Below are 228,769 nucleotides of genomic sequence, written 5' to 3'. Positions count from 1 at the left end.
CCATCCTCGCCGTCCTGTCCATCCCGGCCGGCCAGGGCCAGCACGGCGGTGCCAACGCAGACCGGGCGGCCGCCGGCGACCCGGCCAGATGACGGCCGCGGCCTGACCCGGCACGAGCGCCCGGCATGCCAAGGCTCCCGGACGGCGCAACACACCGCCCGGGAGCCCTCCCCCCGGATGCGCGGATAAGGTCAGCGAAACGGTGCCCGGCGTCCGGCCTGCGGTGTGCTCCGGTCGGCAGGGAAGCGATCCATCAGCGGCCTCTCCCTCGTCCAATCGCGGCGGCGCCTCGTATTACGGCTGTCCGCCACCGGGGACCGGGGTGGCATCAGGAGCACTCACAGTAACAGCTCGCGGGCCGCCGCGCCGTATGCACAGCCAGCCAATTCGCCGACGGCGCTCACCCGGCGGGCGTCGACGAACGGGCGCGGCGCCGCGCCAGTCCGATCTCCGTTTCGGCTTCGGCCCGGCCGGCCCAGGTCCGGCGCCCGACGTCGATCGTCGCGCCCGGATCGAGGTCCGCGTAGATCCGGAAGAAGTGCTCGATCTCGAGCCGGAAAAAGTGTTCCAGATCCACGATGTCGCGCAGGTGGCCCAGCCGCGGATCGGCGGTGGGCACACACAGCACCTTCGGGTCGGGCCCGCGCGCGTCACGCATGCGGAACATGCCGATGGCGCGGCATCGCACCAGACAGCCGGGAAAGGTGGGCTCCTGCACCATCACCAGGGCATCCAGCGGGTCGGTCCCCTCGCCCAGGGTGTCCTCGATGAAGCCGTAGTCGGCCGGATACTGAGTCGCGGTGAACAGCGTACGGTCCAGCCGGATTCGACCCGTGCGCCGATCCATCTCGTACTTGTTGCGCGCGCCCCTGGGGATCTCGATGGTCACGTCGAACTCCATGGCAGGCCCTCCGCCCTCTCGACGACAGCGCCGCTTGGGCTGAGCGGCGTGATCGCGTCGGCCGGTGCCGTAACTGCGCGGCCGGGCCGCAGCCGCCGCGACAGTCTGTCCACTGTAGAGAAGAAGGGCAAGGACGGGACCCCGCGGGGAGTCCCGTCCTGCACCGAGCTCGATCAGCTCTTGAACACGTCCTTGATCTTCTCACCGGCCTGCTTCAGATTGCCGGACGCCTGATCGCCCTTGCCCTCGGCCTCCAGGTCTTCGTCGCCGGTGGCCTTGCCCACGGTCTCCTTGATCTGACCGCCGGTCTCTTCCACCTTGTTGTCGACCTTGTCGTCGAGTGCCATGTTCCGCGCCCTCCCCGCTTACCACTACCGCGTCTCGGCTGAGGCGCTGCCGGTGGTTCGCGTTGTTACCGGAAAGATGCCCCGGGAGGCCAGGCCTAAACGGCACGGTGATCAATTGGTGTCGCAGGGCCCGAGCGATCGTCCGGCGCCCGCGCCACAGGCGATTGCCTGAAACCCGGCGTGGTCATGGGACGTGACGAGGCTGTCCACGCCGGTGAGACACAAAACCCGATGAATCCTCGGTGTACAGCCCAAAAGAACCACTGGGGCAGCCGGCGCAATGTTGTGCAGACAAACGATGAAATTCGCCAGCGTCGAGCACGCGAATGTTACATTCGCCACGTTTATCACGATGCTCGACGGCGGGGCAGTGCTCACATGATCGAGCACGCTACCGAGTTCATGTTCGATGGCAATGTCCACGGCGCCGCACAATGAGATCTCGACCAACCGCTTGCTGTGCGGCCGATCAACGACGACGCACGGCCGGACGGACTTTTCCCCCATCGCCACCACCTCGGCACGAGGATAGTTATAGCTGCCGAGGTCCAGGGCAGATAAGTTGGACTGCCGATATGTACGCCCGCCGGTCAGGCTTCGGCGGGAGCCGCGGGTGAACGTCCCACGGTGTCGAGATGCCGGAGTGCCTGGATATAGGAGGCGATCAGTCCGGTTTCGAGGTACGAGACGCCGTGAGCGCCGCAGAATTCCCGGATGATGCGTTGTGCGTGGCGCAGATTGCCTCGGGGCATCGAGGGGAACAAGTGGTGTTCAATCTGGTAGTTCAGCCCGCCCAGCGCAACGTCGGTGAGCCAGTGGCCGCGCACGTTGCGCGAGGTCAGGACCTGCCGGCGCAGGTAGTCGGCGCTGTCGCGCGCGTCGAGTTGCGGCATGCCCTTGTGGTTCGGGGCGAAGGAGCAGCCCAGGTACAGCCCGAACAGGCACTGATGGATCGCGATGAACACGAGCGCCTTCATCGGCGGCAGGACCATGAACACGCCGGCCAGGTAGACCCCGACGTGCAGCCCCATCATGAGTCCTTCACGGAGCCGGGACCGGGCAGCTTCGGTGATGAGGTATCGCACGCTGGCGACCCGCAGGTTCAGCGCTTCCAGGAGCAGCAGCGGGAAGAATCCCCATGCCTGGTAACGGTGGAGGAAGCGGCCGACGGGTCCGCTCGCCCCGGCCTGTCCGCTGGTGAACACCAGGACACCCGCACCGACGTCCGGGTCGCGGTCCTCGTCGTTGGGGTGGGCGTGGTGGCGGTTGTGTTTGTCGACCCACCAGCCGTAACTGAACCCGACGCCGATGTTCGCCAGGGCCACACCGAGGATGTAGTTGGCGCGCCCGGACCGGAAAATCTGCCGGTGCCCCGCATCGTGGCCGAGAAAACCCAGCTGCGTGGAGATCACCGCGAGGTAGACGGCGACGGCCGGCTGCCACCACGAATCGCCGACGAGCAGGAAACCTGCCACGCCGATGGCACACCCCACGACGGTGGCTGCGATCCGCACGGTGTAGTCACCAGGCCGCCGGTCGAGCAGGCCGGCTTGCTTGATGCGGCGGGACAGTTCGGAATAGGCGGTACCCGGAGGCCCGGCCGCCGCTGGAATGCGGCCATCGGCAAGCACAGCGCTCGTGCGCATACGGACTCCCACGACACGATCAACGACGAATCGAGCTGCCGCCGGGGTCTTGAGCGACTTGAGCGTTCCCACTAGAATACGCCCCCGGTTGGACCGGGTAACGAATTCCCGATGAAAATCTGTGCCATTCCACGGCCATGGCCACGGAACCCTCACCTGCTGGTGATTGGGCCTGGTCCGATTCGCCGAGTACGCTCAGACGGCGCGGCGCCCGTCTGGCGTCTGGCTGCCCCGGCCCATGGCAGCACCTGCGGCGGAAGGTGCGGTCATGCGCGAGAACCGATTCGGTCGAGCGGCGCACAGCGAGCCTCGATGCGGTCCCGGTTCGGTGTTGTGGTGAGCGGGACGGACGACGGGCGGGCAGCCGAGCCGGGTCACGACTTCGCACGACCTGTGTCACCACCGGCGCCGGACGGGCTCGCCGGTCTGTTGCACCAGGTCTGCGCCGACACCGCCCAGGCGCTGTCGGCCTGCGGGGTGGGAATGAGTGTGATGACCGCGGACGGGGTGCACGGCTTCGCCGCCGCCTCCGACCCGGCGACCGCCCGGATCGAGGAACTGCAGTTCACCTTCGGTGAGGGGCCATGCGTCGACGCGTTCGCGTACAGCCGCCCGGTGCTGATGCCGAACCTCGACGCCGCGGCTGCGAACCGGTGGCCGGTCTACACGCCGGCGGTGACCGATGCCGGGGTGCGGGCGGTGTTCGCATTCCCGTTGCAGGTCGGCGCGGCGCGGCTCGGGGTCCTGGATGTGTTCCGCGACCGCCCCGGGTCGCTGTCCCGGGCGGAGCTCGGTCAGGCGTTGGCATCCGCGGAGCGGGCCGTGACGGCCCTGCTCGACGGCCAGGAACGCACCATCGACGGAACGGACGGCCTCGACGGGGCATTCGACCGTAGCGCCGCGCTGTTCCAGGCCCAGGGCATGGTGATGGTCCAGCTCGGTGTCTCGCTCGCCGAGGCACTGGTCCGGATCCGGGCCCATGCCTACGCGACGGGCCGCCCGTTGCACAACGTGACCGCGGACATCGTGTCCCGTCGCCTTCGCCTGGACCAGCACAGCGCGGAGGGCTCTTCGTGAACACCAGACTCGGGAAGGTCGGGAGGCCGTCATGAGCACCGTATCCGCGGAGCGGCTCGCCAGGATCTTCGTCGAGGTCGCCGACACCATGGTCGATGAGTTCGACCTGATCGAGTTCCTGCAGATGCTCGCCGACCGCACCGCCGGCCTCCTCGACGGCTCGACCGTCGGGCTCATGCTGGCCGACCCCAAGGGGCGGCTGCGGTTCATGGCCGCCTCCGACGAGACCACCGGGCTCCTGGAGGTGTTCCAGTCCCAGGGCAGCGACGGACCTTGCCTGGACGCCTTCCGCACCGGCGAACCGGTCGTCAACGCCGACCTTCGCGTCGCCACCCCCAGGTGGCCCAGGTTCGCGCCGGTCGCCGCCTCGATCGGCTTCCGCTCCGTGCACGCATTCCCGCTACGGCTGCGCCAGGAGGTGATCGGGTCCATGGGCGTGTTCGGTACCGAGACCGGCGACATCGGCGGCACCGACGCGCAGATCGTGCAGGCGTTGGCCGACGTCGCTGCGATCGGCCTGCTGCAGCACCGCACGATCAGCCGTAGCGAGGCGCTCACCGAACAGCTGCAGGGCGCGTTGAACAGCCGGATCGTCATCGAGCAGGCCAAAGGCGCGGTCGCACAGGCCCACGAAATCACCATCGACGCCGCATTCGCCCGGCTGCGCGCCTACGCCCGCGGCAACAATCGCCGGCTCAGCGATGTCGCGCACCTCGCCGTCACGGACCTGGGCAGCCTGCAGGGCCTGGCGGGCTTCTGACCACAGGACGCAGCGGACCCCCACGGCGGAGAACCTGACGCTCCCGACGACCCGGGGTCGGATCCGGGTCACGACCAGTCGCGCCGTGCCGGCATCCGCGCCGAAGGTGTAGGTTTTGGGTACGTGCCCGCCCATCGGCGGCTGGAGCCGGTGCCGCAGTGGTCGTCATCCATTGTGGACGATGGGTCGATGTCGCAACCCGTCGAGGGGACACACGCCATGACCATCGAACCTCCGACCTGTCTGCTGTACCTGCTCACCGTCGGCCGCGACAAGGAACTCGTGCTGCGGGTGCACGGCACCGAACTCTCCATCGAGCAGCTCACCGCGTGGATGACGGAAGAGACCGTACACGCGCTGACGGTCTCGCGGTTCGGCGACGAACAGACCGCCACGCTGCTGCTGAACTTCCGGCACGTGGTCGGCGCGCGGCTCGCTCCCTACAGCGAGACGCGCACCGGATCGTTCTGAACGGCTCGGCCACGGGTCGGCCTGCTCATACTGGTTCCTGGGATGGACTGGCCTGGAACGGCCGGCCGTAGTTGCGGTAGCCTGTCGCTGTCACCCCGGACCCCGGTGGCGAATCCTGTAGGCCGCGGATTCGACGCCACCCAGAGGGTCATCATGGTCGGCTATGTCTCCTCACCTTCGACCGCCGTCGCCGGTCAGGCTGCGCCGGCGGACGCGTCGCAGTCCCGGCATCTACGCCGGACCCGGCTGCACGCGGCCTTGGCCGCGCCGGGCGGGAGGTCGATCACGACGGTCTACGCCCCGGCCGGCGCGGGCAAGACCGACCTTGTCGTGGACTGGCTCAAGGCGGTCGGCGCGGAGCCCCGCGCGGTGCTCGTGGACCTCACCGCGTGCGCCACCGCCCGATGGTGGCAGAAACCGCTGCGTTCACCGTCGTGGTGGCCGTCATGGCCGGGCAACGCGGCCGAGCTGGGCCGGGCGCTGCACGCGGGCATCCCTGAACAGACCGGTGGCTCGGTCATCGTGGTGCTGGACGGCACCGAGGCGGTCGTCGGCACCGACTTCCTGACCGAGGTGCGGCAGCTCGCCGCCGGCGAGGACCGCCTGCACGTCGTGCTGCTGGGCAGGCACGCCCCACCGGACGGATCCACACAGCCGCCGGGCTGCTCCGCAGACAGCGCGCTGCGTGGGCCTGACCTGGCCTTCACCGCCGCAGAGACCGCCACCCTCTGCGTGCAGCGAGGACTCGACCTGCCCGCGGCCGTCAGCAGACGTCTGTACGCCATCACCGATGGATGGGTCGCGGGTCTCGTGGTCGCGACCGCCGCCCTGCGCGGGCAACCGCACAAGGCAGAAGCCGTCCTGCAGCAGCTGTTGCGAACCGGTGCGGGTCTGTCGGAGTACGTGATGCGGGACGTACTGGGCCGGTATCCGGCCGACCTCCGCCGGGCCGTGCGCGACGCCGGCGTGGTGGAATCCATCTGCCCGGAGTTGTTCGCCACGCTCACCGGCCGCACCGACGGCGCGGCCGTCCTGACAGATCTTTCCCGCGACGGCATGTTCGCCACCCGTCTGGACGACAGGTCCGCCTGGTACTGCCACCACCGGCTCTGGCGCGCCGCCCTCTACGCCACCCTCAGTGAGGACGACCCCGCCCGCGCGCGCCAACTGCATGCCACCGCCGCCGGCTGGTACATCGGACACGGCCAGCCCGCCGAAGGACTACGTCACGCACTGGCCGCGGCGGACCGGTCGGCGGCCATCAGGATCGTGCAGGAGCACGGCGAGCAGATCCGTCAGGCATCGCCGCAGGCCGCTGTCACCGCAACGGCTCCGGGCCCCTGGTCACCGCTCGCCGACGATGCCCCACTCGCCCACGCCTTCGCCGTGCACCGCAGCGTCAGCGACGGCGCCGCTGCCCCGCCGTCCGCGGTGGCGCAACCCATCTGGCGCGCACTGTGCCAAGGGGACCACGCAGCGGCGCAGGCAGCGCTGGCCGCCGATGCCTCAGTGGTAGGACGCAGTCCGTTGCAGCGCAGTACGAGGCTGCGCCTGCACGCCGTCGCCGCCCGGATGAGCGGCCGGCTGAACGAGGCGGTCCGGCATGCCGACGCCATCGGCGAGACCGTTCGCGCGAACGGCCTCGTGGGTTCCCACGACGACGGCTGGGCGCGGCTGATCCTTGCCGAAGTGGCCGTCCAGCGTGGCACATCCGACGCGGCCGTACGGCACCTCGACGCGCTCGCGGTCCAGCTGTGGCAGTCGGTACCCGCGCTCGTCGCCGCCCAGCAGTTCCAGGCCGCGCTGCTCTGCCAGCAGCGCCACGACGATGCCGCCGCGCTGCACGCCGTCGAACAGCTGATCGTCGACGGCGACGACACGCTGCTGGTACCGCGATGGGCGGCACGAGTGCTGCGGGTCGAACTCCTCATCGCCACCGGCCGGCTCCACGACGCCGACCAGCACTGGCGTGCCGACGCCGCCGCCGTCCCCGCGTCGACCGCCACGATCACCACCGCGAGGCTCCTGCTCGCCCGGCAACCACAGGCCGGCATCGACCCGCTGCTGCGGCCCCTGCTCGACGACCCGCACGTCTCGCTGTTCCACCAGGTCGAGCTCCGCCTGCTCATGGCGCACCAGGCGAACATCACCGGCGACACGCAGCACGCCGCGCACCTGTTGCGCCAGGCCACCGCCCTCGCCGACCCCGAACGACTCCAGCACCCGTTCCGCGCCAACCGGCACATGCTCGGCCCCACCCGCAACCAGCTCACCCCGACGGCCATCACACCGCCGGCCGCCAGTCCGTTGAGCCCGGGCGAGGCCGCAGTCATGCGACACCTCGCCGGACACCGAACCACTCGCGAGATCGCCCACGCACTGCACCTCTCCCCGAACACCGTCAAGACCCACATCGCGTCGATCTACCGCAAGCTCGCGGTACACACCCGGCGCGACGCGTGGCACGCCGCGATCGCCTTCGGCATCCTCCCCACGGACGACGTTGCACCGGCCCGGTCGCGAGAGCTCCGCTCGTAACCCCCGGCGGCCGCGGTTGGCAAACGCCCGTGCACATGAGCGGCGCTGTCGTCGAGGCGCTGCTGGGAGTAGCGTTCTCGTGCGGTGCCTCTCAAGGCGTCTGGCTGCCCGGCCCCTGCAATGCCTGTCTCGGAAGGATGCGGCGATGCTCGAGCACCGAGATCGACCCGACGAGCAGATCCCGGCACCGACAGGCAACCGCATGCCGCCCATGGTCCCGGTCGCCAGCACGGTCACCGTCGGCGCGCGAGTCGCTCTTCGTATTCCGCGGCGCCGACCCTGAGGCCGGCACGGTGGCTGACGTTCTGCAGCGGCTGTGCGCCGACGCGATGCGAGCGCTGTCCGCCTCGGGGTGGCCATGAGCGTGATGGCCGCCAACGGTGTACGCAGCATGGGCGCAACGTCGCCCGTCGGCTCCGGTTCGACACCGACCGCACATGACCACCGATGGAAGGGCCGGGAAACTGTCATGACCACCGTATCCGAGCAACGCCTGGCGAGGATCTTTGTCGAAGTCGCCGACACCCTGGTCGATGAGTTCGACGTGATCGAGTTCCTGCAGATGCTCGCTGACCGCACGGCCGGGCTCGTCGAGGCCGCCACGGTGGGTCTGCTCCTGGCCGACGAGCAGGACCGGCTGCGGTTCATGGCCGCCTCGGACGAGACGACCAAGCTGCTGGAACTGTTCCAGCTGCAGTGGCAGGACGGTCCGTGCCTGGACGCGTTCCGCTCCGGCGAGCCTGTCGTCAACGCCGACCTGAGCGCGGCGAGCGCCCGCTGGCCGCGGTTCGCGCCCTACGCCGCCACCGCCGGATTCCGCTCGGTGCACGCGTTCCCGCTGCGGCTTCGCAGCGACGTGATCGGCGCGATGGGTGTCTTCGGCATCCGCGGCACGGCGCTCGACGAGGCCGATGTGCAGATCGTGCAGGCTCTGGCCGACGTCGCCGCAATCGGGCTGCTCCAGGAACGAACCATCCACCGCAGCGAGGTCCTTACCGAACAGCTCCAGGGCGCCCTGAACACCCGCATCGTCATCGAGCAGGCCAAGGGGGCCGTCGCACAGGCGCACCAGGTCTCGATCGACGCCGCCTTCGAACTGCTCAGAGCCTACGCTCGACGCAGCAACAGCCACCTCAGCGATGTCGCCGGCCTCGTAATCACCGACCTGAGCATCCTGCACAACCTCACCGCCGACTGACCGGACCCGCGGTCGGGCTCACCCAGGCCGGACGGTGCTTCGTGGTGGCTGTTCGGGCTGCTCAGGTTAGCGCCGGTGCAGAGGGGTAGAAGCGACGCGTGCACCGGTCGTTCCACGCCTTTGCCATGGGCGGCGACCACAGCCTCCGGTCGACCGTACGTCGGGGCGTGTTGGCCGCGGCGTCCTGGCTGACCACGCCGCTGTTGCCCGATGACTATCTCGGGCTGGTCAATCCGCTGTGGTCGCTGCGGGGACTGCGTGGCCGGGTCGAGCAGGTGCGGCCGGAGACCACGTCCGCGGCGAGCCTGGTGATCCGCCCGGGGATCGGCTGGACGGGTCACCGCGCCGGCCAGTACGTGCGGGTCGGGGTCGACATCGACGGCGTCCGGCACTGGCGGCCCTTCTCGCTGTCCTCGCCACCGCACCGCCCCGACGGACGCCTCACGATCACCGTCAAGGCCGCCCCGGACGGGCTGGTGGCGCCACACCTGGTGCGCCGCGTGACGCCCGGCACGATCGTGCACCTCACCCCGGCCGAGGGTGACTTCGTGCTACCCGAACCAGCGCCCGAACGGCTGTTGTTCCTGACCGCGGGCAGCGGGGTCACGCCGGTGGCGGCGATGCTGCACAGCCTGGCCGCCCAGGATCGCATGCCGGACGTAGTACTGGTGCTGTCCGCGCCGACGCCCGAGGAGGTCATCCTCGGCCCGGAGCTGCGGGCCCTCGCCGCAGGTTGCAAGAGCCTGCGGTTGTACGAGCGGCACACCCGCGCCGGCGGCCGGATCACGATGGCGCAGGTCCGCGAACTCTGCCCCGACTGGCGTGAACGCCACACCTGGGCCTGCGGCCCCGCCGGAATGCTCGACGACGCGCAGCGGCACTGGCGGCGGGCGGGAGCCGGCGACCGCCTGCGGATCGAGCGCTTCCGGACCGCGCGCGTGCCCGGCGGTGCCGGCGGCCGGGTCAGCTTCGTCACGAGCGGACGTCTGGCCGACACCGACGGCGGCACACCGCTGCTGGCGGTCGGCGAGCATGCCGGTGTGCTCATGCCCAGCGGGTGCCGCATGGGCATCTGTCACACCTGCGTGGTACGCCTGCGGTCCGGCCGGGTCCGCGACCTGCGCACCGGCCGCGAGCACGGCGACGAGGGCGAGCTCATCCAGACCTGCGTCACCGCGGCGGCCGGCCCTGTAGAGATCGATGTGTAGGAGACCACCTGTGCCTGTACCCGAACATCTCACCGAGGTCGACGTCAAGGAGATCGGCCGTGAGCTCGACCGGATCCGTGATGAGATCAGCGCCAGTCTCGGCGACGACGACGCCCGCTATATCCGCCGGGTCATCGCCGTCCAGCGGGGCTTGGAGGCGGGCGGCCGCACCCTGCTGGCGGTCTCGATCCTGCCGCCGGCGTGGCTGGCCGGCACCGCGGCACTGGCCGTCGCCAAGATCTTGGACAACATGGAGATCGGCCACAACGTCCTGCACGGTCAGTGGGACTGGATGCGCGACCCGGACATCCACTCTTCCACCTGGGAATGGGACCACGCCGCACCGGCCGAGATGTGGAAACACTCGCACAACGTTGTGCACCACACCTACACCAACGTGCTGGGCAAGGACCGCGACATCGGATACAGCGCGATGCGGGTCAGCCCCGAGCAGCCCTGGCACCCCATCTACCTCGCCCAGCCGCTCTACAACGCCGCTCTGGCCGTCGCCTTCGAGTGGGGCATCGCCATCTACGACGTCGAGTTGGAGCGTGCCTGGCGCGGCGAGAAACGCTGGGGTGAGGCACTGACCCAGCTGCGCGGAGTGCTGCGCAAGGCCAGCCGCCAGGTCATCAAGGACTACGTGGCGTTCCCGCTGCTGGCCGGGCCGTCGTTCGTGCCTGCCCTGCTCGGCAACCTCCTCGCGAACGTGGCCCGCAACGTGTGGTCACACACCATCATTTTCTGCGGCCACTTCCCCGAGGGCTCCGAGATCTTCACCGAGGACCAGCTCGACGGCGAGACCCGCGGCGAATGGTACGTGCGGCAACTGCTGGGTTCGTCCGACATCGACGGCGGCCCGCTGTTGCACCTCCTGTCCGGCAACCTCAGCCATCAGATCGAGCACCACCTCTTCCCCGACCTGCCCAGCAATCGCTACGCCGAGATCGCCCCGATGGTCCGCGACCTCTGCGAACGGTTCGGGCTGCGGTACAACACCGGCTCCCTCGCCCGCCAGACCGCCAGCGTCTGGAAAACCATCTTCCGCCTCGCGTTGCCCGACCGAGGCCCGGTCGATCAGTGAAAGCCTCACGGGGGTGCCAGCACCACCGGGCCACAGGACGTAGCGCTCCTGACAACACCGGCCTCGGGCGGTTCGATGGAAGCATGACAAGCACCATGACACCGGCGAGCACGTCGATGCCGCCGCCGACACCCGGCAGCGACTTCGCCGTGCTGGCCCGCCGGATCAGCGCCGAGGGCCTGCTGCAGCGCCGGCCCGCCTACTACCTCGCCCGGCTGAGCATCGTCACGCTCATGTTCATCGGCGGCTGGACCGCGTTCTTCCTCATCGGCTCGTCCTGGTGGCAGCTGGTGACGGCCGCCTTCCTCGCTGTCACGTTCGCCCAGGTCGCGCTCGTGGCCCACGACCTGGCCCATCGCCAGGTGTTCCGCACCAAGCGCCCCGGCGAAGTCGCCGGACGCATCGCCGGGAACCTCGCCGTCGGGATGAGCTACGGCTGGTGGATGGAAAAGCACACCCGCCACCACAACAACCCCAACCACGACGACCTCGACCCCGACGTCGCCCCCGAGGTGCTCATCTGGGCCACCACGTCGGCCCTCGGCCGACGCGGGCTGAAAGGCTTCATCACCCGCCACCAGGCCGCGCTGTTCTTCCCGCTGCTCACCCTGCTCGCGCTCGACCTGAAGGTCGCCAGCGTCAAGGCCCTGCGCAGCGGCACGGTGAAGCGCCCTCGCCTGGAGAGCGCACTGCTGATCCTGCACGCCGCGGGTTACCTGGCGGCGCTGCTGATCGTCCTCTCGCCCGTGCAGGCCGTCGCCTTCGTAGTGGTACACCAGGCGCTGTTCGGCCTCTACCTCGGCATGACCTTCGCACCCAACCACAAGGGCATGCCGCACCCGAACGGCGACGAGGACTTCCTGCGCAAGCAGGTGCTCACCTCCCGCAACGTCCGCGGCGGCCGGCTCACCGACGTCGCGCTGGGCGGCCTGAACTACCAGATCGAGCACCACCTGTTCCCCGGCATGCCGGCCCCCAACCTGCGCAAAGCCCAGCCCGTCGTGCAGGCATACTGCGCCGAGATCGGCATCGCCTACGAACAGACCAGCCTCGTCACCTCCTACCGGCACGCCCTGCGGTATCTGCACCAGGTAGGCGCACCGGCCCGCGCCGAACACGCGGCACGCTGAGCCGCCGGGCCTCCACCGGCAGACGGCCGTGTGCGCGAAGCAGGTGTTCCGTCGGAACGGGGTATCTCTGCGCAGGTGCAGTCCGATGAGGAGCTGAACCATGCCGCCCTCAAAACGAGCGCGGCTCCTCCCGCCCGGCGTCACCGGGCAGGTCACCGTCGTTGTTGTGGCGACTGTGTGAGGGTAGCTTTACGAGGAGTGACGTTGGTTCGGCGTCCGGTCGTCACGTGTCGCCGCCACGTTTGCCGTTGCGGCTTCCCGCCGTTGTCCTGCCGCCGTAACCGGCGTGGTCACGATCGCGCGCGGATCGTCATCGGTCGGGCTCGTCACCGGACATTTCCTAAGGTGGGCGGCCTAGTGCAGCTGCTGGAAAGGGTCTGCGTCGAGGCGGCGCGTGCCTTGTCGGCCTCGGGGGTCGGGGTGAGCCTGATGGCCTCCGACGGCGCTCACGGCATGGCCGCGGCGTCGGACCCCGACACCGCGCGGATCGAGGAGCTGCAGTTCACCTTCGGGGAGGGCCCGTGCATCGACGCGGCCGCGGGCGGCCGCCCGGTGCTGGTGCCGGATCTCACCGACGGGGCGATGCTCCGGTGGCCGATGTACGCCGCTGCGGTCCTGGACGCCGGGGCCCGGGCGGTGTTCGCGTTTCCGCTGCAGGTCGGTGCGGCTCGCCTCGGCGTCCTCGACGTGTTCCGGGCCCACTCCGGGGCGATGTCCAGGCCGGAGCTGGGCCGGGCGCTGGCGCTCGCCGACCAGGTCGTGACGACCTTGCTGGACGGTCAGGAACGGGCCACCCGCACGGACGAGCTGGACGAGGCATTCGAGCACCGTGCCGAAGTGTTCCAGGCCCAGGGCATGGTGATGGTCCAGTTGGGCACGTCCCTCGCAGAGGCGCTGGCGCGGATCCGGGCCTACGCCTACGCCACCGACCGGCCGTTGAACGAGGTGGCCGCGGACATCCTCGCCCACCGGCTCCGCCTCGACACCGACCATGCATGAACAGCGGCACGAACACCGCAGGAAGGCCGGGTAGCTGTCATGACCACCGTATCCGAACAACGCCTGGCCACGATCTTCGTCGAGGTGGCCGACACCCTGGTCGGCGGGTTCGACCTGATCGAGTTCATGCAGATGCTCGCCGACCGCGTCGCCGGGCTGGTCACCGACGCCACCGTGGGCCTGCTGCTGGCCGACGAGCAGGACCGGTTGCAGTTCATGGCCGGCTCCGACGAGTCAACCTCACTGCTGGAACTGCTGCAGCTGCAATGGCGGGACGGGCCGTGCCTGGACGCATTCCGCGGTGCCGAGCCGGTCGTCAACGCCGACCTGTCCACCGCAAGCGCCCGCTGGCCGCGGTTCGCGCCCTATGCCACGGCCGCCGGGTTCCGCTCGGTGCACGCGTTCCCGCTGCGGTTGCGCAACGACGTCATCGGCGCGATGGGCGTCTTCGGCACCGGCAGCAACGACCTCGACGACGCTGACGTGCAGATCGTCCAGGCACTGGCCGACGTCGCCGCGATCGGCCTGCTGCAGGAGCGGGCGATCCACCACAGCGAGGTGCTCACCGAACAGCTGCAGGGCGCGCTGAACAACCGGATCGTCATCGAGCAGGCCAAGGGGGCCGTCGCGCAGGCGCACCACATCTCCGTCGACGCGGCCTTCGAGCTGATCCGGGCCCACGCCCGGCGCACTCACCAGCGCCTCAGCGACGTCGCCCTTCGCGTGCTCACCGACGTGGCCGGCCTGCCCGACCTCGCCGAAGACTGACCCGGTCGAATCCGGCACCGGACGTACGCGGGATATGGCGGACGCCATGAGCAGGGTCATGGCAACCGACGCCGCCCCCGCCGTGACCCTGTGGAGGCTCAGCCGAGCGCGATCAGGCGGTCGTGGTCATCCGCGGGAAGATCGCCGGGGGCCACCGCCCTCACCCCCAGGCTGCGCAGCTCGGCACGACCGGCCGTCACCGTGGTGAACGCGATGTCGGCGGCGTCCCGGCCGGTGGCGACGCGGACGAGCGTCGGGCGGGGCGCCAACCGTGTCGCGTCCCACACCTGCCAATGGCCGTCCACCTCGACCTCCACCACGCAGTGGAAGTCCATCAGGGCCAGGCCGGGGGCGTACACCGCAGCGACGCGCGCGGGGACCTCGACTGCCCGGCAGAGTGCGGTGACGAGGTGTGCGAAGTCGCGGCAGACGCCGCGGGCGGACAGCAGCGTGTCCACCGCATCGGTCGCTGGCCCGCTCGACTCGGACATGTACATCACGTGCCGCCACACGTAGTCGCAGATCGCCCGCACCCGCTCCAGTGCTGTGGGGATCTCGCCGAAGTGGCTCAGCGCCATGCCGGTAAGCCGGTCCGACGGGCAGTACCGGCTGGGACGCAATGCCGCCACGCGCTCCTCATCGGTCACCCGAATGGGCGTGCCCGGCCCGGCGGTGATCGTCGCGTCGTACTCGATGGTCACGCTGCCGGGCTGGACATGGAGCAGGTGCTGGCGCCCGCCGGCCGCGCCGGTCAGTTCCTGCGCGGGCAACGCGACCATGTTGTTGACGACTTCCAGACGTTCGCTGATCGTCACTGCGGGCCGGCGGGCAGCGGCAATCTGGATCACGATGCTGCTCGGTGCGGTCACTTCGAGGGTGAGCGAGCAACCGACGTGCCCCGACTGACGGTCCGGGCCTGGCTGGCTCATCCTGCGGGCGCGGACGCATCGCCGGGCTCGATGTCGAACGGTGCTCGCAGCCGGCTCAGGGCTGCCTCGCTCTCGTCGGGCGGGGGCAGGGACGGCTGCGGTGTTTCAGCCTTCGGTACTGCGAGGAAGGGCGATCCGTTTGGTTTGGGCGGCCCGGAGACATGAGGGCGCGTTTCCTCATCGGTCATGTTCGGCTCCAATGCAAGCGAGAAAGCAAGGGGCACTGCCTGCCTGCAGGTGGCGGCATCCCGAACGGCCTGGTGCCTGGGATCCGACTGCCCTAGAGCAAAGCATCGATGCGAGTTGAGGTTATCCCGCGAGCGGGGACCTCGGGCGACCTCCACACCGTACGCCCCCCGCATCGCCGACGCCTACCGCACGGACACCGCAGCACCGACGACCTCGCGTGCGCGATCAGCGTGTCAGGCGAAGCGTTTGACGAACGCGAGCGCGGTGTCGGCGACCTCCCGCCAGCCATGGTCGATGGTCAGCGAGTGTCCGCGCCCGGGCATCTCGACGAACTCGGTCACGCCGATGTTGCGCTTCTGCTTGTTGTAGATGGCGTCGGAGATGGCCCGCGGCACAGTGTGATCCTGCTCCCCGGAGACGATCAGCATCGGTCCGCGGGCGGGGTTGGTGCTGTTCACCTTGGCCTCGGTCCACGGGTTGAGGTTGGCGGCCGCCGCCTGGAACAGCGGGGCGCCCGCGGCGGGCACGGCGAAGGTCTCGAACAGTTCCTTGGCCTCTTCGTTGCTGACCGCGTTGGCGAAGGAGTAGTGAAACTGCTCGTACGTGAGCGGCACCGCTCGATGCCGGTTGGCGGGGTTGCCCAGAACCGGACTCGCGGCGCGCAGTGCGGAGATCGGCAGCGGCAGCACGCCCCGGAACGGTGCGGAGTCGATCGCCACGGAGGCGGCGGCCAGGCCACGGCCGGCAACGATCTGGGTGAGCAGTCCGCCGAACGAGTGCCCGATGACGACGGGCTTCCTGTCCAGCTTGCCGATGAGGGCGGCGTAGTGGTCGGCCACCCGACCGACGGTCTTGTGGGCGAACACCTCCGGCTCGGCGAATGCCTCCGCGACCGTGTCGGGGTCGTCCGGCCAGCCCGGGCACATCGGCGCGTACCCGGCCTCGGCGAAGACCGGACCCCAACGGTCCCAGCTGCTGGGCAGCAGCCACAGACCGTGAATGAACAGCACCGGCACTCGGCCCGTCCCGTTGGCCCGCGTGACCTGCTCGTCGTCGCTCAGGTGGGTCGGCTGCGGCTGCACGGACATGAGGTCCTCCTCTGCCGCCCGCTGGGGCGTGTCTGCCGGCAACGGGCTGTCACGCCGCCTGCGACCAGGGCGACACATCGACCCTACGCTCGTTCGGCCTCATCCGAACCGTCCGGCCCGATCGGACAATCGGCGGGCGACAGGGCAAAGTACCCTGCCCGACTGAAGTGCCTATATCGCCATAAAATTGGGCACTTTTTGCGGACCGGGAAAGATCTCAGCAATATGGACCGAATTGGGCTGGTGCCCGCTGCGGATGTGGCACATCCTGGGCTCGTGACACAGCCACCGCACAGAACCGACCAGGAACTGAAAACCGCCGTCACCGAGGAACTGCGATACATCCCGAGCATCGACGCGACCGCCATCGAAGTGCAGGTCAGCGGTGGGACGGTGACGTTGTCCGGCGAGGTCCCCAGCCTGCCGGAGCGGCTCGCGGTGAAACACGCTGCGATGCAGGTCGGCGGCGTCAAGCACGTCACCAACAAGACCACCGTGCGCACGCACTCCGATTCGGACATCACCGATCAGAACATCGCTCAGGCTGCCGGCCAGGTCCTCGCGTGGGCCGTCGACGTCCCGCCGAACGCGGTCACCGCCGACGTCCAGGACCACAGGATCACCCTCTCCGGACACGTCGCCTGGGAGTACCAGCGCAACGCCGCCGCACGGGCGGTCACCTACCTCAAGGGCGTCACGCGGGTCAGCAACGAGATCTCGCTCGAGTCGCCGCCGCCGTCCGGCGACACCAAGGCAGCGGTCCAGGCCGCGATGCAGCGCAACGCCGAGTTGGACGCACGGCGGATCATGATCGACCTCAGCGGAGCCGAACTGACGCTGCGCGGCAGCGTCCGGTCATGGTCACAGCGGCGCGCGGCCGAACGATCCGCCTGGAGCGCCGCCGGCGTGACCAGCGTACGGAACGAACTGCACATCGCGTCCTGACCCGGCTGTCATCAACGGCTGCGGGCATGCCCGCAGCCTTTTCGCCGAACTCGGCAAGGTTCGATTCGCGCCGACATAAGCTGCAGGCTCCTGTGCCGGTCGCCGGCGGCGGCCGCAGGTCGGGAGAGGGGCCCACTCATGTTTACCGCCGCACAGCGCGCCACCGTCATTCCGCCGGAGCCGCCGACCCAGCCGCGGCTGTCGCTCACCGCTGAGCGCGCCACACGAGCCGTCCTCGACGGAGGGTGGTGGCCCCGTTCCAGGGACCCGGTGGCGGAACTGCCGGGGTTGATCCTGGCCCTGAACGAACGGTACGGACCGATCCGTCAGCTGATGCTCAACAGCGACAGCTGGGACGGCCGCTTCCGGCGCCTCGCGGTCGGCACCCGCGTGGTGCGGGCCGGATGGTTCAGCACCGTCGACCCCGCCATGTTGATCGCCACCACCGAGCGCGGCGACCAGATCGACCTGCTCGTCGTGCCATTCGATGTCCCCGCCGACACCGCGGACATCGCGATGGCCACGGCCGCCGACCCGGGCAACCAACTGCGCGCTCCGGCCGTCCTCGCCGCATCCCGCACCGAACCAACCGCCGCACGCGGCTAAGGCCCGTCGTGACCGTCGAGCTCACCGTCACTGGCGACGACCTCTCGGAAGGCGGCGCCTGAACGGAAGCCCCGGCCGGCCACGCGCGCCCGGGAACGCCGGGCGCCGCGATTGCGGCCGGGGCCTCGCACGTGGTCATGGCCGGGCGGTCACCCGCACTCCCGGCCCATGGGCCGCGTTCGTCTCGCCGTCGCCGATCAGGGCAGGAAGTAGTTCGGGTTGGGCAGCTTGAAGGTCCGGTCGGCGTGGCCGCCTTCCAGGTCGCTGAACTGGTCGCCGAAGTTCCCGACGATCTCGTAGCCCAGCGACTCGATGTGCGCCCGGGTGGCCGACTTGTAGTGCACGGTGGTGCAGGACCCGTTCGGGTCGCCGGCGCAGGCGGCCTTGAGGTAGTCCGGGTAGTCGGCGACCGCCGGCTTCGTGAACAGGCCGTCCTCGCCGTCGCTGAGCGTGGCCGGTTTCGGGAACCCGGCGTCCACGCCCACGCCGTCGGCGGTCAGGTTGCCCAGCGTCGCCGCCTCCTGTGCGGCGCCACGCCCGGTCAGGAAGATGATGGCGTACCCCTCCCGCTCGGCCGCGCGAGCCATCTCCACCATGCCGGGAACGGCCGGGAAGCGCTGCTCGGTGACGAACTGGCCGTTCGTGGTCGGGTTGAACGCCCAGTTGCTGAAAATTTCGTAGTTCCACGTCAGCAGCGAGGTGTCATCGACGTCGAGGATGATGGCTTTGGTACCGCGGACATGATGACGAGCCTCGAGCCACCGCTGCCCGGCGGCGGCGACCGAGCGCGCCTCCTTGGCGTAGCTGCTGTCGTCGGCCGCGACGCCGCTGCCGAGCGGGTCGCCGTAGTAGTTGCGGATCTGCTGGCGCAGCACGTCGATGTTGGTGATGTCGCGCTCCGAGCGCGGCGTGAACGTCTTGATCGCCGGCTGCGCCGTCACCGCGGCATAGGCGACGCCACCGCCGGTCAGCGCCGCCACGAGCAGCGCGGCGACCGCCGCGAGCACCGCCCGCGCCGACGGCCGGCGCCGCGGCGCGGTTTCAGTGGACGCGTTGGAGGACATAGCAGGAACCCCTTCCATGCACGACCGAGGCATACAGCGAGCAACCTAGCCCCAACAGCGGATGTACGCACGATGAACGATCAATGAATTTGCCAGGCGTTCGGCCGTGGCGCAGAATCGCGTATCGTGTCGATCATCGCGATGAATGCCGATATATCGCCAGGAACCGTCGTCGTGGTCATCGACGTCATCCGCGCCTTCACGACCGCCGCCATCGCCTTCGAACGCGGCGCCGCCGACATCGCCTGCACCCGCTCCGCCGACGCCGGCCGCAACCTTCGCCGCCGCCACCCGGACCGCCTGCTCGCCGGCGAGGTCGGCGGCCTGAAACCGGCCGACTTCGACCTCGGCAACTCCCCGGTCGAGATGTCCCGCGCGCGGCTGGCGGGCCGGCGGCTGATCCAGGCGACCTCCAACGGCACCCGCGGGCTCCTGCGACACCCGCAGCCGGCGGCGCTGCTGGCCGCGTCGGCGCTCAACGTCGGCGCCACGGCGCGGTGGATCGCCCGGCACCACGCCCAGACCCCGTACACGCTGCTGTGCACCGGCCGGACTGCGGAGGACCTCGCCTGCGCCCGCTACCTCGACGACCTGCTGCGCGGCCTGGCGCCGAGCCGGGACGACCTGGTCGCCGGCATCCGGCGCGGCGCCGCTGAGCACGCCCGCGCCTACGCCGAACGCCCCGGCGCCGACCAGGTCGACCTGTCCGGCGACCTGCCGCTGTGCTGCGACGTCGACCGGAGCGCCTTCGCGATGGTCGGCGAGCTCCGTCCGGACCACGTCGCACTCGCGCCGGTGCCCTGCTGACCACGCGCCGAGCTACGAGCAGCCCCGAAAGCCGCGGGCCAGGATGCTCGGGATCTCGGCCAGCACGACGATCTCGTCGCGGCAACGCGAGCAGGTGCGCGTGTGCGCCAGGAACTCGGTGCGGTCGGCCGGATCGAGGGCGGCCAGCAGATACGCCCCGATCCACGTGACGTACCGGCACCCGCCGGCCGGGTCAGAGTTTCGCCATGAGTCGCGTTCCATCGGCCCCTCGCAGTTGGATCTCGGCGACGCTGGACACCGGCACGTCGATGCGATAGCCGGCCGTCCCGGACCGGTTGCGGATCTCGCACCATCCGACGGCGTGCGCGGCGCCGGCTCGGTCGACCGCGACGATCTCGTACCGGCCGTCGCCGCCGTCCACGACCGTGACCAGCAGCCATGACGGGGTCCCCTGGTAGAGGAACACCGTGCCGGCCGGCGAGCCCGTGCCGGTGCTGAGCCGGGCGGCCTTGAGATAGCGGCCGTTCGCGACCGCGAGTGTCTGCCGATGCTGCGCGGCCAGCTGGCGATCCGCTTCGGTGCGCCACCAGACGACGCCGGCGCCGAGCGCGGCCGCCAGCGCCAGGGCCACCGCACCGGCAACCAGTCGGCGTCCGCCGACGGGCAGCCATCCGGCCATCGGGACCCGTGGGCGCCCCCGCGCATCCTGGCTGGTCATCCGCGCGAGGACGGCGCTTTCGAACCCTGCCGGCGGCTCGGCCGGCGCGGCCAGCAGCAGCAGTGCGTCCGCGGCCTGGACCAGTTCGTCCAGCGCCCGCCGGCACGCCGCGCACGCCGCCACATGCTCCAACGCCAGCGCACGGTCATGGCCGGTGGCCGCGCCGGTGGCAAGCTCGGCGAGCAGGTCCTCCGTCTGGCCACAGCCGAGTCGTTCAGTCATCACTCACCTCGAGGCTCTCGCGCAGACGGGCCAGGCCCAGACGGATCCGGGTCTTCGCGGTACCCAGCGGCACGCCGGCCCGCTCGGCGATCTCCCGCGCGCTCAGGCCGTAGTAGGCGGCCAGGACGACCGCCGCAGCTTGCTCGGGCGGCAGCTCGTGCAGCGCCACGCGGATACGCTCGGCCTCGGCGACGTGATCGGCGTGCTGGTTGTCGGGGGCCTGCCGATCCAGCAGCACGGCCATCATCGCCTCGGGCTGCAGCGGCCGGTCGCGATCGAGGCGCACCGCGGTGAGCGCCGCGTTCCGCGCGATCGTCAGCAGCCACGTGAGCACCGCGCCGCGGCGCGGATCGTAGCCGCCGGCGAAGCGCCATGCCCGCAGGAACGCCTCCTGGGCCACGTCCTCCGCCGTCGCGGGCACGCCCACGATCGTCAGCGCCAGGCCGTACACCCGGGCCTGATAACGACGCACGAGCGTCGCGGCGGCCTGGGTGTCGCCGGCCGCCATGCCGGCGACCAGCACTTCGTCGTTCACCGCCATACCAGGTATTACCGCCGCAACGCCGGATCAGATCTGTCGTGGCTCGACGAAATCCGTCGGCGCCGCCACCGCGGTAGGTACCGGTATGAAGACGACGACCCGATTGGCCTACGGCCGGATACTCGCCGTGGCGGTACTGCTGACACCCGGCTTGTCAGCCGCATGCAGCTCCGGCAGCGGCTCCGGCGGCCCCACCGTTGCAATGCTCTCCCCCGCGGACGGAGCGCAGGTGAACCCGCCGTTCACCGTCAAGATCCAAGCGAGCGTGCCGTTGGGCCCGACCGGGTCCGGCAAGCACCACGTGCACGTGTACTTCGACAACAACGCCGACGACTACACAATCGTCGAGTCCGACAGCGGCGAAATCCTCAACGCGCCGCCCGGCGAGCACACGCTGCACGTCTCGCTGCGCAACGCCAACCATTCACCGGCCGGCGCCGAGGCCGCCGTCAAGGTGAACGTCGGCGCCGGCGAGACGACCGCACCGGACACCGGACCGAACGGATACTGACCCCGATGGCCCGCAATGCGCGGCAGGCCGGCGTGGTCGAACGGTACTCGCGCCGGACCCGCTGGTTCCACGCCCTCACGTACGTCACGGTGCTGACCCTGCTGGGCACGGGCTGGTGGCTCGCGACCGGCCACGAGGGCCACCCGAGCGTGCTGGCCGAGGCGACGGGCGTGCCCGACGTCACCCTGCACACGTACGCCGGCTGGGCACTGGCCGGGCTCGCCGCCGTCGCCGTCACGGTCGCAGCCCGAGCCACCCGGGTGTTCCTCGCCGAGTCGCTGCGAGCCGAGCGAGGCGACGCACACTGGCTGCGCCGCTGGCCCGCTGCGGCGCTGAACGGCCGGTTCCCACGGCACGACGGCCACTTCGATCCCGGCCAACGCATCGCCAACCTGGTGGTGACCGCGCTGCTCGCAGTGCTGATCGGCAGCGGCGTGGGCCTGGCAGCCATCGACGGCGGCACGGCGTTCGTCTGGCTGCAGCGCGTGCACCGCTGGTCGACGTATCTGGTGACCCCGGTGCTGCTCGGCCACATCGTGATCGCCTCGGGCGTGCTGCCCGGCTACCGCGGCGTGGCCCGCAGCATGCACATCGGCGGCCGACTTCGGATCGAGGTCGCGCGGCGGATCTGGCCCGGCTGGCTGGAACGGCACGAGAACCGCGATCGATGAGCCGCTGCCGGCGGCTGGTCCGCCGCCGGCAGCGCGACGGTTCACCGTGCCCGGTAACGGATGGCGGACGTGGATCGCCACTTCGCCCATGGGGGAGATACTGGAGTTCAGCGAAGAGGACTACCGGTACGGTGTCGGCCCGCTCATCATGCGGATCGCTCGCGTGGACCTGACCAGCGTCGAGCTGTACGACGGCGACCTGTGGTATCTGGTCGAGGGAACCCAGCTCGCCCGGGACGGTCGCGAGATCGAGTTCCGGCAGGTGACGGTCCGCGCTCGAGCACTCGGTCTGTGAGGATCCGCGTCAACGTGACGCCGGCTCAGGCCACGGGGGCGGCGGAGCGGCCCCTCCTGCGCGCCGACGCCGCCGTCCAGGCGGTCGACGAACTGCGCCTCGAGTTGGTCGACCTGCTGCCTGGTGAGAACTCCGAAGCCGGCCTGGGCCGGCGCCCGCGGATGGGCCACGATCTCGGCGCGATGCTGGGCCGTTCGCGCGCCGTCGTCGCCGAGGCTCGCCTTCGTCTCCGGCGCGACCTGCCCGGCGGCGCCGCCGGCTTTGGCGTGGGGGCGCAGTTGCTGCAGGGTTTGGCCAGGCTGGTCGAGATCGTGCCCGACGCGGACACAGCCGCCATCGAGGACGAGTTCTCGGGTGCCGGCGCCCTCCTGGAGCCGGGCGCCGGGGACGTGCTGTGGCCCGCGGACACCTGCCCCGACAACGCCGTGCTGGACGGCGACGGCTGGTGGTTCCTCGATCTGGAGGCGACCGACGTCGCGCACGCTGCGCTCGCCGCGGCATATACGGTGCTCCCGTTCGCCTCCTGCTGGTGTGTGTTCGACCCGCCGCCCGGCCTCACCGACGAGCTCCTGGCGGCGTTCACCACGGGGCTCGCGGCGTACGCGCCCGAGGTCGTCGAGGCGCCGGAGTGGCGCCGCCAGGTGAGCATCGCCTGTGCGGCGTACGTCGTGCTCAACACCGCGTGGTTCATCGACAGCGCGATCGAGGGGCGGCCGAGCGTCGGTCCGGCCGGTCGATCGCCGACATACCGGCAACTGGTCGCCTCGCGTTGGCGCTGGGGCGCCCTCGCCCTGCGCGGCGACTTCCCCGCGCTGGCCGCCGCCCTGCGCGACGCGGCCGTGTGGTCGTCACGGACCTGGGGGTTCGACGCGGAGACGACCGGCTATCGGGCGTTTCACTGAGAACGCCGTTCATCGGCGAGCAGGGTGCGGACCTCGTCGAGGCGGTCGGCGATGCCGGGCTCGCGGTGTCGCAGCGCCTGCCGGGCGGCGTCGTGGTGCAGGGCCTGCGCCCACATGGTGGTGCGGCCGTGCTCCAGCAGCGCGACCGCCGCATCGGCCGCGCCCGCTGCTATCGCCGCGCCCGCCGCGTCCGTGGCCAGGCCGGGCCAGCGGGACGGGCGGGCGTCGGGGTCGGCGATCGTGGGCAGGTGGCCGACCGCGGCGATGTAGGCGTTGGCGGCGACGTCGGTCAGGCCGGCGGACTGGGCGGCGGTGGCCAGGCGGTGCAGCGCGGCGACGCGGTCTGCGCCGGTCGCCGCCGGGTGTGCGGCCGCCGAGCGCCACGCGGCCAGCGCCGCGAGGAGATCCTCCGGGCTGCCGGTTGCGCGGTACCGCTGCTCGAGCACCTCCCCCGCCTCGCCGGCGCCCGGGCCGCGCAGGCGAGCCACCAGCCGCGGGGAGGTGGAAGCCAGCCGGTGGAGGTCGGCGTCGGTGAGCGGGCGGACGGTCTCGAGAGCCTCGCGGAGGGCGTTCTCGTCGCCCGTGCGCTCGAAGTGGTCGTACAGCGCGGCGCCGAGGTTGGCGCGGATCGTTGCGGCGTGGGGATGGTCGGCCGGGGTCCGGCTCGTGGCGTCGCGCTGGACGGCGATCGCCTCGGTCAGCACCACGGCGTTGCCGGTGCGGCGGTACAGCTGGTGCAGCAGGACGAAGAATTCGTTGAGGCGGCCGGGGTCGCGGCCGGCGAGCGAGCGGCGGCGGAACGCCATCGCGTGCCGCAGCGGCTCCAGGTCGCCGGTCAGCACGAACAGCTCGTGCAAGGCGTCCAGCGCGGCCGCGTACGCGACGGTCGCGCGGTCTCCGGCCGTGTGCGGCTTCACGGGCCGGTGTGTGCGAACGGGGCCCAGACGCTCGGCTGGTCGCGGTACTGCTGCCGCAGCCCGCGCACCGCCGAGTGCAGCGACTGCGCCGCGCCCGTTGCATCGAAGGTGCCCGCGCCGATCAGCGTCTCGTAGAACCCGGCCGCCACCTGGGCGGCGTGCCGGTCGCCGGCCGACCAGAGCGTGGCGACCACGTGCCGGTAGCCCGTGTAGTGCAGGGCGGCGGCCAGCGTGATCGTCTCGTCGGGCAGGGCCGTCCCGCCGGCCGCGGCCCGGCAGCCGGACAAATAGGCCAGTTCGCCGCGGTACTGCGCCGACGGGAAGTCGTTGACCGTGAGCTCGCCGTCGTGGAGGTGGATGGCGGCGCGCAAGGGGTCGTCGAGGTCCTGGTCGCCATGGCAGCCGAAATGCACCCACGCGTGCCGGACCAGCTCGCTCAGCGCCGCCGCACGGGTCGCGTCGCTCCCGCTCAGCACCGTGCGCCGCTCGGCGGGCACGAGCTGCTCGACCAGGGTCTGCTCGAGGCCGACGAAGAGCACCCGGCCGGGCCCGGCCACCGCGCGGTCGTCGGGGCGGGCCGGGCCGCCGCCGCGGGCCTCCAGCAGGGCGCGCAGGGTCGGCGTGTACGACGACACGACGCGGTCCATCACCGCCTGGCCGTCGGCGTCGTGGCGGCCCGCTGCGTGGATCGGCAGCAGGGCCAGCGCGCCGGTCGGGCACCACCACACCCGCGGCCAGGGCGCTGCGCCGGACGGGGACGAGGTGTAGCCGAGGTGGTCGAGCACCCGCTCCGCGAACGCCTCCCACATCCAGGCCAGGGTCTCCTTGAGCGAGGCGTCGTCCGGCACGGCACCGACCGCACCGAGGTACTGCTCGACCCGCACGGTCACCTCGTCATGGGTCAGTTTCGGCAGCTCGACCACGTTCACGCCGTCCGTGGTGACGATGAGCGCGTCGCAGCGCCAGCGGCTGACGTTGAGGATGATCACCGGGCCGCCCCGCGCGGCGGGCAGCAGGTCCGCCAGGCGGGGCGGGCGCAGGAAGTCCTCGAACCCGTCCAGCCCGCGGACCTGCTGCACGAGCTCGTCCCACTCGCGGGCGAGCGCTGTGCGGCGGTCGATGTCCTGCGCGGACCGGTCGGCCATGCCCGACATCCAACCGCACCCGGACCGGCCCGGGAACAGGGCCGCCGCCAATGCCGGACACTATTTCCATTGGGTACACCCGGTGGAAACAGTGTCCGCGCCTCAGCCCGCGACCGCGGCGGCGAAGTCCGGCTGCACGCCCAGCTGCGCCAGCATGACGCTGATGCCGACGTAGCAGTTGGACTCCTTGATCTTGCCGTTGTCAAACACCTCGCGAGCCGGCCCGCCACTGGTACTGGTGCTCCGGCCGGCCGCTCACCCCGTAGCGCAGGTGGACCTCGGCGGTACCGTCGCGGGCCAGCGCCGCCAGGTACCGCTGCGCGGTGGCCCGCGAGATCCCGAGCTCATCGGCGATCCCGGCGGCGGTGCGGGCCCGCCCGGCGCGGCGCAGCGCCTCGCTGACGAGCCGGACCGTGACCGCGGACTGCCCCTTCGGCGCGGCCGGCCGGTCACCGTCGTGCAGCATCCGCCAGCACCGGTCGATCTCCGCCTGGGTCAGCGACCGCTCGGCGGCGACCAGCGCGCGATACTGCCGGTACGCGCCCAACCGGTCGGCGAGCTGTTCGGCCGTGAACGGCTTCACCAGGTAGTTCAGCGCCCCGCGGGCATAGGCGGCCCGGATGGTCGCCGCATCGGACGCCGCGGTGAGCATGATGGCGTCGACGGTCAGCTCGGCGAGCAGTTCCAGCCCGGACTCGTCCGGCAGGTAGGTGTCCAGCAGCACCAGGTCGACCGCGCGGGCGGCGAGCTCGCGCCGGGCCTCGGCCGCGGTGCGCGCGGTCGCGCTCACCGTGAACCCGTCGACGCGCTGCGTGAACTCGACGTGGACCCGGGCGACCCGGAAGTCGTCCTCGACGACGAGCACGTTGATCGTCATGCCGGCACCGGGGCCGGCTGCAAGGCGTCGGGCAGCCGCGCCTCGAACACGGCGCCGTGCTCGTCGGACGCCGCGGCGGCCAGCCGGACGTCGCCGCCGAGGCGGCGGGCGGCCTGGCGGGCCAGGGCCAGGCCGATGCCGCGGCCGGCCTCGCCGGTGGTGGACACGCCGGAGTCGAAGATCCGGGCGGCGAGGTCGGCGGGGACGCCGTCGCCGGAGTCGACGACGGAGATGTGCAGGGTGGTGCCGTCGTCGAGCAGGGCGAGGTCGACCCAGGCGGGGCGGCGGGCGCCGCGGCGGGCGGCCTCCAGGGCGTTGTCGACGAGGATGCCGAGCACGGTGGTGACCTCGACCGGCGCGGCGACGCGGGTGCCGACCCAGCTGGTGTCGGCGAGCGACAGCCGCACACCCTTCTCCGCGGCCTCGGCGCTCTTGGCGTCGACGAACGCCTGCAGGTACGGGTCGTCGACCGTGCGGCCGGCGGCCGGCGCGGCGGTGTCGGAGACCGCGTGCAGGAACTCGAGGGCCTCGCCGCTGTGGCCGTTGTGCAGCAGGCCGGACAGCACGTGCAGCCGGTTGGCGAACTCGTGACGCTGGGCGCGCAGCGCGGTGCTCAGGGTGCGCACCGACTCGAGCTCGCGGGTGATGTTCTCCAGGTCGGTCCGGTCGCGCAGGGTCAGGACGCCGCCGAGGTCGCGTTCGTCGCGGCGCACGGCGCGGTAGTTGGCGACCAGCACGCGGTCGCGGGCGACGGTGATGACGTTGTCGACCGGGGCGCGCTGCTCGACGGCGTCGCGCAGCGCGGGCGGCAGGGCCAGGGCGGCGACCGGGGCGCCGGTCGGTGCGGCGTCGCCGGGCACGCCGAGCAGCCGGGCGGCCTCGCCGTTGCACACCGAGACGCGGCCGTCGGCGTCGACGGCGAGGACGCCTTCGCTGATGCCGTGCAGGACCGCCTCGCGCTCCTGGACCAGTTCGGCGAGCTCGCGCGGTTCGAGGCCGAGGGTGAGCCGCTTGAGCCGGCGCGACAGCAGCGCCGAGCCGACGAAGCCGAGCAGCAGGGCGCCGCCGGCGAAGAGCGCGGCGACGCCGAGCTCGCGCAAGACGTGGCCGCGGATGTCCTCGATGCGGAAGCCGACGCTGACCTCGCCGACGATCGTGCCGCTCGCGTCGCGCAGCGGGGTCTTGCCGCGCGCGGACAGCCCGAGGGTGCCCCGCTCGACGTTGATGGTGTCGCGGCCGCGGAGCACCTCGGACGGGTCGGTGCTGACCGGTTCGTGGATGCGGTCGGGGTTCGGGTGGGCCAGCCGGATGCCCTGCCGGTTGGTGATGACGACGAACAGGGCGCCGCTGGCGGCCTTCGCCGTCTCGGCCCGGCCGGGGAGCACGCCCCGGGGGTCGTCCGTGGCGGCGGCGGCCGCGATCGCCGGATCGGCGGCGAGGGTGTGCGCGACCGCGAGCGCTCTGGTGCCGTACTGCTGCGTCAGCTCCCTGTCGAACAGCCAGCCGACGAGGGCGAAGCCGACGCCGACCACGACGATGAGCACGCCCGCCTGCAGGGCGAGCGCCTGGCGAGCAAACGGGGCGTAACGCAGGCGAAACATGACGGGAGCGTACAGCCGGGGGTGCCGCCTCGACGCCGTGCGCCCAACGCTCTGGAATGCGGCGGCGGTACTCGCGGCGCTCACCGTCTGATCGCTGAGAGGTGCGACACCCCAGCGGCCCGGCCGGGGTCAGCCCGCGCTGAGGTTGGTGCGGCGCACGATCAGCCAGACGGCGGCGAGGGCCACCGCGGTGAGGCCCAGGTAGCCGGCGCCGACGATCAGGTGGAAGTCGGGGATCCTGCTGCCCGGCTGATACACAAGGTACTGCTGGAGATGGTTGTCGACGTAGCAGGAGAACGTCGTGCCGGCACCGTTGTCGGGCGGGCAGAGGCGTTCCAGCTCGGCGCCGGTGAGCTGACGCCGGGACGCGTCGTACGCGCCCGACAGTTGGTCGCCGCCGTAGGTGATGATGCCGCCCTTGACGACGAGGCCGTTCTTGTCCAGCAGGCCGTCCTGCGCGCCGACCTGCCGCCAGGCGGACAGCGGCTTCATGAGCGTGGGGTACCGAAACTGCACGAGCAGCATCAGTCCGACGAAGCCCGCGGCGACGCCGAACACGGCGGGAAGCGTGCGTTTGATGGCGGCGCCGAGTGCGACGCCGACCACGAACCAGCAGATGCTGATGGCGAGCGGGAGCATCCCGGTGTTCAGGAACGTGTGGTACTCAAACATGCTTCCGTTTCTCGAGACGTTGGACATCACGTGTTCCAGGTGGTCGCTCGCGCCGGCGACGGCCGCGGTCACGGCCGCCACGAACAGCCCGAGCAGGCTCAGCTTGGTCCACAGCCAGCGCGCCGGGGAGATGTCCTGGCTCCAGGCCAGCAGCAGGGTTCGCTGTTCGTGCTCCCTGGACAGCACCGGGACGCCGACGAACACGCCGATCAACATCGGCATGTACTGCACCAGCGTCAACAGGGACTCGATGGTCAGGACCAGGCCGGAAGCCCCGCCGAGCTTCTGGCTCTGCGGGGAGCCTTCCGGGCACCGCATGTTGTGGCACTGGTGCCACAGGTCCGTCACCTCTCTGGACAGGTAGGTCATCGAGCCCACCAGCACGGCGGCCAGGACGAGCGTGCCGATGAGGGTCCAGCGGTGCTGGCGCCAGGTCAGCCAGATCAGACCGGAGAAGCCCCCGCCGCGCATGGCGGTGGACTCGGTGCCGTCCTCGTGGTGCACGGCGAGCCGCGGTCGGGTGATCGGGGTCATGCTGCCGCCTCCAGGTCTCGGTGGGTCTTCGCCGACGCCTTGAGGTAGGTCAGGATCAGCTCGTCCAGGGTGATGGGTCGGGCGGTCCAGCCGGGCGCGACGATCGCCGGCGCGGCCGGTCCGGCGGGCTGCCGGACGACGAACGTGGACTGCCGGTCGGTGTGCTGCGCCTGGACGATCGCGCCCGGGCTCGGCGGCCGGTCCGCGCGGGGTCCGGTGAGCCGTAGATGGCTGTCGAGGAGTTCCTCGACGTCGCCGGTCAGCACCGGACGGCCCGCGTCGAGCAGCAGCAGGTGGTCGCCGACACCGCTGAGCTCGGCGATGATATGGGTGGACAGCATCACGGTCATGTCGCTGTCGGCGGCCTCGGCCATCAGTTCGCCGGTGACGTCGGTGCGGGCCACCGGGTCGAGGTTGGACAGTGGTTCGTCGAGCAGGAGCAGGGCTGGGCGGGAGCCGAGGGCGACCGCGAGCGCGACCTGCGCCCGCTGCCCGCCGGAGAGCTTGCCGCAGCGGCGGTCCAGCGGGATGTCGAAGCGCTCCAGCCAGGACAGCGCCCGCCGCTGGTCCCAGATGCGGTTGGTGACCCGTCCGAAACGGAGCATGTCCGTGACGCTGAAGTCCCGATACAGCGGCTTGTCCTGGGCCAGGATCGCGACCCGGCTGGCGGCGTCGGCACGCCCGTCCCCGCCCTTCACGACCGGGTCCCCGTTGACCAGCATCGATCCGGAGGTGGCCGCCAGCGTGCCGCTGATGATGCTCATCAGCGTCGACTTGCCCGCGCCGTTGGCGCCGACCAGCGCGATGATGCGGTTGGCGGGCAACTGGAAACCGCACTCACGCAGCGCCCACACGTTGCCGTAACGCTTGCTCAGGTCCCGTGCCTCGACGGCGATGACCGGGTCGCTCATGCTGCGCCTTCCTTCTGCTGGAACGCAGCGCCCGGCGCCGGTTCCCCCTGCGGCTGGTCGCCGCCGGCCGGCGTCCTGCGTGCCGAGTTCTCGACGATCACCGAGGCGAACAGCGCCTGGACGTCCTCGTCCTCCAGACCCGCGTCCCGGGCCTGGCCGAGCCACCGGGCCAGGCCGCTGCGCAGGCGGGCCATGACATGGGGATCCGCGTGGCCGAGCGTCCCGCTGACGAAGGTGCCCGCCCCCTGCCGCGCCTCCACCAGGCCGGACAGTTCCAGCTCGCGGTAGGCCTTCAGCACCGTGGTCGGGTTGATCGTGCACGAGGTCACCACGCTGCGCACGGTGGGGAGCTGGTCCCCCGGCTGCAGCGTTCCGATCCGCAGCCCCTCGCGCACCTGCCGCACCAGCTGCGCGTATGCCGGAACGCTGCTGGACCGGTCGATATGAAAGTTGATCACGTCAGGCGCCCTCTCCGTCCACCCGGGAGCAGATTGTTCTGGTAGAGTAGAACACCAGTCAACCACACAGCAAGGCCCTCGCTCGCGGATGCCGGGTCCTGACCTCCCGTCCGATGCTGCTGATATGTTCAGTCCCGCTGACCGGTGGTGGACCAGGCGTTGGAGGCACTCATGACCGAGGTGGCGCTGCGGCCGGTCGACGACTCCGACCTGGATGCCTTGTTCGAACAGATGCGGGATCCCGAGTCGGTCCGGATGGCCGCCTTCGTCGCCAGAAATCCCGCTGACCGCGCCGCCTTCGATGCCCACATGGCAAAGATCAGGACGTCGCCCGAGGTGACCATCCGTGCGGTAACCGCCGACGGGCGGCTCGTCGGCAGCGTCGGCAGCTTCGTCGTCGACGGCGATACCGAGGTCACGTACTGGATCGACAGGCATTTCTGGGGCCGGGGCATCGCCGGCCGTGCGCTCGCGCTGCTGCTGGAGTCGGTCCGCGTGCGGCCCGTGTTCGGCCGCGCCGCGAGCGACAATGTGCGGTCGCTCCGGGTGCTGCAGAGGGCGGGATTCGCGATCGTAGGCACGGAGATCGCGTTCGCCAAGGCGCGAAACGCGGAGATTGAGGAAACGATCCTGCGCCTCGACGAGCCCGCGTAGACCCCGCCTGTCCGATGTGTCGAGCGCAGAGACTTGAGCTCAAGTGCGGTTGAGCTCCTAGTCTCCGCGGCATGACCTACGTGATCGCGTTGCCGTGCGTAGACCTGATGGACAAGGCATGCGTCGACGAGTGCCCGGTCGACTGCATCTACGAGGGCGACCGGATGCTCTACGTCCAACCCGACGAGTGTATCGACTGCGGCGCCTGCGAGCCGGTCTGCCCGGTCGAAGCCATCTACTACGAGGACGACCTTCCCGCCGAGCTCAGCATGTACACCGCCGTCAACGCCGGGTTCTTCACCGCGATCGGCTCCCCCGGCGGGGCGGCGAAGGTCGGACGCGTTCCGGGCGACCACGCGCTCGTCGCGGCCCTGCCGCCGCAGATCCACGACGGCGCCCCGGCGTGAGATCACGCCGGAGCGTCCCGCGCGCTCGACTCGTCGAGACGGACCGGTCCCACTCCGCGCGTTCGGAGCCGGTCGTCCGGGTTGAGCAGGTCGCACGATCGCATCGAGAGGCAGCCGCACCCGATGCAGGCGGTGAGCTGGCGCTCGAGATTCATGATGTACCGTCGCCGGTCCTCGAGCTGGCTCTTCCACAACCGTGACACGCGCACCCAGTCCCGGTGGCTCGGCGCTTCGTCGGAGGGCAGGGTGGTGAAGATCTCCGCGACGTCGGCGAGCGGGATGCCGAGCCGCCTGGCCGCGAGGATGAGCGAGATGCGACGCAGCATGTGCCGCCGGTACAACCGCTGATTGCCGCGGTTGCGCTCGGCCGTGATGAGCCCTTCGGCCTCGTAGAAGCGCAGGGCGGACGGCGCCACCCCGGTGCGGGCGGTGACCTCACCGACGGTGAGCAGGTCTTTCGGGTGCGCGATCGACTCCGGTGACACCCGTGGACCGTAGAACCTCAACCTAGGTTGAGATCAAGACGGTTGTGGTCCGCTACCGTGGAACCATCGGACGGCCTGGGTACTTCTTCGATCTGGGTGGCACGCTGCTGGCGCTCGATGGGCGGGACGAGATCGCCTTCGACGGCGGCGGGCGCGTCAGCGTGCTGCCCGGGGTCGCGCGGCGGCTCGCTCGTCTCGCCGGGACCCCGGTCTTCGTCGTGACCAACCAGGCCGGCATCGCCGAGGGAACGCTGGGCCGGGAGCGGTTCGACGACTTCTGCGCGCAGCTCGCCGCGGCCGTCGGCGGCGTCATCACCGCCTTCGCCGTGTGCGCGCACCCCCGCGACGCCGGGTGCGGCTGCCGAAAGCCGAAGCCCGGGCTCGTCCTGCGGCTCAGCAAGGTGCACGGCATCGACCTGGCGGCGTCAACCATGGTCGGCGACGCCGAGAACGACCGTCTGCTCGCCGTCGCCGCCGGGATAGGGCGGTTCGTCTGGGCCGCCGACTACATGGCGGACTGAACTACGTCGCGCTCGTTGGTCAGCTGCTGATGGTGTTGACCGGCGACTGGGGGCTGTGGCCGGTGAGGACCCGGACGGCCTCCTGTGCCGCGATGGCGCGCACCGCGCGCAGCGACTGTTCGGAGTAGTAGGCGGCGTGCGGCGTGACGACGGTGTTCGGCAGGCGCAGCAGCAGATTGTCCGGACGCCAGTCGCGGCGCTTGGCCGGCTCCTCCTCCAGGTCGTCGAGCGCGGCGCCCGCGATGACGCCGTCGGCCAGGGCGTCGGCGAGCGCGGCGTCCTCGACGATCGGCCCGCGGGCGGTGTTGACGAGCATCGCGGTCGGCTTCATGCGGGCGAGCGTCGCGCTGTCGAACAGGTGGTGGGTGTCCGGGGTCAGCGGCGCCTGGATGACGAGGTAGTCGGACCCCTCGACGAGCTCGTCGAAGGAGACCGGGCGCACGCCGTGTGCGCGGATCTGCGCGTCGTCCACGAACGGGTCGTGGCTTCGCAGCTCGACCCCGAACGGCCGGGCCCGCTCGGCGATGCGCTGGGCGATCGCGCCGAAGCCGAGGATGCCGAAGACGCGCCCGCGCAGCCGCCAGATCGGCTCGCCGGTCTGCCAGCGCCACTCGCCGGTGCGGGCCGCCGCGTCGTACTCGTTGATTTTCCGGGCGGCACACAGCCACAGGGCGATCGCGTGGTCGGCGACCTCCTCGGCGCACCAGTCGTTCGGGGCGTTGGTGACCTGGATGCCGTGGCGGGTGGCGGCGTCGACGTCGACGATGTCGACGCCGGTGCCGTACCGGGCGATCACGCGGCAGTTCGGCAGCTGGTCCATGGCCGTCGCGCCGATGCTGGCGTACTGCGTGAGGATGCCGTCGGCGTCGCGGCCGTACCGGATGATCTCCTCCTCGGACTTGCACTGGTGCGCCTCCAGCGCGAACCCGGCCTCCTCGGCGATGGCCCGCTCGATGTCCACGTCGCCGAAGTCGTAGTCGGCGACCATGATCGTTCCACGGTCAGTGTGAGTCACGGGGCATTCCCTTCGTGTGCACGACGTCCTGGTAGCCCACGGCGAAGTCCAGGCAGCTGCCGGTGTCCATCTGGCCCGTGTGCGCCCGGAACAGCTCCTGCCAGGGCGTCTGGTTGTCCAGCTCCGGCGGGGTGTGCTCCCGCCAGCGTGCGGCGATCTCGTCGTCGCTGAGCTCGACGTCGATGCGGTGCGCGGGGATGTCGAGGGTGATGCGGTCGCCGGTGCGCAGGATGGCGAGGTTGCCGCCGACGGCGGCCTCCGGGCTGGCGTTGAGGATCGACGGTGCGTCGGCGGTGCCGCTCTGCCGGCCGTCGCCCAGGGTCGGGATCGCCTCGACGCCGCGCAGGATCAGCGCCGTCGGCGGCTGCATGTTCACCACCTCGGCGGAGCCCGGATACCCGATGGGGCCGGTGTTGCGGATGACGAGGACGCAGTTCTCGTCGATCTGCAGGGCCGGGTCGTCGATGCGCCGGTGGTAGTCCTCGGGCCCGTCGAAGACCACCGCCCGCCAGGTCACCGCCGGCGCGGTCAGGTAGCGGGACCGCAGCTCCTCGGTGACGACGGACATCTTCATCATTCCCGAGCGGAAGAGGTTGCCGTGCAGGACGAGGAAGCCGCCGCGGGGTGCGAAGGACTTGTCGTACTCCGCGATGACGTCCGGGTCGGCGCTGCGCGCGTCCCGGACGTTGTCGCCGATCGTCCGGCCGTTCACGGTCATCGCGTCGGTGTGCAGGCGGCCGGCGTCGGCCAGCGCGTGCATCACCGCCGGCACGCCGCCGGCGCGGTGGAAGTCCTCGCCGAGGTACTCGCCGGCCGGTGCGCAGTTGGCCAGGATCGGCACGTCCCCGGCGACGGCCTCCCAGTCGTCGTTGGTCAGCTCCACCCCGGTGTGACGGGCGATCGCGATGAGGTGGATCGGGCAGTTGGTGGACCCGGCGATCGCCGCGGTGACGACCATGGCGTTCTCGAACGCCTCCCGCGTCATGATCGCGGCCGGGGTGACGTCCGCGCGGACCAGCTCGACGGCCCGCCGGCCCGTGTCGTAGGCGATCTGGCCGCGTTCCCGGTACGGTGCCGGGATCGCCGCGCAGCCGGGCAGCGACATCCCCAGCGCCTCGGCGATGCTGTTCATCGTCAGCGCGGTACCCATCGTGTTGCAGTGCCCGATGCTCGGCGCCGAGCACGCCACCCGGTTCATGAACTCGGCATAGTCGATCTTCCCGGCGGCGAGCAGCCGCCGCGACTGCCAGATGATCAGCCCCGACCCGGCGCGCCGCCCGTCGACGTACCCGTTGAGCATCGGCCCGCCGGAGAGCACGATCGCGGGGATGCCGACCGTCGCGGCCGCCATCAGGCAGGCGGCGGTCGTCTTGTCGCAGCCGGTGGTCAGCACGACGCCGTCGAGCGGGTAGCCGTACAACACCTCGACCAGGCCGAGGTAGGCGAGGTTGCGGTCCAGGGCCGCGGTGGGGCGCTTGCCGGTCTCCTGCAGCGGGTGCACCGGAAACTCCAGAGGGATCCCGCCGGCGTCGCGGATGCCGTCGCGCACCCGCTCGGCGAGCTCGACGTGGTGCCGGTTGCACGGCACCAAGTCGTTGCCCGTCTGGGCGATGCCGATGACGGGCCGGTCGGACTGCAGCTCGGCCCGGGTGAGGCCGAAGTTGAGGTAGCGCTCCAAATACAGCGCCGTCATGTCGGGGTTCGCCGGGTTGTCCCACCACTGCCGGCTGCGCAACGACGTGGCTGCCACGGTGATCTCCTCAGGGTCAGCGCGGGGCCGGGCCGTCCGAGCCGGCCGGGTACTCCTCCATCGGAACGAGGTCCTTCGCCCAGGCATCGAGCACCGGGGTGACGACCCGCCAGGACTCCTCGGCCTCGTCCGCGCGGATCGACAACGCCGGGTTGCCGTGCAGCACGTCGAGCAGCAGCCGGCCGTACGGCGGCAGGTCGGCCGGCTCCGGCGTGGCCGCGAGGGTGAGCGGCGTGAGCACGTCGCCCCGGGTCGTGGTGCCCGTCAGGTGCAGCGAGACCGACTCCGGCTCGAGGCCGAAGCGCAGCACGTTGGGCGTCGCGGTGACGTCGCCATGGAAGGGCATGTGCGGTACCGGCCGGAAATGCACCGCGACCTCCTGGCGGTTGGCCCGCAGCGCCTTGCCGGTCCGCAGCCGGAACGTCGTGCCCGGCCAGCGCCAGTTGTCGAGCTCGAGCAGCATCTCGGCGAAGGTCTCGGTGTGGTGCGTGGGGTCGACGCCCTGCTCGTCGACGTAGGCGGGAATCCCCGCGCCGGCGGCGTAGCGGGCCCGGCGCGTGCGCTGGGCGGCGTCGTGCAGGCTCAGCGGCCGCACCGAGCGCAGGACGTCAATCTTGCGGTCGCGCAGGTCGCGGTCGCCGAGGCTGACCGGCGGCTCCATGGCGACCAGGCACAGCAGCTGCAGCAGGTGGTTCTGCAGCATGTCCTTGAGCGCGCCGACACCGTCGTAGTACCCGGCCCGGCCCTCCAGCGCCAGCGACTCGTCCCAGACGATGTCGACCCGCTCGATGTGGGTGCCGTTCCAGATCGGTTCCAGGACCCGGTTGGCGAGCCGGACGCCGAGGAGGTTGAGCACGGTCGCCATGGCCAGGAAGTGGTCGACCCGGAAGACGTTCTGCTCCGGGTAGCGGTCGGACAGCAGCTGGTTGAGCTCGATCGCGTCGTGCAGGCTCTCGCCGAACGGCTTTTCCAGCACGATGGTGCTGCCGGTCGCCGTACCGGCGGCGTACAGCGCCGTCACCGTGGCGGGGAAGATCGACGGCGGCAGGGCCAGGTACGCGGCGACCGGCTGGTCGTGCGGGAGCACGGCGGTCAGGGCGTCCGGATCGGTGACGTCGGCTTTGCGGTACCGCGCGGCCGTCACGATGTCGCGCCGGCGCTCGGCCGGGACGTCGGGCGCGTGCCGGTCGAGCTGGTCGGCGGCCCAGGCCCTGAACGCGTCGTCGGTCCAGTCCTCCCGCCCGACGGCGGTGAACCCGAACCGTTCGTCGATGTGCCCTGCGGTGCGCAGCGCGCCGAGGGCGGGCAGCAGGTACCGCGCGGTCAGGTCGCCGGTCGCCCCCAGGATCACCAGTTGCTGGATCATGCCACCGCCCCTTCCTTCGCCCTGGCCAGAGTGACGCCGCTGGCGATCACCCCGATGTGGCTGAACGCCTGTGGAAAGTTCCCGACGAGCTCACCGTTCGCCGGGTCGACCTGCTCGGCGAGCAGGCCGAGCGGGCTGGCCCGCCCGCACAGTGAGGTGTAGAGCTCCTCCGCCTCGTCGAGGCGTCCCTGGCCGGTCAGGTTGTCGACCAGCCAGAAGCTGCACAGCAGGAACGCGCCCTCGTCGCCGGCGATGCCGTCCGGGGACTCGTCGTGGCGATAGCGGTACAGCAGGCCGTTCCCGGCGCCGAGCCGCTCGGTGACGGCTTTCGTGGTCGCAACCATCCGCGGATGGTCGGCCGCGACGACGTGGCGCAGCGGCAGGGCCAGCAGGCTGGCGTCCACTCCGCCGTGGCCGTCGAGGTGTTCGCAGATCGTCTGCTCCTGCTCGTTCCACGCGTCCTCGATGATCGCCTGGCGGATCTCGTCGGCGGTCTTGCGCCACCGCGGTGCCGGTCCAGGCAGGTCGAGCCGGTCGGCCATGGTGGCCGCCCGGTCGAGGGCCACCTGGCACAGGGCGGCCGAGTACGTGAAGACGCGGCCCTCGCTGCGCACCTCCCAGATGCCCTGATCGGGCTGCCGCCAGGCCCGGGCGGCCGCGTCGGCCACGCCGGACAGGTCCGCCCAGAGCCCGGGCTCGACCAGGCCGCCGGCCAGCGACCACTGGTCGGCGCAGTCCAGGACCTCGCCGTAGATGTCGTGCTGGCGCTGGTCGGCCGCGCCGTTGCCCCAGCGGACCGGCGCGGAGCCGCGGTATCCGCGCAGCTGCGGGTCCACCCGCTCGTCGGGCACCGGACCGCCGTCGAGGGTGTACATGATCCGGGGCCGGCGGCTCTGCTCGAATGCGTCGAGCACCCAGCCCAGGAAGGCGTCGGCCTCGCCGGCGAACCCGATGCGGCGCAGTGCGAAGACGGCGAACGCCGCGTCGCGGATCCAGACGTAGCGGTAGTCCCAGTTGCGTACTCCGCCGACGGGCGCCGGCAGCGAGGAGGTCGGCGCGGCGACGAGCGAACCGTTGACCCAGTGGTCGCAGAGTTTCAAGGTGATCGCCGCCCGCCGGACCATCGCCTCCTGCGGGCCGTCGTACGAGCAGCCGGTCATCCATCGCCGCCAGGCGTCGGCCGTCTGCCGCAGGCTCGACTCGGCATCCAACCGGTGGTGGCGGTGCATCCGGCCCCACGACAGCGCCAGCGCCACCCGGTCGCCGCGGGCCAGCTCGTACCGGCTGTCCAGGCCGTGCAGCGGTCGGCTGGATCGCAGGTGCAGCCGGACCCCGGGCCGCTGCGGCGCCACGATCTCCAGCCCGCCGAGCGCCGGCCGGGCGACGCCGCCGCCGCGCGGCCGCACGCTGACCTGCAGCGCGACCGTGCCGTCCAGAACCTCGGCCAGCCGTACCAGCTCGCCCCGGTCGGCGGGCGTGTCGTCGGTGAGGTCGGCGCCGGAGCGCAGGGCCATGGCGTCGGTGAGCCGCACGAGCCCGGTCCCGGTGCGCAGCTCCGTCTCCAGCACGCCGGTGTCCGGCTGGTACCGCTGCCGCGCCTCGACGACACCCTCGGGCGTCACCCGGAACTGCCCGCCGTCGGCGGAGTCGAGCAGCCCGCACAACAGCGGGTCGGCGTCGAAGCCCGGCACGCAGAGCCAGGGCACGCTGCCGTCCAGCGCGACGAGCGCGGCGCTCGCGCCGTCGCCGATCAGGCCGAGATCCTCCAGCGGCGCAGAGCCGTCGCGCAGGCGCAGCGGGCGGAAAGCCGGTTCGCGATCAAGCATGTCGCGACCTCCACGCGGGGGTACGACGTTCTCCTGACCAGCGAGGCGCTACCCGGCCGTTCGAATCCCTAACGCCCGCGTCCTCGACCGGCGGACCGCGCGGCCCTGGACCGCAGCGACCGGCCCGTGCAGGCGGCACGGGCCGGTCGCGGCCCCCCGTTCATCGGCCTGTGCCGGCCTCGGTCAGCTCTGCCGCAGCCCCGGCATCGGGATCGGGATCTGATACGCGGTGGCGCCGGCGCCCATCCCGCCCTCGCACGTGTTCGGCGGCACGGTGCCGATGCCGCGGGTGGAGGGCCGTTCGGCCGCCCAGAACATGTAGCCGAGCAGCCCGGCGGTGGTGCCCGCGCCGTGGGGCGCCGCCGACTGCACGAACGTGCCGGTGGAGCGCTGCAGCGACGAGGCGAAGTCGGTACACTCCGGCAGCGGCCGGCCCCCGTTGGCGACGTACAGCCCGCCGGTGAACTTGGCCGGGGCCAGCGGGGGCACCGGCGGCGCGTACGTCGGCTTGCCGTCGAGGTGCTCCTGCCAGTTCCCGATCGCCGCGCTCGCCGACGGCTGCCGCGCCGGCACCATCGCGTTGGCGTAGTCCAGGACCGGCCGGTCGGTGCGCAGCCAGTCGGCGGTGGCCTTGCGGTTGAGGGAGATGAGCCACCGGTCGCCGGCGGCCACGTCGATGGTCAGCCGCGCCGCCGGGTTGGCGCCGGTCGCGTCGTACGGCAGCGCCGTGCGGTAGGCGTCGATGAACGCCTGCAGCCCGGCGAGGTTCGGATTGGTGTTCTCCTCGTAGTCGATCTCGATGCCGACGCCGAGCCGCTGTGCGACGGCGGCGGCGTTGCGGCCGAGCTGTGCGGCGTTCTCGGCGAGGGCGGCGTTCCAGGCGTCGGTGTAGGTGATGCCGCCGATCGAGAGCATCACGCGGATGCCGCGGCCGGTGAAGTAGCCGACGATCTCCGGCGTCATGCCCCGCGGGACGCCCGCGACGGTGGTCGCGTCGTCGGTCAGGTGCAGCAGCTTCTGCGGGTCCACGAAGCTCAGCACGACGACGTTCACGGACGGACGGCCGTCGCCACGGTCCACCAGCCAGTGGTTCTGGGCGTCGAACTCGGCCACCGTGCGCACGGCACCCCAGGTGCAGAAGTCGTTGCCGCAGTGCCAGGCGCCGTAGATCTGCAACGGGGTCACCGCGGCTGCGGCCGGCTGAGCGGGTGCGACGAGGACGGCGAGGATCAGGGCGAGTGCCGCAAGGATTCGGCGCATCGGAGGACTCCCTCGGCCGCACGAGCATCGATTTGGAAGGAAGCCTAAATGTTTGATCGACTGCTGTACATCGCGCCGGCCCGCAGCGTTTTCGGGCCCAAAACCGTTACACCCGGGGCGCCTATCGTCCGAAGTGGACGAAGCCGGCCCAGGCGCCGGGGTCGGTGCCGGCCAGGTCGCGCTGGGCGGCACGCAGCGCATCGACGGGCCGAAGGCCACGACGGCGCTGGTACCGGTGGAACAGCAGCATGAGCGTGGATGTCGCCTCGTCGGGGACGCTCCACTGCGCCGCGACCACGGCCCCGCTGCCGCCGGCGAGGAATGCGGTGCTGAGGCTGAACGCCTCGTCCGGGCCGCGACCCGACACGCCGCTGCTGCACGCGGCGAGCACGACGAGGCCGGGCCGGGCCGTCCCGCGGGCCGCGATCAGCCGCTCGGCCGCGAGCCGTTCACCGCCGGCCAGCAGCAGGAACGAGCTGTCGCCGGCGCCGGTGCGCTCGCGGACCGTGCCGTGGCAGGCCAGGTGCAGCACGCCGCCCGACCACCCCAGGACCTCATCGGGCGTGCCGGCGCCGTCCGGGCTCGGGGTGCCGTCGGCGAGGCGGCCGACGTATCGCGCGCCGGGGTACAGCTCGCGCAGCGCGAGGGCCTCGCGGCGCGCACCGGCGAGATCGGTCGCGGCGCCGCCGGTGTCGGGGTCGCCGACGATGAGGACCGGGCCGGTGGTGGCCGCCGGAGCGGTCCGGCAGAGCATCCGTGCCGACGCTGCGTAGGAGAAGACGGCCCGCTCGATCGCGTATCGTCCGTCGTGCCGCGCGGCATGCCACGGTACCCCGGCCAACTCCCCCATCGGCACGAGCACCAGCCGCGGTTCGGCGTGTCCGAGCGCGTCGAGCAACGGGCCGATCGCCGCGTCCCACGCCCACTCGCACAGCGCCCCGAGCTCGTCCGGCGGCCCGGGTGCCCACGCCCCGATCTCCCGCCCGCCGCCGCGCACCAGATACGGCGGCGCGGTGAGGTTGGGCAGGCGGTGCACGGCGGGCGGCCCGTCGGCGGGGACGACCACGGCCGCCCCGGCGGTCCCGGCCGGCTCGGCGTGTGTGTCGGCGACCAGGTACACGAGCGCGTCGAACCCGGCGCGGGCCAGCGCCGCGCGGATCTCGTCGGCGGTGGGCGGGTCGAGCAGGGTCGCGCCGAGCGTCAGCCGCTCGAACGCGGCGCGGCGCAGCTCGATCGGCACCTCGCCGGCGGGCCACTGGGCGGCGAGGTCCGAGGCGCCCGCCTCGACCAGCAGGGCGGGCACGTCGTCGACCGACGCGGCAGCGTGCAGGACGAGACCCCGACCGGCGTCCAAGGCGGCCGCCGCCCCGCCGGCGTCGCCGTCCGCGATGTGCCAGGCGGCGACCGTCATGGCGTTCTCCGGCGCCCTCATGGCCGCGCCGGCCGCGGCGGCCGCGTGCGACTGGAGCAGTGCCTGCCAGGCGTACCCGCGCAGCGCGCGCAGGCCAGTGGCGCGCGCCTCGGCGTCGCGACCGGCGTCGCGGTAGGCCGTGGCGAGCGCCATGGCGCCGGTTGCCCAGCCGGGGTGGCTGGGCGCCGCGGCCTCGGCGAGCGCCTGTTCGAGCAACTCCACGCCGGTGCGCAGATCGGCACGGGCGCGCACCCTTGGCCGCAGCGACGGCCGGACCACGAACGGCCTCCAGCGGCCGGGCATCGCGAGGGTGTCCCGGGCGCGGCGCAGGACGGTCAGACCGAGCAGCGTGAGCACCTGCGGGCGGTCCGGGTCGCCGGCCGACATGCGGCGCAGGGCGTCGCGCAGCTCCCCGATCGCCGACGTGGCCAGCTGCGGATACTCGTCGAGCCGCGACAGCAGCTGGTGAGCGATGGCGGTGCCGAGCGCGGTGCGCTCGGCCCAGCCCAGGTTCGAGCGCTCGGCGATCAGGTACGAGCGCAGCAGCCGGGCGCCGACGGGCTCAGCGCCGGCACCGCTGATCACGGTGTCCAGCGCCGCCAGCTGGTCCCGCCACGGATTGTCGGCATCGAGGCCCGCGGACGCCGCCCGGAGGTCCGCGGCCGCCGCCTCGAACGCGCCCGAGTCGCCCTCGGCCCAGCGAGCGAACACGCCCACCACGGCCCCGAAGCCGCGTAAGGCATCGGCCGCGCCGGGATTGTCGATCCTCGGCAGAAGCTCGTCGATCCGGCCGGGCAGAGCCATCAGGGTGGCGCGGTCGCGGTCCTCGATGGCGACCAGGCCCTCGGCTATGAGCCGCGCCATGGCGAGGCGCGGACCGGCCCGCTCGGCGCCGCCGGCCTCGGCCTCTCGCCGGGCGATCTCGGCCAGTACCGGCCGCGGGTCGAGGTCCGGCGCGCGCCGGACCTGTCGCAGCAGTCGCCGGGTCTCGGCGTAGAAATCGGCAGCCTGATCCACGTGCTCGCTCAGCTCGATAGCGACAGTCTGACGGCATCAGCATGCGTCGCCGGGATCGCGGCAGGCAGCGGCCGACCGGCGGCAAAAGTCTGGCCGGAATCGCCGACGTCTATCCGCACGACGAGTGCTCTCCGGCTCTCACGGGCCGTACGTGCGGCGGCGGAAGACCGCGATGCCGGACCTGGCCGGCCTCGGCCGCGCGGACGGTTAATCGGTGTCGCCGGAGAGATCCGACCGGTACGAAGATCACGTGCCTTTTCTCGCGCTCTTCGCCGCCGTCCTCCTGCTCGGCATCGCGGACTCGATGGTCAATTCCTACATCGTGCTCTTCGGCGCCGATGCGGCCGGGCTGACGCCCCTCCAGATCGGCGTGTGGGGCTCGGTGTTCGCCATCGGCGGGATCGCGATCGGCTGGTGGCTGGGACGGCTGTTCGACCGCCGCCCCGCGCGAACGTACGCGATCGTCGTGATCCTGTTGGGCTCGGCGGGTTATGTGCTGCTGCCGCGGGTGTCGAGCTTCCTGGTGCTGCTCCTGATGGCGGCGACGGTGCTCGGGGCGATGGGCGCGGCCTTTCCGCAGTTGTTCGCCCTGGCCCGCTCCGTGCTCGGCGAGGGCGCCGCCGGGCAGCGTTCCGCGCCGCTGCTGCGTTCGGCCTGGTCGCTGGCGTGGGCCGTCGGGCCGTTGCTGGGCGCGCTCGTGCTGTCCCGCGGCGGCTACTCATGGCTGATGTGGACGGCCGCCTGGGTGTTTCTCGCTGCCGCGCTGGCCGTTTTCGTCGTGCCGCGGCCCGGGTCCGTCGCGGTTGCGAACTCGTCGCCGGGCGGCACCCCTGTCCTGCTCACCGTGGGCGTCACCCTGTTCTTCACCGCCATGTTCGCGGGCGGTCTGGCGCTGCCGTTGTTCGTCACGCGTGCCCTGCATCAGCAGCCCGCGGCGGTCGGCGTGCTCTTCAGCGTCTGCGCCGCGGTCGAGGTGGTGGCCACGCTGGGCCTGGCCGTCGTACCCGCCCGGGTCAGCCAGCGGGCCCTGATCCTCGGCGGCTTCGGCTCCTTCGTCTGCTATTACGCCCTGACGGTCGTATCGTCGGGCATGCTGATGCTCGTGATCGGGCAGGTTTTCCGCGGCGTGGCGATCGCGATCGTCGGGGCGGCCGGCATCCGCTACTTCCAGGACCTCCTCGCCCCGGCAACCGGCCGCGCCACCACCCTCTTCGCCAACGCGTCCACGGCCGGCCTCCTGGTCTCCGGCATCCTGTCCGGCGCGGCGGTCGAGCACCTCGGCTATCCGACGACGCTCCTGCTCTGCGGGGTGACGGCCGCGTTGGGCGGGATCGCCTTCACCCTCGGTTCCCGCCGACAGGCCGACAGCCGCCACACGGAGAAGGAGGAGGTGCACAGCAGCGTCTGACCGGCGCCGGGGCACTGAGCTCTTCGCGTTGTGCAGTGTTGCCGAGCCGCGCCGGGAACTGCTTCCGGGCGCGGGCGCGGGCTATTGGGGCGGGAACGGTCGAGTGGCTCGGCCGGGGCCGCGCGGAAGCGCGTTGAGGGCGAGCAGCGATGCCGGGATGAGGGCCAGGTGCATGGCCGCGAGGGACAACGCGCTGGTGGTGTCGAATCCGGCCGGGACCGTCATCACTGCGATGGTGGCGACCGCGAGAATGGGGGCGACGATGCGCGCGACACGGATGGTCGCCGGCCATTTGCGAGACAGCGCCGCGACCAGGCCCAGTCCGAACACCAGCGGCGCGAGCGACATGAACGTGACCGCGACGGGTTCCACCAGCACGGCTGTGCCGTTCTGCTGGTAGGTGAAGGCGCCGCCGAGGGCGCGGCCGATGGCGTATATAACGAGGTTGGTCAGGAGCAGGCCGGCAAGCAGGGCGGCGATCAGGGCCAGTCGACGCGCCGGCGTTGTGACCCGGCCGGGCGATGGTGTCGTGGCCTGGTCGGTACCGGCGCTGGTCACGGTCGGTCGTTCCGAGTCAGGAAGGACGCCAGGCCGTCGAGGATGGCCCGGGTGCCTTCTTCGCGGCCTTCGGCCGAGTCGAGACCGTCAAAGTGGACGCCTTGTTCGGTGTAGGTCAGGCGGGTGGCGTCGTCGTGGGGTTCCACCGTGATGGTGGTCAGTGATGTGGACAGGTGCTGGTCGTCGACCCACATGTCGTAGGTGAAGACGATGCGGCACCGGTCGACGATGTCGGTGTAGATGGACTCGAACCGCGACCGCGGGCCGCCGTGCCACTGGCCTTCCTCGGTGGCGCGTCCGCCGACGCGGAAGTCGTGCGACTTGTGTTTGACCTCGAACGCCGGCCCGCCGCCGAACCACTGGTCCCGTGCGTCGTTGTCGGACAGCGCGTGCCAGACCTCGACGATGGGCACAGGGTACGTGCGTTCGATGACGAAGGTCGCGTGCGTCTGACTACGTTCGATCGTGTCGTTCATGTCGTCTCCTTATGGGTGGGTGTGTCGAGGAAGGCTGCGAGTCTGTCGAGGCGACGCTCGGCGGGCAGGCGTTGCCGGCTGATCCATTCGGCCGCCGGGGTGAGTGCGTCGGCCGCCAGCTGGTAGGTCCGGACGCGGCCGACCTTGCTGGACTCCACGATCCCGGCGGCCTCGAGCACGCCGAGGTGCTGGACCACGCTGGGCAGGGCCATGTCGAACGGGCGAGCAAGCTCGCTCACCGACGCCGGACCGCCGGCCAGCCGCTCCACCATCGCTCGGCGGCTGGCGTCGCCGAGGGCGTGGAACATCCGGTCGAGCCCGTCCTGATACTTAGGCACACGCCTAAGTATTGGACTGGTACCCGATGCGCGTCAAGGGCAGTCACCACGGTCGGCGAGTGTTGTGCCCGCGGCGCAGAATGGCGCCATGAGGACGGGGGTCGTTGCCACGGCCGTCGGCGCGTTGCTCGCCGCGATTGCCGGGTTCTGGTACGGCTGGCACGGGGCGGACTTCGATCCCTCGCCGCCGGCCGCGGTGTGCCCGATGGTGCGGCCAGATCTGTTGGACCGGCTGGTACCGCAACACAGGCCACCGTCGGACGAACGCTTCCGCAACACTGGGGTCCGCGGCAGCGCTTGCACGGTGACCGGCCCCGACGTCGACCTGGACCTGGCCGTCATGCGGTTCGTGCGCCACGATGGCCTCGACCCGGTCAACGCAGCCCGACAGGGCATGCTGCGCGCCATCAACCGCCGGATCATTCCCGTCGCGCTCGGCGACGAAGCGTGGTACTTCCTGGACGGGCCGCAGAACGTCTACCTGATGGCGCGGCTGGGCACGACGGTGGTCCAGGTGCGGTACGCGGCCCCGCTGACCGAGGACGCGCTGGCGTCGTCGGCGACCGTCCTGGCACAGGAGGTGCTGGCACAGCTATGACCGACCGGGTATTGCTTGCTTCGATCATTGCCCCTTGGTGGCGCGATCAGAAACCCAGGCCAAATGGGGCGTACCGTCGCCGACGCTGGCTCAGGGCTCTCGCTGCGGTGATCGTCCTCGCCGGCGGTGTATCCGGCTGGTACGCAGGACAACGCGCGGCCCCCTGGCTGGACCGGTTGGAGATCTCCGGAATCGACCATCACATCACCCGGCCACAACGACCGGCACTGCCGCCCGATCCGTTCCCGACCAACACCCCGCGATAGGCGGCCACAGATGTGGGTGCTCAGTGCAGCTGCGGCAGGAAGCGGTGCCGGGCGAGGGCCGCTGTCGTCTCGGCCGCGAGGGCGGCGACGAACGCGGTGATCGCAAGGATGACGACCCAGGCCCAGATCCGGTAGCCCGGCGGGTGGGCGTAGACGACCCAGTGCAGCGTGAAGGTGGCGACCGCCGCGTAGGGGAAGGCGAACGCCCAGAATCCGGAGGTGAAGTGCAGGTGGCGGTACACGCCGACGAGCCGGAGCTGGATGAGGGCCGCCAGGAGTGTGTAGCCGGCGAGGCCGAAGGCCACGGCGTCGACCTTGCCGTGGGTGATGGCCAGGTACGCCAGGCCGGCGAGGGCGGGTGGGGCCGCCTCGATCGCCAGGGTGGGTTGCAGCTGCGGGGGAAGCGGTGGGCGGAAGTACAGCCGGGCCAGGATCATCGACTCGACGACGAGCCACGACACGAGACCGAGGCCGAAGAACACCCGGGCGAGGCCTGACCAGCCGGCGAGCGACGCGCCGATGGTGGCGATGAGTCCTCCGGCGACGGCCGGGAGCACATATCCCGGGTGCAGCTTGTCCAAGTCGAGGCCGCCGGCGATCCATTGGCCGGTCATCCACCCGGCCAGCACGACCGTGACGATGGCGAACACCCCGAACAGCCACTGACCCGTCGCGCGATCGTGTCGCATCAGGCCGATCGACAACAGCATGCCGACGATCGGGATCAGCGAGACGAACGGCGCCAGCACCGGGTGGGTCAGTTCCGCGTGCCATCCGCCGGGTCGCCGCTGTACCTGCATGACATAGCTGACGAGGAGCGTCAGCCAGACCACGGCGGCCAAGAGGCACAGGATGTCGGAAACGACAGCGGGAGCGAGATGCAGCAGCGCGGCGTAGCCCCAGCAGCCGGCCAAGCCTGTCAGCCCGTACGCGATGCCGAACAGGTTCGGGGTGATCCCGACGGGTGACTCACTCGTCCGTGCGTTCACGAAAGGACGCTACCCGTCGCTCCCGCGGTTATGCCGCAACCTGCCGGGCGCCGACATGGGCTGCGCAGTGGCAGGACGCCGCATCCCAAGGTGGCGGCGTCCTGCCACTGGTGGGTCAGCCGGTGATGGTCCACTTCTGGTTGGTGCTGCCGGCGCAGTCCCAGATCTGCAGCGGGGTGCCGTCCGCGGAGGAGGCGCCGGCGGCGTCGAGGCACTTGCCCAGCGCGCGCAGGGTCTGGTCGGTGCCGGCCGTCCAGCGCTGGGCCGCGGTGCCGTTGCAGTCGTACAGCTGCACCCGCGTGCCGTTGGCGGAGTTTGCGGCGGCCACGTCCAGGCACCTGCCCAGGGCGCGGACCGTGCCGTCCGTGCCGACGGTCCATTGCTGGGCCGCGGTGCCGTTGCAGGTGTACAGCTGGACCTGCGTGCCGTTGGCCGGGTTGGCCGCGGCCACGTCGACGCACTTGCCGCCGATGCCGGTGATCGCGTGGCCACCGCCGCCGGTGGCGTTGGTGACGCTGGAGGAGAAGGAGGTGACGGCCAGGCCGACGCCGCCGCGCCAAGGCTCGAAGCCGGCCTGGACGCTGGTGAGGTACCAGTTGCTGGCGCCGTAGCCGCGGCTGATGCTGTCGAGCAGGAACGGCTTGATGTCGAAGCTCCAGGACGTGATCGCCGCCGGGGCGACGTAGGACACGACGTTGTTGCCGCCGTTGTTGCCGGTCCAGACCGTCCAGCTGCGCCCGCCGATGCTCGCGGTGCCGGTGGCCGCGCCGACCGGCTGCACGCCGCCGGTGCGGTTGAACCAGATCATGATCTCCTGCTGGTTCACGCCGTTGGTCTTGGGAGTGGGGTCCATCCAGATGTCGTACGAGGCGTCGAAGGTGGCGTTGCCGACGTAGGTGTAGCTGATGCTGCTCGGCGCGGTGCCGATCGTGGACACCTGCTTGGGCAGCGCGGTGCCGGGGCTGCACAGCGTGTAGTGGCAGCCGTAGAAGATCGACGGGTACGACACCGGGGCGCCGCTGCTGGCGGATGGCGTGCGGTCAGGCGGTGCCGCACGACTGGAAGCGCTTCCACTTACGATGCGGTCGATACTCATAGATGTCAATACCGTCGCCACTGGAAGCGCTTCCAAAGCGGTACACTGGCGGCCCGCCTCGACGACGGATATGGAGGGAGACGCATGACCCGGCCGCCGACCCTCGACCAGGTCGCGGAGCGGGCCGGGGTCTCGCGGACCGCCGCATCGAGGGTGATCAACAACGCGCCGAACGTCAGCCGCGCCACGCGCGATGCCGTCGAGCGGGCGATCCGGGACCTCGGCTACCACCCGAACCGCACCGCCCGCGCGCTGGCCACGTCGCGCACCGACACCGTCGCCCTGGCCATCTCCGGCGAGCGTCCCGAGATCTTTGCCGACCCGTTCTTCGCCCAGGTCATCGTCGGGGTCTCGGAGGCGATCGAGGAGACCGACCTGCACCTGATGCTGTGCCTGGCCACGTCGGTGCGCGGCCAGACCCGCCTGCGCCACCTGCTGGACCGCCGCGGGGTCGACGGCATGATGGTCATGGCCCTGCGCGGCGATGACCCCCTCGCGCGCATCGCCGAGCAGTCCGGGCTGCCGACGGTCTTCGGCGGCCGGCCGCTGCGGGGCGAGCCGCACTGGTTCGTCGACGCCGACAACGCGGGCGGCGCCCGCCTCGCCGTCGAGCACCTCATCGCCCAGGGCCGCCGCCGCATTGTGATGATCAACGGCCAGACCGACACCAACGTCAACGACACCCGCCGCCGCGGCTACCTCGAGGCCCTGACCCTCGCCGGCCTCGCCTCGGCCGGCACCGCCGACGGCGACTTCACCGAGCCCAGCGGGCACGCCGCCACCGCGGCCCTGCTGGCCGGGCGCCCGGACCTCGACGCCGTCTTCGCCGCCAACGACAACATGGCCGCGGGTGCCCTGCGCGCGCTGCGTGAGGCCGGCCGGCGGGTCCCGGACGACGTCGCCGTCATCGGCTTCGACGATCTCGCCATCGCCGAGCAGACCGACCCGCCGCTGACCACGGTCCACCAGCCGGTGCGAGCCCTGGGCCGGGAACTGGCCCGGATGCTGGTCCTGGCTCTGGCCGGGCGCGAGCCGACGCCGCTGCTGCTGCCCACCCGGCTCGTCGTGCGCGGGTCCGCGTAGCGCCGGACCGGCTCGTCGCAGATCGGCCCGCCGCAACTCTTGCGCTCGGCGCTGGCGAGGAATAAGTATTGGCCGACAACAAAACCCCGCCGGCAGCCACACCTGACCCAACCGGCAATCGATCAACCCAGACGATCACCCCAGGCCGCAACCACACGACTCGGCGCACGACCCGCCACGTAAGCCGAGTCCCGGTGGGCGGCGCGTCCAACCCACGCGCCGCCCACCGCGCATTGCGATGATTCAGGATCATGGTTCCGTGACTGGTTTTTCGATGGCGGCCGCGTCGCTTGCCGTGCCGCCGCTGATGGCCGCCCTGGCCAAGGCGAACCGGGTGCTGATCGCCGGTGCGGGCGGCGGCTTCGACGTCTACGCCGGGCTGCCGCTGGCGGTCGCACTCTGGGACCGCGGCGCAGAGGTCCACCTTGCGAATCTCTCGTTCACCCAGCTTGAACTGCTCGACCTCGACGCCTGGGCGGGGCCGGACGTCGCCGAGGTGAGCGTGGACACGCGTGGACCGGACGACTACTTCCCGGAGCGGACCCTCGCCCGCTGGCTCGCCGCACACGACCTACCCGCGACCGTGTTCGCCTTCCCGAAGGTCGGCGTGCAACGGCTGCGCGCGGCCTACCACCACCTCGTGGAGCGGCTGGGCATCGATGCGATCGTGCTGGTCGACGGCGGCACGGACATTCTCCTTCGCGGTGACGAGGACGGCCTCGGCACGCCGGTGGAGGACATCACCAGCCTGGCCGCGGTCGCCGGCCTCGACGTGCCGGTCAAGCTGGTGACCTGCCTCGGCTTCGGCATCGACGCCTACCACGGCGTGGTGCACACGCAGGTGCTCGAGAACCTCGCGGCGCTCGACCGGGACGGCGGATACCTCGGCGCGCTGTCGATCCCCGGCCGCAGCCGCGAAGCCGAGCTGTACCGTGACGCCGTCGCCGACGCCCAGGCCGCGACGCCGATACGGCCGAGCATCGTCAACGGCCAGATCGCCGCCGCCACCCGGGGCGCGTTCGGCGACGTGCAGTTCACCCGGCGTACCAGTGGCAGCACATTGTTCGTCAACCCACTCATGGCCATCTACTTCACGGTCGAGCTCGACAAACTGGCCGCGCGATGCCTGTATCTGGACCGGATCGAGCACACCTACGGCATGCGCCAGGTCGCCACCCGCATCGAGACCTTCCGCGACGAGGTCACGCCGCGCATACCTCGCGCGTTCCCGCACTGAACCGGCCCGACCGGTCCCGCACGCCGGTTAGGTCGGGCGCCGGCGCAGCCACCACAGCGTGGCCAGCACAAAGGCGGCCGCTAGGGTGACCAGCCAGGCGGCGTCGAGGGTCTGGAAGGCCCAGAACCGGGAGCCGGGCTCGTACAGCATCCAGGTGGTGTAGTCGGCCCGGCTCCACGTGCGGTCCTGGGCGTGCAGGGCGACCACCGCGTTCCACTCGGCGTCGGACAAGCGGCGGCCGGCGGCGTCGACCTGCCAGCTGTCCACGACCCAGGGCTGCCCGCCGTGGCCGAGGCCGTTGGTGGCGGCCGCGCTCAGGACCGGCGTGGCGAAATGCGGGCGCAGGAGCTGCCAGTCGGTGAAGAACACGACGACCCAGGCGGCGCCGGTGACGAACATGGCCAGGACGGTGCGGCGCAGCACGGCGCCGGCGAGCAGGCCGAGGGCGAAGCAGAACAGCGTTGCCGCGGCGAGGTAGACGCCGTCGGCGTGGTAGGCCCAGGGCGCGAGGCGGTCCTTGACGACGGCGATCGGGGTGTACCACCAATGAAAGAATGCGCTGAAGGCGAGCGTGGCGACCAGGAGCGCGCCGCCGAGCAGGGCGACCTTGGCCAGCAGCAGGCGGCGGGGTGTGACGGCCTGGGTCCAGGCGAAGCGGAACGTGCCGGACTCGTACTCGCGGGCCAGCATGGGCGCGCCGACGAACATGCCGAGCAGGCCGGGCAGCAGTGCGAGGAACTGCGTCCACAGGCCCCAGCGCTGCGCCTGCTCGGAGAAGGCGTTGAGCTGGGCCGAGCCGCACGCCGATCCGCAGGTGTCGAGGCCGAGCTGGTGGTAGGACGCCCGGATTTTGATGCCGGTGTACACCAGGAGGCCGACCAGGGCCAGCAGGACGCCGGCGCTGGTGAGCAGGGCGGTGCGGTGCAGCCGCCAGGTCGGCCAGAGGATGCGCGGGCGGCTCATCGGGTCACCAGCTGACGCGGGCCGGGCAGTGCGGAGGCGTCCGAACGCAGGTACGCCAGGACGAGCTCGTCGAGAGTGACGGCGCGCCGCTGCCATCCCGGCGGCGGCCCGGCCTGCGGCTCGCGGGTGCGGACGATGAGGTGGGCCTGCGCGGCGGCCTGCACCCGCGACACGATCGGGTGCGCGGCGGCGACGTCGCCGATGCGGTCGGTGGGGCCGGTCAGCAGCTGGTGGTGCTCGAGAAGGTCGTCGACGTCGCCGGCGAGGCGTACCGCGCCGTCGCGCAGCACCACGAGGTAGTCGCAGGCGCGTTCGAGCTCGGCGAGGTTGTGCGAGGAGAACAGCACGGAGATCTCGTGCTCGGCGACGGCGGTGAGCAACGCGGCGAGGAACTCGTGCCGGGCGAGCGGATCGAGGCGGGCCAGGGGCTCGTCGAGCAGCAGCAGCTCGGGGCGCTTGCCCAACGCGAGCGCGAGGGCGACCTGGGCCTGCTGGCCGCCGGAGAGCGTGCCGTAGCGGCGCCGCGGCGGCAGGTCGAGCGCCTCGATGCGGCCCCAGGCGGTCGCGGCGTCCCACCGGGTGTTGAGGTGCTCGGCGAGGCGCAGCAGCTCGGCGACGGTCAGCGCCGGGTAGAGCGCGGCGTGCTGGTCGACGAAGCCGACCCGGTCGCGGCGGGCGCCCGGCTGCGCGCCGAGGACCTCGATGCGTCCGGCGGTGGGGCGGCGCAGCCCGATCGCGAGCTCCAGCAGTGTGGACTTGCCGGCGCCGTTGGGCCCGACGAGCGCGGCGACGCGGCCCGCCGGGACGGCGAGGGTGCAGTCGTCGAGGGCTACCGTCCGGCCGTAGCGCTGGGTGAGCCGGAACGCCTCCACGGCGTTCATGCCGCCCCCTCGCGTCGCCGGGTTGCGCGGGCCGGCGCCGGCGCCGTTTCCTCGTGCAGGACGCTGGCGACGAGGGCGCTGATGCCGCCGTGGTCGAGGCCGGCCTCCCGGGCGGCGTGGACCCAGGCGACGAGCTTGCGGCGCAGCGCCGCCTGGCCGGCGAGGTCGACCACGGGCAGGGTGCCGCGCACGAAGGTGCCGACGCCCTGCTGGGTGTGCACGACGCCGCGGGTGGTGAGCTCGCGGTAGGCCTTCTGGACCGTGTTGGGGTTGATCGCGAGGGTCTCGACGACGTCCTTGATGCGGGGCAGGCGGTCCCCGTCGCGCAGGACGCCGAGCCGCATCGCCTGCTCGACCTGGTGCACGAGCTGCAGGTAGGTCGGCACGCCGGAACCCGGATCGAGCACGAAGCGGATCCGCGACGGACCATCTTTATCTAGTTCCATAGTAAAACCATAAAACTGATGCGGGCGACCGTCAAGCCATCCGCGCCGCTGGACCAGCGGTATTATACCGAGTATGCTACGCGGCATGATATCGAGTGAGGTGATGACGTGAGCATCCGGCATGCGCTGTTGGCGCTGCTCAGCGAGGGTCCCAAGTACGGGCTGCAGCTACGCGAGGAGTTCGAGGCGCGCACCGGCGAGGTGTGGCCGCTCAACGTCGGCCAGGTGTACACCACCCTGCAGCGGCTGGAGCGCGACGGCCTCGTCGAGTCCGACGACGACGCCGATCCCGGGCCGCAGAAGGGGTTCCGGATCACCGCCGACGGCGCCGAGGAGCTCGCCGGCTGGCTGCGCACGCCACCCGATCTCGCCTCGCCGCCGCGCGACGAGCTGGTCATCAAGATCCTCGTCGCGGTACGGCTGCCCGGCGTCGACGTGCACGAGGTCATCCAGTCGCACCGGCGCTACCTCGTGGAGCTCATGCAGCAGTGGACCCGCCTCAAGGAGGAGGAGGCCGACCTCGACATCGGCCTGGCGCTCGTCGTCGACGCCGAGCTGTTCCGGCTCGACTCGGTCGTACGATGGCTCGACACCGCCGACGGCCGGCTCAAGCGGGCCGCGCTCGAACCGCCGGCACCGGCCCGCACGGCGACACCGCTGATCCGGCGCAGGGCGGGGGTGCGCCGGTGAGCGGGGTCCTCGAACTGCGCGCAGTGTCCAAGACCTACCACGACGGCGCCGACGAGGTGCACGCGCTGCGCGAGGTCGACCTGGCCGTCGAGCCGGGCCGGATGGTCGCCGTCATGGGCCCGAGCGGCTCCGGCAAGAGCACGCTGCTGACCATCGCCGGTGCGCTGGAGACGCCGACCGGCGGCGAGGTGCTCGTCGCCGGGCAGCCGTTGTCGGCGATGTCGCGCGACGACCGGGCCCGGCTGCGCCGGCGCGCGATCGGCTACGTGTTCCAGGACTTCAACCTGCTGCCCGGCCTCACCGCCGCCGAGAACGTGGCGCTGCCGCTGGAGCTCGACGGCATGACGGCCGGCAAGGCGCGCGCCGCGGGGATGCGCGCCCTGGAGGAGCTCGGCCTCGCCGACCGGGCGGGACGGTTCCCGGACCAGCTCTCCGGCGGCGAACGGCAGCGGGTGGCGATCGCCCGGGCCGTCGTCGGCGACCGGCGGCTGGTGCTGGCCGACGAGCCGACCGGCGCGCTGGACTCGGCCAACGGCGAGGCCGTCATGCGCATGATCCTGGCCGCGTGCAAGCGCGGCGTCGCCGCCGTGGTCGTCACCCACGACGCGCAGCTGGCCTCCTGGGCCGACCGGGTGCTGTTCATCCGCGACGGCCGAGTGGTGGACCGCACCGCGCCGCGGCCCGGGCCGGACTCGCTGCTGAGCGAAGAGGCCGCACGATGAGCCTCGCCGTGCAGGACCGGCCGCTGGACCTCGGCACCGGCACCGGAGGCATGCCCGCCCGCCGCGCCGTGGTGCGCTGGGCGTGGCGGCTGTTTCGCCGCGAGTGGCGCCAGCAGTCGCTGGTGCTCGCGCTGCTGCTGCTCGCCGTCGCGGCCACCACCGCCGGGCTCGGGATCGCCGCCAACGCCCCGTCCGAGGCGTCGCGCTTCGGCACCGCCGACCACATCGTGACGCTCGAGAGCACCGGCGCGCGGCTGCAGGCCGATCTTGCCCAGCTGCGCGACGCGTACGGCACCGTCGAGGTCATGGAGCACGGCAAGAAGATCCAGATCCCGGGCACGGCCGACGGCATCGACGTGCGCGCCCAGGACCCCGGCGGGCCGTACGGGCGCTCGATGCTGCGCCTGGATCAGGGCCGGTGGCCGCAGGGCGCCGGCGAGATCGCCGTCACCGAGCGCGTGGCGACCCTCGTCGGCCTGCACGTGGGCGGCACCTGGAGCGCCGACGGCCGGCAGCGCACGGTGGTCGGCCTGGTGGAGAACCCGCTCGACTTCGCCGACCGGTTCGCCCTCGTCGCGCCCGGCCAGCTGGCCACCGTCGATCACGTCGATGCGCTCGTGCGGGTACCGCATGCGCAGTTCCTCGCGAAACCGCGGCCCGACGGCGCGTCGACCCAGCGCCGCAACGAGGAGGCGGACGCGGCCAGCATCCTCGTGCTGCTGCTCGCCACGATCGGGCTGGTGTTCGTCGGCCTGCTGTCGGTCGCCGGGTTCAACGTCATGGCCCAGCGGCGGCTGCGGGCACTGGGCATGCTCGGCGCGATCGGCGCGAGCCACCGGCACATCCGGCTGGTCCTGCTGGCCAACGGCGCGGTCATCGGCGGCGCCGGCGCGCTCGCCGGCGCCGTGGCCGGGGTCGCCGGCTGGGTCGCGCTGAGCCCCGCGTTCGAGCCGATGCTCGGCCACCGCATCGACCGGTTCCGGCTGCCGTGGGCGCCGCTGATCGTCGCCGTCGCGCTGGCAGCCGTCACCGCCGTCGTCGCCGCCTGGTGGCCGGCCCGGGCCGCCGCCCGCATCCCGATCGTCGCCGCCCTGTCCGCCCGGCCGGCGCCGCCCCGCCCGGCGCACCGCTTCGCCGCGCTCGGCGCCGTGCTGCTCGCCGCCGGCCTGACCGCGCTGTACCTGGCGCAGCAGACGAAACCGCCGTACATCATCGGCGGCGTGCTGGCCACCGCGCTCGCGGTGCTGCTGCTCGCCCCGGTCGGGGTGGCCACCATCGGCCGCATCGCCCGCCACGCTCCCCTGGCGTCGCGGCTGGCCATGCGCGACCTGGCCCGCTACCGGGCCCGCTCCGGCGCGGCGCTGGCCGCGATCGCCCTCGCCATCGGCATCGCTGCGACGGTCGCCCTCGCCGCCGCCGTCGCCGTGGCCAAGACCGCCACACCGAGCGGCGGCAACGTGCCCGCCGACCAGCTCGTCGTCTGGCTCGGCCGGGAGGCGATGAACGGGCCCGTGCCGTCCGTGCCGGCGGCCGACATGCGCCGCCACGCCGACACGATCGCCGCCGAGCTGCACGCCACGGTCGTGCCCCTGGTCGGCGTCGTCGACCCGAACGCGCCGCCCGAGCGCGACACCGGCGGCATCCCGCCGATCGTGCTGGCCAAACCCCACAAACCCTTGCCGGGCGAGCCCGCCGGCAGCGTGGTGTACAGCAGCGACGACACGGTCGCGATCTTCGTCGCCACCCCCGAAGTCCTCGCCCACTACGGCATCGATCCCGCGAGCGTCAACGCCGACACCGATGTGCTCACGCCGCTGGCCAACCTCAACGGGTACGACATGATCCCCGGCGGCAACCCGCGCTGGACGCCCGTCCTGCAGCACGTGAACCTGCCCGCCTACAAGGACGTGCCCAACCTCCTGATCACCGCGCGCGGCATGGCCAAGCTGCACGTGACCGAGATGCCGGTGGGCTGGCTGATCGACGCGCCGGACAAGCTCACGACGGCGCAGGTCGACCAGGCGCAGCGCGCCGCGGCCGCCGCCGGGCTCTACATCGAGTCCCGCCCGACCGGCGCGGACGAGGCCCGCCTCGCCGCCCAGTTCACCGGCGCCGGCATCGCCGTCGCGCTCGGCGTGCTCGCTATGACCGTCGGGCTCATCCGCAGCGAGACGGCACGGGACCTGCGCACGCTCGCCGCGGCGGGCGCGCGCGGTCGCACCCGTCGCGCGCTGACCGCCGCCACCGCCGGGGCCCTCGCCCTGACCGGCGCGGTCATCGGCACCGGCTGCGCCTATCTGGCGATGCTGGCCTGGTACCACAAGGAGGCGCACTGGCTGGCACACCCGCCGCTGCTCAACCTGGCGGCGATCCTGCTCGGCCTGCCGGTCGTCGCCTACATCGGCGGCTGGCTGCTGACCGGACGGGAGGCCAGGACGATCGCCCGTCAACCGCTGGAGTAGCCCGAAGCCCGGCGGTTCACCGCGGCGGGATGACGGTGACCGCGGGCCAGCGGGTCTGCGGCTGGTGGCGCGCCAGCCTGGCCAGGGAGCGTTCGACGCTGATCTGCCGCGGATTGCGCCGCCAGACGCCGCCGAGCAGATCGTCGAGGCCGAACGGGGCGCAGATCTCGATGGTGTCGTCCGAGCCGAGGCGTACGGCGACGGCGGTGGCCGTCTCGGGCCACGTTGCCAGCGCGTCGTGGATCGACGCCAGCGGTTCGACCGGGTCGCCGCCGAACTTGCCGTGGTACCAGGTGTGTACCGCCGCCTGGTTGCGCGCCTCCCACGGCACGCCGGGCAGTCGCTGCCCGAGGCGTTCTTCGACCCGCTCGTCGTTGCCACGGCTCAGGTCGTGCGGGTCGAAGAAGGCGACGTCCACGTCACGGACCCGTTCGGGCGAGAAGCCCGGCCCGTAGCGCTCTCCCCACACGAGGTCACGCAGAGCGCCGGCGCCGACCCAGGCGTCGGCAACGCGCTCGTCGCGGACCGCGGCGAGGACGCGAAGCATCCATTCGCTCGAGCGGATCAGGTCGACCAGGGCTGTTTCGCTATCGCTCAATGTCCGCTGCGCCATGGCGGCCAGTATGCCGTGATTCCGCCGCACGCACCGGCCGCGACGGGCCGGTCAGGCGACGGTGAGCCAGACGAGGCTCGCCACGCCGGCGATGACGCAGTAGATCGCGAACGGGGTCAGGGTCCGGGTCTCGAAGTACCGGGTCAGGAAGCGCACCGACAGGTACGCGGCGACGCCGGAGGCGAGGCTGCCGGCCAGGACCTGGCCGCGGATGCCCTCGCCGAGCGGCCCGAACAGGTCCGGGATCTTCAGCACACCGGCGGCGAGGATAACGGGGGTGGCCAGCAGGAACGAGAAGCGGGCCGCGTCCTCGTGCGACAGGCCCTTGAGCAGGCCGGCGCCCAGGGTGACGCCGGACCGGCTGATGCCGGGCAGCAGGGCGAGCACCTGAGCCGAGCCGACGAGCGTCGCCCCGCCGAGGGAGCCGGCCGCGATCCGACGGTCCGACTCGGCCGCGGGATCCGTCTGCGGTACCGCAGGATCCGCGGCCGCGCGCCGCCGGAGTCGTTCGGCGCCGTACAACAGCACGCCGTTGACGATGAGGAAGATCGCGGCGGGGATCGGCCGGCCGAGCACGGTGCGAAACGTGTGCTCCAGCAGCAGCCCGGTGATTCCGACCGGGATCGTGGCCAGGACGATCATCCACGCCAGCCGCTCGTCCGGCGTCTCGATCCGCCGGTACCGCACCGAGGTGACGAGCCCGGTGACAATGCGCACCCAGTCGCGCCAGAAGAACACCAGCAGCGCCAGCGCCGTCGCCACGTGCAGGCCGACGACGAACGCCAGGTACGGCGACTCCGGCGCGGACACGTTGAGGTCGCGGGCCCAGCGCCCGCCGAGCAGCGCCGGCAGCAGGATGCTGTGGCCCAGGCTCGACACCGGGAACAGTTCGGTGACGCCCTGCAGGAGGCCGACGACGATCGCCTCAGGATAGGTCAGGTGATTCACGCCGGCATCGTGGCAGCCCGATCCTGAAGAAATCATGAACCGGCACGGTCACGGCCACCGGACCGAGTCGGTGACGGTACGCCACGCGTCGACGGTGTCGGCGCCGTGCGGGGCGGCCAGCGTCACGGTGAGCAGCGTCGACGGGGCGTGCCAGTACTCGTAGCGCTCGACGTCGTCGTTGACGACGTTGCCGGTGACCGGGTCGGGCGGCGCGTCGGCGCGGTAGGTGACGAGCAGCGCCTGGCCCGCCGGGCGCTCGAGCACCGACACGGTGCCGGCCGTGAACCCGGCGGTCTTCGCGCCGAGCGCGGCGAGCTCCGCCTGCCCGGCCGGGACGTCCGGGGCGCCGCCGGTGGCGAGGGTGACGGTGATCGTGTTGAGCTTGTCGGTGAACGTGACCGTGTCGCCGGACTCGGCGCGGGCCCAGCCCTCCGGCACCTTGATCGCGTACTCGCCGCCGGCCGGGCGGTACTCGACGAACGCCTGGTTGTCGGGGATGTCGCCGTTGCCGCCGGCAGTCGGGGTACCGCTGCCGCCGCATCCGGCGAGGGTCACTGCGGCGGCCGTGGCGAGGGCCGCCAACGTGACGATGGTTCGCATGGCCGGGCACCGTAGGCGCGCATGCCTGAACGCCCGCTGAACGGCGGCGGATTCAGCGTTCCTTCAGGTTGGCGCGGCCACCATCCCAGCTGCCCGGCAACCACGGGCTCGACAGGGAGGTCCGCATGCAGCGACGAACATCGGTGGCCGTCATCTCCGGCAGCTTCGGCGCCGGCCACGACGGCGCGGCGGCGGAGCTGGCCCGGCGGCTGCAGGAGCAGGGCCACGCCGTGCACCGCCACGACTTCGTCGACCTGCTGCCACGGCGCACCGGGGTGCTGCTGCGCGGGCTGTACCGGCGCCAGCTCACCGTCGCGCCGCGGACCTGGGGCTGGCTGCTCGCCCTGGCCGGATCCGAGCGGTTCGGCCGGCCGGCGGCGGCGCTGACGGCGGCCGCCGACGACGCCACCCTCGCGGCGGTCGGCGGCGCCGACCTCGTCGTGTCGACGTATCCCCTCGCGAGCCAGGTGCTGGGCCGGCTGCGACGCGAGGGCCGCCTGGCCGCTCCGGTCGTCACCTACCTCACCGACCTGTCCGTGCACCCGGCCTGGGTCGCCGACGGGGTGGACGTGCACCTCGCGCTGCATGACGACACGGCCCGGCAGGCCAAACAGCTCGGCGCGCCCGACGTGCGGGTGGTCGCGCCCGCGGTCCGGCCGGCATTCCAAAGGCCCGGCCCATCGTTACAACGCGAGGTGCAGGCGCTGGTCGTCGCCGGGGCCTGGGGCGTCGGGCAGGTCGAGCGGGCCGCGCTGGACATCGCCGGCACCGGCCTGGCCGTGCCGGTCGTGGCCTGCGGGCGCAACGACCCGCTGCGGCGGCGGCTGAACCGCTCCGGGCGCATCGTCGCGCTGGGCTGGGTCGACGACATGCCGGCCCTGGTGCGCTCCTGCCGGGTCGTGGTGCAGAACGCCGGCGGGCTGTCGTCGCTGGAGGCCCTCATGGCCGGGGTGCCGGTGGTGACGTACCGCTGCCTGCCCGGCCACGGCGCCGCCAACGCCGAGGTCCTGGACCGCATCGGCTGGGTGCCGTGGCTGCGCGGCCGCGCCGACCTCGCCGCCGGGTTGCGCGCCGCGCTCGACGGCCGGACCGCGTTCACGCCCTCCCCGGTCCAGCCCGAGACGGTCATCGCCGAGCTGGCGGTGACCTCGTGAAGGGGATCCTGGCCGCGGGCGCGATCGCCGGCCTCGCCGCGCACGCGCTGCCGGCCGTCACCGCGTACACGCCCGGGCGTCGCGCCCTGCTGCCCGGCCTGGCCGGCACCGGGCCCGCCGACCGCATCGCCCTGACCTTCGACGACGGGCCCGACCCGACGTCGACGCCCCTGTTCCTGCGGCTGCTCGACGAGCACGACATCCGGGCCACGTTCTTCCTGCTCGGCTCGATGCTCGACCGCGACCACGGGCTCGGCCGCGAGATCGTCGCCGCCGGGCACGAGGTCGCCGTCCACGGCTGGTACCACCGCTGCCTGCTGTGGCGCACCCCGCGGGCCACCCACGACGACATCGCCCGCGCCCGCGACCTCGTCGGGTCGCTCGGCGGCGGGGAGCCGCGCTGGTACCGCCCGCCCTACGGCGTGCTCACCACCGGCGCGCTGCTGGCCTGCCGGCGGTTGCGGCTGACGCCGAAGCTGTGGACCGCGTGGGGCCGCGACTGGCGGGCCGCCGCCACACCCGACACGATCGTCGCCGACGTGACGAGGACCCTCGTCGGCGGCGGCACGATCCTGCTGCACGACTCCGACTGCACCTCGGCGGCGGGGTCGTGGCGGCGTACCCTCGACGCACTCCCCCGCCTGATCGACTGGGCCCGCGTGCGAGGGCTGCGCATCGGCCCGCTCACCGAGCACGAGCCGGTGCGGCCATGACCTGGCTCGTCACCGGCGGCGCCGGGTACATCGGCGCGCACGTCGTCATGGAACTGCGGGAATCCGGCGAGCGGGTCGTCGTCCTCGACGACCTGTCCACCGGCGACCCGGCCCGCCTGCCCGGCGACGTGCCGCTGGTCGTCGGCGACGCCGGCGACCCCGCACTCGTGCGCGCAACGCTCGAGGGCCACGGCGTCACCGGGGTCATGCACCTGGCCGGCAGCAAGTCGGCACCCGATTCGCTGATCGAGCCCATTCGGTACTACCGGCAGAACGTCGGCGTCGTTGTCTCCGTGCTCGACGCGATGGTCGCCGCCGGCGTCACCAGGCTGGTGTTCTCCTCCTCCGCCGCCGTCTACGGCCGGCCCGACACCCCGACCGTCACCGAGGACGCCCCCACCCGGCCGCTCAGCCCGTACGGCCAGACGAAGCTCGTCGCCGAGCAGCTCGTGGCCGCCGCCGCGCAGGCGCACGGCATCTCCTGGATCGCCCTGCGGTACTTCAACGCGGTCGGCGCCGCCGCACCGCACCTCGGCGACCGCGGTACCACCAACCTGCTCCCCCTGGCCTTCGACGCCCTGCGCACCGGTGTGCCGCTCGTCGTCGCCGGCACCGCCCTGCCCACCGCCGACGGCAGCGGCGTGCGCGACTACGTCCACGTCGCCGACCTCGCCGACGCACACCGCCGGGCGGCACAACGCCTCGCCGGCCGGCCGTACGGGCACATCTACAACGTCGGCGCCGGCCGCGGCCACTCCGTCCTCGAGGTCGTCCGCGCCGTCGCCGACGTCACCGGCACGCCGGTGCCCACCCGGCCGGGCCCGCCGCGCCCCGGCGACGCGCCGTCGGTCGTCGCCGCCATCGACCGCATCGCCCGGGACCTGTGCTGGCGGCCCCGCCACACCCTGCACGACTGCGTCGCCTCCGCCTGGCAGGCCCGATCCGCTCCGCTGACCGCGGTCGCAAGCTAGGTTTCACGGCATGAGGAGCCCACGCCGACGACTCGAGGAACTGCTGCGCGAGCGGCTCGGCGTGCGGATGCGCTCGGCGCTGGCGGCCGCGGCCGTCGTCGCGATCGCCTCCGTGCTCAGCGGCATCGCGCTCGTCGTGGCCGCCCGCATCATCCTGACCCAGAACGTCAACGACTCCACGTCGCAGCGCGCCACGCAGGTCACCGACGCGCTCGGCGAGGGCGGGGCGGGGCTCACCGCGGCGCTGCGCCCGTCGCCGCACGACCGCACCATCGTGCAGGTCGTCGACGCCGGCGGCCGGGTGATCGCGGCGTCGGCGCTGGCCGGCGGCTCCGGCCCGATCTCGCCGCTGCGCCCGCCGCCCGGGGAGACCGAGCAGGAGCGGCGGCGGCTCGTCGTGGACCACGACGACATGTTCCTGATCGTCGCCACCGGCGTCGACACCGCCGCCGGGCGGCGCACCGTGCTGGTCGGGCAGTCGATGGACGAGGTGAACGACGGCACCGAGGCCACCATCGGCGCGCTCGCCATCGGCCTGCCCCTGCTGACCGCGGTCGTCGGTGTGGCCACGTTCCTGTTCGTCGGCCGGACGCTGCGCCCGGTGGAGGCGATGCGCCGCCAGGCCGACACCATCACCGCCCAGAACCTGCACACCCGGCTGCCCGTGCCGGCCATGGCCGACGAGATCGCGGCGCTGGCCACGACGATGAACACCATGCTGGACCGCATCGAGGACGCCACGGCCGCGCAGCGGCGCTTCGTCGCCGACGCCAGCCACGAGCTGCGCAGCCCCCTCGCCACCATCCACGCCGGGCTGGGCATCCTCGAGCGCGTCGACATGCCCCCGCAGGCGGTCGCGCAGGTGCAGCGCATGCACCGCGAGAGCAGCCGCATGGCCACGCTGATCGCCGACCTGCTGCTGCTGGCCCGCGCCGACGAGTCCGGGCTGCGGCTGCGCCGCGACGACGTCGACCTCGACGACCTCGTCTACGCCGAACGCGACCGCATCGCCGCGCACCACCCCAACCTGCGCCTCGAGGTCCACGTCGCCCCGACCCGGGTCCAGGGCGACCCGCAGCACCTGCAACGCGTGCTGCGCAACCTGCTCGACAACGCGGCCCGCCACGCCGGCGGCCGGGTGGCGATCGACCTGCACGCCGACAACCGCCACGCGGATCTCACGGTCAGCGACGACGGCCCCGGCATCCCGGCCGCGGACCGCGAACGGGTCTTCGACCGGTTCGTCCGCCTCGACAACGCCCGCTCCCGCGACGGCGGCGGCACCGGCCTCGGCCTGGCCATCGCCCGCGACATCGTCGCCACGCACGGCGGGACCCTCACCATCGGCGAGTCCCCGTCCGGCGGCGCCGCCCTGCACATCCGCCTGCCGCTCAAGGCCGATCCGGTCGCGGTCTGACCAGGTTGTGCCCGGCCCGGCAGCGACCCGGTGTGGCGGTCGTCGTCACGCTCACCGCCGCCGCGCCGGCGGCCCGCCCGAGGTGAGCGGCGACCCTCGCCGTCGCGTTCAAACGGGTGTAAGCAGGGCACTAGGTGTGACTAGCGGTACCGGGGGTTTCGGATGGGAGCGGGCGGCGATCCGGCAGAACGAGATCTGGCGGGGCGAGATCCGCCTGCTCGGGGCAGAACGGTCCACGAAAGCGAACGCACGCGAGTGACCCGCGTGCTCGTTGCCGGGCGTGGCACGGTCATCCGCAAGCAGGCGCTGGGGCCGGATGCGCAGCGGCGGGTTCAGCACGAGGTGGCGATCCTCGAGCGGCTGCGCGGTGTCGAAGGGGTCGCGCAACTGGTGGAGGCGCCGCGGTTCCCGGGGTCGGTCGTGGAGGCGGACGTCGGCGGCGCGTGCCTGGACGGGTTGGCGAAGCCACTGGTTGTCGATGACCTGATCGAGCTGGCAGTGGCGTTGGCCCGGGCGGTGGCGGGGATGCACCGGCGGGGTGTGCTGCACCGGGACATCTCACCGGCGAACATCGTGATCTCCCGCGTCGGCGAGCCGTGCCTGGTGGATTTCGCCCTGGCCTCGTCGCTGGCGGAGCTTCGGCCGGAGTTCACGCATCACACCGAGATCGTGGGGACGTTGGCGTATCTGGCGCCGGAGCAGACCGGGCGTACCGGCCGGTCGGTGGACCAGCGCGCCGACCTGTACGCGCTCGGCGCGACGCTGTACGAGCTGGCCACGGGTGCGCCGCCCTTCGGTTCCGGCGATCCGCTGCGCCTCACGCACGATCACCTGGCTCGGGTGCCGGTGCCGCCGTCCCAGGTGAACGGGGCCGTCGCGGGGCCACTGTCCGAGATCATCATGCATCTGCTGGAGAAGGAACCGGACAACCGGTACCAGACCGCGGAGGGCGTGGTCCACGACCTGGAGCGGTTGCGCGACGCCGGCCCGCGTGCCGCGGTCGCGCTACGGGTCGGCGAGCACGACGTCCCGCTGCGGCTGCTGCCGCCCTCGCGGCTGGTGGGCCGCGATGCCGAGGTGGCGCTGCTGAAGGCGGCGTTCGCGGAGGCGCTGGCCGGTCGGTGCCGCGGGGTGCTGGTCTGCGGTGCGCCGGGAGTGGGCAAGACGGCGCTGGTCGATGAGCTGCGGCCGGTGGTCACGGGCAGTGAGGGCTGGTTCGTCGTGGGCAAGCTCGACCAGCATCGGCGGGATCTGGAGTTCGACGCGGTCTGTCAGATGTTCCGCGCGTTGGGCCGGCTGTTGCTGGCCGAACCCGAGGACGAACTGGCCGAGGTTCGCGGGCGGATCCTCGCGGCGCTCGGGACGAACGCGGGGCTGGTGACTGCGGTGGTACCGGAGTTCGCGGCATTGCTGAGGGTGCCGGCCGATCCGGGGGATCCGCTGACCGCGCATGTGCGAGCCAAGCACGCGGCGGTGGAGGTGTTGCGCGCGGTCGCCTCGCGGAAGCGGCCGGTGGTGGTGTTCGTCGATGACCTGCAGTGGGCGGGGCGGATACCACTGGGCTTCGTCGATGGCATCCTGAACGAGGAACAGATCGACGGCCTGTTGCTGGTGGGTGCGTATCGCGAAGCCGACGTGGACGCGGCGCATCTGCTGGCGGCGCCACTGGCCCGATGGCGGGAACTGCCGGGAGTGCGGCACCTGCGCCTGGTCAACCTGCCGGTATCCGGCACGATCGCCATGATCGCCGAGATGCTCCACGTGGACCCGGCCGTGGCGGCGGACCTGGGCGAAGTGATCAACCCGTACACGTCCGGCAACCCGTACGAGACCGTGGAACTGCTCAACGCGCTGCGCCACGACGGCGTGCTGGCCGCCACGGCCGCCGGGTGGCGGTGGGACGCGGCGGCTGTGCGCGCGCACCTGGGCCGGTCCGAGGTCGCCGGGCTGCTGGCAGCGCGTGTGCACACGATGCCGCCGACGTCTCGGCAGATCGTGGAGGCGATGGCGTGCCTGGGTGGGCGAGCGGACCTGAGCGTGCTGCGGACGGCGACTGCCGTGCCGGCGGACGTGCTGGAACAGCGGCTGGCGCCCGCCGTCGACGATGGCGTCCTGGTGCTGGAGCCCGGGCTACACCAGGCGGTGCGGTTTCGCCACGACCGGATCCACGAGGTGGTCCTGGGCGGGTTGGGTCCGCGGCGGCGACGCACGCTGCAGCTGGAGATGGCCCGGCGGCTGGCGACCGTGCCGGAGTTGTTCGCGGCCGCGGCGGAGCAGTACCTGCCGGTGGTCGACGCGGTCGAGGATGCCGCGGAGCGGCGCCGGGTGGTGGGGCTGCTGCGCCACGCCGCCGACCAGGCGGTGTTGATCGGGGACCATGCGCTGGTGAACGCGCTGCTGGCAGCGGCGCTGCGGCTGGTCGACCCGGGTGAGACCGCCACGCTCGTGCAGGTGCACGCCGGGCGCCACGCCGCGCTGTACGGCCTGGGGAGCCTGGAGGAGGCGGACGAGGAGTACCGCGCCATCGAGGGGCTGTGCATCAGCGTCATCGACCGTGCGGACGCGACGTGCGTGCAGGTGCGCAGCCTGACCCACCGCAACCGCCTTGCGGAGGCGATCGACCTCGGCCTCGAGTCGCTGCGTGAACTCGGCATCACCGTCCCGGCGGCGGACCGGATCCCCGCCGATCTCGACGATCTGTACCGGTGGCTGGACCATACCGACGGTGCCGACGAGCTGGCTCGCCCGGAGATCACCGACCCCGCGCTGCTCGCCGCGACCCATCTGCTCACCGCGGTACTGACGGCGGCCTACCTCGCCGCTCACTACGCCACGTACAGCTGGCTGAGCCTGGAGGCGCTGCGGATCTGGATCGAGCACGGCCCGGGCCCCACCCTGATCGGGCCCGCCAGCGCCGCCGCCACCGTTGCGGTGCTGCACGGCGACTATGCCGCCGGGTACCGGGTGTTGCGCCGGGTCCTGGCGCTGGGCGAGGTCCACGGCAGCGGACCCGACATCGCACAGGCGCGCTTCCTGTGCGCGCTGCGATGCTGCTGGTTCGAGCCGCTCGAAGACGGTGTCCAGGCCGGGCGGCAGGCCCGGGAGGGGCTGATCGCGGGGGGCGACCTGACCCACGCCGGATTCGCCTACTACCCGACCGTGGTGGGCCTGCTGGACAGCGCACCATCGCTGGACAGCTGCGTCGTCGAGGTGGAGGCCGGACTGGCCTTCATGCGGCGTACCGGCAGCGAGCAAACCGGCCAGTGGATCGACAGCTACCGGTGGCTGACCAGTGTGTTGCGCGGCGAAGACTCCGCCGAGGCCGGCGAGGCGGCGCCCGACAGGTACGCCGACAACCCGCTGGCCCTGTTCCACACGCAGATCAACCGTGCGCTCGCCGCCGCCATCCTCGGCGACCCGGTCGGCCTGGCGCGGCACACCGCGGCGACGATGCCGCTGCTGCCGAGTGCCCCGGGCCTCTATCCGACCGCCCTGGCCCACCTGCTGCGCGGGCTGGCCCTCGCCGGGCAGGCCCGTGACAGCCGCGATGGCGGGCGCGGCCCGCTGCTGTCCGAACTGGACGAGATGACACAGTGGCTGGCCGCCCGCGCCGCGGACGCGCCGGAGAACTTCCTGCACCTCCTGCGGCTGCTCGAGGCGGAGCGGGCGTGGACCGTCGGCGACTTCCACGCCGCCGTCCTCGCCTTCGACGCCGCACGGCACGAGGCGGCCCAGCGCAGGCGCCCATGGCATCGGGCCCTGATCGCCGAACATGCAGCCCGCTTCTACCTGGCCCACGGCGTCGAGTACGCCGGCTACAACCTGCTGATCGAAGCGCGCCGGGAGTACCTCGCCTGGGGCGCGACCGCCAAGGTCCACCAACTCGACTGGGCCTACCCGACCCTGCGGCCGCAGCACGATGCGACGGCCGTGCACGCCGATCAGCCCGGCGACCTTCACCGCCTTTACTCCACCGTCACGACCGGGACGATCGACCTGCTCGGCATTCTGTCCGCGTCGCAGGCGCTGAGCTCGCAGACCAGTGTCGAGGGGCTGCACTCCCGCCTGGTCCAGGTGCTCAGCGCGATCACCGGCGCCACCGACGTGCAACTGGTGTTGTGGAGCGACGACCGGCGGCAGTGGCAGCCGGCGGCACCGGGCACCGGCCCCGAACAGGCGGCCCCGATGTCCGTGCTGCGATACGTCCAGCGGGCGGGCGAACCGCTGGTCGTCGGCGACGCCACCCGCGACCAGCGGTTCTGCCGCGACCCGTACCTCGCCGGCCTCAACTGCTGCTCGCTGCTGGCCGTACCGATCCTCAACCGCGGTGCACTGCAGGCGGTACTGCTGCTGGAGAACCGCCTCATCCGCGGCGCCTTCAGCACCGGACGACTCGACGCCGTCAAGCTCATCGCCGGCCAGCTCGCCGTCTCCCTCGACAACGCCCACCTCTATGCCGAGTTCCGCCGGATCGCCAATGAGCAGGTGGCGCTGCGGCGGGTGGCGACGCTGGTCGCCCGCGGCGTCGGTCCGGACCCTGTGTTCGCCGCGGTGGCCGACGAGGTCGGCGCGCTCTTCGGCGCCGACGGCACGGTGATCGTGCGGTTCGAACCCGACGGGGACGCGACGGTGATGGGCGGCTTCGGCCTCAGGAACGGCCAACCCGGCGCGCGTGGCAAGCTCGACCCCCGCTCGGCCCTGGCGTCGGTCCAGGTCACCGGCCGCGCAACACGCCGCCACATCGCTTACGGCCCGCTGTCGGGCAGCCTGGCCGAACCCACCCCCGGCGAGAACCGCTCCGCGTTCGCCAGCCCGATCGTGGTCGAGGGCCACCTCTGGGGCGCCATCGGCGCCGCGGCCCGGCACGAACTGCTGGGTGAGGACACCGAGCAACGACTGGCCGACTTCACCGAGCTCGTCGCCACCGCCATCGCCAACGCCGAAAGCCGGGCCGAGCTCACGACCTCCCGGGCGCGGATCGTCGCCACCGCCGACCAGACCCGCCGGCGCATCGAACGGGACCTGCACGACGGCGCACAGCAGCGGCTGGTCGCACTGGCGCTGCAACTGCGCGCGGCGCAGGCGGACGTGCCGCCCCAGCTCGACACACTCGGCCTGCAGCTCGACCAGGCCGTCGCCGGGGCCAACCGCGCGGCGGACGAACTGCGCGAGACCGCCCGCGGCATTCACCCGGCGATCCTGACCGAGGGCGGACTCGGCCCAGCACTGCGCACGCTCGCCCGCCGCTCACCGATCCCGGTCGAACTCACCATGCACACGGCGGGACGGCTGCCCGAGCAGATCGAGGTCAGCGCCTACTACATCGTCGCCGAGGCACTGACCAACGCGGCAAAGCACGCGCACGCCTCGACCATCACGGTCACCGTCGACACCGGCACCGCCGACAATGTCCTACGCGTCGTGGTCCACGACGACGGCGTCGGCGGCGCCGACTTCACCCGCGGCACCGGCCTGCTCGGCCTCAAGGACCGCGCGGAGGCACTCGGCGGCCGGATCGCTCTCCACAGCCCGCGCGGTGCGGGCACCAGCCTTTCCGTCGAAATACCCCGGCGCTGACCCGCCTTGCGACCCCCGTCAGGCCTCAGCCACGTCGGCGGCGGTCAGCGGGCCTGGTCAGGGGCGGATGAGGACCTTGAGTGCCTCGCGGCCGGCCATCGCGCGGTAGCCGTCGGGAACGTCGTCCAGGCCGATCGTGCGGTCGAACACCCGGCCGGGTTCGATCCGGCCTTCGAGGACGTCGGGCAGCAACTGCTCGATGTAGGCGCGGGCGGGCGCGACGCCGCCGGTGACGGTGACGTTGCGCATGATGGTGTCGAAGCCGAGCGGGACGTGGGTGTACTGGGCGGCGCCGACCCGGCCGATCGCGCCGCCGTCGCGGACGATGCCGATGGACATGTCGATCGCGTCCTGCGTACCGACGCACTCCAGGACGGTGTGGGTGCCGTCGCCGCCGGTCAGCTCCCGCACCAGCGCGACCCCTTGGTCGCCGCGCTGCTCGACGACGTCGGTGGCGCCGAACTCGCGGCCGAGGTCGGTGCGGTCCTTGTGCCGGCCCATGAGGATGATCCGTTCGGCGCCGAGCCGTTTCGCGGCCAGCACCGCGGACAGCCCGACGGCGCCGTCGCCGACCACGGTCACGGTGGTGCGGGCGCTCACGCCGGCGGTGACCGCGGCGTGATGGCCGGTGCAGAACACATCGGAGAGGGTCAGCAGCGACGGCAGCAGCGCCGAGTCCGGGGCGACCGGGAGCGTGACCAGGGTGCCCTGGGCCTGCGGCACGCGGACGGCCTCGCCCTGGCCGGCGTCGACGCCAGGCGAGCCCCAGCCGCCGCCGTGCCGGCACGAGGTGTGCAGGCCCTGCCGGCAGAAGTCGCACGTGTTGTCGGCCCACACGAACGGCGCGACCACCAGGTCGCCGCGGGCGAGGCCGGCCACGTCGGCGCCGGTGTCCTCGACAATGCCGAGGAACTCGTGCCCCATCCGCCGGCCCTGCCCGGTGGCCGGCATCGACCCGTACGGCCACAGGTCGCTGCCGCAGATGCAGGACTGCACGACCCGCACGATCGCATCGGTCCTTTCGCGCAGGACCGGGTCGGGCACGGTCTCCACCCGCACGTCGCCGGCGCCGTACATCACGGTTGCACGCATGGTTCTGCTCCAAATGTCGTCTTCGTGGCTGGTTGTGGGCAGCCGTCGCCCGCCGGACGGGTTCGTCCGGCGGCGGTACCGCCGATCAGTCGGTGCTCGCGCTCACCGACCCGCGGTGCGGGGCGGCCAGGCTGGCCAGCATGAGGTCGCCGACCTCCGGGTGGTGGATGCGCTTCACGCCGTTGTCCATGCGCTCGACGCTACGTGCGCATCCGCGGGCCTGGGAGGTTCTGTCATTACCTGGTACCGCGCCCTGTTCGCCGCATCTTCCCGAAGCTCGGCATCACCGGCTGGGCGCAGCCTGCGTTCATGCCTCGTCGATCGGGATCTTGACCAGGAGTGCTGTGCCGTGTCTGGCCGGGCTCACGACTTCCATGTGGCCGCCGAGGGCCTCGATGCGGTCCCGCAGGCCGATCAGTCCGGATCCCTTGCCAAGACTGGCTCCGCCGATGCCGTCATCCTGTATCGAGAGCCGGAACACCGCATCCTCCGCCTCGGCGCTGACGTGCACCATGGTCGCTCGGGCGTGCTTGGCGGCGTTGGCGAGCGCTTCGGACACGATGTAGTACGCGGCGACCTCGGTAGGTTCGGGCAGCTGCCGGCTGATGTTCAGGTTCAGTTCCACCGGAATCGCGCTCCGGCGGGCGAGCGACTTGATCGAGGCGCCGAGCCCGCCCTTGGACATGATCGCCGGATGGATCCCCTGCGAGACCTCCTGCAGGCTCTTGAACACACCGTTCAGGCCCTCCGCGGTATGTGACAGCTGCGCCTTGTACCTCTTCAGCTCGAGCGGCATCGACGCCTCGGTCATGCTCAGTTCGAGCCCGAGCGAGACGACACGTTGCAGTACACCATCGTGCAGATCTCGTTCGAACTGTCGTCGAGCATTGTCGGCGGCGGTGACGACGCGAGCGCGGGAAGCGGCGAGCTGCGCGCGATTCTCGACGTTGGCGATCGCGGTTGCGATGACGCCGCTGAAGTCGGCCAGGCGCGCCTCGGTGGCGGGCGGCAGGGCCTCGGCCGAGAACGACATCACGGCGAGCACGCCCCACAGACGGCCTTGCACCATGACGGGAACGCCAACCGCTGAGCGTATGCCCAGCTCGCGCGCCATCGCCGCGGCCGGGCCGGCGGCGCTGTCGTAGCTGTTGATCCGGGCCGGCCGCCTGGTGCGCAGTACCGTCCCGAGGACGTTGTCCCCTTCGAGCGGGATGGACGTCGGGCAATGCAGCGTGCTGGGACCCACAAGGCGGGTGGCGGTGCGGTTCGGCTCATAGCGCATCAGCACTGTGTGGACCCGGCCGAGGGTCCGGCAGAGTTCTTCCGTCATCGCGTCGAACACGTCGGTGAGTGAAGCCCCACGTGCGACCAGCGTGGCCACGCGCCGCCACGCGGCTTGTTCCTCCGTGAGCATGGTGGACTCTTTGCGGCTCGCCTTCAGCGAGTTGACGATCTTCTCATGGTCACATGCCGCGCGCAGCAGTGCCTCCAGCATCGGCACCACCCGTTGCCGCAGGCGTTGCAGCGTCTGATCGGGGAGGTCCGCCGGAACCAGCAGGGTGCCCAGGCGCGTCGCACCGTCACACAGCGGGCATGCGGCCCGCTGCCCGTCCCCGGGAATCACATCGAGCTTGATTGCCACGGACCGCAGCTCGAGCGCTTGCGCGAGCCGCTGTGACGCCGGGACGAGCGCCGAGCGCAGATCGCCTGCGCACAACATGCGTTTGGCCAGCTCGGTGGTGAGGGCGGCTTCCTGGCGGCGTTCGGACGCCTCGGCGGCGCGGGAGCGGGCCAGGTCTGCAAGGCGGCTGGTTACCAGCCCGGCCGCGATGAAAACCGCGACGGTCTGCAGATCCCGGCGCGCGCTGAATTCGAACGCCCAGAAAGGCGGGACGTGAAAATAGATGAAGGCGAGGGCGCTGGCCACGGCCGTCAGGACACTGAGCCAGGGCCGCCACACCATCGAGACGGCCAGGATGCCGCAGAGGAAGAGCACGCCCGTGGCTGCCGTCGCAGAGTTGTCCCTGAGGGGAAACAGCACGAGGGTCTCCGCCGCGATGAACGCCGCGGCGACGACCAGCCCGAGCCAGGTCGGTGGCGGCTTCGGCCTCAACAGCAAGGGAATCAGGTTCAGGGACACCGGCGATCGTCTTTCACCTCGCGTCAACATGCGCCGCCTGCGCTACGGTCACCGCGGACGCGAACCGTGGATCGCTGGGCGTGCTGACGCAGCTTCCTGCGGGGCATTTTACCGCAAAAGTAACGGTTTGATGAAGGCGACGCCTCGCCGATTGCAGAGCGGAAGCATGCAGTTCGACTGTCTGCCTCTTCCGCCCGCCCGCTGACGTGCCCTTGACGTCTCAAGGGCGGCAGGGTGCCTATAGGACCACGGGCTGTCGTAGCCGGCTCGGCCATATTGCACGATGATCCGTGGCGCTACACGGGTGCGCCCGTCGCCTCCGAACTCACCCGCCTGGTCGCCCCCGGCGTGCTATCCGCTGCCGGCAGGAGGCGTGCCAACGCCGCGCCGGCCGCCTCGGCCAGTGACTGGAGGCGCGTGAGTTCCTCGTCGGTGACCCGGTGTGGCTGAATCCAGTAAGCGCCGATCGCCCCGAGCGGGTCTTCGACGCGCATCGGGACTATGACGAGGCTCTTCACGAACGTCGGTCGGTACGCCTCCTGCGGCACCCGTTCGTCGAGCTGGATGTCCGGCACAACGGCCGGCTGGCGATTGAGGATCGACCACCCACTGATGCATTGCCGCACCGGGAATCGCTGGCCCTTCCACAGCGGGCTCACCGCGTCCTCGTCGGCGTAGAAACAGTGCCCGTGGTCCAGCAGCACCACGGTGGACCCGTGAGCGTTCGCCAATCGCCTGGCGGTGCAACGAATGATCTGTTGAGCCTGCTCCACGTCCTGCACCAGGGCCAGGTCGGCCACCGCGGTGTGCAGCAGCTCGGACTCATCCATCATCGATGGTCCCTCCCATCACGATGTCGCACGCCCGGTGACGACGCCACGCACGACACGTGTCCCTTTCGAGGCAGTTCGTTCGACGACCTCACTACCAGTTCCAGTGTCCGGCGTTCCACCGTCGCCGACAACGTTCGGCGATCGTCACGAGCCGGTGGCCGCTATAACGCAGGTTTCCCACCCTGCGCAGGGTGGTCTCATCCTTTCCGGATGATCGTCGCCGTTGGCTCGCGCGATCTTCGGCCTATTTCCGGCGTCCAGGCGAGGTCACGGTGTCCTCCACAGCAGCCAGGTGAAGCTTCATCGCCTCAGACGCCGCGCGAGCGTCGCGCTCCGCGATGGCCGCGAGGATTGCGTCGTGCTCGTCGGCCGCCTGAGCCGCCCGGCCCGGAACGATTGCCGCGGCTATGGCCTGCTCCTGCAGAACCGAGCGGAGTTCTGAGACCAGCCGAGGGAACAGCGGGTTGGCGGTCGCCGTGGCGATGGCCACGTGGAAGTCGGCATCGATGCCCACCCGCACGGAGGGATCCTGCTCCTCACGGAACTTGACGAGCAGTTCCGTCATCGCCTTGAGGTCCGCCCGGGAACGGCGCTCCGCCGCGAGGGCGGCCAACGGCACCTCCAACGTCCTGCGCACCTCGTGCAGGTCGCGTGGAAGGTACTTCCCGGTCAGCAGCTGGGACGGCGCGAACTGCGCGTCGACGAAGGTGCCCTTGCCGGCATGCGACCGGGTGAGACCGAGCGCGTTCACACTGTGGAGCGCTTCACGGATCACCGAACGGCTGACCGCGAATGACTTGGCCAGCTCGGCTTCGGAGGGCAGCCGCTGGCCCACTGCGAACTCACCCGACTCGATCAGTTCGATGAGTTGCGATCGCACGTGTTCCGCGGCCGTTCGTTGCGCGACGGGGATCACCTTCACGGCTGCCAGGTTAACAGCCTGCCGGGCAGCCGATCGGTCAGAACTAGGCATCGATCCGCACCGACGCCGACCAGGTCGACTCGCACGGGCTGCCGGAGGCGTACACCAGCGAGCGAGCCGACAGATCCATCACGATCCCCGCAACGGTACAGGTGCGCTCGGCAGCGGGCTGGGCCGCGTCCGGGTGCTGGCACACGCTGTTCGGCGCGTCTCCGTGGTCGGCGAGCGCCTCCTGCAGGCTCTCGATCGTGTGCGTGCGGTGTTGCTGCACGCGCGCCGTCAGGTGGTGCAGCCGGTTGCGCGTGTGCGACTTCCGCTCGAGATAGCGGTCCACCCCGGTGAGGCCGTCGACCAGGAAGTGGTTGGCGTGCGTGACCGCGCCGTCGACCGGCATGATCACGCCGCAGGCACCATCGCCCGGCCCGGTCTCCACGTCGGCGCAGAACCCGCTCGCGTCGGCGATGAGATAGTTCGCGGAGTTGGCTCGCGATGCCGACTCGATCCGCTGAGCGGCCTCCGCACCGCTGTCACTGTCGAGAACTGATCGCAGCAGCACGTGGTACGGAACGCCGAAGCGACCCTCGTCCCCGTCCGAGATGAGGGTGTTGGTGCACAGGCCGACACCGCTGGAGTTGATCCCGACCTTCGCCAGCATCCCGGCCTCGACCACCGTGACGAAGTCCGGGCCGTCGTCACGACGGACCTGGAGCACGATCGCGGTTTCCCGGGCCCCCTCGATCCAGTCCCAGTTCTGACCCATCAGCGTGGTGCCGGAAGCAGTGCGTCCGGGCGTCAGCGCGAACGACGTGCACTCGGTGGATGCTACGGCCCTGGCACGTCCCGGAGCCGCGAACATGATCTCGCTGCGCGTGTTCAGGGCCAGGATGTCGGCCACCTCGACGCCGGCACCGCGGGCGATCGCCCGGATCTCGCGCGCGGACGCGGGTGAGAAGTCCTCGATGGGATCGGCGAACCGGAGTCCGTGGCGTCGCACGGTCGGCCAGTCCCACGACGCGTAGTGCATGAACACGTCGGCATAGGTCCGCAACGCGAGCTCTATCCGAGTCCTCGCGGCGAGCCCGTACTGGTATCCCCGCTCTTCCGGGTCGCCCGTGACGGTCACGATGTCGTACCCGGAGGCGACTGTCCGCGCCATGCCCGCACCTCCATTGTTGCTCCTGGTTCCGCCTGCCTAGCAGGCTATCAGGTTGCATGACAGGTTGTCCCGCGGCAAGACCAACGTTGCTACACTCCTGTCTGGCTGTCAGACAGGAGTTGCTTGATGCAGGTAGACCTTCCCCTCGATCGGCTGGTGCAATACGAGTACCCGCACCCCGAGCCGGACGACTTCGACTCCTTCTGGAGCCGGACACTGCACGAGCAAACCGCCCATCCCCTCGATCCGCGTTTCGAGCCGGTGGACGCGCTGGTGCGGACCGTTGACGTGTACGACGTCACCTTCGGCGGGTACGCCGGGGACGACGTCAAGGGGTGGCTGCTCCTTCCGCACGAACGAACCGGTCCCCTGCCGCTCGTGGTGGAGTACCTGGGATACGGCAGCGGACGCGGGCACCCGGTCGAGTCCCTCGCCTACGCCAGCGCCGGGTTCGCGCACGCCATCATGGACTCCCGCGGACAGGGCAGTGCCCTGCGCGCCGGCCACACCGCCGACCCGCACGGGGCGGGACCCTCCGCGCCCGGGTTCATGACGCGGGACATCCTCGACCCCGAGCACTACTACTACCGCCGCCTGTTCACCGACGCATACCGTTTCGTCGATGCCGTGGCAACCCACGAAGCCGTGGCGCGCGACCAGATCGCGGTGACGGGTCGCAGCCAGGGAGGCGCCTTGGCGCTCGTGGCAGCCGGCCTGCGCGACGATGTCCGGCTGGCGATGCCGCACGTGCCGTTCCTGTCCGCCTTCCGGCGCGCAATACAGGTGACGGACCACAGTCCCCACGGGGAGATCGTCAAATGGCTGGCCGCCCACCGCGGTTCTGCCGAGCACGCCTTCGAGACCCTTGCCTATTTCGACGCCGTATCCTTCGCCCGGCGAGCCACCTGTCCCGCCGGATTCTGCGTCGCCCTGCACGACGTCGTGAGCCCACCCTCCACCGTTTTCGCTGCATACAATGCCTACGCCGGGCCCAAGGACATGACCGTGTGGCAGTTCAACGGCCACGAGGCGGGCGGGCCCGAAGACATCTTGCGAACCATTCAAGCCGTCCGAGAGCTGGTGCAATGACCATCGTCGACTTTCACCACCATGCGCCATTGGCTTCCTATGTCAGCCGGTTGACCGCGCTGGGAATCCAAGCTCAACCCGGCGCCCCATTTCCGGTATGGGAACCTGCGGACTCGGTCCGGATGATGGACCGGTTGGGGATCGACCTGGCCGTCCTGTCCGTCGCTTCACCCGGGTTCTACTTCGGCGATCAGGCTTTCACCACGGCCCTGTGCCAAGACACCAATGACGAGCTGACCGAAGTGGTCCGCGACGGCGATGGGCGGTTCGCGGCGGTTGCATGCCTCCCCCTGCCCTCGGCCGACGCCGCGCTCGCCGAGGTCGAGCGGGTGTTCGACCGACCGGAGTTCGTCGGCGTCGGCCTGCTCACCAGCTATGCCGGGTCGTATGTCGGCCACCCCCGGTTTGACGGCCTCCTGGAGGTTCTGAACGACCGCGGCGCTCTTGTCCATGTGCACCCGGTGCTGCCCGCGTGGTGGCCCGAGGGCGAGATCCCCATTCGGCCCTCGGTACTGGAGTACCTCTTCGACTCGACGCGCCTCATCACGAACCTTCTCCTCACCGATGTGCCGCGGAGATTTCCGCGAGTCCGGTGGGTCTTCTCGCACTGCGGCGGCGCGATGCCGGCCGTCGCTCCACGCATGGTGCTGGCCGAAGGCATGCCGGAGCTCGCGGCCGTGGGTCCGCAAGGTGTCCTGCGCGCTCTGGCGGCATTCCGCTATGACACAGCCCTGTCCCACACCGCCGCCGACCTCGGCGCACTGCTGTCCTTCATCGACGACTCGCGGGTGGTACTCGGCACGGATTTCCCGTTCTCATCGGCCGACGAGGTAGCCGAGCGTTTCGCGCTGCTGTGCGAGTTCCTCGGCGACACGCACCGTTCCGCAGTGCTCAGCGAGAACGCCCGTGAGCTGCTCGGTGACCGCAAGACCGTCGGCTGACGACCGTTTGGACGCGTGGGCGAAAGTTGGGGCTTGAGCTGGGCGAACGCCGGGGCGGGCGGTGACGTGTGTCTACGCCGTCCCGGCCTTCCCCGACCTTGATCAGGCGGGGTCGAAGGCGGTGACCCGGGCCGGCGGTTGGACGGAGAGCGCCTTGTAGATGGCCTCCTGCTCGGGCGTGAGGGGGGTGGTCTGCGTAACCGTGCCGGCCGGTCCGGCCAGGGTTACCTGGGTGATTCGCCCGAGTTGCCGGTTGATGTTTCGCCAGGTCTGGCCACTGGAGCGTTCGGCCACACGGGTCAGCAGCAGGGCCAGCCAGCAGATCAGCACGTGCGCGCGGATGCGGTGTTCCAGGCGGTGGAAGACCGAGCGGAGCAGCAGCTGTGCCTTGAGGTCCCGGAAGCCGCGTTCGGCTTCCAGGAGGTTCTTGTAGCCCAGGGCGACATCTTCGGCGCTGATGTGCGGGTCGGAGGTGGCGATGAGGTACTTGCCGTCCAGCCTGGCCTCGGCCCTGACCTTCGCCGAGTTGACCTTCAGACGTCCGTTGGGCTGCTGGACCAGCCAGCGGCCGAGGGTGGGGTGGTCGCGTAGCGCGCACTCGGCACGCACGTGGGCGGCTTCGTTGCGGGCCCGGGTGCTGTCGCCGCCGGGCCGGCCGGCGTCGCGGGCGCGCTGCTCGGCGATGCGGGCCAGCTCGGCCCGGATGCGGGCGATCGCCTCGTCGCGATGCTGCTGGTCGCGCTGCGCCTGGTCGGGGTTGTGGCAGATGACGAACCGGGCGTCCTGACCGTCGAGGCGGACTTCCTTGACGCGCAGATTGTCGCGGACGTGCTGGTAGCGGCCCGGGCGGGACAGCACGGCCTCGACGAGGCGGTTGCCGTCGCGCATGCGCATCCCGGCGATGTAATGTCCGCCGGCGCGGCGCAGGTCGGCCAGGTTGTCCGCGCTGGAGAAGCCGCGGTCGACCACGGTGATGACCCGGCTCAGCTTCCGGTCCCGCAGGTCGTCGCGGACCTCGGCCAGCACGGACTGGTCACTGGCGTCGCCCGGCCAGCACCAGCAGCGCACCGGGATGCCTTCCTTGGTCACGGCCAGGCCGATGACGATCTGCGGCAGATCCCCGCGCTGGTTCGTGGAGTGCCCGAAGCGGCGGAACGCGTCCTCGCCGCCCTCTTCCTCGTCGTCGCCTTCGAAGTAGGTGGTGTCGAAGAACAGCAGGTCGACTTCGACGTCGAGCACGTCGGCCACGGCGAGAAACACCGACTCCTGCACCCGGCCCTGCGTGTCGGCGTCCACGAGCAGGTCCATCGCCCGGTAGGGGTGGTCCTCGTCCATCGTGGACAGTCCCGGGACGGCGGCGTCCTCACGCACCCATTCGGCGGCGGACAGCTTGCTCATCGGCGCCACCGCCTGGTTGGCGACCAGCGCGAACAGCACCCGTTCCATGGTGGTGGTGAACCGCCGGGCGTCGGTGGCCGCTCGTACTGCCGTGCCCACGTCGAGGCGGCGCCACAGCCCGTCGAGCAGCCAGGTGGCCCCGATGGTTCGGGCGTCGACGACCTCCAGCGGCGCGGCACGGGCGGACCCACCCGCCTCCGCGGCGTCGGTCAGCCCGTCGCTGTCGCCGAAGTGCTTGTTGATCGACGCGGCCAGCCGGCGCAGCCCGGCCACGTCGACCTGGTCCACCCGGCCCAGGTTCATCAGCACGTCCGGCTTGATCCGCCCGTCCACCCGCCGGTTGTGCGCCAGGGCTACGTAGCGCACCACCGTGCCGTCGGCGTTGGTTCGCGACGTGAACCGCAGGAACATGACTACGACCCAACCATCCTTGACCTGCTAGCACAAGGACAAGATACTGAGTCGTGTTACTACAAGCTCAGCCCCCGGAGCCGCTCCGCGATCCGCTGACGACCCCCTGACCAGCGGCAATCCGAACCCGGTCGCCCCCGTGTGTCTACCAACTGCGGATCTCGGGCGCAAGGAAACTTGGTAACGAACAGAGCGGAGGCTCTTGCGATCCACCCCACCACGGTGCACCCTGAGTGGCAACCTATAGGGCTGTCAGACAGCCGGGCAGGTTGACAGGTCCGGAGGCACCGCGTACCCCGCGCTTAGCAGGTCTTCGGTCCCCAGCAGAGGAGAGCAGCGATGCGTGCAAGGAAAAATTGGCGCGGCCGTATCGCCGTTGCCATTGGGCTGACGGGGGCCCTCGCCCTCGCGGCCTGCGGTGGGGCGAACGACTCGAGCGACACGGGCTCGGGCGAGATCAAGGGAACAATCGACTTCTGGATGGGCGACCCCATTGGGGACGCCCAGCAGCCGATCATGCAGAAGCTGGCGAACGACTACGCCGCGGCACGCCCAGGGACCAAGGTGAACCTCCGATTCCTCGGAAAGGACGCACACCAGACGTACCTGACCTCGATCGCCGGCGGCAGCGTTCCCTGTGTCGCACTCATCGGCAACACCTGGACCCCCGAATTCGCGGCACTCAATGCCCTCGACGTATACGCAAACGACCCCAAGACCCTCCAGGGCACCTACGTGCCCGGCATGATCGACTCGACCGTCTTCAAGGGCAAGTCGTACGCCGTTCCCTACGACACCGGTGTCCGTGCCCTGATCTACCGCAAGGACATGCTCGAGGCGATCGGCAAGTCCACGGCACCCGCCACCTGGGACGAACTGCGCGAGGATGCCCTGGCCATTCAGGCGAAGAACAAGGGCGTCAACGGGTTCGGCATCATCGGCGGCGCCCACTGGTACTACCTGCCGCTGATCTGGAACTGGGGCGGGGAGATCGCCAAGCAGAGTGGTGACAAGTGGGTTTCCGACGCCGGGTCACCGCAGTCCGTCCAGGCGTTCCAGTTCTACGCCGATCTGCTGACCAAGGATCACCTGTCACCCGCAGGCGCCTCCGCCTGGACCGCGGCCGACGTCGACAAGTCGATGGGCCTGGGCCAGACGGCGATGATGGTCGGCGGGTCGTGGGACCTGCGGACCATCCTCAAGCAGAGCCCCGATCTGGAGGGCAAGCTCGCCACGGCCGTCCTTCCCAAGGGCCCCGGTGGGAACAACGACACGTTCGCCGGCGGCAGCAACCTCGCCGTGTTCCGCGAGTGCAACAACAAGGCGGTGGCGAACGACTTCGTGAAGTTCATGATGAGCAAGGAAAACCTCGTGCCGGTCACCTCGAACCTGGGTCTGCTCCCGGCGACGAACGACGCGCTGGCGCAGGAGAAGTCCACCGGATCCTTCTCCACCCCGCTGCTCAAGGCGTACGCCGAGCAGGCCGATCACACCCGTTCCATTCCCCCGGTGGCCAGTTGGGGGAAGGTGGAAGGAGCCAACGCCATCGTGAACGCGATGCAGTCGATCATCAGCGGCCAGAAGAGTGCAGACGCCGCCATGAAGGAACTGTCGGACCAGGTGAACCAGGCAATTGGTTGAGAACGTGAAGACCCCTATCCGTCGCGCAGTGTCCTCGGCCACCCCGGGGGCACTGCGCGGCCGTCCCTTCCTGCGCAGGCAGAACAACTTTGACAAGAAACTCCTGCCGTGGGCCTTTCTGACGCCGCTGCTCGTCATCATCGTCGGTGTTGTCGGATACCCGGTGGTGCGGACGATCTGGCTGTCGTTCCACGACGGTGAGTACCTGCAGAGCGGACCATTCGTCGGGCTGCAGAACTACCGCGACATCTTTGCCAACCCGTACTACACCGCCGCCCTCCTGCGCACGACCTTGTTCGCGGCCGCGGTGGTCGTCACCACGATCCTGTTGAGCCTGGCGATCGCCCTGGTCCTCGATGCCGCACCCCGCGCGGCAAAGGTACTCAGCGTCATCGTTCTGCTCCCATGGGCCATGCCGCGGGTCGCGTCCGGCATCGTTTGGAAGTGGATGTTCGACGACCAGTACGGCGTGGTCAACTGGCTGCTGGTCCACTGGTTCGGAATCGAGTCCTTCAACGGCTACTCGTGGTTCCGCACGGGTACACCGGCAATGGTGGCCATCACGGTCGCTGTCGTCTGGCACTCGGTTCCGTTCGTGGCGGTCTCCTTGTTCGCCGGGCTCCGAGGCACACACGGTGAAGTGGTGGAGGCGGCACGGGTCGACGGCGCCAACGGGTGGCAGATCCTGCGACGCATCCGGCTGCCCATGATCCGTCCCCTGCTCGTCGTGATGACCACGATCTCGACCATCTGGGCGTATCAGTCCTTCGACCATTTCCTTGTCATGACCACGCCACCCGGCGGCCCGAACCACTCGACCGAGGTGCTGTCCCTGCTGACCTGGCTCGAGGCCTTCGCACAGCTCGACCAGGGCTCCGCCGCGGCCATGGCCGTGGTCCTGTTCCTCATGCTCTCCGCGGTGAGCGTGCTGTACGTCCGGCTGAACCGGGAGGACGCTCGATGACGACATTGTTGCGCCGTGGCGCGCTGTATCTTCTGGTCGCCGCGATTGTGCTGATCAGCCTTTTCCCGTTCTTCTGGATGCTGGTCACGTCGATCAAGCCCGATAGCGAGCTGTTCACCCGCACCCCGCGTTTCATCGTCACGTCACCGACCGTGGAGCGATACACGCACCTGCTCGACGGCAACATCCCCACCCAGTTCCGCAACTCCCTGATCGTTGCCGTGGCGACGACGGTCCTGACCGGCCTCATCGCCCTGCTGGCGGGCTATGCCCTGGCCCGCTATCGGCTGCGGACCCGGCACATCCTCACGGTCGTCATTCTCGTCACGCAGCTGCTCCCGCAGACCATCCTCGTCATCCCGTTGTTCACGCTGTTCCGCAACGCCGGTCTGCTCAACACGTATCAGGGGCTGACCTTGAGCCACCTGGCCCTGACCGTGGGCCTGTGCACGTTCATGCTGCGATCGTTCGTCGTCGAGATCCCGTTCGAGCTCGAAGAGGCCGCCCTGGTCGACGGGGCGAGCCGGCTGCGAGCCGTGTGGTCGATCGTGTTTCCACTGGCCTGGCCGGGGTTGGCCGCGAGCTCCGTCTACGCGTTCATCACATCGTGGAACGAGCTCATGTTCTCGGCGACGTACATGCAGCGGCCCGAGATCGAAACGCTCCCCGTGGCCCTGCAGCAGTACTTCTCCAGCTACTACACCGACTGGGGAGGCGTGATGGCGGCGAGCGTGATCTTCACTATCCCCGTGGTGATCTTCTTCCTCCTCGTGCAGAAGAGGCTGATGCAGGGAATGGCATCCGGCGCGATGAAGGGCTGACGGTCGACGGCGCCGCCTCAGAACCGGAACAGCGACGCCTGGAACCGGTAGGCATCCCCGCGGTACAGCTGGCGGCCCACGTCGAAGCACTGGTCGTGCTGGTCGAAGGTCTTCTGATAACCGACCAGAACCGGGTCACCGGGCTCGAGGCCGAGCAGCTTGGCCTCCCGCGCCTGGACCGCCTCCGCCGCGAGCTCGTAGTCGCACCGACTGGCGGCAATGTCGTACCGGTCGCGCAGCACGTCGTAGAGCGACTGGCCGGTGAAGTCGATGTCCTCGATGCCGGGGACCCGCGAGGCATCGAGGCACGAGTCGTCGACGCTGAGCGGCGCCCCGTCCAGGAGCCTGACCCGGCGCAGGTCGACCACCGGCTGGGACGCGTCGATGCCCAGGACCTCCGCCTCGGCCAGTGTGGCCGGGCGAACCGTGGCCCGCATGACCCGCGACGACGCTTTCATGCCGCGCTCACGTGCGACCTCGCTGAGCCCTCGCAGCCGGTTGGGCTCGTGCACGAGCCGGTTCTCGGCCACGAACCAGCCGCGCTGTGGTGACGGCATGATCCGGCCGGCATCGGCCAGGGCGCTCAGCACCTGCCGCAGCGTGGCGCGACTGACCCCGAGCTCGGCGGCCAAGGTGCGCTCACCGGGCAACCGGGTGCCGGCCGGGAACTGTCCCACGGTCAACGCTTCCTGGAGGGCGCGGTACGCCTCGACCGCGTTGTTGCGGCCCTCTACCCGGGCCGGGGACACCTTGAGGTCGAGCGCCTTCACCACGTGCTGGCCCCTTCTTGGTTCGTTCGTGCGTGCGCTGTGGTGCGCCGGCCGCGATGCATCGTAACGCCTGTTGCGCAGGCCGGAATCGTTGACACAGTCGACCCGATCCACCAGACTGGTTCACTATACAGACCAGTTAGCGCCACGCGCCTGGCTGGATTCAACGCGAAAGCGTCCGACCCGAGAGGGCGACATGACAGACGAGACCATCCGCGAGCCGGAAGTCCTTCGCTACCGAGACCTGGAGCGGCGCACGTGGGGTGACGAGACCACCGGACGGCTGTGCGACTGGTTCTACGCCGACGACGCAACGATGAACCTCAACATCGTCGGCATGCCGCCGAACGGCTCCGCGATCTCCTCGCCCGCCAACCCCACCGTGTTCGGAGCAGACGAGCTCTTCTACGTGCTCGAGGGCCGCATGGTGCAGAGCAACCCGGTCACCGGCGAGGTCTTCGTCGTCAACCCTGGTGAGGCCATCTTCTTCCGCAAGGACACATGGCACTACCAGTGGAACCACAGCAACGTACAGCTGCGGATGCTCGAGTTCTTCCAGCCCGCTCCCAAGGCCGGAACGGGCGGAGCCTACGCTCGCGCCCAACCCCCGCTCGAGGGTCCGCCGAAGCAGGGCCAGGACGAGCTGCTCGGCAACTGGCCGATGGCCCGCGACACCCCTCGCGAGCAGACCACCTGGATGATCCGGGAGGCCGACATCCTCTGGCGCATGGAAGGCGCCATCCGGGGCCGCGAGATCCTCGTGGGCATCCTGGCCAGCACGGAACACCTCACTGCCGGCAAGATGTCATTCCTGGGCGGCCAGCGCAGCGGCGTGTACAGCCACGGCGCGGACAAGGTGGTCTTCGTGGAGTCAGGCAACCTGCACGTCGAGTTCACCGGCACGAAGAAGTGGGTCGAGCTGGACCCCTGGGACGGTGTGCGAATCCCGGCCGGCACGGAGCACTCGTTCTACAACATGAGCCACGAGCCCGCCTCGTGCATCTTCTCGGTCGCCGGCGAGTATCGGCCGGGCTGCGTTGGCTGACCTCGCGGTCGACGGCGGTCACGACACCATCGTGGCCGCCGTCGACTGGGGTGGGACCTGGATCAGGGTTGCCGCCGTGTCGGGCGGCACGATCGTGCGCAGGGACCGGCGGGCCAAGCCGCAGAGTCTGGCGGAGCAGTACGCCACCGTCGCGGACATGGTCCTACGCACCACCGCACACCTCGCCCAGCCGCCCGCGGCGGTGGGCGTAGGACTCGCGGGTGTGGTCCAGGAAGGCATCGTCGGCACCGCCCTCAACCTCGGTTTCACCGACGGGACCGACGTCGCGGCCGCGCTGCGTCCGCACCTGCCACTGCCCACCTATCTGCTCAACGACGCCCAGGCCACGGCGCTGGGCGTGGCGGCGCGCTGGCCGCACGGGACGACCGCCGTCCTCACCATGGGTACCGGCATCGGCGGAGCGGTGGTCAGGGACGGTTCGCTGGACCCCGGGCTCGGAGGAGCCGGCGACTTCGGCCACGTGGTGATCGATGTCAACGGCCCACGCTGCCCGTGCGGCGGCACCGGTTGCCTGGAGAAGCTGGTCTCTGGACGGGTCCTGGCCGAAGCCGCAACCGCACTCGCGGAGGCAGGGTCGAGTCCCTTGCTCGCCGCGCGCGCCCGGAGCGGACACGCCCTGCACGCCGGAGACCTTCAAGACGCCGCCCGGGACGGCGACAGCCGGGCGGCCGAGGTGCTCAGCCGGTCCGCGGTCGCATTGTCCGCCGGCATGCGCACGATCGTCGCGACGCATGATCCGCACCGCATCGTCCTGGCCGGCGCGACGCTGGCCCCGGACACCTGGTTCGGCCGAGCGGTGCGAACGCACTGGGACCTCACCCGGCCGCGTTGGGCCCGGACGGAGCTGCACCACGTGGCGGAGGACGAGGACGCGGCGCTGCTCGGGGCCGCGTCGTTCGCACTCCACAAGTTCACCGCGGACCACTGATCCCCCGGCCCACGGCCGCAACCTTCCCACCCAATCAATCGTGTGGCACACTGCAACTGGTTCATGTATTAGACCAGTTCCCTGAGAGGCCAGGTCACTCCTCATGACTTTGTCCAATCGTTCGATCGTCGTCTTCGCCTTCGACGGCTACCAGGAGCTCGAGTTCTGGTACCCGGTCCTGCGCGCCAGGGAGGAGGGGGCCGAGGTCAAGGTCGTCGGTCCAGGGGAAGGTCCGTGTGAGAGCCACCTGGGATACCCGGTGCTCGGGGACACGCCCTCGGACGAGGTCGTCTCCGAGGACGTGGACGCCCTGGTAGTGCCGGGGACCGTCGTCGGTCGCCCGGCGGTCAGCGACGAGCAGGTGGCGCTTCTCAGGCGGTTGCGCGCCGCGGATGTGCCCATCTTCGCGAGCGGCTCAGGTGCTCACCTGGTGCGGGAGCTCGTCCTCGACGTCGATCCCGACCGTGTCGCGGTGGACGCTGATGCCCTTCCTTCGCTGTTCACCCGGCTGCGCACCGAGCTGGCCGGCTGAGCCGCCGTTCGTCGACGTCAAAGGAGAGTTCGTCATGCAGATCTTCCGAACGGTGCTCGGTGACGTCCCGGCCGAGGAGTCCGGTCGCATCCTCACCCACGAGCACCTGCTCTACGGGTATCCAGGGGCCGAGCTGGACCACCGGACCGTGTTCGACCACCCCGCCGCCGTCGAGCGGGTCAGCGGCCAGATCATCGACGGGATGATCCCCAACGGGTACAACACCCTCATCGACATGACGCCGGCGGAGGTCGGCCGCCACCCACAGTTCATGGTGGACGTCGCCAGGCGCACCGGCATCAACGTCGTGGCGATCACCGGGTTCTTCCCGGAGCGCATGGGCGTGCCCTACTACTGGCGCCGGCAGACCGTCGAGGAGCTCACGGAGTTCTTCGTGCGGGACCTCACCGAGGGCATGGTGTTCGCGTGGCAGCAGACGCCGTACAAGGCCGGCGCCATCAAGATTGCCACCGGCCAGGAGAGCGTCTTTCCCAAGCCGAGCCCGGTGGGCGCGTACGGTCGCCACGTCCACGAGGTGGAGGACCGCCTGATCCGGGCAGCCGGCAAGGCGGCCATGGAAACCGGCTGCGGCATCAACACGCACATCGACCCGATGGACTTCCAGGTCACCAACCCCGGACGCGAGCAGCTCGAGATCCTCGACGAGGTCGGCATGGACCTGTCAAAGGTGATCATCGGCCACGCCTTCGTGCCGCCACAGGTCAACATGATGCGCGAGGTCCTCAAGATGGGCGCGAACGTCCAGCTCGACCACATCGGCATTCCCTGGCGCATCGGTAGCGCGGAAGAGCTGGACGAGGCGATGGCCAATGCCCTCGTGGAGCTGATCGAGGACGGCTACCTGGATCGCATCGTCCTGTCGTTCGATCGATGGTTCTTCAACCCCCGCGCGACGGTCACCGAGTCCGACCCGCAGCTGGAGAACGAGAAGGTCAACCTCAACTACATGTTCACCAGCTGGGTTCCGCGCTTGAAGGCCAAGGGCGTCACCGACGAACAGCTCGACCAGATCATGATTCACAACCCCCGACGCATCTTGTCGATCGCGGTCTGACGGAGGACTGGATGGAACTGCAGAAGGCTCGAGTCGCCGTCCTTGCCGAGAACCTGTACCAGGAGCTGGAGCTGTGGTACCCGGTCCTGCGGCTGCGTGAGGCCGGCGTGAAGGTCACGATCGTAGGCTCGCGCGCGGGCGAGGTGTACGCCAGCAAGCTGGGCTACCCGGTGGTGGCCGAAGTCGGCATCGCGGACGTGTCGGCCGACGACTTCGACGCGGTGATCGTGCCGGGCGGCTTCTCGCCCGAGTACCTGCGCCGGGAACGGGCATTTGTCGACCTCGTACGCGCCCTGGATGACCGTGGCGCCCCGGTCGCGGCGATCTGCCACGCGGGGTGGCTGCTGGCGACCGCGGACATCGTGAAGGGGCGTGCCGTCACGTCGGTCCCCGTCATCAAGGACGACGTGATTCACGCCGGTGGCGACTGGCGCAACGAGGCCGTCGTCGTCGATGGCAACCTCATCACGTCGCAACTGCCGAACGACCTGCCCCAGTTTCTCGGGCGGATCCTCAACGCCCTGGCCGAAAGCGGCTCGGAGGGCGGTGACGTCCCGGCCGTTGTCCGCGATGCCACGCCGAGCTCGGCGGTGTACCACGCAGCCGCCGTGGTGAAGAACCGTGCGGCCGGGCCCGGATCGGCCAACTACCGGGCGTACGCGGTGGCGGGCGAGTGACCAGCGCGCTCGTCGCGGGCGGCGCCACCGGGATCGGACGTGCGACGGTGCGGGCTCTGCGCGCCGCCGGTACCGACGTGTACCTGGCCGACGTCAATGACTCGGCCGCCGGGGAGGTGGCGGCGCAGGAGGCTCCGGGGCGGATCGTCGTGGGCCATCACGACCTGGCCGACCGGCACGCGCCGAAGGCCGCCGTGGACTCGGCCCTGCAGGCGTTCGGGCGGCTCGACCACGTTGTCGTGACGGCCGGTCTGCACGTCGTCGCCCCCTTGGAGTCCTTCCAGGTCGAGGCCTGGGAGGCGACGATGGCGGTGAACGTGCGAGCCCCGTACCTGCTTGCGCAGGCGGCCATGGCGGCGCTGGCGGACACCCGCGGGAGCATCGTGTTCACGGGCTCGACCGCGGCTCACCGCGGCAGCCCCGGCACGTTTGCGTATGCCGCGTCCAAGGGTGCGCTCATCAGCCTGACCCGATCGTTGGCGGTCGAGCTCGCGGGCAGCGGAGTTCGCGTCAACAGTGTGTGTCCGGGGTGGATCGACACCCCGTTCAACGATCCGTACTGGAAGGCGCAGGCCGACACGGAGGCAGCCGTGAACAACATTGTCGCGCGGGTGCCGGTGGGCCGGCAGGGCGATGCGGAGGAGGTGGCCGCTCTCATCGTGTACCTGCTCAGTTCGGACGCGGCGTACATCACGGGACAGTCCATGGTCATCGACGGCGGCCTGCTCTCCGCCTGAGCGCCCGGTGCGCAAGATCCCGGCCGCGTTCGAGCGGCCGGGCTGCTCACCCTTTTCGTCGTTGGTCCGCCCGACGCTCAGGCGATGAGAATCAGCTGGTCATGGGCGCTAAGGTTGCAGAACAAAGGGATCCTCGCGCGGTGATCGCCACAGCCTTCCGGTCGATCATCAAAGTCTTCCCAACAAGCATCATCCACATGGGGACAGCTGATGGGATCAGAGCCCGAAGCCGGCCTGCTGGGGCGCACGGATGAGCTGGCGCTGACCGAGGCGTTGCTTGCCGGGCACAGTCCGACCGGCCCCAGTCTGTTCTTGTACGGCGAGGCCGGTGTCGGCAAGACATCGCTGCTGGACGCCGCGGCGGTGCAGGCGGAGGCGGCCGGGATGCGGGTGCTGCGCGCTTCCGGGGCGCAGTCCGAGGCCGAGGTCAGCTACTCGGTGGTGAACCAGCTGTTCTACGCGCTGCGCGAGCGGGCTGACCGGCTGGCCGACGACCAGCGTGACGCCCTCCACGGAGTCTTCGGCCTCGCTCAGGCGGCCTCGTTGGATCCGTTGGTCGTGTCGATGGCGGTGCTGGCCCTGCTGGGCGAGATCGCCGCAGAACGTCCGGTGCTGCTGATCGTCGACGACGTGCCGTGGCTCGATCGCGCCAGCGCGACGGTTCTGGGCTTTGTCGCCCGCCGGCTCGCCGACACTCCCGTGGTCTTCCTGGCCGCGGCCCGCACCGGGACACCCCGTTGCTTCGACTCGAGCGGGCTGCCGGAGCGGGAGATCGGGCCGTTGGCCGAGCAACCAGCGGCCACCCTGCTGGACACCCGGCATCCGGACGTGGCGCCGCCGGTACGGCGACGAGTGCTCGACGAGGCTGCCGGCAACCCCCTCGCGCTGTGCGAGTTGCCGGTGGCGCTGACCGAACGGCAGCGCCGCGGCCACGAGTTGCTGCCCGCGTTCCTGCCATTGTCCCGGCGCCTGGAGGCCGCTTTCGCCCCGGCGATTGAGCGCCTGCCCGCACAAACCCGGCACCTGCTGCTGCTGGCGACGCTGGCGCCCAACGCCAGTCCGGCCGAACTCCTGCCGGCCACGGGCAGCGCGGACGTCAATAACCTCGGGCCGGCACGACAGGCCGGCCTGATCGTTGCCGACCCGGTCTCCAGCCGTATGTCGTTTCGCCCGCCGCTGATCCGCTCGGCGATCGTGCAGCTGTCCTCGCCGGCCGAGCGCCGCTCGGCGCACCACACTCTGGCCGAACTGGCCGACGACCCGTCCTCGCGGGCGTTTCATATGGCGGAGGCCACGACCGGCCCGGACGAGGCGACGGCCCATGCGCTGGAGCAGGCGTTCCTCGCCGACTTCCGGCGTGGCGGCAGCGCCGCCGCGGTGACTGCGCTGGTACGCGCTGCCCAACTGAGCCCGCAGCCGGCCGACCGGGTCCGCCGGCTGATCGAGGCCGCGTATCTGGCCAGCAGCACCGGCCCGCTGGACCAGGTACCCCATCTGCTGGCCGCCGCTCGCAAGGCAGATGACGCACGATCGGTCTCGGGTACACGCAGCGGATCGGTCTTCGCCGCCGCTACGGCCGTCTACCTGTTGCATGCCGAGGGCGACGTCGATGGCGCGTACCGCCTGCTGGTCCGGGCACTCGACGACGCGGACACCGCCGAGACCACCAGCGCGTGGATCGACGACCTGCTGTACGCGCTGCTGTTCGTCTGCGTCTACGCCGCCCGGCCCAAGGTGTGGGACCTTCTGAAGACTGCGCTGGCGCGATTCGACCCGTCGGACGCAACGCCCCTGCGGCTTTGCTACGACGCATTCACCCACCCGGACCGGACACACACGACGGTGCGCGAGGGCCTCGCCCGTGCCTTCGCCGCGCTCCCCACCGATTCGGCGCCCCGAGGGCTGATCCCCCTGACCTTCGCGGCCGTCTGGCTGGACGCTTTGTCCGACTACCGCCACCTGGTCCGGCGCATGATCGAACAGGAGCGCGACGGCGGCGCGATCGCCCTGGTCCTGACCGGATTGCTCATGCTGAGCACCGACTCCTATCACCACGGGCAGTGGGACGAGTCCGAGACGCTGGCCCGTGAGGGGCTGGACCTGGCCGCCAACTACGGTTACGTCTTGCTCAAGGCACCGCTTCGGAACAGATTGGCATTGATTGCGGCGGCTCGAGGCAACGCCGATCGCGCCCGGACGCTGACCGACGAGGTCATGAGCTGGGCCGCGCCGCGGGGTCTCGGGGTGACGCAGGCGTTCGCCCGGCAGGTGCGCGCCGTCGCGGACCTGGCGGAGGGCGACTACGCAGACGCATACGCCCAGACCGTCTGGATCAGCCGGCCCGGCGTCCTCGGCACCGGCATACCTGCCCGGTGGATGGTTCTGGACCTGGTGGAGGCGGACGTGCGCACCGGGCGGATCGAGGAGGCCCGCGCCCACGTCGCCGCCGCCCGACAGAACGGCGTCCCCCGCTACTCCACCCACACCGCGCTGATCGCCGCCGGGTCGGCCGCCCTGGCTGCCGACGACGACCAGGCCGGCCCGTTGTTCGAGGCCGCCCTGTCGCTGCCCGACGCCGACCGGTGGCCGTGGGAACACGCACGTGTCCACCTCGCCTACGGGCAATGGCTGCGCCGCACCCGCGACACCACCCGTGCCCGGCTGCACCTTCGGGAGGCCACCGAAACCTTCGAACGGCTCGGCGCCCGACCGTGGGCACAACGGGCCCACAACGAGCTACGCGCCAGCGGGGTCGCCACCACCACTCGACCGGACACCCACACGTCCCTGACGGCTCAGGAATTGCAGATCGCCAGGCTGGCCGCCACCGGATTGACGAACAAGCAGATCGGCCAACAGCTCTTCCTGTCCCACCGGACGGTGGGCGCCCATCTGCACCGGCTGTACCCCAAGCTCGGCATCACCTCTCGTGCGGCACTGCGCGACGCGCTGGAGACGATTTCACCTGACGACGAATGAGCACCTCGCCCTAGCGGAGCCGGTGGCCTCGGCGCCGTAGCACGCGTGGTCGTCAGGTGGAGGCGGCCGGACGCCGTTGCGTTGTGGGACCGGCGGAGGTGGCGGCCACTGTGGTCGCCGCCGCCTCCGCGCGCGGCCGAGCCGGCGGCTACAGCCAGCCTCCGGCGATGAACGGGATCGGGTCCTCTCCGGGGTGCTCGCGAATGCCGAACACGGCCTGAGCCGTGGCCCAGAGGACGGTGCGGCCGAGATGGTCCGGGTAGCGTGCGACCATCGCGTTGAAGTAGTCGACGGCGGTCTTCTCGGTGTTCAGCGCCGCCTCGGCGACGTCGAGGTACTCGCGGGTGCCGGCGATGGTACGTGCTGCATCGTCGTCGAGTTTCGGGTTCTGGTGGCCGGCGACGATGTGGCGCGCGCCGAGTCGTTCGACCCGGTCGATGGCCTGGCGCCAGTTGTCGAGGCCGGCGAGTGAGGTCTCGCTGAGGTAGAGGTGTGCGCCGTTGTAGATGACGTCGCCGGCCACGACGAGCTCGACCGCTTCACGCAGATCCGCGTGGTTTGCCTCCAGCAGTCCGCGGACCTGTGCCGCGGTTGCCGCGATCGAGACGACGCCGGGGTTGCGCTCGGCTCGACGCCGGCTGTTGACGAGCGCGAGCTGCGCGAGTTCCTCGTCCTTCGCCGCGAGCGCGACGCGCGCGACCGCTGCCTGGGTCTCCTCGAGCATCGCGCGCGCTTCGCCGATGCGACCGGCGGTGACGAGGTTGTGAAACAGGCAGGCGAGGTGACGGGCGCGTAACGCCGGCGGAAGGTCCGGCAGGCTCAGGGCCAGGCGTCCGGCTCCGATCCTGACGTCCGGCGAGATCGCCCGGCATTCCGACCGGCCCGCGTTGCCGCGCCCGGCCGGCGGCGGCGGTCAGTGCCCGGCCTGGAGCTCGGCGATCTGCTCCCGGGCGGCGGCGACGAGGTCGGCGTTGCTGTTGGCTCGCCCCCACAGGCCCCAGCCGCCCTCCGGTGCCTCGGTGAGCAGCACCCAGGTGCGGTCCCGGATGCTCTCGTCGCCGGAGGCCTTCACGATCAGGTCGGTGAGCTGCGCGACGACGGCGAGCTGCTTGTTGCGGTCCAGGCCGCCGGCGTTGGTGAGCACCTGGACCCGCACGTAGTTGCTGTCGCCGTCGACGTTCGAGATCGTCGAGGCCGGGATTTCGTGGACGAAGCCGGCGGTGTTCTTGCGGAACATCGGGATGTCCGGGACCTGCTCCACGGCCATGACGATCGCCGCGGCCTCCCGGGCGAGCTGTTTCGGGTCGGCGAACGTGCCTTCGGCGGCGTACACGTCGATCATCGGCATGGCTGATGCTCCCTCCAGCGCCTCCGGCATGCTGCCGCCTGTAGCGCCGACTGTCGGATATGTGTGATTGGCACGATTATGCCAACCGTCATAAGCACAGCCCACGGTACGGCGAGAACGCAATATGTCAAGCGTCATATTGTCGCCGGCTGGTCGTTGACGTCGCCTTGCAGCACCAGCGCGCGATCTCGTGGAACGATGGCGGCGTACGGACGGGCGGGTATCTGCGGTGTTGGGGGGTGGAGCGGCTGTCATGCCTGCGGTAGGGAAGGAAGGACCCGGGCGGGCCGGTGTTCCCGAGCGAATGATCGAAAGCGCCATCCGGCTGCTGGCCAAGCACGGGTTCCAGGCGGCATCGTTCGGCGCGGTGCTGGAGGCGTCGCAGGCCCCGCGCGGGTCGATCTACCATCACTTTCCCGGCGGCAAGCACCAGCTGATCTCGGCGGCGATCGACGTGGCCGGGGCCCGCGCGGTCGCGCTGGTGCACAGCATGCGTGGCGGCAGCGCGGCCGAAATCATCGACGGGTTCACTGGTGCCTGGCGAGCCGTCCTCCAGTGGTCCGACTTCGGCGCCGGATGCTCGGCCGTCGCGGTCACGGTGAGCGCCGACGAACCGGAGCTGGTCGAGCGCGTCGGGGCGGTGTTCCGGTCGTGGCGCCAAGCGCTCGCCGACGTACTGCAGGCCTCGGGCCTGAACGCGTCGCAGGCCGGCGACCTCAGCATGATGATGCTCGCAGCGTCCGAAGGCGCGGTCGTCCTGTGCCGGGCGGAACGGTCGTTCGTGCCGTTGGAGACGGTCACCGCCCAGCTCAAGCTCCTCGCGTCCACCATGGCGGCATCGACGTCGGGCTGACCGGAGCTGGCCATCCCCCAATGCTGGCGCCAGGTATGTGGCGTCCGTGTGTCGTCGCGGGACACCGTGCCGCCACAGCCCGGCCGCGACGATGGGCCGCATGCCGAAATTCACGACGTTGGCGCCGATGTTGGCGCTGTCCGCCCTCCTGCTCACCGGCACGGCCGCCTGCGCCATCGCCGGCAGGTCGCACGCCGGCGCGTCCGCGTCCGCCGGCAGCGACCAGGAGCAGGCGCTGAAGTTCGCCCAGTGCATGCGCGACCACGGCGTCGACATGCCCGACCCCCAGGACGGGCACATCGTCACCGGCAGCGGTGGCGACAGCGGCGGCGACCCGGGCCAGATCTCCGGCACGGGCGCGGTGGACCTGAACGCCGACGGCGAGGCGTTCGACGCGTGCCGCAAGTACCTGCCCAACGGCGGGGAGGCGCGCAAGCCCACCGCCGCCGAGCTCGAGCAGGAGGTGCGCTACGCCCAGTGCATGCGCACCCACGGCCTCGACTACCCGGATCCCGGCGCGGACGGCGTACAGCAGCTGCCGGGCATCCCGGTGGACGACCCGACCGCGATGCAGCGCTTCGAGGACGCCGCCCGGGCCTGCGACGCCGTCAACAGCCCGGCGCCGAACAAATGAGCCGCCGCATCGTCATCGGCGTCGCCGCCGGCGCGGTCACCGTCGCGGTGGCCGTGCTGGCCACCCTCGGCTACGGCGGCCGCGGCCGCGGCGACGCCGCGCCCGCCGCGCCGCCGCCGAAGACCGCGCCGGTGACCCGCACAACCCTGGTCGACGCCGTCCACCTTGCCGGCAAGCTCGGCTACGGCGCCGCCGAGCCGTTCGGCGGCCGGCTCTCCGGCATCCTGACCAAGATCGCCGGCCCGGGCACCGTCCTGCGCCGGGGCGATGTCGCCTACAGCGTGAACGACCAGCCGGCCATCGTGCTGCTCGGCGACGTGCCGGCATACCGCGACCTGGTGGTGAACGTCAAAGGCCCGGACGTCAAGCAGTTCGAGGAGAACCTGCGGGCGCTGGGCTACCACGGCTTCACCGTCGACACCGTCTTCGACGGCAACACCGCACTCGCCGTGAAGCGGTGGCAGAAGAAACTCGGTCTCGCCGAGACCGGCGTCGTCGAGCTCGGCCGGGTCACGTACGTCGCCGCGCCGGTCCGCGTCGCCGAACAGAAGCAGCACATCGGCGACGAGGCCGCGGCGGGCACACCGGTGCTGACCATCACCGGCACCAGCCGTACCGTCACCGTCGAGCTCGAGGACAAACAGGCCGCCCTGGCCAAGGTCGGCACCAAGGTCCAGGTCCAGGCGACCGGCGGCAAGCCCACCGACGGCACCATGGCCACGGTGACCACGGCACAGGACGCGGGTCAGCGCAAGACCACCGTCACCGTCACCGTGACGGACCAGGCCGCACTCGCCGGCGCCGACGGCGACCCCGTCGACGTCATCGTCAAGCGGGCCGAGAAACGCGACGTGCTGAGCGTGCCGATCGTGGCGCTGCTCGCCGTCGGCGACGGCTACGGCGTCGAGGTGTACAGCGGCGGCGTGCGGCGGATCGTGCCGGTCACCGTCGGCATGTTCGCCCAGGGCCGGGTCGAGGTCGACGCGCCCGGCCTCACCGAAGGCACCCAGGTCGGGGTGGCCGGGCAATGACCATCCTTTCCCTGACCGACGTCCGCAAGGAGTACCCGGGCGGTGTCGTGGCCCTCGACGGCGTCTCGCTCGACGTCGAGCCGGGCGAGCTCGTCGCGATCGTCGGTCCGTCCGGCTCCGGCAAGTCCACCATGCTGCACCTCGCCGGGACGCTCGACCGGCCCACCAGCGGCCGTGTCCGGGTCGCCGGCCACGACGTCGCCGAACTCGCCGACCGCCGCCTCGCCGGCCTGCGCGCCCGCACCATCGGCTTCGTCTTCCAGCAGTTCCATCTCGCCGTAGGCGTATCGGCGCTGGACAACGTCGCCGACGGGCTGCTGTACCTCGGCGTGCCGCTGCGGCAGCGCCGCGACCGCGCCCGGGCCGCGCTGCAGCGGGTCGGGCTCGGGCACCGTCTCACCCACCGCCCGCACGAGCTGTCCGGCGGGGAGCGGCAGCGGGTCGCGATCGCCCGCGCGGTCGTCGGCTCGCCGCCGCTGCTGCTGGCCGACGAGCCGACCGGCAACCTCGACACCGCCGCCGGCGCCGGCGTCCTGGACCTGCTCCGCGATCTGCACGCGGCCGGCACCACCGTGCTCGTCATCACCCACGACCGCGACCTCGCCGCCGGCCTGCCCCGTCAGGTCGTCATGCGCGACGGCCGCATTGTCACCGACCACCGCACCGCCACCATCGACATCCACCCCGTTGCCCAGCCCGACGCCGACGGGCCGTACGGAGGCCAGCGTGCTTGACCACCAGCCCGCCCGGCGGCACCAGCGCGACAGCGGACCCCGACCGGCCCGGCTGCGACCGCTGGACGTGGCCCGCGTGGGCGCGATCGGCCTGCGCACCCGCCCGATCCGCGCCGCGCTGTCCGCGCTCGGCATCGCCATCGGCATCGCCGCGATGATTGCCGTCCTCGGCATCACCGCCTCCAGCCGGCTCGACCTCGCCCACCGCCTCGAGCGCTACGGCACGAACCTGCTCACCGTCACCGCCGGCGTCGACCTGCGAGGCGAACAGGCCCAGCTGCCCGATGAGGCGGTCGACATGGTCGCCCGGATCCCCGACGTCGAGCACGTGTCGGCCATCGGCAAGGTCGACGCCGCCGTCTACCGCAGCGACCGCGTGCCGGCGAGCAACACCAACGGCATCGCCGTGCTCGCTGCCCGCACCGACCTGCGCCCGGCAGTCGGCGCGACCCTCGCCGGCGGCGCGTGGCTCAACCGGGCCACCGAACGCACCACGGCCGTCGTGCTCGGCGCCACCGCCGCCCGATACCTCGGCATCGCCGAACCCGGCCCGGACGTGCGGGTCTGGCTCGGCGGGCAGTGGTTCACCGTCATCGGCATCCTGGCACCGGTACCGCTGGCCGGCGAACTGGACACCGCCGTGTTCATCGGTGCTCCCTTCGCCCATGACCAGCTCGGCTTCGACGGGCACATGAACACCCTGTACACCCGCATCGCGCCCCACGCCGTCGACGACGTCCGCGCGAAACTCGGCCGCACGGTCAACCCCGAATACCCCAACGAGGTCCGCGTCGAACGGCCCTCCGACGCCCTGCGCGTCAAGGAGGCCACCGACCAGACCTTCACCGCGCTCCTGCTCGGCCTCGGCGCCGTGGCCCTGCTCGTCGGCGGCGTCGGCGTCGCCAACACCATGATCATCTCGGTGCTGGAGCGCCGCGGCGAGATCGGGTGGCGCCGCGCGCTCGGCGCCACGAAAGGCCAGATCCGCATCCAGTTCCTCACCGAGGCCCTGCTGCTGTCCGCCCTCGGTGGCGCCGGCGGCGTCCTGCTCGGCGTCGCGATCACCACCGGCTACGCCCTGACTCAGGGCTGGCCGGTCGCGGTACCCGGCTGGGCCCAAGCCGCCGCCGTCGCCGCCACCCTCTTCATCGGCGGCATCGCCGGGCTCTACCCCGCCATCCGCGCGGCCCGCCTCTCCCCCACCGAGGCACTGGCAACACCATGACCGCACCCCTCGTCCACGGCTGATGCCACGCGCTTGATGGGGTTTGCGCTGAGGCATGGCGGGCAGCGGGCCTGCACACGCGTCGCGTTGGCCGACCGCGGCGCGGGAGCACCTGATTTGCGCTGTTCACCCAACGGAGCGTCGCTGATGACCGCATTCAAGCCGATGCCGGCGTTCGCGCTTGGACCGGACATCCCGGAGTCCGGGTTCGTCGTGACCGATCTGGGCGGCGGTACCTACGGCGTCACCCAAGGCATGGTCAACACCGTGTTCCTGGAGACCAGCAACGGTGTCGTCCTCGTCGACGCCCCACTGAACCTGGGGGGTGACAGGCTGCTCGCGGCGATCGGGTCGGTCACCTCCAAGCCGGTCACGCATCTCATCTACAGCCACGTGCATGCCGATCACATCGGTGCGGCGCACGAACTCGACCGAAAAGGTCTGCAGATCATCGCCCACGAGACGACGGGTCGATTCATCCAGGAGGCGCGCGACAGCCGCCGTCCGCTGCCGAACGTGACCTTCAGCGGCCCGCACAAGGCGCTGGACATCGACGGGACGCGGTTCGTCCTGGACTACACCGGTGACTGGCATGTGGCGGGCAACCTGTTCATCCACGTCCCCGAGCGGAAGCTCCTGACCGCGATCGACAGCTTCACCGTGAAGAGCCCGCCGTTCTTCCGGCTGGTCTTCGCTGCTCACGTGCCCGCGTACTTCAAGGCCATGGACCAGATGCTCGAATACGACGTCGAGACCGTCGTGACCGGGCACATGGCGCTGTACGGCACGCTCGAGGACGTCGCGACGAACCGCGACTACATCAACGACCTCCGCACGTCCGTGACCGAGGCGATGCGCACGGTCGGGCTGCAGGAGGCGGCCGCCGCCGCCAACGTGCCGGCGAACAACAAACAGGCCGAGCTGAAGGTGTGGATGGAGGCGGTCGTCGCCCGCGCGGCAGAGCTGATGCCATCCTGGGAGGCACGGCTCGGTGGTACCGACATCTTCCTCACCGACAACCTCAACGCGGTGGCGTGGAGCGTCTCCATCGACTGAAATCCCGCCGGCGCGGCCACCTGGCGTCGTGCATGACCGCGGGGGCAAAGGGTGAGGCCGGGTGAGGCCGGCATGGCGGATAACAGGTATCCGAGGGTGCGGAAACCGGCAGCCGGAGAGTGCAGGTGGCGGCGAGGCCATCCCTCATCGGTACGAGAGAACGTGGAATCAACACCCACACCCCACTCCGAACAGGTGATCAGGCCATGACGACCTACACAGTCGACCCGGTGCTGTGCATGGCGCTGTTCGTCTCCGACGCCTCCCAGACGTCCGACCTGGACAACGGCACCATCCGCGACGTCGTCGCGCGCACCCTCGAACAGCTCGGCCCCAACGAGTGCTACGCCCGCGCCGCAGAAGTCTTCGGCGACCGCCCCGAGGTGGCGCTCGGCCGAATCACGTGGGCCCGGGAGCTGTGCTCCCGGGCAATGAGCCTCGCCACCGTCTGACCGGCGACCCGCCAGCGGCGCGGCAAACGGCCGCCCCCCAGTCGGCCACGGCGCGGCGGCACGCCCCGTGGTGACCACCCTCAATGCTCGCCCGCCGGAAGGCGGATGGTGAAGACCGCCCGCCGCCCGGCTGGTTGCGGGCCTCGATGGTGCCGCCGTGGCCGGTGACGACCTCCCGGGCGAGGGCAAGGCCGAGGCTGAAGCGCCGAGGTCGTCGTGGCCCCGGGCGAAGCGGTCGAAGAGGCGCTTCGCGTCGGCCGGGTCGAAGCCGGTGCCGTCGTCGCGGACGATCAGCTGCACGCGCGGCGGGGCGTCCAACCGGTCCAACTCGACGCTGACGTCGCCGCCGTGCTGCGTGTGGCTGAGGGCGTTGTCGACCAGGGCGGTGAGGACCCGGCGCAGGGCCGCCCGGCGCGGCCGGCGTCTACGGTATGTACCGCATCGGCGACTCCGGGGCCAAGGCCGCCTGGACAGGCAACTTCAGCCAGAATGACACTCGTCCCGGGCATGGCTGAGTGGCGAGGAGCAACCGTGGCCAAGCATCCTGGCGAACCGCACGATGCGGGCGTCTCCGGACGGTTGAACTGGCTGCGAGCCGGGGTGCTCGGCGCGAACGACGGCATCGTGTCCACTGCCGGCCTGCTCGCTGGCATGGCCGGAGCGACCACCGCGGTCGCACCGATCGTGGCCGCCGGGGTCGCCGGCATGGCCGCCGGGGCGGTGTCGATGGCGCTGGGTGAGTACGTCTCGGTCAGCAGCCAGCGCGACACCGAGCAGGCGCTGCTGGACACGGAACGCGGCGAGCTGGCCCAGTTCCCCGACCAGGAGCTCGAGGAACTGGCCGCGCTGTACCAGGCGAAAGGTCTGACGCCGGCGACCGCCTGGCAGGTGGCCCGCGAGCTGACCGACAGGGATGCGTTCGCGGCGCACGCCGATGCGGAGCTGCACCTCGACCCGGAGGACCTCACCAATCCCTGGCAGGCCGCCTGGGCATCCGCAGTCGCGTTCACGTCCGGATCGCTGCTGCCCCTGGTGGCCATCCTGCTGCCCCCGGCCAATGTCCGGGTCGGCGTCATGTTCGTCGTCGTCGTCGCCGCGCTCGCCGCAACCGGCCACCTCAGCGCCCGGCTCGGCCGGGCCCGGCCCGGCCGCGCCGTCCTGCGCCTCGTCATCGGCGGAGCGGCGGCGATGGCCGTCACGTACGGCCTCGGCTCCTTGATCGGAACAGCCATCGGCTGAGCCGCTCGACTCGAGGTGCGCTACTGCACCGCGCCACCTGCCGCACGAGCCGCGGACGCTGTGGGCGTGTACCGTGCCGAACCACCACACCGGCGAGGGGACTGCCATGAGTGACGGGGCAACGGCGCCGGCCGAGGCGCGGCGGTGGCCGAACGTGGCCGACGACCAGGATCTGGCCTCGGCCTACGAGCTCATCTACACCGTCGCCGCGGGCAAGGACTATCAACGCGAGGCCTACGACATCACCGACCTGATCCGGCAGCGCAATCCCGCGGCGGACAGCCTCCTCGACGTCGCCTGCGGCACCGGACTGCACCTGTCCCACTTTCGCCACAGCTTCGCGCACGTCGAGGGGCTGGAGCTCGCCGAACCGATGCGCAAAGCCGCCATCGATCGCCTCGAGGGGATCACGGTGCACGCCGGCGACATGCGTGACTTCCGGCTCACCCGCACGTTCAGCGCGGTCACCTGCCTGTTCTCCTCCATCGGCTACACGCGGTCGGTCGAGGAGCTCAACCGGACCGTGGACTGCCTCGCCGCACACCTGGAACCGGGCGGCGTCCTGCTGCTCGAGCCGTGGTTCACGCCGAGCCAATGGATCTCCGGACCCGTTGACATCGGCACGGCCGCCGACGGCCCGCGGCATCTCACCCGGATGTGTGTGTCCCGCCGAACCGGCACGACGTCCACGCTGACCATGCACTACCTGCTCGGTGAGGCGGGCACCGGCATCCGGCACTGGAGCGAGGAGCACACCCTGACGCTGTTCACCGACGAGCAGTACCGCCATGCGATCCGCCAAGCGGGCCTGCGCGACCTGGAGTGGCTTCCCGGTGCGCGCGACCGGCGACCACGCATCAGCGCCGTCAAGCGCCGGCGTGCATGGACGTGAATGCTCCGCCCCTCGGTGCGGCGCCGGGGTCAGTCGAACTCGACAAGCACCGTTCCGGTCTTGCCCGGTCGGACGGCGTGGTCGGCGGCCGCGGCGATGTCGGCCACTGGATAGCGTCCCGCCACGACGAACGCGTTGCCGAGTGCTTCGGCGATCGCGACAGCGGTCGTCACGTCCCAGTCGCGCTGCTCCGGTGACGTGGTTGCGACCCACCGGTTGATCGTCACGCCGCGAACCGTCAATGCGTTGCCCAGCAGCGTTGCGGCATGCAACGCGATCGGCTGCTTGGCGAGGGCTCCGTAGGTGATGAGTGTGCCGCCCGGCGACAACAGGCCGAGCAGGTCGCCGGCCAGCCGTCCGCCGACCGGGTCGAGCGCAGCGGTGAGGGGCCTGCCGGCCACCAGAGTGCGGACGTCGTGCGGCCAGTTCGGCCGCGACGTCGCAACAACCGGCGTTGCCGGGAAACTGTGCTTGAGTCGATCCGCCCCTTCGTCGGTGCGGACAAGGTTGACCAGGGCCATACCGTGGTGTTCAGCGGCGGCGGTCATCAGCCGGCCGACTGACGATCCCGCCGCGCTCTGCAGGAAGACACCGTTGTACCCCGCGGCGCCGGTTGCCTCGACCGCACGCCGCAGCATGACCACGGTCAAGGGATTGACCAGCATCATGGCGGCGACGTCGGTCCCGACACCGTCCGGCACGGGCACCGCGAATTCGCTGGGCACGGTCAGGTACTCGCTCCAGGCACCAGGATGCAGGAAGACCGTCACCCGGCTGCCGACGTCGACGCCGGGTTTGACCACACCGGCGCCGACAGCCTCCACAATTCCGGTCGCCTCGACCCCGGCCACCCGCAGGGCATTGGCGTCAGCAGACTCGATCGCCATCAGGTCACCCGGATGAATCGGAAACGTTGTCACCCGAACGAGAAGCTGCCCCGAGCCGGGACTGGCCGGCTCGCCACCCGACTGCACCCGCAACACATCGGCAGGTGTTCCTGGGGATTCGTACACGACCCGACGTACCATGCGATCACTCCTGGAGGAGGAAGTTCTTGGCGTTGAGGTACCCGTCGAGTTGCAGCAGCTTCCCGCCTTCGCGCAACGGACCGACGTAGATGGGCGCGAACCCGAACTGCGCGGCCATCTCGGCGAACTCGTCGTTCGCGTGCTGGTCGTCGCCGGCGTAGAAGACCGCCTGACGGCCTTCGGCGTGGCGCGGCTCCGCCGCGACGTACGAGCCGTACATGGCGTTGAACGCCTTCACCATCGTCGCGCCGGGCAGGTGGCGCGCGACCCACTCGCTGCCCGTCTCATCGCCGAGCTCGAATCGTCCACCGTAGGGGTTGTATCGCGCGAACTGGTTGGTCGCGTCGACCACGACGCGGCCGCCCCAGTCACCCACCTGGGTGCCGACCTCCGGCACCTTCACGAACGGCACCGCGAGGATGACCACATCCGCCGAGGCGGCGTCCTCCACCGTCGCCGCGGTCGCGAGGCCACCGAGCTGCCCGACAAGACCTGCAAGACTTCCCGGACCCCGGCTGTTACTGATTCGCACCTGGAGACCGGACCTGACCGCGTGCGCGGCGATCGCCTGCCCGATCAGCCCGGCACCGATCACACCGACCGTGCGGAACACGACGTGAACCTCCTCAGTTCTTGCCCTGCAACGCGGGGCGTCGGCCGGCCACCTTCCCTTGCCGAGCCGTGCCCGCGTTGTTGCCACCCAAACGCGGGCTGATCGGTACCGGCCGGTCAGCTACCCTCCGTAGAAACGGGCGAGGCGAGGAGGAGATAGGTGACTACTGGTGGCTTCGCGTCGAAACGGCTGGCTCGGGTGCGGGAGCTGCTCGAGCGTCACGTCCACTCCGGCTTCGTCCCGGGTGTGGTGGCCGCCCTGGCCCGCAATGGCGAGGTGCACATCGAGGCGATGGGCAATCTCGCGTTCGAGGGCGCAGGGTCGACGACGCCGATGGCGGGCGACACGATCTGTCGCCTGGGCTCGATGACGAAGCCGATCGTCGCCGCGTGTGCGATGACGCTCGTCGAGGACTGCACCCTGCGCCTCGACGACCCGGTCGACGACCTGCTCCCGGAGCTGGCGGACATGACCGTGCTCGCCGATCCCAACGGGCCACTGGACGACACCGTTGCGGCGAAACGCGCGATCACACTGCGGGATCTGCTGACCTACACCCTCGGCACCGGCATGGTCCCCGCCTACCCGGGAACGGTTCCGATCGCCGACGCGCTGGACACACTCGGCGAAGCCGGCCCGGCGGCGAACCGGTCGCGCAGCACGCCCCCGGACGAGTGGATGCGCCGGCTCGGCTCGCTTCCGCTCGTCCACCAGCCAGGTGAGCGGTGGATGTACGACACCGCCGGCGAGGTGACGGGCGTGCTCATCGCCCGGGCCACCGGCATGTCCTTCGGGGATGCCCTGCGCGAGCGGATCTGCGATCCCCTCGGGATGAAGGACACCGCCTTCAGCGTGGGTGGCGAGAGCATCGGCCGGTTGGCGACGGCGTACGAGCCCGACAATGCCGCCACCGGTGAGCCGGTCGTCGAGGACGGCCCCGACGGGCACTGGAGCCGGCCGGCGGCGTTCGAAGGAGGTGGCGGCGGGCTCGTCTCGACCGCCGACGACTACCTCGCCTTCGCCACGGCGCTGCTCGCGGGCGGTTCCCACCACGGCGAGCGGGTGCTCTCGCGGCCGTCGGTGACCCTGATGACCAGCGACCACCTGACCCCGACGCAGAAGGCGGTCTCCGGATTCGGGCCGGGGTACTTCGACAATATGGGCTGGGGTTTCGGAATGTCGGTCCGCACCCGCCGCACGCACCTCGGCCCCTCGGTCGGCAGCTACGGGTGGCCCGGCTTCTACGGCACCGCCTGGTACAACGATCCCGCCGAGCACATGACGGCGATCTTCGTCATGCAGCGGGCGCACGCAGGCGACCAGACGCTGCCGATGTGGCACGACCTCTGGACCGCCGTCTACCAGGCGATCGACGACTGACAATTTGGCGGCGACCGCCCAGTCAGTCGGTTCGTTCGGGCAGCGGCACCGGGCTGATCTGGTAGCCCAAGTCGACGAACAGGCGCAGGAGGGCCGCACCGAGGCGGCGGATCAGTGCCATGGCGACCTTCGGGTCGGACGTAGGAGTTCCGGCCCTCAGCGTCTCGGCTGCCGCTGCAGACGGGCTGGAGTACACCTGGAGTGCGCCGGCGGCTGCTCGGGTGATGCACCACCATTCTCTACGTATATAGAGTTGTCCGGTGAATCGAGCCAGACGACCGTCGCCCCAGACCGTGGCCGTGCTGCACGCGCTGGCCGCCGACCCGGCACGCTGGCGCTACGGCTACGAGCTTGGGCAGGAGGTCGGGTTGAAGGCCGGCTCGCTGTACCCGATCCTCATCCGGCTCACCGACCGCGGCCTGCTGGATGCGTCATGGGAGACCGACCCGCCGCAGGGCCGGCCGCCACGACACCTGTACCGGCTGACCGGCGCGGGTGTCGCAATGGCGGCCGAGCTCGCGGCGGTGCCGGCCAAGCCCGCGACCGCGCCGCGCACCGAACTGCGCGGTGCCTGGTGAGCCGCGCGCGCGGCGACGGCGCCGATCGGCTGCTGGCGCTGGTGGCGTGGCTGCTGCCGGCCGGTCGCCGGGACTGGGGCCGGGCGATGCGGGCCGAGTCCGCGGCGATCGAACCCGGCCGCGAACGCTGGGGGCACGCGCTGGGCTGCATGCGGGTCGTGCTGGCGCAGCCGGCCGTGCTACGGACGGTCGGCTACCCGCTGCTGGCCGCGGCGGTACTCGCCGGCGTGCTGCGCTGGTCGGGCGGCATCGGCTACGCGCCGCTGCGCTGGGGCATCATGGGCGCCTTGGCGCTGCTGCTGGGCGTGGCCTGGTGGGGCCGCCGCCCGGGCATGCTGGGCCCGGTCGGCGCCGGCCGCACCGCGCGGGCGGTCCGGGCGGGCGGCGCTTGCCTGGTCGGCGCGCTGGCCGCCGCGTTCGCTTCGACCGCCGGCTCGCACGGCTCGCCCCGGGAGCAGGCGATGGTCGGGCTCCCGGTGTTCGCGCTGGTGCTGACGTGCTGTCTGCTGGGGATCCTGACGGTCACCGCCGAGCGTGCGGGGGTGTCCGGGCCGGCGCTCGGCACCGGGGCGGCGGCCTCGCTCGCGGCCGCCGCCTGGTGGCTGACCACCCAGCTCGTGTTCCCGCCCATGCCGGCCAGCGTCGGCGGCGCGGTGGTCGTGACGGGATTCGGCATCGGGGCGGTGGTGTTCATCGGCGCCCGCCGCGACGACGGGACCCAGGAGACCCTGCTGGCCGCGTTGTGCGTCTCCGTCCTGACCCCGCTGCTGATCTTCGCGCAGGTGCTGGTGCTGTCCGGATACGGCCCGGCTCGGCTGATCCCGAATCTGGTACCGGCGGCGCTTTCCCCGGCAGACAACCTTGCCAACAGCCGAATCGAGGTGCAGGACCCATACGTCGCACTGTTGTTCCTCGCCGGGCTGGCCGCGCTGGTGCTGACCTTCGCGGGCGTCGCCGGCAGGCGGCCTGCCGAACGCCAGGACCTCGACTTCATCAAGGTCCGCGACGAGTGAACCGCCACGCGCTCAAGGACCACCCCGTGATGCCAGGGTCAGGCGTAATACCGAGGACGGTGCTCTGATGGCGCCATCAGGGCGGTCAGTCCTGGTGGAACAGGTGTGCACCCTGGCGCGCGGCAGAGTCGGCGTCCTCGGCAAGGTCAGAGTCGCTGGCCGGCCGCGGCACGCACAGCCACAGCGCGCCGGGCGTCACTTCGACGAGGAGTGTGGTGCCGGTGTCGATGAGGTCACCGTCGAGTTGACGTGGCTGCGGCCGGTCACTCACCACCTCGACCTTGACACCGCGGAAGACCTCCATCGACGGCACTCGGCCCTTGCGCCGAAGGACTCCCCAAGCCAGCGCCACCCAGTTGCGCAAGGTCCGCGGCGTGAGCACGGCGATGTCGAGCACCCCATCATCGGGGACGGCCTCGCGCAGCAGCCGTACGCCGCACTGGAGACGGCCCACGTTCGCGATGAGCACGGTGCGGGCCCGCCGGCGCATCGGCGCGCCGTCGTCGATGCGGATCGTCACCCGCATCGGTCGGTCCTTGAGATGCCGTACGGCGCCGAGCACGTATGCCAACCAGCCGATACGAGCCTTCGCCCGGTCGGAGGTCGCGTCCAACATGTGTGCGTCGAAGCCCATGCCCGCCATGACGGCGAAGTGCCGGCCGTCGACGACACCGACGTCGAGGCGGCGCAGGCCGCCTTCCGCAGCCACCTGGAGACCGGCGGCCAGATCGGTGGAGAGGCCCAGGTTCGCGGCGAGCAGATTCCCCGTACCAGCCGGCAGGATCGCCATGGAAGCGTCGACGCCGACCATCGCCGACACTGCGGACGTGACGGTACCATCGCCGCCGCAAACGAAGACCACTTCGGCGCCGGACTCGACCGCCGCGCGGGTCTGCCCGCGGCCGGGGTCGGTCGGGGTTGTCTCGAACCACCGTGGCGCCGGCCAACCGGCGTGCGACAGCGCGTCGTCCACCGTCCGGCGCAGCGACTCGACATCATCGACCTTCGCCGGGTTGATGACAACCGCTGAGCGGGGCGCTCGGTTCGCACGTCGTGGACCGGTCGTGACCGTCATCGTGACAACCCTGCTTTCAGCCCTGGGGCGACCCGGGCAGATGGCTGGCATTCGCGAACGGCTGCACTCCTGCTGCCGCGGTCGGCCAGGATGCGACACGAACCGCAAACCAGAGATCGCGCGCTTCCGCGCGGAACCCCATCGTCCGATCGGCATACTGTTGATCGAACGCCATCACCACTCCAGCTGGACGTCGGACGCGTTGTAGATACCCGGCCTGCACGACGCCTAACCCCGATTGACCGGTCGCAAGCGCCGCCGCTTCGGCTGGTAGTCCACCTCGAGCCGGTCCTGTAACGAGCGACCTCGTCCCGCGGAGCGGACGCCGCCCGGGCTCGCTGACCGGCCGCGGCCCTACGAGGACGCATGCGCCAGGAACCTACGGGTCGCACGCAACGCCAGCCCCGAGATGGCACAGTCGAAGGTATGGAGATTCGTTGCGTTATCGTCGACGACTCTGAACAGTTCCGGTTCAGCGCCCGGCGCCTGCTGTCGGCTCAAGGCATCTCGGTCCTCGCCGATGCGGCCGACAGTCGACAGGCGCTCCGCGTCGTGGACGAACGACATCCGGATGTGGTGCTGGTTGACGTTCACCTCGGCGTCGAGAACGGCTTCGACCTGGCCGAGCGCGTCCGTTCCAGCATCGTGATCATGATGTCGGCGAGTGTCACGCCGGACGAGGTTGAGCATTTGATGCCGCACTCTCCCGCGATTGGCTTTCTGCCCAAAAACGAGTTGTCAGCCGATGCGATCAAGAGAATCTTGAGCCAGCGCGATCGTGGATGACGAGCCGAGCTTCTGCGTGCCATCGTCGACCGGCCGCTGTCTACGCCGCTGGCAGCGAATTCGGCGCCGGCCATCGCGTCCACGCTGGGCGCGCGGCATGCTGGTACTACTTCGCCCCCGGTGACACCCCGGCCCGGCCGATGCCGTGAGGATCAGCGGCACCGGCTGGCGAGCCGCCGGCGTGCCCTGGCACGGCGGCGGGCCCGGTTTCCGACAGCAATCAGCCGCCGGTAAGGCGGTCGCGGAGCGTCAGATTGCACTCCGCCGAGGGCGACACGGCCCACGAACAACGATCGCCGACCCTCGGCGATCAGCACGACACATCATGTGCTGCGGTTTCGGGTGCTCCGGGTGACGGACTGGTGTGGTGATTTGTGGTTTTCGGGTGATTGATCGGGTATATGGGTTAGCCCTCTCAGTGGCCACAAATGAGGAGTCATGATGTCCGAATACCTCGCCATGCGGAGCGTGGACATCGGCAGCCCGCTCAGCAACATGCTTCGGTCCGCGGCTGCCTTCCTTCCTCGGGCGATCGCGTTCATTGTCGTCCTGATCGTCGGGTACCTGGTGGCTCGCCTGCTGCGCGCGGCGGTCGACAAGTTGCTGGAGCGCGTCGGCTTCGACCGGCTCGTGGAGCGCGGCGGCCTCAAGACGGCGCTTGCGCGGTCCCGCTACGACGCCTCCGGCATCATCGCTCAGCTCGTCTTCTACGCGGTGCTGCTGATCACCCTGCGGATAGCGTTCGACATCTGGGGCCCGAATGCCGTTTCCACGCTCATCACGGCTGTAATCGCCTGGCTGCCGCGGCTCTTTGTCGCGATCCTGATCGTCGTGGTCGCCGCGGCGATCGCCTCCGCGGTGAGAGACGTCGCGTCCACAGCATTGGGGGGACTCTCCTACGGTCGCGCGGTGGCGAACATCGCCTTCGTGTTCATCCTCGGCATCGGCGTCATCGCCGCGCTCAACCAGATCGGGGTGGCGACCACTGTCACGACCCCGGTGCTGATCGCGGTTCTCGCCACTGTGGGCGGCATCTTGATCGTCGGCGTCGGCGGTGGGCTGGTGAAGCCGATGCAGGCGCGCTGGGACAGGTGGCTGGACCGGGCGGAGACAGAGTCGGCCCGCCGCTCCGAACTCCCGAAGGCGTACGCGGCCGGCCAGAGCGACGCCGAGCGGCTGATGGCAGAAAAGCAGCAGCCCGCAGCCGAGCCGGTCGCCGCCGGCCAGCAAGCCTCTTCGGCGTACCGCGACCAGCCTGTCGGCCAGCGCGCCCGCCCGCCGTCGGCACCGTCAGCGGCGGACGACGACACGCGGGCCGTGCCTCCGCAGACCGGTCAACCGCCCCCGGCGACCCGGTAGCGCGGGTGCCCGACCGCGGCGGTGGTTGCGGCCCTCCCGGGCCGTGCCACCGCCGTCCAGGTTGAGCGGCAACCCGGCATTCCGGGTTGCCGGGTCCGGCGGATCGTTTTGGACTCGCCCGTTCGGCCAGCCGGTCGACAGCCGAACGGTCATGATGCCGGTAAAGGAGTGGTTGCGGCCTTTTCGCCCCGGTACGACCTCTCTATGGTCGTACTTCATGAACATTCCCGCCTCGAACCTGGACGCCGGCCGCATGACCGCGCAGGGGTTGCTTGATCGCCTCCACCGACGGATCGGCGCCGCCGGCCTTGCGGCGGCAGCTGTGATTCCCAGCCTGTCGGCGCAGGTCGACCAGCACGCAGCCGAGGTGCGGGACCTGCTCGGCGTCCGCGGCCGTCGGCCGACGCTCGCAGCGTTGGCCAGCTACGCCGACGGACTCCTGGACGGGGCGACCGACCGCGGATGGCAGGCGCCGCAGCACGATCTGGCGGGCTGGGTCGGCGCGGACGGTGTAACGGTCCGGCTCGTGGCGCTGTGCGGCTTGGCCGACAGCGCCATGGCGTAGGCAGAAGCAGCTTCTACACCCGTCACCGCGCCGCCGAAAGCGTACGTCTCGGCGTTCGGACCGAAAGCGCTCGATCTCGCCGGCCGGATCGGCGACGGCTACATCGCGGTTTCCCCGCGGCAGGACCTCGTCAACGGCTCCGCAAGGCAGGCAGCGGCGACAAGCCGGTACAAGACGGCTTCAAGCCTGCTACGCGCAGACCGAAGACGAAGCCGCCCAGACGACGCACCGACTGTGACGCACGTCTGGCGTCCCAGGAAAGAGGCGGTATCGACCGTCTGCGTGCTCACTCGCCGGGGACGAGGCTGGCGACGACGTCGATGCGCTGCACGGTGGGCGGCCCGGTGAACAACTCCTCGCCCGCCTTGAGCAGCGCACCGAGGTTGGCGTCCAGGTGAGCCTGGCGGTCCTCGTCGTTGGCGAACGCGTCGTAGATGGCGAAGGTCGTCGGCCCGAGCCGCAGCCCGAACCACACGACCGCCTTGCCCTCGGCGCGGACGATCTCCACCACCGACCCCAGCCGTGCGGCGAACTCATCCGCCCGGTCCGGCTTGGCCTCGATGCTCACCAGCAGTCCTACGTTGACCATGTACGCTCCCCAGACTTCTGTAGTGATCGCTCTAGAAGGACCGTACCAAAGCTTTGTAGCGATCGCTATAGAATGGCGTCATGACGATGGGCCGCCCTCGGTCGTTCGACCGCGACGAGGCACTGGAGCGGGCGATGGTCGTATTCTGGGAGCACGGCTACGACGCGACGTCGATCGCCATGCTCACCACGGCGGTCGGCATAGGGGCGCCGAGCCTCTACGCCGCCTTCCGGGACAAGCGGTCGCTGTTCATCGAGGCCCTCGAGCGGTACATGCGCACCTACGCGGCGTTCATCGAGCGCGCGCTGACCGAGGAGCCGAGCGCCCGCGCCGCCGTCGAACGCCTGCTGCGCGACGCCGCGGCCGCCTACACCCGGGCCGACCGCCCGCACGGCTGCCTGCTCATCAGCGCCGCGACCAACTGCTCTCCGCAGTCCGCCGATATCGCGGCCCACCTACGCGATCAGCGAGCGGCCGGCGCACGCGCCCTCGAATCCAGGATCGCCGGCGACGTACGAACCGGGGAACTCCCGGCCGACACCGACCCCCGCACTCTGGCGACCTTCTACGGCGCCGTCCTGCAGGGCATGTCGGCCCAGGCCCGCGACGGCGCCACCACCGGCGACCTGCACCGCATCGCCGAACACGCGCTGCTCGCCTGGCCGGACCGGGCGCGGTAGAGCGGGACACCCTTGCTCCGTGGTCATCGTCGGGCGACGCCCTTTGATCAGCATCGGTAGGCTACGGCCGTGCGATTGTTGGTGACCGGGGGCGCTGGCGCTCACGACGGCGGTTTCCGGAGCGCCGGCCTGGTCTCTCACGACTCTGCCGACTGCACTCGGCCCGACGCAAATCAGCGGCGACCATTGATCTTCCCGGTTAACCTGCAGCCCGTGACGACTTATGAGCCGGATTGGTGGTCGATGCTGCGGGCGCTGGACGAGCCGATCGAGCCGCCGAACATCCGGCTGGAGTCGATGCTCCGGCCGGTGGATGAGCAGGCGGCACCAGGTCAGTACGTCCTGGTGGAGTCGGAAGCTGTGGCGCAGCTTGAGCAGCTCGCGCCTCCGCCTGGCGAAGGCGACGGGTTGGAAGTGCCGCGGGACTTTGACTACGCCGCCGCTCGGGCCAGGTTCGCCCGGCTCGTTGAGCGGCTGAGCGAGGTCTACGGCTGCCCGTGCGACCCGGGGCACCCGCAGGACTCCGCATGTTTCGGCAGCATCCGAGTTCCGGCCGAAGCCACCCGAACGCGCACCAAGCGCACTCGGATCCCGTTGTCGGTCGCGGTGTTGGTCAGCAACTTCGGTGCTCTCGCCACCTATAAGCCGTCCATCCAGGGGGACCAGGTAGCGCCCGTGCATCCCGACGACCGGCAACGGATCGAGGAGGCCCTCACCGGACTCGGCTACCTCGTCGTGCCGGACCACGTGCTCGCCACGCCGTACGACGGCCCAAACCGCTGGGTCTTCGGCGGTATCGCCAACGCGACCTGGTTTACCCGATTCTTCGACTACCTCTGAACAAGCCCAGATGGAGACGCGCCTTGCGGCGCGCAGGACTGATGCCCGGGCCAGGCATCCGGGTCTGCCCGCGACCCGCGCTGCGGACCGATGCGTGGCGCGGGTGGTCAGGTTGTTCGTCGACCACCACCACGCCCGTGTGCGCGCAGCGCCGGCGTGGCAAGCACTCTAACTGCCGGTCGGTGCAGATGCCGCAGCCGGTGGCGCGATGGCGATTCGGGATGTCTGCGTGGCGAGCCTGCGGATTGCACGTTCGGCAAGCAGCAGCGGGATGATGCCAAAGGCGCCGAATGAGATGTCGATGAGCTGCCACTACCACGGGATCCCGCGGATGCTACCGGCGATCAGGGCGAGGGGGACGACGGCACTTCTGGCACAGACGTCGTCACTGCGCACCACCATGAATGAACAGGCACGTTCGCGCCCGCGTGGTGCCCTGTCCAAGACGGCTGAAATCCGACCCATCTCTGGACGGGCGAATGTCGACCCTCGCCTGTCCAGTTGCTGGGAGGGCGATCATCGTGGCGTATCAGGCGCGGAGCGGAGTCGGGGACGGCCATGGCGAGAAGCTCGGACCGATCGACGGGGTCAGCTTCGTCGCGTAGGCCTCGACGTCCCAGGAGGTGATGGTGTCGGCCCGGTCGAGAGCCACGGTGAACGGACCGAGGTCGACGAGGCCAACCGTGGCCGAATCGGCCGGGAAGAACACCATCAGGAACCGCCACCGACCGTCGCAGGTCCAGGCGTCCCTGAAGGACATGCTGATGGCGGTCACGCGCACCTTGAGAATGTCCGAGCCGGTGCACCGCCCGCGGAGATGAATCTGCCAACCTTCGCGGATCGAGACCTCGACGTGCGGCTCGCCGTACTCCGTCGAGTTCCACGCGCCGACCAGTCGGTCTTGGCGGGACAGCACCTCCCCGTCCCCGTCGAAGGGCGCCATCCCGAGCGGCGGCGGCGGCGCGGGACTCGGGCTCGCCGAGCTAGCGCAGGCGGCCAGCCCGAAGGCCGCGACCAGCACCACCAACAGGACCGCCGGCCTCCTCATAGAACCAGCGATCCGCTGCCCCGCCGACGTCAGGCACTGCGCCAACGAGGGCGACCGCGTCGATGATCTCGGCTGGGTGCACCGGGTCGCGGATCGCCTCGCACCGGCCCTGGGACTCGTCCAGTCCCAGGATGCTCGAGTCGGCGAGATCAGGCCGAGGTCCCGGGTGGAGACTTCAGGTGCGCCGCCGCTTCGGCCGGATAGCCACCACGGCCCGACCGGAGGGCGGTGGCAGCCACGCGGATCAGGTCGATGTTGACACCGGCGGCGCCGCTCGGGTCGTGGACCTGCAGCCGGATGTCCAGACTCACCGCCGTTTCGGCCCATCCCTGGGCCTCGATGTTGAGGTGGGCGATCTTCTGCGATTTCAGGTGCGGCAGGTAACCGAGGGGCGCCAGCTGGACCTTTTCGGAGCCCAGAGCATTCATCTTGGACTGCTTCTTGCTGGCCGGGTTCTCGGCCAGATTGCGGAAGTCTTCGGTACCCCCCAAATTGACCTGATAGGAGCTCACCAGGGTCAAACCGCGCTCCTCCAGCAGCCGCAGCAGGGTTTTGTGCACGACGGAGCTGCCGAACTGACTGGCCAGGTCATCGCCGATCAGCGGTAGACCTGCTTCCTCGAAGCGTTTGAGCAGCGAGAAATCGCGCGCGATCGGGTCCGCGGTGGTGTTGACGAACGCCACGCCCGCCAGCAGAGCAGCCTCCGCGTACGCCCGAGCAATATCCGGCCGGCCACTCGGCGCGGAGTACAGCAGCACCTCGGCACCTTCCAGCGCCTCCGCCACCCGCCGGATCCCGGTCGAGTCCGTGAGCCCGTCCCGCACGACCACGCCAGACGGAGGAAGTTCTGCGTCGAGGCGGGGGAAATTGTTCGGCGGCGCGAAGATCGCTTGGTGCAGATCCTTGCCGACCTTGCCCTCGGAGAGGGCAAAGGCCACAACGAAGTCGATATTCTCAACGCCCAGCCCGTTCAGCTGGGGCTGATGGATGCCGACCAAGCTGCCGGTGCTGCGGTAGAAATTGATTCCCTGCACCAGCGCTGACGTGTTGTTGCCCACGCCGACGACGGCGACCTTCGCGTTTTCGATCACGGCACGAGGTTACCGTTCTACGCCCACAAGCCGGGTACGCCCTAGACCCGCCGTCCAGCCGGGCATCGTGCCGCAGTACCGCAGTGGTTCACGGCTCACGAGCCGGCCACTGTGTTCGCATTTCTGTCCAGGCGGCCCCAGTAGCTGAGGTCGCGCCAGGTGAGCCGCCGGTGCGGGCCCACCGGCGACGGTTGCGTGGAAGCCGCGTGGCCGAGGCACACAACCAATTCGGGGCTCCACCGGGCGGGCAGGTTGAGGACTGTGCTGACGGCGGCTTTGCTGAACGAGGTGACCGGTCCGGACCCGAGGTCGAGCGCGTGCGCGGCCAGCAGCATCGTCTGCGCGGCGGTGCCGACGTCGATGAGGAGACCGCTGCTCGTCGCCGGCAAGCCGTACTCCACGGCGCGGGCCACGTCGATGCAGATGACGACCGCCGCCGCCGGGTGTTGGAGCATGCCGGGCGAGACCATGCGCAGCACGCGCAGCGTCGCGGCATCGTCGATCACGACGAGGCGCTGCAGGCGCCGGTTGCCCGCGTTCGGGGCGTGTGCGGCGGCGTCCAGGATCCGCTCCAACTGGTCACGCGGGACCGGCTCACTCGTCATGGCACGCACGGTTCGACGCGTCCTGATCACCTCGAGCGCATCGCGGCTCACTGGGCGGCCCGATCGATGCCGTACCGCGTGACGAGGTGCTCTGCGAGGACGCGGCACATGGTGTCCAGCGTGGCCGCGTACCCGTCGGGGTCGGCCGAACGCGTCGCCGTCTGAGGCACGCGCTGGATCGGGCCCTCCAGCAGCGAGCGCATCTCGGGCGACACCCGAGGCGCCATGTAGCCGGCGAGCCGCTGTGCAGCGGTCAGCAGCCGCAGCGGACCGTACTCCGCGGCCTCGTCGAGCTGGGTCCGGGCGGCGGTGACGAGATAGGTGAGCAGCTCGAGCGCCTCATCCTCGGTGAGCACCATCGTCGTTCCCCTCGGTCACCCTGAACAACCCCCGTCCGACAGCACCGGGCGAGCTACCCACCAGATTCCCAGCTACACCCCTGGTCAGCGCTACTTGACCGCGCCCATGGTCAAACCCGACGACAGCAGCCGCAGGCTGGCCACGTACACCACGAGCACCGGCACCGCGGAGACGACCGCGAACGCCATCATCGCCGGCCAGTCGGCCCCGTAGGCGCCGGCCTGCACCGCGATCAGTGACGACAGTGGGTACTTCTCGGGCGAAAGCATGAACGTAATGCCATAGAGGAACTCGCCCCACGAGACGAGGAAGATCACCGAGGACACGGTGAGCATCCCGTTGCGGGCCAGCGGCAGCGCCACCGACGAGAACGTGCGGATCGTGGAGGCGCCGTCGACGCGTGCGGCCTCCTCGATCGCGGTCGGTATCTGCCCGAAGAACGGCCGCAGCAGCAGGATCGCCCAGGGGAGGAACATTGTCGCGTCCGCGAGCACGAGGCCGAACGTGGTATCGAGGAGACCCCACTTCGACAGCAGCCAGAACAGCGGGATGAGGTTCGCGGCCTGCGGCACCATCTGCAGGACGACGAGCAGTGTGAGCGCCGGCACGACGATCGCGCTCCGCGTTCTGGCGAGCGCATACGCGGCGGGCGTCGCGAACGCGAGGCACATGATCGTCGTGCCGATCGCCACGATCGCCGACTGGCGAACCGCGGCACCGAGCGCCGGATCAGCGATCGCGGCGCGATACGCCTCGAGCGTCGGGTGGAACACGATCGAGGCCTGGCTCGACAGCACCTCGCCCTGGCTCTTGAGAGACGTGAGGACAATCCACAGCAGCGGAAGCCCGTAGAGCACATAGAGCACGGAGCGGAACGAGAAGGCGATTGGCTCGCGGCGGCGGCGGATCATGCCTCCCCCTCGGTTCGGCGGACGTCGCGGGAGTAGATCAGCGCAAGCACGACGACAACGGCGAGCGCGATGAGCGCCGTGGCGGCTCCCCGTCCGTAGTCGAGCGTCAGGAACGCCTCGGAGTAGGCAAGGAACGGCAGCGTCGTGGATGCCGTTCCCGGTCCGCCGGACGTCATGACGTAGATGAAGTCGAAGCTGCGGAAGGCGTACACGATCGTCAGGATCGTGAGGACGGTCGCGGCGGTGCGGCCCGCGGGCACCAGGACATGCCATACCCGCTTCCAGGGCCGCGCCCCGTCGAGCTCCGCGGCCTCGAGCACCTGCGGGTCGACGCCGAGCAACGCCGCGCGCAGCACGAGCGCGTTGAACGGCACGACCGCCCAGGCATTGACCAGCGCGACCGACCACAGGGCGAAGTCGGAGTCGTAGAGGAACCCCAGCCCGTGGCCGCCAAAGGCGCGAAGGATCTGGTTGACCAGGCCCTGGTCGGCCAGGAGGAACTTCCAGATCGACCCGTTGACGACCGGCGGCAACGCCCAGACGAACACCATCAGACCGAGCAGGAACGAGCCGCCGCGGGTCGAGGACAAGACGGCGACCGCGACCATGAAGCCGCCGACCATCCCGATCACGGTCACGATGAGGACGAACGCCAACGTGTTGACCACGACCTGACCGAAGTCGGGCTCGCGCAGCATCGCCGCGTAGTTGTCGGTACCGACGAAGTCCCACTTGGAGTTCAGGGTCGACGCGCTCACTGCGTGCAGGCTCATGCTGCCGAGCTGTAGGAGCGGCCAGACGGCCAGCGCGAGCAACAGGGCACCTGCGGGAGTCGCCAAGGCAATGCGACGGTCGACCGTGCGGCCGCGGCGCCGGCCTCTGCGCGCCCGCGCGGGTGCGGAGAGGCCGGCGGCGGTCGTGCTCGTCGGCGCGGACACCGGGGGCACGCTCGAGCTCACGCGACCTCAGCCCTTCAACAGGGGCTTGAGCTGGTCGAGCAGCTCGTTGGCGAGTTGATCCGGCTTGCCCTGACCCGAGATCGCCTTTGACCAGTAGTTGCCGACGAGCGTCTCGACCTTGTCGACATTCTTGGACGGCACCTGCGGGCTCGGCGACGGGCGGCCCTGCTGCTGCACGATCTTGCCGAACACGCTCAGGATCGGGTCACTGCTGATCTTCGCGGACGCGGCGGCGTCGGCGCGGGCCGGGATCGAGCCGAACGCGTCGAGCAGCGTGAGCTCGCCGTCAACCGAGAAGAACGAGTCGTCGAGGAACTGCTTCGCCAGGTCGGGGTGCTTCGAGAACGCACCGACGTTCTGTACCTCGCCGCCCAGCAGGACGCCGCCCTGCGACGTGATCGGCAGGGGCGCGACGCCGTACTTGAACTTGGCCTGGGCCGCGGCGGCGATCTGCCAGTTGCCGTTGACCGCGAACACCGACGAGCCCGCGGCGAACTGCTGGAACGGGACCACCTGGTCCCACGACGCCGCCTCCTTGGACAGGTAGCCCTTGGCGATCCAGTCCTGGAGCATCGCGTACGTCTGCGCCATGGGCGCGGCCTGTGCACTGCCGTAGGTGAACCCGTTGGACGTAAACCAGGGGAAGCCCTGCCACTGGCTCTCGAGGCCCGGCTTGCCGGTGAGCGTGATGCCCTGCTTGCCGGCCTTGACGGCCTTCGCCATCACGTCCTGCAGCTCGGGGATCGTGGTGGGAACCTGGGCGCCGAGCTGGTCGAGGAGGTCCTTGTTGTACCAGAGGCCCAGCAGGTTGACGTAGCCCTGGACGCCGTACAACTTGCCGTCGATCTTCTGCAGCACGCCGTCGGGGAACTGCTTGGCGTCGGCGTAGGTGGACCACCAGTCGTCCATCGGCTTGATCGCGCCCGCCTGCGCCAGCGGGTAGGTGCCCGAGGCACCGAACACCAGCACGTCGGGGCCCGTCTTGGCGCCCGCGGCGGTGACCGCCTTCGTCGTCATCTGCTCGACCGGCACGTACTGGAACTGGACCTGCACGCCGGGGTGCTTGGCCTCGAACGCGGTCGCAAGCCGCTCCAGGCCCTGCACCTGCCCGTCCGTGTTGTAGTAATGCCAGACCGTCAGCGTGGTCGAGCCGCCGGCCGTGTCCCCACTGCTCGAGCTGCCGGACGAACAGGCCGCCAGGCTGAGCGTTGCGGCCCCCACCAGCGCGACGAGCGCGCGAGCGAGGCGGGCGTTCCTCATGAGCTGTCTCCCTCTGTCGCCATTGACCGTGCGGCGGCGCCGCCGAACCCAGGATTGTTTCATCGATGAATCGAGCCTGTTAGGGCAGTGACTTTGCCCGCCGAAAAGCTTTTCGTCAAGCGTCTCCAACGAAAGCGCTGCCGACCAGTTGTTCGCGTTGACGCTGCCAGCTGTGTCGCCTAGTTTCATCGATGAACAAACGAGAGAGGTAGATCGTCGACGTGGATGACCACACCCCCGCCGCGCCCGTGAGGCTCCGGCCGGCCCGCCGGATCGGCACTGCGAACCCGCGCCTGTTCGGCTCGTTCGTCGAGCACCTGGGCCGCGGCGTCTACGGCGGGCTGTACGCCCCCGGCGACCCGTCCGCGACGCCGGAGGGCTTCCGCGGCGACGTGCTCGAGCTCGTCCGCGAGCTCGGCGTCACCGTGGTGCGCTATCCCGGCGGGAACTTCGTTTCGGGCTACGACTGGCGCGACGGAGTCGGCCCGCGAGACGCCCGCCCGCGCCGCCTCGACCTCGCCTGGAAGACCGTCGAGCCGAACACCTTCGGCACCGACGAGTTCGTGGCGTGGTGCCGGCACGCCGGCGTCGAGCCGATGCTCGCGCTCAACCTCGGCCTCGGCGACGCACGCTCGGCGCTCGGCTTGCTCGAGTACGCCAACCACCCGGGCGGCACGACGCTCTCCGACGCTCGCGTCGCCAACGGCTCGCCCGAGCCGCACGACGTGCGCCTGTGGTGCCTCGGCAACGAGGCCGACGGCCCGTGGCAGCTCGGCCACAGCTCCGCAGCCGCCTACGCCGAGCGCGCGGCCGTGACCGCCGCCGCGATGCGCCGGTTCGACCCCGCGCTCGAGCTCGTCGTGGTCGGCAGCTCGCACGAGCGGATGCCCACGTTCGGCACGTGGGAGCGCGAGGTGCTGACCCGCACGATCGACCTCGTCGACCACCTGTCATGCCACATCTACTTCTACGACGAGGGCGACCGCGCGCGGTTCCTGCGCTCGTCGGACATGCTCGACAGGTTCCTCGACGACGTCGCGGCGACCATCGCGCACGTGCGGGCCGCGACGCGTAGCGAGCGCGACGTCAGCATCAGCCTCGACGAGTGGAACGTGTGGAACTACACGTCGTACGACGAGATCGAGCCGCGGCGCGTGTTCGAGGAGGCGCCGCGCATCCTCGAGGAGCAGTACACGCTCGCCGATGCGGTCGTGGTCGGCACGCTGCTGCAGAGCATCCTGCGCCATGCGGACGTCGTCGCCATCGCCGCGATGGCGCAGCTCGTCAACGTGATCGGCCCGATCCGCGCCGAGCCCGGCCGGCCCGCCTGGCGGCAGACCACGTTCCACCCGTTCGCCGCCGTCGCCCGCAGCGCGGGCCACACCGTGCTGGACACCGCGGCGGACGCGACGGGCGGCGCCGACGCGACGTGCGTCGTGACCGTCTCTCCCGGCGGCGACCACGCGCTCGTCCACCTGGCCAACCGTTCGACGACCACGGCCGCCGACATCGCGCTCGACCTGCGCGAGCTGGCCCCGCGCTCCGTCGAGCACGCCGAGCTGTTGTGGGCGCCGGACCCTGCGGCGACGAACACGGTCGATGACCCCGACGCCGTCGTGCCGCGGCCGCTCGACACCAGGCTCGACGACGGCACGCTCGCGCTTCGGCTGCCGCCTGTATCCTGGGCGACTGTCCGCGTCCGCTGCGCAACCGGAGGTAGGTGAGCAGATGGCACGCAAGGGCGAGAGCGTCACGATGGCCGACGTCGGCGCCCGCGCCGGCGTCACGGCCAGAACCGTGTCCAACGTGCTCTCCGGGCACACGTCGGTACGGCCCGAGACGCGTGACCGCGTGCTGCGCGCCGTCGACGATCTCGGCTACCGCATGAACACGTCGGCGCGCAGCCTGCGGACCGGGCGGACCGGCACGATCACGCTCGCCATCCCTGACCTGATGATCGACTATTTCACCGACCTCGCCCGGCGCATCATGACCGAGGCCGAGCGGCACGACTGGACAGTCGTCATCCAGCAGACGGGCGCCCGGCGCGAGAACGAGATCGCGATCCTCTCCGGCGCACGCCGCCAGCACTCCGACGGCTTGATCTTCCAGCCCCACGCGCTCGGACCCGGCGACGAGCGGTACCTCACGGGCAACGACCGGCTCGTCATCCTGGGCGAGCGAATTTTCCGCGGACCCGTCGACCACGTCACGATGGCCAACACCGAGGCGGCCCAGCTCGCGACGCAGTACCTCGTCGACCGCGGCCACCGCCGGATCGCCGCGATCGGCGCGAACCCGCGCGTCGCCACCACGTCGGCCGCGTCGCTGCGCCTCGAGGCGTTCCGCGACACGCTCGCCAAGAACGACCTGTCGGTGCCCGCCGAGTACATCGTCACCGCCGAGGAGTGGCACCTGCGCGACGGCGCCGCCGGCATGGCGCGCCTGCTCGGCCTGCCGCGGCCGCCTGATGCGGTCTTCTGCTTCAACGACACGATGGCGTTCGGCGCGCTCCACGCGCTCGCGGCCCGCGGCGTGCGCGCGCCCGACGACGTGGCCGTCATCGGATTCGACAACGTGCCGATGGCGGAGTTCACCACGCCGCCGCTCACCACGATCGAGCCAGGCACCGCGCAGGTCGCCAAGCAGGCCGTCGACCTGCTCGCAGCACGCGTCGCCGGCCGTGGCACGCCGCCGACCGAAGTGTTCACGGACTGCTCGCTCGTGGTGCGCAAGTCGGCCTGACCGCCCCGCGCCGGACCGAGACGCGCGCCGGCAAGGGCGACAACGCGGTGATATGGGTCGTTAGTGGACGTACCGGCGGGCCAGGCGGCTGCGGCGTAAGATTCCCAACATGGTGTCGACCGCAGGCGAGGCACCCTGTTTCGGTGCGGCTTGCATCCGAACTCGCCGGAGGGCCTGACCCGGCAGGGCGCTGATGCCTACGGCGCTCGACGCGGCCGCGGAGGCGAGGTGGCTGGCGTTGTCGAGCAGCGTGCCACACGCCGCCGGCGGATATCTCCGGCGGTCGTGGCAGAGCTTGCGGCTGGTGCCACAGCATCTGGGGTTACCAGCGGATCACGTTGCGCGCCTCGTTGCCGACCCACCCCGGCGTCATCAAGCCGTTGGCCGGCATGGCGCCGTCGAATCCAGACCGGGCGGCGGTACGGATCCGCTAATTATCGGGTACAACCGAGTTCGGGAGTTGTCATGACCACCCCAGTGGAAGACCTGATCACCGTCGACCTCGTCGATCTGGACCTGACTGCGGCCGACCGCCACGAGTCCATCCGGGCGCTCGCACAGCGGGTCGCGGCCACCGGCCGCGTCACCGACCTTGACGGCTTCCTGACGGACGTCCTCACCCGCGAGGCGCAGATGCCCACCGGCATCGAGGGCGGGGTCGGCATCCCGCACGCCCGGTCGTCGCACGTCTCCGCGGCGGCGCTCGGCTTCGGCCGCAGCGCGGCCGGCGTGGATTTCGGCGCCACGGACGGGCCCGCGCACCTGATCTTCCTCGTCGCAGCTCCCACCGGCGACGACGACCTACACATGAGCATCCTCGCCTCGCTGGCGCGGCGGCTCGTCCATGCCTCGTTCCGGGAGGCACTGCTGAACGCGACGACGGCACACGACGTCGTGGATCTCGTCAACCGGGAGGTGCCGGGCGATGAAGATAGTCGCCGTGACCTCGTGTCCGGCCGGAATCGCGCACACGTTCATGGCCGCGGAGGCGCTGGAGCAGGCAGCCCACGCGGCCGGCCACGAGATCATCGTGGAGACTCAGAGCGCAGGGACGGTCACGCCGCTCAGCCCGGAGCAGATCACGGCCGCCGACGCGGTGGTGTTCGCGGCCGACGTTGAGGTTCGCGATCGCGCCCGGTTCGACGGCAAGCCCCAGGTGATCGCCCCGGTGAAGCGGGCCATCATCCACGCGCCCAGTCTGATCCAAGAGGCCGCCGCGGCGGCCAAGCGGTCGTCGGCCGCTGCCGGCCAGAGCGCCGCCCCGTTGAAGAAGAAGATCGCCGGCCCGTCCACGAAGAAGCAGGCCGGACGGTCGCCGGCCGCTGCCGGTCCGATCGCCGCCTTGTCCACGAAGGTGGACCGCAGCGCCCCCCTGGCAACGCGCATACGTCAGTGGCTGATGACCGGCGTCAGCTACATGATTCCGTTCGTCGCCGCAGGCGGCATTCTCATCGCGTCGTCGTTCCTGATCGGCGGCCCGTCGATCGCGAGCAAGGTCAGCGGCGGCACCTTCGAGGGCGTGACATACCCGGGCGTCGCCGACCCGTCCAAGCTGTGGGCGACGCTGGGGCTCGCGGGGGTCCTGTTCGAGATCGGCTCTGTCGCGTTCTCCATGCTGGTACCGATCCTGGCCGGCTTCATCGCCTTCGGCATGGTGGATCGGCCCGGGATCGTCCCCGGCGTTGTCGGTGGCCTGCTGGCCACCTCGATCGGCGCCGGCTTCCTCGGCGGCCTCATCGCCGGCCTGCTCGCCGGGACGGTGGTCATGGCGATCAACCGGATCAAAGCGCCTCGCGCGGTCGCGGGCGTCATGTCGGTGGTGGTCGTTCCGCTGTTGTCGAGTGCGATCGTGGGCAGTCTCATGATCATTGCTATCGGGCAGCCGATCTCCGCCGTGCAAAAGGGCCTGTCCGCCTGGCTGACCGCGCTGAGCGGCGCCAACGCGATCCTGCTCGGCCTGCTGCTGGGCGCCATGATGGCCTTCGACATGGGCGGGCCGGTCAACAAGGTGGCGTACACCTTCGGCCTCGCGGGACTGGCCAGCGGCAACCACACCGTGATGGCCGCCGTGATGGCCGCCGGCATGACCCCGCCGCTCGCGCTTGCGCTGGCCACGGTGCTACGCCCGAAGCTGTTCACCGATGCCGAGCGCAGGGCCGGTGAGGCCGCGTGGCTGCTCGGCGCCTCGTTCATCACCGAAGGTGCCATCCCGTTCGCAGCGGCCGACCCGCTGCGCGTGATCCCGTCCATCATGGCCGGCAGCGCCGTGACCGGCGCCCTCTCGATGGCCTTCCACGCGACCTCCTGGGCACCGCACGGCGGCATCTGGGTCATCGGCCTCATCGGCAGGCCGGTGCTCTACGTGCTGGCCATCGCCGTCGGTGCGGTGATCAGCGCCATCTGCATCATGGTTCTGAAGGCACGCCATGCAGCCGTCCGCCGAGTGCCCGATTCGCCGCAGGGCGAGATGGAGCGGGCGGGCCGGGCCTGAAGGTTGACAGAACTCCATGTGGACACCCCTGGGTTGGCCACGCGCTAGCCTGATACGGAGGGGCGGGCATGAGCCGGACCAGGGGCGGGCTGATCAGCCGCATGGTGCTGGCGACCGGCGCACTGTTACTGATCGTCGGCGCGGCATTCGGCGTCCTGCTCTTCTCGATCAACGAGCAGCGGACCACCGCCCGCGTGACGCGCCACGCCCAGCAGGTTTTCGACGCCGTCGGCGACGTCGAGCGGCTCGCCGACGATGCGCAGACGAGACAGGTGCAGTACTTCGTCACCGGGGACGCCGGGTATGTCGCCGACTGGCAGGTCGCGACGGCGGACCTCCCCCGCGCGACCGAGCACCTGGAGCAGATCGCCACGACGAGCCAGGAGCGGCACCACGCAGAGCGCATCGCCCAGATCTCGCGATCGTTCGTCGACGACTACTCGATGCCGGTCATGGATGCGGCCCGGCGAGGCGATCCGAACGCGCGGGACGCGGCGACGATGCGGGAAGGCGATCGGCGGATCGCCGAACTGCACGCGGAGGCCCAGACCCTCAGGATGACCGAGCGGCAGATCGTCGACACCTCGGACGCCCGCATCGACCGGCTGGTCCAACAGGAGATCCTCGCGGTCGTCGGCGGCCTGGCGGGGTCGGCGCTCGTCATCGCCCTCGTCGGGTGGTACCAGACACGGGTCATCGTCCAGCCGATCCGCCGGGTCGCCGCCATGGCCGACCGGCTCGCCAGCGGCGACCTCAGCACCCGGCTGCCCGAGACCGGCACCGTCGAGATCGGCCGGCTGGAACGCTTCTTCAACGTCATGGCCGCCTCGCTGGAGCGCGGTTACCGGGAGCTCACCGAGCGCGTCGAGACGCAGATCGCCCTGCGGCGCATCGCCACGCTCGTCGCGCGCGGCGTCCCGCCGGCCGAGGTCACGGCTGCGGTCGCCGCCGAGCTGGGCCAGCTGATCGACACCGAGTCGGTGCGGATCGTGCGCTACGAACCGGACGGCACCGGAACGGTCGTTGCGGCCTGGGGCGGTGCCGACCTGGATCTGCCGGTCGGCGCCCGGATGCCGCTGGACGGCCGCAACGTCACGGCGATGGTACTGCGGACCGGCAAGCCGGCCCGCATCGACGACTTCACCGAGGCCACCGGAGTTCTCGGCACCCACCTGCGCGAGCGCGGCCTTCGCGCGGCGGTCGGCGCCCCCATCCACGTCGAAGGGCGGCTGTGGGGCGTCGTGGCCTCCGGGACGGCCTGCGAGGAACCGCCGGCGCCCAACGCCGAGGCCCGGCTCGCGGAGTACACCGACCTGATCGGCACCGCCATCGCCAACACCCAGGCCCGCGCGGACCTGATCGCGTCGCGGTCCCGGTTCGTGCTCGCCACCGACCAGGCGCGCCGCCGGATCGAGCGCGACCTGCACGACGGCGTCCAGCAGCGGCTCATCTCGCTGGGACTGAACCTCCGCCGCATCCAGGAGTGCGTGCCGACGGACCTGCCCGAGCTGCGGGAGGAGCTGTCGGCGGTCGTGGCCGGGCTCACCGGAACCGTCGACGACGTGCGGGAGCTCTCTCGCGGGGTACACCCGGCGATCTTGTCCGAGGGTGGGCTGAGGCCCGCGCTGCGCGCGCTGGCCCGCCGCTCCGGCGTGGCGGTGGAGCTGGACGTCCGGCTGGACGCCCGCCTGCCGGAGCCCGTGGAGGTGGCCGCCTACTACGTGGTGGCGGAGTCGCTCACCAACGCCGCGAAGCACGCCGGGGCGACCGTCGTCTCGGTACGAGCGGACGTCGACGACCATCAGCTGCGCCTGGTGGTCCGGGACGACGGCGTCGGCGGCGCCGAAGCCGGGCATGGCTCGGGCCTCATCGGCCTGGCCGACCGGGTGGAGGCCCTTGGGGGCACGCTGACGCTGGACAGCCCGCGGGGCGGCGGCACCTGCCTGGAGGTGCGCCTCCCCCTCGACGAGGCCGCTCTGTGACCGGGGAGTCCTGAACCGGGCGGGCGGGAAGCCCGCGATGGTCGGGCTGCCACTATATTGACAGCCTTGAACGCCACCGATTCAATGAGGCGCCGGAGTCACACCCTGACGAAAGCGGCGCAGCGATGACGGAACGGATCCCCATCGGGTTCACCGGTGCGCGGGGCGGCGAATGCGGGCTGAGCTGGGGCCAGACTGCGATCTGGCGGGCGATCCAGCGCCTCGTTCCCGACGATGCGAGCCTCAACATGAGCTGGGTGACCGCGCTGGAGGACGAGGGCATCTGCGTCGACACGCCGCTGTCGAGGATCACCGACACGGTCGCGTACATCATGGCCCGCCACGAGTCGTTGCGCACGAAGGTCCGGCTCGACGAGGTCCGCGAGGCGCGGCAGATGGTGGCGCGGGAGGGGGTCATCGAGCTGGAGGTCGTCGACGCGGAGCGGGACGAGGCCGCCGCCGCGGCACGGCAACTGCAGCGAAGGCTCACCGAGCCGCCGTTCGACTACCCGAACGAGTGGCCGCTGCGGGTCGGCGCGGTGCGCGTCGGCGACGTCGTCACGCACGCCGTCTTCGCCATCTGCCACCTCGTCACCGACCGGGGAGGGCTCACCGCGCTCGTGCGCGACGTCCTGGACAGCCTCGCCGGCCACCCCACGCTCGACCCGCCCGACCGCCAGCCGTACGACCTGGCGCTGCACCAGCGATCCGACGCGGGGCGGCGACAGAGCGAGAAGGCGCTTCGGTACTGGCAGCGCCACCTGCGCGCCGTCCCCCGCAACCGGTTCAGCGAACCCGACGGCGATCCCCGGTTCGTCAGCGCCACCCTCAGCTCACCCGCCGGCGACCAGGCCGTCAGCCTGCTCGCCGACCGCGAGCGGGTCAGCACGTCCGCGGTCATCCTCGCCGCCGCCGCGGTGCAGCTCGCCCGCCAGACCGGCGCCCGCGAGGCCGTCCTGCAGGTCATCGTCAGCAACCGGTTCCGCCCCGGCCTCGCCGATTCGGTCGGACCCGCCTCGCAGGACGGACTGTGCGTCATCGAGGTCGGCGACGACGAGCTCGGCCCCGTCATCGGCCGGGCCATGCGGGCCTCGATGCAGGCGTACCTGCACGCACAGTACGACCCGGCCGCCCTCGATGCGCTCGTCGCGCAACTCGGCGACGTCGACCTGTCCTGCTCGTTCAACGACCGCCGCTTCGACATGCAGACCCCCGTCTCCGCCGCGGCCGGCGTCAGCGCCGATTCACTGCGCGCCGCACTGCCCCGCACGGCGCTCACCTGGGAGCCCGTCGATCACTACGGCGCCCGCTACTTCCTGCACGTCAACGCCGTGCCCGGCGTGCTCGACCTCACCCTCTTCGCCGACACCAGCGTCTTCGACCGCGCGAAGATCGAGGAGCACCTGCGCGGCATCGAGGCGCTGCTCGTGGCCGAGGCGCTCGGCGCGCTCACCGTGGCCGCCTGACCGTTGCCCGTCTACGCGCACGCCACCTCCTGCATCTCCGGCGGGACGCTGCGCTTCACCCTGCTCGGCCCCGGCCCGGACACCGTCACGGTCCACGACGCCACCGACGATCGCCTCCTGCTGACGGCCGACGTCGACTGTCCGGTGTGGACACTTGCGGTGCCCGAGGACTGGCCCAGCTCCCTCTGCCGGGCCGTCTTCAAGAACAGGGACCAGGAGGTGTACTTCGTGGTGCGCCGCCCGGCCGGCCACCCGTCCGCCGCCACGCTCGTCTCGGTGCCGTTCGCGACCTGGCAGGCGTACAACCGTTCCGGCATCCCCGGCGAAAGCCTCTACTACGCCGAGGAGCCGACCAGGGCGTCCCACGTATCGTTCGACCGCCCCGGCGGCGGGCCGCCCCCGGAACGCTGGGAGGACGGGCTGCTGCGCTGGCTTCGTCCGGCCGGCTACCAGGTCGACTTCTGCTCCAACCTCGACCTGCACGCCGACGGCCCGGCGCTGCTGCGCGGATACCGCCTGCTCGTCGTCAACGGCCACGACGAGTACTGGTCGAAGGAGATGCGCGACGCCGTCGAGTCCTTCACCGCGGCCGGCGGCAACGTCGCGTACTTCGCCGCCAACACGGCGCTGTGGCAGGTCCGCTTCGAGGATGCCGACCGCACCATGGTCTGCTACCGCGACCCGGTACGCGACCCCGTCGCCGCAATCGACCCGGCGCGCACGACGGTCGAGTGGGCGGCGGCCCCGGTGCACCGCCCGGAGAACACGATGACCGGCGTCGGCTACCGGCACGGCGCCGGCGCATGGGGCGAGTTCATGGACGTCATGAAGGAGACCGACTACACGGCCCGCTTCGCCGAGCACTGGGTGTTCGCCGGCACCGGCCTGCGCGACGGCGACCGGTTCGCGCTCGGCGCGGTCGGGTACGAGACGGATGCCGCGCTGCACCGGGACGTCGACGGTGTACCCCGCATCACCGGCGCCGACGGCACCCCGCCTTCGTTCGTCATCCTGGCAACGGCGGACCTGCGCCACTGGCGCCGATACGGCCAGGGCGGCCACGCGACGATGGGCGTGTTCCGGCTGGGCGCCGGCACCGTGTTCAACGCGGCAACGGTGAACTGGGGCAACACGCTCGCCGATCCGGTGGTCGACCGGATCACCCGAAACGTCCTGGACCGCCTCTCGGCGCCGCCGGACCCGTCCCGCTGGGACGCGATCGGGCCGGCACCGCAGCTGGCCGCGCTGGTCGCCTGCGAGCACGCCTTCTGGGCGCTGACTCCGGACGGCACGCTCCTGGTCCGCGCCGCCTGCGGCCAGAACCTCCCCTGGCGCCCGGCCGGGGCGCCCCCGGATGCGTCCCAGGACCCGCCGGTGTGCCTCGCGGCGCCGCGCGAGGCCGTCTGCGGGATGGGGGTCGGGCTGTATGCCGCGACGCCGCGGGGACGGCTGCTGTACCGCGAGCCGGTCCGGGAGCCGGCGCCGTGGGAGGAGATCGGCACCGCACCGGACGGGATCCTGGCGCTCGCCAGCGCCGACGGGACACTCTTCGCCATCACTGAGGACGATCGGATCCGGTGCCTGCCGCTGGCCCGGCTCGCCGAGGGCGACCACTGCTGGCCTGACGCCGGGAGCGCCGCGGGAGCGGTCAGCCTCACCGCGGCGGGCGGGCTGCTCTTCGCCGTCGACCGCAACCACCGGCTGCGGGCCCGGCCGCCGACGGCCACGGAGGCGGCCTGGTCGGACCTCGGCCCGGCCGGCGACCGCACCGTCATCGCCGGGTACGACGGCCATCTGGCAGGTACCGGCGGCGATCGGCTGCTGCGGTGGCGCGACATCGCCCGGGACCCGCGTTGACCCACCGGCGTCGGGCGCTACGACTGCTTGGCCAGGCGGGCCGCGACGTGCTCGATGCCGCCACACCAGACGCGACTGATCGACCGCACGGCGCGGATGTCGTGCAGCGGGTCGCCGTCGACGAGTATCAGGTCGGCCCGCCGTCCCGGTTCGACGACGCCACGGTCGATCAGGCCGAAATGTTCGGCGGGCAGTACCGTCGCGGCGCGCAACGCGTCGACGGTGCTGAGGCCGGCATCGACGAGCAGTTCCAGCTCGTAGTGCAGGCTGTCGCCGAACGTGAAGTCACCTGGCGCCACGGCATCCGTGTTGGTGTCGGTGCCGGCCAGAATCGGTACCCCGGCACGGTAGGCGGCGGCGACGCTCGCCCGCGCGCTGTCGTAGTTCGCGTCGGGCATCGCCCACACCGCCCGCATTTGCGGTGACGTCGACGGCCCCGTCAACGCGTCCATCATGACCAGCGTTGGGATCAGCGTCTGGCCCGCGGCCGCCATCCGGTCCGCCACGATCCGGTCCAGGGGCCGGTCCAGCGGCGTGTGCGTGAGGGCGTCGACCGCGGCCGCCTGCGCCAGCTCCGCGGCCTCGTACGACAGGGCGTGCGCCACGACGTGCCGCCCGAGCCGGTGCGCCGTGGCGACGAGCGCGTCGACCGTGGCCCGGTCGGGGCTGGGCCCGGGCAGATCGATCAGGATCTTCAGGTAGTTGGAGCCCTCGGCGAACCGTTCGGTCACGAATCGCTCCGCTTCGCCGGCGTCACGGATCAGGCCGCGCTCGCCGATCCCGGGGATGTGCGAGTGGATGCAGCTCGGGGCCATCGCCGCCGTGCCGGCGCTGCGAATGTCGGTGAGCCCCCGGATCCCACGCATCGAGTCGATGAACTCCGGCGGGGCGTTGGCCATGTCCAGGGCGGTGGTCACCCCGAAACGCACCAGCCGCTCGAGCGCGGACGGCCCGTTGAGGTGCAGGTGGGCGTCGATCAGCCCGGGCAGCAGCGCCGCCCCCGCGCCGTCGACGACCAGCTTGGCGTCCGAGGCGTCGAATCCGATGCGGTCGCCGTCGAGCGCCACCGTGGCGGGCGGGAGAAGTTGCCTGCCATCGAACACGCGCACGTTGCGCAGCACAGTCTTCATGGGAGGAACGTGCCCACATTCCGCGCCGGCGAACGCCCGTCGGGGCGGGTGGAAGGGCGGCTGCTGTCGCGCGGTGCCGTGCCGAAGCCCGCATCCGCCAGGTGGGAGCCGGCGTACGAGGTCCACGGCCACCTGGCCTCGCGGCGGCGGACCTCACGCCATGTCGCGTCGCGGCATCATCGAGGCGAGGTAAGGACCCGTCGGCCGCGTTGCGCGCCGGCCCGGGGCGCACATCGGCGCCTGGCCGGCGACCGTGGTGGAAGTGGGTTGCGCGGCGGTCCGCCGACGGCCAATATCAGCATTGGTCGATCAGCGGGGGCGGGCGGCATGGTGCGACGGTGGATCACCGGCTTGGCCGGGCTCGGTGGGGAGCGGCTGCGCCTGCTGCGCCTGCTGTTACGGGCCGGACCCGCACCAGCGGGGTCACTGGTGGCACTGGAGGCAACGCGAGCGGTAATGCCGACCGCGCAGGCGCTCGCTGTCGGGCACCTGGTCGCCGTGTTCGCCGCGGGGGTGGCCGACACACAGCTGGCCGGGCGGCGGCGCTGGTGGCGGGGCTGCTCTTCGTCGACCACACGGTGTGGCTCGTGCTGCAGGCCGTGCAGACGATGGTCGCGCGCCGCATCGACGGTGACCTGCGGGCGCGGGTCCGGCTGCAGGCCACGCGGCTGCCTGGGCTGGACTGGCTGGAGAGCCCGGAGTTCCAGGACCGGGCCGCACAGGCGGTCGACGTCGGCATGGGACTCGGCTGGGATCGTTCGGCCGGCGGCGCGGCGACCGGCCAGCTGCGGCTCACGTTTCGGATGTTGAGCGCGTTGGCCGCGACCGCGCTGCTCGCCACGTTCTCGGCGGCGCTGGCGATCGGGTTGCTGGCGGTGTCGCTGGCGCTGCGGGCGAGCGTGCGCCGGGAGTGGATCGGGATCGTCGACAGACTGGACGCGGACACGGCCGGGCAGCGGTACCACAACTACCTCTCCGAGCAGGCGGTGTTCTTCGCCGCCAAGGACGTGCGGTTGTTCGGGTTGAGCCCGTGGTTCGCCGGACGGTTCCGCGCGCTCGGCATGGGCACGTACGGGCCAGTGTGGCGGCAGCTGCTGGCGGTGCTTCGCCGGCAATGGTGGGCGGCGACGCTGACGGTAGCGGCGGCCGGCGCGGCACTCGGGTTGCCGGCCGCCGCGGTCCTGACCGGCTCCCTCGACGGCGCGCGGCTCATCACGTACGTGCTCGCCGCATGGGGGGTCATGGCGATCAGCGCGATGGGCCTGGAGGCGTACGACATCGAGCACGGCCGGCGCGCGATCGCCGCGGCCGACGATCTGGCGGCGCACCCGGTGGCGGCGGGCTCTGCCGGCCACCCCGTCCCGGCCGCTGCGCCGACGATCCGGTTCGAGGACGTCGTCTTCACATATCCGGGCGCGACCCGGCCGGTCCTCGACGGGCTGACGCTGACGATCCGGCCCGGCGAGACCGTCGCCCTCGTGGGGACCAACGGCGCCGGCAAGACCACCCTCGTGAAGCTGCTCGGCGGCCTCTACCGGCCGGAATCGGGCCGGATCACCATCGACGGCGTCGACCTGGCGACGCTCGACCTGCCGGCGTGGCGGCGCCGCCTCGCGGTGCTGTTCCAGGACTTCGTCCATTACCCGGCCGACCTGCGCGAGAACGTGGCGTACGCGGCGCCGGAACGGATCGATGACGCCGCGGTGCGGACCGCCCTGGAGCAGGCGGGCGGCGCCGCACTGCTGGCGGGGCTGCCGAGCGGGCTCGACACCTCACTGTGGAACGAGGGAACCGACGGCACCGACCTCTCCGGCGGGCAGTGGCAGCGGGTCGCCCTGGCTCGGGCACTCTTCGCCGTCGCCGCCGGACGGCACGTGCTCCTCCTCGACGAGCCGACCGCCCACCTCGACGTGCGCGCCGAGGCTCAGTTCCACGAAGCGGTGATGTCCAACGTGGGCGACGCGACGACGATCCTGGTGTCGCATCGGCTCTCCACCGTGCGGTCAGCCGACCGGATCATCCTGCTCCGTGACGGGCGGGTGGCCGAGGAGGGCTCGCACGCGGCGTTGCTGGGGCTCGGCGGGGACTACGCGCGCTTCTTCACGTTGCAGGCCGAGGCGTTCACCGCGAACGCGACCACGGAGGGCGTCCGATGATCGACTGGCTGCGCCTGCTCGGGCGCATGACGCGGCTGACGTTGCGCACCGACCGCCGGGCCGCGGTGGCGTTGTGCGCACTGACGCTCAGCCAAGGCGCGGTCATCGCCGCAATCGGCCTGAGCCAACGATTTCTGGTCGACCACAGTGTGGCGGGCGACACCGCCGCCGTGGTGGGCGCGGTGGTGCTGGGCGCCGTCGCGCGCGGGGTGTCGGCGACCGCCAGCCGGGTCGAGGGTACGCTGTCGATCTATCTGAGAAGCCGGGTGCGGATGGCGTTCAGCGAACAGGTGCAGCGCACGGTCGCGACCATCCCGACGATCGCCCACCTCGAGCACGGGCCGCACATCGACCGGTGGAACCGGATCTTCCAGGGCAGCTACGCCGCCGCGTCGATGCCGTGGGCGGTGCTCAACGCGTCCGCGTCGGTGGTCAGCCTCGCCGTCACGATCGGTCTACTCGCCTGGGTCAGGCCGGCGCTGTGCCTGCTGGCGCTGCTCGCCGTGCCGCTGTTCCTGGCCGGCCGGCGCTCCGACCGACTGCTGCGGGACGCCCGCGACGCCGGCGCCGAGGACCTGCGGCACGAGCAGCGCCTCCACGACCTGTGCATCCGGCCCGAGCCGGCCAAGGAAGTGATGCTCACCGGCGGCGGCGCGGCACTGAGCAACCGCGCGACCGATCTGTGGGCGGCCGCCTCCGCCCGCGAGATCCAGGCCCGGCTGCGCGGCGTCGCGTACCAGACCGGCGCCTGGCTGCTCTACGGCGCGGGCCTCGCCACCGGCCTGCTGGTCGTGGGCCGGCTCGTCGCCGCCGGCCAGACCACGGTCGGCGCCGCGGTCATGGTGGTCTCGCTGGCGACCCAACTGCAGAGCCAGCTCCGGACCGTGCTGGAGGGGCTCAGTACGGTGGCGGAGGCCGGTCAGGTGGTCGGCCACTACACCTGGCTGAGCCAGTACGCCGCGGACGCAGCCCGCCCGGGGCAGCCGGCACCGCGCGTGCTGACCAGCGGCATCACGTTGCGTGACGTCCGCTTCCGATACGCCGGCGCCGAGCGCGACACCCTGTCCGGCATCGACCTGGACCTGCCCGCCGGCAGCACGGTGGCGATCGTCGGGGCCAACGGCGCCGGCAAGTCGACGCTGGTCAAGCTCCTCACCGGGCTGTACGAGCCGACCGGCGGCCAGATCACCGTCGACGGCCGGCCGCTTGACGAGTTGGACCGGGCCGGCTGGACCGCCGGGCTGTCCGGGGTGTACCAGGATTATGCGCGGCTGCAGATGCGCGCTGGTGAGACCGTCGGGGTCGGCGATGTCCGGCACATCCGGGACACCGCGCGGATCCGTGCCGCACTCGACCTCGCCGACGCCACCCGGATCATCACCGACCTTCCCGACGGCCTCGACACCCGGTTGGGCGCCGCGTTCGGCGGGGTGGAGCCGTCACTCGGGCAATGGCAGAAGCTCGCGCTCGCCCGGTCCTTGATGCGGCAGGTCGGCGGCGAGCGGCGACCGCTGTGCGTCGTGCTGGACGAGCCGACCGCCGCGCTCGACCCGCTCGCCGAGCACGACCTGTTCCGGCAGTACGTGGGTCAGGTCCGCGAGGCCACCCGGCAGGGCGCGGTGACGGTCCTTGTATCGCACCGGTTCAGCACCGTGCGCATGGCCGACCGCATCGTTGTGCTCGACGACGGCCGGATCGCGGAGCAGGGCGGCCACGCCGAGCTCATGGCCGTCGACGGTATCTACGCCCAGCTGTATCGGCTCCAGGAGGCGGCCTACCGGTGACCGGCCGGCAGGTTGCTCCAGCGGTTGCAGCGCGGGCCCTGGACGACATCCTTGCCGCCATCCGCGTCGCCGCCGGCGACGCTGGACGCCACCCGGAACGGCCGCAGGCCACCGCGGGACGATCACGGCGCGAATGAGGAAGTGCCGTCGATGATCGGCGAGGCCGACTACCGTTGATCACGTGCGAATCGGCGTAAACGTCCCGAACTTCGGCCCCGGCACGACGCCCGAGATACTGCTGCGGTGGGCCGAGACGGTCGAGGGCCTCGGGTTCGACCTGCTCATGGTCTCCGACCACGTGGCGGTCACCCCGGACGTCGCGGCGCGGTATCCCCCGCCGTTCTACGAGCCGTTCACCACCCTTGCCTGGCTGGCCGGCAACACCCGCACCATCGGGCTGGGCACCACGGTGCTCATCACGCCGTACCGCCATCCGCTGCTCACCGCCCGCATGGCCGCGAACCTCGGCGCGCTCAGCGGGGGCCGGCTCGTGCTCGGCGTCGGCGTGGGCTGGGCGCGGGAGGAGTTCGCCGCGCTGGGTGTGCCGTTCGAGCAACGCGGCCGGCTCACCGACCGGTACCTCGACGAGATCCTGGCCGCCTGGAAGGACGAGCGCGACTATCCCGGCGGCGGGGTGCCACTGTGGATCGGCGGCAACAGCGACGCGGGCCTGCGCCGCGCCGTCCGGCTCGGCGCGCCGTGGCACCCGCTGCGGTTCACGCTGCCCTGGTTCCGTGCCGCGCTGGCACGGCTGGCCGCCCTCGCCGAGAAGGCCGGCCGGCCGGTGCCGGCGCTCACGCCACGGATCATCCTGCGGATCACCGACGCCCAACTCGACGACGCCCGGCGCCTCACCGGCGAGGGCTCCCTCGCTCAGATCCTCGCCGACCTCACCGCCCTGCGCGAACTCGGCGCCGACACAGTCGTGCTGGACCCATTCGGCGGCGACCCTGCCGAGACGCTGCGGCCCGAGCGGGCCTGGAGGGACCTCGCCACCGTCGCCGACGCCCTGCGAGGCCCATCCCCGGACGTGTCGGTCGGCCTACCGCACTTCCGCACTTCCGCGATTTCCAGTTCGGCGAACGGCGAATCCACTACAGCGTCACCGACGCGATCATGACCGCCGACGCCAACGCCCGCGAGGCGGACCTGCTGGCCCGCTTGTCCGCCGCGGAGCACGACCGCGAGGCGCTACACGCGGCGGGATAGGCCGCGGACCCCGGCTCGCCGTCCACGAAGCGCAGCCGGCCGAGCCGAGCCGCGCTCGCTCGGGCCGGGTTCGACGCGGCGAAGACCCGGCCGCTGCGTCACGACGGCAGGCTTCCTGCCGAGTGGCTCGGGCACGCGCCCGAGCCATAGTAGATCTTGTCCATATTCACCGGCATATGTACCGGAATGTCTGTGGCACACTGTTTGCGTGGTTGAGATGCCGAGACTGGTGTCTGGTCGGTACAGGTTGATTGAACGCGTACGCGAAGGCGGCACCTCCTTCGTCTGGAGTGCGCACGACGAGGTCCTCCGGCGCCGGGTCGCCGTGAGGCTGCTCGCCGCGAAGCTGAATGACGGCGGACGGCTGCAGGCCGCGACGCAGGCCGCCGCGGTCCTGAGCCATCCGAACGTCAGAAGCGTGTACGACTTCGGCGTGACCGGCGACGAAGCCTTCATCGTGATGGAGCTCGTCGACGGGGTCCCGCTCGCCGACCGGCTCGCCCACGGTCCGCTGCCGTGGCGCGGCGCCGTCGAGGTGTGCGCCTATGTCGCCGCCGCTCTGTCGGCGGCCCACGCCCGCGGTATCGCCCACGGTGACGTCACGCCCGACACGATCATGCTCACCGACGTCGGCGTCAAGGTCGTCGACTTCGGCATCGCCTCGATCGTGGGCAGCCGTGCGGGCGACGGCAGGTCCGCCTACCTCGCGCCCGAGCACCGGGCCCGTCCGGCGGACCGCACCCGGGACCGGGCCGCCGACGTGTACGCCGTCGGCGTCGTGCTGTTCGCGGCACTGACCGGCCACCCGCCGGTGGCGGGCCGGGCCGGATTGCTGCGGGACAACCCGGAGCCCGTGCCGCTCCCGCTGATCCCGGGGATGCCGTTGGAGGTCGCGGCGCTCTACCAGCGGTGCCTCGCGGTCGAACCGGCCGCGCGCCCGTTCGCGGGGGAACTCGCGCATCGCCTCGCAGCCTTGGTAGGTCTACGGATGGGTGCCGTCGACGTCCGCGCGGTGAAGCCGTCGGACGACGAGACGGCCAACCTGGGCGGCACGAGGGAACTGCCGGCGGCGACGCAGCCCGCGCCGCCCCCGCCCCCGCCGCCGTCACGGTCCGGCCGGCTGCGGAAGGCGGTCGTGGGCGGCGCTGTGGCCGTGGTCGTCGTTCTTGCCGGGGCCGTCGCTGCCAGCGCGCTGATGCGCTCCGGAGGGTCCGGCCAGGTCCAGTGGTCCGCCGGGTCCGACGGGCCCGGATCGGGTGCGGCCGCGTCGGGCCTGCCCGGATCCGGCGTCCTCCCGGGCGTGACGAGTTCGCCGCCGAGCGCCGGCCCAAGCCAGGCGGCCGCCGGGCTGTGCACGGTCGCGTACCAGGTCAAGCAGGCCTGGGACAACGGCGCCACCGTGTCGCTGTCGATCACCAACACGGGCCGGACGGCGCTGAAGGACTGGTCCCTCGGCTTCGACGTCGAGGGTCAGGTGCGGCCAGGCTCCAGCTGGAACGGTACGTGGCAGCAGGAGGGCACGCAGGTGACCGTCACCGGCCTGGACGGCCATTCGGATCTCGGAGCCGGCGCTTCGGTGGCCGACGTCGGCGCCAACATCGACGGCCGGCACGCCGGGACGATTCCCGACACCTTCGTCCTGAACGGCATGCGCTGCCAGACGGCGCCGCAGCCCTGACCAACCCTCGCGGCGACCGCCCCGCAGCGATACGGGGCGGCCGCCGCTGACACCTAGACCTTGGCGCAGACCGTCCCGTTGAGGGTGAACTGCGCCGGTACCGCGTTCGCGCCGCTGTACGCCGCTTGGAAGCCGAACTGCACGTTGCCCCTCGCCGCGATGGTGGCGTTGTAGGGCATGTTGACCGCGGTCACCGCTTGGCCCGACTGCGTGACGGTGGCGTTCCAGGCGTTGCTGATCGCCTGATTGCCGCCGAACGTCCACTTGAGCGTCCAGCCGGTGATCGCGGCGGCACCGGTGTTCGTGACCGTCACATTGGCCGTGAAGCCGGTGCCCCAGTCGTTGAGGCTGTACCCCACCGTGCAGCCGGCACCGGCCGATGACGACGGCGATGCAGACGGCGAACGGGAAGGGGACGCCGACGCGGACGGGGACGCCGATCGGGACGCTGACGGGCTGGTCGAGGGGTTGCCGCCGCTCTTGGACACCATGTACGCGGAGTGCGCCTTGAACACCGACAGCTCCGCCGCGCCGTGCTTGACGCTGTAGTTGTCGCCGCCGGCCTGTGCGTCCGGGTACCACCAGAACGCGCTGCCGTCGGCGTCCTGCGTCTGCAGGTCGTTGTAGATGGACGTCCACCAGGTGCTGCGGTCCACGCCCTGGGTGTTGAACTCACCCATGAAGAACGGCTTGCCGACCACCGTGTGCGAGTCGGACACCCAGGCGTTGATGAGGGTGAGCGTCTGCGCCAGCGAGAGGTTGGCCCAGCCCTCGTTCGGATACGGGTGTGCTGAGGTGAAGTCGATGTACGGCGACTGCTGGATGGCGACGAACGGGTTGCCCTCGTCGCCGCCGAAGCCGTACTTCGTTCCGTGCCCCTCCAGGCCGGCGTCGACCATGTGGTTGCCGTCGATGCTCTTGATGTAGCCGGCCATGGTGTCGACCCACTTGCGCAGTGTGGTCCCGTTGACACTCTCGGCGCTGCCCTGGCCCTCGTACCGCGGCTCGTTCATCAGTTCCCACGCGAACACGGTCGGGTCGTCCTTGTACTTGACACCCGTGTAGTGGTTGGTGCGGTTGAGCGCGTACGACACATAGTTCTGGTACTGCGTGAAGCAGCCCGGGCAGGCGGACTGGTTGAAGAACCGCCACCGGTTGGCCTGTCCGGTGGCCAGGCCCTCCCAGGACAGCCGGGTGTCGATGCCGCCGTACGCCTCCCAGTAGTTCTCCAGCACCGGGATCACCCGGATGTTGTGCTGCGCGGCCGAGGAGAGGATGTAGTCGAACTCGGCGAACTGCTGCTCGCTGTAGACGCCCTTGCTCGGTTCGAAGCCGTGCCACGTCTCGTGGTCGAACATCCACGCGCGCAGCACGGTGACCCCGTCGGCGGCCATCTCGGCCATGTGGTTGTCGATGCGGGCCTTGTCCATCCACTGGGTCTCAGTGTCCCCGTAGCTGCCGCCGTAGGTGAAGATGTCGTAGTCGTTGGCTCCGGCGAAGTAGTACGTGTGGCCGCCCAGGCAGAAGTGGATGCCGCAGCGGGTGACGAAGCCTGCGGTGGCGGCGGACGCGTGCACGAGCGGCACCACGACCACGGCGGCGAGCACTGCGGCACAGGCCGCGACGGCGAGCGCGAGCCGGCGCCGGGCGCCTCGCCGGCCGGCGGGAGCGGGATGGGACTGATGCATAGGAGAGCGCCTCCTGGCGTGAGACCCCGAACATGATCGGTGTGGACGGTGACCTGCGCGGTGGTCCCCGGCCACCGCGCAACTGAACCGCTTCAGTAGGCCAACGCCCAGCGATCGGTGTCAACGCGCGCGCAACCGCAGGAGGAGCGGTCTCGGGTGAATGTCGTCGCGGCGCTGAAAGTTTCCCGGCCACCGATCGCCGGAGGCGATCCGGTGCTCACCGCGGGAGCACGACGGCGCCCCCCTCAGCCGGCGCCGGCCGGCCGTCCACCGTGACCGTGAAGCCGTGCGGGGTGCACTCGACGTCGACGAGCCGGCCGCGGAAGCGCAGGCCCCGCAGCGCGATCCGGCCCGGGGCCGGCGGGGGCGCGACGACGAGGGCGCCGTCCGGCCGGGGACGGATCCCGGCAAGCCCGAGCAGGATCGCCTCCGCCCCGGCCAGACCGGCGACGATGTTGGCGCGGCGGCCGGCCGGCGGCGCGGCGGGCCGGTCGCAGTAGTGCTCCTGCGGGAAGTACGGGTAGTGCTCGCCCATCCACAGCAGCCGCGACAGGACCGTCCAGGCCAGCTCCGGCCGGGCCTGCTCCCAGAGCGTCAGCGCGAGCTGCGGCCCCTCGCCGGTGTACGCGCCGCCGCCGGACCAGTCGGTGTCGCCCAGCTCGTAGTGGCGGTGGTCCTCGGCGCTGACGCTGCTGACGCCATAGGCGCCGAGAAAGGCGCCCGGTCGTACCCGCTCGATGAGGTCGGCGGCCATGGCCGGGGTGCAGGCGCCGGCGCGCAGCGCGTCGAACGCCTGGATCGAGTACGCCAGCTCGGTGTGCCCGTCCGGGTAGCGGCTGCGGAACCACCGTGCGTCGGCGTCCCACAGCTCGTCCGCGATCGCGGCGCGGACCTTGCGGGCGGTGGCCCGCAGGTCGTCGACCGGCAGGATCGCGCCGGTGGCCTCGGCGAGTACAGCGAGCGCGTCGAGATAGCCGGCCCGCTCGGCGTTCGGGCTCGCCACCATGTGCTCCCAGCCGGCGCCGCGCATCTCCAGCAGGTTGTGCTGGGTGCCGTAGTCGCGCAGCTCACCGACGGCCGGGAACCGGGCGTCGAGCCCGCTCACCGCGTCGTGGAGACGCTCCACCAGGTCCGGCGTGACGCCGCGGTGGCTCGCCACGGCGGTCGCCAAGGTCACGAGGGACCAACCGCTGTAGGCATAGGCGACGCCCAGCCCGGCGCCGTCGGGTGCGATGGCGTAGTGGCGGGTCAGGTCGGCCTTCAGCAGCGCCTCCAGCAGGTCGGTCGCGGTGTCGCCGAGCATGAGCGTTAGCAGGTGGGGCGCGTAGCCGCCGGTGTCCCAGACGTACGCGCACAGGGCGCCGCCGTCGATGCCGGATGTGGCCACGAACGGGTTGGTGACGAAGGCCGGGTTGTCCCACAGACAGACCAGGCCGCTGGCGAGGCTGCGGTGCCAGTAGGCGGCGAGCCCGGGGATGTCGGTCTCCAGGCGGGGCACGGCGTCCAGCACCGCGGCGAGCCGCTGCCCCCACCGGGCGGTGGCCTGCCGGGCCCAGGCCGCCGGGTCGGGTTCGCCGGCCCCGGCGGTGTCGCCGAGCTCGACGCCGAGCGTGAACGCGGCGCGGCCACCGGCGGGGACGCGCGCCTCGAGGGCGGAGTGCCGCAGCGTCACGACGGCCGAAGGCTCGGCCGGCTGCGGCGGCATCCAGCCCCATTCCGCAAGCGGCACGCGACCGGGTGACCGGCGGACAACTGTGGGCGCAGGACGATCTCGATGTCCCGGTCGCCGCGGTTGTCGACCCGGACCTCCAGCGTGTATCCGCCGGCGCCGTGGCGGGGCGTGAGCCGGCTGTGGACGGCGAGCGAGACAAGCCGGCCGTCGCGGTACTGGTGGAAGGTGCCGGAGCGCTCGATGCGGTCCGGCCGCCAGGTGCCGCCGCCGGTGAGCAGGCCGAGACCGAAGCCGGCGATCCCGGGCCGGACACCGTCTCCGATCGGCCGGCCGTCGACCTCGAACGTGACGGTGAGCGAGCTGTCGAGGGCGGCGTAGGGTGGCGCGAAGCAGCCGCCGACCCCGCAGACCGTGCCGGGCAGCGCGCGGGCGGCGGTCCAGCCGCTGGTGACCCAAAGCTGGTCCGGCGCCTGGTGCCGGCGGAGGTCGAACGCGAAGTCGGACAGCGAATAGCCTGCGGGCATGCCGGTTCCCAAGAGTGTCGGTGAATGCGAACGGGGACCGGCGAGGCCCGCGACGGGTTCGGACTGCGAGCTTGCCATCCCTGCGTACCGGTGCGCAACGGCGGCCGGGAGTCCACCCGATTACCGGATTGTTTCGCCCGGGCATTGCCATTGGACCGGTCCACTGCTAGCGTCCGGCTCAGGCGTTGGACCGTTCCAACGCACGACCGGCGAACCGCGATACCTCGGTGCCTCCGTCGGGAGGCGCATACCACAATGGAGCCCCACGGCTACCTACCGCCATGACCGGAGGCCCGCATGCGAAAGCTGACGATACGTGACATCGCCCAGCTGGCCGGGCTGTCCAAGAGCACGGTGTCACTCGTGCTCAACAACAGTCCGAAGGTCGACCCGGCCACCCGCGAGCGGGTTCTCGAGGTCATGCGCAGCCACAACTACACCCCCAGCTCCGCCGCGACCGCCCTCGCCAGGGGACGCACGCCGTTCATCGGGATGATCGTGCCCGGCCTGACCTGGCACATGGTCGCGGCGGTCAACTACGGTGTCGCCTCGGTCATCGAACAGTCGCCGTACGAGATCATCCTCTACACCAGCACCAACGAGAAGGACTACACCGCCCTCGTCGATCGGATCACGACCTCGGGGCTCTCCGCGGGCCTGCTGGTCGTCACCCACGACCAGCCCCTCGACCCGCTGGAGAGGCTGCACCGGTCGGGAGTGCCGGTCGTGCTCGTCAACACCCTCGCCGCGCCGTCCGACCTGCCGTCGGTTCAGGCGGACAACTACGAGGGCACCCGCATCGCGCTACGCCACCTGGTGGAATCCGGGCACACCCGCATCGCCTGCGTGCAGGGTCCGATGACGTATGCGTGCTGCCAGGACCGGTACCGCGGCTATCTCGACGGGCTCGCCGAGGCAAGCCTCGACCCGGACCCGGCGCTCACCGTCGCAGGCGAGTTCCACGCACCGACGGTCCGGGAGCGCGTCTCGGACCTGCTCGCACTGCCCGGCCGACCGACCGCGATCGTTGCGCAGAGCGACAACACGGCCTACGCGGTCATGGAGGCGGTGATCGACTGCGGGCTGCGTGTGCCGCAGGACGTCTCCGTCGTCGGCTTCGACGACATCGCGTCGTCGGCCGACACCCACCCGCCGCTGACGACCGTGCGTCAACCCTTCCCGGAGATGGGCGTGGCCGCGGCTCGGATACTGCTCGAAGCCATCGGCGACGGCAGCGACGCGACCACCCCCGCCCAGTCCGGCTCGGCGGAGCTCCACGCCGGTCGACCCGGACCGGGCGGACTCAGCCTGCCGACCACCCTCGTCGTCCGGGAGAGCACCGCCCCGGCACCGGCGAAGTCGCGACGGCCGGCCCGCACCAGCACCACGCGGCCCGAGACGCCCCGGCCGTGGAGCGGGCTCGGCCCGAACATCAGCACCCAGCGCTAGCCCGGCGCACGCCGCGCCGCCCTCCGAGATCATGCCGCCGGCCCCGCTGACCGCGTTCACCCAGGTCAAGGGCGACCCACCCCCGCAACACCAGATCGTCCCCGTCGCCGGAAACCCGGACTTCAGTGAGGCGCTGCAGATCACCACCACGACCGCGCCGAGCAGCGCCGGCCTCGACGGCGAGTACGAGATCGCCCTCGGCGCCGAGATCGCCGCCACCGTCCAGCAGGGCGACGCCGCACTGGCCACCTTCTGGGCCCGCTCGATCCAGCCGATCGCCGGCACCGACTCGAGCCAGGCGACGTTCATCTTCGAACGGGACGGCGGCAGCTACACGAAGTCCGCCAACGCCCCGCTGAAGATCGGCACGCAGTGGCAACGGTTCCAGTTCCCGTTCCGCGTCGCCGAGAACTACGGCCCCGGCGACGCCCACTTCCAGCTGTGGCTCGGCTACGGCCCGCAGGTGCTGCAGATCGCCGGTGTCTCTGTGCTCGACTACGGCCCGGGCGACCCGGCGGGGTACCCGTCCGTGACGTACGCCGGCCGGGAGACCAACGCCGCGTGGCGCACCGCGGCCGACGCGCGCATCGAGCAGTACCGCAAGGGGGACCTCACCGTCGACGTCGTCGACACCGCCGGCCACCCGGTCGCCGGCGCGAACGTCTCAGTGAAGATGCAGGACCACGCCTTCGACTTCGGCACCGCGGCCTCCGCACAGTGGCTGCTGTCCGACTCACCCGACGGCCGCAAGTACCGCGAGGTCGTCAGCTCCGACGTCAACTCGTTGTCCCTGGGCAATGACCTCAAGTGGAACTACTGGGAGGACCAGGCCCACCGCGCTCGCAACACGCTGCCCGCGCTGGAGTGGCTGCGGGACCAGGACATCAAGATCCACGGGCACAACCTGGTCTGGGGCTCGTGGGGATACATGCCGCCCGACGTGCGGACCCTGGCCGGTGACCCGGCCGCCCTGCGGGCCCGCATCGACGCCCACGTCACCGACGAGGCCGGCGCTCTGAAGGGCATCGCCGACGAGTGGGACGTCGTCAACGAGCCGTACTCCGAGCACAACGTCACCGACATTCTCGGCTCCGACGAGATCGGCCGCTGGTTCACCCTCGCCCGGCAGGCCGACCCGCAGGCGGCGCTGTACCTCAACGAGTACGACCTCATCGAGGACAACGGCTGGAACCTGCGCAAGCAGCAGTACGTCTACAACCTGCTCGCCTCGCTGCTGGCGCAGGGCGCGCCGATCGACGCGCTGGGCATCCAGGGCCACTTCAGCGGCCTGCAGCTCACCCCGCCCGAGGACCTGATCCCCATCTTCGACCGCTACACCGGCCTCGGCCTTCCGTTGAAGATCACCGAGTTCGACATCGCGACCGACGACGAGCAACTCCAGGCCGACTACACCCGCGACTTCCTCACCATGGCGCTCAGCTACCCGCAGATCACCGGCGTGAGCAGCTTCGGCTTCTGGGAGTCGAACATCTGGAACCCGCTGGTCGCGTTCTACCGGCCGGACTGGACCCCGAAGCCCAACCTGCTGGCGCTGCGCGATCTGGTGTACCACCAGTGGTGGACGAACGCGTCCGGCACCACGTCGGCGGCCGGCCGGTACGGCGTCCGCGGCTTCCAGGGCAAGTACCTCGTGACGGTCACCGTGAACGGCGTCGCCAAGCAGGCCGAGGTGAACATGCCGACGAACGCGGGCGCCTCCGTGAAGGTGGTCGCGGACGGCATCGCCAACACCGTGCGCGCCGACGTGGACAGTAAGGTCCTGGCCGGCGGCTTCGAGCACGGCACGAACGGCTGGACCTCCCTCGCCGGCGGCGCCGCGCCGGTCGGCGACGCGATCGGCGGTGCCGAGGCTGTGCGCACGGCGGCCACGACCACCACCGGCGCCGGGCTGACCCAGCCGCTGGTGGACCTGAACCCGGGCACCAACTACACGCTGACCGGCTGGGCCAAGTCCAGCGCGCCCGGCAACCAGTGCTATATCGGCGTGCGCGGGGGCCCGGCCCCGGGCACGACCAGCTTCCAGTACACGCTGAACTACCGCGACGAGACCGCCTACACCCAGAAGGTTGCCGCCTTCACCCCGCCCACCGGCACCGGCTGGGCCGAGACCTTCCTCTGGCAGAACCCGTCGGCCGGCGGGCTCACGTGCACCTTCGACGAGGTCACGCTCACCGAGACCATCGGCGCACCACCCGGCGCGCCCGCACCGCCGTTCGTCACCCCGAAGCTGCCGGGAAACCTCAACACCTCTGCCAACGGCGACATCGAGGGCGGCAGCACCAGCGGCTGGTACTGCCTGGGCGGCTGCGGCGGGCTCTCCGTGGTGAGCGGCCCCGTGCACGGCGGGTCGGGCGCGTTGAAGGTGACCGGCCGCACGGCCAACTGGGTGGGCCCGGCGCAGGGCGTCACGGTCGGCCCGAACGGCCGCTACGACGCCTCCGCCTGGGTGCGCCTGGCCACCGCGGGCACCGCGACCGCCGAGATCCGGCTGAGGGTGTGGACGTCGACCGGCCAGGTGACGATCCCCTTCGGCTCGGCACCGGTCAGCGACACCGGCTGGACCCAGATCCGCGCGAACAACATCCCGGTCGCCTTCACCGGCTCGTACTCCCGCGCCGAGTTCTGGATCGACACCACGGCCGGCACCCCCGACCTGCTGCTCGACGACGTCGCCTTCAACGTCCACGCCGCGCCGCCGGCCGGGCTGGACCTGCTGACGAACGGCGACGTGGAGAACGGCGCCGCCAACTGGTACTGCTTCTCGCCCTGCACGGCGAGCGCGGCGACCGCACCGGCGCACACCGGCGGCCAGGCGCTGCGGGCCACCAACCGCACCTACGAGTGGACCGGCCCGGCGCAGGGCGTGCAGCTCACCAACGGCACCAGCTACAAGACCACGGCCTGGATCCGGCTCGCCGACGAGGGTGCTGCTCTGCGCGGCCGAGGCGGCGACCGCGGATCTGGCGGCGCTGAGCGGTGAGGTCCGGGCAGGCCCGCTGGTCATATGCCTACGCGCTGCCGATGATGACGCTCCTGGTGGTCTTCGTCGTGTACCCCATCGCGGCGTCGCTGGGCTACACGTTCTACCGCTGGAACGGCATCGGCGATCCGAGCCGCCCACCCGGCGCCGGTTCTCGCCGGGCACCCGGCCGTCGCGGCCGCGCGGCGCCTGTTGGAGCGCGACAGTACCCGCCGCTGGACGCTCGGCGACCTCTCCCGCGAGGTCGGGCTGGCCCCCGGGTACCTGGCCGCCCTGTTCGTCCAGGAGGTCGGCGTCTCGCCGCACCGGTACCTCACCGAGCATCGGATCCGGCTGGCGCGCCATCTGCTCGCGACCGGCGACCTGCCGGTGACGGCCATCGGCCTCGCGGAGGGCTTCGGCTCGGGCCAGCACTTCGCCCGGGTCTTCCGGCGGGTTACCGGCGAGAGCCCGAGTGAGCACCGCCGGTCCGTCCCCTGACGCTGGTCACGGGACGTACTTGCGTTGCAGGTCGTACCGGAACCGCCGGGGGGACAGGCCGTACGCCAGGGCGAAGCACCGGCTGAAGTACGACTGGCTGGCGAACCCGCACCGCTGGGCGATCCCGGTGACCGACTCGGTGGTGGTGGCGAGCAGCGCGGTCGCGTGCTGCAGCCGCAGGTCCGTGACGTACGCCGTGGGCGTCGTCCCGTAGTGCCGGCGCATGCTGCGCGACAGATGCGAGGGGCTGACGTGGGTGAGCTCCAGCAGACGGGGCACGCCGTCGCGCAGGTTCTCTTCGTGCCGCATCGCCGTGCAGGCCACGGAGAGCCACTCCGGGGTGGTGCCGCGGGCCGCCGGCGGGGCCGCGGCCGGCGGGCACAGCACCGCGCACGTCTCGGTCCAGAATCGCACCAGGTCGAGCATGGAGGCGTCGGCGGGGAACCGGCTCAAGACCGCCTCGCAGGCCCGCAGCAGCCGCTCGCGGCCCGGCTCGTCGGGACGCAGCAGGGGCGGCGCCGGCGCCGCGTCCCACGCCGCCGGCTCGCGCAGGTCGGCTACGTTCACGAAGGATCGCCATGCGGCGGGCGAGAATGCCACGTTGAAGAACTCGACCCCGGTGACCGGGTCGCCGATGATCGCGTGCTGGTCGCGCGGCCGGATCAGCACGACGTGCCCGGGCAGCAGCGGTTGCCACCCGGACCGCAGCCGGTGCTCGCCCGAGCCGGCGATGACGGCCATCACCTCGTAGTAGTCCACGTGCAGGTGCGGCTCGGAGCCGCCCCGGATCATGACCCGGGCGGCGTGGTACGGCCGGCCCAGCGCGTGCTCCTGGAACCGGAACCGGGATGCGGTCTCGGCCACGTCAACACGCTACATGTCGGGGCTGCCAGGGCGACCGCAGCGGACCGGTGGTGGTCAAGAGGCTGCACGTTCTCGCGTCCAGGGTGCTAGCCCGCCGCGGACGCCGGGGCGACAGTGGTACGCGACCATCGTGGAGAGGAGCCGATGTGCTGGCCAGCCAGGACAAAGCCGGAGACGTCAAGGAACGCTACGATCGGGACGGGTACGTCATCTTCCGCAACGTCCTCGATCCGGACCTCATCGCCGAGGCCGACGACCACGTGGCCTGGCTGCAGGCGCGGCATCCGGACGTGCGCCCGGAGCAGCTGGGTCACCTGTACGTCAAGGACGACCCGTTCTGGCTGCGGCTCGTCGGCGACGCGCGCCTGCTCGACATCGCCCAGCTGTTCATCGGCCCGGACATCGCGCTGTTCGCGTCGCACTACATCAATAAGCCGCCGTTGTCCGGGCAGCCCGTGCTGTGGCACCAGGACGGCTCGCTGTGGCCGCTCGACCCGGTCGAGGTGGTGACCCTCTGGCTGGCCGTGGACCACTCCACCGCGCAGAACGGGTGTGTGCGGCTCGTCCCCGGCAGCCACCGGCGGGGCTTCAGCGAGGTGCTCGTGAACGACCGGGTGGAGAGCGTGCTCGGTGTCGAGATCCCGGTCGACGACGTGGACGAGGACCGCGCGGTGGACATGGTGCTCGCCCCGGGCGACGTCGAGGTACACCACCCGAACATCGTGCACGGCAGCAACGCGAACACCTCACCGCACCGGCGGTGCGGGCTGACCATCCGGTACATCCCGACGTCCACCCGGATCATCGGCGAGGAGCAGCCGTACCCGAGCGCATTCCTGCTGCGCGGCCGGCCGGGCGTCAACGTGTACCAGCCGCGCCCGCGGTACGTCGCCGGGGAGCACTTCCCGTTCCGCGGTGCTCAGGACTGGGCGTAGCACCGGGTCGGCCGACGCGCGAGGCCCGAGCCTCTTTTCGGAGGCCCGGGCCCGGTTTCTTTTTGTCGATAATTGGCCCATCGGATGATGTGCGGTGACGTTTTCGAAATCCGTTTCGGGGCCAACAAGATGTCGATCAGAGACATATTCTCCCGGCATGCGACGTACCATCTCCCCCGCCGCCGCTGTGGCGCTGGCATTCGCGCTTACCGCCTGTGGCTCCGATAAGCCCGCCCAGCCCGCCCCGTCCAGCACTGAACCTCAAGCCGCCAGTAACTGCTCCCAGCTGATCGGCACCGGCAAAACGGTCAGCTTCAAGGCCGAGCAGGACGGCACAGTCCTGCGCGGAGTCGAGTTCGGCACCAGCGGCACCGGTGTGGTGCTTGCACACCAGAATCGAGGCAGCGTCTGCGAGTGGCTGCCGTTCGCCGCGAAACTCGCCGGCAAGGGCTACCACGTCCTCGCATTCGACTTCGGCGGCGAGGGCGACTCCGACAAGCACCCCGGCGGCCCCTCGATCGGCGGAGACGTCTTGTCGGCCGCAAAGTGGCTGCGCACCAAAGGCGCGACGGATCTGGTCCTGATGGGCGCGTCGAAGGGCGGCACCGCGTCAATGGCCGCGACGACGAACCTGGACCCCAAACCGAAGGCGGTCGTGACCCTTTCCTCCCCGGCGTCCTTCGACTCCGCCGACGCCCTGAGCGTGGCGTCCAAGGTGACGTTCCCGGTGCTGTACATCGCCGGGGAGTTGGACGCCCCGTTCAACGGCGACGCCAAGGATCTCTACGACGCCACCCCGCCGACGGTCGACCGCCGGCTGCTGGTGGTCCCGACCGCGACAGAGCACGCCACGGCGCTGTTCGGCAGCGCGGCCGCCGACACCGTCACCAAGGCCATCGACGACTTCCTGGCGAAGAACGCGCCCCCGGCGGCCAAGTGAAACCAGGCCCAGGCAGAGGGAGATACGCCGGCTCGGATTGCGGTACGTGCGCTCGTCGATGAACGCAGGCTCTGTCGGCCGCCGCTCGGCGCTCGCAACAAGGTGGAGCGTCCGCAGCGGCGGCCGAGCACCGGGGTCAGTGGGTGTAGCTGCCGGAGCGGAGCTCCTCGACCAGGGTCGGGCGGGTCGGCGTCCAGCCGAGGGCCTTCGCCTTGGCGGCCCGGGTCTGCTGGTCGAGCAGCAGCGCCTCGGCGAAGGGCGCGCCGAGCCGCTCGCGCGAAGCGTCGGCCGTCTCGGGCGCCACGCCGGCGGTGCCGGCGGCGGCCTCGGCCAGCTCGCGCACCGTCGGGTTGACGCCCGAGGCGGCGATCACGTAGCCCAGGCGCTCGCGGCGCTCGACCACGGTGACGTACAGGGCGGCGACGTCCTCGACGTGGATCGTCGTCCAGTGCTGGCCGCCGTCGCCGACGAGCCGGACCCGGCCGGCCTCGTCCCGCTGCGCGGCGATGACCCCGGCGGGGATGCCGCCGCCGTGGCCGTAGACGATCCCGGGCGTCACGATCGTCGCCACCAGGTCGGCGTCGAGCACCGCGCGCTCCACCTCCGCGCGCCAGGCCGTGATGCCCGGCGGCGCGAACGGTGAGTCCTCAGTGATGTCGGCGTTGTCGCCGTAGACCCAGATGCCGCTGGTGTGCACGTACGGCTTGCCGGTGCCGGCCAGCGCCTGCACCGCCGCGCGCACGACCGAGCGGTCGAACTCCGGGTTGCGGGCGTCGCCCGTGGCCGCGGTGTGCACCACGCCGTCGGCGGCCGCGAAGCGCTCCGCCGTCCAGGACGGGTCGAAGAGGTCCCCGACGGCCGACTCGGCGCCGGCCTTGCGGGCCTTCGCGGCGGCCTCGTCGTTGCGCACCAGTGCGGTGACGGTGTGCCCCGCGGCGACGAGCTGTCCGAGCAGCGCGGAGCCGATGTACCCGGTCCCGCCGGTCAATGCGATCTTCATGCTCGCAGCCTAGGACGGTCCGGGCCGCTCGCGCGCCGTGAGGAACACCGCGTCGCGGCCGGGAATGCGCCGCTGGCCTGGCTATTCCCGCGCGCCGCGGGCGCGCTCGGTGACGTGGTCGTCCTCAGGCCGGACGCGGGGGGACGAGCCGAGCCGGGACGCCTGGTCCTGCACGGCCTCCAGGAAGGCGGTCAGGGCGGGGGCCCGAGGGCCGTCGCGGGTGACGACGAACAGGCGACGGCGAAGGTCGGCCTCGGCGATGGCGCGGACGGCGAGGGCGGGGTCGTCCGGGGGCAGGGCCAGCGGCGGCATCAGGGCGACGGCGCCGGTGGCGCGAACGAGCTCGAGCTGGACGTCGGCGTCGTTGGAGCGGTGGCGCAGGTCAGGTTCGTAGCCACCGAAGGAGCGGCAGGTGCCCACGACCATGGCGTGGTGGCCGGTGCCCTCGGCGGAGGCCGTCCAGACGTCGGCGCGCAGGTCGGCAACCGAGACCGGGCCGGCCGGTGCGGCGAGCGGGTGGGTCGCCGGCAGCACCAGCCGCAGCGGCTCCTCGTGCAGCACCTCGAAGCGCAGGCCGTCGTGCCGGGGACGGGGCTGGCCGTCGTACTCGTCGCCGATCACCAGGTCGACAGCGCCCAGCCGCAGGCCGGGGAGCGACTGTTCGAGCTCCAACTCGAAGATCTCCAGGCGCACCCGGGGGTGCTCGGCCATCGTGCGGGCCACGGCCGGGATGAGCAGGCGGCGGGCCGCTGACTGCAGGCCGCCGGCCCGGACGGTGCCGCGGACCTCACCGCTCAGCGCCGCCAGATCCGCGGTCGCCGCCTCGGCCGCGCAGAGCAGCACCCTCGCGTGCCGGGCGAGCACGTGCCCGGCGTCGGTGAGCCGCACGCCCCGGCCGGCCTTCTCGAACAGTTGCGCGCCGGTCTCCTTCTCCAGGAGGTTCAGCTGCTGGGAGACCGCGGACGGGCTGTAGCCGAGCGCCGCGGCGACCGCGCCCAGGGTGCCGCGCTCCTCGAACTCCCGCAGGAAGCGGAGGCGGCGGAGGTCCAGCGCAACCATGCACGAATCCTAACGAATCAGCTCCATGAATCGTCACTGGACCTGATGGGTCGAGTGGCCGATCCTCGACCGCGTGGGACCCGCACTGTGTCTGCTCTCGGCGGCGTGCTTCGGCGCGATGGCCATCTTCGGGAAGTTCGCCTACGCGGCGGGGGTCACGCCCGCGACGGCACTGCTCGTCCGGTTCACCCTGGCGGCGGCAATGCTGGCGGTACTGCTGGTGCTTCGACCCCGGCCGCGGCGAACCGGGACGGCACCGAGCCGCCGGGTGGTGGTCATCGCGCTCGGCCTCGGCGCCCTCGGGTACGCCACGCAGGCGGGTCTGTACTTCGCCGCCCTCAAGGTGATGGACGCGTCACCGCTGTCCCTCATCCTCTACACCTATCCCGTGCTCGTCACCGCCGGCGCGGTGCTGATCGGCCGGGACCGGCCGACGCCTCGGCGCTCGGCTGCGCTGGTGGCCGCGTCCGCCGGCACGCTGCTCGTCCTGCTCGGCGCCGGCGGCGGGAGCTTCCACCCGCTCGGCGCGCTGCTGGGCTTCGGCTCCGCGGTCACCTACACGATGTACATCCTCGTCGCCGACACCGTCGTGCACGAGTTGCCGCCCGTGGTGCTCACCACGCTGGTGATGACCGGCGCGGCCGGCGCTTTCGGGGTGCGTGCCCTGGTCACCGGCGGCGTCGACCTCGGCTTCCGGGCGGCGGGATGGTGGTGGCTGGCCTGCATCGCGGTCGTCTCCACCGTGCTGGCGGTGCTCGCCTTCTTCGCGGGCCTGCGCCGGACCGGCCCGTCCACCGCCGCCATTCTCTCGACGTTCGAACCCGTGGTCACCGCGGGGCTGGCCACCCTCACCCTGGGCGAGTCGCTGACCGTCGCCCAGCTCGCCGGCGGCGCCCTCGTGCTGGCCTCCGTCGCGGTCCTGCAGGCGGGGCGGGCGCCGGCATCGGCCGGAAACGTTTCCGTAACGAGCCCTTGACCTGACGGGCCATCGCGTCGCAGACTCGCGGAAACGTTTACAGCTGAGAGGCGGAGGTGGCGGACGTGGTCCGTAAACGTTTACACGACCCGGTCGACGGCCGGCCGACCGTCCACACGGTCGCCGCCCGCGCCGGAGTGTCGATCGCCTCGGCCTCGCGGGTGCTCAACGGCCTCGGGGCCAGCGACGAGACGATCCGCAAGGTCCGCGCGGCCGCCGCCGAGGTCGGCTACGTCCCCAACGCCATCGCCCGCTCGCTGCAGTCACAGCGGACCGGCCTGGTCGCGCTCGCAGTGGAGGACATCGGCAACCCGGTGTACGTCGCGATGATGCGGGCCATCGAGGCGGTGGTCGCGTCGTCGGGGCGCCAGCTCGTCGTGCACGCAACGGGCGGGCACATCCCCAGCGAGACCGCACTGCTGCGCCGGCTCGCCAACCGCTACGTCGACGGCATGATCGTCTCGCCGATCCGGGTCACCAACGACCACCTCACCGCCATGATCGAGAGCCCGGTGCCCGTCGTGGTGATCGGCCAGCTGCGCGAGGACGCCCCGGTCGACAACGTGCGCACCGACTCGCGGACCGGCGTCGGGCTGGCCGTCGATCACCTGGTGGCCACCGGCCGGCGGCGGATCGGCTTCGTCAACGGACCGCTCGACACGGTGCCCGGCGCGGCCCGTGACGCGGGCTTCCGGGCCGCCCTCGCGGGCCACGGCATCGAGCCCGACGAGCGCCTGATCGAGGTCGGCGACTTCCAGTACGCGGCCGGGCGCGCCGCCGCCGAGCGGCTGCTGGCCCGGGCCACGCCCGACGCGCTGCTGTGCGCCAACGACCTCATCGCCGTCGGCGCGCTGCACGCGCTGCTCGCCGGCGGCCGGCGGGTGCCCCACGACGTGGCGCTGGTCGGCATGGACGACACGGAGCTGGCCCAGATGATGTTCCCGCAACTGTCCAGCGTCTCCCTCGGCTCCGCCGAGCGCGGCCGCCGGGCGGCGGAGCTGCTGCTGCAGCGCATCGCCGAACCCGCCCTGCCGCCGCGGCGGGAGCACGTACCGCCGGCGCTGTCCGTGCGCGCGTCGAGCGAGCCCGTCGCCGCGGGGCCGGCCGCATGAGCACCGCGACCGTGACCGCTCCCCCGGCCCCGGCCGTCCGGCGCACCCGGCCGCGCGGCGACCGGACGGGCATGTACCTGCTGCTGCTCCCGTCGCTGCTGCCGATCGCGGTGCTGTCGGTGTTCCCGCTGCTGCGCGGCATCTACCTGGGCTTCACCGACGCCCGCGCCGGGCGCAACGTCGAGGTGAGCTTCACCGGCCTGGCCAACTACGGCAAGCTGCTGCGCGACGACCTGTTCTGGAACTCGTTCAAGGTCGGGCTGTTCTGGGCGTTCAGCGTGACGATCCTGCAGTTCCTGCTCGCGCTCGGCCTGGCGCTGCTGCTCAACGAGCAGCTGCGCTTCCGGGGCGTGGCCCGGGTGCTCTCGGTGGTGCCGTGGGCGATGCCGCCGGTCGTGGTCGGCATCCTGTGGAAACTGGTGTACCACCCGGACGCCGGCCTGCTCAACGAGCTGCTGCACCGCGTCGGCGCGGACGGGATGCGCCACACGTGGCTCGGCGACTTCAGCACCGCGCTGCCGGCGGTGATCATCGTCGGCGTGTGGGCCGGCATGCCGCAGACCACGGTCGTGCTGCTGGCCGGGCTGCAGGGGGTACCGCGGGAGCTGCACGAGGCGGCCGCGGTCGACGGCGCCGGCAGCTGGCAGCGGTTCCGCAGCGTGACGCTGCCCGCGCTGACGCCGGTGATCGTCGCCATCACCTCGCTCGACTTCATCTGGAACTTCAACTCCTTCGGGCTGGTCTACGTGCTGACCGCGGGCGGGCCGGGCGGGCGCACGATGCTGCCGATGCTCTTCGCCTACGAGGAGGCGTTCCGGTACGGCAACTACGGCTACGCCGCGGCGCTGGGCAACGTCATGGTGATCATCATCGTGGCGCTGCTGGCCCTGTACCTGCGCCGGCGGCTGCGGGAGGCGAACACATGATCGGCCGGCCGAGCCGGACCGGGCGGGCGCTGCGCTACGTCGCCCTGGCCGCATACGTGATCTTCCTGGGGTTCCCGCTCGTCTGGCTGCTCTCCACCGCGTTCAAGCCGCCGCGGGAGCTCGTCGCGCTGCACCCCACCTTCGTACCGGTCCACCCGACGGTGCAGAACTTCGTGCAGGCGTTCACCGAGCAGGACCTGGGCCGGGCGGCGCTCAACAGCCTCCAGGTCTCGCTCGCCTCGGCGGTGCTGACGGTCCTCGTCGCGCTGCCCGCCTCCTATGCGCTGGCCCGGTTCCGCACCCGGCTCGGCACGGTGGCCCTGGGCTGGGTGCTGCTGTCCCAGCTGTTTCCGTTCGTGCTGCTGATCATCCCGATCTTCCTGATCCTGCGGGAGATCGGACTGGCCAACACCCACGCGGGCCTGGTGCTGATCTACGTGGTCTGGGCGCTGCCGTTCGCGCTGTGGATGCTGCAGGGGTTCGTGCGCAACATCCCGCGCGAGCTGGAGGAGGCGGCGTCCGTCGACGGCGCCACCCGGCTGCAGGTCCTGCGCCGGGTCGTCCTCCCGCTGCTCGCACCGGGCGTGGTGGCCACGGCCGTGTTCTCCTTCATCTCGGCCTGGAACGAGTTCTTCTTCGCCCTCGTGCTCATCAAGACGCCGGAGCTCGCGACGCTGCCCGTGGCCCTGGCCCGGTTCGTCGGCATCGAGGGCACGGCCCGGCTCGGGCCGCTGGCGGCCGGCTCCCTGCTGGCCACCCTGCCGAGCCTCATCTTCTTCGCCGTCATGCAACGACGGCTCTCCTCCGGTTCGCTCGCCGGCGCCGTCAAGGGCTGACCGGGCGACACACCCCACCCCCATCAGGAGGTCATCCATGCTCCGAACCGGTTTACGTCTGCGAATGGCGGCGGCCGCGGCCGTCGCGCTCGCGGGCCTCGGCCTGCTGTCCGCCTGCGGCGACGACGCCAAGTCCGCCTCCGGCCCGGTCAAGCTGCGTTTCCTGAGCCTGGCCTGGCAGAAGGAGTCCCTGCAGGCGAACAAGGACCTCGTCGCGCAGTGGAACCGCGAACACCCCGACATCCAGGTCGAGTACGTCCAGGGCGACTGGAACTCCGTGCACGACCAGCTGCTGACCGCCTTCGAGGGCGGCGACGCGGCCGACATCGTGCACTACGAGGCGGCCTCGATCGGCGAGTTCAGCAAGCAGGGGTACCTCGCCGACGTCTCGCCGCTGCTGTCCGACGGCTTCAAGAGCCAGATCGACAAGGGCATCTGGGACACGGCCACCTTCGACGGCAAGGTCACCGGCGTGCCGTTCCTGCTCGAGTCGCAGGTGGTCATCGCCAACAAGACGCTGCTGGACGCGGCCGGCATCGCGGTGCCGCCCGCCGACGGCGGCTGGACCTGGGACGAGTTCCAGGCCAACGCGCAGAAGCTCACCAAGCCCGGGCAGTACGGTGTGGCGTGGGCGCTGAAGTCGCCGACGAACCGGGTCATGAACCTGGCGCTGAACTTCGACGGCAAGTTCTTCTACACCGAGGGCGGCAAGACCGAGGTGAAGGTCGGCGACGCGGAGAAGGAGGTGCCGAAGCGGATCCACGACATGCTGTACACCACGAAGTCGGCCTCCCCCGAGGCGCTCGGCATGAGCGGCGCCGACACGCTGCCCGGCTTCTTCGGCGGCAAGTACGCGATGCTGCCCGGCTCGGTGTCACTGCGCCAGCAGATGGTCGAGCAGGCGCCGGCCGGGTTCCAGTGGGTGACCCTGCCCCCGGTCAAGGGGCTGTCGACGAAGCAGGCTGCCAACCCGCAGACGCTGTCGATCTCCGCGGACTCCAAGCACCAGAAGGAGGCCGCGCAGTTCCTCGAGTTCTTCCTCAACCCGGCGAACATGGCGGCCCTGGCCAAGGGTGACTGGCTCGTGCCGACCGGCAAGCAGGCCAACCAGGAGCTGGTCAAGGCGACCGGCGGCAAGCAGGGCTGGGACGTGGCCGCCGACAGCGCGGCCGACCTGACCGTCGCGCCGTTCCAGATGGCCAACGGTTACCCGGAGTGGAAGACGAAGTACGCCACGCCGGCGCTCCAGCAGTACTTCGCCAACAAGATCACGCTCGACCAGCTCGGAACGCAGCTGGTCGACGGCGGCAAGCAGGTGCTGAGGTAACGATGTCACTCTTGCTCGACAAGTCGGTCGGATGCCTGGTCGGCGCCGCGGTCGGCGACGCGCTCGGCGGGGCCACCGAGACGGCGCTGCCGGAGCAGATCCGGGCCCGCTACGGCGGCTGGGTGGAGGGCATCGTGCCCCCGTACCACGCCGACTGGGCCACCGCGCGGCCGCTCGCGCCCTACCACAAGGGCGACGGGCACATCACCGACGACACGTTGATGACCCACGCGCTGGTGCGGGTGTACGCCCGGAAACGCGACCACCTCGACGCGTTCGACGTCGTGGACCGGCTCGTCCCCGATCTGATCGAGCGGGTGGTGTACATCCCGGACCTGGAGCGTGAGGGGGTGGCCTTCCACCGGCTCGCCGCCGCCGAGCGGTGGCTGGTCACCCGCCTGCACCACGCACACGCCGATCCGCGCGAGGCCGGCGTCGGCAACATCGTCAACTGCGGCGCGGCGATGTACATGGCCCCGGTCGGCATCGTCAACGCCGGCGACCCGGCCGGGGCCTACGCCGAGGCGGCCGATCTCACCGGCGCGCACCAGCACAGCTACGGCAGGGAGGCGGCGGCGGTGTTCGCCGCCTGCGTGGCCGCCGCGGCGGCGCCCGGCGCGACGGTCGACGACGTCGTCGCCGCCGCGCTGGACCTCGCCCGCGACGGCACCCGCGCCGCCGTCGACGCCGTCGTCAAGGAGGCCCGCGGCCACACCGACTGGCGTACGGCGATCCCGGCGCTGCGGGCCGCGGTCGCGCCGTTCGACACGGTCGGCGAGGAGTACCACAGCCCCGGGCTGGGCGCGCGCCGCCCGAGCCGCGTGCACGCCATCGAGGAGCTGCCGGTCGCGATCGGCATGCTCGTCGTCGCCGGCGGCGACTTCCGCGCCGCCGTGCTCGGCGCGGTGAACTACGGCCGCGACGCCGACTCGACCGCGACGATGGCCGGCGCGATCGCCGGTGCGCTCGGCGGGTCGGCGGCCGTGCCGGCGCAGTGGTCGGCGGCGGTCGCCGAGGCGTCGCGCACCGACCTGGTGCAGCCCGCCGCGACCCTCGCCGAGGTGGCCGCCGAGGTCTTCGCCCGCGACCGGGAGCGCTTCGCCCGCCGCGCCGAGCGCTTCGGCGGCCTCGCATGAGGCTGACCTGGGTACAGCCGGAGGACCTGCTGCCGCACGAGCTGGCGGCCAGCCGGGACGAGGGCCGCGACGTCACCGCGATCGCCCGGCGGTGGGCGGCCGCCGGCGGCGACGCGACCCCGCCGGTGAGCGGCGCGTCGGCGAGCCCGGCCCCGGCGGCGCTGCGCGCCCTCGCCGTCGAGTTGCTCGACGCCGCCGACGCGCTGCCCACCCCGGGCGGCGAACCCGGCGACCTCGACGAAGTGCGGGCGCACTGGCCGGCGGCCTGGGACCTGCCGGCGAAGGCGTCGCTCGACCGGCTGCACGGCGGCTGGCTCGGCCGGGCCGCCGGCTGCCTGCTCGGCAAGCCGGTGGAGAAGATCCCGCGCGAGGGCATCCGGGAGATCCTGACCGCCACCGGCCGGTGGCCGCTGCGGGACTGGTTCACCGCCGAGGGCCTGCCGGCCGAGGTCGCCGCGCGCTGGCCGTGGAATCGGCGCAGCGCCGCCACCAGCCTCGCCGAGAACATCGACGGCATGCCCGAGGACGACGACCTCAACTTCGCCCTGCTCGCGCTGCGCCTGCTGGAGACGGCCGGCCGGGGCTTCACCGGCGCCGACGTCGCCGAGGCGTGGCTGTCCTGGCTGCCGGCCGGGCGGGTGTTCACCGCCGAGCGCGTCGCGTACCGCAACCTGCTGCTGGGCCTGGTGCCGCCGGACACCGCCCGCCGCCACAACCCGTTCCGCGAGTGGATCGGCGCGCAGATCCGCACCGACGTGTACGGCTGGGTCAACCCCGGCCACCCCGGCCGGGCGGCCGAGCTCGCCTGGCGCGACGCGAGCGTCAGCCACGTCCGCTCCGGCGTGCACGGCGCGATGTGGGTGGCCGCCATGGCCGCCGCCGCCCCGGTGGCGGACGGCATCGAGGCGGTCCTCGACGCCGGCGAGTCGGTGCTGCCGCCCGGCGGGCGGTTCACCGCGGCCGTGCGCGAGGCCCGGGCCCTCGGCGCCGCCGGCGGCGACTGGGAGCGCATCGTCGACGCGCTGTACGAGCGCCACGGCCACCTGCACTGGGTCCACGTGCGCAACAACGCGGCCCTGACCGCGGCCGCACTGGCCTACGGCGGCGGCGACTTCGAGCGCTCCGTGTGCGCCGCGGTCAGCGGCGGCTGGGACACCGACTCCAACGGCGCCACCGTCGGCGCGGTCACCGGCGCACTGAGCGGCGCCGCCGCGCTGCCGCGGCGGTGGGTCGACCCGCTGCGCGGGCGGCTCGCCAGCAGCATCGCCGGCTTCGACGGCATCGGCTTCGACGAACTGGCGGCCCGCACGTTCGCCCTGGCCGGCGAGGGGACCGGCCGATGAGCGCAAACGTGATCGTGGTCGGCAGCGCCAACCTCGACCTGGTGGTCGCCACGCCCCGGCTGCCCTCCCCCGGCGAGACGGTCCTCGGCGGCGACTTCCGCACGGTGCCCGGCGGCAAGGGCGCCAACCAGGCCGTCGCCGCCGCGCGGGCCGGCGCCGCCTGCGCGTTCGTCGGCGCCGTCGGCGGCGACGACTTCGGCCGGCTACTGCGCGACAGCCTGGTCGCCGCCGGCGTCGACGTGCGGGGGCTGCGCACCGCCGACGGGCCCTCCGGCGTCGCGCTCATCACGGTCGACGCGGCCGCGGAGAACTGCATCGTCGTCGCGCCCGGCGCGAACGCCACCCTCACCGTGCTCGACCCGGCCGACCGGGCGGCGATCGCCGCGGCCGACGTGCTGCTGCTGCAGCTCGAGATCCCGCTGACGGCCGTCGCCGAGGCCGCCGGCGCGGCACGGGACGCCGGCACCACCGTCGTGCTCAACGCCGCCCCGGCCGCGCAGCTGCCCCCGGACCTGCTCGCCCTGATCGACGTGCTCGTCGTCAACGAACACGAGGCGGCCGTCGTCGCCGGCCGGACCGGGGCCGGGACCGGCCCGGACGGGCTGCTCGACGCCCTGCTCGAGCTGGTGCCACGGGTCGTGCTGACGCTCGGCGCCCGGGGCGCCGCCTACGGCGACCGCGACGGCCTGCGGGTGCGGGTCCCGGCGCCGGTCATCGACGCGGTCGACACCACCGCCGCCGGCGACGCGTTCACCGGCGCGATGGCCGTCGCCTGGGCCGAGCACGGCCTCACCCAGCCGGGCGCCGCGCCCGGCGACGCCGTGACCACCGCGCTGCGGTGGGCGTGCGCCGCCGGGGCCGCCTGCGCGCAGCACCCCGGCGCGTCCGTCGCGCTGCCCGACCGGCACCGCATCGACCGCCTCTTCGCAGCGACCTACCGAGGTACCGCTTGACAATCCTCCCCGCCCTAAAGGGACGGGGATTCCCTGGGTCACCCCAGGGGGTTCCTGCTTCACCGACGACCGCCCCGTCCGAGAGGACTCTCGTTGAGGTCTTACACCGCCTCCACAGGCAATCACGGAGAGCCCCTCCGCGAGGATGTTGCGGGCCGCGTTCACGTCGCGGTCGTGGATGCGCCCACATCGGCACGTCCACGACCGCATGTGCAGCGGCATCCGCTCAGCGAGCGCACCGCAGACGGCGCACAGCTTGGACGACGGGAACCAGCGGTCCACGACGACCAGGTTGCGGCCGTGCCATTCGGCCTTGTATTCGAGCATGGCGCGGAACTGCCGCCAGGCCGCGTCGGAGATGGCGCGGGCCAGGCTGTGGTTTTTGACCATGTTGCGCACGGTCAGGTCCTCGATCACGATCGTTTGGTTCTCACGAACGAGTCGAGTGGTCAGCTTGTGCAGGTGGTCGCGGCGGCGGTCGGTGATCCGGGCGTGGACGCGGGCGACCTTGCGGCGGGCCTTGGCCCGGTTCGCGGAGCCCGGCTCCTTCCTGGCGAGGCTCCGTTGGGCGCGGGCGAGCGCGGCCCGGTCGTGGCGCTCATGGCGCGGGTTGGTGATCTTCTCCCCGGTGGACAGTGTGAGAAGGCTGTCGAGCCCTGCGTCGATCCCGACCGCGCCCGTGGCCGGGACCTGCTCGATCACGTCGTCGCAGCGCAGGGACACGAACCAGCGCCCGGCCGGGTCCTGCGACACGGTCACCGTCGATGGCGACGCCCCCTCTGGCAGGGGCCGGGACCACACGATATCGAGGGGTTCGGTCATCTTCGCCAGGATGAGCCGGCCGTGACGGTAGCGAAACGCGCTCGTGGTGTACTCCGCCGATCGGCGCGACTTCTTCTTCGACTTGAACGTCGGGTACCTGGCCCGCTTGGCGAAGAAGTTCGTGTACGCCACCTGGAGGTGGCGCAGCGCCTGGTGCAACGGCACCGACGAAACCTCGTTGAGGAACGCCAGATCCCCGGTCTTCTTCCACGCGGTCAGCATCGCGCTGGTGGCGTTGTAGTTGAGCCGTTCTTGGCGCAGCGTCCACGCCTCGGTGCGGGCCTGCAACGCCATGTTGTAGACCAGCCGGACACACCCGAACGTCCGGGCAAACTCAGCAGCCTGCCCAGGGCTCGGGTAAAAGCGGAACTTGAACGCCCGCTTCACGGTCCCGCTCACGGCTCACACGATAGTGGTCTATCCAGTGAACCTTGCGGTGACGCGCGGGCAGACGCCTGCCCGCCTCGGCGGCGGATCTGCCTTCCCTGCCCTGCTGCGCAAGGGTTCCGTTTCCTCCCCGGCCCGAAGGCCGGAGTATCCACAGAAGGAATCCGATGACCTTCAACCCGTACGTGCCCCGCCCCATCGACCGGCCGGCGGCCGTGCCGCTCGACCCGGGCGCGGACCTGACGGTCCTCGACGAGGCGAAGATCTTCGCGGCGCCCGGCGACCCGGCCGACTGGCCGGCCTGGCGCGAGCGCCTCGCGCAGTGGCGCACGGACGCGCGGCGGCGCCTGCGGTACACCGGCGCGCACTACGACGAGATCACCGGCGACTGCTTCAGCGTCTGCCTGGCCTGGCTGTGGGACGAGACGCTCTACGACCACGAGGCGGGCCGTTTCACCGTCGAGGCGTTCCTGGACGCGGCGCAGCGCGACTTCGGCGGCTTCGACGGGGTGGTGCTCTGGCACGCCTACCCGGTGATCGGCCTCGACGAGCGCAACCAGTTCGACTACTACCGCGATGTGCCCGAGCTGCCGGCGGTGGTGCGCGCCCTGCAGGACCGCGGCGTGCGGGTCTTCCTCGACTACAACCCGTGGGACACCGGGACCCGCCGGGAGCCCGGCAGCGACGCCGATCAGGTCGCGGCGCTCGTCGCCCGCCTCGGCGCCGACGGGGTCTTCCTCGACACCCTCAAGGAGGGCGCCGGGGAGCTGCGCAAGGCCCTCGACGCGGTACGGCCCGGCTTGGTGCTGGAGGGCGAGAGCCGCGTACCGCTGGCCCGCATCGAGGACCATGCGATGTCGTGGGCGCAGTGGTTCGCCGACTCCGACGTCCCGGGTGTGCTGCGGGCGAAGTGGTTCGAGCGCCGCCACGTGCTGCACCACACCCGGCGGTGGCATCGCGACCACCTCGACGAGCTGCACTCCGCCTGGCTCAACGGCTGCGGGGTGCTGGTCTGGGAGAGCGTCTTCGGCGTCTGGGTCGGCTGGAACGAGCGCGACCGCGCGGTACTGCGGGCGATGCGGGCCGTGCAGGCCAGCCACGCCGCCTGGCTGCGGGCCGAGGACTGGGTGCCGCTGGCCGACCACCCCGGCGAGGGGTGGGTGTACGCGTCGCGCTGGACGCACGACGACACGCCACTGTGGACGGTGGCGAACCGGGGCGACGACCACGACGGCCCGTGGCTCACGACCGGCGCACGGCCGGGCCGCCGCTTCGTCGACCTCGTCACCGGCGCGGAGCTGACCGTGACCGAGCGGCCGGACGGGCGGGTGGCCGTCGGCGGGCCACTGCCGGCGGGCGCGATCGCGGCGGTGACCGTCGTGGCCGAGGACGCACCTGCGGTACCCGCGCGGGAAACACCCACCGGTGACCCCACGTTCCCCGCGCGGGCCGCGGTGCGGACCCGGACGCCGTGGGCGCCCCGCGCCGACGTCCCGCTCGGCATGGTGGCGGTCGACGGCGGCCGGCACGAGCTGACGGTCGTGCACCGGGTGCGCGAGACCGGGCTGTACGGCGAGACCCCGTACGTCGACGAGTGGAAACCGCTCCCGCCGCGGCTGCACCACGACGCCACGCTGCGCCGCACGGTCCGGCTCGGCCGCTTCGCCATCGACACGCACGAGATCACCCACGCCCAGTACGCCCGGTTCCTTGCCGACTCCGGCTACCGGCCGGCCCGCCCGGAGCGGTTCACCGCCGGCACCGGCACCCCGGACGCCCCGGTGTGCGGGGTCGACCTGGCCGACGCGCGCGCGTACGCCGCCTGGGCCGGGCTGCGGCTGCCGACCGAGGACGAGTGGCAGGTCGCCGCCGAGGCCGGGCTGCTGCGCCGCGGCGAACCGCTGGTGTGGAACCTGACCGAGAGCGAGCACAGCGACGGCCGGACCCGCTTCGTCATCCTCAAGGGCGGGGCCGCCCATCGCAGCGAGGGCTCCGACTGGTACCTCGACGGCGGCCCCCAGCCGCCGCAGGCCTCGGTGAAGCTGCTGCTGCTCGGCGCCGGCCTGACCCGCTCCACCTCGGTGAGCTTCCGCTGCGCGGCCGACCTGGAGGAGGGCGCGTGACCGGTCCGGAGCGAAGCGGAGGGGCCGGTCACCAATGGACACAGCCTGACGGTTACGCAACCGACGAGCGCCAGCGAGGAGGGCGCGTGACCGCTCCGCTGGCCGGCGTCACGGTCCTCGACGTGGCCACACTGTTCGCCGGGCCGCTCGCGGCGGCGTTCCTCGGTGACTTCGGCGCCGACGTCATCAAGGTCGAGCACCCGTCGCGGCCCGACCCGTCGCGTGGGCACGGCCCGGCCAAGGACGGCGTCGGGTTGTGGTGGAAGGTCCTGGGCCGCAACAAGCGGACGATCACCTGCGACCTGGCCGACCCGCGGGGCGCGGACCTGCTGCGCCGCCTCGTCGCCGACGCCGACGTGCTGGTGGAGAACTTCCGCCCCGGCACCCTCGAGCGGTGGGGGCTCGGCCCGGCCGAGCTCCACGCGGTCAACCCGCGGCTCGTCGTCGCGCGGATCAGCGGCTTCGGCCAGGTCGGGCCCTACGCGCGCCGGCCCGGTTTCGGCACCCTGGCCGAGGCGATGAGCGGCTTCGCCGCCGCCACCGGCGAACCCGAGGGCCCGCCGACCCTGCCCCCGTTCGGGCTCGCCGACTCGGTCACCGCCCTCGCCGCGGCCTACGCGGTGATGCTGGCCCTGCGCAGCCGCGACCTGACCGGGGCCGGCCAGGTCGTCGACCTCGCCATCATCGAGCCCATCATGGCCGTGCTGGGGCCGCAGATCACCTGGTACGACCAGCTCGGCTACGTCCAGCCGAGGCTCGGCAACCGCTCGAACAACAACGCGCCGCGCAACACCTACCGCTGCGCCGACGGCCGCTGGGTCGCGGTGTCCTCCAGCGCGCAGAGCATCGCCGAGCGTTTGCTGCGGCTGGTCGGGCGGCCCGACCTGGTCGACGAGCCGTGGTTCGCCACCGGCACCGGCCGCGCCGAGCACGCCGACGAGCTCGACGCGGCGGTCGGCGCCTGGGTGGCCCGGCACGACTGGGACGAGGTGGTCGCCGCGTTCGAGGAGGCGCAGGCCGCCGTCGCACCCGTCTACGACGTGCGCGACATCCTGGCCGACCCGCAGTACGCGGCCCTGGGCACCGCCGTCGCCGTGCCCGACGAGGACCTCGGCACGGTACGGATGCAGAACGTGCCGTTCCGGATGTCGGCGAGCCCGGGCGCGATCCGCCACGCCGGGCGCCGCCACGGCCAGGACACCGACGACGTGCTGCGGGCCCTCGGCGTCGGCGACGCCGAGCTCGCGGCGCTGCGCGAGGCGGGCGTGATCTGATGCTGCTCACCTCGCTGTACGTGCCGGGCGACCGGCCGGACCGGTTCGCCAAGGCCGTCGCCTCTGGCGCGGACGCGGTGATCCTCGACCTCGAGGACGCCGTCGCCGCGCCGCGCAAGGCCTACGCGCGCGAGGCCGTCGCAGAGTTCCTGGCCGGTCAGCACCCCGTGCCGGTCCTCGTGCGGATCAACGACCTGCAAGGCCCGGAGGCCCGCGCGGACCGGGCCGTGCTCGCCGGCGTCGCGGGCGCGGCGGGGGTGAAGGTGCCGAAGGTGGAGTCCCGCCGCGTCCTGACGGCGCTCGCCGCCCACGTCCGGGTCCCGCTGCACCCGCTCATCGAGTCCGCGCTCGGCGTGGAGGCCGCGCACGCCGTCGCCACCCACCCGGCGGTCGCCTCGATCGGCCTCGGCGAGGCCGACCTGCGCTCGGATCTGGGCGTCGACGGAGACGAGGCGCTGCTGTGGGCCCGCGGCCGGATCGTGGTCGCCGCGCGCGCGGCCGGCCTGCCGCCGCCGCAGATGTCGGTGTACCCGAACGTCACCGACCTCGACGGCCTGGCCGACTCGTGCGCGGCCGGCCGGCGGCTGGGCTTCCTCGGCCGCGCCGCCATCCACCCGCGGCAGCTGCCGGTCATCGTCGCGGCGTTCCGCCCGGCCGCGCAGGACGTCGCCCGGGCCGAGGCGCTGCTGGCCGCGCTCGCCGACGCGCAGACCCGCGACGCGGGCACCGTGGTCCTGCCCGACGGCCGGTTCGCCGATCGCGCCATGGTGGCCGCCGCCCGCCACATCGTCGAGCTCGCCGCCCGCTACGCCACGGACGACAGGGCAGGGCGTTAGGTAGCGGCGGACTGCCGGCGAACCATTCCGGCGGCCAGGGGCGCGCCGTCGAGGTCCCCGGCGGCGATGCGTTCCTTGATGGTCTTGCGCACCATGGCCGCCGCGACTGCCGGGAAGTGCCTCGCCACCGCCATCTCGAAGCGGCCGCGCCGAGTGGTGGCGACGTTGCGCAGTGGCTTCGCCGATGTGGCGCTGCGGACGATCGCGTCGATCACGCCGGACGCCGGCTCGTAGCGGGACACTCCGTCCAGCGACAGGCCGGCCCGAGCCGACGCGTCGTGTATCGGCGAAGCGACCATGCTCGGATAGACCACGGTCACGCCGATGTGCGTGCCGACCTCGAGACGCAGCGCATCGGCGTAGGCGGCGAGCGCCCGCTTGCTCACGCCGTAGGCGGCCGCCAGCGGCAGCGGGAGCACGGCCATGCGGCTCGACACGAAGATGACCCGGCCCCGCGCGGTCTCCAGGGCGGGGATCGCGGCGGCCGTGGTGTTCCACGCCGCCATGAGGTTCACTTCTATCTGCTGGCGGGCGGCCGCGCCGGGGGCGTACTCGGCCGGGGCGGGGCCGCCGACGCCGGCGTTGTTGATGAGCAGGTCCAGTCCGCCGAGGTCCGTGACGGCTTGCGCAACTGCCGAGGCTGCGGCTTCGCCGTCCGTCAGGTCACACCCTTTGACGGGTACGCCATTGACGGCGCCGGCGTGCAGATCGAGCCCGATGACGTGGGCGCCTTCGGCGGTGAGCCGGTCGCACAGCAGCCGGCCGAAGGTTCCGGCGGCGCCGGTGACGATGACCCGGCGTCCGGACAGCGTCCTCATGTGGGCTCCTTCCAGATGACGCCTCGCCCGGCGGCGGCGCGGCGGGTGCCTGCGGTCAGTTCCCTGGCGGCCAGGGCGAGGTACGCGTCGAAGTCGATCCGCATGGCCGGACGGCGCTCGCCCCAGCGGTCCCGGGCGGCGGCCAGCTGCGCGGTGCAGTCGGCCCGTTGCCGGTCCGCTGTGGGCAGTGCGTACCGGCCGGCGAGGTGGGCGGCGACCAGGCGGGCCTGGGCTTCCACGATGGGCAGCGCCGCGCCGGTCGACTGCATCAGGCCGACGAACATCAGCCCGGGCGCGTCGAGGTGGAAGACGCGGCGGTAGAGCGGAAGGCGGTCGGCGCCGTCGCCCAGCAGCGGCGGGTCCAGAAACGGCAGGTCCACCCGGTACCCGGTGCACCAGACGATCAGGTCGACCTCGTCCTGCCGCCCGTCGGTGAACGTCACGGTCGCGCCGTCGATGCGGGCGATGCCGGTGCGTACGCCGATCTCGCCGTGGCTGATCCGGGACAGCAGCCCGTCGGACAGCGTCGGGTGGTCCTGCAGAAATCCGTGGCCGGGATCGGGCAGCCCGTAGCGGCTCGGCCGGCCGACCGTCAGCTTCAGCATCGTTTCGCTGATGCGTTGGCGCATGCGCCATGGCAGGCGTTTCGCCAAGGCGCCGTTGAGGGTGTCCGACGGGCGGCCCAGCAGATGCTTGGGCACGATCCAGACGCCCCGGCGCAAGGACAACAGTGTCGACGCGGCGACGTGGGAGGCGTCGACGGCGATGTCCATCGCCGAGTTCCCGCCTCCGACGACCAGCACCCGCTTTCCGGCCAGCTGCGCCGGATCGCGGTAGTCGTGGCTGTGCAGCTGCTCGGCCGATGCCTCGCCCGGATATGTGGGCACGTTCGGGCTGCTGTTGTGGCCGTTGGCCACGACAACCGCGGCGTACCGCTGCGTGGTTGTGCCCTGGGGACCGCGGACGGTGACGTCCCAGCCGTCGCCGGCGCGGGTCACGCGCTCGACCGTGTGGCGAAGGCTCACGCGGTCGAGGAGGCCGAAGTTGCGGGCGTAGTCGTCCAGGTATCCCGCGATGCGGGTGTGATCGGGGTAGTCCGGCCATTCGGCGGGCATCGGGTAGTCGGCGAACTCCGTGCGGGTGCGGCTGGTGTTCAGGTGCAGCGTCCGGTACGCCGACGAATGCGGTCCGCCGAGCACCCACAGGCCGCCGACCCGGTCGCCGGGATCGAAACACCGAGCGGGTACGCCCTGATCGGTGAGCGCCTTGAGGGTGGCCAACCCGGACGGGCCGGCGCCGACCACCGCGACCTGCATGACCGACTCCTTAATCCAACGATCGTTGGATAATGCCCCGCGGCCGGTGGAGCGTCAACCCGCCCGGTACATCCGATCCAGCCAGCGGTGCACGAAGGCCCGGAACTCGATGCGCTCGTCGCCGCGGGAGGGCGCGCTCACGACGTGGGCGTGCACCGACCAGACCAGGCTGCGCACCGCGATGTGCGGGGACGGTTCGACGAGCAGACCGAGGTCCGCGGCCGCGATCAGCACCTCCTCGACCGTCCGGTACAGGGGCAGCGAGTACGCGACGTCCAGGTCGGCGTGCAGCTCGGGTTCGGACCAGCGGCGCAGCCATAGGGCCGTCGTCTCGGGCACCCGTTCGAGGAAGTCCACGAAGACGTCGAGCAGGGCGTGCAGCCGCGCGAACGCCTCTTCGGGACCGGCCTGCAGCCCTTCGTGGGCGGCGGCCACGGCACCGGTCAGGGCCTCGACCTCGGCCGCAAAGACGCGCGCGAAGCAGGCCCGGTACAGATCGGCTTTCGTGCCGGCGTGGTGCTGCACGGTCGCGACGTCGACCCCGGCCACCGCGGCCAGCTCCCGCAGGCTTACCGCGTCGTAGCCGCGCCTGGCGAACAGCGCCGTGGCCGCATCCATGATCGCCGCGTGGGTGTCGCGTTGCTCGGCCCGCCGGGGGCGGCCCGGCCCGCGCCTGCGCTCCATGGTCATGCCCGCCATTGTGCCCTACAATCCAACGGCCGTTGGATTGTAGGGAGCCGCCGTGAACCGCCTGCCTCGACCGAGCCTCCTCGGCTTCGCCGCCGGCTCCCTCGGCATGGGCGTCTGGGTCACCGTGCCCGGCCTGCTCCTGCTGTTCTTCCTGACCGACGTTCTCGCCGTCAGCCCGACCGTGGCCGGCCTGGCCCTGCTGTTTCCCAAGATCCTCGACGTGCTCCTGCATCCCTGGGTCGGCGGGCTCTCCGATGCCGACCGGCGCCGCCACGGCCACCGCCGCCGGCTCATGCTCTACGGGTGCGCCCTGCCGGTCGCGTTCGCGCTGTTGTTCGTGGTCCCCGGGGGCACCACCGGCTGGCCCGCCGCGCTGTGGGTGACCGTCGCGTTCGTGCTCGGCAACTTCGCGTTCGCGCTCTACCAGGTGCCGTACCTGTCGACCCCGGCCGACCTCGCGATCGGCTACGACGAGCGAACCCGCCTGATGGGGTTCCGCATGGTCGTGCTGACCCTCGGCATCCTGCTCAGCGGCGTCCTCGCGCCGCTCATTCAGGACAAAGCCGGGTACGCCGCGATGGGCGCGACCCTCGGTTTCGGCATGCTGGCCACGATGCTGGTCGGGGTGCGCGGGGTCCGGCTGCTCAACGATGCCGCGCGGTCGCCGGCCGCCGGCGGCGACCGGGCGCCGGGCCTGCGTGCGTTGCTGGATGCGTTGCGGGACGGCCAGTACCGATGGCTCGTCGCGAGCTACCTGATGATGTCGACCACCAGCCACCTCGTCCTCGCGGCCGTCCCGTACTACGCGACCTACGAGCTCGGCCGTGCGAAGCTCACGACGGTTCTGGTCGCGGCGTTCGTCGCGCCGGCCCTGGTCGCCACCCCGCTCTGGGTGCGCGTGGCTCGCCGGATCGGCAAGCAGCCGGGACTCCTCATCGCCCAGGCGACCTTCGTCGCCGGGTGCGTGGTCCTGGCCTTCGGCCGCTCCGTCAGCATCGCAACCCTCGTCGCCGCGGTCGCCGTCCTCGGCATCGCCTTCGCCGCCCTGCAGCTGCTGCCGTTCTCGATGGTGCCGGACGTCGTGCGCGCCGCCGACCCGGCCAAGGCCGGCTCATATCTGGGCGTGTGGACGGCGGCCGAGGCCACCGGCGGGGCACTCGGTCCCTTCATCTACTCCGCCTGCCTGGCGATCGGCGGCTTCGTCGGCTCCACGGTCGATGAGGACGTCGTGCAGTCACCCTTCGCTCACGACATGATCCGCCTCGGGTTCGGTCTGGTGCCCGCGGTGCTCATGCTCGTGAGCGTGCTCCTGCAGCGGCGCTACGTCCTCGACGGCCAGGCACGCAGCGGTGCCGCCGAGGTCGAGCCCGGCGTACACCCCCGCGCCGCGTAGTGGTTCACGACCGCAGCAGTTCGCGATGGCGTTCCGCCGTTTCCAGGCGGCACCAGACCGGGATCTCGTCGACCGGGGCCGGGACCTCCACCTCGCGGGCGCCGTCGAGCACCTGATGGGTCCGCAGGTCCAGCCAGCGTCCCGGCGGCAGGTAGGCCGACCGGGTCGTCGAGCCCTCCGCGACCACCGGGGCGACCAGCAGGTCGTCACCGAGCAGGTAGTCGTACGGGTGCTGCCAGGCGCGGGGGTCCTCCGGCGCGACCAGGCACACCGAGCGCAGCAGCGGCCAGCCGGTCTCGATCGTGCGGGCCGCCGACGACGCGAGGTAGGGCACCAGCCGCTCGCGCAGGTGCGCGTACCGGCGGAACACCGGCAGCACCCGGGGGTCGCCGGTCTGCGCGGCGATGTTCCACGGGGTGCGGTCGCGGGACGGGGTGCGGTGGTGGTTGTACTCCGAGTGGTACTGCATGATCGGCAGGAGCGCCGACAGCGCCGTGGCCCGCAGGTACAGCTCGGCGGACGGGACCGGTCCGGAGAAGCCGGCCAGGTCCCAGCCCCAGTAGACGATCCCGCACGCCGGCGCGGTGAGGCCGGCCCGCAGCGAGGACCGCATCGCCTCCCACGTGGAGTCTTCGTCGCCCGCCCAGAACAGGCCGTGCGCCTGTGAGCCGGTGAAGCCGGCCCGGCTGAACGTGACCGGCGCCTTGCCGCACGAGCGCAGCAGGGAACCGTACGCCGCGGCGTAGTGCACGGGGAAGCGGTTGTTGCCGGTGGCGCCGGCCGAGCCGTCGGCGTAGCGCAGGTCGTGGCCCCACGCGTGTTCGCCGCCGTCGGTCTTGAACCCGTCGATTCCGACGTCTTCCACGAGGTACCGCCGCTTCGCCAGCCACCAGTCGCGCGCCTCGGTGTTCGTGAGATCCGGCATGAGGGCCGTCGGGAACCACCAGCCGCGGTTGCGGTACGGCCGGCCGTCGCCCTCGCGCACCCCGTAGCCGCGGGCGAGCATCGTGGCGGCGTCGGCGGCGCTCTGGCCGGTCGGGTGGGGGCGCATCTTCTGCAGGGGGATCTGCCACAGCACGACCTTGACGCCGTCGGCGTGCAGGTCGTCGACCATGCCCTTCGGGTCGGGCCAGGCGCCGTCCGGCGGGAAGGTGAAGTCGGCCAGGCGGTGCGGGCGGCCGTCGTCGTGGACCTGGTACTGCGCGTCGCGGAACGCCACGAACGTCGACTCGTCGCTCCAGGCCTCGACGACCACGACCCCGACCGGGATGTCGTGCTTGCGGTGCAGCGCCATCTCGGTGCTGACCCGCTCCTGGGTGTTCCACTCGTTGCCGCTGGCCCACAACCGGAACACCCAGTCCGGCATGGGCTCCGGCCGGCCGACCTCGCCGAGCCACCGGTCGAGGACCTCGCCGGGAGAGCCGTCGTAGAAGCGCACGTCGAGGTGCCCGCCAGGGACGTCTGCCTCGATCCACAGCAGGTCGCCGACGTCGTACCAGGTGCGCTCGGCCGTGTCGACGTGGAACGCCCAGCCGTCGCCGCCGAGGACGTGCGCGAACGGCATCGGCAGGTAGGTGCGCCCGGCCGCGCCCTGGCCCTTGTACTGCTCGAACACGGTCGCGTCGAGCGCGTGCCGGCGCTGGTCGAGCCGGTCGAAGCGTTCCCCGAACCCGACGACGTGCTCGTCGGCGGTGAGCCGCAGCGCGAACCGTACCCGGTGGACCCGCTCGGGGTCCGCGAGCCAGGACGTGGTGCCCGGCACGAGGCGGCTCGTTCCGTGGGTGGTGAGTGTGCCGCCGGTCGGCGACCAGGCCGCTGCGCGGACGTCGAACCAGCGGGTGCGGCGAGTGCGGATACCGTCGGTGGCGACGAACCGGTACCGGACCGGCCGGTCGGCGGGCAGCGGCGGGCTGTCGGCGGCCCAGCGGACGCTGCGGCCCCGCTGCCCGCCGGCGGCCGTGGCGAGGTGCCCTTCGGCCCCGGCCGTCGGCCCGGTCGGGGCGCCCTCGCGGTGCAGGTCGAAGGCGCCGCCGTCCCACTCGCAGCGCACGGCGGTGACGGACGCGGCGCCGGCGACGCCGAGGTTCACCGGCTCGCCCGCGAGGGGACGCACCGGCAGGCGCTGGTCGATGGACGGCTGGTAGGCGTGGCCGGAGCCGAAGGGCCGGTGCCGGATCACAGGGTCACTCCCAATTCGGCGGCGAGGGACAGGTAGGCGGCGTGCGACCACAGCAGCGGGGTCGCGACCGAGCCCCACCGCTCGAGCCACTCCTGGCGGTGCTGCGGGTGGAGCAGCCGGTCGCTGACCTGCTCCGGCAGGTCGCCGTTGTCCGCGGCGGTGCCGGCGATCCAGGCGAGCTGACGGCGGGCGTCGCCGGGGCGGCCGAGCCGGAGGTACGACTGCCCGAGCAGGCCGGCGAGGACCGGCCACCGCCCGCCGCCGTAGAACACGTCGGCCCGGAAACGGTGCACGCCGCCGTCGTCGAGCAGGTCGCGTTCCACCGCGGCGACCGTCCTCCGCGCCGTGGCGTCGTCCACGAGGCGGAACGGGGCGACGGCGGCGAGGAGGCTGCCGTCGACGGCGTCGGAGCCGAGCCACTTGCGCAGCCGCCCGTCCACGCTGCCGTCGGCGGCGATGAGCGCGGCGATCGCGTCGGCGGTGGACGACGCCGTGCCGGCGTCGCCGTCGCCGAGCAGTCCGGTGCGCAGCGCCGCACGCAGCCCGGCCTCGACCGACGCGAGCGTGGCGACGTGTACCTGCTCGGCGTGCTCCTCCCACCAGTCGTAGCAGGGCAGTCGCCACGCGGCGCAGAGGTAGCGCACGGCGAGTGCGACCGCCTCTGCGAACGCGTGGTCGGTGGTACCGGCGAGGCACCGCTCCAGCGCCCACAGCCAGGTGCCGTAGCCGTCGAGCTGGAAGTCCCACCAGGACTCGGACCCGTCGGCGCCGTCGAGGGTGTAGCGGGTGGGCAGGAACCGCGCCTGGTCGATCTCCTCACCTGCGGCGAGTGCCGCGACGACCGCCTCGATCCGCCCCGCGCGGTCGGCCAGGACACGGGCCGTCCACTCGTGGAAGGCGCGCGCCCCGTCGACGATGCCGTGTGCCCGCATGCTCTCGGCGACGAAAGCGCCGTCGCGCAGCCACGCATAGCCGTACACCGGGAAGTTCGAACAGGCGGGGTAGGCGCCGCTCGGCGCCTGCTCGCGGGTGATCACCTTGATGCTGTGCTCGACCAGGTCGCGCATCTGCTGTTCCTTACGCTGCTAGGTTCTTCGGGACGCCGGCTAGAGCAGTGCCGTGACCTGCTTGGCCGCGTCGTCGAGGGTCTTCTGCACGTCCTCGCCGCCGGCCGCCTTGGTCAGGGCGTTGTTGACGATGTCCTGCATCTGCTGTTCCTTGGCGATGACGGGCAGCAGGGACTGCTTGCCCAGCGCGTCCATGACGGCCTTGCGGTTCGACGGCGGCGTCTTGCTCAGGTAGCCGGACAGCTTCGAGGCGTCGGCGAGCGGCGGCAGCTCCCACGACGAGTTGATCCGGGCGGTCACGGTCTGGTCGGACGTGGTGAGGAAGTTCAGCCAGCGGAACGCGGCGTCCTTGTGGCTGCTCGCCGCCGACACCGCGACGGCGTTCTGGAACACGGCGCTGGCCTTCTGCGCGTCGCCGGGCTCGACGACCACGTCCCAGCCGAACGGCACGTCCTTGAGCGTGTCGAACTGCCAGTTCCCGTTGTGCCACATCGCCAGCTTGCCGGCCTTGAACAGGTTGGTGTCGAAGTCCGGGGTGTTGCCGATCTCGGTCACCGTCGGCATCGTGGTGCCGGACTTGCCGATGAGCCACTTCGCCGCGGCGACGCCCTGCGGGCTGTTGAAGGTGGCCGACTTGCCGTCGGGGCTGAGGAACGTGCCGCCGGCCTGGTTCACGGCCTTGTAGAACTCGTAGAAGCTGACCGGCTGGAAGTCGCCGTAGACGCCCTTGGCCTTGTCGGTGAGCTTCTGCGCGGCGGCCGCCTCGTCCGACCACTTCCAGTCGGAGGTGGGGTAGGCCACGCCGGCGGCGTCGAACAGCGCCTTGTTGTAGATGAGCACGACGGTCGAGAAGGACTCGGGCAGTGCGTACTGCTTGCCGCCGTGCTTGAAGGCGTCGAGCGCGGCCGGCGAGAGCACCGACGGCTGCCACGCCTTGTCGTTGGCCGACGGGCCGGCAAGGTCGGCGAGGGAGCCGGCCTGGGCGTAGGTGACGAAGTTCTGGTAGTCCAGCTCGAAGGCGTCGGCGACGGTACCGCCGGCGATCGAGGTCTGCAGCTGGGTGAAGTAGTCCTTGTACGGCGCGGTCTGCACGGAGACCTTGACGTCGGGGTTGGCCTTCTCGAACGCGGCGACGATGCCGTTGAGGTCCTCGAGGTGGTCGGGTGCGGCGGAGAACGTCAGGTAGCGGACCGTGGTGACGCCGCCTTCGGAGGTGTCCTTCGTGGCGGAGCCCTTGGAGCATCCGGCCAGCGCGAGGGCGGCGACGGCGATCAGTGCGGCGGCCCGGTGTAACCGGAGCCGGGGGCGAGCGGACATGCTGGGCCTCACAATCGCGGGGTGTCTGGTTACTTGAGACCGGCCTGGGCGACGCTCTGCACGATGTGCTTCTGCGCCACGGCGTAGAGGGCGAGGATGGGAACGATGCTGACCACCGAGCCGGCCATGATGGCGTTCCACTGGACGGTGTATTCGCCGCTGAGGCTGGCCAGGCCCAGCGGCAGGGTCATGAACTCGCGGGAGCGGATGACGACGAGCGGCCACAGGAACGCGTTCCAGCTGGACATGAACGCGAACAGCCCGTAGGTCACCAGGGCGGGGCGGATCAGCGGCAGGGTGATCCGCAGGAAGATGCGGATGTGCCCGGCACCGTCGACGAACGCCGCCTCGTCGAGCTCCCTCGGCAGCACGGCGACGGACTGGCGTAGCAGGAAGACGCCGAACGCCGAGGCGATCGTCGGGACGATGAGCGAGGCGTACGTGTCGACCAGGTCGAACGCGCGGATCTCGATGAACAGCGGCACGACGAGCACCTGCATGGGGATCATCAGCGTCGCGAGGTATCCGACGAAGACGACGTTCTTGCCGGGAAAGTCGAGCCGCGCGAAGGCGTAGGCCGCCGTGGAGCTGGTGATGAGCAGCAGCGCGGTGGAGACCACGGCCAGCACGAAGCTGTTCACCGTGATCCGCCAGAACGGCAGGACCTCGAAGAGTTTGCGGTACCCGTCGAGGCCGGCCTTGTCGGGGATCAGGCGGGGCGTGGTGAGCACGTCGCCGCCGGCGGTGATCGAGGTGACGAAGGTCCAGACGAACGGGAAGATCATGAGCAGCGCGCCGACGGCGAGCACCGCGATGAGCAGCCGCCTAGACATAGGTCACCCACCGGCGCTGCAGGCGCTGCTGGATCACGGTGACCACCAGGATCAGCGCGAACAGCAGCAGGCTCAGGGCCGACGCGCCGCCGGCATCGCCATAGCGGAACGTGAGGTCGTAGATCTCCTCGACCAGCGGCCGGGACGCGCCGGCGGGCCCGCCGCCGGTCATGACGTAGATCTGGTCGAAGACCTGAAATCCGCTGATCAGCGAGATCACCACCACGAAGTAGCTCGACGGGGTCAGCAGCGGGAACGTGACCCGCCAGAAGCTCTGCCACGCCGACGCGCCGTCGAGACGGGCGGCCTCGAGGTACTCCTCCGGGATGCTCTGCAGGCCGGCCAGCAGAATCACCATGACGAACCCGGCGTCCTTCCAGACCGACGCGACGACCGCGGACGGGATGGCCCATCCGGGCGACGCCCACCATCCCGGGCCCGGGATGCCGACCGACGAAAGGACGTGGTTGACCAGTCCGTTGGCGGGGTTGAGCAGCCACTTCCAGGTCAGCGCGACGACGACCCAGCTGGTGACGACGGGCAGGAAGTACATCGAGCGCAGCAGGCTGCGCCCGGGGAACCGCCGGTTGAGCCCGACGGCGAGCGCCAGGCCCAGCAGGTAGACCAGCGGCAGGTACAGCGCCAGGAAGTACAGCGTGTGCAGCAGCGCGTCGCGGGTGTCCGCGTCGCCGAGCAGCCGGGAGAAGTTGTCCAGGCCGACCCACTGCATCGGCGACTGGAGGTTCCAGCTGTGCAGGCTGATCCACGCCGCACCGAACATCGGCGCGATCGTGAACAGCAGCAGCGGCACGGCACTCGGCAGCAGGAACAGCGCGACGATGCCGGCCTTGCGCACACCGCGGGGGCCGACCATCAGTCCACCGTCCCGTCGGCGCTCTCGACGCTGCCGTGCAGGCGGGCGACGACGAGGTTCGCCTGTTCGCCACCGAACCCGTCGAGGTCGAACGGCGCGGCGAGCACCAGCGCCGCCGCGCCCTGCGCCCAGCTGCTGTCGTCCCAGGTGTGCACGACCACGGCGATCCCGTCACCGCCGCGGACCTGCCGGCGGGCGAACTCGGCGCGAAACGCGGCGTCCCAGTGGATCCAGTGCGCGACGCCCTCGCCGGAGATGACGATCCGGACCGGGTCGAGCATGTTCGCGGCGCCGGCAACCGCCCGGCCGAGCAGCCGCCCGGCGTCGGCGAAGATCGCGGCGGCGTGTCCGTCGCCGCGATCGGCGGCCGCGACGAGCGCGGCGAATCCCTGCCGCGGACCGATCACGCCGCGCTCGCGGGCGATGCGCTCCAGTGCCGGCTCGCCGAGCCACGCCTCCAGGCAGCCGTGTCGCCCGCACTGGCACAGCGGTCCCTCGTCGTCCATCGGCACGTGCCCGAACTCGCCCGCGCCGCCTTTGCCGCCCCGGTACACCGAGCGGTCGGCGACGATGCCCATGCCGATGCCGCGACCGATGGTCAGCACGAGGAAGTCGTCGGCCTCGCGGCCGTGGCCGTAGAGCACCTCGGCGACGGCGAGGGCGTTGACGTCGTTCTCGACCACGACGGGCAACCCGAGCACGCCGCGCAGGTGCCGGCCGACCGGCAGCCCGCGCCACTGCAGGACGTCGGCGTCGACGGTGCCCTTGTCCGGGCGGGGCACGACCCCCGGCACGGCCACGCCGATGCCGAGCAGCTTCGGCAGGCCCGGGTCGCTGTGCGTGTGGGTGGCGAGCTCGGCGGCCAGCTTGGTGAGCGCGTCGGGGGCCATCGCGTCGAATGCCAGCGTGGTGCTGCTGAGCATCTGCCCGTCGAGGCGGACGTTGACGATCGCGAGGTGGTCGGCCGCGACCTTGACCCCGAGCGCCCGGCCGGCCTCCCCGACGAGGCCGATGAGCGATCCGGGCCGCCCGCCGCTGGACGGCGCCTGCGCGACTTCCTCGACCATTCGCTGCTCGAGCAGCCGACGCATGATCTGCGACACAGCTGCTGGGCTGAGCCCCAGCTCACGCGCGATGTCCGCGCGGGATGTGGGCCCGCGGCTCCCCAGGAGCGCGAGCACCGCCGACCGGGAGAGATCCCGGCCGGCCCCATGCTTCGCCAACGGCACTTCGTCCACCCACTTCATTAAGTTGCGATACAAAGTCCCACGCCGGACCTCCAAGGTCAAGGACACGTTTCGGTAACCGCGGAGCCCGGGACTCTCCTCGGTCGCGCCCCGGGGCGGACGTCATGCCAGGCCGGTCAGTTCGGTAGGGAGCGAACGGCTTCGACGAGGTGGACGAGCGGGTTGCGGTCATCGCGACGCGGTCCCAACGCCACCGTCGTGCGCACAGCTTCTTGGTCGATCCGCCGATACACCACCGCCGCTGAGGCGGATGCGGCCGATCGCTGACCTGCGCGACCTGACGCTGCGGCGGGTGGCAAACGCCCCTCACGGTCGTGCCGACGTGCGGCCGATCGCCCCCGAGCCGGCTCGATCTCATGGGACGCCCGGAACAGGTTCGATCTATGGAATAACGGGCAACTTGGACCTTCTGCAAAATCCGGGCTTTACAGACTTAAGACCGCGGCTTAGAGTCTCCGGCAGTCACATCGTCCCTACGGGGTGTCACCTCATGGGGCGATGCGTCAGCCACCGCCGCGAGGCCGAGTGCACTGCGCTTGAACGCATTGCACGGGAAGTCGGCGCCCTGGTCGGGGCGTCGTGTCCGCACCCCATCGGCACTCGTCATGGCCCACACCCCCAAACTTCGAAGGAGCCCCGATGCACACCCGCAGGCGCAAGGCATTGACGGCGCTGATGCTGGGCTGCTTGGCGCTCGTCGCCACGACGGCCGGCGCCTGCGGCTCCGCCAAGCCGGGCCAAACGCAGCTCGACGTCGAGATCTTCGGCGACATGGGATACCGCGACCTGTACGCCAAGTACGAGCAGAGCCATCCCGGCATCAAGATCGTCGAACACGTCGTCTCGTACGACGACCACCACAAGAACCTGCAGGCGCACCTGCTGGGCGGGTCGGGGACCGGCGACATCGAGGCCATCGACGGCGGCTACATCTCGCAGTTCAGGGTCATGGCCGACAAGTTCGTCGACTTCAGGGACTACGGCGCCGACCCGGGCCAGTGGCTGCCGTGGAAGTCGCAGCAGGCGACCGGCGCAGACGGCAGCCTGATGGGGCTGGGTGCGGACGTCGGCGGCCTGGCGATGTGCTACCGCCGGGACCTGTTCGCACAGGCCGGCCTGCCGACCGATCGCGACCAGGTGGCCGCGCTGTGGCCGGACTGGCAGTCGTACATCGCGACCGGCAAGCGGTTCAAGGCCAACGCACCGGACGGCGTGGCCTGGTTCGACTCGGGCTCCAACGTCTTCAACGCCATCATCGGCCAGGCGCCCGTCGGCTACACCGCCTCCAGCAACAAGGTGGTGGTGGGCGACAACCCCGCCGTCAAGCGGGCGTTCAACCTCGCGGTCGAGGCCGTGCAGGCCGGCGAGTCGGCGAAGCTGTCGACGTTCAGCCAGCAGTGGAACGCCGGGTTCCAGCGGGGGTCGTTCGCGACCGTGGCGTGCCCGGCCTGGATGACCGACACCATCAAGCAGAACGCGCCGCAGACGAGCGGCAAGTGGGACATCGCCACGATCCCCGGCGGCAGCGGCAACTGGGGCGGCTCGTTCCTGACCGTGCCGAAGCAGAGCAAGCACCGCAAGGAGGCCGCCGAGCTCGCCAAGTACCTGACCGCGCCGGAGCAGGCGAGCTGGATCTTCCGGACCCAGGGGCACCTGCCCAGCCAGGCAGAGCTCTACAACGACCCGGCGGTGCTGGGCAACACCAACGAGTTCTTCAACAACGCGCCCACCGGCCGGATCTTCACCGAGGCGGCGAAGAACCTGCGGCCGCAGTACCAGGGTCCCAAGGACGGCGACATCGGGCCGCTGATCGGCCTGGGGATCACCCGGGTCGACAAGGGCAAGCAGCAACCCGCGCAGGCGTGGCACCAGGTCCTGAAGGACGTCGCGAATGCCACCGAGCCGTAGCCGACGACGAACAGCCGACGGTAGGGGAAGCAGGAGAAGCTCGAGAAAGGAACGACAGGCCTGATGGCAGTCTTCGCACCTTCGTCGGTGCTGCGCCGGCGGCGCAACACCGCGACGGAGAAGGAGAACCGGTGGTCCCAGCGGCGCCACCGGTTCGACCTGAGCGGTACGCCGTATCTCTACATCGCACCGTTCTTCGTGGCGTTCGGCGTGTTCGGGCTGTTCCCGCTCCTGTACACCGGCTGGATGGCCGTCACCCAGTGGAACCGCGACATACCCGGCAGCGAGCACACCTTCGTGGGGCTGGGTAACTTCACGCGGCTCATCCACGACGACTACTTCTGGAACGCACTGCTCAACACCGCGGCGATCGGCGTGCTGGGCACGGTACCGCAGCTGCTCCTCGCGATGTGGATCGCCCATCTGCTGCAACGCAAGATGCGCGGCCGCACGCTGCTGCGCATGGGCGTCCTGCTGCCCAACATCACCTCGGTGGCCGCCGTCGGACTGATCTTCGCCCAGCTGTTCGGGCGGGACCTCGGCCTGATCAACTGGGGGCTCAGCCTGGTCGGCATCGACAAGGTCGACTGGCAGTCGGGCACCTGGCAGTCATGGGTGGCGCTGGCCGTCATCCTGACCTGGCGGTGGACGGGGTACAACTCCCTGATCTACCTCGCCGCGCTGCAGGCGGTGTCGGACGACCTCTACGAGGCGGCGGACCTCGACGGCGCCAGCCAGTTCCAGAAGTTCCGCACCATCACCGTCCCGGCGCTGCGGCCGACCATCATCTTCAGCGTGATCATGTCGACCATCGGCACGATCCAGCTGTTCACCGAGCCGCTCATGTTCAACCCGGGGCTGAGCCCGACCGGCGGCGACTCCCGCCAATTCCAGACCCTCGCCATGTACGTGTACGAGCAGTTCTGGACCCACGGCAAGTACTCCTACGCGGCCACGGTGTCCTGGGCCATGTTCATGATCATCGTGCTGGCGGTCGGCGCGAACTACCTGCTGTCCCGACGTATTCGGAGCTCCTCATGACCTTGATTCCGGTCTCCCGTGCCATGACCGGCAACCGCCGCGCCGGCCAGCGGGCCGCCGCGCCGGCACAGCGCCGCGCCGGAACGAGGACCTACCTGCTGCTCGGCCTCATCGCCGCGGTGTCGGCGTTCCCGCTGTACTGGTCGCTCGTCGCGGCGTCCAACGACAACTCCGCGGCGGGCAGCTGGCCGCCCAAGCTGCTGCCCGGAACCCACCTGTGGGCCAACCTGCAGCAGGCGTACACGCAGGCGAACTTCGGCCTCGCCCTGATCAACTCGATCATCGCCGCGACCCTGATCACGGTCTGCGTGGTGCTCACGAGCACGCTGGCCGGCTTCGCCTTCGCGAAGCTGCGCTTCCGCGGCAGCAACGCCCTGCTCGGGATCCTCCTCGTGACGATGATGGTGCCGGCACAGCTGGGCATCATCCCGCTGTACATCATGATGTCGCAGTGGCTGGGCTGGACCGGGCACCTGCAGGCGGTCATCGTCCCGGCGGCCACGTCCGCCTTCGGCGTCTTCCTGGTGCGCCAGTACCTCTCCGATGCGCTGCCCACCGCGCTGCTGGAGGCCGGCCGGATGGACGGGTGCTCGACGCACCGGCTGTACTGGCACGTCGTGCTGCCGGCGGCGCGGCCCGTCGCGGCGGTGCTCGCGCTGTTCACCTTCATGAACTCCTGGAACGACTTCTTCTGGCCCCTGCTGGCCCTGGGCCAGGGCAACCCGACCACCCAGGTCGCACTGTCCACACTGGCCGGTGGCTACTACATGGACTACTCGCTCGTGCTCGCCGGAACTCTGATCAGCACGGCGCCGGTACTGGTGGTGTTCCTCTTCCTCGGCAAGCAGATCATCGGCGGGATCATGCAGGGAGCGGTGAAGGCGTGAACTGGACCGTCTGGCTCATCCCGCACTTCCACTACGACCCGGTGTGGTGGAACACCCAGTCCGCGTACACCCAGACCTGGGATCAACCGCCGGCCGTCAACGCGGGCGAGGCGCGCTTCGCCTGGCCCGGCCACAGCGCGTTCAGCCTCGTCAAGGCGCACCTGGCGAAGATCCACGAGGATCCGCAGTACAGCGTGGTCCTCGCCGAGGTCGACTACCTCAAGCCGTACTGGGACACGTATCCCGAGGACCGCGCGCTCATCCGCCGACTGATCGCGGACGGCCGCCTGGAGCTGGTCGGCGGCACCTACAACGAGCCCAACACCAACCTCACCGGCATCGAGACGACGATCCGCAACGCCGTGCACGGGGTCGGATTCCAGCGCAACGTCGTCGGCGGCGTCCCGTCCACCGCATGGCAGCTGGACGTGTTCGGCCACGATCCGCAGTTCGCGCAGGTGATGTCCGGCGCCGGTCTGACCTCGATCGCCTTCGCCCGTGGCCCCTACCACCAGTGGGGACCCATGCTGACCAGCTGGAACATCCGCGAACATCGCAAGCCGTTCGCGCCGGTCCAGTTTCCCACCGAGTTCGAATGGGTGTCGCCCGGCGGCGACGGCCTGCTCACCCACTACATGGCCGGTCACTACTCGGCCGGCTTCAGCCTTGACGCCGCCCAGGACCCGCAGACCGCGGCGGAGGAGCTGCACGAGCTGTTCACCGAGCTCCGGCCGTCCGCCGCGACCCACAACGTCATGATTCCGATGGGCAGCGACTTCAGCGCTCCCATGCGGTGGGTCACCGAGCTACGCGCCGCCTGGACCGAACGCTACCCGCACGTTCGGCTGCGCTACGGCCTGCCGCGCGACTTCTTCGCCGCCGTTCGCGGCGAGCTCGCCGCGAGGGGCGTACACCCCACGCCGCAGACCCGCGACATGAACCCGATCTACACCGGCAAGGACGTCACCGCGATCGACACCAAGCAGGCCCACCGCCTGGTGGAGGCGCTGCTGCTGGACGCCGAGAAGTGGGCCACCTTCGCCGCACTGCACGGCGCGGCCTACCCCGCCGCGGCCGTCGACAAGGCGTGGCGGCTGCTGCTGTTCGGCGCGCACCACGACGCGGTCACCGGAACCCAGTCCGACCAGGTCTACCTCGACCTGATCGCGGGCTGGCGCGAGGCGCACGACCTGGCCGCCGACGTCGACCGGGCGGCCCGTATGCACCTGGCCCAGCACGTCGGCACCCGCGGGGAGGGCGCCGCGGTCGTCGTGTTCAATCCCCTGGCGCACGCCCGGACCGACACCGTCAGCCTGGAGATCGACCTCGACCCCGCCGGAGGGGTCACGCTCACCGACGACGGCGGGGCCCCGGTCCCGTACCTGGCCGAGGCCTTCACGCCCGCCGTCGACGGGCAACCCGGCCGGGTGCTGCTGCGGTGGGTCGCGCGCGACGTGCCGTCGATGGGCTACCGCACCTACCGCCTGCGGCCCGGCGCCCCCGAGCCGTCGGCGTCCGCGTGGCGGCGCGCCGAGACGACGAGCATCGCCAACGACCGCTACCGGCTTCGCGCGGATCCCGGGCGGGGCGGCGCGCTGACCGAGATCACCGACCTCGCCTCCGGCCGGGACATCCTCCCGCCGGGCCGGGTGGGCAACGAACTGGTCTGCGTCGCCGAACACGCCGACCATCCGGAGTTCGGCGAAGGCCCGTGGCACCTGCTCCCCCGCGATGTCGTCTGGCGCAGCTCCGACACCGCCGCCGGCGTCACCGTCGAACGCTGCCCGATCGGCGAACGGATCGTCGTGACCGCAGAGATCGATAGTTGTCGCTACACGCAGTACACCACGCTGTGGCACGGCATCGACCGGATCGACTTCGCCACGGCCGTCGACGGGTTCGCCGCCTCCGACCGCCTCCTGCGCGTGCGCATTCCCTGCGACATCCCGGGCGGCATGCCCATCAGCGAGACCTCGGCCGCCGTCATCGGCCGCGGCTACGCGCTGCTCGACGCCGACGCGGCGGTGCATCCCCGGACCCTGGACAACACGGCGCACCGGTGGTTCGGCCTCGGGGCGGCGCTGACCGTCCACCTGCACGATCCACAAGACCGCGGCGAGCGTTCCCGGGCGGTGTCGATCGCCGAGATCGTCGTCCCCGACGGCGATCAGGGCATGCCCTCGACCCGCCGCCTCGCCGTCGGACTGGCCCGGGCAGGTGTCACCGCCACCGTGACGACCGCGACGGGCAACCGTTACGGCGCGCTGGACACCGACTCCAACCTGCCCGACTGCCGAGTCGCGGTCGGCACCCCGCAGCGCAACGGATTCGTCGCCGAGCTCCTCGACCGGGCGCCGGCCGCGGTCGCCGCCGAGCTGGCCGCTCAGCTCGAGGCCACCGGCACCGCCCGCCTGTGGATTCCGGCCGAACGGCCGCTCGGCGAGGTGTGGCGGCCGGGAGCCGACGTGCGCTCGATCCGCGACCTGCCGGTGCTGCTGGTCGCCGGGACCGACGCGCAGGCCGAGCATTGGGCCGTCACCGATCTCCTCGATGACCTCGCCGACGCGAACGTCCACGTCACGCAGCCGTTGGCGCTGCACCACAACGAGACCACCGTCGACGGCTACACCGTCGCGCTGCTCAACCGCGGTACCCCCGGCTTCGCGGTCGAGCCCGACGGCACGCTGAACATGTCACTGACTCGCGCCTGCACCGGCTGGCCCACCGGAACCGCGATCAACATGCCGGATCTCAACGCACCGGGTGGGCGCAGCTTCCAGCACCACACCAGCCGGCGCTTCGAGTACCACCTGGTGAGCGGCCCCGATGGATGGCGCACCGCCGGGTTCACCGCCGCCGGGCAGTCCGTCAACCATCCCCTCGCCGCAACCGTCGCGCCGGCCAGCGACGGGCCACTGCCCGCGGCCGGATCCCTGCTGAGCGTCGAGCCGGCCGAGAACTTCCTCGTCACCGCGGTCAAGCCGCGGTGGGAACCACTCGCCGCCGGCTCCGCGGCGCCCGCCGACGCATGCGACAGCCTGATCGTGCGGGGCTACGAGCCCCACGGCCGCTCCGGCAGCGTCGCGATCCGCCTCGCCGGCGGCATCACCGCGGCCGCGGCCACCGACCTGCTCGACCGCGAGGGCGCACCCCTCGAGCATGACGGCCGGCAGGCACACGTCGACGTCGAGGGGTACCGGATCACGTCCCTCGCGCTGTCACCGGCCCGCGCCGAGCGGGGCCGAACGGCGCTCGCGGCGAGCGGCGAAGCGGTGCAGCCCGTGTTCACCCGCTACTGGCTGCACAACTGCGGCCCCGCGCCCATGGGCAACCTGCCCGTCACGCTCACCCTCCGCCCGCACGACGAGCCGCCGAACGACGAAACCACCTCCGCCGTACGCCTGCACGCGCAGATCGTCTGCGACAACACCGACGCCGGCTACGACGGGAACCTGGTCGTCACGGCGCCGGACGGCTGGGTCGCCACGCCTGGGTCGGAACCCGTGACCGTCAAGGCGGGCGGCCACCTCAGCGTGCCGATCACCGTCACGGTTCCCGAGGCCGCCGCGCCCGGTTGGTACGCGGTCGCGGCCAACATCAACCACCAGGGCCAGGACCTGCACGACGTGCTCATCGTGCCGGTCGGCCGGCCCGAACCCGGGCCGCTGCTGCGCGCCCGCAGCGAGGTCGAGCGGCTCACCCTGAGCCCCGGGACGCAGGGCCGGGTAAGGGTGCGGGTGAGCCACGCCCTTCGCACGCCGCTGCACGGGTACGTCCAGCTCATCACCCCGCACCACATCTGGCCGCTGACGAGCGGCGCAACCCGCGGCGTCACCATCGCGCCCGGGTCCTCCTCGAGCGTGGAGTTCCCCGTCACCGTCCCGGCCGGGACGCCGCCCGGGGAGTTCTGGGCCCAGCCGAAGATCTGCGCCTACGGACACATCGCGTACTGCGAGCCCATCCGCATCGTCGTCCGGCCGGCCTGAGGCGCCCCACGTCCGACCGGGCCCGGCTGCCCGTCGGCGGCTCGGGCCCGTAACCGGCTCGCCGAGGACCGCATCGATCGCTAGCCTCGTCGGGTGACCGCCGATCTGCCGACGTTCGAGTTCGCCTTTCCCGGCCCGCTACGCAACAAGCTGGTCAATGCCGTACTCGACGGGACCAAGACCACCACCACCGCGCTGCTGCAGGACTACGAAATCGACGGCGAGCCCTTGCCTGTCGTGGGCAACCGAGCGGCTGTGGTCGATTCGGCCGACCGCCGGGTCGCGGTCATTGAGGTCACCGAGGTGCGGGTGCGCCGACTCGGCGACGTCGATTTCGACCACGCCCGCGACGAAGGCGAGGGCGATGACTCGGTCGCGGCCTGGAGAGCCGGGCACGAGAGCTTCTGGCACGGAACGGACTACCGAGGCTGGCTGGGCAACCCGGAGTTCGCCGTGCACGACGACACGCCGGTCGTGCTGCAGCGCTTCCGTCTCGTTGCGGTGCTCTGATCGCCGCTGGATGGCATACCGCACACGCGACGTCACGCAACAGCGGTTGGAGTGCCCTGGGCCGGGAAGTCGCGCAGCGTGCGGGCCTCGGTGGCGAGCAGGGGCAGCGGGGCGATGACGTAGACGACGGCGAGTGCCCACATGGCAGACCGGGTGCCGATCGCCGAGGCCAGGAGGCCGGCGGTTGCCGCACCGAACGGGATCGTGCCGAACACGAAGATCCGCGATGCCGCGGTGACCCGGCCGAGCAGGTGCGCGGGAACGAAGCTGCCGCGGAACGTCATGGTCATCACGTTCGACATCGTGGCTCCGGCCAGCGCGATGAAGGAGCCCGCCGCGAACAGCGCCAGGCGCCAGCCGTGGCCGCCGAGCGGCAGCAACAGCACGAACGGGGCGGCCGCGACGTTCGCCACCAGGTAGGTGCGGGCGCTGCCGAAGCTCCGGGATGCGCGCGAGGCGAGTGCGGCGCCGAGGATGGCGCCGAGGCTGCCCACGCCGATCACCAGGCCCGCGGTTCCCGGCGCGGCGCCTTCGCTGCGCACCAGAAAGACAACGCGCAGTGCTGTGATGCCCAGCATCGCGAAGTTGGTCACCGCCGCCACCACCAACATGGCCTGCAGAAGGCGTCCGCGCATGATGAAACCGATGCCCTCGGCGATCTGGCGCAGCATGCCCGGGCGATCACCTGCAGAAGGGCGCGGCTCCGGCTCGGACCGTAGGCCGAGCAGACAGGCCGCCGACACCAGGAAGGTGACGGCGTCGATGAGGATTCCGCTGACCGCGCCGGCCGCCTGGGCCACCAGCCCGCCGAGGCCCGGTCCGACGACCAGGGCGACCGATGCGCTGGTCTGCAGCTTGGCGTTGCCTTCCATGAGGTCTTCCGCGCCGACGAGGTGGGGCAGGAACGCGTTGAACGCCACGTTGGCGAAGACACCGGCGATCCCGGCGAGCAGCGCGGCCACCACCAGCATGGTCATGGTCAGCACGCCGGTCCCGGCCGCGATCGGGATGACGACGAGCACCGCCGCGGAAACGAGGTCGGCGATCAGCAGCGTGCGCCGTCGCGGCCATCGGTCGACCCAGACACCGACCGGCAGCCCGATCAGCAGCCATGGCAGCCAGGTGGCGGCCGTGAGCAGGGCGACCATGGCCGGGCCGGCATGCAGGGTCGAGATGGCCACCAGCGGGAGCGCCACCGTGGTGATCGCGGAGCCGACCGCGCTGGTGGACTGCCCGATCCACAGCAGGGCGAAGTTCCGCGTCCGCAGCAGCCCGCCCATCGGTCTGTGCCGTGGTACGGGTTCACGCTCGTCCGCGGCAACCGCATCCCCGCTCATGCGGATCATCCGGGCAGCATCACACGACGGGCCCGCAACGTCGATGAATTTAGCAGCTGATCGGTGGCGGTCTGGAACGCACAACCGCAGGAACCGTCGGCTCGGGAACTCCTGGTCGCGGTTCCACCGGCCTGTTGACGGTATTCGTGGAACGATGGAAGGCGTGGGAACTGCGAAAGCTACTATGCCTGCTATCTCGCCGCTTGCTGGCGAGCCGATTATGCGTGCCGATGCCGAGCGGCTCGCTGGAGTGCTGAAGGCCTTTGCCGACCCGGCCCGGCTGCGACTGCTCAGTCTGATCCAGTCCGCTCCGGATGGCGAGGCGTCCGTAAGTGACCTCACCGCGCCGCTCGGTCTCTCCCAGCCGACCGTGAGTCATCATCTTCGGATCCTCACCGAGGCCGGCCTGCTCGAGCGCGAGAAGCGTGGCGTCTGGGCGTACTACCGCCTGGTGCCGTCGACGATCGCGGCGATCGCCGACCTGTTGACGCCGCCTCGCAAGCGGGCGACGAAGAGGGCCCGCTGAGCGGCACTGCGTGAGAACCCGGCGCCGGCGCCGGGTCCCCATCCCGTGGGTTCGCAGCCGGACGCTACGTTACGGTGAACTCGATCTGCCCCTCGGTGTCGGCACCGGCGTCCAGCGTCTTGTCGTTGAGCACCTCGTTGGCCGTCTGGTCCAGGAACAGCCGGGCGCCGGACTCCTCCACGACCGCGTCGTCCTGCGCCGGGCTGGACGCCAGGCTCAGCCGCAGCGACCCGCGGGTTTCGTCGGCGGCGATGCGCAAGCCGCCGCCCTCCGGTGCACCAGGCTGTGCGGTAAGGGTCTGGATGGCTACCACTGCGTTGTCAGTCAGCAAAACCATGACGAAGTTACTCCTCTAGATATAGGAACGGGCCTGTTTGTGGCGCGCGGTCGGACGGCGCGGACACTGAGCGTTGCCGGCGGCACCGGTCAGCGCATTGTCCGGAAGGCGCGCCGTAGCTGGTCGACGAACAATTCCGGCTGTTCGAAGGCGGCGAAGTGCCCACCGCGGGGTGGCTGCTCGTAGAAGCGGAGATCGGGACAGTATCGCTGGCACCAGCGCCGTGACGGCCGGAAGATCTCGCGCGGGAAGGCCGAGAAGCCGACCGGCACGGCGAGCGGCTCGGGCTGGCGAGCGTTGCGGCCGGATGGCCGGGCGAAGCCGTCCTCCCAGTAGATACGGGCCGACGACGCGGCCGTTGCGGTGTGCCAGTAGACACTGATGTTGTCGAGCATCTGGTCGCGGCTGAGCGCATCAACGGGATCACCGTCGTGGTCGGTCCAGGCCCAGTACTTCTCGGCGATCCAGGCGCACTGGCCCACCGGGGAGTCGACCAGCCCGTAGCCGACAGTCTGCGGGCGGGTCGCCTGCTCCAGGGCATAGCCGCTGCCCCATTCCCGGTGGTCGGCGGCGTCGGCCAGGCTCTGCCGCTCGAAGTCGGTCTGGTCCGCGGTGACAAGTTGTTCGCGGCCGACCACCGGCAACATGTTGAGGTGGATGCCCACCATGCGCTCGGGCCGCTGCGCTGCCAGCGTCGCGGTCACGATCGCGCCCCAGTCGCCGCCCTGCGCGGCGAACCGCTCGTAGCCCAGTCGGGTCATCAGCGTCGCCCACGCCTGGGCGATCCGCTCCGGCCCGCTGCCCGGCTCGGCGGGTTTGGCGCTGAACCCGAAACCCGGCAGCGACGGACATACCACGTGGAACGCGTCGCGCGCCTCGCCGCCGTGCGCAACGGGGTCGGCCAGCGGCTCGACGACGTCCAGGAACTCCACGACCGAGCCCGGCCAGCCGTGCGTCATGATCAGCGGCAGCGCATCCGGCTGGGGTGAGCGCAGGTGGATGAAGTGGACGTCGAGGCCGTCCAGTTCGGTGGTGAACTGCGGCAGCCCATTGAGCCGGCCCTCCAGGCGCCGCCAGTCATAGCCGCTTTGCCAGTACCCGCACAGATCCCGCAGCCAGTCCAGCGGCACACCCTGACTCCAGCCCGCCACCGTCGCCGGTTCCGGCCACCGGGCGCGTGCCAGCCGCTGCCGCAGCTCGTCGAGCGCATCCTCGCCAACGCTGACCGTGAACGGGGCAATCTCGCCGCCCATCACGCCACCGTAACCCCGGACGGCAGCCGATACCGGCAGCTCGGTTCCGACGCTACGCGGTATCACCCGCGACGGCCTGCCCGGTAGCAAGGCGCAGCAAGGGCGCTGCGAGCTTCTCGTTGAGCTCGTCGAATGAGATGCCGAACGTCTCGCGTACGACGACGCCGTCGCGGGTGATGAGGAAGGTGGCGAGGTCGGTGTAGACGCGATCGACGCACCCGACGCCGGTGAGCGGGTAGCTGCACCGCGGCACCAGCTTCGGTGTCCCGTCCTTCGTGAAGAGGTTCATCATCACGTAGACGCTTTTGGCGCCGATGGCCAGGTCCATCGCCCCACCGACGGCCGGGATCGCGTCCGGCTCTCCGGTGTGCCAGTTGGCGAGGTCGCCGGTAGCTGAGACCTGGAAGGCGCCGAGCACGCAGACGTCGAGGTGTCCGCCGCGCATCATCGCGAACGAGTCGGCGTGGTGGAAGTACGCCGCTCCGGGTAGTTCGGTCACAGGGGTCTTGCCGGCGTTGATGAGGTCGAGGTCGATCTCGTGAGCGGTGGCTGCGGGTCCCATGTTGAGCATGCCGTTCTCGGTGTGCAGCACCACGCCCGAGCTTTCGGGCAGGTGGTCGGCGACCGTCGTGGGCTGGCCGATGCCGAGGTTGACGTAGGCGCCGGGCGGGATGTCCTTGGCGACCAGTGCCGCCAACTGGTGCTTGTCCAGGCTCACACCGCCACCACCCTGTCGACGTAGATGCTCGGCGTCACGACCGCTTCGGGGTCGAGCTCGCCGGTCTCGACGACCGCGTGCACCTGGGCCACCACGAGAGTGGCCGCGGTCGCCATCACCGGACCGAAGTTGCGGGCGGTCTTGCGGTACACGAGATTGCCCATCCGGTCCGCGCGATGCGCACCGATGAGCGCGACGTCGCCCTTGATCGGGTGCTCGAGGACATACGACCGGCCGTCGATCTGCCGGGTCTCCTTGCCCTCGGCCAGCGGTGTTCCGACGCCGGTGGGCGAGAAGAACGCCCCGATGCCGGCTCCCGCCGCACGCATCCGCTCGGCGAGAGTGCCCTGCGGCACGACCTCGAGCTCGATGCGCCCCTGGCGGTACAGGCCGTCGAAGACCCAGGAGTCGGACTGCCGCGGGAACGAGCAGACGATCTTTCGGACCCGGCCTTTCGCCAGCAGCGCCGCGAGGCCGGTGTCGCCGTTGCCGGCGTTGTTGGACACCACCGTCAGGTCCGAGGCCCCCTGGTCGATGAGCGCGTCGATGAGCTGCACCGGCATCCCAGCCATGCCGAAGCCGCCGACCAGGACCGTCGAGCCGTCCTGGATTCCGGCGACCGCCTGGGCCGTGGTGGCGCAGATCGCGGTCCTCATGACACCACCGTACGACCGGCCCGTCCATTGAATCCAATACTGAATCCTGCGTGATTGATAAGCTGATTGCATGGAACTGCGGCAGCTGCGCTCGTTCGCCGCGCTCGCCGAGGAGCAGCACTTCGGTCGAGCCGCGGCACGGTTGCACATCGCCCAGCCGGCGCTGTCCCAGCAGATCAAGCAGCTCGAGCGGGAGCTCGGCGTCGCGCTCGTCGACCGCACCACCCGCCGGGTGGAGCTGACCGAGGCCGGCCGCCGCCTCGCCGACCACGCCCGGACCGTCCTCGCGTCGGCCGATCGGGCGTCGAGCGACATGGCGCTGGTCGCCTCCGGCCACGCAGGGCGGGTGTCGGCGGGCTTCGTCGGCACCTCGACCTACGACCTGCTGCCCCTGGCTGCGCGGGAGGTGCGCAGCGAACTGCCGGACGTGCAGCTCGACCTGCACGGGGAGCTGCTCAGCCCGGCTCTTCTGGCCGGGCTGCTCGACGGCACCTACGACCTCGTGGTGCTGCGGCCCGACGGGATGCAACGGCGTGGGGTCGAGGTGCGCACGCTGCGCCGAGAGTCCCTGGTGGCGGTGCTGCCGGCTCGGCACCCGCTCGCCGGGGAGCGAAGCATCGACCTCGCACGCCTGGCGGGTGAGCCGTTCGTCATGCACTTCTCGGGCGACCGCTCGTCGATGCACGAGCACGTGCTCGCCGCCTGTGCCGCCGCGGGCTTTCGCCCCACCTCGGTCATGGAGGTCGGCGAGACCGCCACCCTGGTTGTCTTCGTGGCGGCCGGCCTCGGCGTCGCGCTGGTGCCCGAGCCGGTGCGCAGCCTCGCCCTGCGCGGCGTCTCCTACGTGGCACTCAACGGCGCACCGACCGTCGACCTCGGCCTTGCGACCCGGACGGGTGAGGGTTCCCCTGCCGTGCGCCGGGTCGCCGAGATCGTCGCTCGCAGCGCTGAGCTGCGCGGCGGCACCTGAGCACGCGACGGCTAGAATGTTTGGCTATGGTGGGGATCACGCCCGCGGTACCTGTGGCGTTCTCCACCTTGGGACTGCCCGAACGGCGGCGCGTCGAGTTGTGGGAGAGCCACAACGCCAAGGCGCTCATCGGCCTGCGCTGTCGCACCCTCACCGCCGCGGTGCTGGAGGCGACCGAGATCAACGTGCAGCTGGAGCGGGTTCACCTCGCCCGGGTGCGCGGCAACTCCCACGTCGTCGAGCGTGACGAGACACTGATCAGGCGTCGGCCCGCCGACTCCGTCGCGCTGTTCTTCAGCCTGGTCGGCGAGGCGTTCTTCTACCACGACGACGGGGTCCGAACCGTCCAGCCCGGCGAGATGCTGATGTGCGACGCCGACCGGCCGTTCATGCGCGGGTTCTCCCACGGGCTCGAGGAGCTCGTCCTGAAGATCCCGCGCGCGGTGTTCGCCGACGTCACCGGCATCGACCAGGTCGCCCGCCCGACGGTGGTGAGCTTCACCGCCGGTGCCAACTCCGTCGCCCGCGCGCTCGCCCGCGAGATCGGTGCCGCGACCAGATCCGAGGACCCACGCCCGGCCGACGAGGCTGCACTGCTGCAACTGGTCGCCGCGATCGCCGGTGCGGACCGCGACGCCCTGTCCACCGCGCACCGCGCCGCCGCGCAGACCTACATCGACCAGCACCTCGCCAACCCGGCCCTGAGCGCGCCCCAGGTGGCCGCGGCCGTCGGCATCAGCCCGCGCCACCTCTCCCGGGTCTTCGCCGAAGCCGGGACGACCGTGCCGAAATACGTCCTGTCCCGCCGCCTGGAGGCCGCCCGGACGCTGCTGGAGAAGCCGGCGCCGGCCATGATGACGATCGCCGACGTCGCCCATTACTGCGGGTTCACGTCCGCCGCCCACTTCTCGAACGCCTTCCGGTCCCACTTCGGGGAGCGTGCCACCGACGTCCGCCGGCGGGCCTTGGTCTCCCGGGCCCTCCCGCCGGGCTGACCATGGGGTGCGCGCTTGCGTGGATCGGCCATCGCATCGGGTTCTCGCCGAGATGACCGTCACATGTCGACGCCGCGGTTGCTACTGCTGACACTGGCTCGCTGAGCGCCGGCGCACGGCCGGCCCGAGGGGGTGTACCGATGCCCGTGTTCAACGACGGCCAGACGGAGACCGAACTGCCGGCGTCCGTGACGGTCGAGACCGACGTACTGATCGTCGGATCCGGGCCCGCCGGGTCGGCGGCCGCGCTGTTCCTGTCGACCCTGGGCGTCCCCAACGTCATGATCACCAAGTACCGGTGGACGGCGAACACTCCCCGGGCGCACATCACCAACCAGCGGGCTATGGAGATCTTCCGAGACATGAGGATCGAGGACCAGGTGCTCGCCGACGCCACCCGGCACCGCCTCGTCGGCGACACCGTGTTCTGCACCTCGATCGCCGGTGAGGAGATCGGCCGGATCCACACCTGGGGCACCAGCGCCGCGCGCGAGGCCGACTACCGGCTCGCCTCGCCGTGCCTGACCGTCGACATCCCGCAGACCTACCTCGAGCCGATCCTGGTCAAGAACGCGACGATGCGCGGCACGCAGTCACGGTTCTCCACCGAGTACCTCTCCCACACCCAGGACGCCGACGGCGTCGACGTCCAGGTCCTGGACCGGCTCACCGGCACGCAGTACACGATCCGCGCGAAGTACCTCATCGGCGCCGACGGCGCGCGGTCGAGGGTTGCCGCCGACATCGGGCTGCCGTACGAGGGCGCCATGGACATCGCCGGCTCCATGAACATCACCTTCAAGGCCGACATCAGCGCCTACTGCAACCATCGGCCTTCGGTGCTGTACTGGGTCATCCAGCCCGGCTCCAACGTCGGCGGCATCGGCGCCGGCCTGGTCCGCATGGTCCGCCCGTGGAACGAATGGCTGATCGTGTGGGGCTACGACATCAACGACGAGCCTCCCGTCGTCGACGAGGCCGCCGCGACCCAGATCGTGCGCAACCTGCTCGGCATGCCCGACCTCGACGTGGAGATCACGGGCACGTCCCTGTGGGGCAACAACGAGATGTACGCCACCCACCTGCAGTCCGGACGAGTGTTCTGCGCCGGCGACGCCGTCCACCGGCACCCGCCGAGCAACGGGCTGGGTTCCAACACCTCCATCCAGGACTCGTACAACCTGGCGTGGAAGCTCGCTGCGGTACTCAAGGGCCAAGCGTCCCCCTCGCTGCTGGACACCTACTCCACCGAGCGTGCCCCGGTCGCCGAACGCATCGTAAAACGCGCCAACAAGTCCAGCCGCGAGTTCGTGGACCTGTTCGTCGCGCTCGGCGTCACCGAGGCGAAGACCGAGGAGGAGATGGTCCGCCAGATCGAGGAGCGCAAGGCCAACACCCCCGAGGGGGCCGCCAAGCGCGCCGCCCTCGTCAAAGCGATGGAGCTGAAGAACTACGAGTTCAACGCACACGGCGTCGAGCTCGGCCAGTTCTACGAGTCCAGCGCGGTCGTCTCCGACGGCACCCCGCGGCCCGAGCCCACCCGCGACCCGGACCTGTACTATCAGGCATCGACGGTGCCGGGTTCGCACCTGCCGCACGCCTGGGTCGGCGACAACAAGCGGAAGCTCGCCATGATGGATCTCGCGCCGTACACCCGGTTCACCCTCATCACCGGCATCGCCGGCGAGGCCTGGGAGAACGCCGCCGAGAAGGTCGCCCGTGCGCTCGGCATCGACCTGGCCACCGTCATCATCGGCCCCGGCCGTGAGATCACGGACCTCTACTACGACTGGTCCAAGCTGCGCGAGATCGACGAGAGCGGCGCCCTGCTGGTGCGCCCCGACAAGCACATCGCATGGCGCGCCGCCGTGCTGCCCGCCGACCCCGAGTCCGCGCTGCGCGACGCGTTGACCCAGATCCTCGGCCAGGGCAGTCGCGCATGAGCCTGCGGTTCGAGCACGAGACACTCGGCCAACGCGTCCGGTTCGCGTCCGGCGGCGCGGCCCACGCGGTGCGCGAGGAGGTCACACGTCTGGGCGCCGCCCGGGTGATGGTGATCGCCGCACCCGCCGAGACGGCCCTCGCCAAGCAGATCAGCGGCGCGCTCCCCGTCGTGCTGGTCCACGACGAGGTCGCGATGCACGTCCCGGTCCCGGTCGCCGAACGCGCCCGGGCGGCCGCCGCCGAGCACGACGTCGACGCGATCGTCTGCGTCGGCGGTGGCTCCACCACCGGCCTCGCCAAGGCGATCGCGCTCACCTCCGGCGTACCGATCATCGCGGTGCCGACCACGTACGCCGGCTCGGAGGCGACCAATGTGTGGGGGCTGACCGAGGGCGCTCGCAAGACCACCGGCGTGGACCCGCGGGTGCTGCCGCACGCCGTCGTCTACGACGCGGCCCTGACGCTCTCCCTTCCGGTCGGCCTGAGCGTCGCATCCGGATTGAACGCGCTGGCGCACTGCGTGGACTCCATGTGGGCGCCCCGCACCGACCCGATCGACGCGGCGCTGGCCGCCGAGGGCATCCGCGCGCTCGCTTCCGGGCTCCCACAGGTCGTCGACGACCCCGAAGGGCTGCCCGGCCGGGAAGAGGCGCTCTACGGCGCGTATCTGTCGGCGGTCGCGTTCGCCTCCGCCGGGTCCGGCCTGCACCACAAGATCTGCCACGTCCTGGGCGGCATGTACAACTTGCCGCACGCCCCGACCCACGCCGTCGTGCTGCCCCACGTCCTCGCGCTGAACGGGCCGGCCGCCCCCGCCGCCGCCGACCGTATCGCGCGAGCCTTCGGCAGTGACACCGCCATCGAGGGCCTCCAGGCCCTGCGCCGGCGCCTCGACGCACCCCGGGCGTTGCGTGACTACGGACTCCACGAGGCACAGATCCCGGCAGCGGTCGAGGCGATCCTGTCCGTGGTACCCGAGAACAACCCCGCGGCCGTCGCCGCCGGCGACCTGCAGCGCCTCCTGCACGATGCCTGGGAAGGAGCCGACCCCCGATGACCAACGACGTGCCGCCCGAGGTCTCGCCGGAGCAGCGCGCCCGGGAGGACGAGCTGGTCGAGCGGGTCCTGGCCTCGTTCGATGCCACCTCCGACGCCCGGCTCAAGCAGATCGTGCGGTCGCTGGTGACCCACCTGCACGCGTTCGTGCGCGACGTGCGCCTCACCGAGCAGGAGTGGAAGCAGGGCATCGACTTCCTCACCGCCGTCGGCCACATCACCGACGAGCGGCGCCAGGAGTTCATCCTGCTCTCCGACACCCTGGGCGTCTCCATGCAGACCATCGCGATCAACAACCAGGCGTACGCGAACGCGACCGAGGCGACGGTGTTCGGGCCGTTCTTCGTCGACGACGCCCCGCACGTCGAGCTCGGCGGCGACATCGCTGCCGGCGCCGCCGGCCAGCCGTGCTGGGTTGAGGGCACCGTCCGCGACACCGACGGCAACCCGGTCCCCGGCGCCCGGATCGAAGTGTGGGAGGCCGACGAGGACGGGTTCTACGACGTTCAGTACGACGACGACCGCACCGCCGGCCGCGGGCACCTCTTCAGCGGCGAGGACGGCAACTTCCACTTCTGGGCCATCACCCCCACGCCGTACCCGATTCCCCACGACGGCCCGGTCGGCGCGATGCTCGCCGCGACCGGCCGCTCCCCGATGCGCGCCTCACACCTGCACTTCATGGTCACCGCCGACGGCCTGCGCACCCTGGTCACACACATCTTCGTGCGCGGCGACGAGCTGCTCGACCGAGACAGCGTGTTCGGGGTGAAGGACTCGCTCGTCACGGACTTCGCCGAACAGCGCGCCGGCACGCCGACCCCGGACGGCCGCGACCTCGACGGCCGGTCGTGGTCACGCGTCCGCTTCGACATCGTGCTCGCACCCGCACCCGACTGAACGACGCTGCGCGCGTTCATGGCGGAGCGGGAGCTGCCGGGCGGATAGCCGGCAGCGTCACGGTGACGTGCAGGCCGCCGCCGTCCTGCGGCTCGGCCAGCACCGTGCCGCCGTGCACCTTGACGATCGAGTCGACGATCGCCAGGCCCAGGCCGAAGCCGTCGCTGCCGGTCCGCTCGTGCAGCCGGCGGAACGGCTGGAACAGCACCCCGACCGCGTCCGGCGCGACCACCGGCCCGTCGTTGGCCACCTCGAGCCGCACGTGCCCGTTCACCGCGGACGTGGCCAGCCACACGGCGCCGCCGGGCACGTTGTACCGCACCGCGTTGTCGACCAGGTTGGCGGTGAGCCGCTCGAGCAGGATCGGGTCGCCGGTGGTCGGGGCCGGCTCCAGCGACACGTGGGCCCGCCGGTCGCGCAGGTCGATGCCGTCGAGCACATCCTCGGCGACGGTGGCCAGGTCGGTCTCCTCGCGCACCGCGAGCCCGCCGTCGTTGCGGGCCAGGGTGAACAACGCCTCGATGAGGGCTTCGGCGTGGTCGACGGCCGCCCGCACGTCGCGCGCCATCCCGGTCAGCTCGGCCTCGGTGGCGTGCGGCTTGGCCAGCACCACGTCGACGCTGGCCCGCATGACGGTGAGTGGCGTGCGCAGCTCGTGGCTGGCGTTGGCGATGAACCGCCGCTGCCCCTCGAACGCGCGCTGCAGCCGCTCCAGCATGCCGTCGAACGTGTCGGCCAGCTCGCGCAGCTCGTCGCGGGGGCCGCCGAGGGCGACCCGGGCCGACAGGTTGTGCTCGGACGCGGAGCGGGCGGCCGCGGTGAGCCGGTGCACCGGGCGCAGCGCCCGCCCGGCGACGAACCAGCCGGCCACGCCGGCCATCAACGTGACCGCGCCGAGGCTCAGCCCGGACTGCCACAGCAGGGACTGCAGCGTCGCGTCCCGCTGGGCCTGCGCGCCGACGAGCAGGCCCTCCCGGTACGCCGACTCGCACTTGAACACCAGGTTGGGGTCGGTGTCGCCGGCCGCCTGCCCGTTGAGGACCGACTTGCACGCCTCGATGAACTCGGGTGGCGGCGCCTCGTGGTTCTTGCCGTACGGGGCGGATCCGGCCGGCGCCTCGCCGTCGTTGGAGGTCAGCTCGGTGATCCCCGGCAGGTTCGCCGCGAGCAGACCGTAGGTGATGGCGACCAGCGCGGCGCCGCAGACCGCGAACAGCAGCGTGTACAGCAGCGTCAGCCGCACCCGGACGGTGAACCGGGGCCGCATCACAGCCGGTACCCCTTGCCCACGACGGTCTCGATGAGCGGCGGCGCGCCGAGCTTGCGCCGCAGCCGGGTCAGGGTGACCGAGACGATGTTGCTGAACGGGTCGGCGTTGGCGTCCCATACGTGCTCGAGCAGCTCCTCGGCGCTGACCACCGCACCGTCGGCGGCGACGAGCATCTCCAGCACCCCGAACTCCTTGCGGGTCAGCGACAGCGCCCGCCCGGCCCGGCTGGCCCGGTGCCGGGCCCTGTCGACGGTCAGGTCGCCGCGGCGCACGATCGGGGGCGCCGACGGCGCCCGCCGCGCCAACGCCCGCACCCGGGCGACGAGTTCGTGAAAGGCGAACGGCTTGCCGAGGTAGTCGTCGGCGCCGAGCTCGAGCCCGTCGACCCGGTCGTCGACGCCGGCGGCGGCGGTGAGCATGAGAATGCGGGCGCCGTCGGTGGCGGCCAGCGACCGGCAGACCTGGTCGCCGTGCACGACCGGCAGGTCCCGGTCGAGCACCACGACGTCGTAGTCGGTCTCGGCCGCCCGGGCCAGCGCGGCGTCCCCGTCGTGCACGACGTCGACCGCCATGCCCGCGTCGCGCAGCCCCTCGCCGATCCGCTCGGCCAGCGTCGCATGGTCCTCGACCACCAGCACCCGCATGGCGACCATTGTGCGCCGCCGCAGATGACATCGATGCGACATCGCGGGTAGCGCCCGTGTCACCGGCCCGCGCGTACACCTGACGACCATGAGAATCGGACTGCTCGCCGTCGCGGTGTGCACCGCCGCGGCACTGACCGCATGCAGCTCGGGTTCGTCGCCGAGCGTGCCGAACCTCGGCGGGGCCGGCCAAACGGCGTCACCGAGCGCCGGGTGCCTGACCGTCGCCCAAGGCCTCAGCCACCTGGCCGACCAGGGCAATGCCGACCCCAACGGCGAGAAGCCGGACAAGGGCGCGCCCCCCTCGGGCCAGCCCCAGGGCGGCACGGACTCCGGCGGCGACCCGGGGAACCATCGAACCTGCGCCGGGAAGACCGGCGACGCGCGCAAGAACGCGCTGCACGCCGCGGCCGACTGCATCCGCCAGCACGGCATCCCGACGTACAAGGACCCGGTGCTCACCGCCGACGGCCACGTGTACACCGACTCCCGCAGCATGCACGAGGCCCAGGCGAGCACCATCGCGGCGGTGGCGCAGGCGTGCCACGACGCGATCGTCGCCGCCGAACTCGTGCCCGACCAGCAGGCGCCGGCGCCGCCGAAGGTGGTCCAGGCCGGCGTGAAAGTTGCGCAGTGCATGCGGGCCAACGGCCTGCCGAACATCAGCGACCCGAACGCCAACGACGAGTTCGTCCCAGGTCACGGGTTCGGCATGGACTCCAGTGAGCTTCCCGGCAACGGCAGCAAGACGGACCCGACGATCAAGCACGCGCTGGTGGCGTGCGAGTCGGTCATCGACGAAATGAACCGGGTCTCCAGTCTGGGGAGCCTGGCGGGATGAGGCGGCGGACGTTCGTGACGACGGCGGCCACCGCGGTCGCCGTTGCCGCCACCGGCGGCTGGTTCGCCTGGCGGCGTCCGGGCGGGGCGACCCCCGCCGCGGCCGGGGTGCCGACCACCACGGCGAAGGTCACCAAGATCGACCTGTCGAACAGCACGCTGGTGTCCGGCGCGCTGGGGTACCGCGGCGACTACACCATCGTCCCGCGCGGCGAGGGCGGCACGCTGACCGCGCTGCCGGACCCGGGCAAGGTGATCAACCGCAACGAGCCGGTGTACGAAGTGGACAACAAGCCGGTCCGGCTCTTCTATGCCGACCGCCCCGCGTTCCGCCCGTTCGCCGCCGGCATGACGGCCGGGCCGGACGTGCGGGCGCTGGAGGAGAATCTCAAGGCGCTGGGCTACCTGTCCACCGCCGACGCCACGTTCAGCTCGGCGACGACGACCGCGATCAAGCGGTGGCAGCGGGCGACCGGCCAGACGATCAACGGCCGCATCGACCCGGGCGAGGTGATCTTCCAGCCCGGCCCGATCCGGATCAACACCGTCACCGGCAAGGTCGGCAGCGACCTGCACCCCGGCGAGCCGCTGCTCACCGCCACGTCGACCACGGCCGTGGTCACCATCACCGTGCCCGCCGGCCAGACGTACCTGGTCCACGCGGGCGACACGGTGACCGTCACGCTGCCGGATCAACGGAAGGTTACCGGCAAGGTGTTGTACCTGTCGCCGGTGGCCGACCAGGCGCAGCAGGACAACGGCCGCGACGGGCAGGTCACCGTCCCCGGCATCGTCACGCTGGACGATCCGCAGGTGGGCTCGAACCTCGACCGGGCACCGGTGCAGGTCGCCATCACCGCCGCGACGGTCACCGGCGTGCTGGCGGTGCCGGTCACCGCGCTCGTCGCGCTGGCCGGTGGCGGGTACGGCGTCTACAAGCGCAACGGCGCCCAGCGCACCCTGCTCGGCGTCACCACCGGGCTGTTCTCCGACACGATGGTCGAGGTGCGCGGCGACGGCCTGCAGGAGGGCGACGACGTGGAGGTGCCGTCCTCGTGACCCCCGCACTGGAACTGCAGCAGGTGAGCAAGACCTACCCGCCGCCGACGACCGTCACCGCGCTGTCCGATGTGGACCTGGTGGTGCGCCGCGGCGAGACGGTCGCCATCACCGGCGCGTCCGGGGCCGGCAAGTCCACGCTGCTGAGCATCCTCGGCACGCTGGAGCGGCCCAGCGCCGGCACCGTGCGCATCGCCGGCACCGACACCTCCACCATGTCCGACCCGCAGCTGTCCGGCGTGCGGGCCTGGCACATCGGGTTCGTCTTCCAGCAGTTCTTCCTGCTCGACCACCTGTCGGTGCTGGAGAACGTGGCGACCGGCCTCATGTACCGCGGGCTGCCCGCCGGCGAGCGCCGCCGGCGGGCCGCCGAGGCCCTGGACCGGGTCGGGCTCGCGGACCGGATGCGGCACCGCCCGACCCAGCTCTCCGGCGGCGAGCGGCAACGGGTGGCGATCGCCCGCGCCGTCGTCGGCCGGCCGGCGGTCCTGCTCGCCGACGAGCCCACCGGCAACCTCGACACCGCCAACGGGCGCGAGATCGTGCGCCTGCTGGCCACCCTGCGAGACACCGACGAGGACACCACGGTCGTGCTCATCACTCACAACGGCGCGGTCGCGGAGGCGATGGAGCGCCAGATCCGGCTCCAGGACGGGCGGATCGTGGACGACACGGGGGTGACGGCATGAGCGCCCGCAGCCGCCTGCGGCCCGCCGACGCGCTGTCCGTCGGTACCGTCGGGCTGCGCGCCCGCCGCGTCCGCGCCACGCTGTCGGCGCTCGGCATCGCCATCGCCATCGCCGCGCTCGTCGCCGTCCTCGGCGTGGCCGAGTCCTCGAAACAACAGCTGCTCGACGAGCTCGGCCGGCAGGGCAACCTGCTCGCCGTCGCCACCGGCCACACCTTCGACGGCCGCCCCACCCCGCTGCCGCTCACCGCGCAGCCGATGATCGCGCGGATCCCGCCGGTGCTGGCCACCACGGCGGTCGGTGACATCGAAGGGGCCACGGTCCGGCGCACCGACCGCATCCCGCCGCAGAACACCAACGGCATCAACGTGCTGGCCGCCCAGGCGTCGCTGCCGGGCACGCTGTCGGCGCGGATGGTGCGCGGCGCCTTCCTCGGTCCGGCCGCCGAGCAGTACCCGGAGACCGTCCTCGGCTACTCCGCCGCCCGCAGCCTGGGCATCGACAAGCTGGAGGCGCAGACCCAGGTCTTCATCGCCGGGCGGTACTTCACCGTCGTCGGCGTCCTGGACCAGGTCGGCGTCGCGCCGGAGCTCGACACCGCGGCCCTGATCAGCTTCGGCGTCGCCGACCAGCTGTTCCACCTCGGCGGCGTGCCCACCCGCATCTACGTGCGGGTCCACCCCGACCAGGTGGCCGCGGTCGCCGCGGTGCTCGGCCCGACCGCCTCGCCGGACAACCCGTCCGACGTGCAGGTCCAGCGCCCGTCGGACCTCATCCTGGCCCGCATCCAGGCCAAGGACGCGTTCGTCGGGCTGTTCCTCGGCCTCGGCGGCATCGCGCTGCTCGTCGCCGGGGTCGGCATCGCCAACATCATGGTGATCTCGGTGCTCGAACGGCGGGCCGAGATCGGGCTGCGGCGGTCCCTCGGCGCCAGACGGCGGGACGTTGCCGCGCAGTTCCTGCTCGAGTCGGCGGTCCTCGCCGTCATCGGCGGGGTCGCCGGCATCGGGCTGGGCTGCCTCGCCACGCTCATCGCCGCCCGCACGGCCGGCAACCCGGTGGCCATCCCGCCCGAGGCGCCCCTGGCCGGCCTGGTCGCCGCGCTGCTCGTCGGGGCCCTCGCGGGCCTGTACCCGGCCGCCCGTGCGGCCCGGCTCCCCCCGGCGGACGCGCTGCGCACCCTCTGACCCGCCCGGCCTCGGGCAGACGCTGCACCGATCACGTCCGGAAGCGCATCCTACGCAGGCTCCGTGGCGCGCCGTCCCTGTTCCCTCCACCACGCCGCGTACGTGCCGTCCCATGGAAGAGGGTCCCTTCGCGGACCGTCGGAGCGGTACGTGCGCCGGGTGGGGAAGACCGTGACTCCCATATCCGCCTCGGACTCCCGGGAAGCGAGCCGCACTTCGTCGAACGAGTCGTCCACCGAGACGATCGGCCGGCCGCTCATGACGATGTGAATGTGGTCGAAGATGCCCTGTTCGAACGAGTCGAACACGGTGATCGTCAAGAAGCAGGCGCCGAGCGGGTTGGGCGGGTCGGGTTTCTGGCGGGCCTCCGCCCATTCCGCAATCGTGTGACCCGCGCCCCATTCGAACAGGGCTACCTCTCCCGGCCGCAAGAGGCGCTCTCTCTTCGCGGTGGTCGTCTCCACGAACTGGGCCTCGGCCTGGTCATCGAGTCGCACCCGTGCGGTGGTCGAGCCTTCGTTGATCAGTACGCCCCGGGTCTGAAACCACATGAGCCCTTTACGCTCTGCATTACGCGCGAAGAGCCGCGCCGGCGAGGCCGCTTCGGCCTGCGCCACAGAACGATGGTCAAGCAGTCGCAATTCGTGGCCATAGGGCATCCGATCACGCGTCTCATCGATCAGTGGGGGCCATTGCGGCGCCTCGAGCAGCGCGACGACGAGGGGAGCCCGCTCGTCCGTCCTGGCGCGCGCCGCTTCCCGGACCGCCGTCGTGGCGGCTTGCAGCATTTCTTGAGCAAGGACGACCTGCTCGCCGGCGGCTTTCGCCTGAGCCGCGTTGATCTCGACCTGTTTCTGCAGCTCCGGCAACTGCTTGGCAGCGGTTCGGGCCGCAGCGCGCCCCGAGCGAGCGGCCGAGGCGGCGGCAATCGCCGCGGCGACCGCACCTATGGCTGAGATGATCTGAATCCACCCGGCCAACGTCAAACGATCAATGCTGGCTGCCAGCGCATCCCAAAAAGCCCGCACGACCAAGGCCTACCTTCACGAGAGACTCACCTTTGTGGCCGGGTCCGTGCTGGGCTCGGCCGCTCACACCGGTTGACGTGCGACCTGCCCCGCTCGGGAAGGTATAAGCGCTTGATGCCGAGGTGACGGCCGCGGCTGCGGCCCGCCGCGCCGACCAGTAATGGCTCGGGCGTAGACGGCGGACGCCTTCAACTGCGGAGCGTGACGGCGCGTTGACGCCTTTCGGACAGCAGTGCGCGGACAACCGGCGCCCGGGGGTGCGCGTCAATACGGCGCCGATTCCCTATCACGAACCCGGAGGTCCGTGCCATGAACCGTTTCGTCCCCACCGTCCGAATCGCCATCCTGGTCGGCGCGATCGCCGCACTGCTGCTGGCCGGCTGTTCGCCTGAGGTGACCGGCGCGCCCGGGACGGCACCGTCGACGTCGACGGCCGCCCCCAGCGCCGCTCCGCCGGCGGCATCCCCTCCGGGCGCCACGTCTGCCACGCCGACCCCGCCGCCCGGGGACGAGGGTGACTTCACTGTCCGCTACGGCTGGGCCGTCCCCTCGCAGCAGGTGACCGTCAAGCACGACGTGGCCGTTCCGCCGGTGCCGACGCTCGTCGAGGTGCGTGTCGGCGACCACACCGCCGACGGGTTCGAGCGCGTGACGTTCGCCTTCAGAGGAGCTTTGCCGGGGTACCACTTCCAGCTCGTCCGCCAGGTGACGCAGGACGGCAGCGGGGACCCGGTCCGTCTGCCCGGCAACAGCTTCGTGCAGATCGTGTTCAACCCGGCGTACGCGCACGACGACGCCGGGCACGCGACCGTGCCGGTGGGTTTGCAGCGTCCGGGATTCCGGCAGCTCAGCGGCTACCAGCTCGCGGGCGACTACGAGGGGTATGTCACGTACGGGTTCGGGTTCAGCAGCAGCCAGCCGCAGATCAGGGTCGGCGAGCGTACCCGCCCCGACGGGACGTTCGTCGTGGCGTTCGACGTGCGCTCGGCCCGATGAGCGCCGTCCAGCTGGACGTCTGCCCCGCGGAGGGTGAGGCCAGGTGAGTCCGGCATGGCGGATAGCAGGTACCCGCGGGTGCCGAAACCGGCAGCCGGGGAGTGCCGGTGGCGGCGAGGCCACCCTCATCGGTACGAGAGAACGTGGAATCAACACCCCACACCCCCACTGCGAACCGAGGTGATCCGCCATGACGACCCACGCGGTTGACCCAGTGCTGTGCATGGCGCTGTTCGTCTCCGACGCCTCGCAGACGTCCGACCTGGACAACGGCACCATCCGCGACGTCGTCGCCCGCACCCTCGAACAGCTCGGCCCCAACGAGTGCTACGCCCGCGCCGCAGAAGTGTTCGGCGACCGCCCCGAGACGGCGCTCGGCCGGATCACCTGGGCCCGCGAGCTGTGCTCCCGGGCGATGGCCCTCGCCGCCGTCTGACCGGCGTCTGCCCGTCGACGTGTGGGGTGCGGCGATGTGCGTCATGGCGGACCTCCGCCCGCCGGCAACCGGTGCCGAGATATGCAGCTAAGTCCGGATATGATCGGTAATGACTGCAACATCGACGGCAAGATCAATGTGCGCTTTGGTCAAGACGCAACCGGATGAGACTCGTCGGCGGCACCGGGCCGACGCGAAGCCGGGGTCCGCAGCGTCCATGCGGCTGGTCTCCTGGCTGGTGCGGCCGACGCCCCCGCCGCTCCCGGTGGGGATAGCCGTCTGCGCGTTGTTCGTCGTCGCGGAGACGCTGATCGTCTACCCGCTCGGGCGCGTCGCCCGGGCCGACGAGCTGGCCGTGGTGTACATGATCGGAGTGCTGGCGGTCTCCATGATCTGGGGCTTCCGGCTGGCGGTCGTGACCTCGGTGGCCAGCGCACTGGCGTTCCACTTCTTCCACGTCCCACCCGTCGGCAAGTTCTCGTTCGCCGACAACCTGGACTGGTTCGAGCTGGCGGTGTTCATCGCCGTCGCGCTGCTGGTGAGCTCGATGGCCCGGCTCGCCCGCTCCCGCGCGGTGGAGTCCGTCCAGCGGCGCCGCGAGGCCGATCTCATTGCCGGACTGGCCCAGCTCATGCTGGGTTCGAACGATCTTGCATCGGTACTGCCGGAGGCCTCCCGCCGCCTCGCGCAGGCGCTGGAGCTGCCGTATGCGCAGATCACGCTCGAGTCGGTGGCCGGCGACGAGCGGCGGGCGGCGTTGCCGCTGCGGGGTCGCCTCGAGCCGGGCACGCTCCTGGTTCCGGCCGACCTGCCGGAGCCCACGCTGCGCCGCCTGCGCGACCAGGTGGTGCCCGCGCTGGACGCGTTGCTCTCCGCCGCCCACGACGGCGAGCTGATGAGCATCTCGCTGCGGACGAGCCGCGACGAGCTGCGCGCGCCGGCGGAGGAGCAGGCGGCGCTGCGGCGCGTCGCGACGCTCGTCGGCCGCGGTGTCGCGCCGTCCGAGATCTTCGCCGCGGTCGCCATGGAGACGGCCCGGCTGCTGGACGCGGACGCCTCGCGGCTGCTGCGCTACGAGGCGCCGGGCACCGTGACCGTCATTGCCGAATTCAGCAAGCCCGGCGTCGAGACGTTGCTGGGCCGGCGTCTGGCCATCGCCGGCGGCGCGACGGAGATGGTCTACCGCACCTCCCGGCCGGCCCGCGTGGACACCTACCAGGATCGCGCGGGCCCGCTGGCCGCGCTCGCCCGCGACGAGGGCCTGCACTCGTCGGTGGCCGCCCCGATTCTCGTCGACGGCCGCCTGTGGGGCACGATGGTGGTCCTCTGGGCGCGGCACGAGGCGCCGCCGGCCGGCGCCGAGTACCGGCTGGCAGAGTTCACCGAACTCCTGGCCACCGCCGTCGGCAACGCCGAGAGCCGGGCCGAGCTCACCGCGTCGCGGGCCCGCATCGTCGTGGCCGCCGACGACGCCCGGCGCCGCATCGAGCGCGATCTGCACGACGGCGTACAGCAGCGGCTCGTTGCACTCGGCCTCGACCTGCGCGCCGCCGAGGCGCTGGTGCCCCAGGGACTGGACGAGCTCAAGGCGCGCCTGTCCGACACCACCGACGGCCTGACGGGCGTCTTCAAGGACCTGCAGGAGATCGCCCGGGGCATCCACCCGGCGATCCTCTCCCAGGGCGGCCTCGGCCCCGCGCTCAAGGCGCTCGCCCTGCGCTGCCCCATTCCCGTCGAGCTCAACCTGGGCACCCAGCGGCGGCTGCCCGAGCGCGTGGAGGTGGCCGCCTACTACATCGTGTCCGAGGCGCTCACGAACGCCACCAAGCACGCGCACGCATCCGCGATCGTCGTCGACGTCGAGACGCGCAGCCAGATGCTCGTGCTGTCGATTCGCGACAACGGCATCGGCGGCGCCGATCCCCGGCTCGGCTCCGGGCTCGTGGGTCTCGCCGACCGCGTCGAGGCGCTCGGCGGACACCTGCACGTCGCCAGTCCGCTCGGCGGCGGGACGTCGCTGCGCGTCGAGCTCCCGTCCGCGGAAGCCCTCGCACGCCTGCCGGAGCCGGGGTGAGGCGGTCAGGGCGATTACCGGGAATTCTGGAGTGGTGGCGATGCAATGCCTCATCGTCGATGACAGCGCACTGTTCCTCAGATGCGCCCGCGAGCTCCTCGAGCGCGAGGGCGTCGAGGTCGTGGGCGTCGCCTCGAACTGCGCCCAAGCCCTGCAGCGAACCGAAGAGCTGCAACCCGACCTGGTGCTGGTGGACATCGATCTCGGGTCGGAGTGCGGCTTCGACCTGGCACGGCAGCTCGACCGCACGGGTCGCAACATGAGCGCTCCCCCGGCGATCATCCTGATCTCCAGTCACAGCGGGGAGGACTTCGAGGAGCTCATCGTCACCAGCCCCGCGATCGGCTTCCTGAGCAAGACCGTACTGTCGGCCAGCGCCATCCGGGCCTTGATGCGCGACGGCGGCGAACCGACGGCGGCGGAGCTCTAGCAAGCCGTTGCCTGTACGCCGATGCTCCCGCGGCCGCGCGACTAGACTCGGGTATTGGGAGCGAGGCCGTGATGCATGCACAGTTGGGGTCCTGGCTGGTGCGCCCGATTCCCCCGCCGCTCACGGCGGGGATCACGGTCGGCGCGTTGCTCGTAGTGCTGGAAACCCTGCTGGTGTACCCACTGGGACACGTCACCCAACGTGACACCCTGGCCCTGGTCTACATACCCGGCGTGCTGGCGGTTGCGACACTGTGGGGGTTCGGACTGGCGGCGGTGATGTCGGTGGCCAGTGCCCTCGCCTTCAACTACTTCCACGTCCCGCGCATCGGGACCCTCACCTTCGCCGACAGCAAGGACTGGGCGGAGCTCGCCGTCTTCCTCGTGGTCGCGCTGCTGGCCAGCTCGATGGCCCAGCTGGCCCGCTCGTGGGCCATCGAGTCCGTGGAGCGGTACCGGGAGGCCGACCTCACCACCGGGCTGGCCCGTCTCATCCTGCGCACGAACGACCTGCACTCGGTGCTGCCGGAGGCCTCCGGGCGCCTGCGGCAGGCGCTCGGCCTGCCGTTTGCGATGGTCGACCTGCAGGCGGTCGCCGGCGACGAGCGCCAGACGGCGTTCCCGTTGCGCTTCGGCGCTCTGCGGGGCACGCTCCTCGTCCCCGCCGAACTGCCGGAGCCGGTGCAGCGGCGCGTGCGGGATCGGTTGGTGCCCGCGCTGGAGGCGCTGTTGCAAGCGGCACGCGATCGCGAGGCCGTCGGCCGGTCCCTTGAGACGAGCCGTTACGAGCAGCGCGTGCTGGTCGAGGAGCAGACCGCGCTGCGGCGGGTGGCGACGCTCGTCGCCCGTGGCGTCGCGCCTGCCGAGGTGTTCGCCGCGGTCGCCGCGGAGGCCACCCGGCTGTTGGACGCGGACGCCACCAGGCTGTTGCGCTATGAGTCCCCCCGCAGCGCCGTCGTCCTCGCCGAGGCCAGCAAGCCCGGCAACCCGCCGCTGCTGGGCAAGTCCCTCGTGGTCGACGGCGGCGTCCTGGAGATCCTGGTGCACGACGCACACCCGGCCCGGGTGGAGACCTACGAGGATCAGCCCGGCACCCTGGCCGACCTGGCCCGTCGCCTCGGCTTCCGTTCGGCGGTCGGCGCGGCGATCGTGGTCGACGGCCGCGTGTGGGGCGCTCTCGTCGCCCTGTGGTCACGACCCGCGCCGCCGCCGGCCGATGCCGAGGAGCGGCTGACCCAGTTCACCGAGCTCGCGGCCACCGCGGTCGCCAACACCGAGTGCCGCGCCGAGCTCAACGCCTCACGCGCCCGGATCATCATGGCCGCCGACGAGGCCCGCCGCCGCATCGAACGCGACCTGCACGACGGCGTACAGCAGCGGCTCGTCTCGCTCGGGCTCCAACTGCGCCTGGCCGAGGATCTGGTGCCGGGCGACCTCGACGAGATCAAAGCCCGGCTGTCGCGGGCAAGCGACGGCCTGAGCACCGCCTTCAAGGATCTCCAGGAGATCTCGCGAGGGATCCACCCGGCCATCCTGTCCCAGGGCGGTCTCGGACCCGCGCTCAAGACGCTCGCCCGCCGCTGCCCCATCCCGGTCACGCTCAACCCGGGCGCACGGCGACGGCTGCCCGCGTGCGTGGAGGTGGCCGCCTACTACGCCGTGTCCGAAGCACTCACCAACGCGGTCAAACACGCACGGGCAACCGCGATCGACATCGACATCGACCTCGACGGTGAGGCCCTCGTGCTGTCGATTCACGACGACGGCGTCGGCGGAGCCGACCCCGTCCTCGGCTCCGGGCTGGTGAGTCTCACCGACCGCGTCGAGGCGCTCGGCGGCCAGTTGCAGGTCACCAGTCCTGCGGGTGGCGGGACGTCGGTGCTCGTCAAGCTCCCCACCGAGGCCGACTGCTCGCCGCAGGTCGACGCCGCCCCTTCCGCTTAGCCCTGGGCGGTTCAGCCCCTCTCCGGCCTGCCCAGCTGGATGTTGCCGTCCAGCTGGACGTCTGCCCCGCGGAGGGTGAGGCCAGGTGAGTCCGGCATGGCGGATAGCAGGTACCCGCGGGTGCCGAAACCGGCAGCCGGGGAGTGCCGGTGGCGGCGAGGCCACCCTCATCGGTACGAGAGAACGTGGAATCAACACCCCACACCCCCACTGCGAACCGAGGTGATCCGCCATGACGACCCACGCGGTTGACCCAGTGCTGTGCATGGCGCTGTTCGTCTCCGACGCCTCGCAGACGTCCGACCTGGACAACGGCACCATCCGCGACGTCGTCGCCCGCACCCTCGAACAGCTCGGCCCCAACGAGTGCTACGCCCGCGCCGCAGAAGTGTTCGGCGACCACCCCGAGACGGCGCTCGGCCGGATCACCTGGGCCCGCGAACTGTGCTCCCGGGCAATGGCCCTCGCCACCGTCTGACCAGCGACCCGGCCGGCGGCGCGGTCGACGCGACAGCCGAGCGGTCGCGGACCGCCGGTGCAGAGGGGCCCGGTGAGCCCTGGTCGGCGGCTCCGGCTACTCGTATCGGATGGTCTCCTGGGCGGTCAGTCGCTCTGTGAGCGGTAGCGGCAGTGTCGTCAATGCGGCAGCGAGGCCCAGCTCGAGCGCAAGGGTCAGCAGGAAGCCGGGGCTGGGCGGCAGCCAGTGCTGGCCGCTGGCCGTGGTAATCGCTGCGCCGGCGGCCAGTCCGGCGCCGACGCCGACGATCAGGGTGATGGCCAGCGGTGCGGCGCTTTCCAACAGGACCGTGGTGCGCAGTTCGGCGACGCGCACCCCGGCCGCCCGGAGCAGGGCGAACGGTCGACGCCGTTCCGCGATGCCGGCGGCTGCTGCGACCGTCAGGCTGCACGCGGCGACCACCAGCACGAACAGCAGGGCGACGCGCAGGCCCCGGTCGAGTTCGCGCAGCTGGCGGGTGTCGAGGTCGACCTGGTCGGCGCGGGTGCTCGTGACGGCGCCGGGTAGGTTTCGGGCGACCAGGGTGCGGACCCGGTCCTCGGCAGCGAGGCTGTCAGTGCGGACGTAGATGGCGTGCAAGGGCCCGGCAGCGCGTTCGGGCGCGAGCGCGGTCACGCCGTACAGGCCCGGCGGGGGCAGGCCAGCGAACGACGTCGAGCCGGAGCAGTCGAGGTTGACGACAGTGGCCAAGTGGGGACAGTCGATCGCCAAGGTGCCGGGTGCGGTGCCGGCAGGCACGACCAGGACATCGCGGACCGTCGCGGTGTCGGCGGTCAGGGCCGGCACGAGGGCGGCGGCCGGGCCGTCGGGCTGGCCCGCGGTGAGGATCTCGACGACGCCGGGGCGTAGCTGGGCGTTTTCGAGGTTCTTGCCGCCGGGGTCCCGGGCGATGCCGGAGAACATGCTGGTGACGAACGCGGCCAGGACGACGCCGGAGATGGCGCGGAACGTGGTGCTGGGGTCGGCGGCCATGCGCCGGGCCGCGAGCAGGGTCACCGCGCGGTTGCTCAGCCGGACCAGCGCACGGGCGGCGAGCATGGTCGCCCACGGGCCGGCGACGACCAGGCCGAGCAGGGTCGCCAGCAGCGACGTGCCGGCGAGGACGAGCACCGCGGTGCCGTCGGTGCCGATGGCGCCGGTCGTACGCAGCACCATGAGGAGGGCAAATCCGAGCAGCCCCAGCAGCGGTACCGCGACCCGCCAGGCCCCCGGCGGCCGGCGACGCGCCATCCGGGTGATGCCGAGCGGGCTCAGCCGTACCCGGCGCAGGACCACGATTGCGCTGATGACGACGAGCGCGGGCACCCCGAGCGCGACGAGCGCGACCTGCGCGGCGGGGACCGACAAGTCCGACGGCGCGAACCGCAAGCCGTCGAAGGTGATCCGGGCGGCCACGATCGGCCGCGCCGCGGCGTAGCCGATCCAGCCCAGTGCAACACCGGCGACGGCGGCGAGCCCCGCCTCGGTCGCGGCCATCCAGCCGACCTGCGCCGAGGTGGCGCCGGCCAGGCGCAGTGCGGCGTACCGCTGTTCGCGGCGGGCGGCCGAGATCCGGGTGGCCATCGCGACGAACACCACGACCGGGACGAGTAGGCCGATCGCGGCGATCAGCAGCAGCACCGCGAGGAAGCCGGTGACCTGTGGCGCGCCGGCGGTGGCGATGCCGTGGACCTCGGCAGCGCCGAGCGCCCGCAGCTCGTCCGGGCTCGCCCCGACGATCGCGACGAGCTCGTCCGGGGAGGCGAGGCCGTCCGCGCCGATGGTGGCGACCACGGTGCCTGGGAACCGTGCCGCGAGCTCGTCCGGGGCGGCCTCGGCCAGCGCGGCCCGAAGCGCCGGGGACACGGCGACCTCGCCCGGTCCGGGCAGGCGATCCAGGCCGGGCGGAACCGGCGGGCGCGGCCCCAGGGCGGCGACGTGGACCCGGAACACCGGCCGGCCGCGGTAGTGGTCGTTGGCCGCCAACCACAGCAGGCCGTCCCGCCCGGCCGCGGCGGCCGTCTGCGGCCCGGTTTCGTGCCAGCCCGCCCGATGCTCCCGTCCCCGCAGCGCCGGCACCGCGGTGAGCGCGAGCAGTAGCAGCGCCACACCGACGGCGACGCCGGCGGTCATCGTGGTCATCCGGACCGTGCCCTCACGGCCCCCGGCGAGGGCCAGCCGGGCGCCGAGCGGCATGCTGATGACGCGCCTCACGCCGCCACCACCCCGCCGGCGGCGGCCCGCCCGTCGCGGACCGTCACGCTACGGTCGGCGAACGCCGCCACCCGTGCCTCGTGGGTCACCAGCAGCACACTCGTGCCGGCTCGGCGGGCCGCGTCCACCAGCAGCTCCATCACCTGGTCAGCCGCGACGGAGTCCAGCGCGCCGGTCGGCTCGTCGGCGAACAGCACCTGCGGGTCGGCCACGAGCGCCCGGGCGATCGCCACCCGTTGACTCTGCCCGCCGGACAGCTCGCCCGGTAGCCGCCATTGCAGACCGTCGAGCCCGAGCCGGGGAAACCACGCGGCGGCGGCCGCCAGCGCGGCCCGCCGCCCGGCACCGCCCAGCAGCATCGGCATCGCCACGTTCTCGATCGCCGGCAGCTCCGGCACCAGCTGCCCGAACTGGAAGACGAACCCGAAGCTCCGGCGGCGCAGGACCGTGCGGTCACGGTCGCGCAGCCGCTCCAGGTGTCGCCCGTCGAACACGACCTCGCCGCGATCGGGCGCGAGGATGCCGGCCAGGCAGTGCAGCAGCGTCGACTTGCCGGAGCCGCTCGGCCCGGTGACCGCGACGATCTCCCCGCGACGCACGGCAAGGCTTGCCCCGCGCAGCGCCTCCGTCACGCCGAAGCGTTTGTACAGCCCGTCCGCGTACAGCACCGGGTCGCTCACGACAGGCTCGCCGCGATCGTGTCCAGCCGCTGCGCCGCGTGCTCGATCCATCGCAGGTCCGCCTCGATGTGGAACAGTTCGTAGTCGGCCAGCAGCGCCTCCGGCTGCCCGGCGCCGCGCCGGCGGGCCGTGATCTCGCGCATCCGGGCCAGGTGGACGTCCCGCTGCGTGTCGAGGTAGGTGTCCGCGGGCCGTCCGGACATCAGCGCCAGCACGACCTTCACGAACAGCACCGCCTGCAGCTGGGGTTGCGGCTGCTCCGGCTCGGCCAGCCAACGCTCCAGGTCGGTCACGCCGGCCCCGGTGATCGCATACCGCTTCCGATCCGGCCCGGCTCCCGGCTCGACTCCCGCCTCCACCACCTGCCCGTCCCGGACGAGCTGGGCCAGAATCCGGTACACGTGACCGACCCGCAACGGCCGCGTGCCGGCGAACCGGAGGTCGTACGCCTGCTTCAGGTCGTAACCGTGCCGCGCGGACCGCTCGAGCAGCCCGAGCAGCGCATAGGGAACCGTCATGGCGCCACTATAACCACTGGGTATACCCGTTGGATATAGCCGGCCGGGGCCGCCTGCATTTCGGGGCCCCGGCCGGTCTGGTGTGTCAGTCGATGCCCGGCAGGACCGGCGTGCGCTCGGCCCGGACCGCCTGCAGCTCGCCGGGCTCCAGGCCCAGCAGCCGCAGAATGGTGGGGGCGATCTGCGCCGTGCGGACCGGGGTGTCCACAGTGGACGTGTGCCGCACGCCCGCGCCGGACACGACGAGCAGGACGTTGCGGTCGGTCGCCGCGGCGCCGCCGTGCTCAGCGATCTTCGACTTCTTCCCGGTGTAGACCACGCCGGGCTGGACCAGCCCGATGACGTCCGGCACCCGCGGGTCGGCGCGGCCCGCGCCCACATATGCCGCCGCATCCGCGCCGGCGTGCACGGTCTGCAGGCCCGAGGCCGTGTAGGGGCGCGGGTTGCCGGCGATGTCGTTGCCGGTGCCGGTGTAGCCGAGCAGGAAGGTGCGCGCGAACGCGGTGGCGGCCGGGGAACGGTCGGTGAGCCACAGCAGCATCGCGTCGTCGTCGATGGAGTGCGCGACCAGCTTGCCCGGGTGCCCGGCGGCCTGCCACGCCGTGTCGAGCGCGTCGAGGATCGGGCCGTCCGGGATTCGGGTGAGCTGCGACGGTACCGTCGGGGACTGCCCGTGCTTGGCCGACACCACGATCGTCGTGCTGCCCGCGAGGCCCTTGGCGGAAAGTTCCCCGACGAACCGGCCGAGCTGCGCGTCGACGAAGTCCAGCGCGCCGGACAGCACCGGCCCGGGCGTGACGCCGTCGGCGAGGTAGCCGCCGGCCTGACCATCGGAGGTGGGCAGCTTCTGCGCGGTAGACACGCTCTGGAAGTTGAGGCCGAACACGGCGGGGGTGCCGAGCTTGACCGACCGGGCGTGGTCGTAGCCGTCGATCTCGTTGAGGACGGCTTGGACCTTGTACCCGTCGTACTGCTGGGTCAGCGCGTTTACCTGCGTCCAGTCGTGCCCGGCAGCGTCGCCGATCGAGTTGATCTCCGGGGTGAAGAGGTCCTGGATGCCGGTGCCGGACGGGCCCTGCAGGATGTCGTACGCCGGGTGCTTGTCCGACCATGCGGTGACGAGCCCGTGCGCGCGGGCGACCTCGAACACGGTGTTGACCCGCAGGTACTCGTGCGGGTACACCGGCTGGCAGGTCTTCGGGTCGACCGGCAGCTGCGCCGCGTCGAGCAGCGTCTCCGGCGAGCCGGTCAGCCCGAGGATCGACCCGGGCAGCCCGGCCAGGCCCTGCCCGGCGTCGAGCCGGGACAGGTCGCGGTCGGCGTTCTCGGCGTAGGCGACCTCGGCGCCAGGTGCGGCGCCGGTGCACGTGGTGGTGCCGGCCGGGAACAGTTGCGGGTTGTAGGAGTCGTCGTAGTACACCCCGGTGGTCTTCGGGTCGCCGCCGGTGACCTGGGCGAGCATGCCCGGGAACGAGTCCGACGGGAACGGGGTTGCGGCGTTGCGGTAGGTCAGGCCGGCGCCGGCCAGCCGGGCCAGCGTCGAGGCGGGGTGCTGGCCGACGTACCAGGCGAGGTCCTGCTGGTGCAGCCCGTCGACGGAGACGAGCAGCACGTGCGCGCTGCGGCCGCGGCCATGCAGGTCACGGCCGGGGTCGGCGGCGGCCGGGGCGGACAGCACCAGCGCGCCGGCGGCGACCACACTCGCGGCAACCGCCAGGCGGCGTCGCATCGATGTAATGTTCATGCCGAGGGGTCTATGGGTGCCTGGTGACGCGACTACGCGTTTCCGGCGAACGCCGGGTGAAGAAGGCCGGCCGCCCATTCAGCCCTTTCTCAGCTTGTCCCGGCACCGGTAATGATGCGCACCCGGTCGGTGGCTGCTGCTGAGAGAATCATGAACGGGCGCTGCGGGCCCGGGCCCGGGCGCGCAGCAGCTCGACCACGATCGGCACGACGGACAGCGCGACGATGCCGACGAGGATGAGCTCGATGTTGGCCTTCACGAACTCGACCTGGCCGAGGAAGTAGCCGAGCAGCGTGACGCCGGTGCCCCACAGCGCGCCGCCGATGACGTTGTAGAGGCTGAAGGTACGGTACTGCATATGCGAGGCGCCGGCGACGATCGGGGTGAACGTGCGCACGATCGGCACGAACCGGGCCAGCACGATGGAGCGCGGCCCGTAGCGATCGAAGAACTCCTGCGCCCGGGCCAGGTTCTCCTGCTTGAACAGCCGCGAGTTCGGGCGGCGGAACAGCGCCGGGCCGACCCGCCGGCCGAACAGGTAGCCGACCTGGTCGCCGGCGATCGCCGCGGCCACGATGAGCAGGATCACCAGCCACAGCGGCAGGTGCAGGTACTGCCCGCCGGCGACCAGCAGACCGGTGGTGAACAGCAGCGAGTCGCCGGGCAGGAAGAACCCGATGAGCAGCCCCGACTCGGCGAACACGATCGCGAGAATGCCCAGCATCCCGAACGTCGAGATCAGCCATTCGGGATCCAGGAACTTCACGGAATTCTCCTCGCTGCAGAGTGTGCCGGACGGCGGCCAGAGGTCGGTCAAAGTAGCTTGCGGGACCTGAGAATCCGGTGATCGTGACCTGTCCCACCTGCGCGCCTTGGCCGATCACCGTACTCCTACATATTGTAGGAGTATGACGATGTTGGTGGACGGCTGCCCTGAGGCACTCGCCTCGGCCGCCGCGCCGGGCCGTCGGTAGGACGCGCCTGATGCGTCTGCTGCTGGTCGAGGACGAGACGGCTTTGGCTGAGACGATCCGCGACGGCCTGGCCGTCGAGGGGTTCACCACGGATCTGGTGTCCAACGGTGTTGACGGGTTGTGGGCGGCCACGGAGCAGCCGTACGGCGCCTACGACGCGGTGGTGCTCGACATCATGCTGCCGCAGCTGAGCGGCTACGAGGTGTGCCGCCGGATGCGCCAGCTCCGGGTGTGGACGCCGGTGCTGATGCTGACGGCGAAGGACGGGGCCTATGACGAGGCGGACGCGCTCGATCTGGGCGCCGATGACTATCTGACGAAGCCGTTCTCGTTCGTCGTGCTCGTCGCCCGGCTCCGGGCGCTGATCCGCCGCGGCGCCCCGGAACGACCGGTCGTGCTGGCCGCCGGTGACCTGAGTCTCGATCCGGTGCAGCGGCGGGTGACTCGCGGCGGTGCGGAGATCGCGGTCACTCCGCGGGAGTTCGCGCTGCTGGAGTTCCTGATGCGCCGTGCCGGTGACGCGGTCGCGAAGAGCGCGCTGATCGAGAACGTCTGGGACGCGAACTTCGACGGCGACCCGAACATCGTTGAGGTGTACGTCGGCTATCTGCGGAAGAAGATCGACCATCCGTACGGCCGTTCGGCGATCCGGACCGTGCGCGGCGTGGGCTACCGGCTCGACCCGGACGGTGGTTGACCGCCGGGTCGTCCCCGCGGCCACGGCGGTGCTCCTCGCGGCGGTGACCGTGCTCGTCACCGTCCAGTTCCGCCGCTGCTGCGCTTCGACGTGGGCGTCAGGCATCACTCGCCGCGCAGCAACGTCAGTGCCGGTCGGCGAGTGACGAGCACCAGGGCGGTCACCGCCGTGGCTGCGGCGGCGAGGATCGCGAACAGGACGATGCCGAGATATCCCCAGGGGAACGCGAGCCGGTCCGGTGGTGGGTCGAACACGCCGTTGAGGATCGTGACCAGGACGTGGGCCAGTCCCGCGCCGGCGGCCGCGCCGAGCAGCAGAGCAGGCACGGTGACGACACATGCCTCCGCGGCGACGAATCCGGCCAGGTGCCGTGGCCGGGCGCGCAGCACGCTGAGGATGGTGAAGATCCGGCGGCGCTCTGCCAGGTCCACGGCGAGGACCAGGCCGGCGGCGGCGACGGCGATGGCGAGGGCGAAGCCGAGCTCGATGCGGGTGAGGCCGGCGAGGTCGACGCCGGTGAGGCTGGACCCGACGGTGCCGCGGGTGGCGGTGATGTCGGTGATGGCCGGCCCGGCCCCGAGGCGTTGGCGTAGCGCCGCGGCGACGGTCGCCGGGTCGGCGCCGCCGGTATCGACGAGGTGTGTGTCCGGTCCGGTGCCGGCGTGGGCGGTGACGTAGTCGGCGTTGGCGACGAGGAAGCTGTCGGTCGGTGCGGTCGGGAACTCGTTGACGACGCCGAGGAACCGGAACACGACCGGGTTTGCGGTGCCGGTGCGGGCGTCGTTGATGCGCAGCGTGAGCCGGTCGCCGGGCTGCAGCTGGAAGTCGATTACCGTCTCGGCGGATACGAGGATGCCGTCGGGCTGATGCTGGAGCTGGCGCATGAGCTCGGCGGCGGTGCCTCCGGTGAACCAGGCGTCGGCGAGGTGCGCCCCGGCGGTGACGGTGCCGGGTTGCACGGCGTAGAGGTCCTGCAGGTCGGCGCCGACGTAGGCGAAGCGGTGCTGGATGGTCTCGACGTGCCGCACGCCGGGGGTGACCACGATCGGCCCGGCGAGGCCGGTGTCGGCCGCGCCGGGCGGCGCGGTGACGGTGACGTCCGCGCCGTTGGTGAGCCGGGCGTCGACCTCGGCCTGCTGGCGGTAGGTGGCGGTGAATCCGGCGGTGGAGACTGCGAACGCGATGGCGCAGGCGATGAGGGTCGCAGCGGTGGCGACCGGCTGGCGGCGACGGTGCAGGGTGGCGGCGACGGTGCCGGCGAGCGGCCCGGCGAGGGGCCGCAGCATTGTGGTGAGCATGCGGCGGCCGTACCGCAGCGTGGTGGCGATGATCCGCCAGACGAGCAGGGCACCGCCGAGCCACAGCAGCGCCGGGCCGGCAAATGCCCAGTAGTCCACGGCGATGCGCGGCGCGCCTTCGGGCGCGACCACGAGCTGGTAGCCGTGTGCGGTGCTGATGCGCAGCAGCAGCACGGCACAGATGAGCGCGACGAGGTCGAGGCCGAGCCGCAGCACGAGCGGCGGTCTGGACGTCGGCAGGTCGCCGCCGGCCCGGGCGGCGGTGGCGACACCGCCGGTGCGCAGCGACCGCCCGGCCGGCACGAGCACCGCCGCGGCGGCGACGGCGAGGCCGGCTGTCGCAGCGGCGGCGAACCACGCGGGACCGCCGGTGTTGCCGAACATGACGGCGCCGAGCGCCGCGGCGGCGCCGACACCGGCCACGGCGCCGGCGACGCCGCTGATGGCGGCCTCCATCGCCGTGATCGCCAGGACCTGGCGGGTGGTGGCACCGCGAGTGCGCAGCAGTGCCTGCTCGCGGCGGCGGCGGGGGGCGGCGACCGCGACGACGGTGGTGGTGAGCAGGCCGGCGAGTGCGGCGCCCGGGGTGGCGAGGAACAGGAACAGGGCGGTGGCGTAGGCCGCGTCCGAGCGGGCCGCGTCCAGGGCCGCGCCGAGGTTGTCGGTGGTCCGGCCCGCTCCGGCGAGCGCGGCGTCGAGGTGGCGGGCGGCGCCGGTGCTGGCGGTGTACGCCGCGTCGGGTGCCAGCGGCAGCTGTCGGCCGGTCCGCACGTGCAGCTGGGTGTTGAGCAGGTCGGGCCGCACGTTCTGCAGCGGGTCGAGGAGATCGGCGAAGACGTGGTCGGGCAGCAGCAGGACGTTGTCGGGCGGCGCGGTGGCGCCGGGCCGCCCGGTGGCAAGCATGGTGTCAGCGTGCGGCAGGTCGACGATGCCGGCGACAGTGACGTGGGCGGCGGCAAGGCCGGGGCGTTCGATCGTGAGCACGGTACCCGGGACTGCGCGGAGGTTGGCGGCGGTCTGCTGGGCCAGCAGGGCACCGTCGGAGGTGCCGGCAAGGTTGCGGAGCTGGCCGGGGAAGGTGGTGCGGTAGTCGGGCGGCAGGCCGAGCACGACCGCGGCGCCGGTGGTGCTCACAGTGCCCGCCTCGCTGCTGGACAGCGCGGGCACGTCGGCGTAGCGGACCGGTAGGGCCGTCGCGACGCCGGGTTCGGCGCGGGTGTTGGCCAGTGCGGTGGCCACGTCGGCCCCGGGAGCGAGGACGACCTGCCAGTCGACTTCGACGGGCGCGACGGCGCGGCGGGTCATCGAGGCTTGGGCGGTGCCGAGGAATGCGCCCACGGTGGCAAGCAACGCTACGGCGGTGGCGATGCCGGCCGCCGTGGCGGCGATGCGGCCGGCGCGGCGGCGCAGCAGCCCGGCGATCCAGATCAGCATGACGGCTCCGGGCGAGGTTCGATCGTGCCATCGACCACGTGCCAGCGCTGTTGGAGCCGGTCGGCGACGGCGGTGTCGTGGGTGGCCAGCAGCAGCGCGGCGCAGGTGCGGTCGGCGACGGCAAGCAGCGCGTCGACGAGGTGTGCCGCGCCGTCGGTGTCCATCGCGGCGGTCGGCTCGTCGGCGACGATCAGCTGCGGGCGGGCCGCGACCGCGCGGGCGACGGCGACCCGCTGAGCCTGCCCGCCGGACAGCTCGTGCGGCAGCCGGTCGACGAGTTCGGTCAGGCCGAGCAGCGCCAGCGTGTCGCCGGCGGCGAGCCGCGCGGACTCGGCCGGCCGACCGGCGAGCAGCAGCGGCAGTGCCACGTTCTCGCCGACGTCGAGGGTGGGCAGCAGCGCCGGGCGTTGCAGCACGATCCCGATACGGCCCGGGTGTTGCCGGGGGTGGCCGTCGAGCCGGGGCCAGCCGGCCGTGCCGCCGGTCGGTTCGTCGATGCCGGCGATGAGGTGCAGCAGGGTCGACTTGCCGGAGCCGGACGCGCCCGTGACCGCGATCCGGGCTCCCTCGCCGACCACACAGCTCACGTCCCGCACCGCGGTCGTGGCGCCGAACGTGCGCACCAGGTGCTCACCCACGAACACAGCACGGTCATCGACCACCCTGGTACTCCCCCGGGTCGACGAGATGCCCATCGCGCAGCCGCAGCACCCGATGGGCGGCGCGAGCAACGGCCCGGCTGTGACTGGCCACGAGCACGGCCGTGCCGGTGGCGGCGTGTGCGGCGAGCAGGCCCAGGACGGCCCGTTCGGTGACCTCGTCCAGTTCGCCGGTCGGTTCGTCGGCGATGATCACCGGCGGGTCGTTGGCCAGCGCGACGGCGAGCGCGGCCCGGACGGCCTGCCCGCCGGACAGCTCACCGGGCGGGGCGTCGGCGTAGCCGTCCAGACCGACCGAGGCGAGCCGGTCGGTCACGTCGTCACCGTCGCGCGGCTGCCGGGCCACCCGGCGGGCGAAGCGGATGTTCTGTGCCACGGTCAGGTGTTCCAGCAGGTTCCCGGACTGGTACAGCATGCCGATGTGGCGGCCGCGCAGCCGGGCGCGGGCCGGCTCCGGGCGGCGGGTGATGCGCCGGCCGGCGATCCAGACGTTGCCGCCGTCCGGCTCGTCGAGGCCGGCGAGGCAGGCCAGCAGCGTCGACTTGCCGGACCCCGACGGGCCGGTCAGCGCGAGCCACTCGCCGGCGGCCAGTTCGAGGGACACGCCGCGCAGCGCGAGGACCTCCTCGTCGCCGCTGTGGAAGAACCGGAACAGCCGCTCTGCCCGGACCGCGGGCGGGGTCACGACAACCACCGGACCGAGTCGGTGACGGTGCGCCACGGGTCGACGTTGTCGGCACCGTGCGGGCCGGCCAGAGACACGATGAGCAGAGCGGACGGCGCGTGCCAGTACTCGTAGCGTTCGACGTCGTCGTTGACGACCTTGCCGGTGACCGGGTCGGGGGCCGCGTCGGCGCGGTAGGTGACGAGGAGCACCTGCCCCGCAGTGCGTTGCACGACCGAGACGGTTCCGGCAGTGAACCCGCTGGTCTTGGCGCCCAGGGCGGTCAGCTCGGCCTGCCCCGCGGGATTGTCGGGGGCGGCAGTCGCCGCACCGAGGGTGACGGTGATCGTGTTGAGCTTGTCGGTGAAGGTGACGGTGCCGCCGGACTCGGCGCGGGCCCAGCCCTCGGGCACCTTCAGCGAGTACTGGCCGCCGGCCGGCCGGTAGTCGACGAACGCCTGGTCGTCGGGGATGTCACCTGCGCCGCCCGAGTCCGGTGCTCCGGCGCCGCCGCACCCGGCCAGCGTCAGCACCGCGGCTGCGGTGAGGGCCGTGTACAGGCTGATGGTTCGCATGGCCGGCACCGTAGGCCCGTCCGGCTGAAAACCGGCTGAACATCGGCGCCTTCAGCGTTTCTTCAGGTTGGGCCGCCCACCATCAGCAACCGAGCACGAAGTGCCATGACGTTGGCAGCGGTTCGCGTCAACGTGCCGCCGGCGTCACGACGGACGCCCGGCGCCCCTTCTCCCGGGCCGCGGAGGAGATCATGAGGCTGCCGAGGACGGCGACCAGCACGAGGGACGTGCCGTAGGTGCCGAGCCCGAGACCGCCCTTGGCGACCGGCTTGGTGAAGAAGTCCCCGGCCGTTGCGCCCAGCGGGCGGGTGAGCACGAAGGCCAGCCAGAAGATCAGCACGTTGGGCACCCAGCGGACCCGGGTGGCGATCGCCAGGGCGGCGAGGACGCCGGTGATGAGGACGGCGCCGCCGAGGAATCCGAGCCCGGAGCTGTCGGACAGGAAGTCGCCCATCGACGTGCCGAGGGTGTTGGAGATGAGGATCGCGGTCCAGAACAATGCCTCACCCCGGTACGTACTGATGCGGTTGATGTCGAACGGCAACCGGGTCGCCCGCCAGATCAGGAACACGGTCACCAGGAGGGACAGCAGGATGGCCGCGCCGACCGGGTAGCCCACACCGAGGCCCTGCGGGCCCCAGCCGAGCGCGCTGGTGCCCTTGGCCAGATATCGGGCGCTGGCGTCGCGGTTCATGAAGTCCGACATGGTCGTGCCGGCCATGCTGGTGGTCAGGATGACCGTCCAGTAGAAGATCGGGTGGTAGCGCTTCGACTGCAGCTGCACGACCAGGGTCACGACGAAGATCGCGAAGAGCGACACCGTGCTCAGGAAGTAGCCCAGCCGGAGCGTCTGCGAGAACAGGTCCCCGGCGGTTTCGCCGAGTGTGGTCGCCGCGATCTTCATGATCCAGAACGCCAGCGTGATTTCCGGCAGCTTCTTCATCACGGGTCTCTACGGTGTGAGCACCGCCGGCCGGCGGCGACGATGTCGGTGGCATCGCGTGCACGGTCATGAGGAATCCCCGCGTTCGATTCGAGGCGAGATCGTTGCCGCGGCGCATCGCGAACACCCTGCTCCGCCGCTTCGGGCGGCGAACGATACGCAGGAGCGCTTCTCCTACATATTGTAGGAGTGCGGTGCGGTCACCGGCCGCGGGATTGCGGAATTCGACACCGCGGTGGCCGGCCGGCGGGTCGGTCAGGATCGCAGGACGAGCGGTTTGGCGGCGGCCGCCTGGCCCAGCGGCGCCAGACCGTACCGGTCTTCGATGGTTCGCAGGACCGAGTAGTGATCCACCCGGCCGTTGCGCAGACCGGGGGTGACGCCCGCGCCGCAGACGAGGGTCAGGATGCGGTTGGCGGCGCTCCCGTCGTCCTCGTCGAAGGTCACGATCAGCCAGCTGTCGTGCGTCGCGGCCCAACGACGGTACGCGTCGAGATGGTCGCGGGCCCAGGCGTCGCCGGCCGAGACCGGGCAGTCGTGCATGTCGTGGCACAGGTCCGGGATCACGAACGCCACCGTGGGCAGGCGGGCCGGGTCGTCCGGCCACGCGGTGTAGGGCTGGTTGGCCTCGGCCGGGACCGAGTCGAAGTCGGCCCAGGGGTTGTGTTTGGCGGCGTACCGGCCGCTCGAGCAACCGCGGAACCCGGGCGCCGGCAGGCCCTCGGAGTAACCCGCGAACGTAAGACCGCCCGCCAGGAGCTGCTGGGCGAGATTGGGTGCCGCGCCGGCGCGGATCGGGCAATGATCGTCCGTGACGCCCTGGGTCGAGCCGGAGAACAGCGCGAGGTAGTTCGGCTGGCTCGGATGGGTGACGCCGTGCGCGTCGTCGAACACCGCCGACTGCCCGATGAGCGCGTTGAGGTACGGCGCGTCGGCGCTGCCGGCGATCTGCTGGACGGACTTGTTCTCGAACACGACCACGACGACGTGTCCCGGCCCGGGCGGCGAGGACGTGGACGGCGTCGCGCGCGGTGCGTAGCTCGGCGCGCCGGTCGTTGGGAACCCGGCCGGCCGGGCGCCGTCGCCGCAGCCGGCCGCCAGGCACAGCGCGGCCAGCAGGGCGGCGGCGCGGCGCGGACGGCCCGCCCGGCGGCGGGCCGCGCCACTGGTCGTGACAGTGCCGGTGGTCGTCATCGGTGCGCTATGGCAGCCGGGACGGCGCTGACCTGCTCGGCGAGCGCGTTGACGACGCCGGAAAGCCGCTGTACCTCGGCCGGCGGCAGCGTGTCGTAGGCGGCGTACCCCGTCCCGTGCCGGTACTTGGCCAGCTCCGCATCGACCGCCGCGAACCGCTCGTCGAGATGGGCGTCGTAGGCGGGCTTGAGCGAGGCGATCGCGGCGCGGCAGCCGTCGACGTTGGCGGCGAAGTCCCACAGGTCGGTGTGCGAGTAGCGGTCCTCTTCGCCGGTGACCTTCTTCGTGGCGACCTCGTCGAGGAGGCTCTTGGCGCCGTTGGCGATCTCCAGCGCGGTGAGGGTCACACCGTCGAGGCGCTGGCGCAGCTCGGTGACGTCGGCGAGGAGCTGGTCGGCGACGGCGGCGACGGCGGTCAGGTCGCCGCCGTTCCACAGCTGCTGCTCGATGCGGTGGTAACCGGTCCAGGTGGTGCCGGGGTCGAGGTCGCCGTCGCGGGCGTCGATCTTCGGGTCGAGGTCGTCGAAGCTTTCCGCGACGGTCTCGATCCGCTCGTACGGCGCCCGGGCCGGGGCGTACAGCGCCTGGGCCTTCGCGCGGTCGCCGCCCTTCACGGCGGCGACGAAGGCCGCGGTCTGGTCGACGAATGTGGCGGCCTGCTGCCGCACGTAGTCCCGGTAGGTGACCGCCGCGGCGGCGAGGGCCGGATCGGCCGAGGTGGTGCCGGACGTTGCGCCGGCGGGGCCGGTGACGGTGAACGCGCCGCGGATGCCCACGCCGGTCATACCCGGCCGGCAGGAGGTGGTGTAGGTGCCGGCCGGGAGGTCGACGTGCAGGCTGCGCGTGAGCCCCGGCGCGACGTTCTCCACCTCGCCGACGATACGGTCGCCGGCCGCGTACACGTAGAACTCGGTGACCTTGCCGCCGGTGTTCTGCACCTCGAACACGCGGGGCCCGGCGGCCGCGTGATCCGCGCTCAGCCGGCATTCGGTGTCGGTGGCGGTGACGGCGACAGCGCCCGCGTCCGCGGGAGCGGACTGCGGGCCGCCGCACGAGGCGAGCGCGGCCAGCGCGCCCAGCACCGCGACCGCCTGGGTGCGGGGCCGGGGCGCGGCGACCGCCGGACGGAAGAACAGCGCGAGCATGACCATCGCAAAGGCCAGCCAGGCGCCGATCTCCAGCACGCTCGCGCGCGGGGTGAGATTGACCGTGCCGGCAAGCAGCGTCGCGTACCAGGACGTCGGATCGAGCAGGCCGCCGAGGTCGAACGCGATCCGGTTGCCGCCGGGCAGCACGCCCGCACTCTGCAGCCCGTGCACGCCGTACTTGAGGATGCCGGCGGCGACGAGGATGAGCAGCGCGCCGGTCCAGGTGAAGAACCGGCCAAGGTTGATCCGGGCGGTGGCGGTGGACACGGCCCAGCCGAGCCCGACGGCGGCGGCCACGCCGGTGAGCATGCCGGCCAATGGCGCGGCTCCTGCACTACCCGCGCCCTCCGCGGCCGCGAACACCAGCAGAACCATTTCCACGCCCTCGCGCACCACGGCGAAGAACGCCATCGCGGCGACCGCCCAGCCGCCGACCCGCATCGCCTGCTCCAGCCGACCGGTGAGCTCGCCGCGCAGGGTGCGTGCGGTCCGGCGCATCCAGAAGATCATCCAGGTGACCAGGACGACCGCCGCCAGGGACGTCACCGCCTCGAACAGCTCCAGCCGGGTGCCGGCGCCCAGCCACGCCGCGGCCGAGGTCAGCAGCGCACCGACCGCCGCAGACACCAGCACGGCGACACCGACGCCAGCCCAAACGTACCGGAGGTGGTCGCGTCGCTCGGCCCGACCGAGGAAGGCGACCAGAATCGCCACGACGAGCGACGCCTCAAGACCGTCCCGCAGGCCAATGAGCAGGCTGGCAAAGAACACGGACGACTCCCGACCTCATGTTAGGTTAGCCTTGTCAAACTCCTACAAGTTGTAGGTTGCTGTCAAGCTGGAGACGGCCGTCATGGCCGGATCGGTACGGTAGAGACGTGACCAGACAGGACATGCCGCCTGAGCGGCGCCCGTGGGGCTCGCTCGAGGCGGACGTGCTGGCCATGCTGCGTGCCGCCGGCGAGCCGCTCACGCCTGCCCAGGTGCAGGCCGGGCTCGACGGCGCGGCGGCGTACAACACCGTCCAGACGGTCCTGACCCGCCTGCAGGAGAAGGCCCTGACGCAGCGGGGGCCCAATCCCCACGGTGGGCGGGGTCACGTCTACTGGGCGACTCACGACACCGCGACCGCCGTCGCGCAGCAGATGCGTGAGCTGCTCGACGGACCCGGCGACCGGCGGGCCGTGCTGCGTGAGTTCACCGCCGAGCTCGACCCGGCCGACGCCGAGGTTTTGCGCGCGCTACTCGGCCAGGTCCGGGGGGATCCGGCATGACATGGCTGGTCTACCTGCCGCTGATGCTGCCGGTGCTGCTGGTCCCGGCCGCCCGGCGTGCGACCGCGGCGGGCCGCCCGGAGACGGCGGCCCGGGCGCTCACCGCTGCGGCACTGCTCGCCGCCGCCTGCTCCACCGCCTGCCTGGTCCTGCTGACCGCGACGTTGGTCGACGACCTGCCGGCCCTGGAGCAGCACGAGGACCGGGCGGCCATTGTCGGCCGGGTCCTGCCCGAGCCCATACCCGACTCGCTGGCTCTTGCCGCCGCGCTGCTCCTGGTGTGGCTCGCCGGACGCCTGGTGCGCGAGGCGTGGCGCCGCGACCGGGCAGCTGCCGTGCTGCATGACGCCGGACGGCCCAACGCCGGCGTCCTGGTGACCGATTGGGCCCCGGCCCGAGCCGTTGCAGTACCGCCACACCGGGGCCGCGCCGGCCATGTGCTGGTCACCACCGGTCTGCTCAGGCTGCTCGACGCCCGGGAACGCGCCGTCGTGTATGCACACGAGCGCGCCCATCTGCGCCGGCGACACCATCGCGTCGCGGCGCTGGCTGCTGCTGCGGCGGCAGTGAACCCGCTCCTGCGCCCGATTCCGCCGATTGTGGACCTCCTCATCGAGCGCAGCGCCGACGAGGACGCGGCCCACAACGCCGGAGATCGCATCCTGGTCGCCCACACCATCGGTAAGGTCGCACTGGGTGGCGAGTCCGCCCATCGCGACGTTGGCGGACTTGGATTCCACGGCTCGGCGACCGTCCGGCGCGTGGCGGCGCTGCTGACACCGCCGTCCGGTCGCGCGCTGCCGCCGCTCGCGCTCGCCGCCGCCGGCCTTGCCCTCGCCGCCACCGGCGCAGCGTTCATCGAGTTCGCCGAGCTCGCCCACGCCTGGATGCCGGCTCACTGACCCGACGCTCAATGGGATGCTGTCGTCAGGCGATGTCGCGACGCCGCAACAACGCCGTGCCGGCCAGGGCGGTCAGGGCGCCGTAGCCGAGCAGGATCGCGGCGCCGACCCATTGCGGTGGGCTCTGGTCGAAGGTTTTCGTCGGCGAGATCATGATCGTGGACGCGACGGACGGGACGATCACCTGGGCGGAGAGGATCCAGTCCTTCTTGATGACATAGGTGTACAGCAGGTCGAACACGCCGCTCGCGGCGGCCGCTCCGACCAGGTACAGCACGGTGGCGGCCACGGTCGCCGTCAGCTGGCTGCGGACGAGCGCGCCGAAGCCGACGCCGAACACGGCCCAGATGGCGTAGGCGGCGAGGTTGAGCAGAACCGCCCGCACGACGCCCCAGTGGCCCAGCTGCGTGCCGTAGCCCTCACTGCTGAGGAAGATCGCGCCGACGGCGAGGGCGAGGACGGTCGAGGCGAGCCAGGACAGCGCGGCAAGGATGACGGCGGTGACCAGCTTGGCGGCGACGACAGCGCCGCGGTGCGGGGTGAGCAGGAACGTGGTGGTCGCCGTCTGCTGGTGGTATTCGCCGGTGATGAGCACGACGCCGAGCAGGCAGGTCAGCAGCACGCCGATGAACTGGCCCGCGGTGAAGATCGTTGCGGCCTGGGTGACGGCGCTGTGGCCCAGCTGCCATTCACCGCGCAGCCGGTTGAGGAACTCCGGCGGCATCTGCGCCACGGTGCGCCCGTGCGCGTGCAGTGCGACGAACTGGTCGAACGGCTGCAGCAGCTCGTGGGCCTGGACCAGGTCGACGGCGAGCATGACACCGGTGCTGAGGAGTGTGGCGGCGGCGAAGAGCCACCAGAGGCTGGTGGTGCGCAGCTTGAACAGCTCTGCTTGGACGAGCCGGGTCATCGGATGGCCGCCTTCGCCTGGGTCAGGTCGAGGAACACGTCCTCGAGGTCAGGTTGTTCGGTGGTGAGGTGGTGCAGTGCGACGCCGGCCGCGAGCGCGGCGTCGCCGACGGACTCGGCGGCCATGCCCGTGACGCGCAGCCGGTTCGGGCCTTCCGTCGTGACGGTGGCGCCGAGCTGCCGCAGCGCCGCGCCGAGCTTGTCCGGTTCCGGGGTGCGGGCGTACACGCTGGCGTCGCCGCCGACCGAGGTGAGGAGGCTGGCGACCGGACCTTGGCGCATGAGTTTCCCGGCCGCGACGATCACGACGTCGTCGGCGAGGGCCTGCATCTCCGACAGCAGGTGGCTGGAGACCAGCACGGTGCGGCCCTGCGCGGCCAGGCCCTGCAGCAGTTCCCGCATCCAGCGGATGCCTTCGGGGTCCAGGCCGTTGGCGGGCTCGTCGAGGATCAGCACCCGCGGGTCGCCGAGCATTGCGGTGGCGATGCCGAGCCGCTGGCGCATGCCCAGCGAGTAGCCCTTGAAGGTGCGGTCGGCCGCCGGGAGCAGGCCGACCAGGTCGAGCACCTCCTCCGCCCGCGTGCGGGGCAGCCGGGCGGTGATGCAGCAGGCCCGGAGATGGTTGCGGCCGGTGCGGCCCTTGTGCGCCGAGGACGCCTCGAGCACGGCGCCCACGACGCGGGTCGGGTCGGCGAGGTCGGTGTAGCGGCGCCCGCCGATCGTGGCCGTGCCGGCGTTCGGTGCGACGAGGCCGAGCAGCATGCGCAGCGTGGTGGTCTTGCCGGCGCCGTTGGGGCCGAGAAACCCGGTGACCCGGCCGGGCTCGACGGTGAACGAGAGGTCGTCCACCGCGGTCACGCCGCGGTACTGCTTGCGCAGCCCGGACACGACGATACGAACGTCGTCCATGAGTCCCTTCCAGCAAACGGTTGATGAGGTGTACGGCCGCGGGCAGATCCGCTGCGTTGCGGTGATCGGAACCGGTAGCGGCCCGGCCATCCTGGGGGGCAACGATGAACGCGCAACCGTCTGCCGGCTAAGAATCACGTGAGAACATCGCACCGGCCGGATCCGGTCACGGCGGTTGGCGCCTACCGGCCCGAAGCAGGCACGACGACGACCGGCGTCGGGCCGCGCACCGACCACGCAGAAGCCGCATGCGACGCATCCTTGCGTCGGTGTCCTGAGAATGCGTTGAATGCCGACCATGGCGCGCTCTGGCCGTGGGCACCTTCAGAGCGCTCGGCAGCCCAGGTCCGCGCGGCGGTCTAGGTGACAGATCGGTGCAGGTTCTGACCGGTCCGCAGGGTCAGCGTGGCCAGCAGGGCGAGCGCCGCGGTCACGCACAGCCCGCCCACGCCGGTGACGGTGCGGACAGCGACGAGCGCGCCCTGTCCGGCGGCCAGCGCCTGGCCCGCACCGACGAGCAGCAGGGCGCCGCGGAGCCGGCGGGTCGACGGCACGACGCAGACGGGCAGGACGCGGGCGATCAGGGTGCACGCCCGGAGCGCGACGTAGGCGAGGGTCGACCAGTAGTAGGCGACCATGGCAACGCGCAGCGCACCCGTCGGGTGCTCGACGAGGCCGCTGTTGGCTAGGGCGAACATGGCGGCGACCAGGACCGCGGGCACCGTCATGGTACGGACCGTCGTTGCGCCGATCACGCGCAGCGCGCGCCGGGTCAGCGGGGGCAGCGGGGCGGCGAGCAGAGCGCCGACCGCGAGCGGCGTGAGCCACAGCACGGTCGCGTGCGGATACGGGGTCGGTTCGGCGGCGCGCAGCAGGAGCATCGCGGCGGCGGTGACGGTGAAGAGCGTGACGGCAAGGACGCGGCGGGTTTGGCCGGCGGCGGTCTCGGGCCAGTCGCTCGGGCGCAGCCAGAGCCTGACCGCCCCGGCGACGGCGTCGGCCCAGGTGCGGACGCCGCGCTCGGCGACCTCGCGGCCGATCTCGGCGCCCCACCGGTCCCGGACGGCCGGCGGGTACAGCGCGATGATGATCTCGGGGGCGCTCATGCGGGCTCGACCCCCAACGCGCGCAGCCCGGCGCGAGTCACCCGCGCCAGTTGCTCGAGCTCGGTGCGCAGCGACTCGCGGCCGGCTTCGGTGATGCGCATGGTGCGCTGGCGTTCCTGGCCCTCGGAGCCCTCGGCGGCGGGCTCGATCAGGCCCCGGGCTTCGAGCCTGGTCAGCGCTCCGTAGAGGCTGCCGGGCCCGAGCTTTCGGCCGGTCAGCTCCTCGATCGCCGTGTTGATCGCGTAGCCGTGGCGCGGGCCGCCCGCCAGGACGGTGAGCACCATCATCTGCGCGTCGGTGCTGTACATGGGCCTCCCTCGACACCGGCATCATACTACGCACCGCGATACTACTTGCATCGTAGTACGAGCCGCGTACTATCGGCGGGCGTGAGACATGCGAAGCTTGCCGCCGTCCTGTCCGCACTCGGATCGGCCGCCGTGTTCGAGGCGCTGACCGTGCTGGCCACCCAGGACAAAGCCGTCCGGGCCGTCAGCCCGTGGCAGGACGACCCCTATGACGTGTTCGTCTCGTTCGCGGTCGTCGCAGTGCCACCACTGGCTGTGGTGATCGCCGCGCGGCTGCTGGTGTGGCACGCCCCCGGCGGCCCCGACCGCGAGCAGCAGACCGCGCGGGCGGCCGGCGCGCTGACCGGGGTGACCGGCCTGCCGCTGGTCTTCGAGTGGTCCGCCGTCATGGTCGGTGCGCACCGCGCGGTCTGGAACGGCTGGACGACGGCCCTCATTGCGGGGCTCGCAGTGGTGTCGGTGCTGGCGCTGGCCGCCGGCGGCATCGTGTGGCGGAGTCGGTCGCCGCGCGCCGCCGCGAGCGGCTGGCAGCATGACTGGCTCGGTGATGTCGCGCTGCTCGCCTCCCGGCTGCCGGTCGTGCGGCGCTGGGCCGGTCCCGGGGTCGTCGAATGGACCCGGCGGCACGCGACCGGTGTGTTCGCCGCGGCCAGTCTGCTGGCCGCCGCGGGCGTCATCGGCGCGCAGGCGATCGGTGAGGGCTGGACCGATCCGCTGCTCATCGGCTGGGCGGTCACCGTCGTGGCGACGTCCATGTTCGCCTTCTGCATCCTCACCAACACGGCCGCGGGGTTCATCGCCCGGCCCGCGCGAACCCGGCCCGCGCACGTCGCGGAGCGGTCGGTGCTGGCCGGCACCGCGGTGCTGGTGGCCATGACCGCGTTCCGCGATCCACTGTGGACCGTCCTCACCGGCGGTCCCGTCACCACGGTTCCCGTCCTCGTCAGCCTGACCGTCGGCGCCGGGCTGGCCGCGTCGGGACTCACCGCCGCCGTGCTGGCGGCCCGCCCGAACGGAGCTACCGGATGATCCAGGTCGAGTCCTTGTCGAAACGCTACGGTCGCCACACCGCGGTCGACCGAATCAGCTTCACCGTCCAGCCCGGACAGGTCTGTGCACTGCTGGGACCGAACGGCGCCGGCAAGACATCCACCATGCGCGTGCTGGTCGGGCTGTCAACACCGACCGACGGGCGCGTCAGCATCCTCGGCGAGCCGGTCGGGCTCGGCGCGGCGGTCCTGCGTCGCGTCGGGGTGCTCATCGACGGCGCGGCGTTCGTGCCGCACCTGAGCGGCCTGGCCAACCTGCGGCTGCTGTGGTCGGCCACCGGACGGACCTGGCCGCCGCCGGCGCTCGACGATGCGCTCAACCTCGCCGGGCTCGGCGATGCCCTGTCGCGGAAGATGCGACGCTACTCCATGGGGATGAAGCAGCGGCTGATGCTCGCCCAGGCGCTCATGCGGGCACCCGACGTGCTCGTTCTCGATGAGCCGGCGAACGGCCTCGACCCCGCCGAGGTCCGAGCGCTCCGCGGGCACCTCGCAAGGCTCGCGGAGACCGGCGTTGCGGTACTGATCTCCAGCCATCAGCTCGCCGAGGTTCAACAGGTCGCCACGCATGCGG

Annotated in this window: 210 protein-coding genes and 3 pseudogenes (2 of these 213 only partly in view); 116 read left to right on the top strand and 97 right to left on the bottom strand. The window is 71.4% G+C overall.

Going from position 1 to position 228,769, the window contains the following annotated elements; genetic code table 11:
* Window positions 1–92, top strand: the 3' portion of a protein-coding gene (locus ABD901_RS04930) for a DUF5994 family protein (protein ID WP_345121691.1). 406 nt of this gene lie to the left of the window's left edge; the window shows 92 of its 498 coding nt (coding positions 407–498); its start codon lies off the left edge, out of view; it ends in the stop codon at window positions 90–92.
* A 308-nt stretch (window positions 93–400) separates the two neighbouring features.
* On the opposite strand, the gene ABD901_RS04925 is transcribed toward ABD901_RS04930, so the two are convergent.
* From ABD901_RS04925 to ABD901_RS04910, 4 genes are all read right to left on the bottom strand, one after another.
* Window positions 401–901 (bottom strand): inorganic diphosphatase, encoded by a 501-nt coding sequence (locus tag ABD901_RS04925; RefSeq protein WP_345121689.1) that lies wholly within the window; start codon window positions 899–901, stop codon window positions 401–403.
* Window positions 902–1,074: 173 nt separating this feature from the next.
* On the bottom strand, window positions 1,075–1,248 hold the full coding sequence (locus ABD901_RS04920) for a CsbD family protein (RefSeq protein WP_345121687.1): 174 nt from the start codon (window positions 1,246–1,248) through the stop codon (window positions 1,075–1,077).
* A 111-nt stretch (window positions 1,249–1,359) separates the two neighbouring features.
* The gene (locus ABD901_RS04915; RefSeq protein WP_345121685.1) at window positions 1,360–1,755 is read right to left on the bottom strand and encodes an STAS domain-containing protein; all 396 of its coding nucleotides are present in this window, start codon (window positions 1,753–1,755) and stop codon (window positions 1,360–1,362) included.
* Between the two features lie 83 nt (window positions 1,756–1,838).
* The gene (locus tag ABD901_RS04910; protein ID WP_345121683.1) at window positions 1,839–2,894 is read right to left on the bottom strand and encodes a fatty acid desaturase family protein; all 1,056 of its coding nucleotides are present in this window, start codon (window positions 2,892–2,894) and stop codon (window positions 1,839–1,841) included.
* Between the two features lie 336 nt (window positions 2,895–3,230).
* Between ABD901_RS04910 and ABD901_RS04905 the strand changes: the two genes are divergently transcribed.
* From ABD901_RS04905 to ABD901_RS04860, 10 genes are all read left to right on the top strand, one after another.
* Complete coding sequence (locus tag ABD901_RS04905) at window positions 3,231–3,971, top strand: GAF and ANTAR domain-containing protein (protein ID WP_345121680.1); 741 nt, start codon at window positions 3,231–3,233, stop codon at window positions 3,969–3,971.
* 31 nt (window positions 3,972–4,002) lie between these two features.
* On the top strand, window positions 4,003–4,731 hold the full coding sequence (locus ABD901_RS04900) for an ANTAR domain-containing protein (RefSeq protein ID WP_345121678.1): 729 nt from the start codon (window positions 4,003–4,005) through the stop codon (window positions 4,729–4,731).
* A 219-nt stretch (window positions 4,732–4,950) separates the two neighbouring features.
* The gene (locus ABD901_RS04895; RefSeq protein WP_345121676.1) at window positions 4,951–5,202 is read left to right on the top strand and encodes a hypothetical protein; all 252 of its coding nucleotides are present in this window, start codon (window positions 4,951–4,953) and stop codon (window positions 5,200–5,202) included.
* A 105-nt stretch (window positions 5,203–5,307) separates the two neighbouring features.
* Window positions 5,308–7,740 carry a winged helix-turn-helix domain-containing protein gene (locus ABD901_RS04890; RefSeq protein ID WP_345121674.1) on the top strand — a complete coding sequence of 811 codons (2,433 nt, stop codon included), beginning with the start codon at window positions 5,308–5,310 and terminating at the stop codon, window positions 7,738–7,740.
* 469 nt (window positions 7,741–8,209) lie between these two features.
* Window positions 8,210–8,938 (top strand): GAF and ANTAR domain-containing protein, encoded by a 729-nt coding sequence (locus ABD901_RS04885; protein WP_345121672.1) that lies wholly within the window; start codon window positions 8,210–8,212, stop codon window positions 8,936–8,938.
* 125 nt (window positions 8,939–9,063) lie between these two features.
* Window positions 9,064–10,146 carry a ferredoxin reductase gene (locus ABD901_RS04880; protein ID WP_345122378.1) on the top strand — a complete coding sequence of 361 codons (1,083 nt, stop codon included), beginning with the start codon at window positions 9,064–9,066 and terminating at the stop codon, window positions 10,144–10,146.
* Window positions 10,139–11,230 (top strand): fatty acid desaturase family protein, encoded by a 1,092-nt coding sequence (locus tag ABD901_RS04875; protein ID WP_345121669.1) that lies wholly within the window; start codon window positions 10,139–10,141, stop codon window positions 11,228–11,230. The genes ABD901_RS04880 and ABD901_RS04875 overlap by 8 nt, the downstream gene beginning before the upstream one ends.
* 83 nt (window positions 11,231–11,313) lie before the next feature.
* Entirely contained in the window at window positions 11,314–12,360 is a 1,047-nt protein-coding gene (locus ABD901_RS04870) for a fatty acid desaturase family protein (RefSeq protein ID WP_345121666.1), read from the top strand.
* 345 nt (window positions 12,361–12,705) lie between these two features.
* Window positions 12,706–13,359 (top strand): GAF and ANTAR domain-containing protein, encoded by a 654-nt coding sequence (locus tag ABD901_RS04865; RefSeq protein WP_345121664.1) that lies wholly within the window; start codon window positions 12,706–12,708, stop codon window positions 13,357–13,359.
* Between the two features lie 39 nt (window positions 13,360–13,398).
* On the top strand, window positions 13,399–14,127 hold the full coding sequence (locus tag ABD901_RS04860; protein ID WP_345121662.1) for a GAF and ANTAR domain-containing protein: 729 nt from the start codon (window positions 13,399–13,401) through the stop codon (window positions 14,125–14,127).
* A 98-nt stretch (window positions 14,128–14,225) separates the two neighbouring features.
* On the opposite strand, the gene ABD901_RS04855 is transcribed toward ABD901_RS04860, so the two are convergent.
* Both ABD901_RS04855 and ABD901_RS04850 read right to left on the bottom strand, forming a co-directional pair.
* Window positions 14,226–14,975, bottom strand: a complete 750-nt coding sequence (locus tag ABD901_RS04855) for a transglutaminase-like domain-containing protein (RefSeq protein ID WP_345121660.1) — start codon at window positions 14,973–14,975, stop codon at window positions 14,226–14,228.
* Window positions 14,976–15,478: 503 nt separating this feature from the next.
* Entirely contained in the window at window positions 15,479–16,333 is an 855-nt protein-coding gene (locus ABD901_RS04850; protein WP_345121657.1) for an alpha/beta hydrolase, read from the bottom strand.
* 276 nt (window positions 16,334–16,609) lie between these two features.
* Here ABD901_RS04850 and ABD901_RS04845 point away from each other — a divergent pair, with 276 nt between their 5' ends.
* Together ABD901_RS04845 and ABD901_RS04840 are read left to right on the top strand one after the other, a co-directional pair.
* Complete coding sequence (locus ABD901_RS04845; RefSeq protein ID WP_345121655.1) at window positions 16,610–17,278, top strand: BON domain-containing protein; 669 nt, start codon at window positions 16,610–16,612, stop codon at window positions 17,276–17,278.
* A 138-nt stretch (window positions 17,279–17,416) separates the two neighbouring features.
* Window positions 17,417–17,884: a DUF5994 family protein gene (locus tag ABD901_RS04840; protein ID WP_345121653.1), complete on the top strand. Its 468-nt coding sequence runs from the start codon at window positions 17,417–17,419 to the stop codon at window positions 17,882–17,884.
* Between the two features lie 197 nt (window positions 17,885–18,081).
* On the opposite strand, the gene ABD901_RS04835 is transcribed toward ABD901_RS04840, so the two are convergent.
* Entirely contained in the window at window positions 18,082–18,948 is an 867-nt protein-coding gene (locus tag ABD901_RS04835; protein WP_345121651.1) for an HAD family acid phosphatase, read from the bottom strand.
* A 126-nt stretch (window positions 18,949–19,074) separates the two neighbouring features.
* Here ABD901_RS04835 and ABD901_RS04830 point away from each other — a divergent pair, with 126 nt between their 5' ends.
* Window positions 19,075–19,755: a 2-phosphosulfolactate phosphatase gene (locus ABD901_RS04830; protein ID WP_345121648.1), complete on the top strand. Its 681-nt coding sequence runs from the start codon at window positions 19,075–19,077 to the stop codon at window positions 19,753–19,755.
* Between the two features lie 12 nt (window positions 19,756–19,767).
* Here the strand turns inward: ABD901_RS04830 and ABD901_RS04825 are convergent, their stop codons facing one another.
* From ABD901_RS04825 to ABD901_RS04815, 3 genes are read right to left on the bottom strand one after another with little or no spacing between them, the layout of a single operon-like run.
* Window positions 19,768–19,977, bottom strand: coding sequence for a zf-HC2 domain-containing protein (locus ABD901_RS04825; RefSeq protein WP_345121646.1), 210 nt, complete (start codon window positions 19,975–19,977; stop codon window positions 19,768–19,770).
* On the bottom strand, window positions 19,949–20,656 hold the full coding sequence (locus ABD901_RS04820) for a hypothetical protein (protein WP_345121644.1): 708 nt from the start codon (window positions 20,654–20,656) through the stop codon (window positions 19,949–19,951). Before ABD901_RS04820 ends, ABD901_RS04825 begins: the two co-directional genes overlap by 29 nt.
* Window positions 20,649–21,191, bottom strand: a complete 543-nt coding sequence (locus tag ABD901_RS04815) for a sigma-70 family RNA polymerase sigma factor (protein ID WP_345121642.1) — start codon at window positions 21,189–21,191, stop codon at window positions 20,649–20,651. Before ABD901_RS04815 ends, ABD901_RS04820 begins: the two co-directional genes overlap by 8 nt.
* Window positions 21,192–21,282: 91 nt before the next feature.
* Between ABD901_RS04815 and ABD901_RS04810 the strand changes: the two genes are divergently transcribed.
* From ABD901_RS04810 to ABD901_RS04795, 4 genes are all read left to right on the top strand, one after another.
* Window positions 21,283–21,708 (top strand): hypothetical protein, encoded by a 426-nt coding sequence (locus ABD901_RS04810; protein ID WP_345121640.1) that lies wholly within the window; start codon window positions 21,283–21,285, stop codon window positions 21,706–21,708.
* Between the two features lie 5 nt (window positions 21,709–21,713).
* Window positions 21,714–22,379 (top strand): cytochrome b/b6 domain-containing protein, encoded by a 666-nt coding sequence (locus ABD901_RS04805; RefSeq protein WP_345121638.1) that lies wholly within the window; start codon window positions 21,714–21,716, stop codon window positions 22,377–22,379.
* Window positions 22,380–22,467: 88 nt separating this feature from the next.
* The gene (locus ABD901_RS04800) at window positions 22,468–22,674 is read left to right on the top strand and encodes a hypothetical protein (protein WP_345121636.1); all 207 of its coding nucleotides are present in this window, start codon (window positions 22,468–22,470) and stop codon (window positions 22,672–22,674) included.
* Window positions 22,675–22,688: 14 nt separating this feature from the next.
* Window positions 22,689–23,576 carry a hypothetical protein gene (locus tag ABD901_RS04795; protein WP_345121634.1) on the top strand — a complete coding sequence of 296 codons (888 nt, stop codon included), beginning with the start codon at window positions 22,689–22,691 and terminating at the stop codon, window positions 23,574–23,576.
* On the opposite strand, the gene ABD901_RS04790 is transcribed toward ABD901_RS04795, so the two are convergent.
* From ABD901_RS04790 to ABD901_RS04760, 7 genes are all read right to left on the bottom strand, one after another.
* Window positions 23,570–24,493, bottom strand: coding sequence for a hypothetical protein (locus ABD901_RS04790; protein WP_345121633.1), 924 nt, complete (start codon window positions 24,491–24,493; stop codon window positions 23,570–23,572). The two genes, ABD901_RS04795 and ABD901_RS04790, sit on opposite strands and share 7 nt — an antisense overlap.
* The gene (locus ABD901_RS04785) at window positions 24,490–25,638 is read right to left on the bottom strand and encodes a CHAT domain-containing protein (protein ID WP_345121631.1); all 1,149 of its coding nucleotides are present in this window, start codon (window positions 25,636–25,638) and stop codon (window positions 24,490–24,492) included. The genes ABD901_RS04790 and ABD901_RS04785 overlap by 4 nt, the downstream gene beginning before the upstream one ends.
* 202 nt (window positions 25,639–25,840) lie before the next feature.
* Window positions 25,841–26,515, bottom strand: coding sequence for a response regulator (locus ABD901_RS04780; RefSeq protein ID WP_345121629.1), 675 nt, complete (start codon window positions 26,513–26,515; stop codon window positions 25,841–25,843).
* Window positions 26,512–28,116 (bottom strand): sensor histidine kinase, encoded by a 1,605-nt coding sequence (locus ABD901_RS04775; RefSeq protein WP_345121627.1) that lies wholly within the window; start codon window positions 28,114–28,116, stop codon window positions 26,512–26,514. Before ABD901_RS04775 ends, ABD901_RS04780 begins: the two co-directional genes overlap by 4 nt.
* A gap of 129 nt (window positions 28,117–28,245) precedes the next feature.
* Window positions 28,246–29,322, bottom strand: coding sequence for an ABC transporter permease (locus ABD901_RS04770; protein WP_345121624.1), 1,077 nt, complete (start codon window positions 29,320–29,322; stop codon window positions 28,246–28,248).
* On the bottom strand, window positions 29,319–30,233 hold the full coding sequence (locus ABD901_RS04765; protein WP_345121622.1) for an ABC transporter ATP-binding protein: 915 nt from the start codon (window positions 30,231–30,233) through the stop codon (window positions 29,319–29,321). The genes ABD901_RS04770 and ABD901_RS04765 overlap by 4 nt, the downstream gene beginning before the upstream one ends.
* On the bottom strand, window positions 30,230–30,691 hold the full coding sequence (locus ABD901_RS04760) for a GntR family transcriptional regulator (protein ID WP_345121619.1): 462 nt from the start codon (window positions 30,689–30,691) through the stop codon (window positions 30,230–30,232). Before ABD901_RS04760 ends, ABD901_RS04765 begins: the two co-directional genes overlap by 4 nt.
* Window positions 30,692–30,862: 171 nt before the next feature.
* Between ABD901_RS04760 and ABD901_RS04755 the strand changes: the two genes are divergently transcribed.
* Window positions 30,863–31,345, top strand: a complete 483-nt coding sequence (locus ABD901_RS04755) for a GNAT family N-acetyltransferase (RefSeq protein WP_345121617.1) — start codon at window positions 30,863–30,865, stop codon at window positions 31,343–31,345.
* 71 nt (window positions 31,346–31,416) lie between these two features.
* A complete protein-coding gene (gene fdxA / locus ABD901_RS04750; protein WP_345121616.1) occupies window positions 31,417–31,752 on the top strand; it encodes a ferredoxin in 336 nt (111 codons plus the stop codon).
* 2 nt (window positions 31,753–31,754) lie between these two features.
* On the opposite strand, the gene soxR is transcribed toward fdxA, so the two are convergent.
* Entirely contained in the window at window positions 31,755–32,237 is a 483-nt protein-coding gene (gene soxR / locus ABD901_RS04745; RefSeq protein ID WP_345121613.1) for a redox-sensitive transcriptional activator SoxR, read from the bottom strand.
* 44 nt (window positions 32,238–32,281) lie between these two features.
* Between soxR and ABD901_RS04740 the strand changes: the two genes are divergently transcribed.
* Window positions 32,282–32,758, top strand: a complete 477-nt coding sequence (locus tag ABD901_RS04740) for an HAD-IIIA family hydrolase (RefSeq protein ID WP_345121611.1) — start codon at window positions 32,282–32,284, stop codon at window positions 32,756–32,758.
* A gap of 19 nt (window positions 32,759–32,777) precedes the next feature.
* Here the strand turns inward: ABD901_RS04740 and ABD901_RS04735 are convergent, their stop codons facing one another.
* The 6 genes from ABD901_RS04735 to ABD901_RS04710 all read right to left on the bottom strand — a co-directional run bounded on the left by ABD901_RS04735 (window position 32,778) and on the right by ABD901_RS04710 (window position 42,403).
* Window positions 32,778–33,773, bottom strand: coding sequence for a C-terminal binding protein (locus tag ABD901_RS04735; RefSeq protein ID WP_345121609.1), 996 nt, complete (start codon window positions 33,771–33,773; stop codon window positions 32,778–32,780).
* Window positions 33,760–35,523, bottom strand: coding sequence for an IlvD/Edd family dehydratase (locus ABD901_RS04730; RefSeq protein ID WP_345121607.1), 1,764 nt, complete (start codon window positions 35,521–35,523; stop codon window positions 33,760–33,762). Before ABD901_RS04730 ends, ABD901_RS04735 begins: the two co-directional genes overlap by 14 nt.
* A gap of 16 nt (window positions 35,524–35,539) precedes the next feature.
* Window positions 35,540–36,889: a glucose-6-phosphate dehydrogenase gene (locus tag ABD901_RS04725; protein WP_345121605.1), complete on the bottom strand. Its 1,350-nt coding sequence runs from the start codon at window positions 36,887–36,889 to the stop codon at window positions 35,540–35,542.
* Window positions 36,886–38,715, bottom strand: a complete 1,830-nt coding sequence (locus ABD901_RS04720) for a glycoside hydrolase family 15 protein (RefSeq protein WP_345121603.1) — start codon at window positions 38,713–38,715, stop codon at window positions 36,886–36,888. The genes ABD901_RS04725 and ABD901_RS04720 overlap by 4 nt, the downstream gene beginning before the upstream one ends.
* Window positions 38,716–38,898: 183 nt before the next feature.
* Window positions 38,899–39,975 carry a glycoside hydrolase family 18 protein gene (locus ABD901_RS04715; RefSeq protein WP_345121601.1) on the bottom strand — a complete coding sequence of 359 codons (1,077 nt, stop codon included), beginning with the start codon at window positions 39,973–39,975 and terminating at the stop codon, window positions 38,899–38,901.
* A 121-nt stretch (window positions 39,976–40,096) separates the two neighbouring features.
* Entirely contained in the window at window positions 40,097–42,403 is a 2,307-nt protein-coding gene (locus tag ABD901_RS04710; protein WP_345121599.1) for a CHAT domain-containing protein, read from the bottom strand.
* 250 nt (window positions 42,404–42,653) lie between these two features.
* Here ABD901_RS04710 and ABD901_RS04705 point away from each other — a divergent pair, with 250 nt between their 5' ends.
* Window positions 42,654–43,811: an MFS transporter gene (locus ABD901_RS04705; RefSeq protein ID WP_345121597.1), complete on the top strand. Its 1,158-nt coding sequence runs from the start codon at window positions 42,654–42,656 to the stop codon at window positions 43,809–43,811.
* Between the two features lie 81 nt (window positions 43,812–43,892).
* Here the strand turns inward: ABD901_RS04705 and ABD901_RS04700 are convergent, their stop codons facing one another.
* Genes ABD901_RS04700 through ABD901_RS04690 form a run of 3 tightly spaced genes read right to left on the bottom strand, consistent with a single transcriptional unit; the run spans window position 43,893 to window position 45,183 of the window.
* Window positions 43,893–44,369 (bottom strand): DUF6069 family protein, encoded by a 477-nt coding sequence (locus tag ABD901_RS04700; protein ID WP_345121595.1) that lies wholly within the window; start codon window positions 44,367–44,369, stop codon window positions 43,893–43,895.
* Window positions 44,366–44,845, bottom strand: a complete 480-nt coding sequence (locus ABD901_RS04695) for an SRPBCC family protein (RefSeq protein ID WP_345121593.1) — start codon at window positions 44,843–44,845, stop codon at window positions 44,366–44,368. Before ABD901_RS04695 ends, ABD901_RS04700 begins: the two co-directional genes overlap by 4 nt.
* Entirely contained in the window at window positions 44,842–45,183 is a 342-nt protein-coding gene (locus ABD901_RS04690; protein ID WP_345121591.1) for an ArsR/SmtB family transcription factor, read from the bottom strand. The genes ABD901_RS04695 and ABD901_RS04690 overlap by 4 nt, the downstream gene beginning before the upstream one ends.
* A gap of 88 nt (window positions 45,184–45,271) precedes the next feature.
* Between ABD901_RS04690 and ABD901_RS04685 the strand changes: the two genes are divergently transcribed.
* Entirely contained in the window at window positions 45,272–45,781 is a 510-nt protein-coding gene (locus ABD901_RS04685) for a hypothetical protein (protein WP_345121589.1), read from the top strand.
* A gap of 286 nt (window positions 45,782–46,067) precedes the next feature.
* Here ABD901_RS04685 and ABD901_RS04680 read toward each other — a convergent pair whose 3' ends face one another.
* Both ABD901_RS04680 and ABD901_RS04675 read right to left on the bottom strand, forming a co-directional pair.
* On the bottom strand, window positions 46,068–47,036 hold the full coding sequence (locus tag ABD901_RS04680) for an SLAC1 family transporter (RefSeq protein ID WP_345121587.1): 969 nt from the start codon (window positions 47,034–47,036) through the stop codon (window positions 46,068–46,070).
* Window positions 47,037–47,151: 115 nt separating this feature from the next.
* Window positions 47,152–48,132, bottom strand: a complete 981-nt coding sequence (locus ABD901_RS04675) for a GH12 family glycosyl hydrolase domain-containing protein (RefSeq protein WP_345121585.1) — start codon at window positions 48,130–48,132, stop codon at window positions 47,152–47,154.
* 84 nt (window positions 48,133–48,216) lie between these two features.
* Here ABD901_RS04675 and ABD901_RS04670 point away from each other — a divergent pair, with 84 nt between their 5' ends.
* Both ABD901_RS04670 and ABD901_RS04665 read left to right on the top strand, forming a co-directional pair.
* Complete coding sequence (locus ABD901_RS04670) at window positions 48,217–49,215, top strand: LacI family DNA-binding transcriptional regulator (protein ID WP_345121583.1); 999 nt, start codon at window positions 48,217–48,219, stop codon at window positions 49,213–49,215.
* A gap of 259 nt (window positions 49,216–49,474) precedes the next feature.
* On the top strand, window positions 49,475–50,452 hold the full coding sequence (locus ABD901_RS04665; protein WP_345121581.1) for a DUF1152 domain-containing protein: 978 nt from the start codon (window positions 49,475–49,477) through the stop codon (window positions 50,450–50,452).
* Between the two features lie 27 nt (window positions 50,453–50,479).
* Here the strand turns inward: ABD901_RS04665 and ABD901_RS04660 are convergent, their stop codons facing one another.
* Genes ABD901_RS04660 through ABD901_RS04650 form a run of 3 tightly spaced genes read right to left on the bottom strand, consistent with a single transcriptional unit; the run spans window position 50,480 to window position 52,742 of the window.
* On the bottom strand, window positions 50,480–51,415 hold the full coding sequence (locus tag ABD901_RS04660; protein ID WP_345121579.1) for an ABC transporter permease subunit: 936 nt from the start codon (window positions 51,413–51,415) through the stop codon (window positions 50,480–50,482).
* Window positions 51,412–52,296, bottom strand: a complete 885-nt coding sequence (locus ABD901_RS04655) for an ABC transporter ATP-binding protein (RefSeq protein WP_345121577.1) — start codon at window positions 52,294–52,296, stop codon at window positions 51,412–51,414. The genes ABD901_RS04660 and ABD901_RS04655 overlap by 4 nt, the downstream gene beginning before the upstream one ends.
* Window positions 52,293–52,742 carry a GntR family transcriptional regulator gene (locus ABD901_RS04650; RefSeq protein WP_345121575.1) on the bottom strand — a complete coding sequence of 150 codons (450 nt, stop codon included), beginning with the start codon at window positions 52,740–52,742 and terminating at the stop codon, window positions 52,293–52,295. The genes ABD901_RS04655 and ABD901_RS04650 overlap by 4 nt, the downstream gene beginning before the upstream one ends.
* A 108-nt stretch (window positions 52,743–52,850) precedes the next feature.
* Here ABD901_RS04650 and ABD901_RS04645 point away from each other — a divergent pair, with 108 nt between their 5' ends.
* The 3 genes from ABD901_RS04645 to ABD901_RS04635 are packed head-to-tail and all read left to right on the top strand — an operon-like array spanning window position 52,851 to window position 56,616.
* Complete coding sequence (locus ABD901_RS04645; RefSeq protein ID WP_345121573.1) at window positions 52,851–53,432, top strand: PadR family transcriptional regulator; 582 nt, start codon at window positions 52,851–52,853, stop codon at window positions 53,430–53,432.
* A complete protein-coding gene (locus ABD901_RS04640; RefSeq protein WP_345121571.1) occupies window positions 53,429–54,154 on the top strand; it encodes an ABC transporter ATP-binding protein in 726 nt (241 codons plus the stop codon). The genes ABD901_RS04645 and ABD901_RS04640 overlap by 4 nt, the downstream gene beginning before the upstream one ends.
* Window positions 54,151–56,616, top strand: coding sequence for an FtsX-like permease family protein (locus tag ABD901_RS04635; RefSeq protein WP_345121569.1), 2,466 nt, complete (start codon window positions 54,151–54,153; stop codon window positions 56,614–56,616). The genes ABD901_RS04640 and ABD901_RS04635 overlap by 4 nt, the downstream gene beginning before the upstream one ends.
* A 16-nt stretch (window positions 56,617–56,632) precedes the next feature.
* Here ABD901_RS04635 and ABD901_RS04630 read toward each other — a convergent pair whose 3' ends face one another.
* Genes ABD901_RS04630 through ABD901_RS04620 form a run of 3 tightly spaced genes read right to left on the bottom strand, consistent with a single transcriptional unit; the run spans window position 56,633 to window position 58,777 of the window.
* Window positions 56,633–57,229, bottom strand: a complete 597-nt coding sequence (locus tag ABD901_RS04630; protein ID WP_345121568.1) for a nucleotidyltransferase family protein — start codon at window positions 57,227–57,229, stop codon at window positions 56,633–56,635.
* Between the two features lie 51 nt (window positions 57,230–57,280).
* Window positions 57,281–58,177 carry an undecaprenyl-diphosphate phosphatase gene (locus ABD901_RS04625; protein ID WP_345121566.1) on the bottom strand — a complete coding sequence of 299 codons (897 nt, stop codon included), beginning with the start codon at window positions 58,175–58,177 and terminating at the stop codon, window positions 57,281–57,283.
* Between the two features lie 48 nt (window positions 58,178–58,225).
* Window positions 58,226–58,777, bottom strand: a complete 552-nt coding sequence (locus ABD901_RS04620) for a hypothetical protein (RefSeq protein ID WP_345121564.1) — start codon at window positions 58,775–58,777, stop codon at window positions 58,226–58,228.
* Between the two features lie 125 nt (window positions 58,778–58,902).
* Here ABD901_RS04620 and ABD901_RS04615 point away from each other — a divergent pair, with 125 nt between their 5' ends.
* The 5 genes from ABD901_RS04615 (at window position 58,903) to ABD901_RS04595 (ending at window position 68,609) form a co-directional block, all read left to right on the top strand.
* Entirely contained in the window at window positions 58,903–59,931 is a 1,029-nt protein-coding gene (locus ABD901_RS04615; protein WP_345121562.1) for an MGDG synthase family glycosyltransferase, read from the top strand.
* Window positions 59,928–60,644, top strand: coding sequence for a polysaccharide deacetylase family protein (locus tag ABD901_RS04610; RefSeq protein ID WP_380133118.1), 717 nt, complete (start codon window positions 59,928–59,930; stop codon window positions 60,642–60,644). The genes ABD901_RS04615 and ABD901_RS04610 overlap by 4 nt, the downstream gene beginning before the upstream one ends.
* Window positions 60,641–61,615 (top strand): UDP-glucose 4-epimerase GalE, encoded by a 975-nt coding sequence (gene galE / locus ABD901_RS04605; protein WP_345121560.1) that lies wholly within the window; start codon window positions 60,641–60,643, stop codon window positions 61,613–61,615. Before ABD901_RS04610 ends, galE begins: the two co-directional genes overlap by 4 nt.
* 10 nt (window positions 61,616–61,625) lie before the next feature.
* Window positions 61,626–63,032 (top strand): sensor histidine kinase, encoded by a 1,407-nt coding sequence (locus ABD901_RS04600; protein ID WP_345121558.1) that lies wholly within the window; start codon window positions 61,626–61,628, stop codon window positions 63,030–63,032.
* 255 nt (window positions 63,033–63,287) lie between these two features.
* A complete protein-coding gene (locus ABD901_RS04595) occupies window positions 63,288–68,609 on the top strand; it encodes an AAA family ATPase (RefSeq protein WP_345121556.1) in 5,322 nt (1,773 codons plus the stop codon).
* Window positions 68,610–68,666: 57 nt separating this feature from the next.
* Here the strand turns inward: ABD901_RS04595 and ABD901_RS04590 are convergent, their stop codons facing one another.
* The 5 genes from ABD901_RS04590 to ABD901_RS04570 form a co-directional block, all read right to left on the bottom strand.
* On the bottom strand, window positions 68,667–69,701 hold the full coding sequence (locus ABD901_RS04590; RefSeq protein WP_345121554.1) for a zinc-binding dehydrogenase: 1,035 nt from the start codon (window positions 69,699–69,701) through the stop codon (window positions 68,667–68,669).
* 307 nt (window positions 69,702–70,008) lie between these two features.
* On the bottom strand, window positions 70,009–71,841 hold the full coding sequence (locus tag ABD901_RS04585) for a DUF4118 domain-containing protein (protein ID WP_345121552.1): 1,833 nt from the start codon (window positions 71,839–71,841) through the stop codon (window positions 70,009–70,011).
* 296 nt (window positions 71,842–72,137) lie between these two features.
* Complete coding sequence (locus ABD901_RS04580) at window positions 72,138–72,674, bottom strand: GAF domain-containing protein (protein ID WP_345121550.1); 537 nt, start codon at window positions 72,672–72,674, stop codon at window positions 72,138–72,140.
* A gap of 244 nt (window positions 72,675–72,918) precedes the next feature.
* Complete coding sequence (locus tag ABD901_RS04575; protein WP_345121548.1) at window positions 72,919–73,596, bottom strand: FadR/GntR family transcriptional regulator; 678 nt, start codon at window positions 73,594–73,596, stop codon at window positions 72,919–72,921.
* Window positions 73,597–73,639: 43 nt separating this feature from the next.
* The gene (locus ABD901_RS04570) at window positions 73,640–74,752 is read right to left on the bottom strand and encodes a C45 family autoproteolytic acyltransferase/hydrolase (protein ID WP_345121546.1); all 1,113 of its coding nucleotides are present in this window, start codon (window positions 74,750–74,752) and stop codon (window positions 73,640–73,642) included.
* Window positions 74,753–74,878: 126 nt separating this feature from the next.
* On the opposite strand from ABD901_RS04570, the gene ABD901_RS04565 reads away from it, so the two are divergent.
* Both ABD901_RS04565 and ABD901_RS04560 read left to right on the top strand, forming a co-directional pair.
* Window positions 74,879–75,841 (top strand): acetylxylan esterase, encoded by a 963-nt coding sequence (locus ABD901_RS04565; RefSeq protein ID WP_425556657.1) that lies wholly within the window; start codon window positions 74,879–74,881, stop codon window positions 75,839–75,841.
* Window positions 75,838–76,782, top strand: a complete 945-nt coding sequence (locus ABD901_RS04560; RefSeq protein WP_345121542.1) for an amidohydrolase family protein — start codon at window positions 75,838–75,840, stop codon at window positions 76,780–76,782. Before ABD901_RS04565 ends, ABD901_RS04560 begins: the two co-directional genes overlap by 4 nt.
* A 102-nt stretch (window positions 76,783–76,884) precedes the next feature.
* Here ABD901_RS04560 and ABD901_RS04555 read toward each other — a convergent pair whose 3' ends face one another.
* Window positions 76,885–78,591, bottom strand: a complete 1,707-nt coding sequence (locus tag ABD901_RS04555) for an IS1634 family transposase (protein ID WP_345121540.1) — start codon at window positions 78,589–78,591, stop codon at window positions 76,885–76,887.
* Between the two features lie 339 nt (window positions 78,592–78,930).
* Here ABD901_RS04555 and ABD901_RS04550 point away from each other — a divergent pair, with 339 nt between their 5' ends.
* From ABD901_RS04550 to ABD901_RS04540, 3 genes are read left to right on the top strand one after another with little or no spacing between them, the layout of a single operon-like run.
* A complete protein-coding gene (locus ABD901_RS04550; protein ID WP_345121538.1) occupies window positions 78,931–80,232 on the top strand; it encodes an extracellular solute-binding protein in 1,302 nt (433 codons plus the stop codon).
* Between the two features lie 4 nt (window positions 80,233–80,236).
* Complete coding sequence (locus ABD901_RS04545) at window positions 80,237–81,196, top strand: carbohydrate ABC transporter permease (protein WP_345121536.1); 960 nt, start codon at window positions 80,237–80,239, stop codon at window positions 81,194–81,196.
* Window positions 81,193–82,017: a carbohydrate ABC transporter permease gene (locus tag ABD901_RS04540; RefSeq protein ID WP_345121534.1), complete on the top strand. Its 825-nt coding sequence runs from the start codon at window positions 81,193–81,195 to the stop codon at window positions 82,015–82,017. The genes ABD901_RS04545 and ABD901_RS04540 overlap by 4 nt, the downstream gene beginning before the upstream one ends.
* A 17-nt stretch (window positions 82,018–82,034) precedes the next feature.
* On the opposite strand, the gene ABD901_RS04535 is transcribed toward ABD901_RS04540, so the two are convergent.
* Complete coding sequence (locus ABD901_RS04535) at window positions 82,035–82,790, bottom strand: GntR family transcriptional regulator (protein WP_345121532.1); 756 nt, start codon at window positions 82,788–82,790, stop codon at window positions 82,035–82,037.
* Window positions 82,791–82,983: 193 nt separating this feature from the next.
* Between ABD901_RS04535 and ABD901_RS04530 the strand changes: the two genes are divergently transcribed.
* The 7 genes from ABD901_RS04530 (at window position 82,984) to ABD901_RS04500 (ending at window position 90,781) form a co-directional block, all read left to right on the top strand.
* A complete protein-coding gene (locus tag ABD901_RS04530; RefSeq protein ID WP_345121530.1) occupies window positions 82,984–83,832 on the top strand; it encodes a cupin domain-containing protein in 849 nt (282 codons plus the stop codon).
* Window positions 83,825–84,781: an ROK family protein gene (locus ABD901_RS04525; RefSeq protein ID WP_345121528.1), complete on the top strand. Its 957-nt coding sequence runs from the start codon at window positions 83,825–83,827 to the stop codon at window positions 84,779–84,781. Before ABD901_RS04530 ends, ABD901_RS04525 begins: the two co-directional genes overlap by 8 nt.
* A 103-nt stretch (window positions 84,782–84,884) precedes the next feature.
* Window positions 84,885–85,313 carry a DJ-1/PfpI family protein gene (locus tag ABD901_RS04520; protein WP_345121527.1) on the top strand — a complete coding sequence of 143 codons (429 nt, stop codon included), beginning with the start codon at window positions 84,885–84,887 and terminating at the stop codon, window positions 85,311–85,313.
* Between the two features lie 34 nt (window positions 85,314–85,347).
* Window positions 85,348–86,388: a phosphotriesterase family protein gene (locus ABD901_RS04515; RefSeq protein ID WP_345121525.1), complete on the top strand. Its 1,041-nt coding sequence runs from the start codon at window positions 85,348–85,350 to the stop codon at window positions 86,386–86,388.
* Between the two features lie 11 nt (window positions 86,389–86,399).
* The gene (locus ABD901_RS04510) at window positions 86,400–87,065 is read left to right on the top strand and encodes a type 1 glutamine amidotransferase domain-containing protein (RefSeq protein WP_345121523.1); all 666 of its coding nucleotides are present in this window, start codon (window positions 86,400–86,402) and stop codon (window positions 87,063–87,065) included.
* Window positions 87,062–87,802 carry an SDR family NAD(P)-dependent oxidoreductase gene (locus ABD901_RS04505; RefSeq protein WP_345121521.1) on the top strand — a complete coding sequence of 247 codons (741 nt, stop codon included), beginning with the start codon at window positions 87,062–87,064 and terminating at the stop codon, window positions 87,800–87,802. The genes ABD901_RS04510 and ABD901_RS04505 overlap by 4 nt, the downstream gene beginning before the upstream one ends.
* A 210-nt stretch (window positions 87,803–88,012) precedes the next feature.
* Complete coding sequence (locus ABD901_RS04500) at window positions 88,013–90,781, top strand: AAA family ATPase (RefSeq protein ID WP_345121519.1); 2,769 nt, start codon at window positions 88,013–88,015, stop codon at window positions 90,779–90,781.
* Window positions 90,782–90,929: 148 nt separating this feature from the next.
* On the opposite strand, the gene ABD901_RS04495 is transcribed toward ABD901_RS04500, so the two are convergent.
* Both ABD901_RS04495 and ABD901_RS04490 read right to left on the bottom strand, forming a co-directional pair.
* Window positions 90,930–91,505: an MBL fold metallo-hydrolase gene (locus tag ABD901_RS04495; protein ID WP_345121517.1), complete on the bottom strand. Its 576-nt coding sequence runs from the start codon at window positions 91,503–91,505 to the stop codon at window positions 90,930–90,932.
* A gap of 189 nt (window positions 91,506–91,694) precedes the next feature.
* Entirely contained in the window at window positions 91,695–92,129 is a 435-nt protein-coding gene (locus tag ABD901_RS04490) for a tautomerase family protein (RefSeq protein WP_345121516.1), read from the bottom strand.
* A gap of 304 nt (window positions 92,130–92,433) precedes the next feature.
* Here ABD901_RS04490 and ABD901_RS04485 point away from each other — a divergent pair, with 304 nt between their 5' ends.
* From ABD901_RS04485 to ABD901_RS04455, 7 genes are all read left to right on the top strand, one after another.
* Window positions 92,434–92,982 (top strand): TetR/AcrR family transcriptional regulator, encoded by a 549-nt coding sequence (locus tag ABD901_RS04485; protein ID WP_345121514.1) that lies wholly within the window; start codon window positions 92,434–92,436, stop codon window positions 92,980–92,982.
* Between the two features lie 100 nt (window positions 92,983–93,082).
* Window positions 93,083–93,616, top strand: coding sequence for a hypothetical protein (locus ABD901_RS04480; RefSeq protein ID WP_345121512.1), 534 nt, complete (start codon window positions 93,083–93,085; stop codon window positions 93,614–93,616).
* Window positions 93,613–94,647, top strand: coding sequence for a peptidoglycan-binding protein (locus ABD901_RS04475; protein WP_345121510.1), 1,035 nt, complete (start codon window positions 93,613–93,615; stop codon window positions 94,645–94,647). The genes ABD901_RS04480 and ABD901_RS04475 overlap by 4 nt, the downstream gene beginning before the upstream one ends.
* Window positions 94,648–94,649: 2 nt before the next feature.
* Window positions 94,650–95,381, top strand: a complete 732-nt coding sequence (locus ABD901_RS04470) for an ABC transporter ATP-binding protein (RefSeq protein WP_345122374.1) — start codon at window positions 94,650–94,652, stop codon at window positions 95,379–95,381.
* Window positions 95,374–96,606: an ABC transporter permease gene (locus tag ABD901_RS04465; protein ID WP_345121508.1), complete on the top strand. Its 1,233-nt coding sequence runs from the start codon at window positions 95,374–95,376 to the stop codon at window positions 96,604–96,606. The genes ABD901_RS04470 and ABD901_RS04465 overlap by 8 nt, the downstream gene beginning before the upstream one ends.
* Before the next feature lie 147 nt (window positions 96,607–96,753).
* A complete protein-coding gene (locus ABD901_RS04460) occupies window positions 96,754–97,662 on the top strand; it encodes an MBL fold metallo-hydrolase (protein WP_345121506.1) in 909 nt (302 codons plus the stop codon).
* 206 nt (window positions 97,663–97,868) lie between these two features.
* Window positions 97,869–98,114, top strand: coding sequence for a hypothetical protein (locus ABD901_RS04455; protein WP_345121503.1), 246 nt, complete (start codon window positions 97,869–97,871; stop codon window positions 98,112–98,114).
* Between the two features lie 276 nt (window positions 98,115–98,390).
* On the opposite strand, the pseudogene ABD901_RS04450 reads toward ABD901_RS04455, so the two are convergent.
* Window positions 98,391–98,495, bottom strand: a pseudogene (locus ABD901_RS04450) (hypothetical protein); the annotation flags it as partial.
* 150 nt (window positions 98,496–98,645) lie between these two features.
* Between ABD901_RS04450 and ABD901_RS04445 the strand changes: the two are divergent.
* Together ABD901_RS04445 and ABD901_RS04440 are read left to right on the top strand one after the other, a co-directional pair.
* Complete coding sequence (locus tag ABD901_RS04445; RefSeq protein WP_345121501.1) at window positions 98,646–99,353, top strand: VIT1/CCC1 transporter family protein; 708 nt, start codon at window positions 98,646–98,648, stop codon at window positions 99,351–99,353.
* 106 nt (window positions 99,354–99,459) lie between these two features.
* Window positions 99,460–100,245: a class I SAM-dependent DNA methyltransferase gene (locus ABD901_RS04440; protein ID WP_345121498.1), complete on the top strand. Its 786-nt coding sequence runs from the start codon at window positions 99,460–99,462 to the stop codon at window positions 100,243–100,245.
* A gap of 29 nt (window positions 100,246–100,274) precedes the next feature.
* Here ABD901_RS04440 and ABD901_RS04435 read toward each other — a convergent pair whose 3' ends face one another.
* Together ABD901_RS04435 and ABD901_RS04430 are read right to left on the bottom strand one after the other, a co-directional pair.
* On the bottom strand, window positions 100,275–101,273 hold the full coding sequence (locus ABD901_RS04435; protein WP_345121496.1) for a zinc-binding dehydrogenase: 999 nt from the start codon (window positions 101,271–101,273) through the stop codon (window positions 100,275–100,277).
* 4 nt (window positions 101,274–101,277) lie between these two features.
* On the bottom strand, window positions 101,278–101,886 hold the full coding sequence (locus ABD901_RS04430; protein WP_345121493.1) for an NADPH-dependent F420 reductase: 609 nt from the start codon (window positions 101,884–101,886) through the stop codon (window positions 101,278–101,280).
* Between the two features lie 159 nt (window positions 101,887–102,045).
* Here ABD901_RS04430 and ABD901_RS04425 point away from each other — a divergent pair, with 159 nt between their 5' ends.
* From ABD901_RS04425 to ABD901_RS04415, 3 genes are all read left to right on the top strand, one after another.
* Window positions 102,046–103,266 (top strand): serine hydrolase domain-containing protein, encoded by a 1,221-nt coding sequence (locus ABD901_RS04425; RefSeq protein WP_345121491.1) that lies wholly within the window; start codon window positions 102,046–102,048, stop codon window positions 103,264–103,266.
* 260 nt (window positions 103,267–103,526) lie between these two features.
* On the top strand, window positions 103,527–103,844 hold the full coding sequence (locus tag ABD901_RS04420; protein ID WP_345121489.1) for a PadR family transcriptional regulator: 318 nt from the start codon (window positions 103,527–103,529) through the stop codon (window positions 103,842–103,844).
* Window positions 103,841–104,857, top strand: a complete 1,017-nt coding sequence (locus ABD901_RS04415; RefSeq protein ID WP_345121487.1) for a hypothetical protein — start codon at window positions 103,841–103,843, stop codon at window positions 104,855–104,857. Before ABD901_RS04420 ends, ABD901_RS04415 begins: the two co-directional genes overlap by 4 nt.
* A gap of 85 nt (window positions 104,858–104,942) precedes the next feature.
* Here ABD901_RS04415 and ABD901_RS04410 read toward each other — a convergent pair whose 3' ends face one another.
* Window positions 104,943–105,932, bottom strand: coding sequence for a diacylglycerol/lipid kinase family protein (locus tag ABD901_RS04410; RefSeq protein WP_345121485.1), 990 nt, complete (start codon window positions 105,930–105,932; stop codon window positions 104,943–104,945).
* 426 nt (window positions 105,933–106,358) lie between these two features.
* Here ABD901_RS04410 and ABD901_RS04405 point away from each other — a divergent pair, with 426 nt between their 5' ends.
* From ABD901_RS04405 to ABD901_RS04395, 3 genes are all read left to right on the top strand, one after another.
* Window positions 106,359–106,718, top strand: coding sequence for a response regulator (locus ABD901_RS04405; protein WP_345121483.1), 360 nt, complete (start codon window positions 106,359–106,361; stop codon window positions 106,716–106,718).
* Window positions 106,719–107,159: 441 nt separating this feature from the next.
* Window positions 107,160–108,077: a mechanosensitive ion channel family protein gene (locus tag ABD901_RS04400; RefSeq protein WP_345122372.1), complete on the top strand. Its 918-nt coding sequence runs from the start codon at window positions 107,160–107,162 to the stop codon at window positions 108,075–108,077.
* A 217-nt stretch (window positions 108,078–108,294) separates the two neighbouring features.
* Window positions 108,295–108,642, top strand: coding sequence for a DUF6401 family natural product biosynthesis protein (locus ABD901_RS04395; RefSeq protein WP_345121481.1), 348 nt, complete (start codon window positions 108,295–108,297; stop codon window positions 108,640–108,642).
* Between the two features lie 286 nt (window positions 108,643–108,928).
* On the opposite strand, the gene ABD901_RS04390 is transcribed toward ABD901_RS04395, so the two are convergent.
* On the bottom strand, window positions 108,929–109,231 hold the full coding sequence (locus tag ABD901_RS04390) for a putative quinol monooxygenase (RefSeq protein WP_345121479.1): 303 nt from the start codon (window positions 109,229–109,231) through the stop codon (window positions 108,929–108,931).
* A gap of 80 nt (window positions 109,232–109,311) precedes the next feature.
* On the opposite strand from ABD901_RS04390, the gene ABD901_RS04385 reads away from it, so the two are divergent.
* The gene (locus ABD901_RS04385) at window positions 109,312–109,911 is read left to right on the top strand and encodes a TetR/AcrR family transcriptional regulator (protein ID WP_345121478.1); all 600 of its coding nucleotides are present in this window, start codon (window positions 109,312–109,314) and stop codon (window positions 109,909–109,911) included.
* A gap of 213 nt (window positions 109,912–110,124) precedes the next feature.
* Window positions 110,125–110,751 carry a hypothetical protein gene (locus ABD901_RS04380; protein ID WP_345121476.1) on the top strand — a complete coding sequence of 209 codons (627 nt, stop codon included), beginning with the start codon at window positions 110,125–110,127 and terminating at the stop codon, window positions 110,749–110,751.
* Between the two features lie 529 nt (window positions 110,752–111,280).
* On the opposite strand, the gene ABD901_RS04375 is transcribed toward ABD901_RS04380, so the two are convergent.
* From ABD901_RS04375 to ABD901_RS04345, 7 genes are all read right to left on the bottom strand, one after another.
* Window positions 111,281–111,799 (bottom strand): hypothetical protein, encoded by a 519-nt coding sequence (locus tag ABD901_RS04375; RefSeq protein WP_345121474.1) that lies wholly within the window; start codon window positions 111,797–111,799, stop codon window positions 111,281–111,283.
* A 149-nt stretch (window positions 111,800–111,948) separates the two neighbouring features.
* On the bottom strand, window positions 111,949–112,890 hold the full coding sequence (locus ABD901_RS04370) for an inositol-3-phosphate synthase (protein WP_345121472.1): 942 nt from the start codon (window positions 112,888–112,890) through the stop codon (window positions 111,949–111,951).
* Between the two features lie 95 nt (window positions 112,891–112,985).
* Entirely contained in the window at window positions 112,986–113,525 is a 540-nt protein-coding gene (locus ABD901_RS04365; RefSeq protein ID WP_345121470.1) for a nitroreductase family protein, read from the bottom strand.
* 17 nt (window positions 113,526–113,542) lie between these two features.
* Complete coding sequence (locus tag ABD901_RS04360; RefSeq protein ID WP_345121468.1) at window positions 113,543–113,854, bottom strand: DUF6092 family protein; 312 nt, start codon at window positions 113,852–113,854, stop codon at window positions 113,543–113,545.
* A 90-nt stretch (window positions 113,855–113,944) separates the two neighbouring features.
* The gene (locus ABD901_RS04355; protein ID WP_345121466.1) at window positions 113,945–114,766 is read right to left on the bottom strand and encodes a carbohydrate ABC transporter permease; all 822 of its coding nucleotides are present in this window, start codon (window positions 114,764–114,766) and stop codon (window positions 113,945–113,947) included.
* On the bottom strand, window positions 114,763–115,539 hold the full coding sequence (locus tag ABD901_RS04350; RefSeq protein WP_345121464.1) for a carbohydrate ABC transporter permease: 777 nt from the start codon (window positions 115,537–115,539) through the stop codon (window positions 114,763–114,765). Before ABD901_RS04350 ends, ABD901_RS04355 begins: the two co-directional genes overlap by 4 nt.
* 192 nt (window positions 115,540–115,731) lie before the next feature.
* Window positions 115,732–116,985, bottom strand: coding sequence for a sugar ABC transporter substrate-binding protein (locus ABD901_RS04345; RefSeq protein WP_345121462.1), 1,254 nt, complete (start codon window positions 116,983–116,985; stop codon window positions 115,732–115,734).
* Window positions 116,986–117,206: 221 nt separating this feature from the next.
* Here ABD901_RS04345 and ABD901_RS04340 point away from each other — a divergent pair, with 221 nt between their 5' ends.
* The 7 genes and pseudogenes from ABD901_RS04340 to ABD901_RS04310 all read left to right on the top strand — a co-directional run bounded on the left by ABD901_RS04340 (window position 117,207) and on the right by ABD901_RS04310 (window position 127,526).
* On the top strand, window positions 117,207–118,709 hold the full coding sequence (locus ABD901_RS04340; RefSeq protein ID WP_345121460.1) for an alpha-N-arabinofuranosidase: 1,503 nt from the start codon (window positions 117,207–117,209) through the stop codon (window positions 118,707–118,709).
* 4 nt (window positions 118,710–118,713) lie between these two features.
* Window positions 118,714–119,730 carry a LacI family DNA-binding transcriptional regulator gene (locus ABD901_RS04335; protein ID WP_345121458.1) on the top strand — a complete coding sequence of 339 codons (1,017 nt, stop codon included), beginning with the start codon at window positions 118,714–118,716 and terminating at the stop codon, window positions 119,728–119,730.
* A gap of 465 nt (window positions 119,731–120,195) precedes the next feature.
* Window positions 120,196–120,627, top strand: a pseudogene (locus tag ABD901_RS04330) (PTS sugar transporter subunit IIA); the annotation flags it as partial.
* Between the two features lie 28 nt (window positions 120,628–120,655).
* Window positions 120,656–122,221: a PTS fructose transporter subunit IIC gene (locus ABD901_RS04325; protein WP_345121455.1), complete on the top strand. Its 1,566-nt coding sequence runs from the start codon at window positions 120,656–120,658 to the stop codon at window positions 122,219–122,221.
* A gap of 68 nt (window positions 122,222–122,289) precedes the next feature.
* Window positions 122,290–124,203, top strand: coding sequence for a sensor histidine kinase (locus ABD901_RS04320; RefSeq protein ID WP_345121453.1), 1,914 nt, complete (start codon window positions 122,290–122,292; stop codon window positions 124,201–124,203).
* A gap of 125 nt (window positions 124,204–124,328) precedes the next feature.
* A complete protein-coding gene (locus ABD901_RS04315; RefSeq protein ID WP_345121451.1) occupies window positions 124,329–125,669 on the top strand; it encodes a condensation domain-containing protein in 1,341 nt (446 codons plus the stop codon).
* Window positions 125,670–125,672: 3 nt separating this feature from the next.
* Window positions 125,673–127,526: a N,N-dimethylformamidase beta subunit family domain-containing protein gene (locus ABD901_RS04310; RefSeq protein ID WP_345121449.1), complete on the top strand. Its 1,854-nt coding sequence runs from the start codon at window positions 125,673–125,675 to the stop codon at window positions 127,524–127,526.
* A gap of 17 nt (window positions 127,527–127,543) precedes the next feature.
* Here ABD901_RS04310 and ABD901_RS04305 read toward each other — a convergent pair whose 3' ends face one another.
* Complete coding sequence (locus tag ABD901_RS04305) at window positions 127,544–128,656, bottom strand: amidohydrolase family protein (protein WP_345121447.1); 1,113 nt, start codon at window positions 128,654–128,656, stop codon at window positions 127,544–127,546.
* A gap of 548 nt (window positions 128,657–129,204) precedes the next feature.
* On the opposite strand from ABD901_RS04305, the gene ABD901_RS04300 reads away from it, so the two are divergent.
* From ABD901_RS04300 to ABD901_RS04285, 4 genes are all read left to right on the top strand, one after another.
* Window positions 129,205–130,812, top strand: coding sequence for an ABC transporter ATP-binding protein (locus ABD901_RS04300; RefSeq protein ID WP_345121445.1), 1,608 nt, complete (start codon window positions 129,205–129,207; stop codon window positions 130,810–130,812).
* The gene (locus ABD901_RS04295; protein ID WP_345121443.1) at window positions 130,809–132,596 is read left to right on the top strand and encodes an ATP-binding cassette domain-containing protein; all 1,788 of its coding nucleotides are present in this window, start codon (window positions 130,809–130,811) and stop codon (window positions 132,594–132,596) included. Before ABD901_RS04300 ends, ABD901_RS04295 begins: the two co-directional genes overlap by 4 nt.
* 181 nt (window positions 132,597–132,777) lie before the next feature.
* The gene (locus ABD901_RS04290) at window positions 132,778–133,716 is read left to right on the top strand and encodes an LLM class flavin-dependent oxidoreductase (RefSeq protein ID WP_345121441.1); all 939 of its coding nucleotides are present in this window, start codon (window positions 132,778–132,780) and stop codon (window positions 133,714–133,716) included.
* Between the two features lie 336 nt (window positions 133,717–134,052).
* Complete coding sequence (locus ABD901_RS04285; protein WP_345121439.1) at window positions 134,053–135,483, top strand: serine/threonine-protein kinase; 1,431 nt, start codon at window positions 134,053–134,055, stop codon at window positions 135,481–135,483.
* A 53-nt stretch (window positions 135,484–135,536) separates the two neighbouring features.
* On the opposite strand, the gene ABD901_RS04280 is transcribed toward ABD901_RS04285, so the two are convergent.
* From ABD901_RS04280 to ABD901_RS04270, 3 genes are all read right to left on the bottom strand, one after another.
* Window positions 135,537–137,171: a cellulose binding domain-containing protein gene (locus ABD901_RS04280; RefSeq protein WP_345121437.1), complete on the bottom strand. Its 1,635-nt coding sequence runs from the start codon at window positions 137,169–137,171 to the stop codon at window positions 135,537–135,539.
* A 217-nt stretch (window positions 137,172–137,388) separates the two neighbouring features.
* Complete coding sequence (locus ABD901_RS04275) at window positions 137,389–138,876, bottom strand: MGH1-like glycoside hydrolase domain-containing protein (protein ID WP_345121435.1); 1,488 nt, start codon at window positions 138,874–138,876, stop codon at window positions 137,389–137,391.
* A complete protein-coding gene (locus tag ABD901_RS04270; protein ID WP_345121433.1) occupies window positions 138,840–139,367 on the bottom strand; it encodes a hypothetical protein in 528 nt (175 codons plus the stop codon). The genes ABD901_RS04275 and ABD901_RS04270 overlap by 37 nt, the downstream gene beginning before the upstream one ends.
* Before the next feature lie 297 nt (window positions 139,368–139,664).
* Between ABD901_RS04270 and ABD901_RS04265 the strand changes: the two genes are divergently transcribed.
* The 3 genes from ABD901_RS04265 (at window position 139,665) to ABD901_RS04255 (ending at window position 144,297) form a co-directional block, all read left to right on the top strand.
* Complete coding sequence (locus tag ABD901_RS04265; protein WP_345121431.1) at window positions 139,665–140,816, top strand: LacI family DNA-binding transcriptional regulator; 1,152 nt, start codon at window positions 139,665–139,667, stop codon at window positions 140,814–140,816.
* Window positions 140,817–140,847: 31 nt separating this feature from the next.
* A complete protein-coding gene (locus ABD901_RS04260; protein ID WP_345121429.1) occupies window positions 140,848–143,817 on the top strand; it encodes an endo-1,4-beta-xylanase in 2,970 nt (989 codons plus the stop codon).
* A gap of 192 nt (window positions 143,818–144,009) precedes the next feature.
* The gene (locus ABD901_RS04255) at window positions 144,010–144,297 is read left to right on the top strand and encodes a helix-turn-helix transcriptional regulator (RefSeq protein WP_345121427.1); all 288 of its coding nucleotides are present in this window, start codon (window positions 144,010–144,012) and stop codon (window positions 144,295–144,297) included.
* A gap of 6 nt (window positions 144,298–144,303) precedes the next feature.
* Here the strand turns inward: ABD901_RS04255 and ABD901_RS04250 are convergent, their stop codons facing one another.
* Window positions 144,304–145,161, bottom strand: coding sequence for a helix-turn-helix transcriptional regulator (locus ABD901_RS04250; protein ID WP_345121425.1), 858 nt, complete (start codon window positions 145,159–145,161; stop codon window positions 144,304–144,306).
* 146 nt (window positions 145,162–145,307) lie between these two features.
* Between ABD901_RS04250 and ABD901_RS04245 the strand changes: the two genes are divergently transcribed.
* Window positions 145,308–146,096, top strand: coding sequence for a phytanoyl-CoA dioxygenase family protein (locus tag ABD901_RS04245; protein WP_345121423.1), 789 nt, complete (start codon window positions 145,308–145,310; stop codon window positions 146,094–146,096).
* A gap of 157 nt (window positions 146,097–146,253) precedes the next feature.
* A complete protein-coding gene (locus ABD901_RS04240) occupies window positions 146,254–147,036 on the top strand; it encodes an alpha/beta hydrolase (protein WP_345121421.1) in 783 nt (260 codons plus the stop codon).
* 136 nt (window positions 147,037–147,172) lie between these two features.
* Here the strand turns inward: ABD901_RS04240 and ABD901_RS04235 are convergent, their stop codons facing one another.
* Entirely contained in the window at window positions 147,173–148,036 is an 864-nt protein-coding gene (locus tag ABD901_RS04235; protein ID WP_345121419.1) for an NAD-dependent epimerase/dehydratase family protein, read from the bottom strand.
* Window positions 148,037–148,117: 81 nt separating this feature from the next.
* Window positions 148,118–149,095 (bottom strand): LysR family transcriptional regulator, encoded by a 978-nt coding sequence (locus ABD901_RS04230; RefSeq protein ID WP_345121417.1) that lies wholly within the window; start codon window positions 149,093–149,095, stop codon window positions 148,118–148,120.
* A 73-nt stretch (window positions 149,096–149,168) separates the two neighbouring features.
* On the opposite strand from ABD901_RS04230, the gene ABD901_RS04225 reads away from it, so the two are divergent.
* The 8 genes from ABD901_RS04225 (at window position 149,169) to ABD901_RS04190 (ending at window position 157,704) form a co-directional block, all read left to right on the top strand.
* A complete protein-coding gene (locus ABD901_RS04225) occupies window positions 149,169–150,071 on the top strand; it encodes a DMT family transporter (RefSeq protein ID WP_345121415.1) in 903 nt (300 codons plus the stop codon).
* 65 nt (window positions 150,072–150,136) lie between these two features.
* A complete protein-coding gene (locus ABD901_RS04220) occupies window positions 150,137–151,183 on the top strand; it encodes a LacI family DNA-binding transcriptional regulator (RefSeq protein ID WP_345121413.1) in 1,047 nt (348 codons plus the stop codon).
* Entirely contained in the window at window positions 151,180–152,109 is a 930-nt protein-coding gene (locus ABD901_RS04215; RefSeq protein WP_345121411.1) for a carbohydrate ABC transporter permease, read from the top strand. The genes ABD901_RS04220 and ABD901_RS04215 overlap by 4 nt, the downstream gene beginning before the upstream one ends.
* Window positions 152,106–152,945, top strand: coding sequence for a carbohydrate ABC transporter permease (locus ABD901_RS04210; protein WP_345121409.1), 840 nt, complete (start codon window positions 152,106–152,108; stop codon window positions 152,943–152,945). The genes ABD901_RS04215 and ABD901_RS04210 overlap by 4 nt, the downstream gene beginning before the upstream one ends.
* A 37-nt stretch (window positions 152,946–152,982) precedes the next feature.
* Window positions 152,983–154,272 (top strand): ABC transporter substrate-binding protein, encoded by a 1,290-nt coding sequence (locus tag ABD901_RS04205; protein WP_345121407.1) that lies wholly within the window; start codon window positions 152,983–152,985, stop codon window positions 154,270–154,272.
* Between the two features lie 2 nt (window positions 154,273–154,274).
* Window positions 154,275–155,408, top strand: coding sequence for an ADP-ribosylglycohydrolase family protein (locus tag ABD901_RS04200; protein WP_345121405.1), 1,134 nt, complete (start codon window positions 154,275–154,277; stop codon window positions 155,406–155,408).
* A complete protein-coding gene (locus ABD901_RS04195; RefSeq protein WP_345121403.1) occupies window positions 155,405–156,751 on the top strand; it encodes an ADP-ribosylglycohydrolase family protein in 1,347 nt (448 codons plus the stop codon). Before ABD901_RS04200 ends, ABD901_RS04195 begins: the two co-directional genes overlap by 4 nt.
* Window positions 156,748–157,704, top strand: a complete 957-nt coding sequence (locus ABD901_RS04190; protein WP_345121402.1) for a ribokinase — start codon at window positions 156,748–156,750, stop codon at window positions 157,702–157,704. The genes ABD901_RS04195 and ABD901_RS04190 overlap by 4 nt, the downstream gene beginning before the upstream one ends.
* Before the next feature lie 156 nt (window positions 157,705–157,860).
* On the opposite strand, the pseudogene ABD901_RS58965 reads toward ABD901_RS04190, so the two are convergent.
* Window positions 157,861–158,913, bottom strand: a pseudogene (locus ABD901_RS58965) (RNA-guided endonuclease InsQ/TnpB family protein); the annotation flags it as partial.
* Between the two features lie 167 nt (window positions 158,914–159,080).
* Between ABD901_RS58965 and ABD901_RS04180 the strand changes: the two are divergent.
* From ABD901_RS04180 to ABD901_RS04170, 3 genes are all read left to right on the top strand, one after another.
* Window positions 159,081–161,036: an SUMF1/EgtB/PvdO family nonheme iron enzyme gene (locus ABD901_RS04180; protein WP_345121400.1), complete on the top strand. Its 1,956-nt coding sequence runs from the start codon at window positions 159,081–159,083 to the stop codon at window positions 161,034–161,036.
* Window positions 161,037–161,122: 86 nt separating this feature from the next.
* Complete coding sequence (locus ABD901_RS04175) at window positions 161,123–162,310, top strand: CaiB/BaiF CoA transferase family protein (protein WP_345121398.1); 1,188 nt, start codon at window positions 161,123–161,125, stop codon at window positions 162,308–162,310.
* On the top strand, window positions 162,310–163,146 hold the full coding sequence (locus tag ABD901_RS04170) for an HpcH/HpaI aldolase/citrate lyase family protein (protein ID WP_345121396.1): 837 nt from the start codon (window positions 162,310–162,312) through the stop codon (window positions 163,144–163,146). The genes ABD901_RS04175 and ABD901_RS04170 overlap by 1 nt, the downstream gene beginning before the upstream one ends.
* On the opposite strand, the gene ABD901_RS04165 is transcribed toward ABD901_RS04170, so the two are convergent.
* The 3 genes from ABD901_RS04165 to ABD901_RS04155 are packed head-to-tail and all read right to left on the bottom strand — an operon-like array spanning window position 163,143 to window position 165,970.
* Window positions 163,143–163,964 (bottom strand): SDR family NAD(P)-dependent oxidoreductase, encoded by an 822-nt coding sequence (locus tag ABD901_RS04165; protein WP_345121394.1) that lies wholly within the window; start codon window positions 163,962–163,964, stop codon window positions 163,143–163,145. The genes ABD901_RS04170 and ABD901_RS04165 overlap by 4 nt on opposite strands.
* On the bottom strand, window positions 163,961–165,280 hold the full coding sequence (locus tag ABD901_RS04160; protein ID WP_345121392.1) for a flavin-containing monooxygenase: 1,320 nt from the start codon (window positions 165,278–165,280) through the stop codon (window positions 163,961–163,963). The genes ABD901_RS04165 and ABD901_RS04160 overlap by 4 nt, the downstream gene beginning before the upstream one ends.
* A gap of 54 nt (window positions 165,281–165,334) precedes the next feature.
* A complete protein-coding gene (locus tag ABD901_RS04155; RefSeq protein ID WP_345121390.1) occupies window positions 165,335–165,970 on the bottom strand; it encodes a TetR/AcrR family transcriptional regulator in 636 nt (211 codons plus the stop codon).
* A gap of 52 nt (window positions 165,971–166,022) precedes the next feature.
* On the opposite strand from ABD901_RS04155, the gene ABD901_RS04150 reads away from it, so the two are divergent.
* The gene (locus tag ABD901_RS04150) at window positions 166,023–167,363 is read left to right on the top strand and encodes an MFS transporter (protein WP_345121388.1); all 1,341 of its coding nucleotides are present in this window, start codon (window positions 166,023–166,025) and stop codon (window positions 167,361–167,363) included.
* Between the two features lie 4 nt (window positions 167,364–167,367).
* Here the strand turns inward: ABD901_RS04150 and ABD901_RS04145 are convergent, their stop codons facing one another.
* From ABD901_RS04145 to ABD901_RS04120, 6 genes are read right to left on the bottom strand one after another with little or no spacing between them, the layout of a single operon-like run.
* On the bottom strand, window positions 167,368–169,542 hold the full coding sequence (locus tag ABD901_RS04145) for a glycoside hydrolase family 31 protein (RefSeq protein ID WP_345121386.1): 2,175 nt from the start codon (window positions 169,540–169,542) through the stop codon (window positions 167,368–167,370).
* Window positions 169,539–170,609: a glycoside hydrolase family 15 protein gene (locus tag ABD901_RS04140; protein ID WP_345121384.1), complete on the bottom strand. Its 1,071-nt coding sequence runs from the start codon at window positions 170,607–170,609 to the stop codon at window positions 169,539–169,541. The genes ABD901_RS04145 and ABD901_RS04140 overlap by 4 nt, the downstream gene beginning before the upstream one ends.
* A gap of 39 nt (window positions 170,610–170,648) precedes the next feature.
* A complete protein-coding gene (locus ABD901_RS04135; RefSeq protein ID WP_345121382.1) occupies window positions 170,649–171,926 on the bottom strand; it encodes an ABC transporter substrate-binding protein in 1,278 nt (425 codons plus the stop codon).
* A 29-nt stretch (window positions 171,927–171,955) separates the two neighbouring features.
* Window positions 171,956–172,759 carry a carbohydrate ABC transporter permease gene (locus ABD901_RS04130; RefSeq protein ID WP_345121380.1) on the bottom strand — a complete coding sequence of 268 codons (804 nt, stop codon included), beginning with the start codon at window positions 172,757–172,759 and terminating at the stop codon, window positions 171,956–171,958.
* On the bottom strand, window positions 172,752–173,633 hold the full coding sequence (locus ABD901_RS04125) for a carbohydrate ABC transporter permease (protein ID WP_345121378.1): 882 nt from the start codon (window positions 173,631–173,633) through the stop codon (window positions 172,752–172,754). Before ABD901_RS04125 ends, ABD901_RS04130 begins: the two co-directional genes overlap by 8 nt.
* A complete protein-coding gene (locus ABD901_RS04120; protein ID WP_345121376.1) occupies window positions 173,633–174,880 on the bottom strand; it encodes an ROK family protein in 1,248 nt (415 codons plus the stop codon). The genes ABD901_RS04125 and ABD901_RS04120 overlap by 1 nt, the downstream gene beginning before the upstream one ends.
* 639 nt (window positions 174,881–175,519) lie before the next feature.
* Here ABD901_RS04120 and ABD901_RS04115 point away from each other — a divergent pair.
* The 5 genes from ABD901_RS04115 (at window position 175,520) to ABD901_RS04095 (ending at window position 183,212) form a co-directional block, all read left to right on the top strand.
* Window positions 175,520–176,788 (top strand): ABC transporter substrate-binding protein, encoded by a 1,269-nt coding sequence (locus tag ABD901_RS04115; RefSeq protein ID WP_345121374.1) that lies wholly within the window; start codon window positions 175,520–175,522, stop codon window positions 176,786–176,788.
* 63 nt (window positions 176,789–176,851) lie between these two features.
* Complete coding sequence (locus ABD901_RS04110) at window positions 176,852–177,829, top strand: carbohydrate ABC transporter permease (protein ID WP_345121372.1); 978 nt, start codon at window positions 176,852–176,854, stop codon at window positions 177,827–177,829.
* 23 nt (window positions 177,830–177,852) lie between these two features.
* A complete protein-coding gene (locus tag ABD901_RS04105; RefSeq protein WP_380139441.1) occupies window positions 177,853–178,716 on the top strand; it encodes a carbohydrate ABC transporter permease in 864 nt (287 codons plus the stop codon).
* Complete coding sequence (locus tag ABD901_RS04100; RefSeq protein ID WP_345121368.1) at window positions 178,713–182,702, top strand: glycoside hydrolase family 38 N-terminal domain-containing protein; 3,990 nt, start codon at window positions 178,713–178,715, stop codon at window positions 182,700–182,702. Before ABD901_RS04105 ends, ABD901_RS04100 begins: the two co-directional genes overlap by 4 nt.
* 93 nt (window positions 182,703–182,795) lie before the next feature.
* Window positions 182,796–183,212, top strand: a complete 417-nt coding sequence (locus ABD901_RS04095) for an ASCH domain-containing protein (protein WP_345121366.1) — start codon at window positions 182,796–182,798, stop codon at window positions 183,210–183,212.
* Window positions 183,213–183,244: 32 nt separating this feature from the next.
* On the opposite strand, the gene ABD901_RS04090 is transcribed toward ABD901_RS04095, so the two are convergent.
* Window positions 183,245–184,558: an MFS transporter gene (locus tag ABD901_RS04090; protein WP_345121364.1), complete on the bottom strand. Its 1,314-nt coding sequence runs from the start codon at window positions 184,556–184,558 to the stop codon at window positions 183,245–183,247.
* 145 nt (window positions 184,559–184,703) lie between these two features.
* On the opposite strand from ABD901_RS04090, the gene ABD901_RS04085 reads away from it, so the two are divergent.
* Window positions 184,704–185,075: an ArsR/SmtB family transcription factor gene (locus ABD901_RS04085; protein WP_345121362.1), complete on the top strand. Its 372-nt coding sequence runs from the start codon at window positions 184,704–184,706 to the stop codon at window positions 185,073–185,075.
* Between the two features lie 64 nt (window positions 185,076–185,139).
* Here ABD901_RS04085 and ABD901_RS04080 read toward each other — a convergent pair whose 3' ends face one another.
* The 4 genes from ABD901_RS04080 to ABD901_RS04065 form a co-directional block, all read right to left on the bottom strand.
* Window positions 185,140–185,412, bottom strand: a complete 273-nt coding sequence (locus tag ABD901_RS04080; protein WP_345121360.1) for an adhesin — start codon at window positions 185,410–185,412, stop codon at window positions 185,140–185,142.
* Window positions 185,413–185,501: 89 nt separating this feature from the next.
* Window positions 185,502–186,665, bottom strand: coding sequence for an epoxide hydrolase family protein (locus tag ABD901_RS04075; protein WP_345121358.1), 1,164 nt, complete (start codon window positions 186,663–186,665; stop codon window positions 185,502–185,504).
* A gap of 52 nt (window positions 186,666–186,717) precedes the next feature.
* A complete protein-coding gene (locus tag ABD901_RS04070) occupies window positions 186,718–187,383 on the bottom strand; it encodes a 3-oxoacid CoA-transferase subunit B (RefSeq protein ID WP_345121356.1) in 666 nt (221 codons plus the stop codon).
* The gene (locus tag ABD901_RS04065) at window positions 187,380–188,039 is read right to left on the bottom strand and encodes a 3-oxoacid CoA-transferase subunit A (protein ID WP_345121354.1); all 660 of its coding nucleotides are present in this window, start codon (window positions 188,037–188,039) and stop codon (window positions 187,380–187,382) included. The genes ABD901_RS04070 and ABD901_RS04065 overlap by 4 nt, the downstream gene beginning before the upstream one ends.
* A gap of 70 nt (window positions 188,040–188,109) precedes the next feature.
* Here ABD901_RS04065 and ABD901_RS04060 point away from each other — a divergent pair, with 70 nt between their 5' ends.
* The 5 genes from ABD901_RS04060 to ABD901_RS04040 all read left to right on the top strand — a co-directional run bounded on the left by ABD901_RS04060 (window position 188,110) and on the right by ABD901_RS04040 (window position 193,904).
* Window positions 188,110–189,009, top strand: coding sequence for a LysR substrate-binding domain-containing protein (locus tag ABD901_RS04060; protein WP_345121352.1), 900 nt, complete (start codon window positions 188,110–188,112; stop codon window positions 189,007–189,009).
* A 26-nt stretch (window positions 189,010–189,035) separates the two neighbouring features.
* Window positions 189,036–190,004, top strand: coding sequence for a helix-turn-helix domain-containing protein (locus ABD901_RS04055; RefSeq protein ID WP_345121349.1), 969 nt, complete (start codon window positions 189,036–189,038; stop codon window positions 190,002–190,004).
* A 140-nt stretch (window positions 190,005–190,144) separates the two neighbouring features.
* Window positions 190,145–191,947: an FAD-dependent oxidoreductase gene (locus ABD901_RS04050; protein WP_345121347.1), complete on the top strand. Its 1,803-nt coding sequence runs from the start codon at window positions 190,145–190,147 to the stop codon at window positions 191,945–191,947.
* Entirely contained in the window at window positions 191,944–193,005 is a 1,062-nt protein-coding gene (locus ABD901_RS04045) for a maleylacetate reductase (RefSeq protein ID WP_345121345.1), read from the top strand. Before ABD901_RS04050 ends, ABD901_RS04045 begins: the two co-directional genes overlap by 4 nt.
* Entirely contained in the window at window positions 193,002–193,904 is a 903-nt protein-coding gene (locus tag ABD901_RS04040) for a dioxygenase family protein (protein ID WP_345121343.1), read from the top strand. The genes ABD901_RS04045 and ABD901_RS04040 overlap by 4 nt, the downstream gene beginning before the upstream one ends.
* 16 nt (window positions 193,905–193,920) lie before the next feature.
* Here ABD901_RS04040 and ABD901_RS04035 read toward each other — a convergent pair whose 3' ends face one another.
* Both ABD901_RS04035 and ABD901_RS04030 read right to left on the bottom strand, forming a co-directional pair.
* Window positions 193,921–195,171 (bottom strand): HAMP domain-containing sensor histidine kinase, encoded by a 1,251-nt coding sequence (locus tag ABD901_RS04035; protein ID WP_345122370.1) that lies wholly within the window; start codon window positions 195,169–195,171, stop codon window positions 193,921–193,923.
* On the bottom strand, window positions 195,171–195,818 hold the full coding sequence (locus ABD901_RS04030; protein WP_345121341.1) for a response regulator transcription factor: 648 nt from the start codon (window positions 195,816–195,818) through the stop codon (window positions 195,171–195,173). The genes ABD901_RS04035 and ABD901_RS04030 overlap by 1 nt, the downstream gene beginning before the upstream one ends.
* 88 nt (window positions 195,819–195,906) lie before the next feature.
* Here ABD901_RS04030 and ABD901_RS04025 point away from each other — a divergent pair, with 88 nt between their 5' ends.
* The 4 genes from ABD901_RS04025 to ABD901_RS04010 are packed head-to-tail and all read left to right on the top strand — an operon-like array spanning window position 195,907 to window position 199,593.
* The gene (locus ABD901_RS04025; protein WP_345121340.1) at window positions 195,907–196,659 is read left to right on the top strand and encodes a hypothetical protein; all 753 of its coding nucleotides are present in this window, start codon (window positions 195,907–195,909) and stop codon (window positions 196,657–196,659) included.
* The gene (locus ABD901_RS04020; RefSeq protein WP_345121338.1) at window positions 196,656–197,717 is read left to right on the top strand and encodes a peptidoglycan-binding protein; all 1,062 of its coding nucleotides are present in this window, start codon (window positions 196,656–196,658) and stop codon (window positions 197,715–197,717) included. Before ABD901_RS04025 ends, ABD901_RS04020 begins: the two co-directional genes overlap by 4 nt.
* A complete protein-coding gene (locus tag ABD901_RS04015) occupies window positions 197,714–198,406 on the top strand; it encodes an ABC transporter ATP-binding protein (RefSeq protein ID WP_345121336.1) in 693 nt (230 codons plus the stop codon). Before ABD901_RS04020 ends, ABD901_RS04015 begins: the two co-directional genes overlap by 4 nt.
* Complete coding sequence (locus ABD901_RS04010; protein WP_345121334.1) at window positions 198,403–199,593, top strand: ABC transporter permease; 1,191 nt, start codon at window positions 198,403–198,405, stop codon at window positions 199,591–199,593. The genes ABD901_RS04015 and ABD901_RS04010 overlap by 4 nt, the downstream gene beginning before the upstream one ends.
* Before the next feature lie 50 nt (window positions 199,594–199,643).
* Here the strand turns inward: ABD901_RS04010 and ABD901_RS04005 are convergent, their stop codons facing one another.
* A complete protein-coding gene (locus ABD901_RS04005; RefSeq protein WP_345121332.1) occupies window positions 199,644–200,627 on the bottom strand; it encodes a hypothetical protein in 984 nt (327 codons plus the stop codon).
* Window positions 200,628–200,930: 303 nt separating this feature from the next.
* Here ABD901_RS04005 and ABD901_RS04000 point away from each other — a divergent pair, with 303 nt between their 5' ends.
* The 6 genes from ABD901_RS04000 to ABD901_RS03975 all read left to right on the top strand — a co-directional run bounded on the left by ABD901_RS04000 (window position 200,931) and on the right by ABD901_RS03975 (window position 206,978).
* Window positions 200,931–201,617 carry an AMIN-like domain-containing (lipo)protein gene (locus ABD901_RS04000; protein ID WP_345121330.1) on the top strand — a complete coding sequence of 229 codons (687 nt, stop codon included), beginning with the start codon at window positions 200,931–200,933 and terminating at the stop codon, window positions 201,615–201,617.
* Window positions 201,618–201,807: 190 nt separating this feature from the next.
* Window positions 201,808–202,053 carry a hypothetical protein gene (locus tag ABD901_RS03995; RefSeq protein ID WP_345121328.1) on the top strand — a complete coding sequence of 82 codons (246 nt, stop codon included), beginning with the start codon at window positions 201,808–201,810 and terminating at the stop codon, window positions 202,051–202,053.
* A 217-nt stretch (window positions 202,054–202,270) separates the two neighbouring features.
* Window positions 202,271–204,127, top strand: coding sequence for a sensor histidine kinase (locus tag ABD901_RS03990; protein WP_345121326.1), 1,857 nt, complete (start codon window positions 202,271–202,273; stop codon window positions 204,125–204,127).
* Between the two features lie 40 nt (window positions 204,128–204,167).
* Window positions 204,168–204,557 carry a LytR/AlgR family response regulator transcription factor gene (locus ABD901_RS03985; RefSeq protein WP_345122368.1) on the top strand — a complete coding sequence of 130 codons (390 nt, stop codon included), beginning with the start codon at window positions 204,168–204,170 and terminating at the stop codon, window positions 204,555–204,557.
* Between the two features lie 71 nt (window positions 204,558–204,628).
* Window positions 204,629–206,500 (top strand): sensor histidine kinase, encoded by a 1,872-nt coding sequence (locus ABD901_RS03980; protein WP_345121324.1) that lies wholly within the window; start codon window positions 204,629–204,631, stop codon window positions 206,498–206,500.
* 232 nt (window positions 206,501–206,732) lie between these two features.
* Window positions 206,733–206,978 carry a hypothetical protein gene (locus ABD901_RS03975; protein ID WP_345121322.1) on the top strand — a complete coding sequence of 82 codons (246 nt, stop codon included), beginning with the start codon at window positions 206,733–206,735 and terminating at the stop codon, window positions 206,976–206,978.
* A 96-nt stretch (window positions 206,979–207,074) separates the two neighbouring features.
* Here ABD901_RS03975 and ABD901_RS03970 read toward each other — a convergent pair whose 3' ends face one another.
* The 5 genes from ABD901_RS03970 to ABD901_RS03950 all read right to left on the bottom strand — a co-directional run bounded on the left by ABD901_RS03970 (window position 207,075) and on the right by ABD901_RS03950 (window position 212,876).
* Window positions 207,075–209,210, bottom strand: coding sequence for an FtsX-like permease family protein (locus tag ABD901_RS03970; protein WP_345121320.1), 2,136 nt, complete (start codon window positions 209,208–209,210; stop codon window positions 207,075–207,077).
* Window positions 209,207–209,890 (bottom strand): ABC transporter ATP-binding protein, encoded by a 684-nt coding sequence (locus ABD901_RS03965; protein ID WP_345121318.1) that lies wholly within the window; start codon window positions 209,888–209,890, stop codon window positions 209,207–209,209. The genes ABD901_RS03970 and ABD901_RS03965 overlap by 4 nt, the downstream gene beginning before the upstream one ends.
* Window positions 209,887–210,408, bottom strand: coding sequence for a PadR family transcriptional regulator (locus ABD901_RS03960; protein WP_345121316.1), 522 nt, complete (start codon window positions 210,406–210,408; stop codon window positions 209,887–209,889). The genes ABD901_RS03965 and ABD901_RS03960 overlap by 4 nt, the downstream gene beginning before the upstream one ends.
* An 85-nt stretch (window positions 210,409–210,493) precedes the next feature.
* A complete protein-coding gene (locus ABD901_RS03955) occupies window positions 210,494–212,137 on the bottom strand; it encodes an alkaline phosphatase family protein (protein WP_345121314.1) in 1,644 nt (547 codons plus the stop codon).
* 163 nt (window positions 212,138–212,300) lie between these two features.
* Complete coding sequence (locus ABD901_RS03950; RefSeq protein WP_345122366.1) at window positions 212,301–212,876, bottom strand: DedA family protein; 576 nt, start codon at window positions 212,874–212,876, stop codon at window positions 212,301–212,303.
* Window positions 212,877–213,136: 260 nt separating this feature from the next.
* Here ABD901_RS03950 and ABD901_RS03945 point away from each other — a divergent pair, with 260 nt between their 5' ends.
* Entirely contained in the window at window positions 213,137–213,823 is a 687-nt protein-coding gene (locus ABD901_RS03945) for a response regulator transcription factor (RefSeq protein ID WP_345121311.1), read from the top strand.
* 104 nt (window positions 213,824–213,927) lie between these two features.
* Here the strand turns inward: ABD901_RS03945 and ABD901_RS03940 are convergent, their stop codons facing one another.
* The 7 genes from ABD901_RS03940 to efeO form a co-directional block, all read right to left on the bottom strand.
* On the bottom strand, window positions 213,928–216,555 hold the full coding sequence (locus tag ABD901_RS03940) for an FtsX-like permease family protein (RefSeq protein WP_345121309.1): 2,628 nt from the start codon (window positions 216,553–216,555) through the stop codon (window positions 213,928–213,930).
* Complete coding sequence (locus ABD901_RS03935; protein ID WP_345121307.1) at window positions 216,549–217,217, bottom strand: ABC transporter ATP-binding protein; 669 nt, start codon at window positions 217,215–217,217, stop codon at window positions 216,549–216,551. The genes ABD901_RS03940 and ABD901_RS03935 overlap by 7 nt, the downstream gene beginning before the upstream one ends.
* Window positions 217,207–217,899 (bottom strand): ABC transporter ATP-binding protein, encoded by a 693-nt coding sequence (locus ABD901_RS03930; RefSeq protein ID WP_345121305.1) that lies wholly within the window; start codon window positions 217,897–217,899, stop codon window positions 217,207–217,209. The genes ABD901_RS03935 and ABD901_RS03930 overlap by 11 nt, the downstream gene beginning before the upstream one ends.
* The gene (locus ABD901_RS03925) at window positions 217,896–218,453 is read right to left on the bottom strand and encodes a hypothetical protein (RefSeq protein ID WP_345121303.1); all 558 of its coding nucleotides are present in this window, start codon (window positions 218,451–218,453) and stop codon (window positions 217,896–217,898) included. The genes ABD901_RS03930 and ABD901_RS03925 overlap by 4 nt, the downstream gene beginning before the upstream one ends.
* A 127-nt stretch (window positions 218,454–218,580) precedes the next feature.
* Window positions 218,581–219,396, bottom strand: a complete 816-nt coding sequence (locus tag ABD901_RS03920; protein ID WP_345121301.1) for a COG4705 family protein — start codon at window positions 219,394–219,396, stop codon at window positions 218,581–218,583.
* A gap of 255 nt (window positions 219,397–219,651) precedes the next feature.
* A complete protein-coding gene (locus ABD901_RS03915) occupies window positions 219,652–220,590 on the bottom strand; it encodes an alkaline phosphatase family protein (protein ID WP_345121299.1) in 939 nt (312 codons plus the stop codon).
* Window positions 220,587–222,509, bottom strand: a complete 1,923-nt coding sequence (gene efeO / locus ABD901_RS03910) for an iron uptake system protein EfeO (protein ID WP_345121297.1) — start codon at window positions 222,507–222,509, stop codon at window positions 220,587–220,589. Before efeO ends, ABD901_RS03915 begins: the two co-directional genes overlap by 4 nt.
* A gap of 107 nt (window positions 222,510–222,616) precedes the next feature.
* Between efeO and ABD901_RS03905 the strand changes: the two genes are divergently transcribed.
* On the top strand, window positions 222,617–223,012 hold the full coding sequence (locus ABD901_RS03905) for a BlaI/MecI/CopY family transcriptional regulator (protein WP_345121295.1): 396 nt from the start codon (window positions 222,617–222,619) through the stop codon (window positions 223,010–223,012).
* Window positions 223,009–223,914, top strand: coding sequence for a M48 family metalloprotease (locus ABD901_RS03900; RefSeq protein WP_345121292.1), 906 nt, complete (start codon window positions 223,009–223,011; stop codon window positions 223,912–223,914). The genes ABD901_RS03905 and ABD901_RS03900 overlap by 4 nt, the downstream gene beginning before the upstream one ends.
* A 25-nt stretch (window positions 223,915–223,939) precedes the next feature.
* Here the strand turns inward: ABD901_RS03900 and ABD901_RS03895 are convergent, their stop codons facing one another.
* From ABD901_RS03895 to ABD901_RS03880, 4 genes are all read right to left on the bottom strand, one after another.
* A complete protein-coding gene (locus ABD901_RS03895) occupies window positions 223,940–224,824 on the bottom strand; it encodes an ABC transporter permease subunit (protein ID WP_345121290.1) in 885 nt (294 codons plus the stop codon).
* A complete protein-coding gene (locus ABD901_RS03890) occupies window positions 224,821–225,732 on the bottom strand; it encodes an ABC transporter ATP-binding protein (RefSeq protein WP_345121288.1) in 912 nt (303 codons plus the stop codon). Before ABD901_RS03890 ends, ABD901_RS03895 begins: the two co-directional genes overlap by 4 nt.
* A gap of 359 nt (window positions 225,733–226,091) precedes the next feature.
* Window positions 226,092–226,838: a hypothetical protein gene (locus tag ABD901_RS03885; RefSeq protein ID WP_345121286.1), complete on the bottom strand. Its 747-nt coding sequence runs from the start codon at window positions 226,836–226,838 to the stop codon at window positions 226,092–226,094.
* Window positions 226,835–227,146 carry a PadR family transcriptional regulator gene (locus tag ABD901_RS03880; protein ID WP_345121284.1) on the bottom strand — a complete coding sequence of 104 codons (312 nt, stop codon included), beginning with the start codon at window positions 227,144–227,146 and terminating at the stop codon, window positions 226,835–226,837. The genes ABD901_RS03885 and ABD901_RS03880 overlap by 4 nt, the downstream gene beginning before the upstream one ends.
* 81 nt (window positions 227,147–227,227) lie before the next feature.
* Between ABD901_RS03880 and ABD901_RS03875 the strand changes: the two genes are divergently transcribed.
* The gene (locus ABD901_RS03875; protein WP_345121282.1) at window positions 227,228–228,175 is read left to right on the top strand and encodes a hypothetical protein; all 948 of its coding nucleotides are present in this window, start codon (window positions 227,228–227,230) and stop codon (window positions 228,173–228,175) included.
* Window positions 228,172–228,769, top strand: the 5' portion of a protein-coding gene (locus ABD901_RS03870) for an ABC transporter ATP-binding protein (RefSeq protein WP_345121280.1). 326 nt of this gene lie beyond the right edge of the window; the window shows 598 of its 924 coding nt (coding positions 1–598); its start codon is at window positions 228,172–228,174; its stop codon lies beyond the right edge, outside the window. Before ABD901_RS03875 ends, ABD901_RS03870 begins: the two co-directional genes overlap by 4 nt.

Source organism: Dactylosporangium darangshiense (assembly GCF_039537565.1).
Classification (GTDB): Bacteria; Actinomycetota; Actinomycetes; order Mycobacteriales; family Micromonosporaceae; genus Dactylosporangium; species Dactylosporangium darangshiense.
Note: the sequence above shows the minus strand (reverse complement) of the source record. Positions and strands in the feature narration are given on the sequence as shown.

Coding starts and splice junctions, on each gene's coding strand:
- ABD901_RS04925 (WP_345121689.1), bottom strand. CDS start 901: ATGGAGTTCGACGTGACCATCGAGATCCCCAGGGGCGCGCGCAACAAG.
- ABD901_RS04920 (WP_345121687.1), bottom strand. CDS start 1,248: ATGGCACTCGACGACAAGGTCGACAACAAGGTGGAAGAGACCGGCGGT.
- ABD901_RS04915 (WP_345121685.1), bottom strand. CDS start 1,755: ATGGGGGAAAAGTCCGTCCGGCCGTGCGTCGTCGTTGATCGGCCGCAC.
- ABD901_RS04910 (WP_345121683.1), bottom strand. CDS start 2,894: ATGCGCACGAGCGCTGTGCTTGCCGATGGCCGCATTCCAGCGGCGGCC.
- ABD901_RS04900 (WP_345121678.1), top strand. CDS start 4,003: ATGAGCACCGTATCCGCGGAGCGGCTCGCCAGGATCTTCGTCGAGGTC.
- ABD901_RS04895 (WP_345121676.1), top strand. CDS start 4,951: ATGACCATCGAACCTCCGACCTGTCTGCTGTACCTGCTCACCGTCGGC.
- ABD901_RS04885 (WP_345121672.1), top strand. CDS start 8,210: ATGACCACCGTATCCGAGCAACGCCTGGCGAGGATCTTTGTCGAAGTC.
- ABD901_RS04880 (WP_345122378.1), top strand. CDS start 9,064: ATGGGCGGCGACCACAGCCTCCGGTCGACCGTACGTCGGGGCGTGTTG.
- ABD901_RS04875 (WP_345121669.1), top strand. CDS start 10,139: ATGTGTAGGAGACCACCTGTGCCTGTACCCGAACATCTCACCGAGGTC.
- ABD901_RS04870 (WP_345121666.1), top strand. CDS start 11,314: ATGACAAGCACCATGACACCGGCGAGCACGTCGATGCCGCCGCCGACA.
- ABD901_RS04860 (WP_345121662.1), top strand. CDS start 13,399: ATGACCACCGTATCCGAACAACGCCTGGCCACGATCTTCGTCGAGGTG.
- ABD901_RS04850 (WP_345121657.1), bottom strand. CDS start 16,333: ATGTCCGTGCAGCCGCAGCCGACCCACCTGAGCGACGACGAGCAGGTC.
- ABD901_RS04840 (WP_345121653.1), top strand. CDS start 17,417: ATGTTTACCGCCGCACAGCGCGCCACCGTCATTCCGCCGGAGCCGCCG.
- ABD901_RS04835 (WP_345121651.1), bottom strand. CDS start 18,948: ATGTCCTCCAACGCGTCCACTGAAACCGCGCCGCGGCGCCGGCCGTCG.
- ABD901_RS04825 (WP_345121646.1), bottom strand. CDS start 19,977: ATGGAACGCGACTCATGGCGAAACTCTGACCCGGCCGGCGGGTGCCGG.
- ABD901_RS04820 (WP_345121644.1), bottom strand. CDS start 20,656: ATGACTGAACGACTCGGCTGTGGCCAGACGGAGGACCTGCTCGCCGAG.
- ABD901_RS04810 (WP_345121640.1), top strand. CDS start 21,283: ATGAAGACGACGACCCGATTGGCCTACGGCCGGATACTCGCCGTGGCG.
- ABD901_RS04805 (WP_345121638.1), top strand. CDS start 21,714: ATGGCCCGCAATGCGCGGCAGGCCGGCGTGGTCGAACGGTACTCGCGC.
- ABD901_RS04800 (WP_345121636.1), top strand. CDS start 22,468: ATGGGGGAGATACTGGAGTTCAGCGAAGAGGACTACCGGTACGGTGTC.
- ABD901_RS04785 (WP_345121631.1), bottom strand. CDS start 25,638: ATGGCCGACCGGTCCGCGCAGGACATCGACCGCCGCACAGCGCTCGCC.
- ABD901_RS04780 (WP_345121629.1), bottom strand. CDS start 26,515: ATGACGATCAACGTGCTCGTCGTCGAGGACGACTTCCGGGTCGCCCGG.
- ABD901_RS04775 (WP_345121627.1), bottom strand. CDS start 28,116: ATGTTTCGCCTGCGTTACGCCCCGTTTGCTCGCCAGGCGCTCGCCCTG.
- ABD901_RS04770 (WP_345121624.1), bottom strand. CDS start 29,322: ATGACCCCGATCACCCGACCGCGGCTCGCCGTGCACCACGAGGACGGC.
- ABD901_RS04765 (WP_345121622.1), bottom strand. CDS start 30,233: ATGAGCGACCCGGTCATCGCCGTCGAGGCACGGGACCTGAGCAAGCGT.
- ABD901_RS04755 (WP_345121617.1), top strand. CDS start 30,863: ATGACCGAGGTGGCGCTGCGGCCGGTCGACGACTCCGACCTGGATGCC.
- fdxA (WP_345121616.1), top strand. CDS start 31,417: ATGACCTACGTGATCGCGTTGCCGTGCGTAGACCTGATGGACAAGGCA.
- ABD901_RS04725 (WP_345121605.1), bottom strand. CDS start 36,889: ATGATCCAGCAACTGGTGATCCTGGGGGCGACCGGCGACCTGACCGCG.
- ABD901_RS04720 (WP_345121603.1), bottom strand. CDS start 38,715: ATGCTTGATCGCGAACCGGCTTTCCGCCCGCTGCGCCTGCGCGACGGC.
- ABD901_RS04715 (WP_345121601.1), bottom strand. CDS start 39,975: ATGCGCCGAATCCTTGCGGCACTCGCCCTGATCCTCGCCGTCCTCGTC.
- ABD901_RS04695 (WP_345121593.1), bottom strand. CDS start 44,845: ATGAACGACACGATCGAACGTAGTCAGACGCACGCGACCTTCGTCATC.
- ABD901_RS04685 (WP_345121589.1), top strand. CDS start 45,272: ATGAGGACGGGGGTCGTTGCCACGGCCGTCGGCGCGTTGCTCGCCGCG.
- ABD901_RS04675 (WP_345121585.1), bottom strand. CDS start 48,132: ATGAGTATCGACCGCATCGTAAGTGGAAGCGCTTCCAGTCGTGCGGCA.
- ABD901_RS04670 (WP_345121583.1), top strand. CDS start 48,217: ATGACCCGGCCGCCGACCCTCGACCAGGTCGCGGAGCGGGCCGGGGTC.
- ABD901_RS04660 (WP_345121579.1), bottom strand. CDS start 51,415: ATGAGCCGCCCGCGCATCCTCTGGCCGACCTGGCGGCTGCACCGCACC.
- ABD901_RS04655 (WP_345121577.1), bottom strand. CDS start 52,296: ATGAACGCCGTGGAGGCGTTCCGGCTCACCCAGCGCTACGGCCGGACG.
- ABD901_RS04650 (WP_345121575.1), bottom strand. CDS start 52,742: ATGGAACTAGATAAAGATGGTCCGTCGCGGATCCGCTTCGTGCTCGAT.
- ABD901_RS04635 (WP_345121569.1), top strand. CDS start 54,151: ATGAGCCTCGCCGTGCAGGACCGGCCGCTGGACCTCGGCACCGGCACC.
- ABD901_RS04630 (WP_345121568.1), bottom strand. CDS start 57,229: ATGGCGCAGCGGACATTGAGCGATAGCGAAACAGCCCTGGTCGACCTG.
- ABD901_RS04620 (WP_345121564.1), bottom strand. CDS start 58,777: ATGCGAACCATCGTCACGTTGGCGGCCCTCGCCACGGCCGCCGCAGTG.
- ABD901_RS04615 (WP_345121562.1), top strand. CDS start 58,903: ATGCAGCGACGAACATCGGTGGCCGTCATCTCCGGCAGCTTCGGCGCC.
- galE (WP_345121560.1), top strand. CDS start 60,641: ATGACCTGGCTCGTCACCGGCGGCGCCGGGTACATCGGCGCGCACGTC.
- ABD901_RS04600 (WP_345121558.1), top strand. CDS start 61,626: ATGAGGAGCCCACGCCGACGACTCGAGGAACTGCTGCGCGAGCGGCTC.
- ABD901_RS04590 (WP_345121554.1), bottom strand. CDS start 69,701: ATGCGTGCAACCGTGATGTACGGCGCCGGCGACGTGCGGGTGGAGACC.
- ABD901_RS04580 (WP_345121550.1), bottom strand. CDS start 72,674: ATGATGGATGAGTCCGAGCTGCTGCACACCGCGGTGGCCGACCTGGCC.
- ABD901_RS04570 (WP_345121546.1), bottom strand. CDS start 74,752: ATGGCGCGGACAGTCGCCTCCGGGTACGACATCGTGACCGTCACGGGC.
- ABD901_RS04565 (WP_425556657.1), top strand. CDS start 74,879: ATGCAGGTAGACCTTCCCCTCGATCGGCTGGTGCAATACGAGTACCCG.
- ABD901_RS04560 (WP_345121542.1), top strand. CDS start 75,838: ATGACCATCGTCGACTTTCACCACCATGCGCCATTGGCTTCCTATGTC.
- ABD901_RS04555 (WP_345121540.1), bottom strand. CDS start 78,591: ATGTTCCTGCGGTTCACGTCGCGAACCAACGCCGACGGCACGGTGGTG.
- ABD901_RS04550 (WP_345121538.1), top strand. CDS start 78,931: ATGCGTGCAAGGAAAAATTGGCGCGGCCGTATCGCCGTTGCCATTGGG.
- ABD901_RS04540 (WP_345121534.1), top strand. CDS start 81,193: ATGACGACATTGTTGCGCCGTGGCGCGCTGTATCTTCTGGTCGCCGCG.
- ABD901_RS04530 (WP_345121530.1), top strand. CDS start 82,984: ATGACAGACGAGACCATCCGCGAGCCGGAAGTCCTTCGCTACCGAGAC.
- ABD901_RS04520 (WP_345121527.1), top strand. CDS start 84,885: ATGACTTTGTCCAATCGTTCGATCGTCGTCTTCGCCTTCGACGGCTAC.
- ABD901_RS04515 (WP_345121525.1), top strand. CDS start 85,348: ATGCAGATCTTCCGAACGGTGCTCGGTGACGTCCCGGCCGAGGAGTCC.
- ABD901_RS04510 (WP_345121523.1), top strand. CDS start 86,400: ATGGAACTGCAGAAGGCTCGAGTCGCCGTCCTTGCCGAGAACCTGTAC.
- ABD901_RS04500 (WP_345121519.1), top strand. CDS start 88,013: ATGGGATCAGAGCCCGAAGCCGGCCTGCTGGGGCGCACGGATGAGCTG.
- ABD901_RS04495 (WP_345121517.1), bottom strand. CDS start 91,505: ATGCTCGAGGAGACCCAGGCAGCGGTCGCGCGCGTCGCGCTCGCGGCG.
- ABD901_RS04490 (WP_345121516.1), bottom strand. CDS start 92,129: ATGCCGATGATCGACGTGTACGCCGCCGAAGGCACGTTCGCCGACCCG.
- ABD901_RS04485 (WP_345121514.1), top strand. CDS start 92,434: ATGATCGAAAGCGCCATCCGGCTGCTGGCCAAGCACGGGTTCCAGGCG.
- ABD901_RS04480 (WP_345121512.1), top strand. CDS start 93,083: ATGCCGAAATTCACGACGTTGGCGCCGATGTTGGCGCTGTCCGCCCTC.
- ABD901_RS04475 (WP_345121510.1), top strand. CDS start 93,613: ATGAGCCGCCGCATCGTCATCGGCGTCGCCGCCGGCGCGGTCACCGTC.
- ABD901_RS04460 (WP_345121506.1), top strand. CDS start 96,754: ATGACCGCATTCAAGCCGATGCCGGCGTTCGCGCTTGGACCGGACATC.
- ABD901_RS04455 (WP_345121503.1), top strand. CDS start 97,869: ATGACGACCTACACAGTCGACCCGGTGCTGTGCATGGCGCTGTTCGTC.
- ABD901_RS04440 (WP_345121498.1), top strand. CDS start 99,460: ATGAGTGACGGGGCAACGGCGCCGGCCGAGGCGCGGCGGTGGCCGAAC.
- ABD901_RS04435 (WP_345121496.1), bottom strand. CDS start 101,273: ATGGTACGTCGGGTCGTGTACGAATCCCCAGGAACACCTGCCGATGTG.
- ABD901_RS04410 (WP_345121485.1), bottom strand. CDS start 105,932: ATGACGGTCACGACCGGTCCACGACGTGCGAACCGAGCGCCCCGCTCA.
- ABD901_RS04405 (WP_345121483.1), top strand. CDS start 106,359: ATGGAGATTCGTTGCGTTATCGTCGACGACTCTGAACAGTTCCGGTTC.
- ABD901_RS04400 (WP_345122372.1), top strand. CDS start 107,160: ATGTCCGAATACCTCGCCATGCGGAGCGTGGACATCGGCAGCCCGCTC.
- ABD901_RS04395 (WP_345121481.1), top strand. CDS start 108,295: ATGAACATTCCCGCCTCGAACCTGGACGCCGGCCGCATGACCGCGCAG.
- ABD901_RS04390 (WP_345121479.1), bottom strand. CDS start 109,231: ATGGTCAACGTAGGACTGCTGGTGAGCATCGAGGCCAAGCCGGACCGG.
- ABD901_RS04385 (WP_345121478.1), top strand. CDS start 109,312: ATGACGATGGGCCGCCCTCGGTCGTTCGACCGCGACGAGGCACTGGAG.
- ABD901_RS04375 (WP_345121474.1), bottom strand. CDS start 111,799: ATGAGGAGGCCGGCGGTCCTGTTGGTGGTGCTGGTCGCGGCCTTCGGG.
- ABD901_RS04360 (WP_345121468.1), bottom strand. CDS start 113,854: ATGGTGCTCACCGAGGATGAGGCGCTCGAGCTGCTCACCTATCTCGTC.
- ABD901_RS04355 (WP_345121466.1), bottom strand. CDS start 114,766: ATGATCCGCCGCCGCCGCGAGCCAATCGCCTTCTCGTTCCGCTCCGTG.
- ABD901_RS04350 (WP_345121464.1), bottom strand. CDS start 115,539: ATGAGCCTGCACGCAGTGAGCGCGTCGACCCTGAACTCCAAGTGGGAC.
- ABD901_RS04345 (WP_345121462.1), bottom strand. CDS start 116,985: ATGAGGAACGCCCGCCTCGCTCGCGCGCTCGTCGCGCTGGTGGGGGCC.
- ABD901_RS04335 (WP_345121458.1), top strand. CDS start 118,714: ATGGCACGCAAGGGCGAGAGCGTCACGATGGCCGACGTCGGCGCCCGC.
- ABD901_RS04325 (WP_345121455.1), top strand. CDS start 120,656: ATGAAGATAGTCGCCGTGACCTCGTGTCCGGCCGGAATCGCGCACACG.
- ABD901_RS04320 (WP_345121453.1), top strand. CDS start 122,290: ATGAGCCGGACCAGGGGCGGGCTGATCAGCCGCATGGTGCTGGCGACC.
- ABD901_RS04315 (WP_345121451.1), top strand. CDS start 124,329: ATGACGGAACGGATCCCCATCGGGTTCACCGGTGCGCGGGGCGGCGAA.
- ABD901_RS04305 (WP_345121447.1), bottom strand. CDS start 128,656: ATGAAGACTGTGCTGCGCAACGTGCGCGTGTTCGATGGCAGGCAACTT.
- ABD901_RS04295 (WP_345121443.1), top strand. CDS start 130,809: ATGATCGACTGGCTGCGCCTGCTCGGGCGCATGACGCGGCTGACGTTG.
- ABD901_RS04280 (WP_345121437.1), bottom strand. CDS start 137,171: ATGCATCAGTCCCATCCCGCTCCCGCCGGCCGGCGAGGCGCCCGGCGC.
- ABD901_RS04275 (WP_345121435.1), bottom strand. CDS start 138,876: ATGCCGCCGCAGCCGGCCGAGCCTTCGGCCGTCGTGACGCTGCGGCAC.
- ABD901_RS04270 (WP_345121433.1), bottom strand. CDS start 139,367: ATGCCCGCAGGCTATTCGCTGTCCGACTTCGCGTTCGACCTCCGCCGG.
- ABD901_RS04265 (WP_345121431.1), top strand. CDS start 139,665: ATGCGAAAGCTGACGATACGTGACATCGCCCAGCTGGCCGGGCTGTCC.
- ABD901_RS04260 (WP_345121429.1), top strand. CDS start 140,848: ATGCCGCCGGCCCCGCTGACCGCGTTCACCCAGGTCAAGGGCGACCCA.
- ABD901_RS04240 (WP_345121421.1), top strand. CDS start 146,254: ATGCGACGTACCATCTCCCCCGCCGCCGCTGTGGCGCTGGCATTCGCG.
- ABD901_RS04235 (WP_345121419.1), bottom strand. CDS start 148,036: ATGAAGATCGCATTGACCGGCGGGACCGGGTACATCGGCTCCGCGCTG.
- ABD901_RS04230 (WP_345121417.1), bottom strand. CDS start 149,095: ATGGTTGCGCTGGACCTCCGCCGCCTCCGCTTCCTGCGGGAGTTCGAG.
- ABD901_RS04215 (WP_345121411.1), top strand. CDS start 151,180: ATGAGCACCGCGACCGTGACCGCTCCCCCGGCCCCGGCCGTCCGGCGC.
- ABD901_RS04210 (WP_345121409.1), top strand. CDS start 152,106: ATGATCGGCCGGCCGAGCCGGACCGGGCGGGCGCTGCGCTACGTCGCC.
- ABD901_RS04205 (WP_345121407.1), top strand. CDS start 152,983: ATGCTCCGAACCGGTTTACGTCTGCGAATGGCGGCGGCCGCGGCCGTC.
- ABD901_RS04200 (WP_345121405.1), top strand. CDS start 154,275: ATGTCACTCTTGCTCGACAAGTCGGTCGGATGCCTGGTCGGCGCCGCG.
- ABD901_RS04195 (WP_345121403.1), top strand. CDS start 155,405: ATGAGGCTGACCTGGGTACAGCCGGAGGACCTGCTGCCGCACGAGCTG.
- ABD901_RS04190 (WP_345121402.1), top strand. CDS start 156,748: ATGAGCGCAAACGTGATCGTGGTCGGCAGCGCCAACCTCGACCTGGTG.
- ABD901_RS04180 (WP_345121400.1), top strand. CDS start 159,081: ATGACCTTCAACCCGTACGTGCCCCGCCCCATCGACCGGCCGGCGGCC.
- ABD901_RS04170 (WP_345121396.1), top strand. CDS start 162,310: ATGCTGCTCACCTCGCTGTACGTGCCGGGCGACCGGCCGGACCGGTTC.
- ABD901_RS04165 (WP_345121394.1), bottom strand. CDS start 163,964: ATGAGGACGCTGTCCGGACGCCGGGTCATCGTCACCGGCGCCGCCGGA.
- ABD901_RS04160 (WP_345121392.1), bottom strand. CDS start 165,280: ATGCAGGTCGCGGTGGTCGGCGCCGGCCCGTCCGGGTTGGCCACCCTC.
- ABD901_RS04155 (WP_345121390.1), bottom strand. CDS start 165,970: ATGACCATGGAGCGCAGGCGCGGGCCGGGCCGCCCCCGGCGGGCCGAG.
- ABD901_RS04140 (WP_345121384.1), bottom strand. CDS start 170,609: ATGCGCGACCTGGTCGAGCACAGCATCAAGGTGATCACCCGCGAGCAG.
- ABD901_RS04135 (WP_345121382.1), bottom strand. CDS start 171,926: ATGTCCGCTCGCCCCCGGCTCCGGTTACACCGGGCCGCCGCACTGATC.
- ABD901_RS04130 (WP_345121380.1), bottom strand. CDS start 172,759: ATGTCTAGGCGGCTGCTCATCGCGGTGCTCGCCGTCGGCGCGCTGCTC.
- ABD901_RS04125 (WP_345121378.1), bottom strand. CDS start 173,633: ATGGTCGGCCCCCGCGGTGTGCGCAAGGCCGGCATCGTCGCGCTGTTC.
- ABD901_RS04120 (WP_345121376.1), bottom strand. CDS start 174,880: ATGAAGTGGGTGGACGAAGTGCCGTTGGCGAAGCATGGGGCCGGCCGG.
- ABD901_RS04115 (WP_345121374.1), top strand. CDS start 175,520: ATGCACACCCGCAGGCGCAAGGCATTGACGGCGCTGATGCTGGGCTGC.
- ABD901_RS04110 (WP_345121372.1), top strand. CDS start 176,852: ATGGCAGTCTTCGCACCTTCGTCGGTGCTGCGCCGGCGGCGCAACACC.
- ABD901_RS04105 (WP_380139441.1), top strand. CDS start 177,853: ATGACCGGCAACCGCCGCGCCGGCCAGCGGGCCGCCGCGCCGGCACAG.
- ABD901_RS04090 (WP_345121364.1), bottom strand. CDS start 184,558: ATGATCCGCATGAGCGGGGATGCGGTTGCCGCGGACGAGCGTGAACCC.
- ABD901_RS04085 (WP_345121362.1), top strand. CDS start 184,704: ATGGAAGGCGTGGGAACTGCGAAAGCTACTATGCCTGCTATCTCGCCG.
- ABD901_RS04080 (WP_345121360.1), bottom strand. CDS start 185,412: ATGGTTTTGCTGACTGACAACGCAGTGGTAGCCATCCAGACCCTTACC.
- ABD901_RS04075 (WP_345121358.1), bottom strand. CDS start 186,665: ATGGGCGGCGAGATTGCCCCGTTCACGGTCAGCGTTGGCGAGGATGCG.
- ABD901_RS04065 (WP_345121354.1), bottom strand. CDS start 188,039: ATGAGGACCGCGATCTGCGCCACCACGGCCCAGGCGGTCGCCGGAATC.
- ABD901_RS04060 (WP_345121352.1), top strand. CDS start 188,110: ATGGAACTGCGGCAGCTGCGCTCGTTCGCCGCGCTCGCCGAGGAGCAG.
- ABD901_RS04055 (WP_345121349.1), top strand. CDS start 189,036: ATGGTGGGGATCACGCCCGCGGTACCTGTGGCGTTCTCCACCTTGGGA.
- ABD901_RS04050 (WP_345121347.1), top strand. CDS start 190,145: ATGCCCGTGTTCAACGACGGCCAGACGGAGACCGAACTGCCGGCGTCC.
- ABD901_RS04045 (WP_345121345.1), top strand. CDS start 191,944: ATGAGCCTGCGGTTCGAGCACGAGACACTCGGCCAACGCGTCCGGTTC.
- ABD901_RS04040 (WP_345121343.1), top strand. CDS start 193,002: ATGACCAACGACGTGCCGCCCGAGGTCTCGCCGGAGCAGCGCGCCCGG.
- ABD901_RS04035 (WP_345122370.1), bottom strand. CDS start 195,171: ATGCGGCCCCGGTTCACCGTCCGGGTGCGGCTGACGCTGCTGTACACG.
- ABD901_RS04030 (WP_345121341.1), bottom strand. CDS start 195,818: ATGCGGGTGCTGGTGGTCGAGGACCATGCGACGCTGGCCGAGCGGATC.
- ABD901_RS04025 (WP_345121340.1), top strand. CDS start 195,907: ATGAGAATCGGACTGCTCGCCGTCGCGGTGTGCACCGCCGCGGCACTG.
- ABD901_RS04020 (WP_345121338.1), top strand. CDS start 196,656: ATGAGGCGGCGGACGTTCGTGACGACGGCGGCCACCGCGGTCGCCGTT.
- ABD901_RS04010 (WP_345121334.1), top strand. CDS start 198,403: ATGAGCGCCCGCAGCCGCCTGCGGCCCGCCGACGCGCTGTCCGTCGGT.
- ABD901_RS04000 (WP_345121330.1), top strand. CDS start 200,931: ATGAACCGTTTCGTCCCCACCGTCCGAATCGCCATCCTGGTCGGCGCG.
- ABD901_RS03995 (WP_345121328.1), top strand. CDS start 201,808: ATGACGACCCACGCGGTTGACCCAGTGCTGTGCATGGCGCTGTTCGTC.
- ABD901_RS03990 (WP_345121326.1), top strand. CDS start 202,271: ATGCGGCTGGTCTCCTGGCTGGTGCGGCCGACGCCCCCGCCGCTCCCG.
- ABD901_RS03985 (WP_345122368.1), top strand. CDS start 204,168: ATGCAATGCCTCATCGTCGATGACAGCGCACTGTTCCTCAGATGCGCC.
- ABD901_RS03980 (WP_345121324.1), top strand. CDS start 204,629: ATGCATGCACAGTTGGGGTCCTGGCTGGTGCGCCCGATTCCCCCGCCG.
- ABD901_RS03975 (WP_345121322.1), top strand. CDS start 206,733: ATGACGACCCACGCGGTTGACCCAGTGCTGTGCATGGCGCTGTTCGTC.
- ABD901_RS03960 (WP_345121316.1), bottom strand. CDS start 210,408: ATGACGGTTCCCTATGCGCTGCTCGGGCTGCTCGAGCGGTCCGCGCGG.
- ABD901_RS03955 (WP_345121314.1), bottom strand. CDS start 212,137: ATGCGACGCCGCCTGGCGGTTGCCGCGAGTGTGGTCGCCGCCGGCGCG.
- ABD901_RS03950 (WP_345122366.1), bottom strand. CDS start 212,876: ATGCTGGGCATTCTCGCGATCGTGTTCGCCGAGTCGGGGCTGCTCATC.
- ABD901_RS03945 (WP_345121311.1), top strand. CDS start 213,137: ATGCGTCTGCTGCTGGTCGAGGACGAGACGGCTTTGGCTGAGACGATC.
- ABD901_RS03940 (WP_345121309.1), bottom strand. CDS start 216,555: ATGCTGATCTGGATCGCCGGGCTGCTGCGCCGCCGCGCCGGCCGCATC.
- ABD901_RS03925 (WP_345121303.1), bottom strand. CDS start 218,453: ATGCGAACCATCAGCCTGTACACGGCCCTCACCGCAGCCGCGGTGCTG.
- ABD901_RS03920 (WP_345121301.1), bottom strand. CDS start 219,396: ATGAAGAAGCTGCCGGAAATCACGCTGGCGTTCTGGATCATGAAGATC.
- ABD901_RS03915 (WP_345121299.1), bottom strand. CDS start 220,590: ATGACGACCACCGGCACTGTCACGACCAGTGGCGCGGCCCGCCGCCGG.
- ABD901_RS03900 (WP_345121292.1), top strand. CDS start 223,009: ATGACATGGCTGGTCTACCTGCCGCTGATGCTGCCGGTGCTGCTGGTC.
- ABD901_RS03895 (WP_345121290.1), bottom strand. CDS start 224,824: ATGACCCGGCTCGTCCAAGCAGAGCTGTTCAAGCTGCGCACCACCAGC.
- ABD901_RS03890 (WP_345121288.1), bottom strand. CDS start 225,732: ATGGACGACGTTCGTATCGTCGTGTCCGGGCTGCGCAAGCAGTACCGC.
- ABD901_RS03885 (WP_345121286.1), bottom strand. CDS start 226,838: ATGAGCGCCCCCGAGATCATCATCGCGCTGTACCCGCCGGCCGTCCGG.
- ABD901_RS03880 (WP_345121284.1), bottom strand. CDS start 227,146: ATGTACAGCACCGACGCGCAGATGATGGTGCTCACCGTCCTGGCGGGC.